Here is a 230,686-nt window from a genome sequence, read left to right on the forward strand (position 1 = left end):
AGTCAGGGTTTTTCCGAATGGAGGTTGGTTGAACTGGTTTGATAAAAAGCATTCTCTTGCAAATGATCTTGACGATACTGTCATCTTGTTGATGGCCATGAATAGTGATTCTTCAATAGCTGCATACGTACATAACTATATGCAGGCATTTGTCAATACACCACAACGTCCAATACTGAATACTAAAAAACACCTTGCAGGTCTTGGGGCCTACTCAACTTGGTTTGGAGTTAAAATGCCGATTGATTTTGACATTTGTGTACTTAGCAATGTATTGTACTTTGTTCAGTCGTATCAATTAAAATGGACACAGGCTGACAGTGCTACACTTCAAGTACTGACGCATGCCATCGACCAGAAAGATTATCTAACTGATGGTGCATATGTTTCACCCCACTATGAAAAACCAGCTATCTTTTTGTATCACTTAGCCAGATTGATGTCGGTAAAACCGATTCCTGTTTTGGAAGAGAGAAAGGCACAATTAATTGAACAAGCTAAAACGCTCCTGGATAAAACGCACTCGCCCATGGAGGGGATCCTGCTGAGCACGGCATTATTAAGATGGGGACAAGATCCAGCTTCACTAAGAACAATAGAAATTCAATCCCTCTCAAAAGATATTGAAGACGCCGACTTTTCTTTTTTTATCGCCAATATGGCTAGTTTCCTGCCAGCCCCTTGGAAAAGGATCATCGGCAATAGCCGAATTGGTTATTTCCGATATTATTGCCCTGCCTATAATTATGTATTGTTTCTAGAGTATTTGATGCTTAACCGTTAGCACCCTTTTGTTGATGGGCATTAGTTTGTTTTCAATGCTTGTATAGTCGCTGTACATTTGCAATTCAATGTCTGAGTATGCCGGTTGATTTAATTACGTATAAGCAAATTCTTGAATCCCTTGGATCGGTGGTTTTGGTTGCAGTAAGCAAGACCAAACCCAATAGCGATATTGAAGCACTTTATGCTGCTGGACAGCGAGATTTTGGCGAGAATTATGTACAGGAGCTGGTTGACAAACAAGCTAGCCTGCCGGAAGACATCCGTTGGCATTTTATTGGTCATTTGCAGAGCAATAAGGTTAAATACATTGCTTCTTTTGTTCACCTGATTCATGGTATTGACAGCATCAAGCTCTTGCAGGAAGTGAATAAGCAAGCGATTAAAGCCAATCGGGTTATTGACTGCTTACTACAAATGCACATTGCGCAGGAAGAAACCAAATTTGGTTTGGATGAGGAAGAACTCAACAATATCTTGGATCAGCTACATGCGTTTCCTCATGTGCGTGTACGTGGTTTGATGGGGATGGCATCATTCACAGAAAATCAGGAACAGGTAAAAATGGAGTTTTCACTGTTGAAAAATTATTTCGATACAGCAAAAGCTAGATTGGCATCACCCGAGTTCGGTACTTTGAGTATGGGTATGAGTGGTGATTATGCATTAGCTATCGAACAGGGTAGTACACTGGTTAGAATAGGCAGCTTGTTATTTGGCGCAAGACAGTATCAATAAACTGCACCTTGAGTGGCTATTAGAAATCCCTTTTTAGTTACCATATTTTTTGATGCCTGATCCCATAAAAGTGGGTTGGTGTGATTGAAGTGAATAAAACAAACTTTGCTTGATAAAGCTGCAGGTATCAATTGCATAGTTTCCTGTACAAAGGGGTGGGGTACTTCTCGGATATTCCGATAAGCCAATTCCTCAGCAGATAAAAAAGTAGCGTCTAGAAAAGCAAGCTCATGTTGTGCAACCAGTTCTTGAACTGGAATGAGCATCTTCTCCCATTTATCTGTATCAGGAATAAAGAGGTAACGTTTGTTCTTGCTTTGCAAAGAGAAACCAGCCGTTTCTGAAAACTCATCTCTATGCGGCACTGTCATTGCACGAAAACGCCAGTTATCCGATAAATTAACCAGACTATCTGCTGTAATAGGTGCAATTGAAATATTATTTAGCTGTACCAATTGAGACCATGGCCCATTTGCTTTCAGGAAAGCAGCCATTTTAGGCAGTACATATACAGTAACTGCTTTTGTATTCAATGCTTCTCTTCCTAATTGCATCAATCCTGTATAATGGCCCATATGCGCGTGTGAAAGCAGGATTCCCTTTGGAAGGAATGGGTAACGTCCCTTGGTTTTTTCTTGAAACAAGTGCAGCTGTGCTTTGATATCCGGTGTTGCTTCTACCAACCACCATTGATTTTCTTTTGGATCTACCAAGGCTAATGAAACAACATATCGTTGTGCTGCCGGGTTTTTCCATGCAAGACTGCAGCATTGTCTATTGCACCCAATATGTGGATAGCCACCATCCTGGGCAGTTCCTAATACCATTACATAGGGAGTGTCCTGTGCAGCAACATGTAGCTGTGTAAACAGTATGCATAGAATTGTAAGCAGACGCATATGAAAATCCCGCTCCGAAGAGCGGGATGGGATTTTGCTATTTCTTTTTTGCATAATCAAAAACCAATTGACAAAAAGCTTTTACGCCTACATCTAGCATGCTATCATCAATGTAAAAATCCGGCGTATGGTGTGGTGCTGCTTTCTTTTCATCCATTCCCTTGGGCATGCCGCCTAAGAAGAAAAAGATTGAAGGGACTTTCGCTGCGAAGAAAGAAAAATCTTCAGCGCCGGTTGTCCATTCAGTTTCAAAGACATGGCCTTTACCAGCTGCAGCTTCCAACGAAGGTACCATGCGACTCATCAATTGAGGATCATTGAATGTTACCAAGGTTTTGGTATCAATACTAACTTCTGCGCTAGCGCCGGAAGCTTCTGCGATTTTGGTTGCAACCTGACGGATTTTTTCATGCACATCTTTCTGCATGGCATTATCCAGCGTACGAATGGTGCCGGCCATGGTCAGTTCTTCTGGAATGATGTTTTCACGGATACCACTGTTGATACGGCCCACTGAAATCACTACAGGCGCTTTGGTAAGATTACTCATGCGACTTACAATGGTTTGTAAGCCTTCAATGATTTGTGCACTTACAACAATCGGGTCAATACCACCCCAAGGCTGTGAACCATGCGATTGTTTGCCTTTCACCTTTATTTGAAACCAATCGCTGCTGGCCATAGTAGCTCCTGGCTTATACTTGATTTTACCAATTTCTGTTTGTGCATTGATATGCAAGCCAAACATGGCTTCCACTTTTGGATTGTCTAAAACACCTTCTTTAATCATTACAGGTGCGCCACCTTCTTCACCTGCGGGAGGACCTTCTTCTGCAGGTTGAAACACAAATACAACTGTACCGGGTAGTTCCTTCTGCAGTTTACTCAAAACTTCGGCAGTGCCAAGCAAAATGGATACATGTGAATCATGTCCACAAGCATGCATAACGCCGGTTTTCTGTCCGTTAAACTCAGTCACCACTTTCGATGCGAATGGAATATTCACTCTTTCAGTTACTGGCAATGCATCGATGTCGGCTCGTAGTGCCACAACTGGCCCGGGCTTGCCACCTTTCAATACGCCCACAACTCCAGTTTTAGCTACACCTGACTTCACTTCAATATTGCCAAAGCTGCGCAACTTTTCTGCAATGAATTGTCCGGTTTTAACTTCTCTGTTGGATAGCTCAGGATTTTCATGAATATACCTGCGCCATTCAACTACGCGTGGTGTTACTGACTTTACCAAGCTTTCATAATTGGCCGGCATTTGTGCTTGTGCAATTGTGCATGCGCAAACACCAGCTGCTGCAAATAACCATTTTCTCATGTATATATGTTTTGTTGGGGTTACTGTTTGATAAACGTATAGGCATCGTATTCCACAAAATCATTGGCACGTATATCAATGCTGAATACGCGCTGTTCTTTCAAAACAAACTTTGTAGTAAAAATGCCGTACTCAATATTGTTATAGCGCAACAGCCACTCATCTTTATCCAACGCTTCCAATGTTGCATTCAGGTTGGGATGTGTTTTGAATTGGATGAATAGCTTATTGTCTTGCTTGCTGATGGCGATTTGTCCGTATAATTCATGCTGATACACACCGGTATAAGCATCTAAAGGCAGGGCAGGAGTAGCTTTACCCAATCTTGCTTTCCATCCATTGATTTCATTGACCTGATCAGCCATGGCTCGATTGAATCCTGCTAATTGTTGTTGGCTTCTGTTCACATAAGGTACACCTAGATAAGCATCCAAAACCTGATAACGCAGTAGCTCGAAGAAATTCTGATTATCGTTATTGGTGAGGATTGCAATGCCCAGGTTTTCTTCCGGCACAAAGCAAACATTGCTTACCATACCTGCTGCACCACCTGTGTGCCAGTATACTTGTCGGCCATTATAATCTGCCACATTCAAACCCAGACCATAGCCACGAAAATGGATGGGAAACACAGACGATTTTCTGCTGGAAGTAATGATTCCTACATCTCTGGTTTTCTGAATACTTGCCCAGGGTAGAATTCTTTTACCATTGATTCTGCCACTGTCTAATTGAACCTGCAACCATTTAGCTAAGTCACTAACTGAACTAACAATACTTGCAGCTGGCCCAAGGTTATCCCAGCGATCATAGGGTACGGGCTGTAATGTGTTGGTGAATGAAGTGGTATAAGGTGTGGCAATATTTTTTTGTCTTTGCTCAATACCGTTTGAGCTGATAAACGTATTGGTCATGCCTGCAGGCAATGTGATGCTGTCGCGAACAAAATCAAACCATGATCTGCCTGTAACCGCTTGTACAACAGACCCCGCAGTAAGGTAACAACTGTTGCAATAACCATAATCCTGTCTGAATACTTGTGATGTTTTCAGGTAACGCATGCGTTGCATGATTTCTCCGCTACTAAGATTGGTATTCCAGAAAGTAAAATCGCCCTGGAATGTTTTGGTGCCAATTCTGTGGAGCAGCATATCACGAATGCTCACGAGCTTTGTGGCAGTTGCATCATACAGCTGATAATCCGGAAAGTATTTAGTAATGGGGTCATTCAATGATAAGCGTTTCAATGTTTCCAAATGTGCCAAAGCAGTACCGGTAAATAGTTTGCTATTGCTGGCAATAAAGAAAAGTGTTTGAGGATCTACCGGATCTTTTTTGTTGATATTCTTCACGCCATATCCCTTCAATACTACAGTTTTACCATCTTTCACAATCACAATTGACAATCCAGGTACCTGCCAATCGGTTAAGCCTTTTTGAATATAGGCATCCAAACTGTCTTTGATAAAACTGGGCTGTGCTGATGCAAGCAGGGTGGTGAAAATAAATAAAAGCAATAGCGTACGGCGCATAACAATAATTGAATGCCCAATTTAACTATTTCAGCAGGTATAAAAAACAAGGGGACACAGTTATCTGTCCCCAAATATGATTCGTTAAATAAGCTTTATCTGTATTCGCCGAATTCCTTGCGCAGGGTATCTGCAATTTCACCCAAAGTACAGTAGTTTTCTACGGCCTCAATCACCACAGGCATCAGGTTACTACCATCTTTTGCGACTTTGCTGATGGCATCCAGGCAAGCTTGGGCTTTGGTGGCATCCCGCTTCGCACGTAGTGCAGCAAGCTTATCGGATTGTACTTTTCGGATGCTGTCGTCAATTTTGAGCAAAGGCGTATCATTATGCTCTTCTACCTGGAACTTATTTACGCCAACAATGATTTTCTCTTTGTTTTCAATCTGACGTTGGTAATCATAAGCACTACGGGCAATCTCATCCTGAATAAAGCCTTGCTCAATGGCGGTAACACTGCCGCCCATCGCATCAATTTTGGCAATCAATTCCCAGGCTTTGGCTTCCACTTCATCTGTCAGGCTTTCTACAAAATAGCTGCCGGCCAATGGATCCACGGTATCAACTACACCACTCTCATAGGCAACAATCTGTTGTGTACGCAGGGCAATACGTGCTGCTACTTCGGTAGGTAAGCTCAAGGCTTCATCATAACCATTGGTGTGCAGACTTTGCGTGCCGCCCAACACAGCCGCCATGGTTTGAATGGTCACACGAGCAATATTGTTCAGTGGTTGTTGCGCAGTTAGTGTTGAACCGCCAGTTTGTGTATGGAAACGCAGCATCATGGCTTTAGGATCTGTGGCGCCTAGGTCTTTCATCATCTTGGCCCACATTCTTCTGGCTGCGCGGAACTTGGCCACTTCTTCAAAGAAATTATTGTGCCCATTGAAGAAGAAGGAAAGGCGCTTTCCGAATACATTGATATCAAGTCCTTTGGCAATAGCTGCTTCTACATATGCTTTACCATTGCTGAGTGTGAATGCAATTTCCTGTACTGCAGTACTCCCTGCTTCGCGGATATGGTAGCCTGAGATGGAAATGGTATTCCACTTGGGTAATTCCTTGCTGCACCATTCAAAGATATCAGTGATGATGCGCATAGATGGTTTAGGTGGATAGATATACGTGCCTCTGGCAGCATATTCCTTCAGAATATCATTCTGGATTGTACCGGCAATCTTTTTTAGGTCTGCACCTTGTTGCTTCGCCAATGCTACATAAAATGCCAATAGGATAAAGCCAGTTGCATTGATGGTCATGGATGTGGAGACTTCTTCCAGCTTAATGCCTTGAAAGAGAATTTTCATATCCTCAATACTATCAATGGCAACTCCCACTTTACCCACTTCGCCTTCAGCAAGTGCATGGTCACTGTCGTAACCAATTTGTGTAGGCAGATCAAACGCTACGCTTAAGCCCATTACTCCCTGACTGAGCAGGTAATGATAGCGCTTATTGCTTTCTTCAGCGGTGGAGAAACCGGCGTACTGGCGCATTGTCCAGAGTTTACCGCGATACATATCTGGCTGAATGCCGCGTGTATAAGGGAATTCACCTGGTAAAGCTGATGACTGGGCTGCTTGATCTGCTGCAGTGTATACCTGCTTCACTTCAATGCCGCTATCGGTAAAGATTTGTTTATCGTTCATATGGATTGAATCAAGAGCTTAAAATTACGAAGGATACTGCGCTGCTTTTATGATATTCCTCAAGCTTAGAGGATTTTTCTGGCTTCAATGCTAAGTACTTCACTCACCATTTCATGCAAATTGCCTTTGGCATCATTCATGAGATAATTCAGAATGAGTCTGCTCAGCTCGCCTGAGCTAGCCTCAGGTGATAGGGTGGCTGCCAGTTGATTGATGATAAGCAGGTTTTGTTCTTTTAGCTGTTTGATGGCTGTCCAGGCATCTGCACTTACATAAATCTGCTGGGTAATATTGTAGTCGAACTCCTCACGAATGGCATGGATCAGGATAAATTGAAATTCTCTCGCCGGAATATCGCCCTGATTCAGTCTGCTAATAAGCTTTGGCAATGCAATACGGTCTGCTAATAAAACAAGGCGCTCATAAGCTTGTAACTGTAGTTGCTGAGAGCCTTCTACTTTTTTGTTATTGGCAATAATTTCCTGTGTCTTAGCCTTTCTTTGCAAATAGATGAGCCATCCTGCGAAACCTGCTACGATTGATGCACTAACCAGTGTCAGCACGACTGTGATATCCATGTAAGGTATTTTCACAAAAATAAGGTCTTAATACACCATTTTCCGTGAAACGAAAGCCAAATCGGTACAAGCAAAAAAGAATACCAATAATTTTGTAGAAATTCAGTGTATGGAAACAATGACTGCTACTCCCGTTCAATTTACAGCAGGTGCTGTAATAGAGATTAAGCGCTTAATGGCAGAAGATGGATTTGACACTACACAGAAACTACGTGTAGGTGTAAAGGGTGGTGGCTGCAGCGGTTTGAGTTATGTCTTGGGTTTTGATCAGCAAACAGAGGAAGATGAGACTTTTGAATTTGAAGGTGTTCCCTGTATCATGAATAAGAGTCATCAACTTTATTTATTTGGGATGGAAATCGATTGGCAAGGTGGCTTGAATAGCCGTGGATTTACTTTTACCAATCCCAATGCCAGCAAGACCTGCGGTTGCGGTACTTCATTTAGTGTTTAATTCAACACACGAATAAAAAAAATCCCTGCATTGCTGCGGGGATTTTTTATTGCATGAAAAAGCCCCGGTTAAGGGGCTTTGTATTTATTTCTTTTCAGCTGATTTACCGAGGGGTCTATTCTTGGCAAAATCCACCAGAATTGGGGCAGCTACAAAAATAGAAGAGTAGGTACCGGTAACCACACCAATCAACATCGCAAAGGCAAAGCCTCTGGTTACTTCACCACCAAAGATGAAGAGGATGAGGATGGTCAGGAATACCGTCAAAGAAGTCATGATGGTACGGCTCAATGTTTCGTTGATCGCACGGTTGATCAATGTTTCTTTGCTCTGGCTTGGATACAATTTGCTGTCTTCACGGATACGGTCGTACACAATCACAGTATCATTCATCGAGAAACCAATTACCGTAAGAATCGCCGCAATGAAATGCTGGTCGATTTCCAATGGGAAAGGCACTACATTTTTCAGGAATGAGAACACTGCAAGCGTTACGAATACGTCGTGCAACAAGGCAACGATTGTACCCAGTGAATATCTCCAATCGCGGAAACGGATGAAGATATACAAGCATATCACCAACAATGAGAAAATAGTTGCAGTTTGTGCACCTGCTTTCAGGTCATCAGAAATGGTTGGTAATACTGTTTGAGAGTATTGCTTATACTTGGTGTCAAACTCTTTATAAGTAAGACCTGCAGGCAGGTGACTCTTCAATCCTTCAAAGAGTTTCTCTTCTACCAGAGAGTCCACGTTATTGCCGCTTTCTTTAATCTTATAAGCAGTAATGATGTTTAACTGGCTGGCGTTATCAACTGTTTTTACAATTGGTGCTTCTTCAAATGCTTTTTTCAGGTCTTCTCTGATTTGATCAGCATTTACAGGCTTATCGAATTTCACAGTATAACTACGACCACCGGAGAATTCAACGCCTTCATCAAATCCATTAAAGAAAGAAGCAACACCCAGTATCAATACAACAACTGAAATACCATAAGCAATCTTTCTGTATTCAATGAACTTGAATGCTGCATGCTTGAAGATACGCTTAGAAATACCGGTGAAATATTCGAAGTGTCTGTTCTTATTGGTGTACCAGTCAGTAATCAGGCGAGATACCATGATACCGCAGAACAACGATAAGAGAATACCCAGGATCTGTGTTGTTGCAAAGCCCAGTACAGGACCCAGACCAAAGTAGAACAGGGTTAATGCCGTTAAGAGGGTAGTAACGTGTGCATCCAATACAGGTGCCAAAGAACGCTTGTAACCATCAGCTACAGCTAATTGATAGCTCTTACCCTTGGTAAGTTCTTCTTTGATACGTTCAAAGATGATTACGTTGGTATCTACCGCCATACCAATGGTGAGTACAAGACCGGCAATACCAGGAGCAGTTAGCGTAAAGCCCAATGCACTTAGTACACCAATGGTGAACAGCAGGTTCAAAATCAAGGCAATATTTGCTACCCAACCACCAGTATTGTAATATACCAGCATCAGGGCGAAGATGACGATGAATGAAATGAGGAATGACATAGAGCCACCCTTAACAGCTTCAGCACCGAGTGTGGCACCAACACCTTGTTCCTGTACAATCTTGGCAGGAGCCGGCAGTTTACCACTCTTCAGAATCTCAGCCAGATCTTGTGCTTCCTTGATTGAATAGCTACCACTAATCTGAGAATTACCTGTTGTAATTGCATCATTTACATTAGGAGCAGAGTAAACGATATTATCCAATACAATGGCAATAGGCTTACCAATATTGCGACCAGTCATCTTGGCCCAAATATTCGCACCTACTTTGTCCATATTCATTTTAATGGCAACGCGACCACGCTCATCATAATCCTGGGCAGCTTCAGTGATATGATCACCTTCTAATTCTGCCTGTCCATTATCCAGCGTTTTGATACCATATAAAGTCAGAATATTTCTTGTTTTTGGATCATCGTCTTCCAGCTTGCCATACATGAACACAAGGTTATTGGGAAACTTGTTCTTCACAATATCCATGCGCAGATAACTGTTCAACAAACCGGTATCGGTTGTTTGTACATAACCCAAAGCAGCGGGGAAATAGACTTTACCCTTATCCTGTGTAGGTTGTGTAAACTGAACCAAACGTGCAATGGGGTTCTGATTGGCTTTGAATTTAGTAGAATCAACAGCAGCTTTAACGTTCTTCGCTACGCTTGACAAAGTAGCAGTCTTACTGGTGTCTGCTTTCTTCGCAGTCGTATCTGCTTTTGCAACAGTAGTGGTATCTACTGCAGCTGTACCATTTAAGTAGTCCTGAACAGCTTTGTCAGCAGCAACAACGGCATTCTGGATATCTCTGTTTTCGAAAGTATATACTTCGAAGAACTGCAGGTTAGCTGTTGACTGTAAGTATTTACGTACGCGTTCACGATCACTGATACCAGCCAATTCAATATTGATGATACCTTTTGCCGGATCGGGATTGATTGTGGGTGAAGCCACACCGAAACGGTCGATACGTGTACGCAGGATACGATAAGTATTATTGAAAGCAGCAGTTGCTTGATCGCGCAGATAGTTGGTCACTTGCGCATCAGTAGCATCAAACTTTACTTTACCATTACTGCGTGCAGCAAATAAAGGTGCCAGTGCAGCAGAAGGATTTGCTTTCTTATATTCTTCTGTAAACAGTGTGATCAGATCTGCACCGCCATTTGCTTTACGCTTTACAGCTTCTTCAACAGCTTTATTGAAAGCAGGATCCTTAGAATAGTTGGCCAAAGAACGAATCAATCCGTCCATACCTACTTCCATAGTCACACTAATACCACCTTGCAAATCCAGACCCAATAAGAGTTCTTTTTCTTTTGCATTACGGTATGTAGTAAGACCAAAAGGACCAATCTTGGTATCCTTGGTGCTATCCTGTAAACGCTTCAGACGATCCTTACGCAGTGCTTCCAAGCTATCTGCATACAGCGCCTGCAGGTCTTTGTTACCGGGATATTTCTGTTCAGCAGAAGGAAGATTCTTTATCCATTTGTCGGCCTTGGCAGCAAGTTCCTTCTCGTGGCTTTTTACGATCCAAGTAAAGGAAAGCTGGTACACGCAGATCAGGATCAAGGCAATCGCAAAAAAGCGCACTAAACCTTTCAGTTGCATACTAGTATTGGTTTACAATTTTTTAGTGAGGGGCAAAGATAGGGGAATGGTAATGAAATTTTGACAGGAAAAAACAAGCCGGGAAACTGGGTTCCCGGCCTATCAATATGGTGATTTTCTGCTTATTGTACGTCCCAGAGCGTCATCTCAAAATAGAGGGGTGAATTGGCCGGAATAAGGTCTGAACCATCTGACTTTTTAACCGGGTTGCAGCCATAACCCAAAGAAGAAGGGATGAGCATTTTAATGGTACCGCCCTTGCGAATCTGCTGTAGACCAATCTGCCAGCCCTGAATCAGGTCTCTCAGAATAAAGCTCGTAGAGCCTGGGTTGGAAGAGCTGTCAAATCCGGTACCATTCAGCAAAGTACCCTTGTAGGTAACGAAAATGCGAGAATTCAGGTTTGGCTGAAGGCCAGAGCCCGGAGCAATAATCTGATATAGCATGCCGGAACTATGCTCTGTATAGGTAATGCCATTGGTGTTGGCAAAACTAACCAGGGCAGATTTCTCACTGGCAGCTGAAACGCCTGTGCAAGAAGTGGTTTCTTCCTTACTACATGAATAAAATACAAAGCTGACCAATGTAAACAGTCCTATTAATGCGAGAAATCCCTTTTTCATATTGTTTGTTCTGATTGTTGTGTGAAATGTTGTTTTTTAATCATGATTTCCTGGTAGAGTTGTTCGTTCATTTCCCATCTGTATCGGCTATAGAAGAAGGATACAAATGCAGCTATTAAAGCCAGTCCAATCAGGAGCACCCATGCATTCATCTTTCCATGCGCTACCATATCAGCCCTTTGGTACCAGCCTGTTTCCAACATCAACACCACACCGGCACCAATCATTAACCCCCAGGAAAAGCCTTTGATCAGCGTTAAAGGATGATTCATGCCTGCAGCTCTGCGTTGCTCCCAAAACACCAAAAAATCTGATTCTGCCTTATTCAGCATGGCGCAAAGGTAATGGTCGGGAAACTGACAGGGCGAAAGCAGTGAATAAAAATTCTTAGCAGAAACTTAAAAAAAGGCTTCAACAAGAGCGAAAGCGGTTATTTTCGTTAGTACCAAATCAAACCTGACCACCGGCATGAATGTGATTAAAAAGCACGGCTTACTGATTTTCTGGATTATTCTTTATGCAGATTGTGCGCTCTTGTACTTCAATAAAACTGCTTATCATCCTTTGGTAAAATCAGCCTTGATACCTGTGCTGATGATTTATTTGTTTACCAACTCTACTAAAACAAGGAATAAGAATTCCCGAAAAATTACCATACTTGCCTTACTCTTTTCTTGGATAGGGGATGTGCTGCTAACCAGAACCGGTGATACTTTCTTCCTGCTGGGTATGGTGAGTTTTCTAACCATGCATGTATTATACATCGTTTACTTTATCAGACTTAGGCCCATCAGGCTCAGCAAATTTGCCGAAGGATTTGTTGCATTGGTGGTTGCAGGCGGCGCTTCCTTTCAAGTGCTCAGCTTCTTAAAGCCTTATTTGGGTGGTTTCTTTTATCCATTTGCAGGCTATGCTGCCGTAATCACTTTAATGGGTGTGGCTGCTACCAATATTTCCGGTAGTAAAACTTTGCGCTCATTGGCAGTTAGCTATTTTATTCCAGCAGCTGCATTATTTATTTTGTCAGATGCAGTGTTGGCATTAGATAAGTTTTACTTTAAGGAACCCTTCTTGCAGATTGTGATTATGATGACTTATGGTTATGCACAATATCTCTTCACCTGCGGATTTGCCAAGCACTTTAAAGCATAAGCTCTCTCTAACTTATTATACAAAGAGAAACCCCGGACTTTTCAGTACCGGGGTTTGTTCTATTTACACAAAGCTGATTAGTAGCCCATACCACCCATATCAGGAGCTGGGTGTGCGTGTGCTGCTTCAGGCTTTGGCTTATCGGCAATTACAGCCTCAGTAGTCAACAGCATACCTGCAATTGATGCAGCATTTTCCAATGCTACACGAGCTACTTTAGTTGGATCGATAACGCCTGCTTTGTACAGGTTCTCATATACTTCAGTTCTTGCGTTGAAACCGAAATCAGCTTTACCTTCTTTCACTTTGTTTACAACTATAGAACCTTCGATACCGCTGTTAGCGCAGATCTGACGGATAGGCTCTTCCAGTGCTCGGCGTACAATAGCCATACCTGTTTGCTCGTCAGCGATCTGACCTTTCACCTTAGCTTCCAATGATTCGATAGCACGGATGAATGCAGTACCACCACCAGGAACGATACCTTCTTCTACAGCAGCGCGAGTTGCATGCAGGGCATCATCAACACGGTCTTTCTTCTCTTTCATTTCTACTTCAGTAGCAGCACCTACATAGAGTACAGCTACACCACCGCTCAGCTTAGCCAGACGCTCCTGGAGCTTTTCGCGATCGTAGTCAGAAGTGGTATTCTCAACCTGCGCTTTGATTTGGTTAACACGTGCAACGATATCAGCTTTCTTGCCTTTACCGCCAACAACAGTTGTGTTGTCCTTATCGATAGTAACAGATGCTGCCTGACCCAGATAAGAGATATCTGCGTTCTCCAGCTTGTAACCTTGCTCTTCGCTGATTACTGTACCTGCAGTGAGGATAGCAATATCAGTCAGCATTTCTTTTCTGCGATCACCGAAGCCTGGTGCTTTTACAGCAGCTACTTTCAGTGTACCACGCAGTTTGTTTACTACCAGTGTTGCCAGTGCTTCACCTTCCAGATCTTCAGCAATGATCAACAATGGACGACCGCTCTGCGCTACTTTCTCCAGGATGTGGAGGATGTCCTTCATAGCGCTGATCTTCTTGTCGTAAATCAGGATGTATGGGTTCTGCAGTTCTGCTTCCATCTTTTCGCTGTTCGTAACGAAGTATGGAGAGATATAACCGCGATCGAATTGCATACCTTCAACAACATCAACTGTTGTATCAGTACCTTTTGCTTCTTCAACAGTGATCACACCTTCTTTGCCCACTTTCGCGAAAGCTTCAGCAATCAACTTACCGATTGTTTCGTCGTTGTTAGCAGAGATGGTAGCCACCTGCTGGATCTTCTTGCTGTCGTTACCTACAGTCTGAGACTGACCTTTCAGGTTTTCTACAACAATAGAAACAGCCTTATCGATACCACGCTTCAGGTCCATTGGGTTTGCACCAGCAGCAACCATTTTCAGACCTTCGCTGATGATTGACTGAGCCAGTACAGTAGCAGTAGTAGTACCATCACCTGCAATGTCTGCAGTTTTAGAAGCTACTTCCTTCACCATTTGCGCACCCATGTTTTCGATAGCGTCTTCCAGTTCGATTTCTTTAGCAACGCTAACACCATCTTTTGTTACGGAAGGGGCACCGAATTTTTTCTCAATAACCACGTTACGGCCTTTAGGACCCAGGGTTACTTTTACTGCATCAGCCAGGGTATCTACACCCTTTTTCATTTTATTTCTTGCTTCGATGTCGAAGAAGATTTGCTTTGCCATAAATATTGATATTTAATATGTTAGAAATTGTAATGAAACTAAAGCTTCAAATTAAACGATGGCGAGGATATCGCTCTCTCTCATGATCAGGTAGTCTAAACCTTCGATCTGCAATTCAGTACCAGAATACTTACCATACAATACTGTGTCACCAACTTTCACGGTTACTGGCTCATCTTTTTTACCAGGGCCGGCTGCAACTACCGTTCCGCGTTGGGGCTTTTCCTTAGCTGTATCAGGGATGATGATACCGCCCTTGGTCTTCTCTTCAGCGGGAGCTGGTTTAACGATCACTCTGTCGTGCAGAGGAGTCACATTCAATTTCTTTGACATACGTAATTGGTTTTAATGAATTTGAATGAATAATTCGACTGCGTATCAGCAATTAGCCTGCCAGTGCTGTTTTGTCGGTCAAATTTTCAGAGGGGCAAAGGAATGGCTTTTATACGAAAGCACCTAAATGTCAATTTTGCACAGAATGGCAGATTCACAAGACTTTAGCGGAAAAAACTGACAGTATCTCGGCCTTGTGATGGGCTATCCTTATCTTCGCAGCCCCAAACAAGTTCTTTAGCATGATCAGTAGACGAAATATCCGGGTAAAAGTGATGCAGTTATTGTACGTTTTAGAAACCCTGGAAGACAATACAGCCATAAAAGATCCGGTAAAAGCCCTTCAGCAGCAGTTCGATAAATCAGAAGCCCTTTTTACATACATTATCTACTTCCTTACTGAAATCTGTCGGTTTGCAGAAACAGATGCCAAAAACCGTGCAGCCAAGAATCTGCCTTCTGCTGCAGATATGAATGTCAATACCAGAATTGCCGGCAATACCGTGCTTTGGCAGATTCTGGAATATGGCAGTTTTCAGCATGCTGTTGAAGTGCATCACGTAGCATCATTGCTCGATAGAGAATTGGTGAAAAAGCTCTACAACGAACTCACCGAAACCAAGGAATACCAATTATACACGGTTGCAGAAAGCAGAGAAAAACCTAAGGAAAGGGATATTTTGAAGTTTATCCTGAATGATATCATGTTTGCATCTGAAATCTGGGAAGCGCATATTGAGGAGCTTTTCAATAACTGGGAAGATGATGGAGAAATGCTGGCACAGATGATTGCCGCATTTATTCAAAAGCCTGATGCATACAACTTGCAGCAAATGCTTGGCAAGGACAAGTGGGAGTTTGGCAAAAACCTGTTGACGACAGTGCGTGAAAAGCAGGAAGTGGCGTTGGATATCATCAAACCCAAATTAAAGAACTGGGATCCTGAGCGTATTGCACAATTAGACATGATCCTGATGCAGATGGGCGTTTGTGAATTCCTGTTTTTTGAAACCATTCCGCCAAAAGTTACCATCAACGAATACATTGATCTGGCCAAGGAATACAGTACGCCACAAAGCGGTCAGTTTGTAAACGGTATTCTGGATAACATCCACAAAGAATTATTAGCTTCGGGCCGCATTCAGAAAAAAGAATTCAAAAAGAAAGCATGATGCGTTCTTTCCTCATTTTATTCAGCGCCGCAACCGTATTCATGTCATGCGGCAACAACGATCAAGTAGCTGCACCGCAACAGCCTGCTGCAGTTGATTCATCAAAACTCACTGCAGTACAGTGGCTAGACTCAACCGTGAACTTTGGTTCCATAGGCATGGGAGAGAAGATAGAGGTGAAGTTCCGGTTTAAAAACATCGGTACACAACCGCTCACCATTCAATCAGTAAAAGCTGGCTGCGGATGTACTGCTCCGGATTACACAAAAGAAGCTGTTCCACCAGGTGGCGAAGGAGAGGTTACTGGTGCTTTCGATAGCAATAAAGTAACAGAAGGAGAAGTGCGTAAAACCATCAGCGTGGTGATGAATACCAAGCCTTATCCCGACCATATTCTTGTATTCTCGGGAACAATAAGAAAAGCGCAATAATGATCATTTAAATACACAAACATGTTCTACACAGTTTTATTAATGGCAGATCCAAAACAAGGTGCGAATCCTACATTTTCTCTGGTGATGATGGGTGCCATCATTGCCGTATTCTGGTTGTTTATGATCCGTCCACAGGCTAAGAAAGCCAAGGAGCAGAAGAAATTTATCGATAACCTGAATAAGGGTGATAAAATCGTAACCATTGCTGGTATTCATGGTACAGTGAACAAGATCAATGAAGATGGTACGCTGAACCTGGAAGTTAGCCCGGGCAGTTATCTGAAAATTGAGAAGAGTGCGATCAGTATGGAGTGGACTGCCGCCATCAATAAAGCAGCTACCGCTGAGAAAAAATAATCTCTTCGGAGAAATCGTAATCCCTGTCAGCAATTTTGCATGGCAGGGATTTTTGTTTGGCGAAATCCCCGAATAAGTTGAATTTACAGCTATGTTGAAAGTGGGTTTAACAGGCGGCATAGGTAGTGGGAAATCTACTGTAGCAAAAATCTTTCAGACATTGGGTATACCTGTGTTTGATGCAGATGCTGTTGCCAAATCCATCATGCACACCAATACCTCAGTAAAAGCTGGAGTTATTGAAGCATTTGGAGAAGCAGCGTATCGGGATGGTGAACTGAACCGAAAATTTATTGCGGATATCGTTTTTAAAGATCCTTTTCAATTAGAGATACTCAACAGTATTGTACACCCAGCTACCATGCAAGCTGCGGAGGAATGGTTTCAGCAGCAAGAGGCCCCATATGTGATAAAAGAAGCTGCTTTATTGTTTGAAGCTGGCTCTGCAGCCGGACTTGATTTAATTATTGGTGTAACTGCACCACAACATGTGCGCATACATCGGGTGATGCAACGCGATGGCGTTGGCAGGCAAGAAGTATTAACCAGAATGGGGCGGCAAATTGAAGACACCATTAAAATGCGGTTATGCGATGTGGTTATCAAAAATGATGGTGTTCAGGCCTTATTACCACAGGTATTAGCCCTCCATGAAGACTTGTTAAAACATTCCAGGCAATGATTGCGCAAACACCTGCCCCCCCGTATTATGCAGTAATTTTTACGTCTATTCGTTCTGATTTAGAACAGGACTATTCAGCTACTGCAATTCGTATGGTTGAATTGGCTGAAAACATGCCGGGTTTTTTGGGCCATGAGTCAACCAGAAATGAAATAGGTATTACTGTTTCTTATTGGAAAGATCTGGCTTCTATTCGCTCATGGAAACAACATGCCGAACATCAAATTGCGCAGGAGAGAGGTAAAAAAGAATGGTATATTGCTTATAAAACAAGAATCTGTCTGGTTGAGCGCGATTATGATCAGCATGCTCACTAAGCAATCATCAAACTGCTGCTATGCGTAAATGGGGAAGACGTTTACTGATTACTTTACTGGCTGGTGTAGGGCTTTATTTGCTACTTGTATTTGTATTCATGCCCTTAGGTGCCAGATTGAACAAGCCATATAAGTGGAATAATATTCCTTTTGGTCAGTCCAGAGATTTGGTGCACGATTATCTCGGAACGCCAGACTCTATCGGCAGGCGAGATATTTGGTTTGTTTCCAGAGCCAATGGAAAATACCGTCTGGAAGTCTATTATGATGGGTTAACACGTGCCAACGGTTACCGAATATACTTTGACTACAAGAAAGACATTTTCAGGAATTATTACCTGATTGAATCTTCTGTTGCTACTGAGCAATAGCCTTAGGGTTTGATGAAATATCGACAGGTATGATTCACATAAGTCAGCAATGGGTGAATGCCCTGCTGATCGAAATACTCGTGTACTGCTTTTCTGCAACCAATATTATAGCCATAATCATCAATGATGACAATGCCTTTTGGCGAAACCAAGGGATACAAATGCTCCAAACATACTTTGGTACTCTCATACCAATCGCCATCTAAACGCAGAATAGCAATAGGGCCAATACTGCCTGCATCAGCCGGAACCGTATCCTGAAACCAGCCTTTGTGGTAATGCAATTGGTCTGCAGGATAACCGATTGTGTTTTCCAATAATGCTTTATTGATTTCCAATGCACCCGGACCGCCCCATTCATCATAGATGCCCTTTAATGCTGTGAGGGGCTCTTTGCCACTGGCTTTTACTTTACTTAATTCCAATGTCTCCTTTACAATTGTTGCATCATCGTGGGTTTCGTCTGCCTGACAAATCTCTTCAAACGAATCAAACAAATGCAAGGCCCTTCTCTGTGTTCCATGTTGCAGATTGGCAATGGCCATCATACCCGTTGCGCCGCCTTTCCAGGTACCACACTCTACAAAAGCGCCAGGAATCTGGTTACGCTCGCAATACACCACGTTCTCGTATAAGCTCACCAATGGTTCATAAGTGAGCATGGTATTTTTCTTCACCACCTGCATGGCTTCAAAAGCCTGATCTTCAAACTCCAGACCTAGATTGAGTTTAACGCTAAGGCGACTCTCCAAGAGGGCCGCACCTTTTTTATTGCCATAGGGCAGTTTGCGTACCTCATAACCCAGATTGGCCAACATACCCGTGATCAGCTTTTTCATGCTGCAAATTTGTGGAATTCAGGAAGAACTCCAGCATTTATCTAAAAGCATCAGTCAATAAAGGCGTCAATCAATGTTGAAAGCGGTTAAAATAAAAGATATTCAGCACTTTATATTTCTATTTGACAGGCAATGAATCAAGATAGTTTGCAATAAACGCTAGGAGATTTTTAAAAGCATGTAGAATTGCCGTCATCCAAAATGCAGACTCTTTTCGCCGCTGAAAAATTGTATAGGTTAAGGCTAAAATCCAGCCCATGGGTAGTATTGTTAGAAAATACCAAATACTATAGGAAAGATGCATCAAGGCAAATAAGATAGTGGAACTGAGTATGCCAATGGATTGTTTATGACTTGGTATAAATTTCTGGCAAAGGCTGATGGGCAAGCGCTGACCAACCAAAGTCTCCAATACTGGGGCTAGAATAACTGCCAAAATGAAAATCTCTATCTGGTGCTTATTGGTGAAATCCGGCCCGCCATAAGCTTTGTCTGAAATATCCAGTAAATCAATTGTGATATATGCCGGTATGGAAAATAGGTACGACAGTAGCAAAGCGGTAAACGTAAAAGGAATCGGGTGCATAGCCGACCAATAGCTATAAAACCTACCAATTTTTTGTCTGATATAATGAATAGTTCTGATCATGTAAGTTCAGTGTACTACTTCATAAGCGTTAACTCATATGGTTTGAGTCTAATAGATATCTAAAATAAACCATCAAATCTTTATCCTAAAGTTACTGTTATAGCTAATCGTCATGTCCAATAACTGTCTATCAATGTGCAATTGACAATTGTCAATCAACAATAACCAATATCCTCCGCAAACGTTTCCGCTTAAAGCAAAATAATTCTTGTTCTTTGAATTTGCTGGGCACAGTACATTTAAGCAACGAAAGCTTTCCTATGCAACAAAATAAACTCTTGCTTTGGTCGCTCACAGTTGCCTTGGGCGGACTCCTTTTTGGTTTAGATGTGGCTGTTATCTCTGGTGCGGAACAAACCATACAAGCTTTATGGCAACTTAGTGATGCCATGCATGGGTTGGCCGTATCGATTGCTTTGTATGGAACCGTAGTTGGTGCCATGACGGGCGGCATGATCGCCGATGCCATGGGCAGAAAAAAAAGCCTGAGTTGGGTAGGGGTTTTGTTCTTTGTATCTGCAGTTGGTTCCGCATTGGCGCAAGATGTCTACACTTTCATGTTCTTCCGTTTGATTGGCGGCTTGAGCATTGGTGCTTCATCTGTGATTGCACCGCTCTATATTGCGGAGATTGCGCCTGCTAGTAAGCGCGGCAGATTAGTTGCTTTGTTTCAATTCAATATTGTGTTCGGAATTATGCTGGCCTATGTATCCAATTATTTCTTTGGTGAAATGGGTGGGGCAGACGGCTGGCGCTGGATGTTGGGTATTGTGGGTATTCCTTCTTTGTTGTTTACTGTGCTGACTTTCTTTGTTTCAGAAAGTCCGCGTTGGTTGGCCTTACACAAACAGGACATGCAAGCTGCATTGCTTGTACTACAAAAGATTGATGCTGCATCTGCGCATGAAACGCTTGCATCCATCCAATCGGCACATGAACGTAACCAAGCGAAAACAAAAAGCAAGTTCTTTTCAAAAGCTTATGCCAAACCCATCTTATTGGCATGCTTATTAGCATTTTTCAATCAGGCATCAGGCATCAATGCCATCATTTATTATGCGCCGCGTGTATTTGAGATGGCCGGACTTGGTAAATCTGCTGCGCTTTTATCGAGTACTGGTATAGGTTTGGTGAACCTGATCTTTACGATGTTGGGTTTAAGCTTGATTGACAAAGCGGGTAGAAGAACACTGATGTATATTGGTTCTTTCGGTTACATTGTTTCATTGGGTTTAATTGCGATGGCATTTTATAGAGATGCATTTGATGGGATGACATTCTTTGTTTTTATCTTCATTGCTGCACATGCGATAGGACAAGGCGCTGTGATCTGGGTGTTTGTAGGTGAAATATTTCCCAACGAAGTGCGTGCCAACGGGCAAGCATTTGGTTCATTCATTCACTGGATATTCGCGGCCATCATTGCCAATATTTTTCCCATTATGGCAGGTGCTTTCGGTGGAGGACCTATATTCTTATTCTTTACAGTAATGATGGTACTCCAATTACTCTATGTGCGCTTTATGATGCCAGAAACCAAGGGTGTGGCATTGGAAGATATGGATGTGAGGATACATTGATAAGGCAAAAGTGATAAGTGAAAAGGCAAAAGTCAAAAGGTAAAAGCAAAAAGTATTAAAGTGCCTACTTATCTCAGTTTTTTATATCATTATCATCAGTAGTCTGCTTTTCAGATGCTACTCTTTTAATCTGCATGAAAGGGCTTTTCATCAAGTAAAGAAAAGATTGTTTCTTTTCTCCTTCAAACTCAACTAATCCGTACTTCATCTGCTCAACAGGCATCATCTTAAATGTGCCGAATAGTCTGTCCCAAATGATGAAAATGTCTGCAAAATTTGAATCGGTATAGAACTGTTCCTGCTGATGATGCACTCTATGGTGATCAGGCATTACAAAAACAATTCCAAGTGTATTGTTCAGCCATTTTGGATAGCGTAGATTTGAATGCTCCAGGAAAAGAAAAATATAAATGATGAAATAGTATACAACCATTGAATTCACATCTGTTCCAAATAAGCCGGCTGTCACAATATTTCCCGTCTGATAGATAAGTACTAACTCAAGTGGATGAAACCGAAGTGTGGTTGAAGAATCCATCGTGGTATCACTATGATGTACTCTGTGCAGGCGCCATAAAAGTGGCACTTTGTGTGATGCTCGATGAACCCAATAGGTGGTAAAGTCATACAAAACAACACCCAAAACCAGCTTTGCCCAAAATGGAAATTCTACAAAATAGAATAGCCCAATTTGTTGTGTATTTAACCATTCGATAGAGTAGACCTGAATAGCAACAAAAAATATGTTTAAGCCTGTCAGTACAATTTGAAAAAGACTATTTTCTAGTAAATGTTTTCCTCTTTGTTTAAAACGAAAAGGCGTGGTGGAAACCTGCTCCAACGTGAAGAAAATCACGAGCAACACGATAATCAGATAATTCTGGTTGGTATTCAGAATTGTGTTGAGGATTTCATGCATGGTTGTTTGATGGGTATATTATTTAGTTGAATTGCGACTAACGGCCAGGGCTTGCTGCTGTGCTGGTATTCATTGAACGTCCAGCCCCGAACCGCTGATGATTGAAAATATGAAGATGAAGTTAACAACAAAAAGCTAAATAGAATTACGTCGGCTGGAACTGCTGCTGATAGCGAACAAAAAGATGAGAATATATTCGTCAGCCAGCATAGCAGCAAACCCCCTGTTAGCTGCATACCCTTCTCTGTCAGCAACAAGATTTGCCCAATTGAATAGGCGGACACTTTACTGTTCCGTAACTGCAATAAACACAACAGTCGCCTTCTTTTGGTTTAAGTCGTGTCTTACAATTTGAACACTCATAAAAATACTGACAAGCATCTGTTGGCATTGTTTCTTCTTGTCTGTGTCCACAAACGGGGCAAGTAATAACAGATTGAAGTATGATAGTTTTTTCCATTAGTTGTTGATTACAGATTGAGAAGTTACTTTATAACCAGTTTTATTAATGACAGATACAAGGCTATCAACGGAAGTTTTACTGTTGTCAAACTTTACAAGGCTGTTGCCCTTTTCGTAAGAAGTATTGAACTCAATCACTCCCGATGTTTTTGAAAGTTCGCTATTTATATGTTCTGTGCAGCCTTCGCAGGTCATACCTTTTATTTTAAATTCTGCTGTCTGTATGTTGCTTTTGTCAACAATAATAACCTTTGCTTCCTGTGGCTTTGGATAAAATACTTTTGCATAGTAAGGAAATGCAATTACCAGTCCTGCAAGCACTGTAACGATTGCTAAAAATGATTTTGATTGCCAAAATGATTTTTTGTTGTCTGCTTCACAGTCGCAGTCAACTTGTTTTTTTGGTTTTAATTTTTGATACCACGCAAACGCAAAAACGGCAACAGTCAAACCGATTAAATATGGACGAAAAGGTTCAATCCACGAAAACGAGGAAGCAAGTCCACTTGCACCACCTAAGAAAGCTAAAACTGGTGTTATGCAACAAAGCGAAGCAGCAACTGCTGCCAACAGACCTGCAACCCAACCTTTACTATTTTTTGTTTTCGTTGTCATACTGTCGCCAAATTTTGTTGATTAATAATTTTAAAAAACGGTCTTAAAGTTTTTAAATGTTCGCTGCGTAAAGAATAGAAAATAGTTTGCCCTACTTTTCTGGCTTCAATGATGTTTCCGTCTTTTAGTTTGCGTAGATGTTGCGATATAGCTGGAATGCTCATTCCTAAAATGTCGCTTAGGTCGCAAGGGCAAAGTTCATTTTCTTCTTCAAGTAGAAACATTATTTTTAGCCGCACTTCGTTACCTGCCAAAGCAAGAACCTGCCCCAACTGTAAAAATGATTTTGAGTTAGCCTTTAACTTTTCTCGGCAACTTTTAATTTGTTCTATGTCTGCCTGTAACCTTATGCAAGTGTCGTTTGCCATTGTCAAATTTGTTTGTCGGGGTCAAAAGTAGTGAAGATTACTTATTTAAGCAAATACTTAAATACAAAATTGTCGGCAAGGTTACAAAGCTGTTTTGAAGTGTCGCAAAAAAAATGTCCAATTAATAAACGGGAAGTGTCCAACAGGGTTGCAGCTAACACATAAATATACGCAATAAGATTTCCTGAATTAATCGATATTACAAAAAATCATTATTGAAAATCAATCAATTGCTATTATACTTTTTGTATTATAATTACGCCAATACAAATCGCGTAGATATTGCTAAACGCTTATAATCGTTTAATACACGGTTATTTGTAGCCGAAAGGCTCACCAAATTTTCGAGCAGCAATGGCTTATGCAGTAAGGGCCAGCAAGAGATCACTATAAGATTGTTCCACAAATTGCGCTGGCTGAATCTTGAAGAAATCAATATAGTAGTCGCACTGTTCTTGTAAACCTGCTTTGGTATGGCTATCATCTTGGGCAATGGCTTCTACTTCTATGAAATGACCTAATCCTGCTACTATGTCAAAATGAAATTTCACATTGTCGATAAAGTAAATCTTGCGCTCTTTATCAACTACTACTTTAACACCCAGTTGCTTTGTCAGTATCGCTTTTAATGCAGGGTGGGGCACATGGTTGTATAAAGTAACGGTAGAAGATTTGGCACCGGCATAATCAGCACGTTCATATTGTATTAATGCATTTTCAATATTGCCTTCGCGTAGCTTTAAACGGCCATGTGTGGCATTAAAATAGGTATCTATCTGGTGATCCAGTCCGCGAAATTCCGGTTGTAGCTTTTTCAATTGGTTTTCATAAGGCTCTATGTCCTCAACCTTTGCTTTGAATTCGATATTCAGGTGTGGCATATTTAAAATGGTCTTTCTGGTGCAGCCGGCCAGGCACCGGCAAAAGGAATGATGCTGCCGGTATGAAAGCAACCCTGCATATTGGCCAGATACAGAATCAGTTCACCCAGTTCTTCGGGCTTGCCCAATCGCCCAACAGGCACTACCTGTTCAATAAAGTTTCTGCCAACAGGGTCATCTACAAACTTCGCCTTGGGAAAATAGGCTTCGCTATACAAGTAATTGGGGCCAATGGCATTCACAGGTATTCCAAATGGCGCCAGTTCAATACTCAATGATTTTACCAAGGCATTGGCTGCTGCACGGGCTGCATCGGGTATGGCACCACCCAATAAAGGCAGTTCTGTTCTGCAAGAAGTGATGAAAACAATGTTGGCCTTGTTTTGTGCTTTTAGTTTGGGTAGAATGGCTTGCATCAGTCTGTAAGGATATACCACCACAGCTTCTAATGTGGCACGCAAAGCATCCACATCACCTTCCGCAACAGGGGTATGCACAGCAGGATAGGCATCGTTGCTAATGAGCACACGAATATCGCCCAGGGTTTCTATTGCAGCTTTTGCTAAGGCTATAGGATCCTGAATGGCCGTACACAATACACCCGGAAATTTTGTTGCAAAGTTATTCGCTGATGATTGATGCGCAAAGCTGGTATCCTGCGCCAATACCTTATAGCCATCTGCCAGTAACGCTTGTACAGCTGGTTCGCCCGCATATTGCGTGGCATTGGTGACTAAAGCTGTTTTACTCATTTTCGTTTGGTTTTTGTAGTGGTATCCAAACCTTCTTTTTTGCGCAGTTCCATTAGCCAGTCCTGCCCAAAACTTAGTTTTTTAGCCAATGGGGCATTGGGCGAAATGGCTCTCCAGAAAGGCGTGATGTTGCGGAGGCTGTTTTGCTGTTGGTATTGTTCATAAGCAGCTTCAGCTACCATACGCAGAAAAATGCCTGTTGTAACGGGACAAGTATATTCCGCACCATATTCCAATGCTAGGTCTTTGCGTAGGGTAGTAGTATCCACAGACACACCCTTGGGTACTTGTTTTAGGTAAGCCGCAATGAGCTGCGGTGTGGCAATGAGCATATTTGCATTCGCTGGTATATCTGCAAATGCTTTATCGATTTTTTTGATTTCAGGCTGTCTTGCCGTTTGCAATTTTTCTGTCCAGGTTTTAGGCATAGCTATTCATTTTCTTTTCTGGCAAATGCGATGGTAGTTACATCAATTAACTCTAGCGAAATCACCATATCCTTAACAGTTGCTTTATATTCTTTGAAATGTTTTGTTTGAATATGCTTTTGGTAAGAAAGTGTATCAGCATACACTTCCAGAATAGTGATACGCGTTGGATTATTTTTTTCAGCTACAGCATGATAGGAGCGTACGCCAGGTTCAAGTTTTATTGCTGCCTGCATCTGCTTTTTCAATGCCTTTTCATAAGCAGTTAATTTGTTGGCATCTACTTGAATTTTTGCAATACGCACCATTGGAGCGCCCTGCGATTTTGCTTTTGATTGAATAAAAAGCAACATGAAAAAAATCAATAAGTATTTCTGCATCGTGTTATGCGTTGATGGTATAAAATTAGTCCCAAACATATTTCCAACTGCCATCGGTCTGTTTTTTCCAAACAGTGTGGAATACACCTTTGTATTCGGTGAAACCACTGTCCTTACCGGGTATGCGCCAGAGATATTTTCCATAGCTATAGCCCATGCTGCCATCAGTGGAAACATCCACAAAATCTGGCGACCAGCTGACAGTTGTGCCTGCCTGTGTATTGGCATAATAAGCCTGAATAGCGGCGGGGCCATGAATTAGGGTATCGTTTTCACGTTTAATGACAGCACCGGAATCAGCGAAGACAAAAAAGGCCCTGGCAATGCCGGAATCTTTAGCCATTTGTGCAAAAGCGCTTTCGGCATCAGCAACAGCTTGTTTGGCTGATTCAGGAGGGGTGCTTGGTTGGCAAGCAAAAAAGCAGCTAATGCAAAAGCTAACTTTAATCAGTGTTTGTCGTGGTTTCATGATAAATAAGTTGTGTCATTTAAGTTAGGAAAAACTGCTTGGCTAAACTGAAATAATCCATATGCATTATTGACAAGGATTACTATAAACAGCAATATTGTTGCCAAAACCATCTACATGAAAAAGCTATTCCTGAAATGCTGTTTGTTTACCTTATTGATATTTGCCTCCTACAAAAGCAACGCCCAACAACTGCTTTTGGCTGCTGAAGCTGATGTTTGGGGAGAACCTCAGAAAATAAATTTAACTGGTGGTGGTACCATTCAATTAAGAACAAAATTTCTAAAGCACTATGGCACTACCTGTGTGTTTGAAGTAGAATTCACCAATGTGGGAACAAAGCCTGTTAAAGAAACTTGTCAGATGGTCAGTAATAATTCTAGTGGCATGTATACCCATTGGGCAAGTGATATACGATTAGCCCCTGGAGAAGTTGCAGTCTATCAAATGGAAAAAAGAGAATGCAAAATCAATATGAAGAAAAGTAAGCAGAAAGATATTGCTAAATGTGCAGCCTGTGCGCCTGCCATGTACTTCTTGAAGAAATAATCAGGATGTAGTCATACAAGTCATGTCTCGATAAGTATAGCGATGAATACCTGTCGCATTAGCTAATACAACTTTTATCATGGCTTTTGCTACAATAGATGCTTTAATAGGTTTGTATTGTGTGGGCATCAAGAAGGATATAAGTGGCATGATGGCTTGACCAATCTTTTCACCCAAGCGGAATTCTTTTCTGGCGCCAAGCAGGAGAGAGGGTTGAAATATGCCAAGAAAAGGGATTGGCATATTACTAATGGTATCTTCAACTTCACCTTTTAATCTCAGGTAGAAATTAGGGCTTTGGCTATTCGCGCCAACTGAAGATACCAATACTAATTTGGGTATGCTATTTACTATACAAGCTTTTGCAATAGCGATAGAAATAGCATAATCAACATTCCGATAGGCTATGGTATTCCCTTTTACTTTGCTTCTTGTGGTACCGATGGCGACAAATACGCCATCACTTCCTGCAAGTGCTTGATTGATGGCTTGCTGATCTGTAAAATCAACAATACATTCTTTTGCACGAGTATTTGTGATACCCAATGGGCGACGAAGCACTAGGTTGATCTCAGCATCAGTTGTGTCCAGCAGTTCTTGTAGAATCAGGCTGCCGATAAGTCCGCTTGCACCGATGATTGTGTATTGTGCCATAGATATTGGGTTTGATGAATGTAGTTGCTGTTTTAAAGGTAAGTACTGATTTCGGTAGTGCTTGATTGCACTGGTATGATAAATACGCGCAGTTGTATAAGGGTGATTAAATAGTTGTATTTGACAGTATATTTATCTTATGCGTGCACTTATTTTAATGTTATTGTTCAGTTCATGGGTTCAGGCTCAAGATACAGCCGGTTACTATGGATTCAGGTATTTCAAGATTAATTTTCAACAAACACCTGTCGATATACTGGTATGGTCTGAAAAGAATAATGCGGATACGAAAAAACCTATCTTCTTTTTTTGTCAGGGTAGTCTTCCTCAGCCCTTGATAAAAGAAGCTGATCAGGGTATTTATGGTGTATTCCCATTCAATCCGGAAATATTGTCAAAAAAATATCATGTAGTAATCGTAGGAAAGCCGGGGGTACCTGTAAAACAGCCCGTTCAAAAACTGAATCCGCAACTTTGTTATACTGATGTAAACGGGGATTTTCCAGCGCTTTATCGAAAGCACAATTTGCTTTCATATTATGTGCCACGCAATAAAGCGGTCATTGATTTTCTGCTGAAACAACCTTGGACAGCAAAAACTGGCTTGGTTGTGGCCGGGCACTCTGAAGGCAGTACCATTGCTGCACATATGGCAGCGAATGATGCACGTATCCAATCGATCATTTATGCCGGAGGTACGCCTCATGGAAGAATACTGGCAATGATTGCGCAGGCAAGAACTAGGGAAACTGATACTGTTTCATTTGCGACACAAGAATTTGATTATTGGGCGAATATTCATGCTAATCAAATTGAAATGCCAGTGGGGAAGGGAGATAGCTATCAGAATATAAAAGAGTTTTCGGTATCTGTAGTACCCTTGTTGCTGAAAATGAAGAAACCAGTGCTGATTGTATATGGCGGAAAAGATTGGGGTGCACCCTATAATGATTTACTCAGAGCAATGGCTATACAAGACAAGAATCCATGGCTAAGTTTTAAAGACTATCCGGCAATGGAACACAATTTCTTTCCGCTTACGAAAGAGGGCAAGATCGATTACAGCCAGTATAACTGGGATAAAGTGGCAATGGACTGGCTCAATTGGCTGAATCTAAAGCGATGAATAATTGATGCCTAATATTGTACCCGCTTCAGTTCAACCCTTTGTACTGCATTCATGAGGTAAGTGCCCACTTGTGCGTTGGCTTCACTGTTCTTTTTACCGGATATGACTTCAAAGATCAATTGTCCATTGCTTAATTCGTAACTACTGGTGAGTAGGATGCCCTGCACTTCAAATACACTGTATAATTTATTAGCGGCTTGTCGCATTGGTATAACCACATTTTGTCCCTCATCCACCACATAGATACTCGGTTCCTGTTGGCGCAGGATATAATCCTTGGTCATGGGTAGTTTCTCCGAGAGATATTCGGTTTTCCACGTCCAGCTGGTTTTATCTATCGGCTTCACTGTATGCCTAACCCGCACACTGTCGCGCAACTGTCCACCACCATAGATATACATGGTGCCTTCCCAAACACCTATACATTGTTCCGGGAAAGTATTCTGTGCTTGCAACTGTGTGGAGAATAATAGGACAAAACAAAAGATGAGACTACGCATAACTAGACATTAAAACAGGTATGAAAATACGTTTCATACCTGTTATTCGACTATCAATTATATGATTGCAGCAAAACTGCTTTTAGCGCACTAAAAGTCAAATTTGATACCCTGCGCCAAAGGCAATTGGGTACTCCAGTTAATGGTATTGGTTTGTCGGCGCATATAGGCTTTCCAAGCATCACTACCACTTTCTCTACCGCCGCCGGTTTCTTTTTCGCCACCAAAAGCTCCACCAATTTCTGCACCGCTGGTACCAATGTTCACATTGGCGATACCGCAATCACTGCCTTTGTGTGATAAGAATTGTTCTGCTTCGCGCATGTTCAGCGTCATGATAGCAGATGACAAACCTTGTGGCACACCATTCTGCAAAGCGATGGCCTCATCAATCGTTTTGTAAGACATGATGTAGAGAATAGGCGCAAAGGTTTCATGCTGTACGATTGGCCAATGGTTCTCCACTTCAGCGATACAAGGTTGTACATAACAGCCACTTTCAAATCCAGCACCGCTGAGTACGCCACCATCTACAATAAATTTGCCGCCTTGTTGCTTACAAGCTTCAATTGAATGGAGGTATTGTGCAACAGCATCCTTGTCAATCAATGGCCCAACATGATTCTTCACATCCAATGGATTGCCGATGCGTAACTGCTGATATGCTTTGGTTAATTTCTGTTTGAATGCTTCGTAAACTTTTTCATGAATGATGAGTCTGCGGGTAGTGGTACATCTTTGTCCCGCAGTGCCCACAGCACCGAACACAGCTCCCACAATGGTCATATCTAAATCAGCCTGATCAGAAATGATGATGGCATTATTACCGCCTAGTTCCAAAATCGTTTTACCCAAACGAGCACCTACAGCAGCACCCACTGCTTTACCCATACGAGTAGAGCCAGTTGCAGAAATCAAGGGTACTCGGGTATCATTGCTCAACCATTCACCTACATCGCGACCACCTTGAACCAAACAGTTTACACCCTCGGGTACACCGTTCTTTTGAAAAACTTCGTCTGTCAGTTTTTGTACGGCAATACCACAAAGCGGTGTTTTCTCACTAGGTTTCCACACACATACGTCACCGCATACCCAGGCAAGAGCTGCATTCCAACTCCAAACAGCTACTGGAAAATTAAAAGCGGAAATAATACCCACAACACCCAGGGGATGCCATTGCTCATACATACGGTGCATGGGTCTTTCGCTATGCATGGTTAAACCGTATAGCTGACGAGAGAGGCCCACAGAAAAATCACAGATATCAATCATTTCCTGCACTTCACCCAAACCTTCCTGCAAGCTTTTACCCATTTCATAACTCACCAGCTTACCCAAAGCATCTTTCTTGGCGCGCAATGCTTCACCTAACTGACGAACCACTTCGCCACGTTTCGGTGCTGGCCACATGCGCCATGTTTCAAATGCTTCCTGTGCTTTAGCGATTGTTGCATCATAAGCTGCTTTATCTGCAGTTTGCACAGTGCCGATTAACTGGCCGTCAACAGGAGAGTAGGAGCTAATGCTTTCGCCGCTGCTCTTAATCCATTCGTGTCCGGTAGAAACGCCTGCGTTATTGGCTTCGATATTGAGTTGTTTGAGGAAATCCATATGAGCAATGATTGAATGATATAATGATTGAATGATAGAATGGTGGATGATTATTTAATACGATTCATCTGCATTTGGGAAATCTTGTTGCTTTACATCACGGATATACTGTTGTACAGCACCGGTGATTTGTTCATGCAAATGTAAGTACTGTCTAAGGAAGCGTGGTTTGAATTCTGTGTTGATACCCAACATATCATGCATCACCAGTACTTGTCCGTCGCAATCAGGGCCTGCACCAATGCCAATGGTTGGAATTTGCAATTGCTGACTCACTGTTTTTGCCAATCCAGCCGGGATTTTCTCTAGTACTACTGCATAAGCACCAGCTTCCTGTAACAATTGCGCATCTGTTAATAATTGTGTAGCTTCAGTATCTTCTTTGGCACGAACAGCATAGGTGCCGAATTTATAGATCGACTGTGGTGTTAAACCCAGATGTCCCATTACAGGAATACCAGCGTCAACAATCCGTTTTACCGCAGGAATAATGGCAGCGCCGCCTTCTAACTTTACCGAGTGTGCGCCAGTTTCTTTCATAATGCGAATAGCTGCTGCTACTGCATGGTCTGGGTTCGACTGATAAGTACCAAAAGGCATATCCACCACTGTAAGGCAATGCGATACACCGCGCATCACACACTGCGCGTGATAGATCATTTGCTCTAATGTAACCGGCACTGTTGTTTCATAACCTGCCATTACATTGCCTGCACTATCGCCCACAAGAATCACGTCTATTCCAGCCCCATCAAAGATGCGCGCGAAAGACACATCGTAAGCAGTGATCATGCTGATTTTCTCGCCAGCAGCCTTCATTTTCTGTAAGCTGTTGGTGGTAATTTTCTTGAACTGGCTGTGTACAGACATTTGAATATTCTTAAGCGTGAAAGAATGAATATGGCTCTACGTTAGAATAAAACATATTCAAATGCGCAAGCAAGGTAGGAAGTTTTGGAAATGAATAATGAATAATTAAGAATTAATAATTGCATATAATGAATGCCAAATAAAACAAACCAAAGACTTAAGACTATCGCCTAAAGACCATTTTACGCTCACTTCTTGCTTGTTTCGCCAACTTTTTCCTGTAAACTGTAGTAGAGATGTTGTACCAGACCATCGGCCAGACCAATCTTGGGTACGTAGATTTCTTCCGCATCAGCCCAGCGCATCACGTTGATATAAATCTGTAGCGCATGTGTAATCACATCAGCGCGGTCTTCCCGAAGTTTGTAGATACGCATTCTTTCATCCAGCGAAACTGCAGAGAGTTCTTTGTAGTAATCCTTCAGCAAATCAATATGCAGGGGTTTGCCTTCTTTTTTCTTACTGAGTGAGAAGACTTTGTTGATATTACCACCTGAACCAATGGCAATGAGTTTCTTATAACCCTTGGTGCCGTTTTTGACGAACTCTTTCATTTCATCCCAACGGTATTCAGAAACCATGTCTTTCAATAAACGAATTGTACCAATATTGAAAGACTGCTTAAAGATGAGTTTGTTGTCTGCAAAAAAAGTGAGCTCGGTACTGCCACCGCCTACATCAATATAGAGATAACTGTGATCGGTATCCAGGTTTTCTGCGATATGGTTTTCGTAAATAATGGATGCTTCCAAATCTCCGCTGATGATTTCAATGTCAATGCCGGTTTCCATCCGCACTTTGCGGATGATTTCCTCACTATTGGATGCATCTCGCATGGCAGAAGTGGCGCAGGCAATGACATGTTTCACATCATAGACCTTCATCAAATGACCATAGGCTTTCATGGTCTGCAGAATCATCCCTTTTCTTTCCTTGGATATTTCACCCTTTTCAAACACATCTAAACCCAAGCGAAGGGGTACACGCACTAAATTGAGTTTGCTGAAATGTGGTTTGCCATCGGTGTTGGGCAACACATCGGTAATCAATAATCTGGCTGCGTTACTGCCGATATCAATGGCGGCGATTCTCACGTTGCTTCTGGGTTTTCTGGTATAAATACTGATAAATCTCTATCTGAGACCTTATCTTCTTTTTACCAGCCCAAGATACATAGTTATTACTCAGCTCATTATCCAGCCTACGTGCTTTTACGTTGTCTCTTAATTGTATGTGGATAATCTCTTTCAGTTCCTGTTTTAGCTCAGGGTCTGTAATGAAGACACCTGCTTCAATACGGTGATCAAGGTTGCGTACCATCCAGTCGGCACTGGAGATCATAATCTTCTCCTTTCCGCCATTGCCAAAAATTACCACACGGGCATGCTCTAGGTATTCATCCACGATGCTGATAGCTTGTACAGGCGTAGCAGCTTTTTTGATATCCATTTTACCACAGAAAATACCACGGATAATCAGTTTCACTTCCACGCCGGCTTTGGCAGCTTCCATGAGTTGATCGATCAGGGTTTTATCGCTGAGTGAATTGGATTTTACAATCACACTAGAAGGTTTGCCTGCTTTCGCTAGTTTGATTTCTTTGGCAACATGGGATTGTAAAATTTGTCGCATCGTTATAGGAGAAATGCTCAGTGTTTTGCAAGTTCGTAATGGCTGCATACCACGCTTCCAGTTAAGGAGGTATTGGAAGATGCGGTTGATGTCTGCCATGATATTTCTATTGCTGGTGAGCAAACAATGGTCACCATACACCTTGGCTGTTTTCTCATTCAGGTTGCCAGTACTTACAAAACCATATTGAATGGTTTTATTGCCAACACGTTTTTTAATCACACATAATTTGGCGTGCACTTTCATATTAGGAACACCCAACAACACTTTTACGCCTTCTTCTTCCAATACATTTTTCCATTCGAGATTGGCTTCCTCATCAAAACGCGCTTTGAGTTCCAGCATCACCGTTACTTGTTTACCGTTTCGTGCTGCATTGATAAGCGCATTGATGATTTTGGAATTACTAGCTAAACGGTAGGCTGTAATGTGAATGGACTGAACCTGTGGATCCATGGCTGCTTCGCGAAGCAAATCAATCACCGGATTAAAACTGTGATATGGGAAATGGAGCAATACATCTTTTTCAAGAATGATGTCTGTTACCCTGTATGCATTTTGTAAAGCTGGGTGCATAAAGGGTGCCCTGCGTGGATTTGGTTTGAATACATCCGGAAAATCCATGAAGTGGCGGAAATTATGGATACGTCCACCAGGAATGATATTGCTTTTACGGGAAAGGCTCAGTCTACGTATCAGGTATTCCAATAGGCCAGCATCCATTTCCTTATCATACACAAAACGTACCGGTTTTCCTTTGCGGCGATTCTTGATACCCTTTTCAATCTTCTCTACAAAAGTGGTACTCACATCATTATCAATATCTAATTCTGCATCCTTGGTTACTTTGAATACATGGGCGTCAAAATGATCATAGCCAAAATACGAGAAGATATAGGGCAGGTTAAATCGAATCACATCTTCCAGCAGGATGATGGCTTTCTCTCCGTTTGCAGAAGGCAATTGTACAAATCTGCCAACAGCTTTTGCCGGCACTTCAATTAACGCATATTTCTGATCATAGGCTGATTTCTGCTTACGCATCACCACGCCGAGATAGATGCTTTTGTCGTGCAGGTAGGGTAGTTGGGGCAGACTTTCAATCATCAGCGGAATAATGCTTGGTCGCACTTCCTCTTCAAAAAACCTGGTTACAAATTGTTGCTGTGTTTTATTCAGGTGCTTCTCATCCAATAGAAATATTTTTTCCTTCTTCAGTTCTTTAAGGATATTATTCCAGATGCGATTGAATTCATTTTGTTGCTGTAATACAATGGTCTGTATCTGATCCAGTATCGCTTGTGGATCATCTTCCATATGCATGTTCAGTTTGCGACGTTTCTCTGCAAACTCTATCATGCGTTTGAGGGTAGCTACCCGTACACGGAAAAACTCATCAGAATTGTTGGAGAAGATACCGAGAAAGCGAATACGCTCTTTTAAGGGTACCGTAGGATCATTGGCTTCCTGTAAAACCCTTGCATTAAAACTCAACCAGCTGATATCTCTTGGAATAAACCTGTCTTTATGCATAACAAGCAACTGTCTTCTAACAAATATACTGCCCGCAATGCCGCAACAATGTTAAGTTTCTCTAAGAATAGGAAGATTTGATTTGTTGTATCAAGCCCGTAGTAGAAAAGCCTGCTACAATGGGGTTAATGACAACACGTCCGCCATTGGCCATCACTTCTTTAGAACAAACGATCTGTTCAATAGTATAATCGCCACCTTTTACCAATACATCAGGCGCAAGTGCGCTTATCAGTTCAAGTGGGGTATCTTCTTCAAAAATGACTACTGCATCAACCATGAGTAAGCTGGCTAATAATAGTGCGCGACTATGCTGCGTATTCACCGGACGGGCATCACCTTTGAGGCGTTTCACACTTGCATCACTGTTCAATCCTACAACTAAATAATCAGCTTCTTTGGCAGCAGCTGACAAGGAGAAAATATGGCCCTCATGCAGGATATCGAAACAACCATTGGTAAAAGCAACTGTTTTACCCAGCACTTTCCAGGATGCGATCATAGATTGCGCTTTTGCGAGGTCCATGATCTTTTGTTCGATGATATCAGCTTTTTTCATGTGTGCGTTTTCTATTGTAGATGGGCAATAATCCCAGACTGATAAAGCCCATTAATAAAACAATGCCAAACTGTGCCAGCCATTGTAAGGTACCGTTCGCATAACCCATTTCAAATGGCACATTGCTTAATTCTAATACTTTGGCAATAAAGAATGCGTAAGCACCAATGCCACCAGGTGTAAGAATCATACCAATACTAGCGAATGCCAAAGCAGAGATAGCGTCAGCTAAACTTAAGTGACTGGTTGCTTCAATCGCAAATAAGCCAACCCAAGTTCCTACAATATATAGTATCCAGATGGCTGCGCTGTATACAATGAATAAACCCTTTTGTCTGAGTTTACGTACACTGCTGATACCTTCCCAAATACCCAATAAAATATGTTTGATTTTTTCTACGATGGCGAGGTGCGCAAATTGCTTAAACCAATAGATGATGGCACCAATAATGGCGATGATAATGCATAGCAGAATAACCAGCTTATTTGCGTTAATATTTCCAGCTTTGTCTTGAAAAGCTTGTTGAAACAAATTGATGGCATACTGCCCAACGATATCGAACTGAAGAATAAAAGCCAATACAAAAACCAAAGCCAGCGAGATCACATCAAAAGCTCGTTCTGCTACAATAGTCCCGACCAATTTCTGAGCAGGTACTTTCTCGTAGCGAGCAAGAATGGTGCATTTCAATACTTCACCCAAACGTGGAACCGCGAGATTGGCCAGATAGCCCACCATCACTGCAAAAAAAGCATTGGGCAAGCTTGGATGATAACCCATGGGTTCGATCAGAATTTTCCAGCGTAATGCACGCAACACATGGCTGGCTGTCAGAATCAGGAAAACAGGAAAAACGAGCCAATAGCGGGCATTACTTAATGCGGCTTTGAATTCACCCCATTTATCGGCTGGAATCTGCTGCAGACTCCACCACACCAGAAAAATCCCGATACCGAGAAAAAGCACGTATTGCAGTATGGAACCAAGTTTCTTGTTCATGCTGCGGCAATTTACTAAGGCTTATTTACAATCGGTTGCCTTCTTTCGGAAAGACCACCCAGGGTTGGAATTGTTTGGCGGTTTCGAAATCCATTTGTGCATAAGATATAATCACCACCAAATCACCCACTGCACCTCTACGCGCCGCAGGGCCATTTAAACAAACCACGCCACTACCAGCTTTTCCTTTGATTAGGTAAGTCTCAATGCGTTCACCATTGTTTACATTCACAATCTGTACTTTCTCACCTTCAATCATATTGGCAGCAGCCATCAGATCGGCATCTAGCGTAAGGCTACCAACATAATGGAGATTGGCTTCTGTGATCGTTACTCGGTGAATTTTAGATTTGATTACCTCTATCAGCATAGATCATGATTTGGGCACGCAAGGTAAGGGGCTGTTTGATACGGTGATGTTAATTATGGATATAGTGCCAGGTTATCAATGAGCCTTACGCCGCCGAGAAATGCTGCAATCAATGCAACACAGGGCGTTGAGCCGTCCCAATCATGGATAGGTTCGAGCGTTTCGGCATCAGCTATGCTGACATAATCAATCGGATTAAAGCCTACAGCTTCTAATTGCGCTTTAGCGGTATCAACAAGTATGTCGGTATTGCCCGCTTTAAGATTGGCCTTCAGGTATTGCAGGGATTTGAAAATTGCGGTTGCATTTGCTCGGGATGCAGCATCTAAACGTATATTCCGGCTACTCATGGCCAGTCCGTCAGTCTCACGCAGGGTAGGCGATTTTACCAATTGAATATGCTTGCCTGTCAATTCAAGCATCTTACTGATCACCATGCATTGTTGGTAATCTTTTTGTCCTAAAAAAAGGACATCGGGTTGTACAGCATCCAATAATCGGTTTACTACCTGACAAACTCCTTGAAAATGGCCGGGACGATAATGTCCTTCCAACAATTCTTCCAATCGGCCTAAAGGATACTGTTCCAGACCTTTGGTGCCCGTAGGGTAGATGTCGCCAATTCCGGGTAGATAAAGGATATCACACCCTGCTTTTTCCAAGGCTTGAATATCCTTATCCAAGGTGACAGGATATTTCGCAAAGTCTTGTTGATCATTGAATTGGGTAGGGTTAATGAAAATACTGCATACAGTGATGGATGTGCTACTCTTGCTTTGCGCGATCAAGGAAATATGTCCATCATGCAAAGCCCCCATAGTGGGTACAAAGCCTATTGACGTGTTTTTTGTAACTGTTTTTTTTAGGTAAGCCTGCAGGTCTGCTGAATGTTTAAAAAGGATCATAGTGGATGGTTTTCAGTACCTACTACAGGGGCTTTTGCCTGAATTCGGGGTAATTTTCGTACTTTCGCACCCTTATTTTACAGGCTACCTGCTAAAACAGCGAACTGATGTCAACAAAGAAAAGAATTTTATTCATTGCCACTGAGATGTCGCCCTATCTGGAGCTGACAGAGTTTGCCGAGATTGTTAACAAATTAGCCATCAAGAGTAATGATAGCGGACTGGAAGTAAGATGCATCATGCCACGATTTGGTGTGATCAATGAGCGCAGACACAGATTGCATGAGGTAGTACGCTTATCCGGTATCAATGTAACAGTTGATGATGATGATTATCCATTGCAGATTAAAGTAGCTTCTCTGCCAAATGCACGTTTACAGGTTTATTTTCTCGAAAACGAAGACTTCTTCAAGCGCAAATATATTTTCCATGATGAGCAGGAACAATGGTTTGATGACAATGATTTAAGAACCATATTTTTCTGTAAAGGCGCTTTGGAAACAGTGAAAAAATTTGGCTGGCCACCTGATATCATCCATTGCAGTGGCTGGATGACAGGTTTGATCCCTGCTTATATTAAAACTGCTTATAAGCGTGAACCAGTGTTCAGTAATAGTAAGGTGATCTTCACCATTGGTCAGAATACTTTTGCTGAGAAACTGGGTGCTGATTTTCTGAAACGCGCAGTGATCAACGCGAATATTAAAGAAAAGGATCTGGATGCATTCAAAGACAGCAACAATACTGCCTTGTTCAAAGGAGGTGCTGCACATGCTGATGCAATCACATTCGGAGCAGATACTATTGAGAAAAAATTGACAGATGAATTCACCAAAGTAAAAGGTAAGAAGGTTGTGCCTTTTAAAGGGTGGGATTCTGATTTAACAGAGTATTTAGAATTGTACAACGACCTTGCAAGCAAGTAATTACGAGCCCATGTCTTTGAAATTTCCGGTGCGGAATTCCATTGTTTTCCTGCTTTCTTTAACCCTTGTTTTCGGCTGTACCAGAATCACTTCTACTGATATTGGTGGCTCACTGATTCCAGCAATTGATGGGGTGAATACCCTTGATACAAGTTTCACTGTAGAAACGGACATTTTTGAAGATGCCGATACGACTAAGGTTGGTGGCAGCGATTTGCATATGCTGGGACATTTGAATGATCCCCAATTTGGCACAACCAATGCATCCATTTATCTAGAGACATTGCCACCTTTTTTCCCTTATACAAATGGACAGCCTAAAGACAGTATCAAAGCTGATTCTGCGATATTGATGCTTGCTTACAAAGGCTTTTACGGTGATTCCACAAAACCATTGTCTGTTTCTGTATATGAAATCAACCCTGCGAAAGGATTGAATCCGCTGGTGAATTATCCATCTGGTCCATTACCAACAACATTGCCTGTTGCGCATTTCCCAACTCCCTTGGCAACACAGCAGGTAGATATTCGCAGATTGGCAGATTCAGTGGTTACTGTTTATGAAAGGGCAATTAATATGATTCGAATCAAATTGCCTGTCAGCATTGCTTCAAAATTGCTGAACCAATTCGATACCACAAATGCCTATAAAACAGACTCTGCTTTCAGAGCCAATTTTGGCGGATTAGCCATTAAAGTAAACTCCAGCGCTAATACCAATGCGTTGATGAAAATCGCTTTAGCAGACGGTAATACCAAGCTGGGACTTTATTATCGATATCCATATACCAGATCTGATGGTGTTAGAAAGGATAGTGCTGATGCAGTTTACTATACATTTTCCAATGCCAATACTGGCTTCCAGTATGGACATGCAAATTTCATAGAACGTAATCGCAGCGCTGCTACTGGTTTGAATAATATTAATAATTTCCTCTCTAATAATCCTGCTACACAAAAAGACAGTATTCTACATGTACAAACCGGCCCAGGCACTTTTGTTCGTCTGCGCATACCCGGTTTAAAAGGCATGAGTAGCAGAATCATCCACCGTGCTGAACTTATTACAGAGCAAGTTCCTGATGATAATAATCTTAGCGCGGAACTGGATCAATTGTTGCCACCCAATATGCTCTTCCTGGGTATTTATGATAGCTTGAATAAGCGTAAACGGAATATCCCTAATGATTTTCAAGTAGTGCAGGGTGGTACAACCAATGTGAACATATTCGGTGGCAATCTGGTCTATCGCTCATTAAATGGGTACAATAGAGTAGCAACATACACCTTCAATATCAGCCGTTATGTACAAGGTATTATTACTAGAAATGACAATGAATTTGACCTGAGAATTTATGCCCCTGTTGTTGGTGATTACTTATTTTACAGTGATCCCTTCCCTGGTAATAACCTGACGCAATTGCTTTTCTTTAATTCATTCTCAGCAAATGATGCTGCCATTGGCAGAGTGAGGCTGGGAGGAGGTAATCACAGTAAGTTCAGGCTGAGGTTACGCATAATTTATTCACGTACTTCTTAATTACGATAAGTTCCCTATATTTTTGCACCCGAATTCAAAATTTATAACCAATTCATATGCCTTATTTATTTACTTCTGAAAGCGTTTCTGAAGGACATCCGGACAAAGTAGCCGATCAGATTTCTGACGCTTTAATCGACAATTTCCTTGCTTACGATGCACAGTCCAAAGTGGCTTGTGAAACGCTGGTGACTACCGGTCAGGTAGTACTGGCAGGTGAGGTGAAGTCTAAGACTTACCTGGATGTACAGGAAATTGCTCGTGAAGTGATTCGCAATATTGGCTATACCAAGGCTGAGTACATGTTTGAAGCCAATTCTTGCGGTATCCTTTCTGCTATTCATGAGCAGAGTGCAGATATCAACCGTGGTGTTGACCGTTCTGTAAAGAAGCTGAGCTTTGAAGCTAAGGCCAACGCACAAGGTGCCGGTGACCAGGGTATGATGTTCGGTTACGCTACCCGCGAAACCGACAACTACATGCCATTGGCTTTGGATCTGGCACACAAGATTCTGCAGGAACTGTCTAAGACCCGCAGAGCTGGTAAAGAAATGAAGTACCTGCGTCCTGATGCAAAGAGTCAGGTTACTATCGAATACGATGATAACAATGTTCCGGTACGTATTGATACCATCGTTGTATCTACACAACACGACGATTTCGGTAGCGATAAGCAGATGCTGGAGCAAATCCGTAAGGATATCATCGGTATCATTATCCCACGCGTGAAAAAGCAATTGAAAGCTTCTTTGCAGAAGTTATTCAATGATCAAATCACCTACCATATCAACCCAACAGGCAAATTCGTTATCGGTGGTCCACATGGGGATACTGGTTTGACTGGTCGTAAGATCATCGTAGATACATATGGTGGTAAAGGTGCACACGGTGGTGGTGCATTTAGCGGTAAAGATCCTTCTAAGGTTGACCGTTCTGCCGCTTATGCAACACGTCATATAGCCAAGAACCTGGTAGCTGCAGGTCTTTGCGATGAAGTACTGGTACAGGTATCTTATGCGATTGGTGTTGCCAAGCCTTGTGGCTTGTACATCAATACTTATGGCACTGCTAAAGTGAACAAGACTGACGGTGAGATTGCTCGTATTGTAGAGAAAATCTTCGATATGCGTCCTTACGCTATTGAGCAGCGCCTGAAACTGCGTAACCCTATTTATGCTGAGACTGCTGCCTATGGTCACATGGGTCGCGAACCTAAAAAGGTTACAAAGGTGTTCAACAAGGGTAAAGACACAGAGAAGAAAGTGGAAGTTGAGCTGTTTACTTGGGAAAAACTGGATTATGTTGACCAAGTGAAAAAAGCTTTTAAAATCAAATAATCAACAATTATTACTTGAAAACCTCTGTCATCCGGCAGAGGTTTTTTATTTTCAGCACATGAGAAAAATAGGCATCCCACTGCTTGCAACCATACTTGTATTTATTTTGATGCGCATACAAGGCGCATCTTTATTCAGCCAGTTTTCACCAGGAGGTATTGTTGACTTTGAATTAGCTCGCACATCAGACCAAGTACAAAAGTATTTGCTGCTCTGGAATAACGCAGTCATCAAATGGAATATTACCATCGACTTTTTCTTCATCATCACCTACACTTGGTTATTATACGCTTGGCTAAAATGGATTAGACAATTTCTGCAAAGTGTTATTCGACAAAACATCAATCTTTGGCTGAGTAGAGCAGTAGTGTTGGTGGGCATTTTGGATGTATTGGAAAACTGCCTGATGCTGTTTACCATTAAAGGATTGTACAATGCATTCAGCTTGGAAGCTACTTATTGGTTTGCTGTAGTTAAATTCGCTTTAGCAGGCCTAACCCTTATGTACATTCTACTGAATAGTCTGTTGATTGCTGTATCAAATAAAAGAGCGTGAATCAGAATCCCTGGCAAATTGTGCAAGCTAAAGCCGTCTATGATAATCCCTGGATAGGCTTGACGGAATATGATGTGATTAACCCAAACGGCGGTAAAGGCATTTATGGGAAAGTACATTTTAAAAATACGGCAATAGGTGTGCTGGTGCTGGATGATAACTGGAATACCTATATCGTTGGACAATACCGTTTTGTGCTAGACCAATACAGTTGGGAAATTCCTGAAGGTGGTGGGCGAGTAGGAACTGATCCTTTAGAAGGCGCCAAGCGCGAATTACTAGAGGAAACAGGACTTAAAGCAACACGATGGGATTTCTTGCTAGGCATGCATCTATCTAATTCAGTTAGCGATGAGTGGGGTGTAGTGTATATAGCCCGTGGTTTAACGCAACATGAAGCCATGCCTGAGGAGACAGAGCAGTTACATGTGCGCAAAATACCTTTTGATCAATTGCTTGATATGGTAGATAAAGGTGAAGTTACAGACTCTTTAACCGTTGCCGCTGTATATAAAGTAGCGCTTTTGCGCGCGCAAGGCCATTTGAAATGATACCTTTGCAACATGGCCATCAAAAAACAAAACCTCATTATAGGTCGCCAACCACTTCTAGAAGCAGTTCAAGCAGGCAGGGCTATTGATAAAATTCTTTTACAGAAGAATGCAACTGGCGAAACTGCCCATGCGATTAGACAAATCGCCAAGGAGTATCAAATACCAGTACAAATGGTGCCGGTTGAAAAACTCAATGGCATTACCAAGGCAAACCACCAAGGTGTGATTGCTTTTGCTGCATTGGTACAATACATGGATTTGCAGCAAGTAATTGATCATGTAGTAGGTGAAGGACAGACGCCGCTTTTTTTAATGCTGGATGGCGTAACTGATGTAAGGAATATTGGTGCCATCACCAGAAGTGCAGTTTGTTGTGGTGCACAGGCCATCATCATTCCGGATAAAGGTGTAGGCGCATTGAATGAAGAAGCGATGAAGAGCAGTGCCGGGGCTTTGGAATTGATTCATATCTGCCGAGTTAATAGTTTATTAAAAGCGGTGGATACATTGCACTTGAATGGCATACAGGTGTTTACCAGTGAAATGCGTGCCGATAAAAATGTACACGAACTCAACTTTACAGATCCATGCTGTGTGATTATGGGCGACGAGGGCAAGGGTGTACAACCTTATTTAGCGAAAGCTGCAGATGCTTTCTTTAAGATACCCATGGCCACTAAGTTTGATTCATTCAATGTATCTGTTGCAGCAGGTATTATTTTATACGAAGCAATGAAACATAGAAATGGCTGAGCATCTGATACAATTGATTGAATGTCCAAGGGATGCTATGCAAGGCTGGCCTAAGCTAATTGCTACGGCAGATAAGATTGCTTACCTAAATCAATTATTGCAAGTTGGTTTTCATACACTCGACTTTGGCAGTTTTGTATCGCCTAAAGCCATTCCGCAAATGGCGGATACAGCTGAAGTATTGGCCGGACTTGATTTAAGCAATACATCCACCAAACTATTAGCCATCATTGCCAATGAGCGTGGTGCAGCTGAAGCAGTAAAACATGCAGCTATTGACTATTTAGGTTTTCCCTTTTCTATTTCTGAAACCTTTCAACTAAGAAATACCAATAGCACCCGTGCTGAAAGTTTGGAACGTGTTGCAGCTATTCAAGCACTTTGTTCAGCACACAAGAAAACGCTTGTTGTCTATCTCAGTATGGGCTTTGGTAACCCTTACGGGGACCCATATAATGCATCCATTTTGCAGGAATGGGCGGAACAGATGGCTAAGCTGGGTGTGAAAATTGTTTCTTTAGCTGATACAGTCGGACTTGCTACGCCAGAACAAATACAAATCGCTACTAGTAGTTTGATTAAAGCCTATCCTGATATTCATATTGGTGTTCATTTACATGCGAGATCCGATCAGTGGCAGGATAAATTGCAAGCTGCGTTAGACGCAGGCTGTACCAGAATTGATGGTGCCATCAAAGGTATTGGTGGTTGTCCCATGGCGCAGGATGATCTGGTGGGCAATATGGATACCAGCCTGATGATACCTTATTTGCAGCAAAAACATTTATTACCCGAGTTGAATCATACTGCTCTAATTACTGCAACTCGTATGGCTGATCACATCTTTACACATTGACATGAAATTCCATTTTGAATTTTCCATACCTAAATCAACCAATCCTATTCGCTATGGTAGCAGGAACCTTTTAATTGGTTCCTGTTTTACTGAGCATATAGGAGAGAAACTTCGTTACCATAAGTTTCAAGTAATGGAAAATCCGCATGGCATTTTATTCAATCCAGTCAGTGTGGCTGAAGCCATTACAGATTATATTGATCAACGAATCTACACTGCTACAGATATATTTCAACTCAATGAAACCTGGCATAGTTGGAAACACCATAGTCGCTTTTCAGGGATTATACCCGATGTATCGATACATAAAATCAATACAAGTATTCAGGAAGCGCATCAACATATCCTGCATGCAGACAATATTCTGATTACGCTTGGTTCTGCTTGGACTTATCAGTTAACAGAAAAAGCGCCGCTGTATCAACCAAATAAGGTTGCTGCAAATAACCACAAAGCACCGGCTGATTGGTTCAAGAAGCATTTGATGACTTATGAGGAAGTGCTTCAGGTGTTAGATAATATGTTACACCGTATATTCTATGCCAATCCGCATGCCAACATCATTTTTACCATTAGTCCGGTAAGACATTTGCGCGAAGGTGTAGTTGAAAATAATCGGAGCAAAGCTGTATTGATTCAAGCGGTGCATCATCTGGTTGACAAGTTCGAACAGTTATACTATTTCCCAGCATATGAATTGGTAATTGATGATTTGCGCGATTATCGCTTCTATGCAGAAGATTTGGTGCATCCCAATTATCAGGCAACACAGTATGTATGGGAGAAGTTTACAGAAGCCTGCATTGATCCTGCTGCACACCCCATGATGAAGGAAATTGCATCCATTCAACTTGCAGTGAAACATCGGCCATTCAATCCCGAAACAGCTATGCACAAAAAATTTCTGGAACAAAACCTTCAGAAAGCAACGACACTGCAAGCGCAGTACCCTTATCTGGATTTACAACAGGAAATCAGTTTTTTCCAACAAGCATTGGCTTAGTGAATTCTATCGCCACGGATTTCACTTGACTCCATAATGTTTGCTTCATAGGCTAACCATTGCTTCCAGCGGTTACGCACAATCTCTTTATCCAGATATTGTTCAGCCAAGGTGATGAATAAGGTATAATGTCCGGCTTCACTCTCCATAAAACGACGATAGAACTGGCGCATATATGGATCATCCAAACCTTCACTCAATCTTTTAAAGCGTTCACAACTGCGGGCTTCAATCAAAGCCATGATTAATAATTGATCAAGGAAACGACCATCAGGATGGCCGCCTTTTTGTTGAAATTCCATCAGCTTATTCACGTAAGCATCTTTACGTTGCTTACCCAATTTGAGGTTGCGCTTTTTCAGTTCATTCAATACCGATCGAAAATGTCCCCATTCTTCTGTAACAATCGGCGCTAGCGCTTCCACCACAGCTTCTTTATCGGAATATTTCTGGATAATGGAGATACAAGTAGTAGCCGCTTTTTGCTCGCAATAAGCATGATCTGTGAGTATAGCTTCCAAACTAATACCTGCCAAATCCACCCAACGTGGATCAGTAGGCAATTGCAAACCCAGAATATTTTTTACGTCAATAGAGGTTTTGCTTGTTTCCATGTAGCAAATATCCGTTGCATCCGGTAGTTTTGGCGCATGTATCGGGATGATTTTCTGCAAAACAAACTGAATGAACGTAAAGCCCAGGATGCTTTCCGTGTGCTGCGTGTGCAGGATGGTAAAGCAGATTTTTGTTCCAATGATTATCTAGGCATTGCACACAGACAACTGTTGTCAGAGAACGGTTTGTCTGCCGGCTCAACCGGTTCTCGTTTATTGGCAGGCAATTGGCCGATCATGGAAACCGTAGAAAAAGAGATTGCAGCTTTCCATCAAGCTGAAGCAGCCCTTTTGTTCAACTCAGGCTATGATGCTAACCTGGGTTTATTGTCTGCCGTACCGCAGAAAGGAGATACCATTATTTATGACCAGCTCTCGCATGCATCTATACGCGATGGTATTCGTTTATCATTTGCACAAGCTTATTCTTTTGCGCACAATGATCTGAGTGATCTTCGTAAGAAATTGCAATCTGCAACGGGCAATGTGTTCATCGTTACAGAGTCGGTTTTTAGCATGGACGGTGATTTTTGTCCAATTAGAGAACTTGTCACCATAGCAAAAGAACATGGCGCCCACCTGATTATTGATGAAGCCCATGCCACCGGTGTGATTGGAGAAAGGGGGGAGGGTTTGGTACAGCAGGAGGGATTGCAGACTGAAATATTTGCACGTATCCATACATTCGGTAAGGCTGTTGGTTGCCATGGTGCCGTTGTACTGGGCTCTGCGCAATTACGGGATTACCTCATCAATTTCGCCAGAAGCCTGATCTATTCAACAGCATTATCACCTGCTGCTGTTGGAGCAATCAGGCAAGCATATCAGTTATTCCCAACCATGTATGCAGAGCGTTCCAAACTTCAGCAATGGATTCAGCAGTTGACAAATGCTACTTTGAGATACACTTTGATGCAGTCTAGTACAGCTATTCAGCCTTTAGTAGTACCCGGAAATACAGCTGCAAGGGCGTTGGCTCAGCAATTACAAGATGCCGGATTGGATGTACGACCTATTTTATATCCAACAGTACCGAAAGGTTCAGAACGATTACGCATTGTACTGCATGCTTTTAATACCAAGGAGGAAATGGATAAGTTGATTCAAATCTTGTCGTAGATATTTTGCGCACAGCGGCTTGCGCTTCCATAATTAATCAATATTTTCCCATTCTAAATTTTTCTTTCCTATGCGAATGCTGCCATTCCTGTTATCGGCTATAGCCACAACAGGGCTAGTATGGGTGCTGAATACACAGTTACCAAGTGGGGGCTCTAAAACACCACGTCTGGGCTATTTTCTATCGCCACAGCACGGTTTCTGGCAAAATGCAGAGCCGGTGAATGCTAACTATAATGGCGAGATCAAACTGGCTGGTTTGAAAGCTAAAGCTGATGTGTACATTGATGATAGATTGGTACCGCATATTTATGCCGAGCAAGATGCAGATGCTTATATGATCCAGGGTTATCTGCATGCGAAGTTTCGTTTATGGCAGATGGAGTTTCAAACCCATGTAGCTGCTGGCAGATTAAGTGAGATTGTGGGTGAAGCAAGATTAGAAACAGATCGTTATTTCAGAAGATTGGGAATGGTGTATGCAGCCGAGAATGCATTAAAGGAAATGGAAAAAGATCCAGCCATGAAAGAGGCAGTTACTGCTTATGCAAAAGGCGTCAATGCTTACATAAGCACATTGAATCCAACACAGCTTCCTTTTGAGTACAAGCTGATGGATTATCAGCCAGAAGCTTGGACAACATTGAAAACGGCATTGTTCCTCAAATTCATGGCTTTTGATTTAAGTGCGCGTGGTGCCAGCACCGATTTACAAATGAGTAATGCGCGTAACTATTTCAGTTATGAAGACATGCAGCTTTTGTATCCGGCAGTTCAGGATTCTCTGGATCCAATCGTACCCAAGGGTACTGCCTATGCAGCGCCGTCAGTGCCTGTACAAGCACCCACAGGTGTAGAAGGCTACCTCGGTAAGAAAGACAGCATTGCAGCAACTGCGCCCATCGTGCCCAATAAAAATAATGGTAGTAATAACTGGGCTATTGGCGGTAGCAGAACACAAAGTGGCAGACCAATATTATGCAATGATCCACACTTAGGCCTGAATCTGCCATCGCTTTGGTATGAAGTTCAAATTACTACGCCAACGCACAGTACCTATGGCGCTAGTTTCCCCGGTTCTCCTGCAGTAATCATTGGCTTTAACGATAGTATTTCATGGGGTGTAACCAATGCAGGTAGAGATGTGATTGATTTTTATGAAATCAAATTCAAAGATTCTACTATGCAAGAGTACTGGTTCAACAATGCATGGGTAAAAGCGGCAAAACGCAAGGAAACAATTCAAGTGAAAGGTGGCAAAGCATTAGAGGAAAACATTGCAATGACTGTATTTGGCCCAGTGATGTATGATAAAGCATTTCAAACATCAAAGAAAGACGGACAATATCTGGCTTTACGATGGAAAGCGCACGATCCTAGTAATGAGCTGCGTACATTCTATGGGTTAAACAGAGCAAAGAATGTACAGGACTATCGTGCAGCAATTGAATACTTCGAATGTCCTGGCCAGAACTTTGTCTATGCAGATAAGAAAAGCAATATTGCTATCACACAGCAAGGTGCATTTGTAGCAAGATGGAAAAAACAAGGTGATTATATTTTACCTGGAACTGATAGCAGCTTTATGTGGCAAGGGATTATTCCTGATGCAGAAAATGCACGTTCAGTAAATCCTGCCAGAGATTTTGTGAGCAGCGCCAACCAGATGGCCACTGATGAAAGCTATCCTTATTACCTCGGCGCACCCAGTAATTTTCCCTTATATCGCGGTATCATCATCAATAGAAAATTAGCGCGCATTACAGGCGCTACAGCTAAAACGATGCAGGATTTACAAACAGACAATTACAATGTGTTTGCTGAATATGCCAGACCTGTATTGAAGCGCTATCTTGATCAACTGAACCTTAAGGGTAACGAAAAGAAATACATTGATCTCTTATATGGTTGGAATCTTGAAAACGGCATCAATGAAAAAGGCGCTACTGTTTTCCGTGTATTTTGGGATAGTTTGGAAACAGCTGTTTGGAATGATGAAATCATGGCCGCTAATACAAACGTGCCTTGGCCCGATGAATCTACTTTACTGGAATCATTATTACACGATTCCACATACAAGTTTGCAGATGATATCCGCACACTTGATACCAAAGAAACTATACTAGACGCCATGCGAAAGGCAGTTAGCTTAGCTTTGCCTAAGCTGGAGCAACTGGACAAAGACAATAAGTTGGCATGGGGTGCTTTTAAATCAACCCACGTAGATCATTTGACCAAAACACCTGCGCTGAGCAGATTAAACCTGCCAATAGGCGGGGGTGTGCATATCATCAATGCGACAACTGGCAATCATGGCCCCAGCTGGCGCATGATTGTGCATATGACCGATGAAATTGAAGCTTATGGTGTCTATCCAGGCGGCCAAAGCGGTAACCCTGGCAACAAGTACTATGATAGTTTTGTAGACAGCTGGGCAGCAGGAAAATATTATCGCTTACAATTTGTCAATAAAGCTGTGGCTGCGAAAAACATGCCCTGGCATATTCAATTCACCAATTGATCTTGTTTTATGAAACAACTGATAACCATTGTACTGATCGCTTTTGTTACCTATATCACCGGAATGATTACGGCATTGCCTTGGTGGAGCTTTGTACTACCTGTTGCCTTAATAGCTGCATGGAGAAAGCATACACCCGGTCAAGCTTTTTTAACTGGCTTTGCAGGCGTTTGTATTCTCTGGGTAGTTGTTGCGGCCTTGAAGGATATAGCCAATGAGCATATTCTGGCTACAAAAGTGGCCGGTATACTGCCTTTAGGTGGATCTTATGTATTGCTGATTTTAGTTACCGGTGTGGTAGGTGGTCTGCTGGGTGGTTTATCATCGCTCACAGGCAGTTATCTGCGTTCATAAATAAAGCTTTGTTAAAGCCGCTGATAGCCGTAACTATCTGAGCTTGGCATCGTTCTTGCATACTATTTTCGTTGTAAGCAAGTAACCATGACCAGAACCATACTCATCCTGCTGCTCCTGATCGCAGTTACAGAATCATTTGCAGGCACCATTCAAGGAACCATTAAAGAAAAAAAGGACGGGGCAATTATTCCCTTCGCATCAGTCTTAATCAAGGGTACCACCAACGGTACTACAGCCAATTCAAAAGGTCAATATCAATTAAATCTGGAGCCTGGCAATTACACACTGCTTTGCCAGCATGTAGGACATAAGTCTGTTGAAAAGAAAATTACCGTCACAAAAGCAAGTCAAACTATCGACTTTGAACTGGAAGACCAACAATACGATCTGAAGGAAGTAGTTGTTAATACAAAAGGTGAAGATCCTGCTTATGCCATCATACGTAACGCCATTAAGAAACGTTCAGATTATGAGAATGAGTTAGATAAGTTTCAATGTAATGTGTACATTAAAGGACAATTACAATTGCGTGACTATCCCAAAAAGTTTTTAGGACAGAAAGTTGATTTTGAAGATGGCGATACGAGTAAGCGTAAAATGATTTTCCTGTCTGAGACCATTGCACGCTATACCAGAGATGGCGATAATAAACGAAAAACAGAAGTACTTTCAACCCGGGTGAGCGGACAAAGTGATGGATTTGGTTTTAGCAGTCCGCAAATCATTTCATTCTATGAAAACAATGTGGCTTTAGGTAGGGGCTTGAACCCACGTGGTTTTGTTTCACCGATTGCCAACGGAGCATTGAATTTTTACAAGTATAAGTTTGAAGGTACTTTCTTTGAAAACGGTAGAGAGATCAACCGCATTAAAGTGATTCCAAAAAGAAAGTACGAACCTTTATTCAGCGGGTATATTAATATTATGGAAGGCGACTGGAGAATCCACAGTACTAAATTGATGATATTGAAGGAACAGCAGATGCAGTTTCTCGATACACTTACCATAGAACAATTGTATGTGCCTGCAGGTAATAATTGGGTGATTAAAAACCAGGTGATTTATCCCGCCGGTAAGTTTTTCACTTTTGATTTTTTCGGAAGCTTTGTACAGATTTATGATCAGTTTGATCTGAGTCCAAAACTGAAGCCAGATTTCTTCGATGCAACCGTATTGAAATTTGTTGACAGCTCTAACAAAAGACCCAAAGCATATTGGGACAGTATTAGGCCAGTTCCGCTCCTTGAACTGGAAGCAAAAGATTATAAAAAGAAAGATAGTCTTGAACTTGTTCAGAAGGATCCAAAATACCTTGATTCGCTAGATAGGAAAGCCAACAAAGTTTCGCTGACCGGCATATTGCTCACAGGCGAATCATTCATAAAAAGAAAACGCAAAGAAAGTTTTAGTCTACCACCGATATTGGACTGGGTGAATTACAATGTTGTAGAAGGCTGGGTATTCAATGCTGCACCTAGTTGGGACAAACGATTTACTGAGAATGGGCGAGAGGAACTGACCATTCAGCCAACGATTCGTTATGGTACGGGTAACCGGCACTGGAATGGCTATCTACGTTTGAACTATAATTTCGGGAAAAAGTATTTCAAGAACATCAATGTAGCCGCAGGATCAAGGGTTTTCCAATTCAATAATGCCAATCCAATTTTACCTAGATTCAACACGCTGGCTACCCTGAGTCGCGCAGAAAACTTTATGAAATTGTATGAAGCCGGCTTTGCAACTGCAGCTTACAGTACTGGCTTAGGTAAGGGCGCAAGCTTCTTCACGAATGCACAATTTCAGGATAGAAGACCTTTGGAGAATCTGGCTAATCCAATCAGTTGGAGAAAAGGCAAGCCAGATAATTTCACGCCAAACTATCCTGTTGATTTACCAGGCGCAACACAAATAACCAGACATCAGGCTTTGAGCATTACAGCCGGCATCACTTGGCAACCTGGTGCACGGTATGTAGAATTCCCCGAAAGGAAAGTCAATGTAGGTTCCAGATATCCAACATTTAATTTGTCGCTTACACAAGGTATCCCCAATGTATTGGGTAGTGATGTTCAATACACCAAGTGGCGTTTTGGCATCAGTGATAACATCAATATGAATCTGGGTGGTCGCTTAAATTATCGTGTACAAATGGGTGGTTTCTTGAACAAGTACAAAGTGTTTCTACCCGATTATCAACACATAGCTGGTAACCAAACCATATTCAGCTCAGACTTCCTTAACAGGTTTCAATTGGCACCATACTACCGATTCAGTAATACTGCATCTTTCTATACGCAAGCGCATGTGGAGTATCACCTGAATGGTTTATTGACCAACAAAATACCATTATTTAAAAAGCTGAACTGGTTCTTTGTTACCGGTGCGAATAGTTTCCTTACAGCAGATAAACAATACAATGAAGTATTCTTTTCCGTGGAGAATATCTTTAAGATTATTCGCGTTGACTTTATGCAAGGATTTGAATCGGGAGGCAATAAATACAGTGGCGTAAGGCTCTCATTCTCAGGATTATTAGCAGGTTCCAACGAATAATCAGCTGCAAACCTTAGTTTTGTCCTGCATTTTGCCCGGCCTGCAACCGGGTCCAAACATGGAATATTGGTCGCATTAGCGACGGATATCTAAAATCAAGACATATGGCCCTATTACACAACCGAGTGTCCAATGAGGAGCTGAAGCGCCGCCTCATGGAAGAAACAGAACCGAGAACTACCATTAGCTTTTATCAGTATTTTCCAATTCAGAATCCACAGGAATTCAGGGATGCTTTGTACAAAGAGCTTGATGTTTTAAAAGTCTTTGGCCGGATTTATGTGGCTAAGGAAGGCATCAACGCGCAGATCAGTGTGCCTTCCAATAATTACGAAGCACTGAAAGCATACCTATACAGCATCGAACCATTGAACGGATTAAGACTCAATATTGCGGTTGATGATGATGGAAAAAGTTTCTGGGTATTAAAAATCAAAGTGCGTGAAAAGATTGTAGCAGATGGGATTGATGATCCAAATTTCAGCATGGAGCGAAAGGGTAAATATGTGAATGCAGCTGAAATGAATACCATGATTGAATCGGGTAATGCTGTTGTGATAGATATGCGCAATCATTACGAGTATGAAGTTGGTCATTTTGAAAATGCCTTAGAAATTCCGTCAGATACTTTCCGTGATCAATTGCCCATGGCTGTTGATATGATGAAGGGTAATGAAGATAAGCAAGTGATTATGTATTGTACCGGTGGTATTCGTTGCGAAAAAGCCAGTGCATATCTTTTACACCGCGGCTTTAAGAATGTATTCCATTTAGAAGGTGGCATTATTAATTACGCCAAGCAGGTTAAGGAAAATGGTTTACCCAGTAAGTTTATTGGTAAGAACTTTGTTTTTGACAATCGCCTGGGCGAGCGCATAACAGAAGATGTTATTGCAAAGTGCCATCAGTGCGGTAAACCTTGCGATACACACACCAACTGTAAGAATGATGGTTGTCATTTATTATTCATCCAATGTCCTGAATGTGCTGCACAGCATGAAGGTTGCTGCAGTGTTGAATGTAAAGACACATTGCATCTTCCTTTAGAAAGACAAAAACAATTGCGTAGTGGTGTAAATCATGGCCAGCATGTATTTAATAAGAGCAAACAAAGACTTAGACCAACACTGGCGGAACATCTGGAGCTTAGAAAGGCGGAATCCACCGTTTAATCAGTATTGCTCAAGTGCTGCTGTAATTAGTGAATAAGTAGCTTCATCGGTCAATGCTTTTGGTTCGAAAGATTGGCCGATGACTTTTTCATACAGTTCTATGTAACGTTTTGAAATGGTTTCTACCCATTCATCAGTCATCACCGGTACGGTCTGACCTTCTTTACCCATAAAATTGTTAGCAATCAGCCATTCGCGTACAAACTCCTTACTTAGTTGCTTTTGTCTTTCACCTTTCTCCTGACGTTCTTCAAAGCCATCAGCATAGAAATACCTGGATGAGTCAGGCGTATGTATTTCATCCATCAAATAAATGGTATCCCCAATTTTACCAAACTCATATTTGGTATCAACTAAAATAAGTCCTTGCTTGGCAGCAATAGTTTTACCTCTCTCAAACAATGCGAGGGTATATTTTTCAAGAATGGCCCATTCAGCTTCTGTGGCCAGACCCTGTGCGATAATGGCTTCCTTGGAGATATCTTCATCATGTCCTTCGGCAGCTTTGGTGCTAGGGGTGATGATTGGGGTGGGGAAATAGTCGTTTTCTTTCATGCCTTCAGGCATATTTACACCGCAGAGTGTTCTTTTGCCTGATGCATATGTTCTCCATGCATGCCCGGTCAGGTTACCTCTGACCACCATTTCAATTTTAAAGGGTTCGCATCGCCTGCCAATGCTAACATTTGGGGCAGGACTGGTTAACAGCCAGTTTGGACAAATATCCTCTGTAGCGGCCAGCATATATGCGGCTATCTGATTCAAAACCTGCCCTTTATAGGGTATAGGCCGGGGTAGAATCACATCAAAGGCAGAAATACGGTTACTGGCAACCATAACAAGTAAATGTTGCCCAATGGTATATACATCTCTTACTTTACCGCTATAGAAAGCTGTCTGACCTGGGAATTGGAACTGTGCCATGCCTCAAAAGTAGGCTGGGCCGGCAATTATATAGCGTTGAGTTTTAACCATTTTTTTCAACAAAATGGCTGGTTTTGTTAGCAAATAAAATTTTCCTGAGCAATCAACAATCCCTATTTTGCTGAATATTCTAATCCAAAATTTGCTATTATGAGAAGATTCCTGCGATCTGGCTTGCTATTGCTTGCTGCCATTTCAACAATGACAGCCTTTGCCCAGCAATCCACCACAGTATCTGGTAGTGTAAAGAATAGTAAGTCAAAAGAGACTGTTTCAGCAGTTTCTGTGACGATCAAAGGCACTACTACAGGTACTTTCACTGACGACAAAGGTAATTTCAAGCTTTCCACCAATCAGAAACTTCCTTTTACATTGGTTTTCTCCTCTGTAGGTTATGCCAATAAAGAGGTAGCTGTTAGCAGTAATAATCAGGAGGTAAATATTGACCTGGAGACTGCTTTCACCTTGGGTGATGAAGTGGTGGTTGCCGCTTCAAGATTGCCAGAAAGAATTATTGAATCACCAGTTTCCATTGAAAGAATGGGTGCTGCCGCAGTACGTAATGCAGCTGTACCTAACTATTATGATGCCTTGGCTAACCTGAAAGGTGTGGATATGACTGTATCTAGTACATTCTTCCGCACCGTAGGTACTCGTGGCTTTAATGGTAGTGGTAACCTGCGTTTCAACCAATTGGTTGATGGTATGGACAACCAGGCACCTGGTCTTAACTTCTCAGTTGGTAACATCATCGGTATGACAGAACTGGATGTTGACAACGTAGAATTACTGCAGGGTGCATCTTCTGCATTATATGGCCCAGGTGGTATGAACGGTACTATGCTGATGAACAGCAAGAGCCCATTCAAATATCAGGGCTTAAGCTTCCAAATTAAGACTGGTGTAAACCATGTTGATAATAAGCAGCGTTCTGCAGCTCCTATGCACGACTGGTCTGTACGTTGGGCTAAGAAAGTAAACGATCGTTTTGCTTTCAAGATTTCTGCACAGTTTGTACAAGCACAAGATTGGCAGGCAAATGATCCTACCAACCTCTTAAGAAACAACGTTCTAAGTAACACTGTACCCGGTAACAGACTTAGCGATCCAAACTACGATGGTGTTAGCGTACTTGGCGACGAAGCATCAGCAAGTCTGCAGGCATTAGCCCAAGCAGTTAGAGCACAAGTAGGTGCAGCTGGCGGTGGTGCTGCTTTCGGTGTAATTGATCAGCTGTTAGGATTAGGCAGAACGCCAATTCAAATTGCGCAGGCTTTCGGTTCTAACCCTGCTTTAGCACCATTGTCTCAATTCCTGCCTTTCCTGATTCCAACTTCTACAGCTCCCGGAAACCCTTACAGAAATACCTTCTTGGGTCAGAGTGCAAGTAGAACTGGTTATGATGAAAGAGATATTGTTGACTACAATGCTTACAATTTCAAAACTACATTTGGCTTAAACTATAAGTTGAATGATAAAGTAGAAGCTTCATTTATCGGTTATTGGGGTATGGGTACTACAGTTTATACTGGTGCCGATCGTTATGCCATCAAGAACCTGAAGATGGGTCAATACAAGTTTGAACTGAAGAGCGATAAGTGGTTCCTTCGTGCATACACAACACAGGAAAACTCTGGTGATGCCTATGCATCTACATTGGCTGCTGTTGGTGTAAACAATGCATTCAAAGGTAATACTACTTGGTTCCAGCAGTACACTGGTACTTATGGCGCTGCTTTATTAGGCTTACTGCCAACATCTCCTGGTGTAGGTTTACCTAGCACTGTTGGACATGCCGCAGCAAGATCTGTTGCTGAAGCTGGCCGTTTCCTGCCAGGTAGCGATGCTTTCAAAGCAGCTTTCAGACAATCAATCACAACTCCAATCAGCAAGGGTGGTTCTCAGTTTGCTGACAGAACAGACTTGTATCACCTGGAAGGACAATACAATTTGTCAAGCCTGTTCAACAATGCTGTTGAAGTATTGGTAGGTGCAAACTACAGAAGATATGTATTGAACTCTAATGGTACCATCTTTGCAGATACTGCAGGTACTATTGGCATCAATGAGTATGGTGGATATATCCAGTTGCAGAAGAAGTTTGGCGATATCTTCAAACTGACAGCTTCTGGTCGTTACGACAAGAATCAGAATTTCGATGGTCGTTTCACACCACGTATCACTGGTTTGATCAAAGTTGCGAAGGATAACAATATCCGTTTGTCTTACCAGACAGCGTATCGTTTCCCTACAGCTCAGGATCAGTGGATCAACCTGCAGACACCTTCTACACGTCTGATCGGTGGTATGCCAAGCTTCACTACTTTCTTCAACTTCAACAACAGCCCTGCTTATACAGCAGAGAGTATTGTAGCTTACCGTGCTTCATTGGCAACAGGTACACCAAACCCAAGCTTATTGAAAGTACAGCAGCCAACAACTTTGAAGCCTGAATCTGTGAACTCTTTTGAAATTGGTTACCGTGGCATTATCGGTAAGAAGCTCTTGATTGATGCTTATTACTATTTGAGCCAGTATAATGATTTCATCGCTCGTGTAGCGGTAGGTCGCGGTGTAAGTGCTGTAGCTGCAAATGCACCAGTTGAACTGGCTAGCCCTTTCACTACTCAGAACTACAGCTTCGTTACCAACTCAACTAACACTGTAAAAGCACAGGGTTGGGGTGTAAGCGCTGAATGGTTATTGCCTAAAGGTTATGTACTGAGCGGTAACGTATCAAGCGATAAGCTGCAGGATGTTACGCCAGGTCTGGTTACCTTCTTCAACGCACCTCCTTTGCGTTACAACTTTGGCTTCAGCAATCCTAAGTTTTACAAGAACTGGGGCTTCAATGTACAGTACAGATGGCAGGATGCTGTGAACTGGGAAGGTACTTTCGGTTCAGGTGTTGTTCCTTCATTCGGTGTATGGGATGGTCAGATCAACTACCGTTTCCCAGAAACAAAGAATATGCTGAAGATTGGCGCATCTAACCTTTGGAACAAGTACTATAGAAGTGCATTCGGTAACCCACAAGTGGGTGGTATGTACTATGTTTCCTTCGGTTACAACGTATTCTAAGTCAGCTACTTGCTTATATTGTAATCATCCCCTCAGCCTAAAAGCTGGGGGGATTTTTTATTCCCCAATCCTTATCCACAGTTTTGGGTATATCGCTGATAATCTTATATTTTTGCCGCACTTTCAAGGGAATTAACCCTACAAAAAACAGTATTATGCGGACAATTGCATTCAGAGAAGCGCTCAGAGAAGCGATGAGCGAAGAGATGAGAAGAGACGAACGTGTGTTCCTGATGGGTGAGGAAGTTGCCGAATATAACGGTGCGTATAAAGTTAGTCAGGGCATGCTGACAGAATTTGGTGCAAAGCGTGTGATAGATACACCTATTTCTGAATTAGGTTTCGCAGCAATCGGGGTAGGTGCCGCACAAAACGGTCTTCGTCCGGTAGTTGAGTTCATGACTTGGAACTTTGCTGTTCTTGCAATGGATCAGATCCTAAATACCGCTTCGAAGATGTTAGCAATGAGTGGCGGTCAGGTAGGTTGCCCTATCGTTTTCCGCGGTCCTAACGGTTCTGCAGGACAGCTTGGCGCACAACACTCCACTGCATTTGAAAGTTACTATGCCAATATACCTGGTATTAAAGTGATTTCTCCATCAAATGGTTACGATGCCAAAGGTTTGTTGAAACAAGCCATTCGCTATGAAGAAGATCCTGTGATTTTTATGGAAAGTGAGCAGATGTATGGCGATAAGTGCGAAGTACCTGATGAAGAATTCTATATCCCTATCGGTAAGGCTGATATTAAGAAAGCTGGTCGCGATGTAACCATTGTGTCCTTCAATAAAATGATGAAAGTAGCATTGGGTGCAGCAGCTGAGCTTGAAAAAGAGGGCATCAGCGCTGAAGTTATTGACCTGCGTACGATTCGTCCACTCGACTGGATGACTATTTTGGAGAGTGTGAAGAAAACCAATCGCCTGGTGATTGTGGAAGAGCAATGGCCATTTGCCTCTATAAGTTCTGAAATCTCTTACCGCATACAGAAAGAAGGTTTCGATTATCTGGATGCACCTATCAGAAGAATCACTAGCGCAGACGCACCCATGCACTATGCACCTAATCTGGTACAAGCTTATCTGCCTGATGTGAGCAGAACTGTAAAGCTTGTAAAGGAAGTGATGTATATGAAAAAGTAATGTTGAATCATTATATCATCCCGAAGCACTCACTTCGGGATTTTTTATGCGTACTATTTTAATTGTTATACTATTCGCTTTTGCAATCGCAGATATATCTGCGCAATCGCAGCTGGATACCATCGCTATCAATAGTAGTTTACCAGATGTAGAAATCAATGCTTATCAAGGCAGGCTAAAATATCAGGCTGTACCTGCTGCTGTTGGATTATTGCAGGAATCCCAGCTGCAAAAAAGTATTACGCCACAAGTTTTACAGGTAATGAATACCATCAGTGGTGTACGTGTTGAGGAGCGCTCTCCTGGCAGTTATCGTTTGTCAATGCGCGGTAGTTTATTACGTTCACCATTTGGCGTAAGAAATACCAAAATTTATCTAAATGACTTTATACTCTCTGAAGCCGGAGGGAATACTTACCTGAACTTATTAGCGCTAACCCAATTGCAACAGATCGAAATCATTAAAGGTCCTGCTGCCAGTATGTATGGAACAGGTACTGGCGGAGTTGTTTTGATGCAAACACGCAACAATCTTGCAGAAAGTAATTTAACAGCAGGGATGCAAGGCGGAAGTTTCGGATTAGCACATGCTTATGTACAAACGCAGGAAAAACAACAGCAATGGCACGCCTCACATTTTCAATCAGATGGATATCGAGAACAGTCTGCATTGCGCAGAAATATGCTACAATGGAGTGGACAGTTTGGTACGAAAACATCCAGTTGGGAAGCTTTGGCTTTTCTGGCCGACTTAGCTTATCAAACACCAGGTGGACTTACACAGGCGCAATTCAATAGCAACCCAAAATTGGCTAGACCAGCTTCAGGTAGTTTACCAGGAGCTGTTGCACAGCGAGCGGGAATTTTGAATACAACCTATTTTGTTGGTGTTCGTAATCGTACAAAGCTGAATGAATACTGGACAATACAACAACAAGTTCAGTATCACCGTACGAGTCTCCGCAATCCGTTTATTACGAACTATGAAAAAAGGCAGGAAGACAATTTTGCCTATAGCGGCTGGATTCGTTGGAAGCAGAATCAATGGCAATGGCAGTCAGGTATGGAATGGCTATACAACTATTCATTATTGAACAACTTTCAAAATAATGGTGGCCTTTTGGGGCAGACCTTATTCAAGGATGTCTTATCAGCCCGTCAAGCACATGCGTATTCTCAATTACAAGTACAGATAAATCAGCAATGGTTGATTCAAGCTAGTACAAGTATCAATTTTCAACGTTATCAATTCAATCGAATAACTGATCCGCTTGCAAAAGCACAAGAAAGAAATATACAGCCAGCTTGGATGCCACGTATAGCCATCAGCTATGCGGCTTTACAAAACACGCATGTATTTGCACAGATCAGCAAAGGCTTTTCTCCACCATCACTGGCAGAAGTAAGACCATCAGATGGAAATTTTTATGGCGACCTACAAGCAGAGCAAGGTTGGAATATAGAATTAGGGGTTAAATCGGCTATCATTCCCAAAAGATTGGCTGCTGAATTTTCAGTATATCGATTTAAGCTGGAGCAAACCATTGTTCGAAATCTGGCTACAAATGGAGCAGAGTATTTCTCCAACGCTGGAACAACGAATCAATCAGGTGCAGAATTGAGTCTCCGTTATTTTTCAGCTCAAAAGCAATCACATACACCATTGGAAATATGGATGAGTGGGGCATATCAGCCATATACCTTTGTTCAGTACAAGCAAGTGAATCAGGATTTCAGTGGCAAGCAACTTACTGGTATCCCACGTGTATTGATCAATCTGGGTAGCAATATCACAACACGGAATGGATGGCAGTTTCAAGTTCAATTAAATTATACAGATCGTATACCACTCAATGATGCCAATACTGCTTACGCTGATGCCTATAGGCTTTTGCAAGCAGGCATCGCTAAAAACTGGCAGCATGATCAATATTCCATTCAATGGTTTCTGAATGGGGATAATCTGCTCAATGAGCGGTATAGCTTAGGTAATGACCTCAATGCTGCAGGAAACAGATTCTACAACGCTGCGCCTTCTGTTAATTTTAACACAGGAATCAGAATCAGAAAACCCTAAGCCCACTTAACTTAGCACAAAGCACTTTTATGCAGAAAATACTGGTCATAGATGATGAAAGAGCCATTCGCAATGTTTTAAAAGATATTTTGACTAATGAAGGCTTTCAGGTAGAAGAAGCCGCTGATGGGGAAGAGGGCTGGAAAAAATTTCAGGCAAACAACTATGATTTAGTGCTGTGCGATATCAAGATGCCTAAGATGGATGGACTTGAATTTCTGCAACAGGCTACTGCTGCCAAGCAAGATATTCCCATCATCATGATAAGTGGGCATGGCACTATCGAAACAGCTGTTGATGCAGTTAAGAAAGGCGCATTCGATTATATCTCTAAGCCACCAGATCTTAACAGACTACTCGTAACCATACGTAATGCTGTTGACAGAACGGTATTGGTTGCAGAAACAAAGACACTGAAAAGAAAGATCAGCAGGGTACAAGAAATTGTTGGCGAAAGTGAAGCCATCCAGAAGATTAAAGAAACCATTGAGAAAGTAGCGCCTACGGATGCGCGCGTTCTGGTAACCGGACAAAATGGTACGGGTAAGGAGCTGGTTGCACGTTGGTTGCATGAAAAAAGTTTGAGAGCAAATGGCCCAATTGTAGAAGTAAACTGCGCAGCCATACCGGCTGAACTCATCGAGAGTGAGTTATTTGGCCACGAAAAAGGTTCATTCACTTCTGCCATCAAACAGCGTATTGGAAAATTCGAACAAGCAAATGGCGGTACTTTATTTCTGGATGAGATTGGCGACATGAGTTTATCCGCTCAGGCTAAAGTTTTACGTGCACTGCAGGAGGGGAAAATTACCAGAGTTGGCGGTGATAAAGAAATAGCTGTGGATGTTCGTGTGATAGCAGCAACCAATAAAGATTTACTCAAGGAAGTAGAAGAAAAGAATTTCCGTTTAGACCTATACCATCGATTGGGCGTGATTCTAATTCATGTGCCTTCTTTGAATGAACGTAAGGATGATATTCCCTTGCTCGTAGATAAGTTTCTACAAGCAATTGCCGAGGAGTATGGACAAGCACGCAAGAGTATTGATAAAAAAGCTGTTGCTGCATTACAACAACATAACTGGACGGGCAATATCCGTGAATTGAGGAATGTAGTGGAAAGGCTCATAATTCTATCCGGAAAAACCATTACTGAAGCTGATGTACACAGCCATGTACTTCCCGGTAAGTAAATTAGGTACTTGTAAACAACATCATTTCATCCAAAGATTGAACTAAGCGCAGGTTTGTATGCTTGCTGTTCACATATCTGGTTAATGGGCCAGACATGATTAAATGATATTTCCGAAATCTTTCACAGAGATCAGTAACCAAGTCGTCTACTTCCCGGTTACTCATATTGGTAATTAGGTGAAAGTAAAGATGTGTTGCTTTTCTTCTGGACAAGTAATAATCCAGATTATCCATTGGCACATTCGGCCCAAAATAAACGGCTTTTTTACCTTTCTTTTTTAATAGAAACTGCATCAGCAAGAGGGGAATATCGTGATACTCACCTTCAGGTGTGAACAACACAGTCAATGAATCATCTGAATCATTTTCCTGTTGCCCTTCTAATCCATCAATTGCAACTATGATTTTCCGTTTAATAATATTACTGGCAAAATGTTCCTGAGCCGGAATCACATTATCCGTCATCCACATTAATCCCAATCTTTCCAAGAAAGGATAAATCACCTGTAAAATACATTTCTCAAATCCAAGGTGCAGTAATGCAGTGTTGAGTACTTTTTCAAAACGCTCTTCATCAAAATCAATCGAAGCTTCCAACATCTGATTCACAAATACATCGATATAATGCTCATTGGGAACAATATCGATGGTCAGCTTTTTAATATCAGCTTCCTTTAACTGCGCAATTTTGGAAATCTTGTATCCACTATGGTACAAATAAGCTACCCGAAGAATATGCTTCAGGTCTTCATTATCGTAAAAGCGGTGATTACTTTCCTTTCTTTTTGGAACGAGAATCTGGTAGCGTTGCTCCCATATACGTAGCGTGTGCGCTTTAATGCCGCAAAGGTTTTCAATGTCCTTTATAGAGAAATGATTCATGAGGTTGTTTGGGTAAAATAAAAATACGTTTGTTTCTCATTCATTATGAATGATTTATATCATATTTTCAGTTTAAATATTTACGCAAAAAAGTTTAACAGGATTGATTTGTAAGATTATCTGCTAATGAACTACCAACTTGCGTAAAATCAATTATTTAAGGAGATGTAACCTTATTTTTGTTGACATTAAACTGACTGTATGGGCTGGATTCTGTTTATCATTGGAACGATTGGATGGCATTTGGGTATGTATGGCATGTTCAAAAAAGCAGGCATTGAACCCTGGAAAGCGTTGATTCCTTTCTATAATACTTGGCTAATAGTAGAGAAATGCCAGATCAAGCAATACTGGTTTTGGTTGCAATTAATTCCCATTGCAGGACAATTCATCACCATCTGGATCACCATCATTTTTGTGATGCATTTTCGCAGGTTTGATATGATTCATCACACAGCCGCTACGCTGTTCCCCTTTATCTATTTCCCATATCTCGGATTTTCACCTAATGAAAAATATGTAGGAGAGGAAGCAATAAAAGCTTACAAAAAGCCAGCTTCCAGAGAATGGATTGATGCGGGTGTATTTGCAGTAGTTGCTGCTACCTTGATTCGCACTTTCATCTTTGAAGCTTATGTGATTCCCACGGAGAGTATGGAAAAGACTTTATTGGTGAACGATTTTCTTTTCGTGAATAAAATCAGTTACGGTGCGCGTATTCCGCAAACACCGTTGAGTTTTCCCTTTGTGCATAATACTATGCCTTTCTCATTAACCACACCTTCGTATATCAAAGAAGTACAAATACCTTATACGCGATTAAAAGCAATTGATCCTATCAAGCGCAACGATGTTGTGGTTTTCAATTTCCCTGCTGGTGATACCATCATCAATCTACCTGATTATGGAAGCAAAGTGCCCTACTATGATGTGCTGCGCTATCAATACAATGGTAACAGAGATGCGCTCATGAATGAATTCCCCATTCTGGTACATCCAATGGACAAAACTGATAATTACATTAAGCGATGTGTTGCTGTACCCGGAGATGTTTTGCAAATAAAGAATGCGCAATTGTTTGTGAATAATGCACCTGCTATGGTGCCAGCTGGTGCACAAACAGAATATCTGGTACAAACCAATGGCACACCATTCAGTGAGGAATTCTTGAAAGAGAAACTAGGCATCAATCCGGAAGATACCAAGGGACAAATTGAACAAATCGAAGGCAAAGCCGGTCTGTATAAAATCAATGCAACTGCTGAGGAGCTTTCTTTGATTAAGCAGGAAAAAAATGTGGTTGCTGTAGAGCCATATGTTGATACTATGGTAGGTTATACCTTCCCACAAGAACCGGCAGCTTATCCTTTCTCTATCGATAATTTCGGGCCAATCACTGTTCCTAAAAAAGGCAGCACAGTAATGCTGACTTCATTAAACATGCCACTGTACAGAAGAATTATCACCACGTATGAAAAGAACACATTGGAGGAGAGGGAAGGAAAGATCATCATCAATGGAAAAGAAACCAATCAATACACTTTCCAACTCAACTATTACTGGATGATGGGTGATAACCGTCATAGAAGCCAGGATAGCCGTTTCTGGGGCTTTGTACCCGAAACACATGTGGTTGGTAAAGCTTCGTTAATATGGTTTAGCTGGGAGAAAGGCCCACGCTGGAAACGTTTATTCAATGGAATAAATTAGTATATTTATTGGCCGATATGGGGGTCCTCATGGTATAACCATGAGGACTTTTTGTCTCACGAAGTCTAAGATTATGGAAAGAAAAGAGTATCGGTTCGATTTCGAAGTTTACAACGATCTACACGAACTCAATGCTGAAGATGCAGCATTATTGCAAGAAGCCAGAGCTACTACAGCCAATGCTTATGCGCCTTATTCTCATTTTAATGTTGGAGCTGTTGCTAAACTAGCGAACGGAGCTATTGTTACAGGAACCAATCAAGAGAATGCAAGTTATCCTGTAGGCATTTGCGCAGAACGCGTATTATTATCTGCTGCTGCTGTACTGCATCCGAATGTACCCATTGATACATTGGCCATCAGCTATCATAACTTGGATGGCGATAGCAGTAAGCCTGTTTCACCTTGCGGTATGTGCCGTCAGAGTTTATCTGAATACCAAATCAGGGTTGGACAACCCATGCGCCTGATATTAAGCGGCATGGATGGAAAAGTCTATATCATAGATAAAGCAGACGCATTGTTGCCATTCAGCTTTACGCCAGATGATTTGTAGACAATCAATGAATGAATGAGGGGATGATAGAATGATAGAATGAGTAAATGATGAATTCTTATCAGTAATATCAAGCTTTGACGATTCGGTAGCACCAGCGCTTGAGCTTTCCCTCAAAATCAAAAGGCGTAGTTTGTCTGGTGATATCTTTTATCTGCTCACTATGTATAGCAGTGGCATCCAATTGAAACTTGGTGAAATTGGTGCTGAAATACAATACACCTCCCGGACTCAATATTCTCAGTACTTCATTAATCAATGCTACATGGTCGCGCTGAATATCCAGAAAATCTTTCATGCGCTTACTATTGCTGAAAGTAGGTGGATCCATTATCACCAAATCAAAACTATTTGCCGGAATGGATAAAAGATATTGCTTTACATCGGCATGAGTAAAACGATAGGCTTTCGGATTTTTCAAACGATTAATGGTAAAATTATCTTCTGCCCAAGAAAGATAGGTTTTAGATAAATCAACACTCTCAACAGTACTTGCCCCAGCTGCTGCTGCATATACAGAGAAAGATCCGGTATAACAGAACAAATTCAACACACGTTTATCTTTAGCCTCATCCATCACCATCTTACGCGTAATACGGTGATCCAAAAACAAGCCTGTATCCAAATAATCCGTCAGGTTTACCTGAAACTTTAAGCCATTCTCCAGTACAGTGAAATAGTCTTTCTCCGTACTAATGCGCTCATACTGTTCATCGCGGTGACTCATGCGCTTACGCTGGCGCACATAAATATGTTCAGTATCGGTTTCCAGTATTGCTGCAACCACTTCCATACATTCATTCAACCAGCTTTCATGGGCTTCATCATCCATACCGTGACGGCGCAAATATTCAGCTACATAAATTTTGTCCTCATACAATTCGATACACAGCGGAAATTCAGGTAAATCATGATCATAGACCCGATAACAGCCCACGCCTGCACGACGGGCCTGCTTGCTTCGGTGTTTGAACACCTTGGTCAATCGGTTCCGAAACATATCGAGCTTTTCCTGCATGCAGCGAAAGTAGGGAAGAAGCCTCAATCGAAAAGCCATCCATCCAAATACCGGTTTGGCTTTCGGTGAAACAAGTATATTTAAGCCTAAACAAATTTCGGCATGAGAAAACTATCGCTATGGCTCCTGCTTTGTTTGGCTGCAATCAGTAGCTGGGCACAGGACTATTCCAATGCGGCTGCACAGGCAGAACGTTTACAGGCACTCGCCAAAAATTATCCGCAACTGGTACAGTTAAAAAGTATGGCCAAAACCAATGGCGGAAAAGATATCTGGCTACTCACCATTGGTACAGGTAAAACTGCTAGCAAACCAGCTATTGCGGTAATCGGTGGTACAGAGGGTAATCATTTATTGGGTACAGAACTGGCTATTGGATTTGCAGAACAATTGCTTAAAGATGCGAATGCAGAAAGCACCAAAGCATTGCTGAATAAGACTACTTATTATGTGTTTCCGAATATGAGTCCCGATGCCATGGAACAATATTTTTCTGCGTTAAAATATGAACGCACAGGCAACAACACAGAAACAGATGATGATCGCGATGGTCAGCTGAATGAAGATGGCATGGACGATCTGGACAAGAATGGAAAGATTACCTGGATGCGTGTTACTTCTCCTTTAGGAGAATACAAAACTCACCCCGATGATCCACGCGTATTAATTAAAGCAGATGTGCTAAAAGGCGAAAAGGGACAATACCTACTTCTTCAGGAAGGTATGGATAATGATAAGGATGGTAAGCTGAATGAAGATGGTCAAGGCGGTATTGCCTTCAATAAAAACCTGACCTATAACCATCGCACATTTGCAGCAGGTGCAGGCGATTATCCTGCTTCAGAAACAGAAACACGTGCCATGCTGGATTTCTTATACGATGCTTTCAATGTGTATGCTGTAGTGAGTTTTGGCAGCAACAATAATCTCAGCACACCTATTGCCTATAATCCTCAGTCAGCTTTGCAAAGAATTGTAGCAGGTTGGTTAGAGCCAGATACAAAAGCGAATTCAGTCGTAAGTGAGTTATACAACAAAGTAACAGGCTTACAGAATGCACCCAGAACAGCAGCCGCAGGCGGCGATGTGTTGTCATGGGCTTATTATCATTATGGCCGACTCAGTTTTAGCACACAAGGTTGGTGGATGCCTAGAGCAAAGCCTGATACTGCGAAGAAAGAAAAAGCATTTACAGTGGATGATCCTACCGCCAATGCATTGAGATGGTTGGGCCAGCAAGGCGTGAATGCTTTCACCGATTGGAAACCCATTCAACATCCTGATTATCCCAACCAAACAGTAGAAATAGGTGGCATTGATCCTTTTGTCATGATCAACCCGCCATACAAGTTTGCTGCTGAATCTGTAAAAAAGCATACCGATTTTCTGGTCAAACTGGCCAATCTCCAACCAGAGATAAGCATCACCAATCTGCAAACAGAAAAGCTTGGGAATGGACTCACACGCATCACTGCTGATATCGTGAACAAAGGTGTACTCAGTACGCACAGCAAATTGGGTGAGCGCAGTTATTTCGTGAAAAAAGTAAAAGTAGCACTCAATACGGGCGCTAAGCAGGAAGTAGTGGGTGGCAAGAAAATTCAGTTATTCAATAGCATGGATGGCAATAGCAGCCAAAAACTTTCTTGGTTAGTCAAAGGCAGTGGTAAACTCACGCTTGAAGCTGGTTGCCCAACTGCAGGTTATGCCAATATTGACATCACGCTTTAAATCTCGTATCATGCAAACATTGAAATCTATACTCAGCATAGGCTTTGCAGCCATCAGTTTAACGCTTGCTGCACAGCAACCCAATCAAGTATTCAAGGCCGCAGGTACACCAGCCAATCCAAAAGTAGCTGTGAGCTGGAACAAGTATTACGATCATGGCGGCATCTCTGAAATCTGTAAGAAAATAGCCGCTGCCTATCCTGATCTGGCTAAGCTGGAATCATTAGGCAAATCCTTCGAAGGACGAGATCTCTGGTGCCTCACGATTACCAATTTCAAAAAGGGGAATGAGCAACTCAAGCCCGGTATGTATATCGATGGTAATATTCACTCCAATGAAATTCAAGGCGCAGAATTTGTGCTTTATACTGCTTGGTATTTAACCGAGTCGCATGCAGACACCAAGTTTATTCAGGAATTGCTGGAGGACAAAGTATTCTATCTCGTGCCTACCATCAATCCAGATGCACGCGACAGCTATATGCATAAGCCCAATACCGGCAGTACACCACGCTCAGGTGTGATTCCTGTGGACAATGATGGCGATGGTGTGGTGAACGAAGACAGCTTTGATGATATTGATGGTGATGGTCATATCACCTTGATGCGCCGCAAGAGTCCGAATGGTCGCTGGAAAATTGATCCAAAAGATACACGTAACATGATTCAGGTTGGGCCTGATGAAAAAGGCGAATATGAATTACTCGGTAATGAGGGTATTGATAATGATGGCGACGGTCGCGTAAATGAAGACGGCTACACATTTGAATACGATCCTAATCGCGACTGGGGTTGGGGCTGGCAGCCAAACTATATTCAGAATGGCGCTTACAAATATCCATTTTCCTTGCCTGAGAATAGAGCCATCATGGAGTTTGTGATGAAGCATCCCAATATTGCAGCTGCACAATCTTACCACAATGCTGGCGGTATGATTCTGCGTGGTCCTGGTGGACAAGAAGATGTGAATACCTACAATGCGCAGGATGTTGCAGTGTATGATGCAATTGCCAAGAAAGGCGAGGAGTTGATTCCCGGATACAAGTATTTGGTAGTGTACAAGGATTTGTATTCTGCTTATGGCGGTGAATTGGATTGGTTCTATGCTGGTCGCGGTATCTATACTTATTCCAATGAATTATGGACGCCCTACCTCATGTTCATGCGTGAAGGCACCCGCGATCCTTTCGATAATAAGACCTATGATTTCGATCGTTACTTATTGTTCCAAGATGCATTTGTGCCTTGGAAAGAATACGATCATCCACAGTATGGCAAAATTGAAGTAGGTGGTTTCAAAAAGAATTTCGGCAGAGCACACCCGGGCTTTTTGCTGGAGACAGATGCACACAGAAACATGGCTTTCACCATCTATCATTGCTACCATACACCCAAGCTCAAAATCAGTGAAGTAAAAGAACGTGATATGGGTGATGGCTTAAAAGAAATCACAGCAACCGTGGCCAATGAAAGATTGATGCCAACGCACAGCAGTCAGGACGTAAAGAATAAAATAGAAGTACCTGATTATATCACCATCAATACAACAGCCAAAGTTTTGGCCGCTATACAGGTCGAGAATGCAGATCTCAACCAGACCACAGAACAAAAGAATAATCCACAAACCATTGCTGTGCCCAATATTCCCGGTTTAGGCACAGTTACCGTAAAATGGATTGTACAAGGCAATGCACCCTATACGGTTACTGTAAACAGTAAGAAAGGTGGTGTGGCCAGTAACAGTAGCAAATAAGCTAAAAATCAACTAAACAAAAAGGACTTCAAATGAAGTCCTTTTTTATTGAAGATAAACGTTCAATCAGATTAATGCAGCTTAGCCAAAGCAGCAGCTATTCTTTCCCATGCACGCTCAATATTGGTCATGCTATTGGCAAAAGAGAAACGTACACAAAGCGGTTCACCAAATGCATCGCCCATTACACTGGATACATGGGCTGTATTTAGTAGATACATACTGAAATCAGCAGCGTTCTGAATTGTGGTAGTACCATCTGACTTTCCATAATATGCGCTCACATCAGGAAATACATAGAAAGCGCCTTCAGGTGCATTGCATTTTAAACCAGGAATCGCATTTACTAATTCCAGCGTTCTTGTTCTTCTGCGTGTAAACTCTTCTGTCATGGCCATAGACGGACGAAGATCGCCTGTCAAAGCTTCTACCGCTGCTTTCTGCGTAATAGAGCAGGTGGCACTGGTAAACTGTCCCTGTAATTTCTCACAAGCTTTTGCGATATCTGCATTTGCTGCGATATAGCCAAAGCGCCAGCCAGTCATGGCAAAGCCCTTACTCAATCCGTTAATGACTACAACACGATCTTTTAGATCCGCAAACTGCGCAATAGATGCATGCTTGCCCACGAAATTGATGTATTCGTAAATCTCATCCGCAAGAATCGTGACGTTGGGGTATTTGCGAAATACATTCGCTAAACCTTCCAATTCTGCCTGACTATACACAGCACCACTAGGGTTACAAGGAGAAGAAAACATAAAGACCCTAGTCTTTTCGGTAATAGCTGCTTCTACTTGTGCAGGCGTTGCTTTAAAACCCTGTTCCACACTGGTGCGAATTTCTACCACTTTACCACGAGCAATCTTTACCAGCTCACTATAAGTTACCCAATAAGGTGTTGGAATCACCACTTCATCGCCTTCATCCACCAATGCAAGAATAGCATTCGCCAAACTTTGCTTTGCACCAGTAGAAGTGATGATGTTCTCGGGTTTATAATCGAGATTATTATCACGCTTCAGTTTGGTACATACTGCTTCACGTACATCTAGGTAACCGGCAACTGGGGTGTAGTGGCTCCAGTTATCATTGATGGCTTTAATGGCAGCTTCCTTTACGTGTTGAGGCGTATCAAAATCAGGTTCACCCAGACTCAAATCAATCACATCAATACCCTTGGCGCGCAATTCGCGACCAAGCTTGGCCATTTTGAGGGTTTCCGGTTCATTGAATCTTTGCAGTAAGGAAGACAACTGAGTCATTGCTATAGAGTTAGGTTGCTTGGAGAATGCTTCAAATGTACGGAAATGCGCCTATCGGCAAAGCCTATGATAGCGCCTGCTTTCACTGAATCTGAATAACTAGAGCCGGAATCTTGATTAATTGTGCTGGATAATACTCAGTGTGTAAAAGGGTACACCATTCGAAGATCTACCGCCACTCATATCTGCATTCACGAGTAGGGTATAGATTTTTCCAGATGCCAGGTTCACCAATGGTTCATTTATGACCATATCATTGGTGGATTTATTAGCAGTAACGGTAAACTGATAAGTGCCGGGAGCAGCAACAGCTTTAAAAGCGCGGTAACGTGCATCATAATCATGATCACTGAAAGCGCGACCTGTAGTTTCCCAGAAATCATTGGCGCTGCGTAAGCGGGTGTTTACACGTAAAGTATCACCGCCCACAAAAGCATAGACCACACGCACATGGGCTTTACCTGAGGCTGGTGCTGTAAGATCATCTTCAATCAATGAACTCTTGAGCGTATTGTATCGGGCATCATAGCCGATCATGGTGTAATTCTTAAAGGGCGCTAGTTTGATACTGGTATCAATCACAGCCGAATTGCGCTTGTCAAACCCCTTGATACGAACGGTACCATTAAGAATCTCGATCAGGTCAGAACCCTGATTCGATTGAATTAAGCCAGGCGTAAGGTCCTTATCATTGGCAGCAAAACGGTAAGTGCTGGAAGGATAGGCGTTGATAAACTTGATTTTGGCCATACGTGTATCACTCGTCTTGCTGCAAGAGCAAACCAATAGAGTTAAGGCCAGTAATGCTAAACCAGTCTTCTTCATGTCTGTAAACGCTTCACTATAAACGACAAAACTAGTCTCGCTGATATGTGTAGACAAAGTTTTTCAGGTTAGGCGAGTGCTTTTTAACACGTTTTAAGGCTTGCTGGTAGACCGCTTTGCCCAGATCGCGCATAAAAGGAAAGCCGATTTTGTCATAGTCATAGTGATCATCATTGAATATACCATCACTATTACAATATACAGTTGCACTTAAGATAAACTCGATATTGTTTTGAAAATCAGCGAAATAAGCAATATCAGTCAGATAGCCATAAGCATCACCTACCTTGTTGAAAATGCGGATATGCTGCTGAATTGGACTTTGCTTTTCTGAGCCATAATACAGAAACTTCACATAGCTTGGCCAATATTCATTGGCAGGATATTCCGGGTATTTACTTTCACCGGGATAGCTGCTCATCCACCTGCGAAGGAATTCGAGGTCGGTTTGCGTGAGTTTGAATCGTTGTTTAGCTGAAACAGATTCCGGAAACATCACCGCTTTCAGCATATTGTGCAGGTCCTGCAGGTAAACCCGATTCTTCTCGGAAAAATTAAAAGGCTCATTGATCAGCTTGCTGCCCCGCATATAACCCTCGCCCTGAAACACATTCAAGTTAGGTAAGGCATTGGTATTATTCTGAGCGGGTTGTTCGTAAATCGTTTTACCGGTGGAATCGATAAAACGAATCGGATTGGTTTGTCGGTTCTGCTGATCTGTAAGCGATACACTCAAACGATGACGAATCACTGCATCTGGATAACCTTTTTCTTTTAGCTTACGCTGGATATATTCCTGACCAAGGAATTCATATAAACGATTATAGGCATCGTTATCGCTCACTAGAAAAATCTGTTTGATATAATGCGCTATCGTTGGTCTGCCATCGCCAGCAAGTGGATGATGGTACACATGATCCTGCTTCGCAGTGGCCGAATTGGTGAGCATCGTGGTATGCATATCCAAGCCAGGAATATTCAACTCATTCAATTTCTCCAATGCCAGAAAAGCAATGGGCATTTTGACCGTGCTGGCCGGATAGAAATAAGCACCGGGTTGCAGATTCAACGAATGATCAGTAAAACTAGGCTTATTGCGTTTATTACGGTTGATCTCTGTATAGACAATCTGTACGTTCCAATCGTTGCGATGCTGCATGATATCCGCAAAAGCGGGATGGCTGCGCAGGATAGATTCCAGCAAAGTATCTTGCTTAGGCCGCTTTAAAGCAGATGGCTGAGCCTGCAGACAAAGACTGCACAAGAGTATCACCGATAGTTGTAGATAACGCATACTCAAATATACCGCTAAGCCCTCTTGCATCTTACAGCGCCTTATTTTTATTTAGCTTTGACCAAACGGTTGCAAAGTCTGGGTTACATGTATTACTCATGACTTTTCACTTTTCACTTTTGACTTTTAACTTAACTCCATGCCCCACGAAGCGATATCGGTTTTCGACATGTTTAAAATAGGTGTTGGTCCTTCAAGTTCCCATACTTTGGGTCCTTGGAGAGCTGCGCAACGTTTTGTACAATCCCTACAAGCGAATGATCAATTATCATTGGTGACAGGCGTGCAAGTTTTGCTCTACGGTTCTTTGGCTAAAACAGGCAAGGGACACGGAACGGATGTTGCAGTGATTCTCGGTCTTGCCGGCGCTGATCCTGTGACCATTCCGGTGGAAGATATCAACCCAACCATTGCCCGTATCAACGAAACAGGTTTTATTGCTTTGGGAGGTGAACAAGGCATTGCTTTTCAGCCATTGACCGATGTGGTTTTCCTCGTGAATGAAACCCTGCCTTTTCATCCCAATGGTATGAGCTTTCTCGCAACACTCAGTAATGGTGAAAACATCAGTCAGACCTGGTATTCTATTGGTGGAGGATTTGTTGTACAAGAAGGAGAGGGGGCTGCGCAGAAATCAAATGTAGAACTTCCTTTTCCTATTAATACTGCTGATGATCTACTGCACTGGTGTATGAAAACCGGTATGCATGTGTACGAAGTAGTCTTAGAAAATGAACATGCATGGCGCGATGAAGCAGCAACAAAAGCTGGTGTCCTAAATATCTGGCATACTATGCGCGATTGTATGTATCGCGGTTGTCATACACAAGGTGAATTACCCGGCGGACTCAAAGTGAAACGCCGCGCATTTGACCTGAATAAGAAAATGCTAGCAGGTAAATCCTATACCGATTACAATAGTTGGTTACAAGCCATACAAAGTGGCGGACAAAACTTTCAATACATTCTTGATTGGGTGAGTTGTTTTGCCCTTGCGGTGAATGAAGAGAATGCTTCTTTTGGCAGGGTAGTAACCGCACCTACCAATGGAGCTGCTGGTGTGATTCCAGCTGTGTTGATGTATTATGTTGCATTCAGTGGCGGCAGTGATGAACAAAAAATCATGCAATTCCTACTAACAGCTTCTGAAATTGGCAGCATCTTTAAAAAAGGTGCCACCATTTCTGCAGCAATGGGTGGCTGTCAGGCAGAAATTGGTGTTTCCTCTGCGATGGCTGCTGCGGCATTAACGGAAGCACTCGGTGGTACGCAAAGACAAACCCTAATGGCTGCAGAAATTGCCATGGAACATCATTTGGGTTTAACTTGTGATCCCATTGGCGGATTGGTACAGATTCCTTGCATTGAAAGAAATACGATGGGTGCGATTAAAGCCATTACTGCTTCGCAGTTGGCATTGCAGAGTACGCCTGATTTTGCTGTGGTGAGTTTAGACAAAGTGATCGCCACCATGTGGAACACGGCACTTGATATGAGCAGCAAATACAAAGAAACCGCCGACGGTGGTTTAGCTGTACATATCCCAATCTCTTTACCGGAATGTTAGGTGAGGCCTTAGGGTACTGGTCATTAGTCTTTTGGAGATAATCATTAAACCGCAAAGTCGCCATGACGCGAAGCGGCGCGAGGAATACTTATTTGATATTTGTGATTTGAAATTGCTTAAAGCTTAAGGCATAAACCCAAACGCTTTTCAGCTTTCGTTTCTCTAGTCTCGATTCTCGTATTTTGATCCTTAACCGCAGAGAACAAGAGTTAACAGCGTTCTCGCAGAGGAATATTCATCATTGCGCGCTATGTCAACTTTACGGGTCTTGCGTGAAAAAGAAATCTAATATTATTAGAGCATTTAGAATTTTTTGCAGTTGTGTTTGCTCTCCAGTCAAGGGGAGCTGTCACCTGCGGTGACTGAGGGGTATTTGCACCACCCCGTCATGTGTTGCTCACATGCCACCCCTCCTTATCAAAGAGGGGATATATTTTACATTGATATTTTATTGAAAACAATCAGAAACGATACGACCTAGCCAAAAATTACCAACCAGTAACTACTAACTATTAACCAGCAACCATTCGCTTAATTCATATTCGGATCTGCTTCTAAGACTGCCAAATCCACGTTGCTGTAGTCTTTGACCACATTGTACAATGTATCACGCTCAATCGGCTGGCGTTTTACCTGCTTAATCAGGTTCACCAATTGAGCCGTACTCATGCTTGGGTTTTGTTCTTCGCTGCCGGCCATTGAGTAGATCTTGGTAGAATCATCAATGGTGCCGTCAATATCATTCACACCAAAACTGAGTGTGAGCTGGGCATTTTGTCGGCCCAACATTGGCCAATAAGCTTTCAGGTGCGGGAAATTATCCATATACAAACGAGCAATGGCATAGACTTTCATGTCTTCAATCACAGAAGTCTCAGCCACATGACTCATTTCATTATCATGATTACGGAACTTGAGCGGAATAAACGTATTGAATCCACCAGTTTCATCCTGCATCTTGCGCAGTTTTTCCATGTGATCTACACGATGCCAGTATTCCTCAACATGACCGTATAACATCGTGGCATTGCTATGCATGCCCAATTGATGCGCTGCTTTGTGAATCGCCAACCAACCATCACCATCTACTTTATCGGCGCAAATCTGCTCACGCACTTCAGGGTGGAAGATTTCAGCACCACCGCCGGGCAATGAATCCAAGCCGGCTTCATGCAACTGACGCATACCGTCTTCTACACTCAGTTTGGCTTTGCGGAACATATAATCCAGTTCCACCGCTGTAAAACCTTTGATGTGCAAATCAGGTCTGTGTGCTTTGATAGAACGCAGCAAGTCTTTGAAGAATTCCATATCCATCTTTGGATGCACACCACCCACAATATGCACTTCGGTAATGGGTTTGCCATCATAGGCTTTTACCATGTGCATCATCTGCTCAATGCTCAGTTCCCAACCTTCTTCGCGGTGGGCATAGAGGCGAGAATAAGAACAGAATTTGCATGAGTACACGCACACATTTGTAGGCTCAATATGGAAGTTCCTGTTGAAATAGGTTTTGTGACCATGCTTTTGCTCACGCACCCAGTTAGCCAGGGTGCCTACAAAAGGCAGGGATGCTCGCACAAACAAGTCAACGCCATCTTCAAAACTGAGGCGTTCCTTGTTCAAAATCTTTTCGCCAATGCGCTTAAGATCGGGTTCTTTGGTGGCTGCTACTAGCTGAAATGGATCGGAGAGTAACTGAGTAGATAATGCGTTCATCATGCCGCAAAACTAACTGAAACCCTGCACTAAAAAATGAGATAAATCAGTTCTTTCGTCCTTCGAAAAATTGCGGTATCCACTGTTCAATCAAACAGTTATACAGGGGAAAAATCTTCCACAAATTAGCTCAGTAAAATACCGGCAATGCTGGCAGATAAGTAAGAAGCTAGGGTACCACACAACAAAGCTTTCAGGCCCAATCTGGCCAGATCTGCTCTTCGGGTGGGTGCCAGTTCTCCGATACCACCAATCTGCATGCCCACACTACTGAAATTGGCAAAGCCACAGATAGCGATTGACACAATCAACAGGCCTTTCTCGGTTACGATGGGTACAGATTTATTGGCCAGGTTCTGGAAAGCCACAAATTCGTTGATGGTGAGTTTTTGTCCCAACAATGTAGCCACATTGTTTACATCGCTAGCAGGGACGCCCATTGACCAAGCGATGGGATAGAAGAGCTTACCAAATATCCAGTTGAGGCTGAGGTTAAAGTTGGGATCGAAAATATGGCCAATGCGCATCAGGCTCCAGTCAATCATCGCAATCAAAGCAATGAAACCGATCAGCATGGCAATCACATTCATGGCAATTTTGAAACCATCACCAGCACCGTGTGAAATAGCATCAACCACATTGGTATAATGACTTTTCACTTCCAGTTTCACCGTGCCCATGGTCTGGCTTTCTTCTGTTTCCGGGAATACGATCTTGGAAATCACCAAAGCACCGGGTGCAGCCATTAAACTGGCAGCAATTAGTTTGGGCGCCAGATCATAACCGGCTTGTGCGCCCATATTCACATATACCACCAAGATACCACCTGCGATACAAGCCAAGCTACCACTCATGCTGGCGAGTAGCTCGCTTTTGGTCATACCGGCTAAGTAAGGACGAATCATTACCTGTGCTTCTACCTGACCCACAAATGCAGATGCAACATTGCTCAGGGCTTCGGCACCGCTCACGCGCATCACATAGTTCATGGCTTTAGCAATCACAGCTACAACACGCTGCATAATGCCTACATGGTAGAGAATAGCAACAAGCACGCAAACCAAGATGATGGTGGCAGTTACGTTGAAGGCAAACACAAAGCCGCCGTTCACATAGTTGCCGATGGTGCCATCCATTTGCTGTACACCCAATCCGCCATAGACAAAAGACGCACCCTGACGAGCAAAAGCTTCAATCTTTTCCATGCCATGGCCCAGTTTCTGGAAGAAGGCCGTTACCGGCGGCACTTTCAGTACGAGTACAGCAATAAAGGTTTGTAAGAGAATGCCGCTGATTACGAGACGAACATTGATACGTTTCTTGTTATTGGAAAAAGCAAATGCAATCGCGAGGATTAGCAATACACCGAGTATGCCCTGAAATCTTTCCATGAGTAGGGTTAGCAAGTTGGTTTGAGCCGGTAAGTTAAAAGAAAAACTAATTGGGCATACAGAAAAAATCCCCGCAGTCCCGATACTTCGGGATGCGGGGATACTAACCCATCCACAGGTTAATTAGATATGCGCCTGGATCTTCTTCTCCAACACGCTCTTAGGTACGGCACCAATTTGCTTGTCAACTACCTGACCATTCTTGATGAAGAGGATGGCAGGGATAGAAGTGATACCGAAGTTCACGCTTACATTGGGGTTGTGGTCTACATTGAGCTTGCCCACATTTACCTTACCGGCATATTCTTTAGACAATTCTTCAATAACGGGGCCGATAGCGCGGCAGGGGCCACACCATTCTGCCCAGAAATCTACTACGGTTAATTTATCGCTTGCCAGCACATCTGTCTGGAAATTGGCATCTGTAAATTCTAAAGCCATGATTGTATTGTTTATTTGTTTGAAATCTTGTTTTGTAAACAAGGGATGTCAAATATAGTTCCAGCTGGGAATTTGTGCTTTTTTGACTTATCCACGCCTGTGATTATGCCAAAACAGGCTGACAGAAGGGCGTTAAGTTATTGGGGATTTGCTATTTGAGATTTGAAATTAAGCTTATTACGTATTTATTTGGGCTTTTTCTTCAGCGTTTTTAACCGCAAAGTCCCGCCTACGCTAAAGCTTCTGCGGGCAAGCGCTAGGACGCTATACAACGCTAAGACCTTTTGCCTTTAGACTTTTTGCTTTTCACTTTTGCCTTATTACTTACAACCCTGTGTTTCACGATTGCTTCTACCAAATCCACCGGAATAGGCTGGTCAAGCGGAAATTGTATCGCGCCTTTGGAATAAGCATAACCGAGTTGAATGATCTTTTTCTCAAATGCTTTGACACCTTCACCTGTTGGATAGAAGCCGATATGTTTGGCATGAACCCCAAAATAGACCAGCGGTCCGTTGAGTTTGTAAGCAGGCATTCCATAGCTGATGGATTCTATGGCTTCGGGTGCATGGGTTTTGATACAAGCACGTAGTGTTTTCAGTTGTTGTTGTATTGGCTTGGGATAGCGTTTGATGAATTCATCCACAGATCCGGCGAAGTCTTTGTACATGTCTAAGGGTTATGCCTCAAGTTAAATATTTTGGGCTAAAGGCATCATGCTGAGTGCTCAATGCATGATGATTGCTTTTAGCCTTAAGCATTCAGCTATTTATTAGAAGGTTTAACCGCAAAGGCGCTAAGACGCTATGCAACGCAAAGACCAGTTTTTGCCTTTTGAATTTTTATGTAATCAAAGATTTTTTCAACTAAGATTTCATCAATCAAACAGACGACTTCTCCTTACTCCGCTTAATTAAATACCCAATATACGCTCCACCAACTGGTGGTATAGCAAAGAATAAATACATGGCTAATTCAAAGGGTAGGAGATTGTGACTACCGCGATAGACCGTGGCCTCATACGCAGTGATGAGAAAGAAATAACTCACCAACAAAATACCGATTAACCAAGGCTTGAGTTGCAAGACATATCCCAAGACAACACCGGCTATTAAATACACTAGCATCATGGGCTTGGTATAATTATTCCTTACAATTTTGGAATAATAGTATTCGCCTTCTTCTGGAAAAGCAAAGCCATTGATTTGTACGGCCAATAAAATAAGTGCGATGCCCACAAAGACAGTAAGCACAGATTGCAGTAATAGGGATTTCATATCACTGGTTTTAAAAATTCATTTTATCCCATCAACCCCACGTGCACATCCAAGTCCGGATTATTGAGCAGGTAATTGGCTAGTTCATCATTCATGGTAAAACCCATTTCTGCCGTAAACATGGTCACTTTCAATTGCTCCTTGGGTTCCATAATATGAAAACGCAAAGCCGAACGCCCCGGATGCTTGCGCACATTGGTTTCCAGAAAATGCACTAACTCCGGATTTACCGCCGCAGGATGCATGGTTAACTCAATATTGCGGGTGAGGTTTTGTTTGGCTGTTTCCAACAAATTGATGGAGGTTACTTTAAACTCATAGCTATCGCTGTTGTAGCGTTGCTTAAAGAATCCATTCACCAACAAGTTCATGCCTTTCTCTAAGTAGTTCTGAAACTTCACATAATCATCGCTCCACAACATGATCTCTGTCTTGCCGGTAAAATCTTCAATCGTCAATGAACCAAAATTTCTACCCGTTTTGGTCACGCGGTGCTGGCCATCAATCACCAAACCCGCGATGCGCATATTTCTTCCTGCATTGGCAGCAGTAAGGGTAGTAGATTCTTTGATCTCATTGAAATCGCCCAGACTCATGATGCCGTAATACTTCAACTCAAACTTGAAATGGTCTAATGGGTGACCACTCATGAACATACCAGTCACTTCTTTTTCATGCTCCAGCAACTCTGTGAGTGTCCAGGGTTCGCAAGGGCCAATCTTGGGTTTGGGCACTTCCATCGCAGCAGGCAAATCACCAAACAAAGTATTCGTCGTACCTGCAGTCAATTGTTGCTGACCTTGTCCGTATGCAATAATTCTTTCCAAACCATTGATGCGGTCGCCATCTGCAATATGGAAATACTGTGCACGGTGGAATTGCGGGAAGCAATCGAATGCACCGGAATAAGCCAGACTTTCCAATGATTTCTTATTCACGTTGCGTGAGATCACCCGTTGAATAAAATCAAACATATCCTGATACGCGCCATGTTTCAATCGTTCGTTGATGATCACTTCCACAGCAGATTCGCCAACACCTTTCAATCCACCCAAACCAAAACGGATTTCGCCTTTTTTGTTCACGGCAAAACCTTTGAGCGATTCATTGATATCAGGGCCCAGCACTTTAATACCCATGCGTTTACACTCTTCCATGAAGAAAGTGATCTTTTCAATACTGCCTGCATGGTTGAGTACCGCAGCCATGTATTCAGAAGGATAGTGGGCTTTGAGGTAAGCGGTCTGATACGCTACAAACGCATAACAGGTAGAGTGCGATTTGTTGAAAGCGTATTGGGCAAATGCTTCCCAGTCGGTCCAAATTTTTTCCAGCTTATCTTCAGGATGGCCTTTTGTTTTGGCACCGCTGATAAACTGTGCTTTCATTTTATCCAGCACGGCTTTCTGCTTTTTACCCATTGCTTTACGGAGTACGTCCGCATCACCTTTGGAGAAGCCGGCCAGTTTTTGTGAGAGCAACATCACCTGCTCCTGATACACGGTAATACCGTAGGTATCGGATAAATATTCTTCCATATCGGGCAGGTCGTACACTATTTTTTCCCTGCCGTGTTTACGATCAATGAAGTTGGGGATATAAGCCAATGGGCCGGGACGATAGAGTGCGTTCATCGCAATCAGGTCGTCAAACTTATCGGGCTTGAGTTCGCGGAGGTATTTCTGCATACCCACACTTTCAAACTGGAAAGTACCATTGGTTTCGCCTTTCTGATAGAGATGAAAAGTTGTTTCATCATCCAATGGAATGGTATCCAGATCAATATCTACGCCATGGTTTTGTTTAATGAGCTCCAAAGCCGTTTTCAAAATGGAGAGGGTCTTCAAACCCAAGAAGTCCATTTTGATTACACCTGCTTCTTCAATAGTGCTGCCTTCAATCTGTGTAACCCAGAGATCAGAGTCTTTGGCTGTTGCAACCGGAATCAATTCTGTCAAGTCTCTTGGCGCGATGATGATACCCGCAGCGTGAATACCGGTATTGCGTACGCTACCTTCCAAACGTTCCGCTTCTTTCAATACCTGTGCACGAATATCATTACCATGATAGATTTCGCGCAGCTTCTTGATGTTCTCAATTTCATCAGGCCCGAAACCTTCTTTTTCTTCCAGCGATTTTTCGCCTTCTTTTTTGTTGAGTGGTGCAGTTAAGACACGACCCAAATCAGTTCCCGGTCTATCAGGTACCATCTTAGCGAGTGCATTGCTTTCTGCCAAAGGCAGATCCAATACGCGGGCCACATCCTTAATACTCATTTTGGCGGCCATGGTACCATAGGTGATGATTTGCGCCACCTGCGATTTGCCGTATTTGTCCACCACATAATCAATCACTTTCTGACGGCCTTCATCATCGAAGTCTGTATCGATATCCGGCATGCTCTTACGATCTGGGTTGAGGAAACGCTCGAATAGCAAATTGTATTTAATGGGATCAATATTGGTGATGCCGATACAATAAGCCACCACCGAACCAGCAGCAGAACCACGGCCCGGACCAACGAATACGCCCAAATCGCGACCAGCTTTGATGAAATCACTCACGATGAGGAAGTAACCCGCAAAGCCCATGGTCTTGATAGTGAAGAGTTCGAAATCAATACGCTCTTGCACTTCACTCGTGATCTCATGATAGCGTTGACGTGCACCTTCATAAGTAATATGCTTAAGGTATTCCCATTGATTCAGATTACTGTCTTCATGCACCTGAAAGGATTGCGGAATAGGGAAGGCAGGCAGTAGAATATCTTTCTTCAGGTTCAGCACTTCCACTTTGTCAACAATGGCGTTAGTATTCTCAATCGCTTCAGGAATATCGCTGAAGAGTTGCTTCATTTCCTCCGTACTCTTGAAATAGAACTGGTCGTTGGGAAATTTGAAGCGACGGTTTTTTACGTGTGCATCATCGTTCACAAAATCATCAAAGCCCGGTGTGCTTTGTTTTTCACCGGTATTGATGCACAAGAGAATATCGTGGGCATTGTAATCGTCTTGATCTGTATAGTGACTATCATTTGTTGCTATGACAGGCACATTGTATTTCTTGGCAAACTTGAGTAAGGTCTGATTGATTTGTTCCTGTTCTTTGATCTGGTGACGCTGCAGTTCCACATAATAATCTTCGCCAAACAGGTTTAACCACCAGTTGAATTCTTTCTCTGCTTTTGCTTCATCCTCATGCAAAATGGTTTGGGGCACGTATGCACCAATACAACAAGTGGTTGCGATGAGGCCTTCATGGTATTTTTCAATCAGTGATTTATCAATACGCGGGTATTTGCTATACATACCCTCGATATACCCGAGTGAAGTGAGCTTGATCAGGTTTTCATACCCCTTTTTATTCTTGGCCAGCAGTACCTGGTGATAACGCTCATCTTTCATGTCTTTGGTGAAGGATTTGGCAAAGCGGTCGCGCACCACATAAAACTCGCAACCGACGATGGGTTTGATGACTGGCTCAACAATATCTTTTCCATTAGCATCCTTGCCCACGACCTTGGTATTCTTCCAAGCCTGGCTCACAAATTCAAAAGCGCCAAACATATTGCCGTGGTCGGTGATGGCCAGGGCAGGCATATTGTCTTTGGCGGCTTTCTTATAAAGACTATCGATGGAAGCGGCTCCATCCAATAAAGAGTATTGCGTATGAACGTGTAAATGCGAAAACTGACACATAGGCTAGGCAGTTGATAAACAGGTAACTGCAACGCCAAATATCGTTGTCAGCCCGTTCAAAAACCAGCTTCAATTATCCACAAAGCCCATATTTGACCAATTTCTGACGACTGTTTTTGCCCCAATGGGGAATACCTGCTTAATTTGCAGCACTTTATGCAGAAATTCCCCATCTATATCAGTTGTTGCTTGGTGCTGGTTTTCGGCTCTTGTAAAACCATTCGCAAGTTGACGGATAAGGATGGGTCAATGGCCAATAGTGCGCCCAAGAAAACCCGCAAGAGCAATCCGGTGTTTCTGGACAATATCGAAGTAACGCCTGGCAATGCAGTTACTTCCAGACACAAGACCAGTACCACTAACCAGCGCAGAAAAATTACTGAAGCAGGTGATGCTGCCAACAATGATGCGAGCTATGGCTATAGCAATCCCAATATTCCCAAACTAGATATAGAGAAAGCTGCGGCTTTGCAATACAAGTATTCTTTGATTGTAAACGCACCGGTGGAGGAATTGAATAACCTGCCATTACTACAATTGATTGATCAGTGGTGGGCGACACCATATTGTCTCGGTGGCAATACGCAGAACTGTATCGACTGCTCAGGTTTTACTAAGATGATTTTGAAAGATGTGTACGGCAAGGAATTGAAGCGCACCGCTAAAGAGCAGCACCAGCAAGCAGAAAAGATTGGGTTGAATGAATTACGCGAAGGTGATTTGGTCTTCTTTCAAACCACAGGCAGATCTATTTCACACGTAGGTGTGTATCTCACAAATAACAAATTTGCACATGCATCCAGTAGTGGTGGTGTTACCATCAGCGATTTGAATGATCGTTACTGGCAGCCAAGATTCCGCGGGGCGGGAAGGGTTTACAAGTAGAACTTATCACCGTTTCGTCCATTTCTCCCATAATTGCAAAGCATCCGGTGTAAGTCTTAACCAGAATACTCCGGCAATCATCAATGCACTAAAACTGATGGCGCGTGCAAACAAACCCAACCAACCGGTGAAGGATTGCATCGCATAATAGATAATGAGAAAACTGCCCAGCGACCAGAGTAGGGTATACAATGTTTTCCAAGTAAAGGGTTGCATATTGAATTTGCGACGTAGAAATTCCCAACGAATAAAATTATAGACCGTCATAGAAATGATCTGCGCATAAGCAGAGCCAATGATGCCGTATTCCTTGATCAGAAAATAATTAGAGGGAATCATCAGGGCCAGCATCACCACGCCGCTGAAGAAATCGAATTTCCAGAAAGTAGAAGTAGCGATGATGGTGCCGTTTACGCCTGTGCCTGCATCAATAATGCGGGCAATGCCTAAAACAAATAAGGTTTGTACGCCTGTCAGGTAAATGGCTTGCATGCCCAGCAGTTCAATGGCAGGTGTAATATTCAACACCACATTACCATAAATGAATAGGGCCATGATGAGTAGGTTAATACTCGTTCGGCCATAAATACGGTTAATCTCTTTATAGTCTTTGTCCTTCCATGCTTGCGATAAGATGCCGGTGGAAATGGATTGCATACTGCGTTGGGGCACTTGCACCAGATTGGCCACATATTGTGCCACAGTAAAAATAGCGGCGGTACCCAAACCTTTTAAAGATGCAATCAAGATACCGTCAATCGTTTGTCCCAAAGCACTGATGAGGATGCCGCCAAAGATCAGCGACTGCATGCCGAACATTTTCTTCGCAAACTTTTTGGTTACGCGGCTTTTTTGGAAAGTCAAATGAAACTGTCCTTTGCGAATGAGGTAAATCAGCAGAATCAGGAAGATGACGAAATAAGCAAAGGCAAATAGTTTGATGAAAACATCAAAGCTGATGATGCGGAAATAAAACAAGAGCAGTATGGCTGTGGTAACCATACGGAACAAGGTTTCTTTCAAAAAAGCAGGAAGAATGGTTTGCTTTAAGGCCCAACTATAACCTTCCAGCAAGGAAAAGAACAACATACCCGCTGCAAAAGGAAAAACCCAATAGAAATATTGAACGAAGAGGGGTGAGCGTTCAACGAACTGATTAGTGAGTGGTGTTTTAAACAAGAACGCTAAACCAATCACTATACCAAATCCAATCAAGGCAGTTACCAGCGACCAAGTAAGCAAGTCGTTTTCCTTAGGCGGCAGATTGTCTTTGTAGTAAGGATAGAATTTGAAGAGTACCGGAATGATACCCAAGCTGCCAAAGGCAAACATATTCTGGGCAATATCAAAAAACACACGGGTGAGACCATACTGTTCCTCCGTGAGTGAACCATTGATGGTAGAGATATATACATTGCAAGCACCTACGACAAACCCGATATAAACGAGTATGCTGGAGAGAATGGCTTGTTTTCTAATGGTTCCCATGCAATGGTTTCAGGCGCAAATTATGGTTTTGTTGCGCTGGCTGTTTTGATATAATACATCCGCTCGATATAATCTTTATGCAACCAAGGGCGCTTATCTGCATCTACAACGATGGATTGCCATTGCGTATTGGGTTGCAGCTGGATATTGCCCAAGGATAAAGGCATATCAAAACCAGCAATACAATTGCTCCAGCGATACGCGAGACGCGTACTATCAGCATTCCACTCATATTCCAGCACTGGGATCTGTGTGGTGCGCAGGTATTGATCGAATACTTTGGACAAGTTGATGCCAGCTGCTTTGCTGATGTATTGTTCTACTTGTTCAGTGGTTACCGTGCTGTGGTAGAAATCCTTGTTGAGTCCGCGAATCATGTTGCGGAAACGATTGTCGTCATGCATGATATGGCGAATGCTGTGGATCATGTTAGATGCTTTGTAATACATATCGCCGCTACCTTCCTCATTTACGCCATAAATACCGATGATGTTTTTATCATTGGCAATATTCTTACGAATGCCCTTGTTGTAATCATTGCCTGCTTCTGTTCCATGGTAATAATCAATGAAGAGCGTTTCGCTGTAATTGGTAAAGCCTTCGTGCACCCACATATCCGCAATATCCTTGGTGGTGATATTGTTGGCAAACCATTCGTGGCCGCTTTCATGCACGATGATGAAATCCCATTTCGATCCCCAACCTGTACCGCTTAAATCGCGACCCAAATAGCCGTTCAAAAATTTATTGCCATAAGCAATGGCGCTCTGGTGTTCCATGCCGAGGTGCGGACTCTGCACCAACTGATAGCCATCGGCATAAAAAGGATAGGGGCCCATCCAGTATTCAAATGCCCGCAGCATAGGCTTTACTTGCGTAAACTGCTTTTCAGCTTTTGCTTTTTCATAATCCAATACCCAATATTGCAAATCAAGTTTACCGTTCTCACCATTCAGGGTGTCTTTCCAGGAAACATATTTACCGATATAGGGAATGATATTATAACTATTAATAGGGTTCTTCACTTTCCAAGTGTAGGTAGCCAATCCGTTGGCAGATGTGTTGGAAGCGAGTCGGCCATTACCCACCGCTACCAATGTATCTGGCACAATCATCGTCAAACTCGCACCTTGATCAGGTTCATCGCTCTGGTGGTCTTTACAAGGATACCAAACAGATGCACCAAGTCCCTGACAAGCCACACTCATCCATGGTCGGCCCTGATCATCTTTACGCCAAATCCAACCGCCATCCCAAGGTGGGCGCACGGCTTCTCTGGGTTTGCCATGATAATAGACCGTGATGGAATCAGTTACGCCTGGCTTGAATTTGATGCGGATAGCAGAATCAATCAGTTTCACATGGGCAACATTGCCTTCGCGCACAAAGGAGACTGATTTATTACGATGCAGGATGCTATCGATGATCAATGGCTGTTGTAAATCAACCTGCATAGTGTACACAGGACTAATGGCTTTGTACACGATGCGTGTAACACCGGCAATGGTCTTTGAAGCAAAGTCTGGTTTTACCTGTACATGGTATTGTTGCACATCCCAACTGTTGCGTTCTGCATTCAGGCTGCCACGCAGGGTATCCTGACGGGTAAAGCTTTTATTGGTTTGTAAGAGTTGTGCGGAACCAAGGTTGCAAAGCAGTGTCAAGCAGGCACTGCCTATGAAAAGTTTTGCATTCATGTTTTAAAAATAAGATATTCGGTGTGATGCGTGCACGAAACAAGCTCACTAAACTGCTAAAATGGATAAACGGACTAATCCTCTTATTAGTGCTGGGTTGCGTGTTTGCTTGCAAACAGGCCGGTGAGCAAAACAAAAACGTCTTCAGTTACAATGAAACAACAGGCATAGCCACACTAGATCCCGCATTTGCCAAGAACCAAAGTATCATGTGGGCGGTGCATCAAGTATACAATACCCTGGTGGAAATTGATACAGGGTTGAACATACGCCCTTCTTTGGCACATTCATGGGAAATCAGTGCAGATAGAAAGGTCTATACGTTTCATCTTCGAAAAGATGTGCGGTTTCACAATGACGCTGCATTTCCAGATGGAAAGGGAAGGCTATTAACAGCAGCGGATGTTGTCTTCAGTTTGCAACGCATCATTGATCCCAAGACTGCCAGCAGTGGAGCTTGGATTTTTAATGGGCGAATTGATCCCATTGCACCATTCACCGCACTAAATGATTCTACGTTTCAGTTAAAATTACTCCGACCTTTTCAGCCAATACTTGGTATTCTCAGCATGCAGTATTGCAGCATCCTGCCCAAAGAAGCTGTAGAAAAATATGGCATTGAATTCCGTAGACATCCTGTTGGTACCGGGCCGTTTCGATTTGTGAGTTGGGAAGAGGGACAAGCACTCATCCTGCACAAGAACAAAGCCTATTGGGAAAAAGATAGTACAGGAAAAAACCTGCCTTATCTAGATGCAGTGAAAGTGAGTTTCTTCGACAATAAGGCAACGGAGTTTTTACAATTCAGACAAGGTAAATTGAGTTTTATCAATGATATTGATCCTTCCTTCAAGGATGAAATTCTCACCAAGAAAGGGGAGTTGCGCAGCAAATGGGTAAACCAGTTGCAACTCAATAAACACGCTTACCTCAACACAGAATATTTCGGCATACTGGTAGATGAAAACAATCCGGTGGTGCGTAATTCGCCTTTGCGGGTGAAAGCGATCCGACAAGCCATTAACCATGCCATCAACAGAGAACAATTGATTTTATACCTACGCAATTCCATTGGTTTTCCTGCAACAGCTGGATTTGTGCCGGGCGGATTACCCTCACGCAATACAGAAATGGTGAAAGGCTATGCTTATGATCCGGAGAAAGCCAGACAGTTGTTACGCAGCAGTGGTTTGGATTTGAATCAACTGCCTGCCATCAAATTACTCACCATACCTATTTACGCAGACATTGCCAGCTATGTAGCCAAGCAATGTGAGGATGTGGGCATACCTGTTCAGGTAGAAGTCATACAGAAGAGTTTATTATTGGAGCAGACTGCTAAATCCACCGCCGGATTTTTCCGCGGCAGCTGGATTGCAGATTATCCTGATGCGGAGAATTATATGGCGATGTTTTACAGCAAGAATCCAGCGCCACCAAACTATACACGATACAAGAATCTCGCTTTTGATCGCTTGTATGAGCAAGCCATTGCTGAGACCAATGATTCTCTTCGCTATGCTTTATACCAACAAATGGATCAGCTGGTCATCAATGATGCACCTGTAGTGCCTGTTTGGTACGACATGGTGATTCACCTCGTACAACCCAATATCAGCGGCTTTCATGCCAATGCGTTGAATTTGCTGGAGTTGAGGAGAGTGAGGGTGAAATGATTATTTCGTAAATCGGAATTTATCCTCTTACATTTTGCTCCCCTGCAAAGGGGAGCTGTCACCGAAGGTGACTGAGGGGTATTTACACCACCCCGTCATGTGTTGCACACATGACACCCCTCCTCAACAAGGAGGGGATATTAGATTATATTAAATCAGATAAAAAGAATTATTCATTCTTAATTCTTAATTATCAATTCTTCTTCAACTTATCCTTAAACACTTTTTCAAACTTTTCCACCTTAGGCTTGATCACGAAATAGCAATAGCCTTGTGCAGGATTATCGTTGTAATAATTCTGGTGATAATTTTCAGCAGGATAAAAGTTCTTGAAAGGCTCAACGGTAGTCACAATAGGTGCTTTGTAAGCACCACTCTTGTCCAATTCTTTTTTGTAATACTCCGCACGCTCACGCTGTAATTCGTTGTGGTAAAACACCACGCTTCTATATTGCGGGCCAACATCATTGCCCTGGCGATTAGGGGTAGTAGGATCGTGGGTCTTCCAGAAAATTTCCAACAAATCATCAAAACTCACCTGCTTGGGGTCGTAGATGATGCGGCACAATTCTACGTGACCGGTTGTTTTATCACATACCTGCTCGTAAGTCGGGTTTTCTACATGTCCACCACCATAACCACTGAGCACTTGTTCAACACCTTTTACACGTTGGAAAATCGCTTCCACACACCAAAAACATCCGGCACCAAAGGTGGCGGTATCAAACTTGGCGGCTTTTGTAGGATCGATAGGCTTCATAGCAGTTGACTTTTTATCACTCGCTGGCTGGGCACAGGAAACCAGTGCGGCAAACGAAAACAAGATGCTGAATAGTTGTTTCATAATAGTAGATACGTGAAGGTATCAAGTACAGATGCAAAGTAAATGTGAATACAGCCAAACGGGCATTTTGTTCAATTTTCTGCTGCGGTGTCTGTCCATTACCTTTGCCGCCTCAAAACAGATAGATGCGGCTTTACCCGGAATCGGCATTGGTGCAATTGGAATTCGACAAAATCAGGCAAATCCTGCAGGAGCATGCCCGAACTGCCTATGCCAAGGATAAAGCCCACAACCTGCGCATCCACACCCGTAAAGAATACATTGAGACAGAGCTGAACCAAACGCATGAGTATAAATTACTCCAGCAGCAGGGACAAAACTTTCCGAATGATTTCACGCATCCTTTTTCCAAGGAATTGAAACTATTGGGTATTCCCGGCGCCATGCTCTCAGCAGAAGAGTTTATGCTGGTGCGTAGATTGGCCACCAATATGGGCAATATCTTCCGCTGGTTTGATGCAGATAGAAGATCAGCCTATCCGGCTTTATCGCAGGTAATTGACGATCTCTATTATGAGAAAGTGATCGTTGAGTTGATTGATGATGTGCTGGACGAATATGGTGTGGTGAAAGACAATGCGAGTGATGATCTATACAAGATTCGCATGAGCTTATTCCGCAAGCGGAATGAATTGCGCCGCATGTTTGAAAAAGTAGTGGCCAAACTCAATAAAGCAGGGTATACAGCAGATATTGATGAAAGCTTCAGTAATGGCAGAAGAGTGGTAGCCGTGTTTAGTGAACACAAGCGACAAGTAAAAGGGATTTTCCACGGCGAAAGTGATAGCCGAAAAACTGCTTTTATAGAACCTGAAGAAACCATTGAACTGAATAACGAAGTCTTTAGTTTGGAAAGTGAGGAAGCCAGGGAAGTCAACCGAATCTTAAGAGAACTGACAGCCCGTTTATCCGTATACGCAGATTTGCTAAAACGCTATTTGCAAGCTGCAGGTGAATATGATTTCATCAGAGCCAAGGCCAAGCTGGCGATTGACATGAATGGCAACCTGCCGAATATTGTCGACAAAGCCTTGATTGAACTCAAAGATGCCTATCATCCACTTTTGTTATTGTACAATAAGCAATCGGGCAAGCGCACCATTCCTGTAACCATCACCTTGGATGAGAAGAAAAGAATTCTGGTGATTAGCGGTCCGAACGCGGGTGGTAAGACCGTGAGCATGAAAACCATTGGTTTGAATCAACTCATGGTACAGAGTGGTTTGCTGGTACCAGTAAGCCCGGTTTCGCAGATGGGTATTTTCAAACAGTTGTTCATCCATATTGGCGATACGCAGAGCATCGAGTTTGAGTTGAGCACCTACTCCAGTCATTTGTTGCACATGAAGCACTTCATTGAAACAGCAAATGGCAAAACCTTATTCTTCATTGATGAATTGGGTAGTGGTTCAGATCCCAATCTGGGCGGCGCTTTCGCGGAAGTGATTATGGAAGAACTGAACAGAAAGCATGCCATGGGTATTGTTACCACGCACTACCTAAACTTGAAAGTGATGGCCAACCATGTACCGGGTATCATCAATGGTGCGATGGCATTTGATGAAAAGAATCTCTTGCCATTGTATGAACTAAAAATTGGTAAGCCAGGCAGTTCTTATACATTTTCTATTGCAGAGCGTATTGGCTTACCTACGCAACTGATTCAGAAAGCACGCAACTTAGTATCTGAAGACCATTTCAAATTAGATAAACTGCTCAATAGAACAGAGCAAGATTTACAGCACCTGAGCAAGGAGAAAAAAGAGCTCGACAAACTGCTGAAGGAAAATGCGCGCTTGAAAGCGGAGATGGAAAAAGTGATGGACAAAGAGCGCCATCGACAGCAGGTGGAATTACTCAAGCAACAGAACCGCATTACGGAAGACCGACTTGCTTATTTGAAAGACATGGAACGCAAACTGCGTCAAATTGTGCTGGATTATAAGAAAACGGAGAAGAAAGAAGAAGTCATCAAACACCTGCACGGGCTCTTGTTCAAGCAGAAAGAACAGGTGGTGGTGAATAAACTAGCGAAGAAGGTCGACAGCAAATACAAGGAATTACCGGCTGATATTACGATCGGCAGTTTGGTTAAACTCAAGAAAAACTACCAAGTAGGCGAGGTAAAAGAGATCCGCGGTAAGCGCGCTATTGTACAAATAGGCCTTATTCCCATGAATGTTGATTTAGCAGATTTGGTGAGGGTAGAGAAGGTGGAAGACAATACTGTAGGAAAATAAACTCGGCAACGGGCTTTTTTCGACAAAGGATTAGCTGCGCTGATCCTGTTTGAGGGGGCTTAAAACAAATCAATGCCCACTCGCTTCGCTCGCTGCCATGTTGCTTTTTCACCATTATGCACAAGCAAGCTTGGCAACGGGCTCAAATCAAAATGCCTCGACTTTCGTCGAGGCATTGCGTTGTTTTGGCGGAGAGAGAGGGATTTATAGCCACCTCTCAAATCCTTTGTTATAACTATCTCCCAAAAAAAGCAGTAAACCTAATGGTCAATGGCTCATCACATTTTTGTAGCTCCGTATCCAGTGTACTAAAACCGCTTTAAAGGTGCTAAATAGAGTATCGCCACAATATCCACTTTTAACATAGTGAACAAAAAATGAGCAGTTTTTAGTCTTGTGCATGAGCAAGGACAGCGGTCATATTTGCGCCATCAAAATCACTTAAACAATTAAAACAAAAAAATGAAACAATTGAAACTGATGGTAATGGCCATCGCTGCTTTGGTAACAGTAAACACTGTAAGCGCTCAAAAAATGGGTAGCGATAAAAAAGAGAAAACAGTGAATGTGGGTGGAGCTCCCATGTATCCCTCAAAAAATATTGTAGAAAATGCAGTTAACAGTAAAGACCATACTACACTGGTAGCTGCAGTAAAGGCTGCCGGTCTCGTTGAAACGTTGCAAAGCGCAGGCCCCTTCACAGTATTTGCTCCTGTAAACGCGGCGTTTGACAAATTACCAAATGGCACGGTGGAAACATTGCTCAAACCCGAAAACAAAAATCTGCTAACAAAAATTTTGACTTACCATGTTGTAGCAGGACGTTGGGATGCAAAATCAATTGCTGCCGAGATTAAGAAGGGTGGTGGCAAGTATACGTTCAAAACAGTTGCAGGTGGCATGCTCACTGCTACAATGAAAGGCCCGAAACTCATGATTACAGATGAAAAAGGCGGTGTAGCAATGATTAAAATTAAAGACGTATTTCAAAGTAATGGTGTGATTCATGTAACAGATGCTGTTTCAATGCCTAAGTAAACAATCTTTAGCAAACAGCAAAGTGACAGTCCTTTGCTGTTTCTCTTTTCATAATTAATGCCATATGCAAAAGCAAATTATAAAGAAACACAAATTGGCCACTAGATGGTTTCACTGGATAAATATTCCGCTCCTTACGATTATGATATGGAGTGGTATTCTTATTTACTGGGCCAATGATGTGTATGAAATCAAATTATTTGGCATAAAGCTTATCAAACTTTTTCCCGAACCTGTTTATGATTTTTTAAATGCACAGTACAGGTTAGCCGATGGCATGGCCTGGCATTTTGCATTTATGTGGCTGTTTACATTCAACGGTTTACTTTATGTTTTTTATACAGTCATTAGTGGCGAGTGGAGAGAATTGCTGCCTAATAAAAATTCATTTAAAGAAGCATGGCAAGTTCTGCTATATGATTTGCGTATCCGCAAAAAAAAACCGATACAAACAAAATACAATGGTGCACAACGTGTTGCATATACTTCCGTCATCATGTTTGGTTTTGGCTCCATAGTAACAGGTATTGCTATTTACAAACCTGTACAATTTGGTGGGCTCATCTGGCTATGCGGCGGGTATGAGGCAGCTAGATTGGAACATTTTATTCTCACAATGTGTTATGTGTTGTTCTTTATCATTCATCTTGTACAGGTGGTACTGGCAGGTTGGAACAATTTTAGAGGAATGATAGCAGGATTTGAAGTAATTACTGTAAAAGAACAACCTAAACCGGAATCTTGCTCTCAATCGAAAACAAATGAACAAGAAAACTTCTATTGAAAAAGAAATCCGTCGCAGAACATTTGTTTCTTTTCTAACTTTCTTTTTATTACTTGGTGCTGGCCTTATAGGATGGAAATGGCTCTACCATCAACCACTTGACGGCGGTATACGTGGCGGCATACAGGAGCCCCTGCGAAAAATCTTAAATACCAATGAAAAAATATTCAGCAGTAGTTTTGATTCTTCCAAACTTGTAAAGGAGTATCCTAAAAGTGCAGCCTCAAAAAAACCAAGAGTCAACGGCGATGTGGGATTGAGTGAAGATTTTTTTGATGCAAATGAATGGAAATTGATCGTTATCAAAACCACAGGGGATACGTTGTTTGTAACGCTGGATGAAATTAAAAAGCTCCCTAAAATTGATGTAGTACATAACTTTAAATGTATTGAAGGATGGAGCCAGATTACCTGGTGGAGCGGTGTACGTTTTTCTGAATTTATAAACCACTTTGGACTTACGAATGAAGCAAGGCTCAATTATGTGGGTATGATGACGCCTGATGAAGAATATTATGTGGGTATTGATATGCCAAGCGCAATGCATCCGCAAACGATTTTATGTTACGAGCTGAATGGTAAGCCCCTGCCTATGAATCAAGGTTATCCGCTTCGTTTGATTATTCCGGTGAAGTATGGTGTAAAAAGTATTAAACGCATTGGCACCATGTACTTTGATAATGATAAGCCTGCTGACTACTGGGCAGAAAGGGGGTATGATTATTACCTAGGATTGTAACAGCTGACATGTTTGATTTAGTAAGCACCACTATTCGTGGTGCTTCTTTTTTTACCAAAAATGAGCAATAAATGAACGGTTTCTGGTCTTGTGTGTGAGCAAAGGTGAAAGACATATTGCATCACCAAATTATTTTTTCAAAAAAAAAAAACGAAATGAAAAAATCAAAACTCATTCTTGGCGCGGTTATACTTGTGACCGTTGTTACAGGCAGTATTATTTATGCTGCTGACCATGTGGATGCACCTGCTGTTACGGGCGCCACTACTGATATTACTGATGTTTATGCTTTTAGGGCCCAGAATCCTGACAATCTTGTTTTTGTTGGTAACATTCAGGGCTTACTCTCTCCTACGGCATCGGCTACTGCCAAATTTGATGAAAATACACTCGTAGAATTTAATATTGACAACAATGGCGATGCTGTTGAAGATTTAGTAATCCAGGCCATACCACGCAATAGCAAAATGAAAATCTTCGGTCCCTATAAACCTGCTGCAACGGGCAAGCAAAGTACTATAGCGAATGACCAGCTAACCGTGGAAGTTGATATCACAAAGTATGGCGAAGCTGCTAAAGTAGCTACAGGTAAAGGTGTTACTGCTTTTGCCGGCCCACGTGACGATCCCTTCTTTTTTGACCTTGATCAGTTCAGAAAAATACTGGGTGGTACTGCTTCAGGCTTTAACAACCCCGGTACTGATTTCTTTAAAGGCACTAACGTAATGAGTATTGTTGTAGAAGTTCCTAAATCTATGCTTGGTACATCAAACTCTGTAAACATCTGGCTGGAAACAAAGAAAAAACTTTAATCACTCTCTTCTCTAATATTCAAATACAAAAAATATGAAACAGTATAAATTGATTTCTTACAACTTTATTTACTTTTTAGTTCTCTCCGTTGCTGTTCTGGTCGCATGTAAAAATAATGACACACCTAAACTACAGGAAAACTTTGGCACCTATGAACAGGCAGATCAAATGGCCCGTCCCGCTATTAACACCGTGTTTGTAAGCAGCGCTGAAAAAGATGCGTTTAATACAACCATTCCTTCTCAACTGAGTGCACAGTTTGGTGCAAAATTTAAAGCCCGCTTGCTGGAGTTAAATCCTGGTTATACAACAAACGCATTGGGCATGAATGCAGATGTATTTACAGGTGCTCTGGTAACGGATGTACTCACAGTGTCTAAAACAGGAGTAACTACTTTCTTTGATGGTACTAATGTTTTAACCGGTCGTGCGCTGGCTGATGATGTAATTGATACAGAATTGCTTCTCATCTTTGGCGGTCCTAATGGCACTTCCAATCCGGGGCTTACCAGCGATAAGGTAAATGCAAATGATAAACCTTTTCTTACCTCATTCCCTTATTTAGCAACCCCTCATTAGCAGTTGGTTTTGGTGAGAGCGAAGGCCCGTAAGCCTTCGCTTTCAACCAATACTTAATTTATCAAAACACTACCAATCAACAAACCGCCAATCATGAAACAGTTTCACTCTTCTATCTGGGCAATCATTATTTTCATTGGCGCTGCAGCCTGTAATAACAATCAACCTGTAACCAATCGTGATGATTACAAACAGTTTTTAAAAGTTACAGATAATCAACTGATACAGATTGATAAAGAAATTACTTTCTGGACTAAGAAGCTGGAAGAAGATGGCTCACATTTTGGAGCCCAAACAAAACTGGGAGGATTGTATGCCAAACGATTTCAATATTCAGGCAATATCAAAGAAGTTCACAAAGCAGATAGTTTTTATAACTGTGCTAATCAACTGCAAAAAAAATATTCATCAGGCATCTATCGCCAACTGGCAGCCAATGCTATAACAAAACATCAATTCTGGCAGTCTAAATATTTTCTGGACAGTGCTGCACAACTGGGCGATAACTTAAGCTTCACACTGCTGCAGCAATTTGATACACAACTGGAGCTGGGTAACAGCTATGAAGCAGAACGCATCTTAAAACGCTATCCAAACGCCAATACATTTGAAGTACTCATCCGCAAAGCAAAACTAAGCGATGCCAAAGGCAATCTGGATGAAGCAATTATGTTAATGGAACAGGCCCTTGCAATGGTTACTGTTGAAAATGATAAAGCCGCCTGGCTGTGGGTTAAAAGTAATCTGGGTGATTTTTATACACATGCTAATCGTTTTGCAGAAGCCTATCAATGTTATTTGAATGTACTGCAGGTGGATACAGAAAATTATCATTGCTTAAAAGGTATTGCATGGCTGGCATTTTCATATGAGAAAAACACAACTGCCGCTAAAGAAATCCTGCTTTTTCTGCAACAGGCACATCCGGTTCCTGATTATGATTTGCTGCTGGCAGAAATTGCAGCTTATGAACAAAATGAAAAACTGAACAGAGAATACACCGCCTCTTTTATAAATAAAGTATCAGCACCAGAGTATGGCGATATGTACAATACCTATTTGTTTGAACTTTTAGCTGATGAGCATACTGCCCAAGCTATGGCCATTGCTCAAAAAGAAATTCAAAACAGACCCACTGCCCAATCTTACGACTTGTTAAGCTGGGCACACTACAAACAGGGTAATTACAAAGAAGCATTACATATTGCAACATCTTACGTAGAAAATAAATGCTTTGAACCTATTGCACAATATCACCTGGCGGTGATTTGTAAGGCAAATGGTAATAACACCAAAGCAAAACAACTTTTAAAGGAAGTAAAGACCGCATTTGTAGAACTAGGTCCTGTATTTGAACAAAACTTTTACAACCAAAACTTTTAACCGATTAAATCATGCAAAAGATATTATGTTACATTTTAACTTTATTTCTTGTAAACACTGGAATTGCACAAACAACTGTAACAGGAAAATTGATTGATGCTAAAACAAAAGAGCCCATTGAAAGTGCCGTAATAAAATATGCGCAAAAGAATTTACTTACAAATAAAGAAGGTGCATTTTCCGTACCATATTCGCATGAAAACACTCGTATTCTAATAACCGCTATTGGATATAAAAGTAAGCAGATACAGTTAAATGATACTGCAAAAAATGTAATTGAATTAGAATCAGCTATTCTCAATTTAACCGAAGTGGTTGTAGCTGCACCCGGCTTTAATCAGAGTTTGCAGCAAATAATCAGTAAAATAGATTTGAACCTGCGTCCAGCAAAATCATCACAGGAATTGTTGCGCTTTTTACCTGGATTATTTATTGCACAGCATCAGGGTGGAGGTAAAGCTGAGCAAATTTTTCTTCGTGGCTTTGATATAGATCACGGAACGGATATAGCCATTACTGTTGATGGTATGCCGGTAAACATGGTGAGCCATGCACACGGGCAAGGTTATGCTGATTTGCATTTCCTCATTCCGGAAACTATAAAAAATATTGATTATGGCACTGGACCTTATTATGCTGCACAGGGCAACTTTAATACAGCAGGTTATGCAGCTTTTGAAACAAAAAATAAGCTGGAACAGAATCAAGTGCAGGTAGAGGCAGGTATGTTTGAAACGGTAAGAACGCTTGGCATGTTTCAATTGCTTAACAAACAAAAACATCAGGCATATATTGCTTCGGAATATTTATACAGCAATGGGCCCTTTCAAAGTCCGCAGCATTTTAACCGCTTTAATATTTTTGGAAAATACAATTGGCAGTTGCATGAAAAAAACAGTTTACAATTCATTGCATCCACCTTTGACAGCAAGTGGGATGCAAGCGGACAAATACCTCAACGTGCAGTAGCTGCAGGACTTATCGACCGCTTTGGTGCTATTGATGATACAGAAGGCGGAACCACCGGACGTTCTAACCTGAGTGTAAAATGGAAACACAGTAACAGCAACTTTACGATCCATCAGCAAATATTTTATTCACGCTATCAATTTGATTTGTTTTCAAACTTTACTTTCTTTTTAAATGACCCTGTAAACGGAGACCAGATTCGTCAGCGTGAAAAAAGAGATGTTTTGGGTTACAATGCTTCGTTACAAACAAAACGTCATTATCGCCAATGGACAATTACAAGCAATGCCGGCTGGGGATTGCGGGCAGATAAAACTTATGCATCTGAACTTTCACAGACGCTTGCCAAAGAAACAGTGCTCGAACGCAAGGCATTGGGCAATGTTAAAGAGATAAATGCATTTGCTTATGCATCACAAAACTACAGTTCAGGTAAGTGGATGTTTAACCCTGCAGTACGTGTGGATTATTTTTCCTTTGCTTATGCAGATGCTTTAAATCCATCGCTGCCATCACAGCAAAAAGCTGTTATGAGCCCCAAGCTCAATGTGTTTTATAATTACAGCAAACAAGTGCAACTCTTTATCAAATCAGGAAAGGGATTTCATAGTAACGATACAAGAGTAGTGGTGCCAAACAATGGTTCACAAATTTTACCCGCTGCATATGGTGCTGATGCAGGTGTCGTGCTCAAGGCTTTAAAAAATCTCATCATAACTACTTCTGCCTGGTATTTGTATCTGCAACAGGAATTTGTGTATGTAGGTGATGAAGCGGTAGTGGAACAGGGTGGTAAAACACAGCGTCTTGGTTTTGATGTCTCAGGCCGTTATCAATTTATAAAAAACTGGCTGGTAGATGTAAATATCAACTATGCTCATGCAAGAGATTTGCAAAGTGCAAAAGGTGAAGATTTTATTCCGCTTGCCCCACAGTTAACAAGTATTGGCGGTATCAGCTATCAAAGTAAGCAAGGTTTTAACGGTAGTCTTCGCTATCGCTTTCTGAAAGACAGACCGGCAAACAGCAATAACAGTATTACAGCTAAAGGCTACTTTATAACTGACCTTTCATTCAATTATACAAAAAGGATGTATGAAATAGGATTTATTGTTGAAAATCTGTTCAATACAAAATGGAATGAAGCACAGTTTGAAACTACTAGCCGACTTAGAGATGAGCCTATGGAAGTTACAGAATTACATTTTACCCCGGGTGTTCCATTTTTTGCAAAACTAAGGCTGAGTATTTTCTTTTGATTGAATGTATGTCAATCAGATCAAGCCCCGCTGAATCTTCTATGTGCTTTCGTAAACCCGGAGAGAAAAAGTAACCAAACAGAGCGAATCAAAAAAAAGACTTTTTAAGTGTGTAAACCCATATTTTCATCATGAAACAACCTATTAAAATAGTTGAAAAACTATTTGCCGCCTGGAACAGTCACCGTCCACAAGAGGTGATGGAATGCTATCATGAAGAATTCAGACGTCAAGATGTAAGCAATCATCTTTCATACAACAAGCAAACTTTACTCAAAGTTGTCCAAAGCTATCTGTATGCTTTTCCAGATGTGTCATTCTATATTGATGAAGTGGTGGATAATGAGGAACGTATAGTCGTTTGTTGGACTGCTACGGGTCACCATCGTGGAAAAATTATGAATATACCTCCCACTGGTAAATACATTTCTTTTAATGGCGTGTCAATATTGCATATTCAAAATGAACTCATCATGAAAGTCTGGTATTTGTGGGATGAAGCAAGCATGCTCAGGCAAATGGGCCTATTGCCGGAATCACAACATACTACTTAATAAGCACTGTAAAGGAAACTTTGCACTATAAATGTTAACAGACACTATCTGGTCTATTTATTTTTGAAATTTCAGACAGCTTATAAAGCGAAAATTGAATTAAAATCTACTCAATTTATTGTTCGAAAAAAATTCTATGTTATCTATAACTTACCCATATACATGGAAGCAACTAAAATAGTCAAGCACAAAAAATATTATTAACTTTTTTCTACTGACTTGAAAAAAACTTATTAGCTCATTTCTCAATTTCTAGTGCCCACAAAGTCTCAGTTACCATATTTACAGCTTTACGTAAATAACGGCGAAAAGTACTGAATGGAATGTTGAGATAATCAGCTACTGCTTCCTGGCTACCCACTGGATTCAAAAATGTACGAAACATTACCCGATGTAGCTTCACATCTTTGGGCGAGTTTTTTATTTTATCTGTAGCATCGGCAAGGCAATCCCTTAGTGCGGCAAGTAATATTTTAGGATCAGTATCATTATTAGCGGCGTTTATAACAAAACGACTACGGAGTAGTGGATTATTCAATAATTTTTTATCTGAATGATAATCTTTAAGCGCATCATAAACGCATGACGTAAATTCATCTTCACTCAAAACAACAATTTGTAATTTCTGCTCTAAACGATTACCTTCTACTTTCTCACCTACTTCTCGCTGTCCAAGTAAATCAAGCCATGCAGCAGGCGGTGTTTGACGCCAATCATGCATATAAAATCCAAATTCGTCCTTTTCGTTTTGAATGCTTAACTCAGGTACATAATGTAAGTCAGCATAGTTTAGCATTTTTTCCCAAAACTTAGGTTTTGCACATCCTAAAAAATGCACAGCCAAAGAAGGTGTAGTTAAATAAAACTGCACAATAGTTAAGAAAATACTGCTCTGCAATCTGCTGACTTGTTGATAACTATCGACAGACATCCAAAATCGAAAAACTGTACAAACCTCTCCTTTACGTAAAGTTAGGTTGTGGGTAACATAATTTATAATTTGACTAATTGCCTTATCTTGAATCTGTTCATTTTTGTCAAGTTCATTTACGTTTACACGCAAAATAAAACCACTGCATTTCGTTGTTGCATTTCTGAACACCCAGGTAAATGAAGCAGGGTGGCGTACCCAGTATGAAAAATTTAATGATGACTGTTTTCCCTCATTCTGCTTCACTATCTGTACTAATTGGGGGATATCTTCTTCTTTTAGCGGTTCGATCCAGTTACTGGCACCTTCTTGCCATTCCAAAAAAGGACGTACAGATGAATGATGTCTGTGCAAGTAAGCCAGCTGATAAAGTAATTCACGTTGTTGGACTTCATTACTGTTATTAAGTCTGTCAATATAGAACTTACGGATACGTTTGTGAAGCGTTTTATTCCATTCAGGATTACGCCACATCAAATCAGTAACAATAGCTTCACGGGCAAGGTCATGTGGGTATAACCCAAAACGATTTTTTTCAATAAAAGATAAATCCTGCAACCATTTAAACAGCTCTGATGCATCTTCGATTTCCATTACTTCTTTTAGTAACGATTCAGAGGTAAATTTAATCATTGCACATATTTCCAATGCGGTGCGGTGGGCGGGTCCTGGAACTTTCTGCACAAAATTTTCCAGTAGTGTTTTTATTACATCAGGACTCTCTGCTGGATTAAATGGCCTCTCAGGATGCTGATCATACATATCAGCTACTACACTTAAAGCCAAAGGGTGACCGTGTGTAAATTCAAGAATTGAGTCAATAGTTGCAAGCGGTACACTTCTTTTTTTTAGATAGGATCTGCTTTCGTTAGGAGAAAAGTTGCGTACTTGTATTACTTTCATTAACTGCTGCCAGCCATTATCAAGCGTCCAATTTTTATCAGGTGCATTGCGTCCACTCAAAACGGTAAGTATATTATCCGGCATCTTTGGCAAAAACTCATCACGCAACCAATCATCTATCGGGTTTAGTAATTCGTAGGTATCAATAAATAATACAAATTTTCCATTCCTTGCATTAAAAGAATCAAAAATATTTGTGGTATTTAATGCCTGTTGTAATGCCCTTGTAAAATCGAGTGGTGAGGCATTTATTTCACGTCCGTCAACTTTTAAAAAAGAAACATCCAGTTCGCAGCAGATTTCAGCAAACTGTTTAATAAGCGTAGTTTTTCCCTGACCACCAGGACCATATATATATATCAAAAATACATTAAGTATTGGTTGTTGTAGTATGGAAGAAAATATGCCTATTTCTTTATCTCTTCCTGTAAATAGTTCTTTTCGGTTTGATGATAGTATGTCAGCCAGATTTCTTGCCATATATTGTTCGCAAAGATTTTTTATTAGTATTTTTTAGAAGAATGAAATATGATTATACTCATACTTACATATGAGCTTTGTCCCTCAGAATGCGAATAAAAATTGCAGGTATATCAATACATTGAAATAGGATGTAATCATTTTATATTTAAAAATCAATTTTATACTAACTGATCTACTGAAATCTTTTTAGTTCCTGCAATAATTTTTCCTTCTCGCTTGGTTTCGGTGCATTAAAATTTACCACATTACCTTCATAATTCAGAATTAAATATGTTGGATATATCAATGCTAACTCTCCTGTGCTCTTTAATGGTCTTGAAAATCGTTTAATGATTTCCGTCTTCAACTGATTGCTCATCCTAATATGATATCCTTGCAAACTGTTTTTATATATAATATTTTTCCACTTTACACTATCCGCATTTTTATCTCCAGATATGTAAAGAAGTATGATTTTATTATCTGCAGCCATGTTCTGCAAAAAGCCAAGACTTTTAAACTCTCGCCGACAAGGCAAACACCAGCTTGCCCAAATATCAACATATACAACTGAGCCTTTAAATTTAGCAATAAGGCTATCAAAGCTGTTTACTGTTGAATCAATAAAAATGATATTAGAATAATCATTGGTTTCTTTATTCTGGCCACTACACGAGTTGAAGACCAGAACGGTTGAAATAAGGAAAATTCTATAGGACTTCATTTTTGAATTTTAAGAGTTAAAATATACTGGTTAGCCAAGTACTTAGGAATATTGCTTTGATGCCTTTTTTCCTCAACTTTGCTACAGCCAAATTGTAGATTTTAAATAACATTGTTGGGTCTTCCATTACTTCAAATAACTTTTCCTTACCGAATGCTTTATAAACAGCACCAAATAACTCCGCTCCCAGAAAATACGCTCTGCCTTTTATTCCACTCAACCAATAAGTAGTCATACGATTCTGAACTGAATCCTTATTATATGTACCATTATAGATTTTTTCAAAATCAGATTCAAAAGACATATATAATGATTGTTCCTCTTTAGAATATTTTTCCCAAATTTGTTTTATGACACTGTCGTAATTTCTTGAACCGCCTTTTGATACTTTTGGAATTATTCCACCGGGCATATTATCCACAAACTTTGAAGCAGTACCTTCTGCAACAAAAGTCATCAGGAACCTAAATGCCAATGAGTCTTTCCCTGTTGTAAAAGATTTATCTTTTGTATTCAGGCCAAGATGATGTGACTCATGAGAAATTATATCAATCAGCTTTTGTACATCAATCAGACCATCTTTAGTTTTATCGAGTTGAAAAAAATCATATCCCTGGTTTCCATTGATTGCAAAGGCAGTACTGCCACCATTCGGATGTATAAAGAAGAAGAAATCAGGAATATTCATAGATGGCGGTAGCCACTTTTGGGCACCTGATACCCCTTTTTGAATCAATTTCGGCAGATTTATTTTTTCCAGTAACTGCAAGTTCTTTCGATACAGGTTTAAATTTTCATATTCTTTCTGCCAAAAAGAAAACATAGCATCTGCTCTTTGATTTTCGCCTTTTGTGTATTGTTCTTTGAACTTTAACGAAAGAATCATCCGTTTAAAAACTTGTTCCGGCAAGTGATTGGGTCTCCACGATCTGTTATAATGCTGAAACATTACCTGATAAGGTTTTGTACGCAGAACAGAATCAATTTTTTTCGCCACTTTTTCAGAAGGCAGATCTGTTTTCATGGCTTCTAATACAGATAACATGCTGTAGCAGGCGGAAAAATCAGTTTCTACATTTTGACCCAATAATGACTTTGTTACAAGTAGCAAAAGAATGATTAATTTATTCATAATTAAAAACAGAATTTAACTTAGCAAGTGCTGCTAATATTGATAGTTTTTGAAAACGACTTAAACAACAGCTTTGAATTTAGTTATTTAAAAAGTATTGCTTTGCTTTACCATCTTTGTCAAAAACTTTAAAAGATGGCGTCCCCGAGCTATCAACCTTCAATTCAATTCTTGGCTTACCATCGGGAGCATTTAGAACTAGAAATGCATCTTTGTTGGTAGTACTCAAACTGATTCTTTCAGGGCCTGTAGTTCCTACTTTTTCAATATCAGAACCTAGTGGTATTCTCTCAGCTATTGAAAAGCCCGATCCATAACTCTTTCCATTTTTTGTTTCATACATGCCAAAACCTAAAGCCTCGGAGTTAGAATAATCAAAAATTAATTTTGACAGATTAGCAGAAGGAATATCTACAATTCCGAGCCCACCACATTCATCACCATTTTTTTTGTAAAAAACGATCCCCGCAGGGCTTATACTTCTTTCTTTATATTCCTTTCCGTTTAGAACAGGAAATGGAAATCTCTCCTGATTTGAAATAACCATAACTTTTTTACCATTTTCATCAATCACATTAATCCTTTTCACAGTAATCTCCTCAAAGCTTTCTTTTAAATTCTTGAAGGATACCAGCATAATAACCAGCGCAATTGATGTAATAACAGTGTATAGGTTTTTTAAAATTTGCTTTTTCATTGTTTTTGTATTTAATAATTAAAAATTGACTTCTTTATAAACTTCAGAGTGCCATATCACCGGCATATATCCCTTGTGGAATCTCTCAGGCGATTCCGGATTCACAAAAAAGCCAGCCTCACATAAAAACTTATTGGTATAGCCAAATAAAAAGTGCCAGACTTCAGTAAAAGCAATTTTATAATCTATTCCATGTTGCATACAACTCAAAGTCTTTAAATCAGATTTTATGGAAGCATAATTACTATTAAGCCATGCCTGAAGCTTGTGCTTTATGTGCAATCTTAAAGCACTAATCATTTGACCGTTAGATTCAGTAAACACCGGTATAGCCAAATGATACTTATTAGTGGAAGAATCGATTCTAACATATCTTACAGAAGTAAAAAACTTAAGTGCCTGCGACAGTCCTGTAAAACTAAACTGCTCAGTTATTTCTTGCTGGCTTAAAGGATTGCTGTACAGGCAAAACATGATTTTTCCTGCATTATAAAATGCTGAGTCAAAATAAACATTGGCCATATCCTGAAAACTTGACTTCATTTCCGTTGGAAAATGATTATTGTTATAATCTATTTTATACTTCCATTTCATGTCAGGAAGAGCATATCGTGGATTTGTATAATGATCTCCAAAACTTGTAAAAACCACATCATTCAAATAATCGTTATGGCTTCCCCAGTAAAGACCTCTAATTGAATTTTTAGAAGAATTAACTTTACCCCACAACAAGTACCTATCTCCATATAAGTTCTCGGAAGCTGCAGTGCGATATCCCATTTTATCAGTGATAGTAAGCCCATCCCAATCCAGAGCAAAACATCCGATTAAAATAAACAACGCATCCTTTTGCAAGTGAGGTGGATACTTTTCATTTTTTAGAAGAGAATCGTAGAATACAGAATCTCTCAGGATTAATGCTGTTAAAGATTTTGCGTAACGGTTGCTCACCTGATGGAGTAACGACAAATCTCTTTCGTTCAATAAAGTAAAGTTCAGAAAACAGGTATCGTTTCTGACAGTAATCAGTCCTGCATCAACAAGATTCTTTATTTCGATACCTTGTGACTTTGTATTACTAAGCGCCTTGTTTAGTGTTAAAGGAGATTTACTTAAAGTAAGCAGAAATAATTGAATTTGCCGGTTCTTTAGTAGTCTTAATGGATTTTTTTCATCTGGGGTCTTTTCAATAGACCCTGTAACTCCAAACGAAAGTAATTCTGCATTTTTTTGAGCTACTGAAGAATAGTTCACAAAAGCAATTGCCAATATTAGTATAAAATGAAAAGCTAATCTTTTCTTCATATGTAAATTACTTAAAATTTCAACAGCTCAATATCTGGGACTTGAGACAGATACTTTTCTAAAAACGCTTTATGTGATGCTCCAATAACTACAAGGATTCTTTTTGTTGGATGAGTTGCCACCACTCTGAGAATATTTGCCGCTATCTGTAAGTTTCTCATCTCCCAAAGAGAATATCTGCTTCTATCAGAATAGGATTTGAAATTTGTTTTAAACCATAAGCTCCATTGAGTATAAATGTCATTGTTCATAAAATCAGTTGAATTATAATACTTATACAAAGGGAATAAGTTTCCACCCTTTAGGCATTGTATTTGCAAAGAATCCTGTTTTTCAAATAATTTACTTTCCTTTATGTGTGCTTCAATCTTTCTGGAATGATTCTGATACTCCTCTTCAAACGAGGGAAACTCATTCAGCAAAATTGTTTCATCCTGAAAGTTATCTATATAGTAAATCTGCCTTAAATTTCTATTTTGGGCTACTGCAAGCCCAATTGTATTTATTTCATTATTAGAGTTACTAAGCTTCTTCAGGTAGTTAAAGGCTATAGGATTTAATAAAGTATCGTTCTTTAATTTCTTAAAATGCAGACAGGCAGACCAACTATCATAAATACATAAATATGAATTAATGTACTTTACTCTGTCTTCATCTGATATGTAAACCTTACTTCTAATACCTGCCAAATTTCCTAAAGCATCCTTATAACTTAATCCAATAACTTGTTGAAACATTTCGCCAAACTCGATCTCAGACTTAGATGCTTCATACAGATCTCTCCAATGATTTCCATAACGATTTCTGATGTCTAAAAGCAAATCAGCAGGCATTTTTTCGATGGCTACCGCATCAAATTTATACTTGTTTAAAGAATCCAAAATGACAGTTAGATACTCCGGCTTAAACTCTTTTATTTGAACTAAATGTGGTGTGCCAAGAATTAAGAGTTTTGTCTTTTCGCTTTGTTGAGAAAGAAGTGTACTACTTATTAGAAGTAATAAGACTAATACGTGGGTAACTTTAAGTTTCATGATTTCTATTTGTTATTTTCGGATTTCTTTTTTGTTTGTAGAATAATTTCGCACCCTAACAATGGAATTGACCACGAAAACCACGCAGCAATATTTCCACTATCAATATGAGGCAGATAAAAAACCTGTTCCAATAAGCCAAAGACAATTCTGAAAACAACAAAACCACAAGTCACCACATAACTACGAATCATCCATTCTCTGTGTTGTGCAATATTCTTTTTTAAAATAACGGCATAGGCCATGCCGGAAGTGCAAAGCCAGGCAAAAGCAAGACCAAGCAACCCAACACCAAATGTGAAGTAACCTTTGTACTGTATAGCATGAAAAACAGCTAAGTAAATACTTGCAAGTGATGATGAAAGAACTGAAAATAGATATACTTTTCCGAGTGTTTTGTGAAAAGAAGGATATTTAACCCTGAAATATGAAAAAAACTGAATAGGGCCAGATAGAATGGCGATAATCCCAAATAAAATGTGAGATATCAAGACATATTGAAACGGCCTTATATCTTCTGAATCATAACTGCTGCTTTCAAAATTAAAATAGGGCGAAGCATTATTTACTATAAAAAAGCAGATAATGATGATTAACAAACCCCATAGAATTTTAGCAACTGTCATAACCCGCTAAGAATTATCTGTTATATGGCTTTTCGTTAATCCAATGAAAACCACGATTAATGATTAAGAAACTGTCTCTTGGTATATATTTTGCTTTCAGTATAAAAGTATCACCACTTAGCAATCCTTTAAGTGTAAGATTACCATCAGGAGCTTTTGAGTAGCTTAGAACACTTGAATCACCTGGCATTGTTGCAATAGAAATGGTATGCTTGGTACTATCAAAGTTGATAACACGAAAACGATGCAGGCTATCATTCATATCTCTTACGGTTAAATAATTTGGATAGCTCATCACTACTTTACTCCAAACATTACCGTCGCCTTTAAGCAGTGGTATTGTATCATTGTTCTTTATAAATAAATTAACATCATACACTCCAAACAGGGGATGATTGCTCCGTTGTCTTACTTCCTTATAATAAAAATTAGCTGTATCACTGGAAAAGAGATAGATAACATATAGGATGTATATGTATTTAATAACTCTACCTATTTTAAAATATTTGCTCTTTACCGGGAGTAAAGACATTTCTTGCTCAATATTTAATCTTTTGCTAAAGAAAACTGCAAACAGCTTTTTTCTATCATGCATTAAAAGGAAAATAGCAGTTAAAAAATAATGTGTTGAATTAATCTTTACAGGAATATCATAGCAAAAATTAAAAGCCACTACACCTCCTAAAACAATCACAGCGAGCAGAGATCCGAAAGTAGTGGTGCGTCTGAAGAAAAGTAACAGACCTGCTATCATTTCTAATAATCCGGTAAATATTTGAAATGGTGCAGAAGCACCCATAAAGGCCCAGGCGATGCCCATGGGGGAAAACTGGCCATAGGGTTGAGTTAATTGAATAGGCGTTAGCTCGGGCATTTGACTTGGGAAAACTTTTCCGATGCCGTAAGAAAGTAGGATTACTCCAAGAAAATATCTCAAATAAACCCTTAGTAAATTATAAAGGCGTTGAGCAGTTTTAGAATTTCTATCAATACTGAACCATGATAGTGCAAGAATTGCAGATAATACAACTAAAACCAGCAGTTTGACATAAAAGAAAGGTTGGTCTCCACTGCCGCTATTGTAATTTGGTTCATAATATCCTAATTTAAAAATTGCATCTCCTAGAAAAGATACTAAGCTGTCCTGTGCTTCATAATATTTCTCTAAAACAATATCGACAGGTGGCAATAAGCCATCAATAACTTGCGGAAAGGCATAAAAAAAGTAATAACAAAACAGAAAATAAATTGCTATAACCCTAGCTGACGACAATTTCTTAATTTCTGTTACACTCACTTGATTAATCATGATTTTCTATTTATTAAGATGTTTATAGTTAAAAAACAGGTTGTTTAATAGGAATACGTTTAAGTAGTAGCCGATATGAATCCTTATTTATTTGCCCAAATATTGAAAGTGTATCAACTCCATTAAAAGAATATATGCCCTTAAATTCCTTAGTACTATCCTCAGAAAAAGTAAAGTTGAGTGAATCGTTATTAGAAGTGTAGGAAAAAGCTGTTGAAGAATCTTGTGTCAGAATTAATTTGCCTTGACGCCCCCTGTCAAAGTAGATTTTTTGCCAAAAGCTATTCTCAAGATGCAGCACATTAATACTTATATCGTTTTTCTGAAATGAAATTGATTTGTATCCGCCTAATAATTCACTTTTTGTGTAATAATCCTTTTCTTCGTTTTTAATTTTATAAAACCCAAAAACAGGTATCAGGATACTGGCAAATAATAAAACAACTGCAGCGGTTTTGGTTTTTTGGATAGAAAAAGCATCAATAAAAAACAGTTGCAAATACTGCCAGTGGGGTAGCAAAAGAACTATATTCATCAACAAATAAGCAAGGGATGCGACTTTTGTATCAAACCACAAATCGTAAAAGAAATTGATTAAAACAATATTTGCCATGAGTGGCAGCATAATCAACAAGCCCGCCAAAGAAGTTCGACGGAAATAGATAAGAATTGATGCAATAATTTGAAGTGCCCCAATTACACATGCAAAGGCATAGGACTGACCGAAATAATACCAACTAAGTGCCGTAGAACTTAATTGACCAACAGGTGTATCGGCTGTAATAATTCCGTATTGAAACTGTCCTTTAAAAATTTTAGAGAAACCGTAAATCAGAATATTAGCTGAAAATACAAACCGCATAAATGAATACTGAAAATCAACGGTGTCTTGCTTAGATAAGCCATATCTCTTCTTAATTGATGAAATCAGTAATTGAAACAGGATTGTTAAGAATACAATTGCACCTGCTGTATAAAGCCCGTAGATTGAATACCAGTCGTATGTAACTAGGGCTTCAGTAATGCCTGTTAAAGCCAGCCACCCACTGATAATGAGATACAGACCAATGAAGTTTAACAGCGACAAAAAAAGAGAATACAATAGCTTCATTTTCTCAGAGCTTTACATATTTTAAAATAAGTTTCTTATGCAGGCCGAAGGCTTGAGTAATGCCAGCCTGAAACTTTAGCAGAGGTTCAAATAAACTGCGCCAGCCTCTAAGATTACTTTCGCTATGAATAAATAGCCATGCTAAAACAAGAATATTTTTAGGCATTCCATTTTTGCCGCACTTACCATCCCTTGCCAGACCGTAAGCTATTTGCAATGTTTCTTCAAATCCTCTATGTGCCGGTCTTATTTCAACTGTAAATTGGCAGGGATTTCCGCTTCGGTTTTGGAAGAGGTGGTTACTCAGTGGATGAGCCGTTGCAGTTTGTCCTTCAGATAGTGTGTAAATCCTCTCGTCCACCTTAATCTGTACTTGACCTTCAAGGCAGGTAAAAGTTTCAGCATATGTTTTATGATAGTGTAAACCAACCCCGCCCATATTTGCCAACTCCACCTTGACCAACGTGTATTCTCCATTGGTTTCTCTCCCCACTTTTAAAAAAGTTACAGAATCCTTTTGAAGCGGGTTATATATTGTCCTGTTAGTCATTGGTTGGTGGCAATATTTTAAGTTCTATTTTCCTGATTATTTCAAGAGGCATTTCCAATTGCCAATTGCTTAAATCAGTACTGGCATTTATCCTCGCTTTTAACTGTAACTTATTGGTCATTGTCCCATGTAAAATTTTCCCAGTATTACTTTCAATTTCAGAATCAATGGAAAATGACTCTACCCCCCATAGGAAATTTACTTTAGAATTACCGGCAGACTGAATCATCTGGAAGTTATTCGGAGCATCAAACACTTTGGTAGAAACTAATTCCAAAAAAGGAGTTAAACAAAAGGAAGAAGGTGGCGAAAAGTTTGTACGTATTTTGATCATGGAGTCTGTATTACTAAGAAGCTCTTGGCTCACTACAGTACAATCTTCACCTCTTAAAATCTTAATCCCATCAGAAAAAACACCTTTTATGGGTTCTGAAAGCTGCAGCGTTGTTTTTGATTTGCTCAAATACTGCATTTTCAAAGCAGGGGACACTGCGACAAAAAAGGTGTTAAGGTCAGTAATATCACCCGTCATTTCAGGAATAGAAAGTGCTGGAAGCAACACCTTTCCGTTTTTAGCAAGCGATATTCGATATGGCTTTATACTTTTTGCATAAATAGAGAAATCAGTTGAGTCTTTGCCACTGTATCTTATTTTTGACAGCCATTTAATTTCTTCCTGATAAATTCTTGATTCTTTTAAAACTGTATGTTCCGAAACGGAAACTTCCTTACTGGATAGTGTTCCATTTGTATATGTTTCAACAGTTAGTTGGTATCTGTATTTCTCATTTTTTTTATACTTCCGATAACCTATATTTTGTGTCCACCCTGCAAGACCATACAGAAGAAACAGAACTATTATTGAACTCTTGCTTACAAATTGAAGAAACATCTATAACTTTTTATTGTATTTTAAAACCAAGAATCTTACCTATTCCTGCCATCAAAATCATTACAAAATTGGGAGGCACAACGCTGGATACCGATTCTTTATATTTTCTGAAAACAATAGACAAATAAATAAGTGATTTTATATCCTTGGCGCTCTTAATCTTCCCTATGTTAATAAGTCTTTCAAAATCACTCATCATATCTGTGAAAGTTCCTTTGGGAGAAATTTTGTAAATAAAATAGCATGGTTCTGCACTTGTATTTTTATATGTATGAGCCACATTTTTGGGGATGTGTACAGTAACACCTGCCTCTGCTCTTATCCATGTATTTTCTTTGTATATATCCAACGAACCCTCCAAAACTGTAAATATTTCTTCCTGTAACGAATGTTTATGAATAGGGGGGCCGTCTGTTTTTGGATAAACTAATACAATACCATTTTCAGTGTTTGGCTGGTCATTTATGACCATTATTTGCGAGTTAAATACCTTGCCATGGTCAATTGTGGGTTTAAAATCAATCATAAAAAATGAAATTTTGACAAAAGTAAAATGATTTTACTATTTTTGTAAAACTATTTTACTAATTTTGATGAATGGCAAAAAAACCAAACAACATAAATCACATAGGCAGACTGGTCAGGAATATATATATTGCTGTCACAGATGAATCACACAAGGTATTAAGGCAGGAGGGATACTCTGATTTAGACGGGTCATATAGTATAATTTTTCAGCACATAGGTACCGGCGCAAGGGCAACCGATATTGCTGTTAAAGCAAGAACTTCCAAGCAGAATGTGAAATATCTTTTGGAAGTTTTGGAGAAAAAAGGTCTTGTCAGGCGTAAGCAGGATGCTAAAGATGGGAGGGCCTGGATATTTGAATTAACAGGTAAAGGGCATGATTATAGAAATGCCGGGCTAAGAGTGATTGCCGCCTTAGAGAAGAAGTGGGCCGAAGCAATTGGAGAAACCAGGTATTTTCAATTAATAAAAAATCTCGAAGTACTGAATACTTATATCATAGAGCAAAATGGTACTGCGTAGTCTGTACTTATCAATATCAGTTTTAACAAATTCCTCGGCAATTATAAGGCATGAAAAAAATAATACTTGTAGCATTTTTTTCAATAGCGGTTATCAGATTTAACATATCTGCACAGTTAATATATACATTACCGGTTGAATACAGTGACTACCAACTTATATTTTGCAAGATTTCAATAAATGGTGAGAGCGTTATAGCTCTCTTTGATACAGGCAATTTTTCAGAGTTACGGATTTCCTCAACATTTATCAGGAAGTATGGCCTAAGCCTTAGACCTTCAGAGACTATCAGCAAAGGTATAAAGACAAAAAATGGTGCTGTTATGAAAGGCAAAACAGACAGCCTATCGATAGGTGGTCTAGTATTAAAAGATAAAGAGTTTGATTGTATTGAGGGCTATATTGAAAATATCAGTAAGAAAGTGAAGAAAAATTTTGATGCGGTAATTGGATGGCCCTTTTTAGAAAACTACTTTTTCGAACTTGACATCAGCAAAAAGTATTTTTGCTTTTCAAAGAAAAGCTTCTGGCATGAAAGTGAGTCAGGTTTTATACCCGTTTCAAATATTAATAATGTGCCGGTATTAAAAGGGCTCATACAGGGACAAGTCAGCAATATTCTTTTTGATTGCGGGGCACCGTTCAGTAAAATAGACAGCAGTTTTGCTGCTCAAATTACTGGCCATACAGATACACTTGAATTATTCAGAAACCATAGCATTCCTATGAAAGCATTTGCCATAAATCTTAATAACCTGAATTATAGAATTAACTTTAATGTAAGCGATATAAAAAATACCAAATGCCAGGCTGTTATCGGGAATAATTTTATAAACAGATACCGGGTTCGCTATAATCCCTTGTCTAAATCTGTAAAATTCGACAGTCTTTAAGAGATTTTATTTTCATTTAAAATGAAGGCAGAACATAAAAGCGGTTTATTAATTATACTTTATTCATAGATACTGAAATTATTGTAACAATACCATTTACCTTTTATTCGGAATAACCCAAGCCATATTTTGAACTTTGCCACACGGTAATCCGCAGCCATAAGAAAGCTGTTTCTAGATTTAATGCTGACCTTAAGAACGAATCAATAATTTTCATTGAAAATTGAAAAACAAAGGCATATTTCTATTAAAGATATCAGCATGAAATTTTGGCTGTAAATAATTTCAAGATGGTTTTGCTTTTCTCAGTAATACCTGAGCAGAAATTTTCAGTTTTATAAGCGGCTATTATCATTCCGGCCACCGTCAAGTGCCGGAGTGCTGAAAAGGGCTATCCGAACTGCCATAATGTGAATATTAAGAGCCCGGCTTTCTTCTGTGTGTTCTTTGGTTACACCAGATTTGCTTATTATTTATCTGGTTCAATAAACCGCTTCAGACAAATTCAAATCTCACGTCACTGATGCTTATCCTTGCACAGCAAGGCCTCGCTAAACTCATTCTTTTCAGAAGATTTACCTGAAAAACAGGTACGTTGCGTTGTCTATTTTTCGTCTGGATTATGATTAAAAATTTACTAAAAACGTTGGAATTTTGAGACGGTTAAACAACCAAAAAATACAGACTGTCAAAGGGTTGTATCGATTTTTCGAGACCTGAGAGAGCGGATATAAAAGGTCTCGATTCAGATCATTTTCTTTGAGGGCTTTTGAATGTTTTTGGGTATATACCCCGAAATAAAAAACCCCTGCCACCATTGAGTTTGCAAGGATTTAATACTTTTTGAAGCGTGTTTTGGCGGAGAGAGAGGGATTCGAACCCCCGGACCTGTTACAGTCAACGGTTTTCAAGACCGCCGCATTCGACCGCTCTGCCATCTCTCCGGGTGCAAAATAACGGCCTGAACATTTATCTGCCAAATAATTCATGCAGCGAACTAAATTGCACGCTTTATGAAACACCTTGCAGCACTCAATCATTACTTCTGGAAATACCGATACCGTTTCTTTATCGGTATCTTTTTCGTGATTGCTTCTAACTATTTTGCGGTATTGGCCCCACAAGTAACAGGCTATGTGGTGAGTCGGGTACAACAACAATTACCGGGTGCTAAAACGGTTGCCAAAACTGTACAACACGATTGGATGGTTGATTGGTTTGTGTCCAAAATGGATGCTAGTACGCATGATTTTGCCTGGATAGTGGCGGTATGTTGTATCACCATTCTGGCATTGGCTGTGATTCGCGGTATTCTCATGTTCTTCATGCGCCAGACCATTATCGTCATGAGCAGGCATATTGAATATGATCAGAAGAATGAGATTTATCAACACTACCAAAAACTCGATACACAGTTTTACAAGACCAATTCCACCGGCGATCTCATGAACCGAATGGCGGAAGATGTGAGCCGCGTTAGAATGTACACCGGTCCGGCAATCATGTATTTCATTAATCTGGTTGCACTGATCAGCTTCTGTGTTGTTAATATGCTGCGTAAGGATGCCGAACTCACGATGTATGTATTGGCGCCATTGCCATTGCTGGCTATTACGATCTATTACGTTAACAGCATCATCAACAAAAAAAGTGAACAGATACAAGCTCGCTTATCAGATCTTACTACCAATGCACAAGAATCCTATTCCGGTATTCGTGTGATCAAATCTTTTGTACAGGAAAAAGCCATGTTAGGTTTCTTCACCCGCAACAGCGAAGAGTACAAGCAAAATGCGATTGCATTAGCTAGAGTAGAAGCCGTGTATTTCCCTAGCATGACGCTCATGATTGGCATCAGTACACTGGTTACTATTCTGATTGGCGGTTTGCAAGCGTTGGAAGACAGTTCACGTGTGGGCACCATTGTAGAGTTTGTGATCTATATCAATATGCTCAACTTCCCGGTGAGTGCTATTGGCTGGACGGCCAGTATTGTACAACGTGCAGCAGCATCGCAGAAGCGCATCAATGAATTCATGTTCACCAAACCAGTGGTGAAGGAAACCAGTCATGCAGAAATGATTCGTCCCGAAGGAGATATTGTACTGAAAGATGTTTCTTTCACTTACCCCCATACGGGCATTCGTGCTTTGAATCATATCAATCTCCACATCAAAAAAGGCGCGCGCGTTTTATTGTTGGGCAGAACAGGTAGCGGTAAAACCTCACTAGCACAATTACTACTCCGTTTCTATGAACCGGATGCCGGTAGCATCGAAATTGGTGGCAGAGCCCTGCAGGAATATGAACTCATGCATTACCGCGAGCAGATCAGTTATGTGCCACAGGATGTTTTTTTATTTAGTGATACCGTTGCAGATAATATTGCATTTGGACTTGATGAAACCGCTACCAAAGAAACTGTTGCCAAAGCAGCAGCCATGGCTGGAGTAGATGGCGATATCGCGCAATTCGCTCAGCAATACGATACCATGATTGGTGAGCGCGGCGTAACGCTGAGTGGCGGACAAAAACAACGCATTTCTATTGCGCGTGCCCTGATCAAACAACCTTCTCTCGCCATATTTGATGATTGCCTAAGCGCCGTTGATGCCCGAACAGAAAGACTGATTGTCAACAACCTTGATAAAGCCCTCAAAGGCAGAACTGCCATTATCATCACACACCGCATACCCACTGATTTTCACTTCGATACCATTGTGGTTTTGGAGAATGGTCAAATTGCCGAAATAGGTAACCATGACCAGCTGATGGAACAGGATGGTTTATATGCAGAATTATTCCGCGTGCAAAGAGTGGAAAACCGCGAAGAATAGGTCTTTTAGAAACCGCCAAAGCCTTGTTTTACATTCCATTACAAAATTTTGCCAATTCGCAAACAATATTATATTTGTTCACCTAAACAAATTCAAACCAAAACAAAACTGCTTGACTGTGGCGTACGAGAACAACGACAAGAAAATGGAGAGCGTTTACAGCAAACGTATCCGTGCCGGGAAGAGAAGAACTTATTTCTTCGATGTGCGTGCAACCCGTGGTAATGATTTTTATTTAACCATTACCGAAAGCCGCAAGCGCTTTGATAACAATGGTTATGATAGACACAAGATCTTCTTGTACAAAGAAGACTTCAATAAATTTTTGAAAGCGCTGAATGAAGCAGTAGATCATGTGAAAACAGAACTAATGCCTGATTTCGACTTTGATGCTTTCAACCACGAATACGATGATGCTGAAGGCGAAGTATATGAAGCAGCAATACCAGAAACTGCTGAAGTGCCAACTGTTGTTGCCGAAGCACCAGTAGAAGCTGCACCTGTAGCTTCTACCATCGTTAACCCAACTGCTTCTGAGGAAGTAGATAAGTGGTAATCTCGATTCCAACCAAAACCAACTGCTAGTAAAAAGCCCCACAGTATTGCGGGGCTTTTCTTTTATATCGTTTTCAACATCCAGATATCACATCCATTGTGGCCGGAGTTACCCATCGGGCCTTTCAGGTATTCAAAGCCAAACTTTTCATACACAGAAACGGCTTTACGCAATTCAGGCATGGTTTCTAAATAGACTTGTTTGTATCCAATCGCTTTAGCTCTTTTCAAACACTCGTCAATCATACTCCTGCCCAAACCAATATTGCGCACATCTTTACGCAGATACATTTTCACCAATTCACAAACACCTTCCAGCAATTGATCAGTAGGGAAGATGCCTGCCCCACCCACCAATGCACCATCTCGCTCTGCTACGAGATAAAGGCTATTGGGTGTGCCTGCAAAAAGTTCAAACAAAGCATCTGTGGTATCATCATAATACACTGTACCGGGTTTGTTGGCACCAAATTCTTCTAAAGCGGTGCGAATGATTTTCGCCATAGCCGCATTATCTGCTGGCGCGATTGGCCTAATATGGATTTCCGACATCATGACTGCAAAAAAGCTTTATAGGCATTGATCAATCCATTGGTGGATGCGTCGTGTGATTGTACAGGACTTGCATCTTGTAACTCAGGCAGAATTTGGTTAGCAAGTTGCTTACCCAATTCAACACCCCATTGATCGAAGCTGAAAATATTCCACAACACACCTTGTACAAAAATCTTGTGCTCATAAAAAGCAATTAGTTGTCCTAAAGTATAAGGCGTGATTTGCTTTACTATGATGGAGTTGGTTGGCTTATTGCCTTCAAATACTTTGAAAGGGATCAGCTTTTTCCATTGATCTTCCGGTTTACCAGTTGCTTCAAACTCCGCTTTTACTGCTGCTTCCGTTTTTCCATTCATCAACGCTTCTGTCTGCGCAAAGAAATTGGACAGCAGTTTCACATGATGATCGCCAGCAGGATTGTGGCTGATAGCAGGCGCGATAAAATCGCAAGGAATCAAGACCGTACCCTGATGGATCAATTGATAAAAAGCATGCTGCCCATTGGTACCCGGTTCACCCCAGATCACCGGGCCGGTAGCGTAATCAATATTGTTGCCACTGCGGTCAACGCTCTTACCGTTGCTTTCCATATTGCCTTGCTGGAAATAAGCCGCAAAGCGATGCAGGTATTGATCATAAGGCAGGATGGCTTCACTTTGTGCACCAAAGAAATTGGTATACCAGATGCCTAGCAATGCCATGATCAATGGAATATTCTGTTCCGCTTTTGCCGTGCGGAAATGCGTATCTGCGCTATGTGCGCCTTTCAATAATGCTTCAAAATTGTCGTAACCAATCGTGAGTGCAATAGACAAACCAATCGCACTCCACAAAGAATAGCGACCGCCAACCCAATCCCAAAACTCAAACATGTTCTGCTTGTCGATACCAAAAGCCGTAACGGCCTGCTCGTTTGTACTCAATGCCACAAAATGCTTGGCAATGGCTTTCTCCTCTTTTGCATGTTCCAAGAACCAATGACGCGCTGTATGTGCATTGGTCATGGTTTCCTGTGTGGTGAATGTTTTAGACGCTACGAGGAAGAGTGTTGTTTCCGGATCCACACGTTTGAGTGTTTCTGCCATATGCGTGCCATCCACATTGCTCACGAAATAAGTTTGAATACCTTCCACCCAATAGGGACGCAACGCTTCTGTTACCATTACCGGGCCCAAATCGCTGCCACCAATACCAATATTGACAATGTATTGAATGGATTTACCTGTATAACCTTTCCAACTGCCATCATGCACTTTGGCACAGAAAGCTTTCATCTGCTCCTGTACTTTTTTTACCAGGGGCATCACATCTTTTCCATCCACCAGAATAGGTGTGTCAGAAAAGTTACGCAGGGCTGTATGTAGTACTGCTCTGTTTTCTGTTTCGTTGATGCGCAAGCCGGCAAACATGGCATGTACGGCTTCAGTGAGCTTAGATTCAGTAGCCAACTGCTGCAGCAGGTGCAATGTTTTATCGTTGATGATGTTCTTCGAGTAGTCGAACAAAATATCTTCAAAACGAACGGAGAATTTTTTAAAACGATCAGCATCTGCTGCGAAAAGTTTACGCATATGCGCACGGTTCATTTCATCTTCATAATGCTTCTTCAATAAAAACCATGCTTGTGTACTGGTGGGGTTGATCTTAGGTAACATAATCTGTCGGCTTATAATTGTTCTATGGCTGTAATCGTTTGTTGAATCATATCAGGCGTGATATCGAGGTGTACTACAATACGCACCTGTGTGGGTGTCATCGCCAGCAAGTGAATACCTGCGGCCTTCATTTTTTCCGCGAATGCAGCAGGGGTGAGGCGACCTTTCACTTCAAATATGAGGATATTGGTTTCAACGGGTAAAAATTCACCAATAAAATCTTTCTTACGCAATGCAGCTTCCAAGGCTTTGGCATGGGCATGGTCTTCTGCTAAGCGATCTACATGGTGTTGTAAAGCATATAAACCGGCTGCCGCGAGCATACCTGACTGGCGCATACCGCCACCAAATACCTTACGGATGCGGCGCGATTTCTTGATAAAAGCTGTAGGGCCTAGGAGCAGACTGCCCACTGGCGCGCCCAAACCTTTGCTCAAGCAAATAGAGATGGTATCAAAAGCCTGACCGTATTGAAGCGGCGTTTCGCCCTTTGCCACAAGGGCATTAAACAAGCGTGCACCATCCAAGTGTAGCTTCAAGTTATTATCGATACAAACCTGCTTAATCTGCAGAATATCATTGAATTCGTAACAACTGCCACCGCCTCTATTACCGGTGTTTTCAAGCGAAACCAAGGTGGAGATAGGCTTATGGACATCATCGGGATTGATGGCTGCTTTCACCATATCAGCTGTTATACGGCCACGATCGCCATGCAGCAGACGTACGGAACAACCTGAGTTAAACGCAATACCGCCGCCTTCGTATTGGTAGATGTGCGACAAATGATCGCAGATTACTTCATCACCCGGTTGGGTATGTGCTTTAATGGCAATCTGGTTGGTCATGGTACCACTGGGACAAAATAATGCAGCTTCCATTCCAAAAAGCTGTGCAGCGTAGGATTCCAGCGCATTAACGGTGGGGTCTTCCCCAAAGACATCATCGCCCAAAGGCGCTTGACGCATGGCTTCCAGCATGGCAGGAGTAGGGCGGGTTACGGTGTCGCTACGGTAGTCGATCATAGGTTTGCGAAGATAACCTGCTTTATTTGTTTAATGCGCATGGTGGAAATATTCAGCACTTGACATTTTTTTTATACATGTAGGTGACAGTCAGGCAGATTTGTACACAAATTCTATGGCTTTATACACAAATCTGCGGTTTTCAGCCGTTATTTCTGTAGTTTTGCAGGCTTTTAAAACCAGTATCCTTAATTTTAAGAGATTCCGGTAGTACGGCACGAAACAAATCATTGTCTATCACGTTTATAAAAGCAAGAACAGTTCACTATGCGGCAACTTAAAATTGCTACCCAGATCACCAACCGCGATTCGCAGGCAGTAGAAAAGTATCTCCAGGAAATCTCTAAGATTCCGATGATCACTCCCGAAGAGGAAACCACACTGGCCCAGCGTATCAAGAATAAGAATGATTATCGGGATTCGCAGCGCGCTTTAGACAAATTGGTGCAGGCCAACTTACGTTTTGTGGTATCTGTTGCCAAGCAGTACCAGCACCAAGGCCTTTCCTTGAGCGATTTAATCAACGAGGGTAACCTCGGCTTGATCAAAGCAGCCCAACGTTTCGATGAAACCAAGGGTTTTAAATTCATCTCATACGCGGTATGGTGGATTCGCCAGTCCATTTTACAGGCGTTGGCAGAGCAGGGCAGATTAGTCCGCCTGCCTCAAAACAAAATTGGCACCTACAACAAAGCCAATAAGGCTTACATGGCTTTTGAACAGGAGCATGAAAGAGAGCCTTCTACTGAAGAGCTGTCTGAAATCCTGGAAATGAGCGAAACGGAGATCAACAATATCTTCCAAAGCAACACCCGTCACACTTCACTGGATGCTCCTGTGCACGAAGCTGAAGATGTAGCTATGGGCGATTTGCTGGAGGGTAGCGATGATACCGATGAGGATGTGATGAAGGATTCACTGCGTGAAGAAATTCGCCGTGTGCTGAAATCTCTCAGTCCCCGCGAAGCCGAGATCGTGAATGCGTATTTTGGTTTGGATGGTGAAAATGGTGTTACCATTGAGCAAATTGGTATGAAGTACGACTTAACCAAGGAGCGTATCCGTCAGATCAAAGAAAGAGCGATCAAGCGTTTGCAGAAAGCACGTTATAGCAACGCGCTGAAAGCATACTTAGGCTAAGCACTACCAAGTATTTTCACAAACCCCTCTGAACCAGAGGGGTTTTTTATTGTAATATTTGCAGTATGAAACTGGGTCATTTTCTTGTATTGTTTGTTGGGATGGTATTCAGTGCCTGCGAAAAGCAGGTAGATTTTGCACCGGAAGATGTAACGCCTAAGCTGGTAGTAGATGGTGAGATAGAAAATGGCCGACCGCCCATTATAAGCATCACACGCTCTTTGGGCTATTTCTCTAACGTAAACCCAAACATTGCTTCCAGTCAGTTTGTACGCAACGCCATTGTACGCATTAGCGATGGTACCAGAACCCATCAATTAAAAGAGTACACACAGCAAGTAAGTCCAACTATCACTTTGTATTACTATAGCAATGATCCGGCTAATCCAACCACAGCCATACTTGGTGCTTTCGGCAAACAGTATCAATTAGAAATCATCATTGGCAGCGAGAGATATACAGCTAGCACTACCATTCCTTTGCTTACTAAAACACTGGACAGTATCTGGTGGAAAAAAGCGCCGAATAATCCTGATTCTACCAAGGTAGTCGTGATGTCAACTGTAACAGATCCTCCGGGTTTAGGCAATTATATTCGCTATTTTACCCAACGCAATCGCGAACCTTATTTTCCGGGTGCCAACTCTGTATTTGACGATCAAATTGTTGATGGCAGAACCTATGAAGTACAGATCGATAGAGGCGTTAACAGAAATGTAGAAACTGCTTTTGAAGACTATGGTTTCTTCAATAGGGGTGATACTGTTACTGTAAAACTCTGCAATATTGATAAGCCTACTTATGATTTCTGGCGAACTTGGGAGTTTTCGTTTCAATCCATCGGAAACCCGTTCTCTGCACCTACCAAAATCCTGGGCAATATCAGCAATAACGCTTTAGGCGCATTCTGTGGCTATGCTGCACAGTATAAAACCGTGGTTATCCCCAAATAAGCCCATTGTGAACAAACTCACAAAAGCAAAGCCGTTTGGCTGCTATTTTTGCTAACTCAATCAATGAATTATGGCTGAAGCAACAGAAAAAGTACATGTACTGATCATTGGATCAGGTCCTGCAGGATATACCGCTGCGATTTATGCAGCACGTGCCAATATGAAACCTGTTTTGTATCAGGGTATTCAACCCGGCGGACAGTTGACCATTACAACAGAAGTAGAGAACTATCCCGGTTACCCAGAAGGCATTCAAGGTCCGGAGATGATGATTCATTTCGAGAAACAAGCCAGCAGAATGGGTGCAGATATCCGTTATGGATTGGCTACCAAAGTTGATTTCAGCGCGCAACCATATAAAGTGTGGATTGATGAAGAGAAACTGATAGAAGCAGATGCAGTCATCATCGCAACGGGTGCTTCAGCAAAATGGTTGGGACTGGAAAGCGAACAGCGCTTGAATGGTTTTGGTGTGAGTGCATGTGCTGTGTGTGATGGATTTTTCTTCCGTGGTAAAGAAGTAGCGATTGTTGGTGCAGGTGATACTGCTTGTGAAGAAGCCATGTACCTCTCCAAGCTTTGTACCACAGTACACATGATTGTTCGTCGCGATCAAATGCGTGCCAGCAAAGTGATGCAGGATCGTGTGAAGAATACACCTAACATCAAGATTTACTGGAACAGTGTTACAGATGAAGTATTGGGCGATGGTAAAGTAAGTGGCGTACGCATTCACAATACTGCTACCAACGAAAAAGTAGAAGTACCCATCAGCGGTTTCTTCGTGGCGATTGGTCACCAACCCAACAGCGATATTTTCAAAGGCTGGTTAGATATGGATGAAACCGGTTATATCCAAACCATTCCAGGGTCTTCCAAGACCAATGTAGAAGGCGTGTTTGCCTGCGGCGATGTTCAGGATAAAATCTATCGTCAAGCAGTAACTGCTGCAGGTAGTGGTTGTATGGCAGCGCTGGATGCAGAACGTTATCTTTCAGCGAAAGGATTGGTATGATGACCATTGCATTGCACAATGTGCAGCTGAGAGGCTATCATGGTATTCACCCGGAAGAATTGTTGACCGGTAATCAGTTCCTGATCAACTGTTCTGTAGATTATACTACACCTGAACATGTGGAACATATTGATGATACCCTTAACTATGTGCAATTATTTGAGCTCATCAAAACAAGGATGCAGAAGCCTACGCCATTGCTAGAAACACTAGCACAGGATATTTGTGGCACCATCTTTGAACAATTTGCACAAGCAACTGCAGTGCGTATTGATATACAGAAATTGAATCCATTGATCAGTGGGTTTCAAGGTACTGTTGGCATTACACACACAGCCAAACGCGCTTAATATGAAACATTTTCTTGTCTCAATTTTTTTCTTGTCTGCCACTAGTTTTTGCTTTGCGCAGGATGCCAATGTATTGCTGAAAGAAGCACAGAATCTGGAAATACAACTCAAGGAAGCGGAAGCGTTGGATAAGTATAAAGCCGTACTTACCATTGACCCAAAAAATGTAAAAGCTTTGGTGAAAGCAGCGGAACTGAATGTGGCCAATGGCAGCAGGCAGAAAGACAAAAAGCAAATGCGTTTGTACTATGAATCTGCTCTGGCTTATGCACAAAGGGCTTTGGATGCCAATGCCAATGATGCTGATGCTTTATATGCGATGGCCATGGCTTCGGGAAGAATGACCGATGTTGCAGACGACAATAAAAAGATTGTAGCATATGTGAAAGATGTGAAACTATTTTCTGATAAAGCTTTGGCCATCAATCCTAATCATGGCAAAGCCAATTATACTTTGGGCAAATGGCATTATGAGATGGTGACCTTATCTGGTTTCAAAAAAGCTGCTGTGAAATTATTTTATGGTGGCCTGCCTGATGGTGATATTGAAAAAGCCATCAGCTATATGGAGAAATGCAGAACGATTGAACCCTATTTCGTACGCAACTACTTTGATTTAGCCAAAGCGTATGAAGAAGCAAACCGACCTGCCAAGATGATCGAAGTATTACAGAAACTGGTAAAGCTGCCGGTACGCACAGCTGATGATGCGGGTATTAAAGCAGCGGGACAAGAACTACTCAATAAAACACTTTAATCAATACACATGGAATTACAACAACTCTTTGAAGCAGCAGTTGCCAACAGCAAATTGCTCAGCGAAAAACCGGATAATGAAACCTTGCTCAAAATTTATTCGCTTTATAAGCAAGCTACAGAAGGTGATGCAACAGGAGAGGGGCCTTCCAATCCATTCGACTTTGTAGCCAAAGCAAAGCACAATGCCTGGAATGAATTGAAAGGCCTTGCTAAAGAAACTGCCATGCAGCAGTATATTGACTTAATTAACCAATTAAAGGGTTAATTATTTTTTCAGCAACCAGTAGGCACCCAGACCAAATGAAGACAGGGTGCCTGCATTGGTGCCGGCACTAAAGCCTACCGAATGTCTCACTTCATCATTTATTGTAGTTGACGTTCTTCCCGTTTGAGTATAGTTATAGTAGACATTTAAGAGATTATTAAACTGCATACTTAGCAGTATTCTATTGTTCAATGGATAGAGTATACCCGGTGTAATACCACCCGTAACCCCAAAGCCCATTCCATTACTTTTGATACCCGCAGATTCAGTACGAATTAAGTTCACAGATGCCTGTGCGCCCACACCAACTGCTAATTTCAGCTTACCAACAAATGGAAACAAACGGATTCTTGTATAACCAAATCCTGTAATTGTGTTGGAGTATTGATTGGGATTAATGCCAATTTCACTTTTATTGTACATATGGTTAATGAAAATCCCATATCTGTCAAATACCTGCTCTGACTTGAACACATTGTAACCAATTTCGAAGCCTGTATTACCCTGACGATTCTTCCAATCGTTTTGGCTGGCCAACTCATAGCGCTCACTATTATGATAGAATTGTAAATTCCCAGAAAGCATTTTTTGTCCCTTCGTAAACTGTGCTTTCGAAGCAATAGTGCCAATAAACAATACCAAAAACAGGTAGCATTTTTTCATATAGATCTTTTCATTGTAGACCATACAACTTTATATGCCGTTGTATGTGCATGAAACTTTAACAAATCTTCCTTTGGTTAAATCTGATTATGCTTCCATTTACCGGAACGCATGAACCAATAGCATGGAACAAAAATTGAGAGCCAATAAACCCATTCACTTACCCAACCCCAGGTAATAGATAAGTTCAAATGTTCTAATGTGGTATAAACGTAGATACTGTATAGCACGATAGCTATCACTTCCGCTAGTAAGGTCATTTTTGAATGACCGCTACCGGTTACTGCATTCATCCAAACCACTGAAAAAGACATAATGACCAATGCCAGTGATACCACACGCAATACAGGTATGGCCGCGTGAATAAAATCATCTCCCTGTCCATAAATGGATAAGAATAATCCAGGTACAATATTGAGTAAAACACAAACCACAACTGCAAAGCCCATACTCCAGTAGATAATTCTCCTAAGTAGCTCAGGTACTTTTTCTTCTAATCCCTGACCAATTACATTACTCACCATCGTAGTTGTGGTAGCAGCAAAAGCCCAGGTAAAACAACCGAAGAAACCAAAGATATTCCGCATGGTATTGGAAATCGCAAGATCGCGATTGCCATGATGTTCCACGAGAATATAGAAGAACTCCCAAGTGATGATACTGATCGCATGTTGCATCACCAATGGGGCAGAAATGGTGAGGATTTTACGGGTATTGTCGGCGTGCCAGCGAAAATTGCTGAAGAGTTGTAGCTGTCCGCTTACACCTTTGGAGCGTATCACCCAAAATATGACGATCAATCCCGCAAACTCTGCAATAATGGATGCAAGTGCCGCTCCATTAAAGCCCAATTCGGGCAAGCCCCATTTGCCATAGATCAATGTGTAATCAAAAAACACATTGGTCACAGCTTCAGTAGCAGTACCAACAACCAAGAGTTTGGTATTATTGGTTCCAACCAATAGTGCATTACGCAACTGATAGAGATACAAAAAGGGTAGGCCAAAGATGCGGATTCGTAAAAAACTTACAGCCATATCTACATTCTGCTGATCATTCAAGGCCCAGCGTAGAATGGTGGGTGCCAAAAACCAGGTAAATAGAATGCCAAATACAGAAACGGCCAAAGCAATGCGCACGCCTTGGGCAAACAAGCTGCCAATAGCGTCAATACGATTTTCACCAGCCCTTCGGGCAATCAGGGTTTGCAAGCCATTGTTCAGCCCATTACCAATAACCGCGAAAATGAGGTAGTAAACACCTGTAATACCGGCAACACCCAATTCCTGCTGACCTAATCCACCCAGAAAGATATTATTGGTGATAAAATTGAGCTGGGGCACTAATATGGATGCAGAAATGGGCAGCGCAATAGAGAGTATCTGCTTATTGGTGACTGCCACCCTGAAATCCGGTGTTTGTGCCATTTGTGCCATGGGCCGCAAAACTACTATTTATGCAGACCATATTCCCGCGCTGGTCTGAGAGATATTTTTTAACATTGCAGGGTAATTGAACCCAATGATTCAAAGGAAGATAGGGCTTTATGGCGAACAACAACAACCCGCTTACGGCAGTAACGATTTGTTGATTCTGGAAATAGCAGATGGGCATATTGCCTGCATGGTGAAACAGCCGGTAACTGGTCAGCTGATTGCTTTCGAGTTATTTGAGCTGGAAGACGAGCATGGCGACTGGAACAATATCCTGTACCATACGCGTGCGGCTTCACAAATATTGGCCAGGCATTTCACGAATACACATATCTATTTCAACTTCCCTGAAGCTGCTTTGATTCCTGCAGATAAACTGGGTACCAATGCAGGAGAAGATTTTCTGAATCTTCTATTTGGTGATCATGAAAACACCGTATTCAAATACGAACGTATTCCTGATCATCCACAAACAGTATGTATCTACCGCATTTCACAAAGCTTAATGGATGCAATTGGCAGAAATTTTCTGATTGTTACAGCCAGCCATGTGTATGCACAGCTTATGCAGGAAGCGAGTAAACACCAGCATATTACCAATTTGCTGATCGCACAAGTGTATCACGGCAATGTGAACTTTCTATTCCGCAAGGCAGGGCAGGTACAAGTTTTGCAGTCCAAATACTTCAGCAGCGAAGCTGATTTATTATATCATTTATTGAATATCAGTCAGCAAATGCAGGTGAGTCCTGGAGCAGTTACGCTTTTCCTCTCCGGTCTTTTCAACGCAGAGAGCGATTGGATGGTACACCTCAGAAATAGTTTTGGGTCTGTACGCATGGATGAGATCCATATCTCCGGTGATCTGCAGAAAGGCCTCACAGGTTATCCTGCCTACTATCTTTCGCCCATGCTAAAGTTGGTGGTATGAGAATCATCTCAGGAAAATTTGGTGGCAGGCGTATTCACCCCCCGGCCAAAATGCCGCATACTAGACCTACAACCGACATTGCTAAAGAAGGGCTCTTCAATATACTCCAGCACAGAATTGATTTTGAAGGCGCCAAAAGTTTGGATCTTTTCGGCGGCACAGGTTGTATCAGTTATGAGCTGGCATCCAGAGGGGCTTCAGACCTTACCATCATTGAGAAAGACGTGCACATGCATGCTTTCATCAAAGAAAATATTACTAAACTCGGTATTGAAAATTGCAAAGTCATCAAGATGGATGTGTTCGCCTTCATGCAGGGCTGCAATGATCAATATGATTTCATTTTTGCTGGTCCGCCATACGCGCTTGGTCCGATAGATGACATCCCACGCATCATTGTGCAGCGTAAACTCATCAAGCAAGGCGGTATTTTTGTATTAGAACATACCCCACGCAACCAATACGAAAACTTCGAAGGATTTAGTTTTCAACGAAACTACGGTACCACCGTGTTCTCATTTTTTACAAACGAAGCAAATGCGTAAACCGATTTTTGTTACAGGCATCGGCACAGGGGTAGGGAAGACTGTTGCCGCAGCCATTATTACAGAGGCCTTGGGTGCTGATTACTGGAAACCCATTCAGTCCGGGTATGAAGAAGGTACAGATTGCCATACCGTTCAATCACTCATCAGCAATACACAAACACAATTTCATCCGGAAGTATATAAACTGGCATTGCCCGCTTCACCACATATTGCAGCGAGAGAAGAAAGTGTGGTTATTGACCTGAGTACTATCGTAAACAACAAGCCCAAAACAAACAATCATCTTGTTATTGAAGGTGCTGGCGGATTATTGGTACCCATCAATGAAACGCAGTTTATCGCTGATATGATTCAGGCATTAGATGCGCAGGTGATACTCGTCAGCAGGAATTACCTCGGCAGCATCAATCACTCCCTCTTAACAGCAGAAGCCTGCAAACAGCGCAATATTCCTGTGCTTGGCTGGTTGTTTAACGATCAGTTCATGCAGTATGAGGAAGAGATTGTAGGCTGGACAGGAATCCGTACATTAGGTAGTATTCCTTTGGCAACAAATCTTGATAAGGCTTTTGTAGCTGCACAAGCTGCACGCATACGACCAGCTTTATTGGAGGTGCTAACATGACCAAAAAAGAAATCAGGCAATATTTCAAAGCCAAACGTTTGGCCATTGAGAGTCGGGAGCGATTGAAAATGGACGATTTATTGCTATTGCAATTTCAGCAATTGGATTTCACCGGTATTCAGAAAGTCATGAGCTATTGGCCGCTCACACATCTAGGTGAGCCTAATACCTTATTGTTCAGCAGATACCTCAGTCATTTATTACCTGACCTTGATTTGGCTTATCCGGTAACGGATTTTGCTACACATATTTTAACAGCTGTACGCATTACGGAAGATACCATTTATCAAACCAAGGAATTGGGATTAACAGAACCCAAAGCTGGTGATATTATCGAGCCGGAAGAACTGGAAGTAATACTAGTACCCATGCTTTGCTGCGATCTAGATGGCTACCGAGTAGGATATGGCAAGGGGTTTTATGATCGCTATCTGTCACGCTGTAATCCTAATGTCATACGTATTGGTTTCAGCTATTTTAACCCCATCGAAAAGATCACAGATCGAGATCAATATGATGTACCTTTAACACACTGCGTTACACCAGACCGTATCTATGAATTTTAATGCGTTTTTTCTCAGTTCATTCCGGGTACTCTTACTGCCATTTGCCCTGCTCTATGGCCTGATTATCATTGTCCGCAACTGGTTGTACAATCATGGCTATCTAAAAGCAGCCAAATTCAATTATCCCATTATCTGCATAGGCAATTTAGCTGTTGGCGGCACAGGTAAATCACCTATGACAGAATACTTGATTCGTCTATTGCACAAAGAGTACACTATCGGCACACTCAGCCGTGGTTATAAAAGAAAGACCAAGGGCTATGCATTAGCTGGTGAAACCACCACTGCGTTGGAAATAGGCGATGAACCCATGCAGTTCCACAGTAAGTTTCCGGATATTTCAGTGGCAGTTGCTGAGGAAAGAATTGATGGAATACCACAATTATTGCACGACCGACCTGATTTGGATTGCATTATACTGGATGATGCATTTCAACATAGAGAAGTGGCAGCAGGTTTCAATATTCTATTGACACAATTTGGTGATTTATATGTGCATGATTTCTTTCTGCCTACCGGCGATCTGCGTGATCAGTGGTCGTCTGCAGACAGGGCACAAGTGATTGTGGTTACGAAATGTCCGGCTGATTTAACCATCAAGCAAAAAGAAAAAATTATTCGTCAGCTGAGGCCAGCACCCGGACAAAGAGTATTCTTTACAACCATTGATTACGGAACTCCTTATCACATTATCAAGCGCACCGATGAATGGGTGATTACACCCAGAGACGAGGTATTATTGGTATGTGGTATTGCGAATCCAAAACCTCTAAAGGATTATCTGCTGGAAAGAGCGCATACGTATTATCAGAAGGATTACAGTGATCACCATATTTTCTCTATTGACGATCTGAATGAAATTAAAACTCAGTTTGATAAAATTCAGGCCAAGGACAAACTCATACTGACCACAGAAAAAGATGCCATGCGCTTGGTGAAATTCACGGAAGAGTTGCATGCGCTGCCTATTTATGTAGTACCAATCCGTCACCGTTTCTTATTTGATGAAGGTGAGCAGTTCGATCAGCAGGTGCTACAATACCTACAACAATTCAAACAACAACATGGGCAGGAAACAAAAGAGCAAACAGCGTAAAGAGCGACTCAAGAAGTTCACTGCATCACACCAGTTAAAAGGCGTGTTGGATGTTACGCGTTCAGGTATGGGCTATGTAGTGGTGGGCGATAATAAATCGGATGTGATGATTCGCCCCGGCGATTTCAATAATGCATTGCACGGTGATACAGTTACGGTGAAAGTGGTGAAGGAAAACTTGTCAACAGGAAAGCGAGATGGCAAGATCATTGAAGTATTAAAGCGTAAGCAGACAGAGTTTATTGGACATATTCAGCTCTCTACCAATTTCGCCTTTTTTGTAGCGGATACTGATAAACCTATGCCGGACTTATTTATTCCACTACAAAGTCTCAATGGTGCGAAGCATAAGGATCGTGTTATAGCCAAGTTGGTACAGTGGGAGAAAACTGATCGTAAACCAATTGGCGAAGTGATACAAGTATTGCTCGCAGAAGACGAGAACGATGCAGCCATGAAGGAATTACTGGCAGAAGCCGGTTTTCCTTTGAGTTTTGGTGATGATGTCCTGGAGGAAACAGCAAGACTGCCGGAAGTATTGAGCAGCGATGAGATTGCCAAAAGAAAAGATTGCAGAAGTGTACTCACTTTCACGATTGACCCTGTAGATGCACGCGATTTTGACGACGCCATTTCCTATCGAGAGTTGAAAAACGGACAGTATGAAATTGGTGTTCACATTGCCGATGTAAGCTATTATGTTGAGCCTGGTACTGCACTGGATGAAGAAGCCTACAAGCGTGCCACATCGGTGTATTTACCAGATCGTGTAAACCCCATGTTGCCGGAGAAAATATCAAATGAACTGTGTTCATTAAGACCACATGAAGATAAATTCACTTTTTCTGCCATCTTCCAGATGAATGCAAAAGCAGAGGTGAAGCAATACTGGTTGGGCAGAACGGTGATACATTCTGATCATCGCTACACGTACGAGGATGTACAGGACATCATCGAAGGAAAATCAGCAGGGCCTAACAAAGAGGTGGTATTATTCCTGAATGATCTGGCACAAAAACTACGCAAGCAACGCTTTAAAAAAGGAGCAATCAATTTCTCTTCTCAAGAAGTACGCTTTAAATTGGATGAGAAAGGAAAGCCAATTGGCATTGTTGTAAAAGAAAGCAAAGAAGCACATCAACTGATTGAAGAGTTTATGCTGCTTGCCAACAGAACTGTAGCAGAGAATATTGCCAAAATTGAAGTCAACAAAAAAGCCCTTCCGTTTCCTTATCGTGTGCACGATACACCAGATGAAGACAAACTCGCTCCATTCATTGAATTTGCACGTAAATACGGACATAAGTTTGATATCAGCAGTCCGGAAAAAATTGCCGCCAGTTTCAACACCATGCTTAATGATGTAAAGGGCAAACCTGAACAGCATGTGCTGGAACAGTTGGGTATTCGCACCATGGCCAAGGCTGCATATACAACCCAGAATATAGGACACTACGGATTGGCATTTGAACATTATTGCCATTTCACTTCACCCATCAGAAGATATCCAGATGTATTGGTGCATCGTGTACTACAATCAGTACTGGACAGTAAGCCTGCTTTAGACAAAAAGATGGAAGAGAAATGCAAGCACTGCAGTGAGCAGGAGCGTGCAGCGATGGAAACAGAAAGAGCCGCCAATAAATACAAGCAGGTAGAATTTATGCATGGCTATATTGGTCAGGTATTTGAAGGTGTGGTAAGTGGCGTGGCCAGTTTTGGTTTCTGGGTAGAAACCGTTGCGCATAAATGCGAAGGCTTGGTGAATGTGATTAGTTTAAGTGATTACGATGATTTCCGACATGTAGAATCAGATTATAGTTTAGTAGGCCGAAGAAGCGGCAGAAAGTTCCGCATTGGTGACAAAGTGCATATCCGTGTGGTGGCAGCAAATATGGAGAAACGACAGCTGGATTATGAGTGGGTTATACAACCGAATCAGGAGGAGACGAAGGCGGTTAAGAAAAAGGGGGCAAAAAATTAAGAATTAATAATTAGTAATTAATAATTCGTTTAGGTGGTACTAAGGATTCGCGAATCGGTAGTCGTGATCCGTGAATAGTTTGAAAGCCAATAGAATCTAGAAGCCTGTTGATATCAAGATCAAGACGAAAGCCTAATACAGTAGGCTAATCTCAAATCAAAAATTTCAAATTTGAAACCTATCTCTGCGCTACCTCTCGTAACTCTGGCACTCTGCGGTTAAAAAGAAAGCATTCTATATGTATAACATCAGCCGATGAACTGACTAATTATTCATTTTTAATTATTAATTCTTCATTCATAAAAGCTCCTCGCGAATCTTCGCGTCTTTGTGCCTTTGCGGTTAAGATTAGCGAAGGAAAAATATTATTATATCAGATATCATACAAAATCAACAAACTAATTATTCATTCTTAATTATTCATTGTTAATTCCTGAAAGCAAATCCCCATTGTATCCAACTCTTCCAACACGGTCGAATATATTTCAGGCGAAGTAGGAATCTGTAATCCACGCAGTTGAATTTTGTTTTCAATCAAGAGCTTAGCGGCAATACCCAATGGTAAGCCTACAGTCTTGGCCATAGCAGTTCGTAAAGCGTCTGTACCTTTTACTACCAAACTGCTTTGAATTTGTTTGTGCTGCCCGTTTAAAGTATAACCAATCTCATGCAGCATCACAATCATGTCTTTATCTGAGGGGTGCAGTACCAGTTTGGTTTCCAATAACCATTGCAATACATCTGCGGCTGTACCTGTTTGGATTGGAATGATTGTATCACTCATCAAACCCAGATAATCCAATAATAAACCCAGCTCCGCATCACGCAGCAAATCTTTCCATAACCATTCTAGCTGCTGTTTGGCGAGATGCGCTTGCACAAAATCACGCACAGCTATTTGGGTAAATGTGTAAGTGATTTGATCATCAGCTAACCGCAATTGCACAATGGCGTTCCAGCCTTTGCAATAAGCCGGATAGCGTAGGGTAGTGCGCAGAAAATCTTGGCAATTTTCCAAACGATACAAAGGCATATAACTCAGGGAATCACGATTGGGATAATAGGCCAGTTCACCAATGCTTGGGATATGCACAGAACCAGCTTCTGCAAATAATTGCGCATAGTTTTTTTCAACCACTGCACCATTAGCCTGATACACGGCTCCGGCTTTGCCGGCATTCACCACGTTACGCGGATTCCAGCTGATCTTGTAATGCCAGGGATTATCATCACTCTCTGGTGCAACCAATCCGCCGCAGTGTGAATGAAAACGATGTATCACACCACCTTGCGCATGAATGCCATCAATTAATTGCATTGCACTCATGTGATCAATACCGGGATCCAAACCCATTTCACACAAAAACAACAAACCTGCTTCTGCAATGGCATCGCGCATACTGCGCAAACCATCATCCACATAAGAAGCAGTTAGCAAATGTTTGTGTAATGCCAGACAGTCTTTGGCTATCAATGCATGCAGGGTGGGCGGCATTAAGGAAATAATCACTTCATGTTCGCTGATTAGCGCAGCACGTGCTGCATCATCTTGAATATTCAGCGCTACAGCTGTAACAGGTGTATTCGCAGGTAATTTGGCTTGTACTTGCTTTAAGTCCTGATCAGCAATCGTAATGGGCCAATTGTTCTGGACGCATAAATCATGCAGATAATCCATCAAAACAGTAGCTGATTTTCCGGCTCCAAACAAGCAAATTTTTTTCATGGCAAGGGTTCAAAAATGGCTGATCAAATAGTTTCCAAAGAAACGATAAAAGATCGGTTGAAAGCAGCAAAAAAATCGGCTTACAAAACCAGTTTTAAACAACTGAAAATAAATCAGTTATGATTTAGTCAACATTGTGGATAAAACGCCTGAAAAAAGCCTGTTTTTGGTTGGTATTCCGGCCTCAAAAAATTAACTTCGCCCACCGGCAAAAAAGCCGGAATTATTGCGCTGAAATTCACAATTGAAACCTGTTCATGGAAGAGAATCTGATACCCGAAGAAACGAACGATAACGACCGGATTATACAGGTAAATATCGAAGAGCAGATGAAAACGGCCTATATCGATTATTCGATGTCGGTAATCGTTGGTCGTGCCCTGCCCGATGTACGCGATGGTTTGAAACCTGTACATCGCCGTATCCTGTATGCAATGAATGAATTAGGCCTTGCCTCCAACAAACCTTATAAAAAAGCTGCCCGTATTGTGGGTGAGGTGATGGGTAAATTCCACCCCCACGGTGATAGTGCTATCTACGATGCTATGGCGCGTATGGCACAGGAATGGAGCATGCGTTACATGTTGGTTGACGGACAAGGTAATTTCGGTAACCAGGATGGTGATGGTCCAGCGGCCATGCGTTATACCGAAGCGCGTTTACAGCGTTTGGGTGAAGCCATGCTGGATGATATTGAAAAAGAGACTGTCGACTTCCAACTGAACTTCGATGATTCAATGGAAGAACCTTCGGTTTTGCCTACACGCATTCCGCAATTGCTGGTAAACGGTTCTAGTGGCATTGCCGTTGGTATGGCTACCAATATGCTGCCGCACAACCTGAGCGAAGCTGTGGATGGTTGTATTGCTTATATCGCAAACAAAGACATTACTGCAGAAGAATTGATGCAGTATGTGAAAGCCCCCGATTTCCCAACTGGCGGTATCATTTATGGCATGGAGGGCGTAAAGCAAGCCATGATTACCGGTCGCGGTAGAGTGGTGGTACGTGGCAAATGCCATGTGGAAACCAAAGCAAGCGGTCGCGAAACCATTGTGATTACAGAAGTGCCTTATCAGGTAAACCGTGATACACTAACAGATCGTATCGGTCAACTGGTGAATGATAAGACCATCGAGGGCATTGCACACGTAAACAACGAAAGTAATAAGCGTGAGGGTACGCGTATTGTGGTTGACCTCAAGCGTGATGCTGTTGCAAACGTAATCATCAACCAACTTTATAAGTATACAGAACTGCAAACCAGTTTTGGTATCAATAATGTGGCTCTGTCCAAAGGCAGACCGCGCATTTTGAATCTGAAAGATCTCATTAGTGAGTTCGTAGAATTCAGAATGGAAGTGGTGATCCGAAGAGCCAAGTATGAATTGCGCAAAGCGGAAGAACGTGCGCATATTTTGCAAGGCTATTTGATTGCATTGGATCATCTGGATGAAGTAATCCGACTGATTCGTAGTTCTGCAACACCGGATATCGCAAAGGAAAACCTGATTAACGCAGGCTGGGGCCTTGATGAAATTCAGGCCAAAGCCATTCTGGAACTGCGTTTGCAGCGTCTGACAGGCATGGAGCGTGAGAAGATCAAGGAAGAATATGATCAACTCATGATCCAGATTGCAGGTTTGAAAGAATTGTTAAGTAGTGAACAACTGCGTTACGAACTGATTCAAAAAGAACTGCAGGAAGTAAAAGATAAATTCGGTGATGCACGTAAGAGCGAGATTCAATACCTCGCAGATGAAATGCGTATCGAAGATTTGATTGAAGAAGAAGATGTGGTGATTACCATTTCACATCTGGGTTATATCAAGCGAACTTCTGCAACAGAATACCGTCAGCAGCGCAGGGGTGGTCGTGGTGCTATTGGCTCCAAAACCAGAGAAGAAGATTATGTAGAGCATCTCTTCGTCGCATCTACGCACGACACGATGATGTTCTTTACAGAAAAAGGTCGTTGCTACTGGTTGCGTGTGTATGAAATTCCGGAAGGAGAGAAGCAGAGCAAGGGTAGGGCTATTCAGAACCTAGTTCAGTTACCTCCAGATGATAAAGTACGCACCATCATTGATGTGAAGAAACTGGATGATAAAGAATTTGTACAAAGTCATTATATCGTACTCTGTACCAAAAAAGGTATCATCAAGAAAACTTCACTGGAAGATTTCAGCCGACCAAGAGCCAATGGCGTAAATGCCATCACCATCGTTGAAGGCGATCAGTTGCTGGAAGCAAGAATGACGAACGGTAACTCCGAAATCATGATGGCGGTGAAAAGCGGTCGTGCCATTCGCTTCCCAGAAGAAAAAGTAAGACCAACGGGCCGCGGTGCGATAGGTGTTGCCGGTATTGAAGTGGAAGATGCCAATGATGAAGTAATTGGTATGATTTGTGTAAATAAAGAAGATACCAGCCGTACTGTATTGGTAGTGAGCGAGAAAGGCTTTGGTAAGCGAACAGCAATTGATGAGTACCGCATCACCAATAGAGGTGGTAAGGGTGTAAAAACCATCAACGTAACTGATAAGACCGGCCAATTGGTAGGTATTAAGGATGTGAGCGAGAAGGAGGACCTGATCATCACCTGTAAATCAGGTATCACACTTCGTACAGCAATTTCTACCATCAAAGAGGCGGGAAGAGCCACACAAGGTGTAATTTTGATCAGACTGGATGATGGTGATGAAATTGCAGCCATCTCTAAAATTGATGAACAGGAAGAAGAGGAGATCGTACCAACAGATGCAGAAAGTAACGAGACCAACGAAAACACAACCAACAATGATCAGCCAGCTGAGGATAATACCACAGCTTCTGATGCAACAGAAAACCAATAAGAAAACCTCAAGTATGAAAAAGCTATTGTTGCTTGCAGCCATGACCGGTGTATTTCAACTGAGTCAGGCCCAGAAACTGGATAAGGTTAAAACAGCAGTACTCCTGAACCAGGTAGAGAATGCCCGTACAGAAATTGAAAAAGTGAGTGGTGATCCTAAAGCACAAACCAATCCGGAGTATTGGTATTGGAGAAGTCGTATTTATGCGGCTTTGTATAAGGATGATGCGATGCAGGCAAAATATCCTGATGCATTCAAAATTGCAGATGAAGCATCGAGAAAATATCTGCAAAACGACAAAGAGTTGAAGTTCGTAAAAGAGAATAATGCACAGGGTTTCTTTGACCTGTATTCTACTTCTTTTGGCAAGGGCGTAAAGAAGTTTGAAGAAAAAGCATGGGATGCAGCAGCCAACTATTTTCAAGTAGCTGTTGAATATAGCGACCTTATTTTCTCTAACAAGTGGAGTAGTGTTGCGATGCCTTTTGATACTACTTCTATTTTATATGCCGGCTACTCTGCACAGAATGCCAAGCAAGAAGCTGTTGCATCAAAATACTATCAGCGCTTGATTGATAATAATGTAGTGTCTATGAGCGGACAGGAAATGTCTGAACTCTACCGCTATGTGTTGTACAATCAAATCAATGAAAAGAAAGAAGCTGAATTCAAAAAATACCTGGCTCTTTCTAAAGAGCGCTTCCCTAAGATGGAATGGGATGAGTATGAAACTGAATACCTCGAGAAGAATTACAATCTCGCTGAGCGTGTAGATCTTTTTGATAAGGAAGATGCGGCAGGCACATTAACTGAAACCAAGTATCTCCTGTTTGGTGATATGTTTTACAATATCCCAAGAGAAGAGCGCGATAAGATGGACAGCCTTACAATTGATAAGTTCAAGCATAAAGCAGCAGAAGCTTTCAAAAAAGCTTATGAGAAGAATAACCAGAATGGTTTGGCTGCATTTAACGTAGGCGTTATCCATTACAATGATTTTGGCGTGTGGGATGATCGTTACAGAGCCAATATCAAGCAGTTGCAGGAGATCAATGCAAATAAGAAAGTAGAAAAAGATCCAAAGAAGAAAGCGGCTGTAGAAGCTGATATCAAGACAAAGACAGACCCAATCAGAAAAGCAAATGCAGATATTGAAAAGATCGTAGATCAGGAAGTGAATATTGCAATTGAGTGGTTGGAGAAAGCTTACACTATTTTTAAGGATAAGGGTAGCAGAACCAAGACTGAAAACAGTATCGGTAATAAGTCTGTTGACTTCCTTTCAAATCTCTACGGATTTAAGCGCGATAAAGCCCGCGGTAAGGATCAGAAAGCATTTGATGCTTACGAGGCTAAGTACAAACTCTATGATGGTTTACACGACTCTTTCAATTAATAATAAAAAGCCCCTCAAAAAGGGGCTTTTTTAGTAGAACCAATTTATCCTCATAAACGTATTTATCATAAAGACAAGCATGCAATCCATGACAAACCTATTATTGGCAGCTGTGCTTTTTATATCAGCTTGTAAGGAAAATGTAAATTTTACAGATACCACCCAATCTCAGAGCCCAGTCACCACGAGTACAACGGTCGTAAATAACCGTGAAGTAATCTGGGGCCTGGATTTTCTACCAGACGGAGACATGTTGTTCACAGAGAAACGGGGTAGACTAGTGCGCGTGAATAAAACCACCAATGCACTCACCGAAATCAGCGGTTTACCGTCTGATATTGATGCCAGCGGACAGGGAGGTTTAATGGATATCAAGCTACATCCCAATTATGCCAGCAATGGCTGGATTTATGCCAATTATTCCTCAACAGGAGGATTTATTAACCTGATACGCTTCAAGCTAAATGGTAATCAGGTGAGCAACATGGAAACTTTGCTAAAATCCAATACGCCCTCTGCTTGGAGAGGGCATTATGGCGGTAGAATTGTTTTTGATAAAGCAGGATATCTCTATTTAAGCGTAGGTGAAGGTGGCACCACCAGTTATGGGGGAGAAAATTCGCCCAATAAAAACGCCCAGAATCTTTCATCTCCTTGGGGAAAGATCCACAGGATGACGGATGATGGTAAAGTGCCGGCAGATAACCCCATATTCCCGGGAGCAACAGCACCAAGCACGGTTTGGTGTTATGGTCTCCGTAATCCGCAGGGATTGGTTTATAATCCATTCACCGATCAATTATGGGAAACAGAGCATGGCCCAATGGGCGGTGACGAACTAAACCTGATTCAAAAAGGGAAAAACTATGGTTGGCCATTGGTAAGCTATGGTAAGAACTATGATGGTGTGCCCGTATCGGCCAGTCCCTTAAAAGAAGGCATCGAGCCACCGGTAACGTATTGGGTACCATCGATAGCAGCCAGTGGCTTAATCGTTGTCACCAATCCAAAATTCAAAAGATGGTATGGCAACCTGATGTCAGGCGCATTGGCTGGTGCCCATGTGCATCGAATCATGTTTCAAGGTGATAAAGTCGCCGAAACTGAAAAGCTTTGGAATGGCATTGGTCGAGTACGTAATATTAAAGAGGGCCCCGATGGCAATATCTACCTGTGCGTAGAAGGGCCTGGTAGAATCATCAGGGTTAGCCCTAATAACTAATCTAAAGAATAGCCGTCAGCAATGATGGCTTTCTCTCTACAATTAAACTTAACATAATATTAATTATAAGAATAAATAATCAAAAAGAAAGGCTGCCAGATGACAGCCCTAAGTATATAAGCTATTGATTATCTATTTATTACTACGTTTGATATCTGAACTGCCGGAACTGCTAACATGGCGCTTAACTGGTTCACCTTTATAATAGATATCACTACCGCCACTGGCGTCTGCCGTTAATTCTTTCTGTACGGATACATGAATATCACTACCGCCGCTGGCACTCAGATTAGCAATATTGCTCACCAAGCCGTAACCTTTAACATCACTGCCGCCGGATGCCTGCACTTTTAACTGATTAACCTGACCCTCGAGAATCGCATCGCTACCACCACTTGCTTGGATACGTAGTTCCTGGGCTTGTACGCGGCCCTTACAATCAGACCCACCGGACAAACTCAGGCTGAGGTTCTGGCAATTCAGGCCTTCATTGATCAGTATATCTGATCCACCGGAAGCCCTGAGTATATCTATTTGTTTTACAGAGACATAAGCTTTCAGCTGCTTGTTTCCCCATGAAACACTGAGCCAACTATCCGGCTTTTTAAAATAAATCTTGAGAATACCGTTTTCCACAACCGTCTTAATCATATCGCGGTCTTCTTCATCGGTTGCACTTACAGCTACAGCTGTGGAATTACTTTGGTCAAGATACAAGTCGATACCACCCGAAACCTCAATTCCATGAAAGGTTTCTACTTTACGGATTTGGGCATTTTTATCATTCAAGTATTTTTGCGCTGAAGCAACTGAAATAAATGATAATGAGATAATTAGAAATGATAATAACTTTTGCATGAGCAGCAGATTTTATAATGTAACGGACTGCTGACACAAAAGTTACAAGCTTACAATTGTTTACCTGATTCCACAACAGCCCTAACCTTGGTGGTCTTACCTTTTTCCAGTGCAATATCCACCGGCTGGTTGTTTTTCCAGTTGCCTCGTGTAAAATCTGGGATATCCATGCTTCTGCCGCGTTTGGCTACGGATTGCTCTGACAAGGGTGCAATGGCGCTCCATAAAGCCGCATCGTACACATCCTGATCCAATGGTAGGCCATTTCGCAGGCAATCAATCAATCGCCAGTCCATAATGAAATCCATCCCCCCGTGACCACCGATCTTTTTAGCAATCTCACCCACATGTTTCACCAACGGTGTCTGGTGCTTCTCGTACAGCTCTTTCAAACCATCCGGCTTTAGCCAGCCATGTCCGAAAGCAATTCGCTCTGGCGAAGGCCATTTACTGGCTACACCCTTGGTGCCACTAATTAAGTGAATACGAGAATATGGCCTGGGCGAAGTAACATCATGCTGCACCATCATGGTCTTGCCCTTATGGGTTTTGATGATGGTGGTATTCATATTGCCGCGATAGCGCTTGTCAGTATAAGGTTGAAAAAATGCATCCTGTGCCGCTTTATCCTTCGCCATGGCCTGCATCATGAAATCGGCACTGCTTACAGACACCAGATAATCCATCTGATCGCCGCGATTGATGTTCAAGCATTGGGCAATGGGCCCCAAACCATGGGTTGGATATAAATTACCATTACGGCCGGCATTCTCCTTCAAGCGCCACATTTCAGCATAACCGCCGGCATTGTCCTTCATAAAATTCAAATCGCGCAGGTCATGGATATAGGCACCTTCTGCATGAACCGTTTCACCCAACATGCCCAAACGCACAAGACTCAAAGTAAGCTGCTCAAAGAAATCATAGCAGCAATTCTCCAGCATCATACAATGCTTTTTGGTTTTCTCTGAAGTCACCACCAATTGCCAGCATTCTTCCATGCTCACCGCAGCAGGCACTTCGGTTGCCGCATGTTTACCATGCTCCATGGCATATACGGCCATGGGTGTATGTAAATGCCAGGGTGTGCAGATATAAATGAGATCCAGATCATCTCTTTCACACATTTTCTTCCAAGCATCCTTGCTACCGTAATAACCAATCGGTTTTGGCTGACCGGCTTTGGTTACAATCTCCTGTGCCTTCACTACCCTTTCTTCATATTGATCGCACAAAGCTTTGATCTCAACTCCTTCAATAAACGACATACGTTCCACCGCACCAGGGCCGCGCATTCCCAAACCTACTATACCGATGCGCACTGTATCCATCTTCGGTGCTGCATAACCACTCATATTGAATACGCCTGGCTTTTGCGCAAACTGGGCCATAGATTCTGGCAAGCCTGTAGCTAGTGCGCTTGCACCTAATGTAATGTTGCGTAAGAATTTTCTGCGGTTAGTTGACATGGTAAGGGTTATTGATGATTGTCGATTGATTATTTTCAATTGGTTATTATCGATTGATGATTGTCGATTCACGCTTCATCAATGCGCTCAATAAATGTACTTGATTCCCGGCACGTACATAATTATGTCCGGGATATTTTGCACCATAGTAACCATCGTTCAGCAAATGATCGGTGAGAAAACGCAGAGCCTGCATATACACAATGAAATGTCCGGAAAAACGGATATGCTTTTTCTCCCAATCTCTCAACACATCGCCCATGACGGAGAGATAACCTTCTTCGATAGCCCTACAACAATCTTCTCGCACTAGAATCTTGCTAAAATCTTTTTCTTCCTCTGAAACTGGACAAACATAAGTGCGATACATATCGCCCAAATCACTGATAAAATAACCGGGCATCACCGTATCCAGATCAATCACACAAACGGCTTTACCAGCCTCATTGAACAAGACATTGCTGATCTTGGTATCATGATGTGTTACACGTGTGCTTGTTTGTGCGTGACTGATAAAGGCCTCGTATTGCTGCACCAAGTGATGGTATTGATGTAGTTCCTGAATCAGCGACATCGACTCTTGTATACGCGATGGATTACCAAACTTACACGCATCCTGAAACTGCTGATAGCGTAAGGTCAGATTATGGAAATCAGGAATGGTGATGCGCAATTGCGTAGCATCAAAATCCTGCAGCACTGCTGTAAAATTGCCAAAGGTTTTGGCTGCTTCAAAAGCTTGCTCAGCAGTATCCACCGTATCTACTGTGTGGGTATTAGGTACGTAAGCAAATACGCGATAAAAAGCATCACCAATTTCCCAAAGTGTTTGTCCATACACAGACGGGACAGGTGCTGTAAACAAGTATTCAGGCTGATGTACTTGCAGATATGTGTGTAGCAAACCCAAGTTTTCATCAATCCAATCCGGACGTTGGAATACTGCCTGATTGATACTTTGCAGTATGAAAACCTCCTCTCCAGCCACTACTTTCCAAGTATGGTTAATGAGTCCCGAACCAATGGGTGCATAGGTCGTTGATTCAGGCCAGTTCCATATAGCACGCAATTCGGCAAACAAAGCAGTGGTCATAGTGGGAAGATAAATCGGATTCAGCAAAACAAATGGACTGTGTACAATTATTTCGATCAGTGTTCCATCACTTCGTGGTTGTCTGCATTTTCAATTACTTATTGCTATTCATATTGAAAGACTTCGTCGTTTTGTCCCCCTAGCTATTAAAATAATTACCGGGGACTTCAGTCCCCGGAAGAGAACGAGAAGCTAACTAACACCATTCTTTTATCCGCAGACTAAAGTCTGCGGTAATAGATTCTACTAAAAAAAATACATTATTACCGGGGACTTAAGTCCCCGGAGAAGACAACTAAACAAATAGCAAAATAAAATTCATTGTCTTCTCCACACTTTCTCCAAAAGCCACTACTTTAGAAATTCAATCCAACACATGATCAACAGAAGACGATTTGTACAATACGCTTCCCTGGGTTTGGGCAGTCTGAGTTTTCAAAGTTTTCGAGGTAAAGCAGAAGCACATAAACCATTGGTGCTATCTACCTGGGATGCAGGTATTGAAGCCAATAAAGCTGCTTGGCAAATTCTGGGTTCAGGTGGTTATGCACTGGATGCAGTTGAAGCTGGCGTGCGTGTTACCGAAGCATCACAAAACTGTTGCGTGGGCCTGGGCGCCAATCCTGATCGCGATGGTATTGTAACACTGGATGCATGCATTATGGATGAAGCAGGCAATTGCGGCAGTGTGGCTTTTCTGGAACGTATCAAACATCCCATTTCTGTAGCACGCCGTGTGATGGAAAAAACACCACATGTGATGTTGGTTGGTGAAGGTGCCCAGCAATTTGCAGTAGCAGAAGGTTTTCCATTAGAGAAGCCAGATCTTTCTCCTGATGCCAAACGTGCTTATGACAACTGGTTGAAAAAATCGGAATACAAACCTGCCATCAACAGAGAGAATCAAGGTCACGGTCCTTTTGCACCAAACATGTTGGACAACGGCGAATGGAACCATGATACCATTGGTATGATTGCCATCGACAGCAAAGGCCGACTCAGCGGCAGTTGCACCACCAGTGGCATGGGCTTTAAAATGCGCGGTCGTATTGGCGATTCGCCGATCATCGGTGCAGGTTTGTTTGTAGATCAGGATGCAGGTGCAGCTGTTGCAACAGGACAAGGAGAAGATATCATCCGCATCTGCGGTGCACATACCATTGTAGAGTTTATGCGCCAAGGTATGCACCCCGAACAAGCTTGTAAAAAAGCTATGGAACGATTGTTGAAAGTAAAAGGCATGGACAAAGCCAAAGCCATTCAGGCAGGGTTTATTGCGATCAACAATAAAGGTGAATATGGTGGTTATGCTTTGCAAAAAGGCTTCAGCTTTGCAGTTTGTCACGCTGCCGATAAAAACTTTTTAGTGAACGCCAAACCTTTGATCTAATGTCTTTACCACTTGAAATTTGTGTCTTCAATACAGAAACTGCGATTGCTGCTGCAGCAGCAGGTGCGGATAGAATTGAATTGTGTGAGAACTATGCCAACGGTGGCACTACCCCATCCTATGGTTATCTAAGAACCACGAGAGAAAAAGTAGCTATTCCTATTTTCCCGATGATTCGTCCGCGTGGCGGCGATTATTATCATCGCGCTGAAGAAATCGAGATTATCCAAAAAGATATCTTGCTGTGTAAAGAACTGGGCTTTGAAGGTGTCGTGATTGGCTTATTAAATATTGACGGTACGATTGATAAAGAAAATACAGCGAAACTCGTTGAAGCTGCTTATCCTTTGGATGTGACTTTTCATCGTGCATTTGATCGTTGTAAAGATCCGCTCGAAGCTTTGGAAACGATTATAGCATGTGGTTGCACACGCATCCTCACCAGCGGTCAACAACCCAAAGCACCGGATGGAAAAGAACTGATTAAAACCTTGGTGGATCAAGCTGATGGTCGCATTATCATCATGCCCGGCAGTGGCATCAACAGCAGCAATATTGAGATGATACGCAGCTTCACAGGTGCTACTGAGTTTCACACTTCTGCGAGAATTTTAAAAGAGTCGCCTTGTACTTTTATGAATCCCGCAATGCCGGAAGATTTCAGGCAAGACTTTACAGATGCTGCAGAAATACAACGCATCAAACAGTTGTTGCAATAATGAATATCCGCGAAGCGATACTGGAAGAACACAGCAAGGCCAATGCCACACGTATTGCTAGGTATGCCTGCAGTTCTTCAAAACGTTTCAAGGAATTGATGGATTGCTATCTCGATCCGGAATACCGCATTGCACAGCGTGCTGCATGGAGCGTAAGCTGGGCAGCACGCACAAAACCAAATTTGGTTCAGCCTTATATCGGCGTATTGGTTGCTGCATTACAAAGAAAAGATGCACATCCTGCTGTCATTAGAAATGCAGTACGAGTCTTAGAAGAACTCGAGATTCCGGAAACCTATCATGCAGATGTGATGAATACCTGCTTTGGGTTCATTGAAAACATCCAAACACCGGCAGCCATCAAAGCATTTTCGCTGACCACACTATTCAATCTATCCAAAGTCTATCCGGATATCCTTCATGAACTCAAACTCATCATTGAAGAAAGATGGGATGATGAAACACCTGCTTTCCGCGCACGCGGCAAAAAAATCCTAAAAGCAATTGGTTAATAGAGCATGCGCACTTTAATGGTATGCTTTACTGCTTTGAGTAATTCGAGCGCACGCTTAGACAGTTTATTGTCCACATCGAGCACCACATAACCAATGGCATCATTGGTTTTTAAGTACTGACCAACGATATTGATATTGTGTTTCGACAATTCTGTGTTAATCGCACTCAACACACCGGGCACATTGTTGTGGATATGCAAAATGCGGTGCGCACCATCTACCGGTGGCAGACTGATTGGTGGTACTGTATGCGAACCATTGGTGATACCGCGTTCTAAATATTGAAACAATTTGATACTGACATCTTCCCCAATATTCTCCTGCGCTTCTTCAGTAGAACCACCGATATGTGGTGTAAGCAATACATTGTGCAAACCCTGCAATGGAGATTCAAACACATCGCCGTTTTTCTCAGGTTCTACTGGAAACACATCTATGGCTGCACCACTCAATTGTTTTTCTTCTAAAGCTTTGGTGAGTGCAGGAATATCTACAACCTCGCCACGCGCATAGTTGATTAGTATGGCACCTTGCTTGAATTGTTTCAGCAAAGCTTTGTTGACCATATTCTTGGTCTGATTGGTTTCAGGTACATGCAGACTCACAATATCTGATTGGCTCACTACTTCTTTGAGCGACTTACACGCAACTGCATTACCAAGTGGCAATTTGGTTTCGATATCGTAGAAACGAATCTTCATACCCAATGCTTCTGCCAATACACTCACTTGTGAACCGATATTGCCGTAACCAATAATGCCCAGTGTCTTGCCACGCAATTCATAACTGCCCTTGGCTTCTTTGAACCAACGACCTTCATGCGCTGCTTTATTCTTGTCGGGTATTCTTCTGATCAACATGATGGCTGCACCAATCACCAGTTCTGCTACACTGCGTGTGTTGCTATATGGTGCATTGAAAACCACCACCCCTTTTTGTGTAGCAGCTTTCAGGTTTACCTGATTCACGCCTATGCAGAAACAACCTATCGCCTGCAACTTGGTGGCTGCATCTAAAACCTTAGCGGTGATCTGTGTTTTGGAACGAATACCCAAGAGGTGTACATCCTTGATTTCCTTGATCAGCTCAGCTTCGCTCAACGCACCACTCAGTTTGCGCACATTCACATACCCATTTTGTTTGAACTGCTGAACTGCTTTCTCGCTGATATTTTCTAAAAAGAGAATATTGATCTTCTCTTTGGGATAACTGGTACCTGCTTTGCTCATGTGGCGAAAATACTTGATTGCCCCAAGTTTTCCACGTGGGTTTTCCCACGTATTGATTCTGTTATATTTGCCCGCGTCAAGAATTGAACATGCATCCCCGTACCCTCGTTTACAGCCTTATTATGCTGGTAACTGTGTCTTGTCAGGCCCAGCCTACCGAGCAATCTTATACACCCAAAAACTTTCGCTTTAAGCCCATACCGGATTCCACCAAACAACGCATCACTGCGGCAGTGCAGGAGGAATACCAGAAGACATTGGGTAAAGTCGCATTCAGTGGCGGTATCATCATTGCCAAGAATGGCGAGATATTACTGGAAGATTATAAAGGGTATTATAACCAGCGCACCGGCGAACTCATGGATGCCAATACGCCTATTCACTTGGCATCTGTTTCAAAAACCTTTACAGCGATGGCTGTATTGCATTTGTGGGAACAGGGAAAGTTTGGATTGGATGATGATGTGCGCACGCATTTCCCCAGCTTTCCTTATGAAGGCATGACCATCAAAATGCTTTTATCACATCGAAGCGGTATGCCCAATTACCTGCATTTCACTAATGAAACAAAGGCCGTCACTACCTATCGAAAAGGCAGAAAGGGCCGCAAAATCAAGGTGGTGAAATATGTACCGGTGAAAGATCCTTTCCGTCCGGGATTGCTCACCAATCAGGATATCCTGGATTTCATGGCCGAGAAAAAGCCCGCAATCCAATCACGCCCCGATACCCGCTTTCAATATTGCAATACCAATTATGTGATGCTGGCCTTGTTGGTGGAGAAAATTACTGGTCAGTCTTTTCCACAATACATGAAGGATAGTGTATTCACCCCATTGGGTATGAAAAACAGTTTTGTATTCAGCAAAGCCGATACTGGTCGCTACATACCTTCATATATGTACAATAACCGTGTGTACGGACTGGAACGCTTGGATTGTACCTATGGCGATAAGAATATTTATAGCACGCCACGTGAAATGCTGATTTGGGATAAAGTGCTGTATGATGGCAGTTTTGTGAAGAATAGTACCCTCAGCATGGCTTTTGAACCACTGAGCAACGAGCGCAAATCACAACACAATTATGGATTGGGTTGGCGAATGATTATTCATGAAGACAGTTCCAAGATTGTGTACCACAATGGTTGGTGGCACGGAAACAATACCGTTTTCACCCGACTGATTGAAGACACGGCCACCGTCATTATCCTGGGCAATAAGTTCAATAAAATGATCTACAGCCTGGGCCGCCGCTTCCCGCTGATTCTCACAAATGATGCGGATTCAACGGATTTTGAAGAATAAAAACATCCATTTTTCGTTATATGCCCGCATCCGGTATAAGGCTGGCTGCGCTACATCAACCAAAACTATCACATGCTACAAGGTGTAATCGGCTCAAAAAGCAGGATTAGTGGCACTTTCAAGTCCATTTCCCCCTATTTTTGCCAACCAATCATCCTAAAAACCATTCAATAACCATCAAATCCTCTATTAATTGCTTATGAACAATGCACTATTCTACGCCGTTCCGGCGATGGGTATCGTGGGATTGCTCTACACATTCATCAAGTATGGCTGGGTGAGCAGACAAGATGCCGGAGATGCCAAAATGAAAGGTATCAGTGACCACATTGCTGAAGGCGCTATGGCTTTCCTGAAAGCCGAGTGGAAAATCCTCTTCTATTTCGTTGCCCTCGTTGCTGTTTTGCTGGGCTTTATGGCTTCAAAGAATGAGAACAGCCATTGGAGCATTGCAGTTTCATTCATTTTTGGTGCGGTTGCAAGTGCTTTTGCCGGCTGGATCGGTATGAGCATTGCCACTAAAGCCAACGTGCGTACTGCACAAGCGGCTAAGACAAGTTTATCCAAGGCCCTGAACGTATCCTTCACTGGTGGTTCTGTAATGGGTCTGGGTGTTGCCGGTCTGGCTGTATTGGGTCTGGGTAGCTTATACCTGATCCTGAAGCAAATCTTTGCACCAGGTGCCGCTGCTACTTCTGAAGAAATGGTAAAGACCATTGAAGTACTGACCGGTTTCTCTCTGGGTGCTGAATCTATTGCCCTCTTCGCCCGTGTGGGTGGTGGTATCTATACCAAGGCTGCCGACGTAGGTGCTGACCTCGTAGGTAAAGTGGAAGCAGGTATCCCCGAAGATGATCCACGTAACCCAGCCACTATCGCTGATAACGTAGGTGATAACGTGGGTGACGTAGCTGGTATGGGTGCCGATTTGTTCGGTTCTTATGTAGCTACAGTATTGGCAACAATGGTATTGGGTCAGGAAGCTGTATCTACCGATAATTACGGTGGTTTTGCCCCTATCCTCCTGCCAATGTTGATTGCCGGTGTGGGTATCATTTTCTCTATTGTAGGTACTTTGTTTGTACGTGTGTCTGATTCTGCTGGCATCAGCACCAACAACGTACAGAAGGCCCTGAACTTGGGTAACTGGGGTTCTATTGTGTTAACGGCCATTGCTTCTGCAGCACTGGTATATTATATCTTACCTGAAGCGCCAGTTTATCTGAAGCGCGACTATATCGAGGGTACTGAAACCATCCGTGAAGGTGCTATCGCCATCACACGTAATGGTGTATTCGGTGCTATCCTGGTTGGTCTGGCTGTAGGTACGCTGATGTCAATCATCACTGAGTACTATACTGCCATGGGTAAGCGTCCTGTAATGCGTATCATTCGTCAGTCTGCTACTGGTCACGCTACCAACGTAATTGGTGGTTTGGCTGTAGGTAAGGAATCTACTTTATTACCTATCCTCGTTTTGGCTGGTGGTATCTGGGGTTCTTTTGAGTGCGCCGGTTTATACGGTGTAGCGATTGCTGCTGCTGGTATGATGGCCACTACTGCGATGCAATTGGCGATCGATGCATTCGGTCCGATTGCTGATAACGCAGGTGGTATTGCTGAAATGAGCGAATTGCCTAAAGAAGTTCGTGAAAAAACTGACGTATTGGATGCAGTTGGTAACACGACTGCTGCTACCGGTAAAGGTTTTGCCATTGCTTCTGCTGCCCTCACTGCCCTGGCATTGTTTGCCGCTTATGTGGGTGTGATCAAGCACAATGGTTACGACATGATCGGTATCGATATCTATAAAGCGAAAGTATTGGCCAGCTTATTTGTTGGTGCCATGATTCCATTCATCTTCTCTTCACTGGCTATTCAAGCTGTTGGTGAAGCTGCGATGAGCATGGTAGAAGAAGTAAGACGCCAGTTCCGCGAAATTCCAGGTATCATGGAAGGTACAGGTAAGCCTGAATACGATAAGTGCGTGGCCATCTCTACTGAAGCTTCTATCAAGAAGATGATGCTGCCAGGTGCTATCGCGATCATTTCTCCAATCATCATTGGTTTCATCCTCGGCCCAGAAGCATTGGGTGGTTTCCTCGCCGGTGCTACTGTGAGTGGTGTACTGATGGGTATGTTCCAGAACAACGCAGGTGGTGCTTGGGATAATGCCAAGAAGAGCTTTGAAAAAGGTGTTGAGATCAATGGTGAAGTATTCTTCAAGAAGTCTGATCCACACAAAGCTTCTGTAACTGGTGATACCGTAGGTGATCCATTTAAGGATACATCTGGTCCTTCAATGAATATCCTCATCAAGTTGATGTCAATCGTTTCTCTGGTAATCGCTCCTTCTTTGGCACAAGTACATGCAGGTAGTGCACCTAAGCCTTATCAGCATAAAGTTGAGCAGGTAATGGAAGTGAAAGTAACCAGCAACGACAGTACCAAAACTGCTGACGTAAAGGTGGAAGGCAACTATGATGCATTGATTGAAGCCATGAAGAAAGAAGGCTTAACCAATGGTGAAAATGTATCCGTTGTTTTCAAAGACGGTAAATTAACCATCAATGGTGTTGAGCAAAGTAAAGAAGTTGTTGAGAAACTGAAAGTAGAGCTTGGCGACAAAATGGATCTCAATATTGAGGTGAAGAAAGAAACCAAGAAGCAGTAAACCACTGCTTTTCTATAGAAAATCCCGATAGGTAACTATCGGGATTTTTTTTACCTCACCTTTAAAATTAAAAGTATGCTCCCCTGCCAAGGGGAGCTGGCCCCGTAAGGGGACTGAGGGGTATATGCACCACCCCGTCATGTTTTACAAACATGCACTTATCTTACACTAACCCTTTAGATAATAAGTTCAATTTCACGCAAGGAGTTTCTGAGAAGTATTCTTTTGCTGAGAGATAAGAAAGCTGCAATTCTTAATTCTTAATTGCTAATTATTAATTACGCGTAATCAATATTAAATCCGAAATCTCAAATAATTAAGCGTAAACACCCCAATTCTTAATTCTTCATTGTTAATTATTAATTTACTGCATGCGCTTACCTAAACTACTGTTCTCCCTTTTACTACTATGCATAAATAACTACGCATTTAGCAATAGCGATACACTGATTCATTTCCGTTTCAGGGATGCCATACAGGTAACGATTGACCAACCAACAAACCAAAACTTTTCCCGCGCGCAATTGGTGCTCTATGCACTGCCCAATGGCAATACCACCGCACAAACCATGGGTAAACGCCTAGCGACGGGCGACGACTGGCATTTCGATATTCAGCACATTGACGCACAAACAAGATTTGTACGCAATATGCTTAAAGAAAATATCATTGTGGTGTATTTGGAGAACGATGCCAAAGCATGGCCGCAATGGAAAAGACAACATGCTGATTACCGCACGCAAATCAATGCATTGGTAGATACCATTGTGCAAACGCTTCAACTAAAACAATACAGCTTACACCTAAACGGCCATAGCGGTGGCGGCAGTTTTATTTTCGGTTATCTGGATGCCAATCCTAAACTACCCAAACAATTGCAACGCATCACTTTTCTCGATAGCAATTATGGGTACGACAGCAGCTATGCACAACAACTCCAAGAATGGGTTACCCAAAAACGCAGCCATTACCTAACAGTGTTTGCCTATAACGACAGTATTGCTTTGTACAATGGCAAGCCCGTGGTAAGCGCCCGCGGCGGCACTTGGTATAAAAGCAAGCAAATGTTGCAAGACCTGCAAGCACTCCGCTTTACCTGCAACACAGATACCATCAGCCATTACCAGTCTGCCAATAAACGAGTAAATGTTTACCTAAAAGACAACCCCGAGAGAGCCATCTACCATACCCAACAAGTAGAAAAAAATGGTTTCATTCACTCCATCTTAATTGGTACTGCAGCAGTGAATATGGGTTATCGGTATTATGGGGAAAGGGCTTACGATTTATTGATTCGTCAGTAAAACGATGCCCAGATTTCACGCAAGGCGCGCAAAGAATTCCAGAAAATTTTATTAGTTCTGTGAGCTGAGCAGCCAGAAGTTAGTAGCTAGTAGCTAGCTTCAATTCTTAATTTTTAATTACTCATTCTTAATTAGCAGACCTAACAACCAAGAGCTACCCCCCCATTAGCTATCAGCTATAAGTTATTCCTTCAACGGGAAATCTCCCACTTTAAAATGGGAAATTTCCCATTAAAATACCGTTGTTTAACGGGTTGAATTATTGGATTAGGTTAGTTAGATTTGAAAAGAATACAATTTGATTAAGGACTCAATAATATCAACAAAAAATATCTAATAAGATTATGGCAAAAACACAAATAATCAACTTAATTGATTTGCAAATTAATACTGAAAATTACCGATTCGAGCCAGTAGCAAGCCAAAAAGAAGCAATAGACATGATGATTGATGATCAGGGTGAAAAAATATACAAGTTAGCTGAACACATAGTATACAATGGCTTAAACCCAAATGACAAAATACAGGTAGTGTCATCAAGTCATGATAAAACCAAATTTAACGTTGTAGAAGGAAATCGAAGAACTGTTTCTCTTAAACTTTTAAGTAATCCTGATCTGATCGATTCGAACCATCATATCGGTCTTAAACGAAAATTCAAGAAATTACATGACGATAATAAAAAAGCTATTCCTAAATCTATTGAATGTACAGTTTACGATAATCCAGCTGAAGCAGATAAATGGATTAAGCTAAAACATGCAGGCCAACTTGACGGCATAGGCACAGTGACTTGGACAGCACATCAAATAGACAGATTTGAAGAAAAAGTGGAAGGGAAATCTTCAATTTCACTACAAGCGATTAAACTCCTAGAAAAATCTCCTAATGTTCCCACAGAAGTAAAATCTAATCTTAAAACACTCAAAGTTTCTAATTTTGAAAGACTAATATCTGATCCTTCAGTTAGAAATTTTTTAGGAATAGAAATCAATAACGGGGTAATCCAATCAAATATTGAAGAAAAAGAGGTCGTAAAAGGATTAACGTTTATAGCAAAAGACTTATTAGATCCAAAATTTAATGTAAAAAGGATTTACACTAAAGAAGATCGTACAGACTACATAAGTAAAATTCCCAAATCACATAAACCAGATACTTCAAAAACAGCAGATAAGCCTTGGCAATTTAATAATTCAAATACAACTAATCCAAAACAAACACAGACTAAACCTAAACCAAATCCAAAACATAGGAAGACACTAATTCCAAAATCATGCAGCCTTAGGATTAGCAAGCCAAAAGTAAATGCTATATACCATGAGTTAATTAAACTTGATATAATAAAATTTACAAATGCTGCCGCTATTTCACTACGTGTATTTGTAGAACTAAGTATTGACAGTTACCTAGAAGAACATAGCTTGATTTCTACACCATCTGCGGCTAAGTCAGGAATGGATTTTCAACAAAAGATAAATGTTGTCGCAAATCATATGGAGTCTAAAAAATTTGCCGATGCCGCAATATGTAAAGGAATTAAAAGTGAAATAAAAGACAAAAATGATATTATGGGTATAGATACATGGCACGCTTATGTACATAATAATAAATTTGCTCCTAAAGAGAAAAATTTGATTATCACTTGGGATAATATCCAATCATTTATTGAGGCAATTTGGTTAAACATTAAATAAGTATGCACTTCTATTCTCCATTGAGGTACCCTGGTGGCAAAGGAAAAGTAGCTGACTACTTTAAACAAATTTACAAAGACAATCTACTTTATGGTGGCACATATGTTGAGCCCTATGCGGGAGGGGCATCAGTAGCTCTTTCACTACTCTTCAATGAGTATGTCTCAAAAATTATCATCAATGATATAGATAAATCGATTTACTCTTTTTGGCATTCGGTATTATTTGATACAGAAAAATTGTGTAAACTTATACATGACACCCCTGTCAACGTTGATAATTGGGAAATTCAAAAATGTATACAAAGAAACAAACATCGTTTCGGTTACCTTAAAGTAGGATTTTCTACATTTTTTTTAAACAGAACTAATAGGTCAGGAATTTTAAACGCTGGCATTATTGGAGGAAGAAAGCAATCTGGTTTTTGGAAGATGGATGCAAGGTATAATAAAAAAGAGCTTATTGATAGAATTGAGAGAATTGCATTATATAAAGATAAAATCGAAGTCTACAATTCAGACGCTGTTGAGTTAGTGAAATCATTTAAAAAATCTCTATCAAAAAATACACTTTTCTACTTTGATCCTCCATACTATGTAAAAGGAAAAGATTTGTATTTAAATTACTATGTAGATAAAGACCATAAGAAAATTGCTGACGAAATCTCAAAAATCAAAACTCAAAAGTGGATAGTAACTTATGACGATGTTAATCCAATAAAAGATTTGTACTCAAACTTTAGGCAAAAGCAATTTAAGCTTTCTTATAGTGCAGGAAAAGAAACCAAAAAAGGGCAGGAAGTCATGATTTTTTCAGAAAATATTTACATAACAAAGCATAAACTATTTTCATAGTAAAACTCAACTATAGTTTGAAGCATATTATTTTGATAATTCAATATTGAATATTTACTTCAAAAAATATATTATTAAAACCTACAACTTGTTATGAGTTCTTCAACTTAAACTTCCTGTTTTAACTAGTAATTAATATGATGCTGAAGACAGTTAAAAGCTTTAAAGTGCAATTCTGATCTAGCAAATCCATCATTTTTTCATGTTTCAGACTTCATTCATACGTAGTTGTAAATGGATATACAAAATGAATAAAAAAAGACAGATTAAATCAAAACTGAATAGCAAACAACAATATGTTTTAGAAGAGTTTCTAATTACTTTCTTACCTAAAACCGGTCATAAACGAAAAAATCCAGCTAATGAATTTGAATATATCCATACTACACTCAATAAAGTTTTTATAAAGCATTTGGGTTTCAAGTTAACTGCGGATGATGTTTTATTTGCACTAGAAACTCTTGGTTATAATTTTTTTCCACTTAAGGGCACATGGGATACTGAAGATAAAAGTGTAAGGCCCTCTAAATCTGGAGATTTGATTAGATATGGAACTGCGTATTCAAAATATGAAGCAAGCTTTTTGTATGTAGAAGTAAAGGCCGATACTGTTCGATTTCTTAAAAGAACAACAACAACTTTACCACCTCACACGAAACCTGATAAGAATGCTAAAACAAACTTATTATTGAATCATATCAAACATTTTAAAAAAAATCACACAGAGAGTGAATAGAGATTTGATTATTATGCTTTAATATTTGTATATCCAAGATACTTTACACATAATCAGGAATAATAATATTTTAATTAAAAAAGCCCAAGTAAAATACTCAGGCCTTTTCTATTCAATAAAAGCTAACATCTAACTTCTAACTTCTAGCTTCTACATTCTAACTTTCTCCTTCTTAACGACTATTCGCTTCATTCATGCGAATCTTTCTGCCTCGGTAGTTCTTGCCGTCAATGGCGCGTATCATCTGCTTAGCAGATTTCGCGTCCACTTCTACCCAGCTATTCATTTCCTTCATATCAATACGGCCCAGCACATCTTTGCGCAGGTCGCTCATGTCTAGAATAAACTGTAAGAAACTGGCTTTGTAAAAACCATCCTTGGTACCGAGGTTTACAAAGAGCTTGGTGAAATTGCCGCTCTCGTCAAACTTCTTGCGACCATTGGGATCTTTACGACGACCCTGATCGGGTGCGCCACGCTCCTGCTGTCTGCGTTCACTACCACGCTCACGCTGGTCTTTGCGTGGGTTCAGGTCTTCTGCATTTTCATAATATTTCAAAAAGCGGTCGAACTCCAAAGCCGCTACACGCTGCAGCACTTCTTCCTTACTCATGTCGGCAAATTTTTCGGCCAACATGGGCAGATAGGTTTCGTAATTGCTATTGCTGATATCAGCCTGTTGCAAACGATCCATGTGGTGGAAGAACTGCTTACGACAAACATCTTTACCGGCAGGAATTTCCAACTTGTGAAACTGCACCTGCATGGTCTTTTCAATCAAACGAATCTTATACAATTCACGGGCATGCAGAATAGACATACAGATACCGGTATTTCCGGCGCGACCGGTACGGCCACTTCTGTGCGTGTACACTTCTACATCATCTGGTAATTCGTAATTGATTACGTGAGTAATACCCTGCACATCAATACCGCGGGCAGCCACATCGGTAGCAATCAGCAACTGTAGACTCTTATCGCGGAACTGTCCCATTACTTTATCACGCTGAGGCTGGGTAAGATCTCCGTGTAAGGCATCAATATCATAGCCCTCACGGGTCAACTTCTCAGCAATTTCCTGTGCATCTAATTTGGTTCTGGTAAAAATGATACCATAGATACCGGGGTTGAAATCAATCAAACGCTTCAAAGCCTCGTAACGATGATGCGCATTCACCACATAGAATTGGTGGTCGATATTCTTATTACCGGTGTTTACCTTACCCACTGTTACTTCAAAAGGCTCCTTCATGTAGCGCTTGCTCACTTTGCGGATTTCCGTTGGCATCGTGGCGCTAAACAACCAAGTGCTTTCACGCTTGGGGGTATTCTGTAAAATGAATTCAATGTCTTCCTGAAAACCCATGTTGAGCATTTCATCGGCTTCATCCAGCACCACATAATGGATCTGCTGCAGGTCGATGGCTTTGCGCTCAATCAAATCAATCAAACGACCGGGTGTGGCTACTACTATTTGTGAACCTCTTCTCAGGTCTTTGATCTGCATACCAATGGATGCACCTCCGTAAACGGCAGTAATATGCACCCCGGGAAGAAATTTCTTGAAATGCTCCATCTCGGTCACGATCTGGAGACAAAGTTCTCTGGTAGGGCAAACGATCAATGCCTGGGCATGTCTTGCCTGACGATCGATTAATTGCAGCAGGGGTAAACCAAATGCTGCTGTCTTACCTGTTCCGGTCTGGGCCAAACCAATAAAGTCCTTTGTGCCACTAATTAAAACCGGAATGGCTTTCTCTTGTATGGTGGTGGGATTCTTGAAACCTAATGCTTCCGTCGCTTTAATCAACTCCTCAGATAAACCCAACTCGCTAAATACTGTCATGAATACTACTATTTTTTTGCAAAGGTAACTCAATACCCCTGCATTGGCCGAAAAGAATTAGTAGCTTTAATCATCCCTAAATCACTATGAAACAAGCACTTATCATTTTTGCAACCATGCTGTTCTTCGCCTGTGCACCAGCTGAACAGGAAATAGAAGCGTCAAAACCGGATGCCCAAACGCCTGCAATACCTGAATTTCGAGAAAATCCCAGCGCCGATCCTGTGGCAAAATACAGCAAACCCATTGCCAATGACCTGAACGGATTTGTATTTGCGGTGAAAGCTTTTGAGACCAAAAGAACGGCGGTTTATAAGCTGGTTGTGCAGTATAAAGTGCTGCATGTGGTGGATAGTTTTGCCGTACCTGTATTGAATGCCCTGCCCCTGATTGCTATACAACCGGATAGTAGCAAGCCCTATGGTTGTTTTGTAGGCATTACCGATTCCCTCAAGGGCTTTTTGCCCATGCGACATATCTACGTGCAGCATGAGGAACTCAAGCTGAAGACCATCGCCAAAGTGGCTGTTCGCACCAGCATACAAGTGGCCGACTGATTTTTGCTTTTTCTTTAGAACCGATGGCCTAAATTGCTTACGAATAATATCGTAATATGACCCATCAGGCGCCAATTAAACCAACAGAAAGCGAGTTAGAGATTCTCCAGGTATTGTGGGAAAAGGGAGATGCTACTGTTCGTGAAGTACATGAAGTGCTCACGGCCCACAAGGATGTTGGCTATACCACTACCCTGAAACTGATGCAGATTATGTTTGAAAAGGGATTGGTGTTGCGAAATGATAGCAGCAAGACCCATATTTATACGGCCAATGTGAGCAAGGAAGATACCCAGCAGCAGCTGGTAAATAAAATGATCCGCAACCTCTTCAATGGTTCTGCTTCACAATTGGTGATGCAGGCATTGGGTAATCAATCTGCCAGCAAGGAAGAACTGGATGCGATTGAAGCCATGATACAACAACTCAAAAGCAAGTCCTGATGCTCTCGGCGAATGGCCCAGTCTGGATAGTATTATTCCTGCAACATGTGTTGTGGACCGGCTTTGTCTGGTTAACCTGGCAGGTGCTGCGTAAATGCATTCGCTTCACAGCAACACAAATCTATTTCGTAAATACTGCGCTGCAGTTATTGGCTGCAGGGGCTTTGGTGATTGGTGCCAGCTACTTTGTCCGAGATGATACAGCAATAGTGAACAATGCCATTGGTGTTTTCAACCTCAACCAATTTATTCGAAGCAATCCGTTTTTAGCAGAAGCATTACTCCTACTTTATATTCTGGCATTGGGTATTCAACTGATGCAATGGATGCTGGGTTTAACAGCTGTTCGTAAACTGATGCGCAGTGGATTGCCTGCTGATGGAGTATTACTACATCAATTACAACAACAACAGTCATTGCTGCAACTCAACAGAAAGATTGAATTGCGTGTGAGTGATGTTGTGGAGAGTCCGCTCACTGTTGGCTGGATCAAGCCCATAATCATCTTACCTCTGGCGGCTATCAATCAACTAACACCCAATGAACTGGAAGCCCTGCTCTTACATGAGTTGGTACATATTCGTCGCTATGATTATCTGGTGAACCATGCATTGGTGTTGAGCCGTGCACTGTTGTGCTTCAATCCTTTTATCTGGTTGCTGCACGAAGAAACCATTTTGTACCGAGAGATTAGTTGCGATGATGCAGTACGCAGTAGGCAAGAAACCGGTGTGTATGCGGGTGCTTTGTTTCGTATGGCACAATTGCAACAGCAACATCGCCTGGCCATGGCAGCTACCGGCAGTAAGGATGGTTTGCGCAAACGCATTGCCTATATGTTGGAACCGATGCAGGTGATGCAAACTTCTGCAAGCCGGATCATCATCGTAGTATTTGGTTTAGGTGCACTGGCTTTGCTCTTATTTTTCTCAGCCAAAACTGCACAGGAAAAAAGACTCAGTAAACGCAAGCCTAAAACATCCAATACAAAATTGCATGCTTTGCCTAAACCGGTCTTAGCAAAAACCAACCGTATTCAAGCATTGAAGCCGCAACCAAGAAAGAGCAGCATCAAAAAAGAAGTATTGATTGAGGAAACCATAGTAACCAATACAAATCAGGCTTTAAAAACATTGAAGACCTGGAGCGATTTGGAGCAGCCTGTAGTTGAAGAACGCATCCTGATAGAAGGCAATCCCCTGCTGAAACAAGTGGCAAGTCCTACTGAGAAACAAGTCTTACGACAAGTGATGAAAGAGAAACTAGTTGCTGCTGCAGATTTGTTGAAGCAATTGAAACAGGACAAGCAATTGAGTGAACAAGAAAAACTATGGTTGATCGCCAATATCTTGAAACGTACCGGTATTCAGTTTGACAGTAACAATCAAGTTATTTTACCTGAAGGTTTTGACATACAAAGCCTGGAAAATATTTTACGCAACCGTAATCTTTTATTGCGTGAGCGCATTATACCCGAGAGCCTGATACATAGAAGGATTCAGTAATTACCACACATTGCGTGGTGTCCAATCCAGTACTTTATTGCCCAATAAGAAACCGATAGTGAGTTCGTGACTACCGCGTGAGAAGGTATTCAGTGTGCTATTGGTAGCCATTTCGTACGCATATCCCAGATGCCAGCTGGTATTGAGTTTGATACCGGCCATGGCTGCACCACCCTCTTTGTGGCGATATGAAGCACCCACCCACAATTGATCGAGGTAACGGAATTTCACGTTGAGGTCAACACCAATGGGCAGTGGCGAGATATAACGCACTTGTGCAGATGGCAACATCGTAACCTCATCTGTGATAGTGAATCGATAACCGAATGACAAAAAAGTATGGGGCAATAAGCGACTATTTTGCAGGTACACATTATTATCTGAGAATGCCACTTGCTGTGGCACGAGTTGCTGCACAGAAAGTCCTGCGAAAAAACGAGAAGTGTATAACCAGAAACCGGCGCTCACATCTGGGCGCATTCTGTTGAGGATACCACTACTGCTGACAGCGGGATCAAGATTCACTTCGCCAAAATTCAATTTGCTCGCATCTAATCTTAACTGCGTAAAACCAACTGACACGCCGCCGGAGAGCATCATGCCCGGTGCAACAGACATGTGGTATGCATAAGTACCCTGCAAAGCAATTCTGCTGAGCGGACCAGTTACATCATTCAAAAATGTAAGACCTACTCCGTGGTGTGGTTCATTGTTATTGTAATCGCGCCAATTGGCTTTACCCAAAGGATTCTCACCGTAAGGATAAAAAGTATTCACCGTTTCGCGACCATAATCATCCTTACTCAGTGGCGCATGCATGGTAAGGTAGGTGGTTACCGGTGCATCTGCAATACCCGTCCATTGCCTTCTATGGCTGAGCTTGATATCGGTATAGTTTTCAATACCGGCCACTGCAGGATTGATGATATAGTTGTTTAGGATGTATTGCGAGTAGTATGGTCTTTGTTGTGCAAAGAGCTGCATTGCTGCCAAGATTGTACAGCAACAAATCAAGATGCGATATGACTGACGCAACTTCATCGAATAATCGTAATAGATCCTGAAATGGGTTTTCGACCACTGCCGGGTTGAATCACATAATAGTAGGTACCAATCGGCAATGGTTTACCATTGGTGGTACCATCCCATCCTCTACCGTTTACATAGCCTTCAGAATGATAGACCAACTGACCGTAGCGATTGTAGATATCTACTTTCGAGTTGGGATAATCTTCCAAATACTTGATCACCCAAGTATCATTTACACCATCACCGTTGGGTGAAAATGCATTCGGCACTTTCGGCGTAAGCAGCACTCTTATGTCAACAGAATCTTTCACCGCACAACCACCCGTACCGGTTAACTGTACATAGTAACGGATATTATCAGCAGGCTGACTATATGGTGCAGAATCTGTAGGATTACGCAGATAAGTAGACGGCGTCCAGAGGAATTGCGGATTACGTGCAAAGAAACTGGTTGGATTGATGCGGATACTATCGCCTTCCAATACCACACGTCTTCTACTGCCAATATTCAAAACAGGATAAGGAAATACTTCAAATGATTTGCTGATGGTATCACTGACACAACCTTGTGCATTAAAGATGTGCAACGTGACATTGTAGCGACCACTATCTGTAAAATTCTTGATCGGATTCTTCAGCGTGGAAGTTTGTCCGTTTGCCAGATTCCATACCCAGCGTTCTGGCGGACTGGTCTTGCCATCGCTGGTATCTGTTAATTGTGCAGTGCTATTGATACAAACAGAATCAGGTAAACCAATGAAATCAGCTTTGGGCTGAGGATAGATATTGGTATAAACTTTACTTAAGGAATCAATACATCCATCCTTGCTGGTAACTTTCAGCTGCACAGTTTTATTACCGAGTGAGGAGTAACGATGTGTCATCTGTGCAAGCAAACCCGGGGTGGGATCATTGGGGTCTCCAAAGTTCCAGCGATAACTGAACAATGCTTCTGAACCATCAGGGATGATTGATGTGCTCGTAAATACACCACGACCATCTGGCAGACAAATTCCATCGGGCATAGTGAAGTTTACCAAAGGCAGGTGCGTAACACGAACAGGCATGGTATCATTCGGACTAACACAACCGCTATCAGTTGTTACACGAAGAATAACGCGGTACAAGCCGGCAGTATCATAACGTTTATTAAAAGAAATACTATCACTGCGTTGGCGAGTATCACCGTCACGGAAATCCCAATCCCAGCGAACGATTTTGCTGTAATTGGCTTTGGATGAATCGCTGAAGAGAATATTGTTCTTTTCACACAAAGGTGCAGTTACACCAAACTTGGCTTTAGGCGATGGCCAAACGGTGATAGGCATGGTTGCTGAATCTGCACAACCAAGCGCAGTTTGATATCGGAATTGAATTGGATAAGTTCCTGTATCTGAAACTTTGGGATCGAATAGTCCTGTTGCATTCACGCCCTTACCAGTGTATGCAAATGTGCCGGGCACACTACCCTGCTCAGTGGCTTGGGTGATTTGTCTGGGTGCTGCATCCAAACAAATACCGGGCATGCGAGAGAAGCCTACTTTGGGACTTTGGTTCACGGTAACCACTTTCACCACACTATCCCGGCAAACGGAAGCATTGCCTGAATAGGCGATCAATCTTACCTGGAAAGTTTTGGATGCAGGTTGCTGGAAATTGGTGTATAGTTTTTGATAAAGTTTATCAGTTGCAGGATTATCATCCTGAACCCTGAATGCAGCAGAATCAACCAAGTTCCAGATCAATTCTGTTCTGGTGATATTACCAAAGTCAACTGTAGAAGTGTGCTTGATCTGTGCATTCACATTGCTACAAATACTATCTGAACGAAGTACCACAAAGTCTGCTCTTGGGCGCGATCCGTTCACTGTAAAATCGCCTGCAGCAGAATCAATACAACCAAATTTAGACACCAGTTTTAGTTGTGTACGATAGACCCCCACATTGAAGTAAGTAACATTTGGGTTCTTGCTTGTTGAGCTAAGAATGTTAGGTGCAGGTGTGGTATTATTGAGATTGAATCTCCATTCGTATTTGAAATCAGTTTCTGTACCATCTTCAATTTTACTGGTATCGCTGAAACGAGCAGCGCCTTCTGCTAAACAAAAATCGGGCAACACCAATCCTATTTGCGGATAAGGACGCACATTCAATTCTTTCACCAATGTATCACTCTTACAACCTACAGATGTTTCTACCATGAGTTTGATCTGATACTTACCTGTTTTCACAAACTGCTGTACTACATCCTCATTAGTCGTATTGATCTTAGTTGCAACTGTATCCAAAACCCATGACCATTTATTCATGGTTGTACCAGATGGCGCTGTACTCAAATTTTTAAACGTAAAACTATTGCCCACACAAGTAGTATCAGGAATAGAAAACGCAGGGGTGGCTTTATCTGATAAAGCAATATTCTTGGTGATTTCACCAATACAACCGTAGTCGGTAATAGCAGTAAGCTTAGCTGTATAGTTACCGGATGCTGCAAAAGTCTTGGAAGGATTTTGTTGTGTGGATGTGGTTCCATCACTGAAATCCCATAACCAGCGAAGAATAGGTCTACCCTTTCCATCTGATTTATCTGTGAAGCTGATGGCATCCGTTCGGCAACCGGTAGAGCTTACATCCACATCAGCAACGGGCGCTTCATTCACAACAACATTATCTGTAATCTCTTGCTCATTGGTACTGCTACACCCATCTGATTGCGGCACATTGGTGGTTGTGGTAATTTTTACAGGATAAGTACCCGCTCCATTGAAGCGATATACTTCTGGCCCCTTGTAATAATAATATGTTTTACCGTTACTGATATAAGTGGAGTCTGCCCTTGTTGGTGATATCGTGATTTTATTATTGCCCGCAGAAAGATTGGTGGTACCCAGAAAATCAATTACTATCTGTGTTGGCTCATACGTAAGCGAAAGATTTACACGAAATGGAGAGTTCACACAAGTAGCAGAGAAATTCACGGAAGCATCGCCAAATTCATTCTGCACTTTCACAGGTGGATTCAGATCAATGATATTGGTACCTGCGTTATAGCCATAGCTTTCCACATTACCCATACCATAGGCAATGGCAATAAACCCACTGTCAGCCTGGATATTGTGGCTTGGGTTTGCATTTGTGCTGCTGGTAACATCTTCCTGCAAATAAGAATAAACGGAGTTTGGAATAGGTACCCAGTTAGCTGTTGGTGCAGCATTATCAATCTTGAGCGAACCAATATCAGCAGTCTTCATTAAGATGTTTAAGTAATGCTTTGAGATATTGGTATTGGGCGGTGTAAGGTTGTTTCTGGCCGAGATTACCGACACATTATTGATGGTCTGTTCTAATGGGTTTATGGTCACAATCTCTGGATCACCTGGATAAGGACAGCTTCCACCGCAGTTATTAGGATTTCTGGTATCACAGGTCTGAGAAGTCATATACTGTACCACCAGAATCGGCTTGTCTGAACTGATCACATTTGGTGTACTGTTCTTGAACTCATAAAAGGTATTATTGGTTAGCGTTGCAGGATTCAACACTGTACCGTTTAATGTAACCTGGGTTGTTGGGTCTTTAACAATGATGCGATATACATCTGATTGTCTGTTTGCAAAAGGAGCCGTGATATAATTTCTGCCCCATGCTTTGGAAGGAAATACTTGTTGATATAAGTTATCACCCCCACTCGCACCTGCGCAATCAAATGCTGTCCAGGTACTACCCGTAAATACCGCAATGGGTTTACATGAACTAGATGATGTACCTATACTCTTGATGGTAGAACCTGTTAGATCCTGTGTTGACTGCACCTGATACACATCGCCTTTATTCAAACTGATCTGATAAGGTGTGTTGGCTGGTCGTGTTGGTGAACCTGAGCTTTGTCTGATCAAATTCAATTCAATGGTTGTATTATCTTCTGTTGCAACCACTGTAATCTGACTTCGGCCCTGATTTGTTGCTTGAAATGCATTCAAAGAAATATACTCTTTACCGAGTACAGTAACCGGCAATACCAAAGTAGAACCCGATCTGGCTGCATTCAGAATATGCGCATAAAGTACAATCGGCTTTTGTGAAACAACCCGAATACCTGTTCCTACACCTATACCATCAGCTTGCGCATTATATACCCCATATAGTGCAGGGTTTATTTGAACCGTAGTAGCCTGATTAGCCGTAACAGAAAAAGGAATGATTTGATTATTCAACTGGACTTCACCGGTTGTGTTTTCTGTGGCCGAGATATACAAGGCCATTCGAGAAGTCAAATTATCAATATGCCCTGCATAGGGTAACCAGAATTCTTTCCCCTTATTGGAAAAATCCTGAGCCTCGGCAAACATGCCAATCAGCAGCAGTAACACAAGCAGTTGTAATGTCCTCATGAAGGGGGTAGTCAATAGCCGAGACCTAAGACCGCAATATAACACAAACGTTTAACGGTCAAAGGCTTGAGGCATGATTGATTTTGTTAATTGTACAAATTGAAGAGATACCTTAACCGATGGTTTTGTTGTCCTGCAACCATTGCTTAATTCCCGGTGCGCCAATACAACACAAAGCGTCCAAAAAACTGAGATTGGGTACAAACCCGATCCGGTCTGAAAAGACCTGGGTATAGACGGGTGTCCTAGCGCTTTCCCGGTAGTTCTTGGGGAGCCAGTAATCCCTTCTATCTATAACAGTGTTCGGATATTCCGCTTGAAAACTATTGGTTCGACTAATCTGGGTCTGGCATTTCAGTAAGCTCTTCAGCCAAAGAAGAATATCCATGTTCATGTCCAGCAGGAAATCATACCGCTTTTCGTAGAACCCCGCCAGCCAGTCGGCATAATATTCATAAAAAGGGGCCCGACTGTAACAGGAGTAAACCGTGCGCCAATGGATTTTCTGCCAAGCGCTAGTATGGTCAATCCGAACATCCTTACTCAGTGCTTTCTGGCTTCGCCCACCAATAATGGGTACCGACATTTCTATGGGACCAGCGGCACCAACCAAGACCATTCTGTTGCGAAAACTGCTTTTTGGATAGGTTTCGTATTGTTCAATTTCTACATGTGTTGATTTAAATAAACTTATTATTGAATCAATATTTCCAAAATACTGACATTCAATTAATAAAGATGATATTTTATATTGATCATTCATGAAAACTAACAACACTTGTTATGACTCTTTCTAATTGAATCTTGAGCCATTATTTTTTAAATATAAAGTTTAATATATTGAACTTAATAATTTGATATACATAGATTTATTACTAATTATACATGACTAATTATTTTAGCTTGTACCATTTCAAAAAGTGACTACCTCTCTACTAAACTGCTTAGCGCAAAGGTATGGTTAATTTCTACTGGCGGTGATGGGTTTTGCGCACGAATTGGTTTCTTTGAAACATGAATTGGACTACCCGTATTACACTCTTGATTGGCCTCTGCACTACCCTTGCCTGCTCGGCACCAAAGTCGTTCGAATACCGGGACGTCCGGAATATCAAGGTTGATAAGCTGGGCTTTGACAAATCCAAGATCCAAATGGAGCTGGTTTATTACAACCCAAATAAGTTTCGGGTGGACATAAAAAAAGTGGATTGCGAGGTCTTTATGAACGATCAGTACCTGGGCAGGTACCAGCTAGACACCCTGATGCGGGTACCCAAGAAGGCAGAATTTGCACTCCCCTCCAGTATGTTGGTGGATATGCGGGGCGTCTATAAAAACGCCATGACGGTTCTATTGAACAAGGAAGTAACCATGCGGGTAAAGGGTACCACAAGGGTGGGCAAAGCCGGTGTATTCGTAAACATGCCCTTCACCTATGAGGGTAAGCATAAGTTGGATTTATTCGACTAGTTAAGGCGGAAAGCGTGTGTTGTCAATCGATAATAGCCAATAAACAATTGACAATAATCAATATTGAAAGAATATCTCCGTAGCTCCATAGCCAAAACGGGCGTCGTATTGATTTACGAAATAGCGTACTTCTTTACGGCCTTTCAATAAATCATGGATTTCATCGCGTAAGCGACCTGTACCTACCCCATGAATCACAATCAGGCTGGGCTGATGATGCGCAATAGCGAGTTCATAATATTTCTCAAACTCAGCCAATTGAATGCCGAGTATCTCTACATTAGAAAGAGTTTGCCAATTGTCCATTAGTTTCTCCATATGCAGGTCTATTACCGAACGAGCTGGTGGTAAATGCTTGCGGGCTTCTTTGGCTTCATAAACTTTGAATCCTTTAGCAGCCAATCCGGTTAATTCGAATTTCTCTTCAACTTGTTCAGCCGGAAAATCTTTGAATAAGGAATAACTGAGCATGGGCTCATTGGCTTCCTTCATTTCTTCAATCCGCTTGAATAATTGCTTGGCTTTGATGCGTGTTTCGGTTTCAAACCACTTGGCTTTACCCTTTTCTGGCGTTACCATCTCAAATATAAAACGGAAAACAGGGTTATCGCTGAAATCACCGAAGGAGATATCATGCAAGTAAAAATCATGGAAGGATAAAACCTCACTGCTGAGTTCAAAAGCAGGATCACCTAGGAAAGATTGTGTGTATTGGAACTTCAGGGCTTTCTCAGTTCGATTCACCAAGTGAATCTTGAACAACTCTACCACTTCATCATTGAAATCGTCAAGCGCAAATTTGGGAATCAGGCTGAGCCATACACCATCGGCCACCTTAATGCTATTGGGTTGACCTTTCTCTTTAGGTACTTGATCTACATAGACTTTCGGCGCCTTCTTGGGCACAAACAGCTTCTTCTCAGTAAAGCGTTTGAAGTAAGGGAAATCAATCTGGTCCATATATGCCGGGAATTTCACCCCGCGCACTTCAATCATCACCATTTTCTCGTTGATGATCTCCACTACCTTACCTTCCTCATTGCTGTGCAAGACAATGATATCGTCGCCCACTTCATACTTCATAGTGGTGCGAAATTACGTCAGGCCAGCTTGCTTTGCTTACGCCCGTACAAGAAATAAATACTCAAGCCCACGGCCATCCAGGCAAAGAACCAGAGCCAGCTGACTGCAGGTATCTCAATCATGAGGTATAAGCAACACAGTGCGCCTAGCACAGGAATAGCTGATGACTTCTTCAGGAAAGCACGGAAGGCAACATAAAGCGCAATCGCTATAAAAATGAGGAATAGGATTTCTTGGTAGCCTTCATTGCTGATATGGCTCACAGCACCCATCACACGCTCGCGGAAGAGTAAAATGAAGCCAATTACTATCGCTGGAATCAGGAATTGTCCGTTGATATAAGGCAATTTAAACTTACCACTACCTGCGTGGCGTTCAGCCGGTAAAGCCAATACACCAAAGCAAACTAAGACAAAGGCGAACAGCGTACCAATACTGGTTAAATCCGTCATTAACATGCTAGGTAATACCAGAGAACACAATGCCACAGCTCCACCGCTGATCAGTGTAGCGAAAGAAGGTGTCTTGAATTTTCTGTGCACTTTGCCAAAACGCTTAGGCAATAATCCATCACGGCTCATGCTCATCCAAATTCTTGGCTGTCCTAACTGAAACACCAACAATACAGAAGTAGTCGCTACGACTGCACTCACAGAAATGATATAGCCCGCCCATTTGAGGTTGAGTTTTTCAAATACATAGGCCAAGGGATCATCCACTTTTAATTCAGTATAGGATACCATTCCGGTAAGTACCAAAGCGATCAACACATAGAGAATGGTACAAATGATGAGTGAATACATCATACCACGCGGCAAATCGCGTTGCGGATTCTTACACTCTTCTGCCGTTGTAGAAATGGCATCAAAACCAATATAGGCATAGAATACAGCAGATACACCCGCTAAAACACCTGTAAAGCCATTGGGCATGAATGGCGACCAATTGGTGGTATCTACATACATACCGCCGAGAATGATCACGAAAATGATTACAGCTATTTTGAAAATCACCATGAAATTGGTGCTCTTTTTACTTTCCCGGATACCTACATAAGCCAACCAGGTAATGAGGCAGACAATCATGAAAGCTGGTAGGTTAACAAAGAAATGCCAGTTACCGATAACGGGCGCAGCATCCCATGCAGCTACCGCTTCTTTCATGGTATCTGTTAAGGGGGTGCCAGCTTGAATAGCCGCTTGTGCTTCTTCATAATTCTTGGCAGCCGAAAAAGGATCTTTCAATAACCAGCCGGGTAAATGAATGCCAAACGCATTCAATAAATTATTGAAGTAGCCGCTCCAACTTATTGCTACTACAATATTACCAATTGCATATTCCAATATCAAGGCCCAACCAATAATCCAGGCAATCAACTCACCAAAACTTACATATGCATAGGTATAAGCACTACCTGAGATGGGCACCCTGCTGGCAAATTCTGCATAACACAGGGCACAGAAACCACAGGTGACTGCCGTAATGATGAAAAGCAATGCAATGCCGGGACCGCCATTAAACGCAGCCGTACCGATGGTAGAGAAAATGCCTGCACCAATCACCGCGGCAATACCCATGAAAGTAAGGTCGCGAACACCCAATACTTTATTTAGGCCACCACCATGGCCATCGCTTTCACCTGCAGCTGATTCTGCCATGATGCGATCGATGGATTTTTTACGCAATATTGAGTTAAACATTAATTTAATTTATATTAGGGTAAATATCATGATAATTGCTTTATGCCTAAAAAAAATATTACTTATTTACTAGGTGCTGGCGCTAGTGCTAATCAGATACCAATTGTAAAAAAATTCGATAAAGGAGTATTAGGACTTATCGAGGCTCTAGAATTTCATACAAAATCATTTTTCGGGTATATAAAGAATAATGAGACTGCTAAATCATATCAAGATGTATCATTAGAATTCATTACTGATTTAAGAGAGTTTCTTAACAATATTGGCAATCATGAAAGCATTGACACTTATGCAAAGAAACTTTTCATAAGAAATGAAATTGATAAATATGAAAAAACTAAGTTATTAATTACATTGATTTTTTTCTACTTCGAATCCAATAAAAAACAGAAAGAAAAGAGATATGATACTTTTTTTGCTTCAATACTATTATCATCTCACAATAAATTCATTGCAAACTTCAATATCATAAGTTGGAATTATGACACGCAATTTGAAATAGCATACTCGAATTATAGTATGAATGAGAATTATGATTTTAATAAACAAATCCTAAACGTAGTTAATTCCACAAACTCTCTTTCAAATAATCTTTATGACATACCATTTAACTTATTTAAGATCAACGGCAGTGCTACTTTATCAGACAAAAATAACAATGACATAACCCCCATAGTCAATAAATGTATAAGTAAACTTTCAGAAGAAGAGCTTTTAAAAATAATTCTTGAGTATTATTATGAACACAGCAAATACCCTGAAACTATTTATTCAAAAATTAAATACGCATGGGAAAACGAATCAAATAGTAAGTGGGACTTATTAATAGAAAAAGCTATTGAGGTTGTTAAAAAAAGCGACTATTTAATATGTATAGGCTACTCATTCCCTTTCTTCAATCGTAATATAGATTCAAAACTACTAAATGCTTTTTCAAGAAACCCAAGTATGTACAAAGAGTTTCATATACAAGATTTTGAACCAGAACGAATTAAACAAATAGTAGAATCGCACGAATTCATAGAAAAAATTCAATCACATAAAATGACTAGAGAGGACGAACCATTCTATTTGCCTCGTGGAATTTAATCAATGCGTACGCTGCACCAGAAATGCGGCCAATTCTTTCATTGGCTGCTTTCTTGCGGCAACAACAGCTACAGCTTCCAGATGATCCATTGCTTTGTCCACATACTGCTGTTTTAAATCCCTAGCCCAGCTATCCACACCACAAGCACGGAAAATAGCCAGCACCTGTGCCACTTTATCAGCAGGATTTTCCTCCATCAATTGCAAGAGCTTTGCCTTATTCACAGCATCAGCTGTTTCCAATGCATGGATCAATAAAAAAGTCTTTTTGTTTTGTCGGATATCGCCACCGGGTTCCTTACCAAATTTCTCCGGGTCGCCGAACGCATCGAGATAATCATCCTGAATCTGAAAAGCAATACCGAGGTTTTTACCAAACTCATAGAGATGGCGGCAATTGCCTTCACTGGCACCACCAATAATAGCGCCCATTTCCAAACTCGCAGCTAGCAATACCGAAGTCTTTAAAGTAATCATATTGATATAAGCATCCAGCGCAACGTTTTGCTGCTGCTCAAAATCCATATCCAGTTGTTGTCCCTCACACACTTCACGTGCAGTTGTATTGAATAAATGGAGGATGCGTGGTAAGAGTGCGGGATTGATATGCGCCAATTGTTCATAGGCACGAATCAACATCACATCCCCACTGAGTAAAGCAGTATTACTGCCATATTTGATATGTACAGTTTCCATTCCTCTGCGCAAGGGTGCAGCATCCATGATATCATCGTGGATCAAAGTAAAATTGTGGAAGAGTTCGATTGCGGTTGCAACAGCATATGCATCCTGCTGAATGGTATCAAACAATTCATTCCCCATTAAACACATCACTGGGCGAACACGTTTTCCTCCTAAGCTTAGGAAGTAATCACAAGGTGCATAAAGGCTTTCCGGTGCTGCCGGAAAATGCGCTTTGTTAAAATGCGTGGCAAAATCTGTTACCAAACTTGTAAAATCATGCATGTCACAAACCTAAATCAAAATCAGCAAGCATTCTCAACATTTCCTTAACGGAATAGACTGTTATTTGGCAGGATTATTTCTAACACAACACTAAAACCCGGAACATGAAATACTTAGTTTTCACTGCAGCATTACTGATAGGCATAGCACAAGTACAGGCACAAAATCTTGGGCCAGATTATAAAACTGCTATTGGGATGAAGGTTTTTCCTGCCGCTTTATCGGCCAAACATTTTGTTCAGGAGAACAGAGCAGTTGAAGGCTTACTGTACATGTGGGATTATGGCTCAAGACTTACAGCATTGTATCAGATCTACGGAGATATCCGAACAGTGGAAGGCATGAAATGGTATATCGGCGGCGGTGCACATCTGGGCTATATGAACGACAAATGGGTAAAAGACAATCCGGGCAAAGCCGGTGGAGTTTCGCTGGGTGTGGATGGGGTGCTGGGTATGGACTATAAAATCAAAGGGGCCCCAGTGAATATTAGTTTCGACTGGCAGCCCTCTTTTAATTTCGTTGGCGGCAACTATTTTGAAGCAGGTTGGGGCGGATTGGGTATCCGCTATGCTTTTTAATAGAAGATATAAGAATAAGGATTTGATGGGTCGTAGCTCGCAGGCTTCAACGCATGGAAATTCTTCTTATCAACTTCATAAAAGAAGAAGTCCATCTCTTTCCTGAAATCATTCATGATTCTGTTATGACGGTAAGTGTATTCCGCATAATTGGTTTGAATCATTGGAACAATGGCTGATTTCTTTTGCAGAAAGCTGTATAAAGAACGCTTCAGTGCATCTCTCTGGAAGGTACTCAGATCAAGTTTAACTTTCAGCTGCTCAGACATTTTTGTGGCCATGCTCAGCAATTGCTGAGAAGAATAGGTAGAATGCTGTGTAGGCACATCTGATTTACCACCAGATACACCACCTGCAAATGCTACAACGGATAGGGAAAAGAAAATAAGCGTAATAATGGCTTTCATAATTGGATATTTATTGGACTTGGATATTTTTTCGTAACAGGGTGCAAATTATTCGGCATTTGGCATCTGCCGAATTAAAAAGCCATTAAGAGCAATTAAAAGGAAATTAAGTACTGATTATCAATGCTGTACAAGACTCTTAGAGAGAAGTTTCGGGTAGATTTACCGTTAATGCATACGCACAAAAAAAGCAGCTATTCGCCGCTTTTGTATGCTATGATAAATTAGTCAAACAATTAATCCAGCTTAAACAAACTGTCTACAAATTCTTGTTTATCGAAGATCAACAGATCATCCATTTTCTCGCCTACCCCAATAAACTTAACCGGAATCTTAAACTGATTGGCAATGGCCAATACTACGCCACCTTTAGCCGTACCATCCAGTTTGGTAATGGTGAGCGCATTCACATCAGTAGCTGCGGTAAAATGTTTGGCTTGTTCCAATGCATTCTGGCCTGTAGAGCCATCTAATACCAGCATTACTTCATGTGGTGCATCAGGTAATACCTTGCTGATGACGCGACGAATTTTGCTCAACTCTTCCATCAAATGGGCTTTGTTGTGCAAACGGCCAGCAGTATCAATAATCACCACATCGGTACCACGTGCTACTGCACTTTGCACTGTATCAAAAGCCACAGCGCTGGGATCACTACCCATGGCTTGTTTCACGATGGGCACGCCGGTTCTTTCACTCCAGATGGTTAATTGATCTACTGCAGCTGCGCGGAATGTATCCGCAGCACCAAGCAATACCTCATATCCGGCTTTTTTATAGTTGTGGGCCAGTTTACCGATGGTTGTGGTTTTACCTACACCGTTCACGCCAACGACCAGAATCACGTATGGCTTTTTGGCTGCAGGTACATCAAAGTTCTTGTAAGACTGGTCATCAGCATCTACCAATACATGCTGTATTTCTTCTCTTAGGATGCGGTTGAGATCGGATGTGCCGAGATACTTATCCTGCTTCACGCGCTTTTCGATACGCTCGATGATTTGTACAGTGGTATCAATACCCACATCCGCACTCACCAGTGCTTCTTCCAGGTTATCGAGCACTTCATCATCAATGCTGCTCTTACCTGCAATGGCACGGGTTATCTTAGATAAAAAACCTTCCTTGGTCTTTTGAAGACCTTGGTCGAGCGTTTCTTTTTCTTTCTTTCCAAAGAGTTTGCTGAAAAAACTCATAATCGGCTTTTGCGTGGATGGAAAAACAAAAAGCCATCCCGTAAGCAGGACAGCTTTCAATATTATTCAGACCCAGTCATTACTTCTGAGCCAGGAAATCCTTCACTTTATCCTTGTGTACGATCTGCTCCTTGAAGGTGTAAGCACCAGTCTTGGGGCTACGTACAGCCTTGATCACTTTGGTCCAGTTCTTCGCTTCCGCAGAAGCCTTGGCGTCCTTGATTTTCGCGTTTTTAGATGCTGCTTTTGCCATATCTCAATAATTTATAGAGTCAGCGATGCTGATTACTTGATTTCTTTGTGAACAGTCACTTTCTTCAGAATAGGGTTATACTTCTTCAGCTCAAGACGCTCAGGAGTATTCTTCTTGTTCTTAACAGTGATGTAACGGCTTGTACCCGGCTGACCGCTAGTCTTGTGCTCGGTACATTCCAAAATCACCTGAACCCTGTTACCTTTCTTTGCCATTGTATCGGTAATTTACTGGTTAATTAAATTTTAACGCCTTCAGCACGCATTTGCTTAATCACGGTAGCCAGACCGTTCTTGTTGATAGTACGGATAGCTTCACCGGAAACTTTCAGCGTAACCCAACGATCTTCTTCAGCAAAAAAGAAACGCTTGGTCTGAAGATTGGGTAAAAAACGACGCTTGGTCTTGATGTTTGAGTGAGAAACATGGTGACCGCTTAATGGCTTCTTACCTGTAACTTGACATACTCTTGCCATGATGCTAAATTTTGCTCCCAAATTTTGGGACGGCAAAGGTAAGGAAGCGATCGGATTTTGCAAGCAGGAAATTGCTTTTTTTCAGAGATTTTTCCACGCGGGCTGAATAAATGCCTGTTGGATTTGCCACAAATATCGGTTTATCCACAAAATAAATGGTCCCGACAAGCTTGCCGGGACCAAAATCATTGATTTTCAGTGTTGTTTTTAGAGTCGGATAATCTCCCCGAATACAACGGCATTCAGGAAAATCTTACTCGTACCCAACCAAAAAGCCCTGAAATTAAGGTTATCCACCATGGAAATCACCCTGCCCCTACCTAGCTGATCAATATTCACCACGGCAGAATTTTTCACTTTATCGCGATAGCCGCGATATAAATAACCACTCTGCAGCGGGTTATCCGTGTACATCACCGGTGAATCATAGGGATCATTGTTTTGATCCATAAACAAGGTATTGCTCTTGAATACACTCACGGTATTCTGACCATAACCATAACACAAAGGATGTGTGGGGTCCAGTTTGGCTTCAAACAAGGATCCTGCCATGTCTTTGGCACGCTGTTCATCACTCCGGAGATAATAAGGCAGCATGGCTGTAGTATCTTTCTTATCGGCCGCATCACGGAAAATCACCTTGGTCATGCCGTTTCTAGCCAACCAATTTGTAGCATCTTCAGTGGCTATCAAAGTACCACCTCCTGCAATCCATGTACGGAGCTTATCCTGCGCATTCTTATCCAGATTGCTGTAAGAACCAGATGGCATGATGATCACATTATAACGTGCCGTATTAATGGCATTAAAACGATCTACATCCACAATGCTTACCGGAATACCGAAACGCTGATCCATCAGGTGCCAAATTTCACCCACATCTGTAGCACTTGTACCTGTACCACCAAACATCATCACACGCGGTGCGCGGATATTGGCCATACTATTGCTACCCAGATCAACACCACCAACTGATAAAGAACTGCCTGTGCTGTACACATCTACACCCGTTCCTTTGATGGCATCATTCAGTAATTGAAAAATCTCTGCTTCGCTCCTGTTCTGAATCTTTACAGGTATCACAATACTGCCATAACCAAATGCTTCTTGCTTTCCATTGATGCCTGCACCAAATTTCTGCGTAGCTACTTTAGTGATCAATCCCCTACTCTGTAGGCGATACAAGAGTTTAGGCGCATAATAATCATCCCAACGGAAGATATACGCATTGCTGCTCACACCGCCGATGAGCTTACCTTCTGCAACAGGTGTAGCTGTTAACTCATCACCTAATAAATTGGTGGCAGGTGTTTTGATTTCTGCATTGGGCAAACCAAACGCTAAAGACATCGTCCAGGCAGTAACATCATAAAACAAACTGTCTTTGTATTCGAATGTTTTTTCAAATACTGTTTTGATGATTTTGAATTGCTGCTGCGCTGTTGGAATCACATACGCTTGTCCAGCTTTAAAATTCTTACCATCAGCACTCACATCAGTTTTCAAACTATAAACTTTTACCTGATGGCGCTGCAACATTTCAATAAACATATTGGTGCGACTCTTGTCCTTCTCATCACCAAATACATATGCTTTCACAGGAAACGCTTCAGATTCTTTGGCTACGTCTTTGTAGAAGTCGCGCTGAAAAGCCAACATCTCTTTGCGCAAAGCACGTGCGGCTTCCAAAGTAGATAATGATGTAACAAACTGATTGCGGATGGTAAAAGGAAAAGTAAGCAAACCATTGTCTGTTTCTTGCGCATGACCGCGACTACTAGCTTGCTCAAACAGAATACCTACTGCCCCGTTGATATCCGGATAAGTAGAACCCTTACCATAATAGAAATCATCATAGCCCTCTTTGGTAAAATACATTGAGCCGATGCTGTCTAAAAATTTCGCATGGAAATTACCAATAGCAGCAGTGAGTTCTTGGTTGCGGTTGGGCGTATTGGGGTTTACGCGACTAGGTACACCGGGCTGGAAAAAGAAAGTAGCATTACTTCCTTGCTCATGGTGATCAGTGAGGATATTGGGCTTCCAATCATGATACACTTTTAACCTGCTTCTGCTTTCTACGTGTTGTGCAGGTAACCAATCACGATTCAAATCAAACCAATAATGATTAAAGCGACCGCCAGGCCATACTTCATTGAACTCACGCGCCTGCGGATCAGCTACCATGGTTTTGCTTTTGTGCATATTGGCCCAGTTGGCAAAACGGTTTAACCCATCGGGATTAAAAGAGGGATCAAATATGATCACCACTTTCTCTAATAAGTCTTCAACTGCAGCACCTTGTGCAGCCGCGAGATAATAGGCTGTAAGCAAAGCCGCGTTTGAGCCACTGCTTTCATTGCCATGTATGCTATAGCCCTGCCATACTACGATGGGCATATTGTCCAGGTTCAGTGAGCCGGATTGACTCGCATCACTTAACTTCAAATGTTCTTTGCGAATATTTTCAATCTGTGCATGGTTTTTCGGCGAAGTGATGATCATTGCCAATTGTGGGCGACCTTCATAAGTATAACCACTTACTTGTAAAGTAATTCGATCAGAAGCCTGATCCAAGGCTTTCATGTAATTCACTAAACGATCGTGCGTTACATGCCACTCACCCACTTCATGATAAATCACCGATTTAGGCGTAGGAATGTTGGGATTGTACGAAACGTTCTTCGGTAGATAATAATCTAAGCTCTGTGCATTTGCCATGACAATACTTAATAGCATGGCAGCAAGCATCCATTTTCTCATGGGGCAAAATTTTGAAAATGGAAATTAGGGGAAAACAATGAGGAATGATTGGAGGATGGGATGAATGGAGCTCAATGAATGGATGATAGAATGATAGAGTGATAGAATGATAGAATATTGTCAATTAACTATTGACTATCAGCCATCAGCTATCAACCATCAACCCACTTTTGACTTTTCCTCTTGCCTTTTGACTTAGGCATAGTATTCTGCCCTCAACTCCTGAACACGCTTGTCCTCCATGTATTCATCGAATGTCATCAGCCGATCGATAATACCCTTAGGCGTTAATTCAATGATACGGTTGGCTACAGTCTGCATGAAAGTATGGTCATGAGAAGTCAGCATAACCACACCCGGGAATATCTGACATCCTTCGTTGAATGCCTGAATACTCTCCAGATCGAGGTGGTTGGTAGGCTGATCGAGTACAATTAGGTTGGGACTCTGCAGCATCATTCGGCTGATCATGCAACGCACTTTTTCACCACCACTCAATACGTTTGTTTTCTTGGCAATATCATCACCACTAAAGAGCATCTTGCCTAAGAAGCCACGCAGGAAGGGTTCGTCCGCATCGGTTACATGTGATGGTACAAATTGACGCAACCAATCCATCAAGCCCAAACCTTCTTTAAAGAATTCGGTATTCTCCAATGGCAGGTAGGCTTTGGTAATAGTGGTACCCCACTCGAATTTCCCATTCTCTGCATTGATATTACCATTGATGATTTCGAAGAATTGTGTAACCGCCAATGGATCCTTGCTGAGGAAGGCAATTTTCTCGCCCTTATTGATACTGAAACTAACTTTATCGAAGAGCAGACGACCATCCACAGATTGTTTCAGGTTTTCTACGTTCAGAATTTGGTTACCTACTTCGCGCAATGGCTGGAAAATGATACCGGGATATTTTCTGTTAGAAGGCTCAATTTCTTCAATGGTCAGTTTCTCCAAAGCTTTCTTACGAGCAGTAGCCTGCTTACTCTTAGAAGCATTCGCAGAGAAACGAGCAATGAAGTCCAGCAAAGCCTGACGTTTTTCTTCTACTTTCTTGTTCTTGTCGTTAATCTGGCGAGCCATCAACTGAGAACTCTCATACCAGAATGTATAGTTACCCGTAAATACTTTGATTTTCTGACGATCCACATCCGCTACGTGGGTACAAACAGCATCCAAGAAGTGACGGTCGTGGCTCACCACCAAAACAATATTCTCGTAATCAGCGAGGAAATTCTCCAACCAGCCGATGGTTTCAATATCCAGACCGTTGGTCGGTTCATCCAATAAGAGGATATCAGGATTGCCAAACAAAGCCTGCGCCAATAACACACGCACTTTCAAGTTGGATGGAATGTCTTTCATCAAGCTCTGGTGAAACACTTCCTGTACGCCCAAATCGCTTAGTAAACTACCCGCATTGCTTTCCGCTTCATAACCGCCCATTTCGCCAAACTCACCTTCCAGCTCACCGGCACGCATGCCATCTTCTTCAGTAAAATCAGCTTTGGCATAAATGGCTTCACGCTCATGCATCACATCCCACAAATGCTTGTGGCCCATCAGTACCGTATTCAAAACAGTGCACTCATCAAATTCAAATTGGTTCTGCTTCAGGAAGCTCATACGCTCACCCTTACCAATTTCCACATTGCCCTTATTGGGTTCAATTTCTCCGCTCAGGATTTTCAGGAAAGTAGATTTACCTGCACCATTGGCTCCAATCACACCATAGCAGTTGCCCTTGGTGAAATTGATATTCACTTCATCAAATAATACGCGCTTGCCATAAGCAAGGGTGACATTCTTTACACTGATCATACCGAAGCGGGATTTTAGATTGGGGCCGCAAAGGTAAGGATTTACACGGTTTTATCGCTGTTACCATTCTTAAAGCCTGTATGTCAGACGAAAGCAAAACAGCCTTATCCTTTATATAAATAGGGCTTGTACCATACCTTTTACAGCATATTTTCGTTACTAGATTAACCCAATAAACAATCAATGCCCAAAGCCCTGATTGCCTGCTTTGAAAACTGGGATACCCTACAGGAAATTCCCTTTGTCATACATTCAGGCGGCTATACTGTAGACGTGTATTGCAGCAAAGACTCCTGGCTGCTGGCAGGAAGCTATTATCATCGCTGGATTGAAAGCAATAATGGAAATCGACAACACTATATAGCTGAGCTGATTAGGCTGAGCCATGACTATGATTGGGTTATTCCTGGAGACGAAACTGTTTTATTGATGCTGAATGCCAGCATTACAGATACGGCTGATTTTTTACGCGTGATGCCCATTGTGCAACCCGGCAACCGCAATTTGATCGGCTCAAAATCTGGTTTATCAGATTTTTGTCGGAACAATGCAATCGCCTTTCCTGCTTACCATGTATATGGTGAAACACCGAATTGGGATGAGGCCATTCGTGCAATGCAATATCCTGTACTGATAAAGCCTGATGAAGGTTATGGTGGTGGAGGCATCATTAAATGCCAGACTGCGGATGAAGTATTTCGCGGATTAGATTCTATACAAAACAAACACCACTTAGTAGTACAAGCGTTTATAACAGGAAAGGATATTGGCGTGGAAGCATTTTTCAAAAACGGTGAACTCGTTTTGTACGATGCAGCTGATATCGTTCGCTATTTCGATACCAGCTTCAGTTTTACCACAGCAAGATACTGTTACAAGGATCGGGAGATTGAAAACTTTCTTCGAGAGATTGGACAAAAAATAGGCATACATGGATTTGCAAGCATTCAGCTAATTAAAGATAACAGCAGCGGTCAGTTGCTATTGATTGAAGCTGACTTAAGGCCCAATTTCTGGGTACCGTATGGGAGATTTGCCAATGCTGATTTTGCTGAAGCGATTAAGTTATTCAATGGTAGCAGAACCACGCCCATGGATCTTACACCGGGTAAGCGCGTAAAAGTAGCTTTATTCTATAGAGACCTAATTCGGGCATTTAATAAAAAAGACATCAAGACTTTTGCTAAGTGGCTATTCAACTACAAAGGTTTCTGGCGTTTCATTCCCACTTACGATAAGAAATTATTCAAACGATTGTTAAAAGAATTGTTTGTCAAAAAAGCACTGAAAAGACTAGGCGTTTGATGATTGAATATTGTCGATTGATGATTGTCAATTGAATTTTAAACTTTTTGCTTTTGACTTTTAACTTTTAACTTATTAACTCCATCCCGCTCTTGCCGTAGGTCCTACGGATAAGTCTTCGAACTGACCTGCGAGATATTTATGATAAGCCGTGATGGCAATCATACCAGCGTTATCTGTGCAATATTCAAATGGAGGGATAAAAATTTTCCAACCATGCTTTTTGCCTGCATCCTGCAAAGCATTTCTCAAACCGCTATTGGCACTTACACCACCAGCCATACATACTTGTGTGATGCCAGTTTGTACAACCGCTTTCTTTAACTTCTTGATGAGTATACGCACAATAGTAGCCTGAATAGATGCGCAGAGATCATTCAGGTTATGCTGAATAAAAGCAGGATCCTTGACAGTTTGCGCCTGTAAAAAATACAGCACCGATGTTTTCAATCCGCTAAAAGAAAAATTCAATTCAGGAATTTGCGGCTCAGCAAAACGAAAAGCATCAGCGTTACCCAGCTTTGCATAACGATCAATTAGTGGTCCGCCTGGGTAAGGTAGGCCTAAGAGCTTGGCCGATTTATCAAATGCTTCTCCCGCTGCATCGTCAATGGTTTCACCAATCACTTCCATATCCAGGGGTGAGCGTGCTAAGACAATCTGTGTATGTCCGCCACTCACTGTTAAACAGAGAAAAGGAAAACTAGGTGCTGGCTCTACCAATAAATTCGCCAACACATGCGCCTGCATATGGTGCACTGCAATCAGGGGTTTATTTAATGATAAAGCAATTGATTTGGCAAATTGTGCCCCTACTAACAAAGCCCCAATCAATCCGGGTGCTTGCGTAAATGCAACAGCACTGATGTCAGCCATTGTACAGTCTGCTTTTTGCAAAGCCTGCTGTACAACAGGTACAATGTTTTGTAAATGTGCCCTGCTTGCAAGCTCCGGTACTACCCCACCATACTGCTCATGCACAGCTTGTGTAGCAATTGTATTGCTCAGCACTTTGCCATCCATACAAATCGACGCAGATGTTTCATCGCAGGAAGATTCAATAGCCAATATGGTAACAGGGCTTACCGACATGGCGCAAAAGTAAGGCAAACATGGTAGGCAGATAAAAGAATGGTCGGCACAAACGCCATTTAGTGGTTGGTGTCTCCACCAACCACCAACTATTATTTGAATATAGCTTTTCCGAACAAATACTTTAAGATACTTGCCTGATAGCCAATTTCGGGTTGTAGTGACACAAACCTATACGCATTACTTTACGGTGTCTCCACCGTCTTGATTATTCTCTAAAATGAGTGATAAAACCAAACTCATCAACCGCCTTCTCATAGAATTTAGCACTGCTCCAAAAGTATTTCTCGGGAAGATCAGCCAGCTTCCATTTATCCCGTATGGGATTTAAGTGTATATAGTTCAATTTCTGAATGAGTGCTCGCTCGCTGGTTAAGGGTATTGACAAGGGATCACGTTGCCAAAACTGAAACTGTCGATCTGATTTACCTACGTAAAAAGACTCAAGAAATTTCGAATCATTCTTTAGTAGATACTCTTTAAACCGATGTGCGGTAAACTTTGTAAAACTATTGCCCGGACGTTCCTTCCTTTCCGTAGATAAAGGCTTCCAAATGAAATGAACATGATTTGGCATGATCACAAATCCATACACAATAAAAAGATTATTCTGAGCAAGAAATGCTAAAGATTGAACAATAACACGTTTTAAATCATCAGCGCCTAGAAGTGTGCGAAAATTCGATATCGAATGCGTATAGAAGTATACCTGCTCGGGAAACATGAAGCTTTTGCGTCTCTCGAATATGCTCATATAGTTGATCATTTAACCAATTTAAATTAATAAAAAATGGCAGGTAAAGTCACCAAGCATTAGCATTTGTGGGACGGCGTTTCCATCCTCAATGCTACTCCTTATAGATACTTACATAACAGCCAATTTCGGTTGGTGGAGACACCAACCGATGAAAGAATGGTCGGCACAAGGCCGACCTAAAAAAAATGAACTATCGTTATAAGCTTATTTCGTTCTAATGGCTACTACCGGATCCATTTTGGAAGCAATGTTTGCAGGAATGATTCCTGATACCACACCCAAAATGATACATATAGACAATGCCAACATGATGATATTCGGCGCGATAAAAATCGGGAAAGGCAATACAGCACTTAAACCAAGCGCCAATATCCAAACAAGGAATAATCCAACGAGTCCGCCAATCACACATAAGAACGCACTTTCCAGTAAGAACTCAGTCAATATAGTTCTGCGCTTGGCACCAATAGCTTTTTTCAAACCTATCTGACTAGTGCGTTCGCGAACCGTTACAAACATGATATTGGCCACACCAAATGCACCAACAATCAGACTCAAACCAGCAATGGCCCAGCCACCTGCATTCACCTGTCCAAAGAATCCACTCACCTGTTCACTAAAATCTGCTACGTCATTGCATGCAAAATCATCTTCTTCAGTAGGGCTCAATCTTCTCACCTGACGCATCACACCCACCAATTCATCAGCCAAGGCTTTGGATGATACATTCTCCTTACCCTGCACCATGATAAAAGGATTACTGCGCTTAGGATCATATACACTGGCGAAATACTTATAAGGAACAATCACACTCAGATCATAATCAAAACCACCAACCAGACTTTGTCCTTGCTTTTTAATGACGCCGATCAAAGTAATCTTCTTACCGCCTGCATCAACCAGCTTACCAACTGCTTTTTCAGGATTGCCAAATAAGTCTTCTGCGTTTTTATAGCCGATGACACCTACGGGCACCCCACGTGAAAAATCAGCTTCGTTCAGGTATCTGCCGTGCGCTATATCAATTGTTTGAATTTTATTGAACTCCTCCGTGATGCCGAAATAGTTCACAGAAGTCAGCTCATCGTCTCCAAAAGACAGGTTCACATTATTGCTGACAAAAAAAGCTGCATTAGATGCCAATGCTGATCGTTGCTTCACGAAACGCATTTCCTCGTATTTAGGCTCTGGGCGCTTCACGAATTTCCACCAAGGGTAATCCGGTCCGCCGCCTGCATACTGCCATTTGTCGATATAGATGGTGTTACTACCCAGAGACTTGATATCAGTCTGCACCTTACGTTCAAGGCTATCTACTGTTGCCAATACCCCTATAATGCAGAAAATACCAATGGTAATACCAAACAGGGACAGAAAAGTGCGCATTTTATTCACCCGCAGTTCCTGCATGGCCATTTTAAAACTGTTCCAGACAATGCTCAGCATCTTCATGTTACCAAAAGTAAACAGTTCCCTCTAAGCGGCAGGTAGAATTATGTAAGCGGCTGCAAAACCTGTTCAATCTGTGTGGCAGATTACCAATGGTGTTTTGAACAAGGCAGATTTTCACGTATTCATAGCAAACCAAATACCCAAAGCGTTGTATTATAGCCATATCCGTGCTAAAAAAGAATGACGCTTTCACGAATGGCATCGTTTCATAGGCTATTTTTGCAGCGTTTAAAAACTTCAATCTTGTCGTATGACCTGGAAGCAAATGTTTACGTCCTCCGTTGGAAAGAAATTAGTCATGGGTTTTACGGGTATTTTCCTCGTTTTATTCCTCATTGTACACGTTGGTCTGAATGCCTGTATCTGGGCGATGGACAATGGTGTAATGTTCAATAAAGCTGCCCATTTCATGGGTGCAAACGTGGTTCCCCGTATTCTGGAAATTGGTTTGTTTGCCGGATTTTTCCTGCATATCATCCAGGGCTATCTGCTGGAAATGCAGAACAGAAAGGCACGCGGTACTGCTTATGCAGTGAGCTATGGTAACAAGGGTAGTAAATGGTATAGCCGCAGCATGGCCCTCTTGGGTACCCTGCTCCTGCTCTTCCTGATCATGCACATCAAGCATTTCTGGGTACCCAGCCGTATTACCGGTTTGGAACCGATGATGATCGATGGCAAAGAATACCATAACCTCTATGGCGAAATGTTGGCTGTATTCGAGAACCCTGTAATTGTGGTGTTGTATGTAATTGGCTGTATCAGCCTTGCTTACCACCTGGCGCATGGTTTTCAGAGTGCATTCCGCACCATCGGTATCAATAATCCAAAATACACCACCCTGTTGGAATCTGTTGGCTATGGCTTTTCAATCATCGTGCCTTTGGCTTTTGCGATGATGCCTATCAGCATGCACCTGGGATGGGTAAACTAATTCAAACAACTATTTAACTGCACAATATGTTGGATGCTAAAATTCCTGCCGGTCCCTTAGATCAAAAGTGGACCAAGTACAAGGGAACCGTTAAACTGGTAAACCCTGCCAATAAGCGTAAACTGGAAATCATTGTGGTAGGTACAGGTCTGGCCGGTGCCAGTGCTGCTGCCAGCTTGGGTGAACTGGGTTATAAAGTGAAAGCTTTCTGCTTCCAGGATTCTCCTCGCCGTGCACACTCTATCGCTGCTCAAGGTGGTATCAATGCTGCGAAGAACTATCAAAATGATGGTGATAGCGTTTACCGCTTGTTCTACGATACCATTAAAGGTGGCGACTACCGCGCACGAGAAGCGAATGTGCATCGTTTGGCAGAAGTAAGTACCAACATCATTGACCAGTGTGTGGCACAGGGTGTTCCTTTTGCCCGTGAATATGGCGGCCTGCTGAGTAACCGTTCATTCGGTGGTACACAGGTACAGCGTACGTTTTATGCTGCTGGTCAGACAGGCCAGCAATTGTTAATTGGTGCTTATCAGGCATTAGAGCGTCAGGTAGCACTGGGTAATGTGAAAATGTATACCCGCCACGAAATGCTCGATGTGGTAACCATCGATGGCAAAGCACGTGGTATTATTGCGCGTGATCTGGTAAGCGGTCAGCTGGAAAGACATTTTGGTCATGCCGTATTGCTGTGCAGTGGCGGTTACGGTAACGTATTCTATTTAAGTACAAACGCCATGGGCAGTAACGTAACTGCTGCATGGAAAGCACATAAAAAAGGTGCCGCTTTTGCGAATCCTTGTTTCACTCAGATTCACCCAACTTGTATCCCTGTTACAGGCGATCACCAGAGTAAGTTAACGCTGATGTCTGAGTCGCTCCGTAATGATGGTCGTATCTGGGTACCTAAAAAGCAAGGTGATAACAGAAAGCCTGGTGATATTCCTGAAGACGAAAGAGATTATTATCTGGAGAGAAGATATCCTGCATTCGGTAACCTGGTACCACGCGACGTTGCCAGCCGTGCTGCGAAAGAGCGTTGCGATGCCGGTTATGGTGTAGGTTCTTCTAAGCAGGCGGTATACCTGGATTACGCTGCCGCCATTGAGCGTTATGGTAAAACAGAAGCTGGTAAGCGTGGCTTGAGTAGTGCATCTCACGACGAGATCATTGCTATGGGTAAAGAAGTGGTGAAAGAGAAATACGGTAACCTTTTCGATATGTATGAAAAGATCACCGGTGAGAACCCATACGAAATGCCGATGCGTATCTACCCTGCTGTACACTATACCATGGGAGGTTTGTGGGTTGATTATGAATTGATGACAACCGTACCTGGTCTCTATGCACTGGGTGAAGCGAACTTCTCTGATCACGGTGCGAACCGCTTAGGTGCATCTGCACTGATGCAGGGTTTGGCTGATGGTTATTTCGTGATTCCTTACACAGTTGGTAACTACTTGGCGGATGAAATTCGCACAGCCAATATTCCAACGGATCATCCTGCATTCGTAGAAGCAGAAAAAGCAGTTGCAGACCGTATTGCCAAACTGAAGGGCATCAATGGTAAGCAGACTGTAGAAAGCTTCCACAAGCGTTTGGGTAAGATCATGTGGGATAAGTGCGGTATGGCGCGTAATAAAGAAGGTTTGGAATGGGCTATACAAGAAATCCGCAAACTGAAAGCAGAATTCTGGAGCGATGTGCGTATTCCGGGTGAGATCAATGAAATGAACCCTGAACTGGATAAAGCCAACCGTGTTGCCGACTTCATTGAACTGGGTGAACTGATGTGTTTGGATGCATTACAGCGTGAAGAAAGCTGTGGCGGTCACTTCCGTGAAGAACACCAGACAGAAGATGGTGAAGCACTGCGTCACGATGATAAGTTCATGTATGTATCTGCTTGGGAACTTAATGGTGAAAGCAACTGGACTTTACACAAAGAAGAGTTGAACTACGAGGTAGTGAAACCAAGCCAGCGTTCATACAAATAATCAATTGATCAAACAGCCAATTAGCAACAATGGAACATACTACTATCAATATTAAACTGAAAGTTTGGAAACAAGCCAACACACAGTCTAAAGGATATTTTGAATCATACGATGTACCCGGTATTTCAACAGAAATGAGTTTTCTGGAAATGTTCGATGTACTGAACGAGCGCCTGATCGCTGAGGGTAAAGAACCTATTGCATTCGATCACGATTGTCGTGAAGGTATTTGCGGTATGTGCTCTATGTATATCAACGGTAAGCCACACGGCCCTTGGGAAGGTACTACTACCTGCCAGTTGCACATGCGTGCATTCAAAGATGGCGATATCATCGTAGTTGAACCATGGAGAGCAGCAGCATTCCCTGTGATCAAGGATTTGATGGTAGATCGTGGGGCATTCGACCGTATCATCCAAGCCGGTGGTTATATCTCTGTAAACACTGGTAATGCTGTGGATGGTAACGCACTTCCAATCGAAAAAGAAAAAGCAGATAACGCATTTGCTGCCGCGGCTTGTATCGGTTGTGGTGCTTGTGTAGCGGCTTGTAAGAATAGCTCTGCTATGTTGTTTGTATCTGCGAAAGTATCTCACCTGGCTTTACTGCCACAGGGTGCACCAGAGCGCAAGCAGCGTGTTATGAATATGATTGCCCAGATGGACAAAGAAGGTTTTGGTGCTTGTACTAATACAGGTGCTTGCGAAGCAGCTTGTCCTAAGGAAATATCTATCACCAATATCGCTCGTTTGAATGCAGAATACCTGTCTGCATCTTTGACAACAGCTTAACGCAACCAATTTTCATAGTAAACCCTCGCAATCCAGACAAGTCGGGATGCGGGGTTTTTTATTCGGATATCGCAAATTTCGCATTGGGGTTTTCACCAACTTTGCGGTATGAATTATCAAGCACCCGCACAAACAACCATCGGTCACATACATTTTAAAGTAACCGACCTAGATAAAGCGCTTAGCTTCTACCACGAATTATTGGGATTTCAGATTACGCAGCGCTATGGCGCTCAGGCTGTATTCTTATCTGCTGGCGGCTACCACCACCACATTGGTTTGAACACTTGGCAAAGTAAAGGCGGCGGCCCAGCTCCACGCAATACGGCCGGGTTATACCATACTGCGATACTTTATCCTACCAGAAAAGATCTTGCTATAATTCTGCAAAGACTGATCGATGCGCGTTACCCCATCAGTGGCGCTGCTGATCATGGTGTATCAGAAGCCATTTATCTGGATGATCCGGATGGCAATGGCGTGGAATTGTATTGGGATAAGCCTAAGTCTGACTGGCCTTTAGATGCATCTGGTAATTTGCAGATGGTCACTGAGGCTTTGGATATTGCCGACTTATTAGCTGAAATCAATCGCTGATGCCGAATAGCTGGTTTCAATTCAAACAGTTTAGGGTGCAACAAGACAAGTGCGCCATGAAAGTGTGCACAGATGCTTGTTTGTTTGGAAGCCAATTTCCTGTTGACGCCAGTGTAAAAAAAGTGCTGGATATTGGCACAGGCACAGGCTTACTTTCTTTGATGTATGCGCAACTTAATTCGAACGCAACTATTGATGCAGTTGAATTGGATGTAGCTGCGGCAGAGCAGGCGATTGAAAATGTGCAGGCATCACCTTGGAGTAATCGTATCACAGTATATCAAACATCCATTCAGGAATACAAACCACAACACCAATACGATCTCATCATCAGCAATCCACCTTTCTTTGAAAACGATTTACAGAGTGATGATACGCAGCGTAATCTAGCACTCCATAGTACAGCATTAACACTAGAAGAATTATTCAAGATTAGTCAACAACTGCTGAATGCAGACGGACAGTTTTGCCTGCTGCTACCCTATCACAGAACAGCTGCAGCTATCAAATTGGGTGAAGAAAACGGCATGCATTGTATACAGCAAACAACAGTACATCAAACCACGAAACATGCTGCTTTTAGAAGCATACTCCATTTTGCAACACAGCCATCACCGAAAAAAGAAATGACCATCTATATCAAAGATGGTCAGGATTATACGAATGGGTTTATTGATTTATTGAAGCCCTTTTATTTGTATGTATAAGCGCTACTACTAGTCTTTACCATAAGCATAGTCATGCAAGTAATCAAAGTTCTTAGTGAGTTTGCCCGATTGTAAAATCGTTGCCCGTGAGATCAATTCGCTACCGCCTTTGAGCACATCATCCAGCACATACTTAATTAATTGCTCACCGAAAAATCGGCTGGCATCACGCGGCAATTCATTAGGCAAGTTACCGACTGCCATTACATCAATACTTTCTGCTTGATAAGGTGCAGTCTTCTCAAAACTTTGTTTGTTGACACCGTATACAGGATCATCTATTGTTGCGTCACCCAAATTACAAGGCACGCTTCCATGCTTATCGTCGGTAATATCTGCGATGGTTTGGATGCGAAAATCTGGCTGTTGTATATCTGACAACTCAAACAAACGCGGAATTGTGTGATCCCAATACACACCATTCATCAATACATCGGTGTGTGCTATGTATTGTTTGAATATACATTCAAACGCTTCCGGATGCTCGTGAAACTGTTTGCGTTCATACTTACCGGTTAACTTATGCCGGTATAAATCACCTCCTTTTAAATGAACGTATACAGGATAACTATAATCGCGCTCTAAAAACTCTTCAGGTTCTAATTCCTGCACGTCCATCAGGTTCATGATTTCCACAATGCCGTGTGCCACGCGACCGCTACCGGTTACGGCGATTTTCATCGGTGGCAGTTTCAATCCAAAATAAGTATGAATCAACTCACGATAATCACGCACAGCAACCACCCTGCCTAAATCGAATAAACCTGTGCGTTTCCCGTAAGCCATCATGCCATTATGTGCACCAACAATGCCTGCAAAAAAACCAAAGCCGATGATACGCTGTCCGTCTTCATGTTCCAGACACTCGTAATCAATAAGTGTGATATTTTTTTCTACCATCGCCTGCATCAGTCCGCGGTTGTAGGACTGCTGCTTCTTGGTATGCGAGAAAAAGAGATAAGTCTTATTTGGAATCAGCATGGGTACCGGCACTTCTTTGATGCCGAATAAAATATCGCAACTACTGAGGTCTTCCTGAAGCAATACACCTGCCTGCTTGTATTCTGCATCGCTGTAGCAACGATGAGGGGAAGGTTGTACGATGATCTGAATATCGTTCACATGTTGCTGCAACCAGCGGCATTGAGCCGGCGTAAGTGCTACTCTTGAATCTGATGGAATTTTGCCTTCACGAATCAGTCCGACAATCATGTTAAGGGTTGGTTTGTCGCAAGGTAAGCAGAATTCATTGTTTGTTTACCCAAACAAAACCCAAGACTGCTATCACTTTAACCAAGGACTTTGAAATTCCAGTTTGCGCAAAGCTGTTTGAATTTCTGGTGCTGACATAAAAAGCTTCCAGATAAAAGCACTGCGTTGATTTTCCATCATAACAACGATTGGCCCCTGATCAATCGCCAGGTAACGTTGAGGATACCATTGCTCGGTATCGCTGAAAGCATCGTAGAAACCATACTGTCCAAACAACTGCGCTTTTTTATTCGTGTACCAATTGCGCATGGCTGTCATGGATTCTGTAGGTGTATAAGGTATACTCGATAATGCAGCGGTTGGTGATATCACACCCTTGTCTCTTTTTTCACCCGGTGCATGTCCAGAATAGCCTTTCACTGAATAACTGGAAGTAAGCCCCCAGCTATCAGGTCCGTAACCTTTGAAGCCCAACTTATTTTCTATACACCAACGGTAGTTAATGAGTGATTGATGAGTGTTCTCCTTCCAGTAATCTGCATAACGATCTTTCAATCCACGAGGATCTAAACCAAGATAGCTGTAGTGTGCCCAGAATAAAGGGCCGCCATAAGCTGGGGCGCCATTGTGCGTAAGCTGCAGTGATAAACCGTAGGCACTCGTATCCTTTTTAATTTTTCCATTTTTTGCCCATCCTTCATGATACACTTCAACAGGAACGCCATGTGTAGGCGATGCTACAGCAAGTACATACATGATTAAACATTCATTGTAACCAGATACCGGAAAATTCATTTCCCATCCGTAATTAGGGCTCCAATGCCAGTACAATACATTTTTGCCATTGCGGTAATGGTTAAAATCAATAGCCTTCCATAAAGCATCTGCTCTTGCGGCTAGTTTTCTCTCGCGCTTATTTCCTTTTTGAAAATATTCGCGTACACAAATCAATGCCTGAGCCATAAAAGATGATTCTACCAAATCTCCTCCATCGTCTTTTTTGCTGAATGGTTTTACTTTACCAGTTTCTCCATTCCACCAATGTGGCCAGGCACCATGGAAACGATCTGCATTTTCTAAGAACTGGATAATGCGTTCCAATCGATCCACGACATCTTTTCTGGGTACAAAACCTCTTTCAGCACCTATGAGTAAGGCCATCACACCAAAGCCGCCGCCGCCACTCGTTACCACTTGCTGATCATTTTGCGGATAATTGCCATCTAAGTGTATGCGTTCTCTCGCTAAGCCTGAGTTGGGTTCTGCCCCATCCCAGAAATACTGAAATGTAGCTTTCTGTACTTCGAGAAAAATTGCTGAGTCTTGCGGATTAGATTGTGCAAATACCTGCATTGCACAAAAGCTGAAAGCACTGAATAGAAAGATGCGAAAAAGTTTCATGGAGAATGATTTGGAGTTAAAAAAGCCGGACTGTAAACAGTCCGGCCATCTGGTCTTGCTTGCCTATTTTCCTGCTCTACCCAGATTATGCAACGCTCTAACAAAAGCCTCTCCTAGTGGGCGATTATACACCCTGATCTCATCGATCTGTCCCGTCATTCGGTTAAATGTAGCATCTGTGCTCACTGTTTTACCGGGAATATTGTTGTAATTAGTACCGATGATAACTTCATTTGGTTGGTGACAGAAAAAAGTATTCACTGTACCACGATTGGGGAAATTACCAATCTTCACACCATCACCATAAATATCAAACACACCTGTGGTAATGTTGTATGTAATACAGAGATGTGTCCATTTATCTGCACCAATGGTTGGTGAAGTTGTTGAATTCAAATTATCCTGTGTACCACCAGCTTGTGTCATAAATGTTGGCTGAATACGCAGTGTGGTTGTATTGGACGCAGGGAAAGACTGGGTATTCAACTGGAAATTGATATTACCATTGAACATGCCTGGTCTTGCCATTTGGAACAACATGGTTCTGCGTGTTCCGTTGTTGAGAATCTTTACCCATGCGCTCACTGAAAAGCTGCGTAAACTGTCTTTATTAAACTTCGCCAGCTGAGTTGCGAAATACACATAACCTGCATTTAGATTTAGTGCTTTGCCACGTACACCTGCATCAACAAGTGTAGCACCTTCAGAAGATGTAGCTGCTGTATTGGATAATGTCTCATTGGTATTATTGTCAAAACTCCAATAAGCTACCAAATTCTCCGGATACACTTCATTAGAGCTTGTGTAGCCATCAATTGTACCTGCAAAATCTGCAGTACTTACTGAAGGCAGCTTATTAGGATTGCCGTCTTTCTTACAAGAAGCCATCAACAAAACAGCACTCAAACCGAAAAGGGCAACTTGCTTAGATGATATGATGCAATGTTTCATATGTTAGATTTCAATCGTTCAAAAATTAATACCCTGGATTTTGCTTCAGCACACCTTTGGTAAGGTCGATCTGTGTTTGCGGAATAGGCAGAATCCTGTCTCTGGAATCTACATAGTTGGTTTTACCATGCGCTGTTAAAGCTGTGCTGGCAATACCCCAACGTACGATATCGAAGAAACGCTCATGCTCCATACCCAGTTCAGCTCTGCGTTCTCTGCGCAATGCATCACGCAGCTGATTCTGATCATTAGTTGTGATGTTTGGCAGAATTGCGTTATTACCAGCCCTAGCTCTTGCACGTACGCTGTTGATTGCATCACGCGCAGCGGTAAAATTAGCATCACCGCCCAGCTCGATACTAGCTTCAGCAAACATCAATACAACATCTGCGTAACGAAGGATGCGCACGTTCATCCACCAGCCAAAGCGGTTACCAATTTGAGCACGCTTTGTTGGTGTGGTATGTACTTTATGGTTGTATCGAGGGTTAGGTAAACCAACAGGTGTGGTTTCACCATAGATGGTAATGCCGGGCACAGTTGCCGTACTTGTGAAAAGAATGGTTCTAGCTCTTCTTGGATCGTTGGCTTCATATGAATCGGCTAATTGCTGACTGGGTGAATTGAAACCCCAGCCATGATCCCATGAACCGGCACCTCTTACACCTTGCACGTTAGCATATTGAATACCATTACTCTGAGGAATTGCTGCAGTGGCTGTTGCTTGAATTTCAAAAATTGACTCTGAGCTATTTTCACCTTCCTCATCAAAAATTCTATTGTAAGGCGTTGACAGATTGTATACACCCAGATTCATTACCTGAGCAGCTGTTGATTGTGCCAATGCCCACTTACGTTGATAGAGATACACTTTAGTAAGCATACCCAGTGCAGCTCCGCGTGTGATTCTTCCTACGAATTTAGGATCCCATGATAATGGAAGATTAGCAGCTGCATAGGTCAAATCATTCTCGATAAATGCATATACCTGCGATGCATTGCTCTGCGGAATATTGTTCTGCTGAGCAGGATCCTGAAACAGGGTATCATAAATAGGTACATTTTCAAAGAAACGGACCATATTGAAATAAGCATAGGCTCTCAGGAATTTTGCTTCTGCTGCAGCCTGTACTTTTTGCTGATCAGTAGAGATAATGCCCTTATTGGTACCAATCTGGAACAATACGTTATTGCATTTATTGATCAGACCATAATGACCAAGCCACAGACCACCAATTAACCCGTTATTAGGAAGCACAGGAAAATTATCCATCTGCTGCGAGTTAGCACCACCATCTGCAGGTGTACTACCCTTATCCGCATCATCGCTTCTGATACTTACAGCGTGTAAATATGGAAACACGTGTACATCATAGGCACGTAAATCGCGGTAAGCGCCAAACAGGTATTCATCAAAAGGACCAGAACCGCCTGGGAAAGGAAATGTAGATTCATCATATTCTCCCTGACGTTGGGTATCCAGAAATTTCATACAACCGCTCAAACTGAGACTGATCAGCACCAGACTCAGTGTGAATCTCAGCATACGGCTGATCGGCATTCGGAACAATTGAATTGGTTTCATATTCATTTGTTTTTCAGTCATGAATTAAAAGTTCACATTAACACCAAATGTGTAGATAGATGGAACGGGATACACACCGTTATCTGCACCACCACCCAGAATGCTGCCGATCTGTGGTTCAGGTGTATAACCTGTAACACGACTCCAGGTAATCACGTTTTGTCCGCTCACAAACACACGTGCAGATTTGATACCCAGCTGACGCACACTGTTGAAAGTGTAGCCAAGCTGCAATGTGCGTATTCTGAAGAAATCACCCGGTTCCAGGAAGTAAGTACTGAAAAGGAAGTTGTTTCCTCGGGTATTATCCAGAATCGGCTCAATATTACTAGTACCTGCACCTGACCATGCATTTAATCTGTTGGCTTCATAGTTCAATGTGGCAAAATTGGCAGTCTTGCGCTGCGTGTAAATTTTATTGCCAGCCATACCCTGTCCTTCAATACTGAAGTCAAAGCCCTTATAAGCCATATTTAAACTAAGACCAAAACTGTATGGCGGGAATGGCGTACCGAGGTATTGGCGATCTGCCTGTGTAATGACACCATCACCGTTAATGTCGGCATAAGCAATATCTCCCGGTAAAGAATTAGAGAAAGCAGGAACTCTTGCCAACTGTGCAGTTGTTTGATATATGCCTGTTTGTCTGAATCCAAAGAAATGGCCGATAGAATATCCTGTAATGGTTCTGTTCACACCGCCATTGCCGAGAATCTGGAAATCAAGATTGCTACCAATTGATTTCACCACATTATCATTGTAACTCAGGTTAGCAGCAACACCATAACTGAAATCCTTACCAATTTTATCATCCCAACCCAATGTTAATTCAATACCCTTGTTGGAAATTTCACCAAGGTTGGTAAAGAAAGAACGGGTTTCATTAGGAATGGTTACTGCTGTAAGAATACCTTTTGTCGTTCTGTTGTAATAAGTAAATCCGAAACTCAGTCTGTTGTTCAGGGTCTTCAGGTCAAAACCAATATCCAGGCCATTTACAGTTTCCCAACGAAGTGTTGAATCAGGAATATACTGTGCTTGTACTGCGGTATATACGTTGTCGCCAAATACTGCTGAAGAAGCATTTGACAAACCTGGACGCCAGAGGAAATCTGAGAAACCATTGGCATTACCAGTAGTACCCCATGATGTTCTGAACTTCAGGAACTGAATAGCTTTTTGCTTATTGAAGAATTCCTCATCACTAACAATCCAACCAAGACCTACGCTACCAAATGTACCCCATCTATTAGCAGGCGCGAATTTGGAGCTACCATCACGGCGAATGGTTGCATTCACCAGATACTTGCCTTTATAATTATAACTTACCCTACTGAATAAACCCATAATTGAACTTTCGCTACCACCACCGCTATTCAGCAATGGATTATTCTGGTTAGCTACATTCAGGTACCAGAAATTCGGATCATTGGGAATATTGATAGATGTGTCTCTTCTTGTTCCACCCAGAGAAGAGTTGTAACTATAAATAGTTGTGAAACCAGCCAATGCTGTAAGGCTATGACCATTTTTCAGCGGTGCACGATAAGAAAGTGTATGATCTTGCTGGAAACGTCTGCTTTGGCTCTTGCTCTGACCTACACTTGTTCTCGCCATGTTATCAAAGAAGGTAGTGGTAGGTGCTGCGCCTTCACCAAGATTGATAAAAGTAAATGGTAAGGGCGTATAGCTTCTGCTGGAGTTAAATCCTAAATCAGTATACACAACACTCTTCCAGGTAAAATCTCTCAGGAAATTCACTTCAGCAAACAAGCTACCAATTACGCGGAAGCCTTCATTCACCGAAGTTCTGTTTCCACGTTCCATCGCTGCAACCGGGTTACCTACTTGTGCACGCTGAAAAGAAGGCATGGCATAATAGGTACTGTTGTTTTCTTTAATTGGTACGATTGGAGCAGCCCACAATGCGTTGCTCACACTTGCTGATGGTGGATTATCTCTGTAGAAACTACCATTGATATCTCCACCAATCTTGATGTCTTTGCTCAAACGCATTTCCTGATTTAATCGAAACAGGAAACGCTCGTAATTATCATACTTCAGCACACCATCCTGATTTGAATAACCAATATTCAGGAGTGTTGAGCCTTTATCTGTGCTGGAAGAAATACTCAGGTTGTTGGAATTGATGACTGCAGTTCTGAAAACCTGATCCTGCCAATTGGTATTGGCTGTGTAGTTAGAGAAATCAAATGGTGTTGCACCCAAATTTGCAAGCTGTGCGCTGTACAGTTGTCTGAAACCAGCGGCATCCACCACATCAATCTTATCTTGTACTGTTTGTACACCTACAGTGCTCTGAAAATTGATACGCATCTGTCCACGAACCGGTCTTTTGGTGGTTACGGCAATTACACCATTGGCACCGCGTAAACCGTAGATAGCAATTGATGATGGATCGCGCAGCACATCAATACTCTCAATATCGGCCGGGTTCAAAAAATCAATATCATCATGCAACACACCATCCACAACATAAACCGGACTGGCACTGTTGGTACTGTTGATACCACGGATTCTCACAACAGGAGAAGATCCTGCACGACCAGAAGTTGCGATGGTAAGACCAGGCACTTTACCCTGTAAGGAAGCAATTGGGTTGGTATTGGGCATACGCTCGAGTTCTGCACCTTTCACAGAAGAAATCGTTCCGGTAAGGTCACGCTTCTTTGCTGTACCATAACCAACGACAACCACATCATCAATCATTTTGGCAACAGCTGTCATTCTTACACTAACACTGGTCTGCTTATTTACAGGAACCTGTACTTCTGCAAAACCAAGTGCTGAAATGATCAGTGTGGCATTATCTGATACGAGAATGGTGAAATTACCCTGGTTGTCGGTAATCACACCTCCCTTACTACCCTTTACCATAACAGAAGCACCGGCTATAGCTTCGCCAGCTTCATTGGTAACCTTACCACTTACGCGAATGTCTGCATCAGGAGATTCTGCAGAGCGGATAGCGATTAAACGGGTATCCAGTTGGGTATAAGTAAGTGTTGTACCGGAAAATATTGTTTGTAATACTTCGTGGATATCAGCATTCGTTTTATTAACGGATACTTTCTGACGAAGCTCTTTTAATCTGCTGTTGTACAAAAAACGAACCTTGTCTTGTTTTTCAATCACAGATAGCACATTCCCTATTTCCATTTCGTTCACTTTGAGGGTAATGCTTTGTGCTGCCAGACGGCCAAAACTTTGAAAGACACTGGTTACGAGGAGAAAACAAATAAGAAACAGCGCTACAGCTTTTTGCTTTAGCTGGCGCAAGGCATGTGCAATCGATAATGTTTTTTTCATAATTCAATTAGTTTAACCAAGTTCTGCGAACAATCGAATCGTGGATTTACTGCTGGTTTTTGTCAGGAACTATTGGCATTTGATGTCATAAGCGTGGTTTTAATAGATAGTAATGGTATCGTTAACAATTTTGTATTTGAAATCAGCAATAAAGCGTAAAGCTTCGATGGCTTGTGTGAGCGATTCATTTTCGAATGAACCAGTAAGCCTTAATTCTTCCAGTCTTGGGTTATTGAACTCAATACGCACATCATACCATCTTTCCATTTTCCTGGCCACATCCGCAAAAGCTTCATCTACAAAAGCCAGCTTATTGCTTACCCAGCTGGTTTCAACCAGAAGCGAAGCTTCACCACCAATCTGCACTGCTTTGAGCGGGAGAATTTCACTAGAAAAATTTGGGAGACTCTTTTTTGGCTGAGTAGCCTGCGGCATTTCAGGAATATTGCGCACAATCAGTTTTTGATTTGGCACAAGCCTGATAACCTTATTGGGTTGTTGGTGCAAACGCACTTCCACACTGCCGTGAAGCAAACTAGTTTCAGTTGTAGGTTCCTCCGGATAAGCTTTCAAATTGAATCTGGTACCCAATACCCTTACATCCAACACACTGGTATGAATGATGAAGGGCTTCTGCGGATTTTTGGCCACATCAAAATAGCCTTCTCCCATCAAGCTTACTTCGCGGGTATTTGCATTGGTCCAATTACCGTAAGTAAGCTTACTACCCGCATTCAGCCAGGCAATAGTGCCATCTGGCAAAACCAATTTGGTCTTGGTTGCTTTATTCGTAACCACTTCTTTTACGGGCTGAGGATTTGCATTAGCCAGATTACTAGATTGCTTTCCAACTTGTGTATACCAAACCAATCCTGCAGTTAGCATTAGTACGGAAACAATCAGCAAAGCAGGTACTGCCTTGAGGAAAGCTGGTCTGCGTCGTCTGGGTTCTACAGTAGTTTCCAATTCAGCGATATGGGATGACTGTTCATTTTGCAATAGCCGATCCCGCATCATTAGGTATGTTGCTTCCAGGTATTCTTCATCCGGTTTATTGGGCAATTCCCATACAGCTTCCGCCTGACGGGCAGAATCCCTGAGTTCAGGCCATACTTCCATAAGGGCATTCAGTTCCTGCAATTCGGACTCGCTGGCTTCTCCAGCCAGTTTTCTGCTCAATAAACTCCAGAATAAGTCGAGATGCTCCATAAACTATTATTATGGAGTCCATGTTAATGCAAATCCCCTAATTGGTTATGATTTTTTTTTACGGGTAGCCGCAAAACCAATAAGTGCAGAAAGCTTTTTAAGTGCGATTGCTAACTGATTGTCTACCGTTTTCACGGATATGCCCAGGAGTGCTGCAATGTGCTTATAAGGGAGTTTGTCTTCCTTGGCCAATTGGAAAATGAGTCGGGCTCTAGGCGGAAGACTGGCAATAGCTGTTCTGATATTGTTTTCCAATTCTTTTAATTCCAGTTGATCAGGTGCCTGGTAGTACCAATCCTGTTCCAGTTCTATGGCATCTAATGATTGCCATTGCTGTTTCTGCTGCTTCTTGAGGTAATGGATCGAATTATTCTTGACCGCAACATAGAGATAGAGCTGTATATCTTCAATTTCTGCAACTGCAGCTCTACCCTTCCACAAATTGGTAAACACATCTGCTACAATTTCTTCAGCAGATTCTTTACTACCTGTAATTGCGGTGGACAATCTTGTTAAATGCACATAGAATGCAAAGAACAAAGCTTTAAATGCATGCTCATCCTCATACAGAGCCATCCTGCGTTGCAGGTCGCGCAAATTGGTATCAGGAACTTGCTGAGACATTGGGGTTACAAATCTAAGGTCCAAATTAGCGGAAATAGCGAATAATCTTATGCACACAGCTACAACCGCAGTGAATGCAGTACAACCAAGTCATTCCGGGGACAACAGCTTGTTATCAACGCCAGTCTTGGTACATTTGTCAATTAATATAGGCTATGCGTTATTTCGAGTTATTGGAATTACCTGTCAGTTTTCGGGTAGATAAGGCTTTACTTACCAAGCAATATTTCCGTCTTCAAAAGCAATATCACCCCGATTTTTATGCGGATGCTGATGAAAGCGAGCAAGCCAGCGTGATGGAAATATCTTCTATACTCAACAAAGCCTATAAAACGCTACAGGACCCAGACGAAACCATCAAATACATTCTTATAGAGAAGGGCATTTTACTGGAGGATGAGAAATACCCCCTGCCCAATGATTTTCTGATGGAAATGATGGAGTTGAATGAATCACTGATGGATGCCAAAATGGAGGGAGATACCCCTACTATTGACAGCATCAGGCAGGATATACAGCAAAGAGAACAATCATTATATGCGCATATTGAACACATTGTGGCGGGCTATCAGGAGCCTATGGCCGCGGAAACGTTGTTGCCAGTAAAAGACTATTATTTCAAGAAAAAATACCTCAACCGTATTTTGGCGGGTTTAGACTGATGCTGTAATATTGCAGCCCCAAGCCCAGATGGCGGAACTGGTAGACGCGCTAGACTCAAAATCTGGTTATCGCAAGGTAGTGCAGGTTCGATTCCTGTTCTGGGCACAAACGCCTTTCCAACGAAGTTGGAAGGGCGTTTTGTTTTGTGAGCGATGAAAGCTTGCTTTCTAGAGCGAATCAAACAAAACGCCCCCACACCGAAGGTGTGGAAAGGCTTTGGGTACGCCCTACCTCTTAGGAAGACATTCCGCAGGAATGGCAATCCTGAACTCTCAATGAGTGAATGAGTGATTGAATGAATGATGGAATGATAGAATGAATGAATGATGGAATGAGAAAGTAATTGTTTGAGCGAATGCACATATTAGCCTATCACATCAAAACCTGCATCTACTTTCAAAGGCTTTGGGTACGCCACCCTCTCAGGAAGACATTCCGCAGGAATGGCAATCATGACCTCTCAATGAGTGAATGAGTGATTGAAGGAATGATAGAATGATAGAATGCGGGAATGAATGTGCGATTTGTAACGTTTATATAAGCGCGCTCTGTACGGATGATGCTAACCAAATCAAACCAATAAAAAAGCGGCAGTGCTTATGTTCAATAACAAGAGCAGAGCCGCTTAACGATTGCATATGTAAATAAAACGATGCCAGATTTACCTGAACTCAATTAAGTGTTTGTACTTAATTGTATACACGTACATAATCCACTTCCATTGTGCCGCTGGTAAATGCGGGTGCTACTGGTCCGCCGAAAGTGCCACCCATAGCCAGATTCAATAAGATGAAAAATTCATGGTTAAAAGGCACTGTATTATTATTGGCGAAACTGAAAAATTCTCTTCCATCAACGGAAATCTTGATGGTAGAAGCAGTCCACTCTACTGCATATAAATGGAATTCAGTGGTCACATTAGATACAGTTGTTGTTAACCCGTTGGCGTTTCCACCAGAGCGACCGGGATAATGCAGTGTACCATAAATACGGCCTTCATCACTACCCTTATGCTCCATGATATCAATTTCACCGCAAGCTGGCCAACCCACTGCATCAATATTAGCACCAAGCATCCAGAAAGCCGGCCATGTACCCACACCAGCAGGCAATTTGATACTTGCTTCAATCCTGCCATATTTAGTGGTAAACTTTGTCTTGGTCAGTAAACGAGCAGAAGTAAAAGCACTACCACTGAAAGACTCTCTTCTGGCGGTAATCTTCAAAGTTCCATTCGATACGCTCGCATTTTCAGAACGGTTGGTATAATACTGTAATTCATTATTACCCCAACCATTGCTACCTGTTCCAATATCGTAAATCCACTTTGCAGGATCAGGTGCACTGCCTGTATTGAATTCATCAGACCAAACGAGGGTACGTGCCACAGACACGCTGATATCAGTTGACTTAGTTAGGGTTTGACCGCTACTGCTTTTGGCAGTTACTTTCACAGTATAATTTCCAGAAGCGGGATACTTATATGTAGCTTTTCCATCCGCTGAATTCTGGAATACGCCATTTCCGAAGTCATATTCAAAGCTGGCAGCATTATTCGCAGTTGCCGTAAATGTAACTGTACCGCTATTGTCTGTTGCTACCACAGCAGTTAGATTCAGATTAGACGGTACGGTATTGCCACTTCCTGAATTGCTATCCTTAGAACAGGAAAGCAAAAAGAAGAATGAAAGAAAAAAAGATAAAGACATAAACTTCATGTTTGTAAAATTTAATAGTACTACCATGATGTAAAACCAGCAGACAGCCAGAAATCCTGCTGCCTGCTGATTCAACTTCATGTTATTTCACTTTCAACTTCTGATACCATGCGTTGCCATCTGAGCCAATATTGCGCAAATGAATCGTGGTAGCAGTAGCAGAGAGAATTTCATAAGTAGTACCGCCAGTACCAAAATTAATAATTCCATTTCCTGGTACGGTAAACTGAATGCGTGTGCTAACTGCAGGTGTACTGGCAGATGTGGCATTAGAGAATGCCAATTGCTTAGTTCCACCAGTATTGATAGCATAACAACCATCACCACCACTGAAACCGTAGAAGGCAGTTGAAGCGCCAATAGACATAGAAGTTCCCTTATTGTCTACAGTCATGGAAATGGTATTATTTGAATTCTTTACAAAGCTGATTTCATCATCATAAGCACATGCTTCACGACTGTTTGGTGTAGCTGCATACCAGATGGGCGAAAAATCGCTTGTTGGGCCTACACCAAAATGGCCGTTTGCATCCTTATCGGTGATCCAAACCTTGGTACCACCACCTGTTAATGCATCCATGATAGCAGTTGGTATCTGGAAATTCACGAATACAGTTACACGCTTACTTAAAGTAGACATTGCACCACCTGTTCCTATAGCAGTCATTGTAATGGTGTAGCTGTTGGTACCTGGCGTTGTGTACTTATAAGTAATAGCACCTTCAGGAACCATTTCTGTGATACCATTACCATAATCTATCTTGTAAGAAAGCGCACCCTTACCGGAAGCTGTGATCTTTACACTGCCGCTGCCATCTCCATTTGGATTAGAGGTATTGGTGCCTACCACTTCTGTATTCAACACGAGGTCTGTTGGCGCTTTAATATCACCAAAAGCATATTTTTCTTTTGTACAAGCACCCAGCATCAACAGCATGGCAAATACCGGGAGCATAGAGAATATTTTTTTCATAATAGCTTGTTTGTAGGTTTACTGTTGACGAATGTCATCAAAAAGGAAGGTGAAATTTGCTGTGCCATCACCAACTGTGCCCAACTCAAAAATGAGCACTACTTTCTGATAGCTATTAGCCGTATTGATTGTAGAGAAATCGAATGTCAGGTCTTCCCAACCATTCGCTACAGTGGTTGTCACTTCTTTTTCAAAAGAAATACCACCATTTGTCAGATTCTCCACTTTCAACAACACTTTAGCACCTGCTCTAGGAGAAAACACTTTCATACGCATTGTTTTCTGCGTAGAGAAATCAATAGGCGCATCCAGTGACAACACAGAACCACCCCATGGCTGACCAGCACCCTTGATCATTCTTCCAACTTTAGCACTGGTATTGATACCATTCTGCTGAGGATTGTTGATGATTGAGGCGTTACCACCATCAAAATTGACAAATGCATAATTCAATGTGGTAGATTCAAAATCTAATGGTAATGAGAGTGTTGCAGCAGCTGCTTCAAACTTCACATCATCCCAGTAAAACACCTTATTGCTACCTGCATTTCCAAAATCGAAGAATATGGATGCCATATTATAGCTGTGAGCAAGATTGAGTGCAGGAGTACCGCCTACATGATTGGCGAAATCGAACACCAGTGTTTCCCAGGCATTTGCCACCGTAGTTACCTTATCTGTCTCTACAGATCTTGTGTTATTATTCTTGTCCTCTACTTTCAAACGCACTGTAATACCTGCAGCGGGTGAATAAACACGTACACTCATTCTGGTTGCATTTGCAGCAAACGGAATAGCAGTTGCAAAACCAGAACCGATGGTTGTACCTGCCCAAGTTTGAGCACCATTGGTCTTATTTGTTCTAGCTACTTTATTAGACGCATTGGCAGGATCAACCACAACAGAAGAGGAAGCTCCACCAAAATCAAGCAATGTGTAGGTCAGGTTACTGTTATCAAATGTCACAGGCAATGAAAGCTGCGTACTTGGTAAAGTATTGGTTAAACGGATATCATCGAATAGGAAAGTAAAGTTTGGTGAACCATCTCCTATGGTACCCAGTTCAAAAATCAATACCAGATTTTGGTATGTATTGGCTGTATTGATTGCAGAAAAATCAAAAACCAAGTCTTCCCATGCGTTTGCTATAGTTGTGCTTACTTCCTTTTCAAAAGCTTGCGCATTGTTTGCAGGATTCTCCACTTTCAGCAACACTTTCGCACCTACTCTTGGAGAAAACACTTTCATTCGGAAGATCTTATTGGCAGAAAAATCAATAGGAGCCCCAAGGGTAATCAAAGCGCCGCCCCATGGCTGACCGGCATTTTTCACCATACGTCCTACCCTGTTACTTGTATTATCGCCTACTTTCTGAGGGTTATCAATCACTGTTACAACACCACCATCAAAACCAATCCAATTAAAAACTGTAGAAGTTGATTCAAATGTAATCGGCAGCAAAACCGGATCAACAATCGCTACAGTTTTTGTTAACTCAGTTGTAGCGGCACCACCACTCAATGCTACTACTCTTACAGTATAAGTACCCGTAGCTGTATAAGTTTTATTCACTACATCACCTTCATTGAATGTAACAGGTATTTCATTGGGCACATCTCCGAAATAAACTTTGAAAGCAGTCTCATACAAAGCTGTTGCACTTACCTGTACTTTATAGTTATTGGCAAGGTCTTTAGTAATGGTAAAGTCCAGATTCTCCGGTGCACGGAAAGAAACCGTCAACTGCTTGGTAGCTTCTGTTGTTTTACCGTTTACCCCGTATCCTTTCAGCTTTACATTATAAACGCCTTCAGCGTACTTATGCGTTACGTTTTTACCGGCATCCACACGTGCTGGTGTGGTGGTAGCATCGCCAAAAAACACATCATAGTAAGTTGCGCCATTACCATTAGGTGTAATGGTAACCATACCTGTATTGTCCTGCGTAATCTCAAACAAAGCATTGAGTGTAGCAGGCGCTTCACCCGACGTGGCGAAGGATGTATCATCGAATAATTCTTTTTTACAACCTGCCAGCATGCTCATCAGCAGCAGCAGTGTAAAAAGGTGTCTGATATTTTTCATGATTCGAGCTTAATTCGTTTTGAATATTGTTTTGATGCATTCGCGCATCTGATTCTATTAGTACCCGGGATTTTGTGTTAAACCAGATATCAATATTTCTTGCTGTGGTATCGGGAACACTTCATGCTTACCAGCAGTAAAGCCTGGGATTTTACCCACTGCTTGTCCAGTGCGCACCAGATCAAAGAAGCGGTCTCCTTCCATAGCAAGCTCCAATCGTCTTTCATCCCAAATAGCTTGACGCAGTGTTGTACCAGAAGCTGTGCTGTTCTGAGATGTATTACCAAACGCTCTTTGTCTTACTTGATTCAGATAGCCACGTGCTTTTGCATCATTTGGCGTAGATGAGCGATTGAACGCTTCAGCAGCCAATAACAATACTTCAGCATAACGAATGGTGCGGAAATTATTCAGGTAGTTCAGTTCAACCTGACCAGATGTTTCGCCCTTACGAGGCAAATACTTGTGGTTATACAAACCGGTATTCTTGAATGGTGCAACCTGATAAGTTACATTCAATTGTGGATTGGCATTCTTGTAAGCTTCCACATCAAATAATGTAGCTTCTTTACGCTGATCGCCAGCCTGATAAGCAGCAGCCAGATTCTGCGTAGGCAGGTTAGTACTCCAGCCTGGTGCATAAGGCATCGCAGCTGTACCGCTTAATCCACGCACACCATTTTGCTGAATAGAATAGTTACCCTGTCCACGATTCACAGCACCCCAATTGTAGTATGGAGAATTGTTGGAGTATTGAATTTCAAATACACTTTCAGGACCGTTTTCTCCAGAAGCGAGGAAGATGGAACCAAAATTAGACACCAGCGTGAATGCATTGCTTGTGATAATGCTCTCAAGTACAGGTGCGGCTGCATCAAACTTATTCTGATAGATATACACTTTACCCAACAAAGCCTGTGCTGCATACTTAGTAATACGACCCTTTTCAACCTGAACTGCTGGTAAGGCAGCAATGGCTCTAGCTAAATCATCTTCAATTGCTTTATAGACATCTGCTTTTGGCGCACGCTTCAATGATTTAGATTCTGTGAGGCCCAAACGCTTATCTGTAAACAAAGGCACATCACCGAACATGCGTACCAACTGGAAATAGTAATAAGCACGTAAGAAATAAACTTCGCCGTACAGGGCATCTTTACCGGCAAAACTTACTGCAGTACCAGCAGGATTCTTATCCTTATACTGATGCATATAGTTAGCACGGTTGATGCCTTCATAAGCAGCCTGCCACAACTCAGCAAGTGTTGAGTTAACGGCTGTATGGGTGTAATCATCTATTTGCTGTAATGGTAAAACATCAGATGCGTTTTCACCACCGGCTACGGAATTATCAGAAGCAATATCTGCTACAGGCACCTGCTGGTTTAACCACTGCAGGGGCGTGTATACGCTAACTGCCATGGTACGGTAATCGCTCTCAGAACGCAGGTAATCTAATTCTGTAACACGAAAATCTTCACGTGGGTTATAATCAACCCATTTTTTGCAGGCGCTGAGCGAAAGCAGTATCAGCACGATGCTTGCAAATTGTATTGTAGTCTTTTTCATTCGAAAAATATTTTGGGTCATTATAATTTGATATCAACACCAAAGGCATAAGTACGTGGCTGAGGATATGCACCACGATCAATTCCTGTATCCAGAATACCACCAGGAATTTCAGGATCGAAACCACTATAACGAGTGAATGTGTAGAGGTTTTTCGCCTGCAGATATACACGAAGGCTATTAAACACCTTACCCAGTTTAGCTTTAGGGAATGTGTAACCAATCTGCACGTTCTTAATCTTGGCAAAAGAACCATCTTCTACATATCGATCGCTGACGCGGATATTGCTGTTGGCATCAGTGAATGAATAACGAGGATTACGTGCGTCATTGGTAGAACCCGGACCTGTCCAACGAGCCAATACACTACGGTCCTTATTCGTAAAGTTGGCATTACGCTCATAAGCACGGTAGATATCATTACCTACAGAGAAATACGTAAATGCCGTGAAGTCGAACTGCTTGTATGCAAGGTTTAAAGTCCAACCACCTGTAAAATCAGGGAAAGGATTACCAATTTGGGTCTGATCAGCTGCAGTAATCACACCGTCGCCATTGATATCTGCAAAACGGATATCACCTGGCTGTGCACCCTGCTGAACAGGGGCTTTAGCAATCTCTGCATTACTCTGGAACAAACCCTGTGTTTTGTAACCGTAGAAATAACCAGGCGCAAATCCTTTTTCGAATACAGTAACACTCTGAGATTGACCATTGAAATAGTAACCACCTAGGATACGCGCAGTTCCATCATCGTTAGTTGCAGTTACTTCATTTTTAGAATGTGTAAATGTGAAGATGTTACCGATGCGGAAATCCTTGGCTACAGTTTCATTGTACGTTAAAGTGATGTCGATACCACTGCTGCGTGTTGCACCGATATTGGCTGTAGGAATGGGCACAGTACCGAGGTATAATGAAGCAGATGGTGTAAACAATAAACCATCAACTGTTTTACTGAAATAGTCAAATGACAGGTTTACTTTGTTTTTGGCAACAGTCAGATCGAAGCCAATATTTGCCTGCACCTGCTTTTCCCAACGCAATGCATCGTTTGCAGCAGAGCCTACTGTAGAACCCGGGAAGAAAACGTTATTAAAAGAGTATCCATTACTATTACCTGTAGGGCCATAACTTGGTCCACCAGTAATAATACCTACAAACTGAGGGTTTACATTTTCGTTACCAGTAGATCCGAATGAACCACGAATCTTCAATTGGTTGATGAATTTGGAATTGAAGAATTTCTCACGACTCACTACCCAACCAACTGAACCAGAATAAAAGTTCGCGTATTTGTTTTGCGGACCAAAAGCGAATGAACCATCACGACGTGTGGTGAATGAAGCCAGGTAACGGCCTTCATAATCCCAGTTCACTCTTGCAAAACCTGAAACATTGCGACGGAAATATTGATAATAATAACCTCCTAAAGCGTTAGGGTTGGTAGCAGTGTTATTACCGGTTGCCGCAGTAAAATCAGCAAATTCCCATGAGTTGAAAGGAACATCCTGACGTGTAGCACCTGCTGCATTACCTGCTGTGCGTGCTAATGAAAAACCGAGTACAGTCTCAAAATTATGGCTACCTACTTTGAAATCGTAGTTACCATAGGTTTCCCAAGTATAATTGAAGTTTGATGTCTTTTCATGGGCAACGCTGTTGAAGCGACCAGTTACTGTAGAACCATCTGCATTCAAAGAGTTGTCTACGTTATTGAGTCCCCAGAATACCAAAGGAGTAAACGTACGGGCATTGCCATCATATTTGGTATAACCGAAACGAGAAGTCAATTTCAGGTTACGCAATACATCATACTGCAATTCAAACTTACCGTAGAGTTTATTACCTGTATTCTTGTTATATGTATTCTCCAGCTTTGTAAGTGGGTTGAATATTTCAGAAAGAATGCGGGTACTGAAACCATATTGGCCAATCGTATTGGCGTTATCATTATAAACAGGCACAGTAGGATCATAGTTGATGGCAGAACCAATCACACTATTGAATGAGTTTTCCTGTACACCTCTACCTTCCAGAATCACGCCAGTAGCGTTCACAATGAACTTCACTTTATTAGAAAGATAGAAATCCATGTTGGCTGTAAAGTTGCCTCTGCTGAACATCGACTTATCATCACCACCAACAATTCCACCCTGACGCATCATACCAGCAGAAAGGAAATAAGAAGATTTCTCACTACCTGCGCGTACGGATACGTTGTGCGACTGGAATGAAGCAGACTTAAATACTTCATTTTGCCAATTGGTACCCACACCCAGCTTGGTAAGATCAGGGAAGATCACCGGACCACCGGACAAAACACTTCCCTCATTAATCATTGCACCATATTCTGTGGCATTCAACACACCGATCGTACGCATCACTTCCTGTATACCGTAGTTGCTGTTTACAGTTACTTCTGTTCGTCCATTGCGGCGACCAGACTTAGTGGTTACCACAATCACACCATTTCCACCTTTTACACCATAAATGGCTGAGGTAGCTGCATCTTTTAATACGTTGATAGATTCTATATCGCCGGCATTGATAGAGTTAAAATCAGTCAGTGTCTGAGGCACACCATCAATAATGATTACAGGATCAGTACCTGTAAATGAGGGAATACCGCGGATCAGGACCGTTGGTCTGGAACCGGGTGAACCACCCTGGATCACGTTTACACCAGCAGCACGGCCTTGGATAGCTTCCTCGGCTCGGGCGGGAACCAGTTTTTCGATATCACCGGATTTAACTGTGGAAATCGCACCGGATACCTTGGTGATTTTCTGGGTACCATAACCCACTACAACTACATCGTTTAGCTGGCTGGATACTTCCTGCAGCACAATGTTTAATGTTGTAGCACCATTTACCGTTCGCTCAACAGACTCCATTCCGGCGAAGGACACTACAATAGTGGAAGGAGCGGCCGGAACAGTTAAGGAAAAAAGCCCCATCTCATTGGTAGTAGTGCCACCATTACTTCCCTTCACCACAACAGAAGCACCTACAAGGGGTTGATTGTTTTGAGCTGAAACCACTTTTCCCGAAACTTTAAAAGCCTGGGAGTAAGCGGCTGGCAGCAGGCCGGTCAGTATCACCAGCAGCATAAGCAGTCGTTTCATTTTCATACGAGCAAATTTTTGTTATAGCACCTAAGCATAGCTTGCCTAAGCGTTTCCAAAACTACCCGAATAAAAAAGGGGCACCAAGAAAAGCACTACATCAAGACTACATCATACATCAGCAAAAGAGATAAAACCCTCAAAACCACCACATCATTACTACATCTTAATTTTTTCTGTACTTTCGGATGGCCGCATCAGCGATATGAGAAGATTGATTGCCATATTCTTATGTTCCCTTTCACTAGGCTTATGCCGGGCCCAATTAACCTTGGGCTTGCCGGAAATCAGCAATTATACCAAGCAACAATATAAGGGTGGTGCTCAAACCAGGCGTGTAGTACAGGATGCTGCCGGCCTACTCTATTTCGCTAATGATGAAGGTGTATTACGGTTTGATGGTGCCAAATGGAAACTCTACCCCCTGCCCAACCGCAGCCTTGTAAGAAGTATGCAGTTTGGGCCGGATGGACAACTTTATGTTGGTGGCCAAGATGAAGTAGGCTATTTCAAACCTGGAACAGATGGTGTTCTGCAGTTTCATTCCTTGAAGCCCCTGCTTCCTGCTGGTAGCAGATCCTTTGCCGATGTGTGGGAACTTTTCTTTGTTGGCAATGATCTTTTCTTCCAGACAACCAATGCCATATACCATATCAGCGGTACAACCGTGCGCATTTACCCGGATGAAAACTGGCGATTTCTGGGTATCATCCAAGGACAACTCGTAGCCCAAAGCAAAAAAAGAGGTTTTCTGCACTTCAATGCCGGCCAATGGCAACCCTGGCAGGCAGCAGCTGGCCTCACACTCCCATCCGATTTTACCATTACCGCATATATTGAATTAAGCAAAGACAGCGCATTACTTACCAGCTTTAAACATGGTGTTTACCGCTATGGGCAAAACAAACTCAGCCTTTGGCAGCATCCGGCTTTAAATGCCATTGCACAACAAAATATCTCCAGTGTCATAAGGGTAAATGAACAGCAGATTGCCATTGGCACTAGCCTGAACGGCTGTTATATTATAGATGAGTCTGGGAAACTGGTTCAACATTTCAGCCGCAAAGAGGGTTTACAAGACAACAGCATCCTAACGGTTTTCCTCGATAACAGACAAAACCTTTGGCTGGGTTCGCATAGTGGCATTGATTTCATTCCGTACAACAATGCCATTACTTTATTGGGTACTGGCTTATTGAAAGAAGCTGCAGGATACAGTTCTCAATTGTGTAATGGTCAATTGTATCTGGGCACGTCCAATGGTTTGTTCCGAGTACCAATTACCAACATGAATTCACTAAGCAGTTCCAAAGCGGAAGCATTTGCGATTGCCAATTCAGCAGGAGATGCATGGAATCTCTCTTTGGTTAACGGACAATTGTTCATGGGGCATAATGATGGCGCTTTCAGCGTCAGAAACAATAGCTTATACCCTTTAGATCAATCAACAGGCTATTGGAACTTTCAGTCTTTGCCCGGTAACACCAATCTGATGACAGCCGGCTCTTACAAAGGGATTGCTTTCTTTAAAAACAGTAATGGCAATTTCATCAAAGATTCTGGCGAAGCCATCATTGAATCAGCAAGATTTGTTGTGCCCGCTTTTGGGAAAGTATGGTTCTCCCATCCTTACAAAGGTGTCTTTGCTGTTAGCAAAAAAGCCGATGGCAGCACTGGCTATACACAGTACGGCGTCAAGCAAGGCGTTGCGTCTGTAAACAATAATTACCTGTTCTACATCAAAAACCAGCTTTTACTCACTACAGATGCCGGTGTGCTGGCCTATCAGCCCAAAACAGACAGATTTGAACCAGCTGCATTCTACAATCAAGTTTTACCACGCGTTCCCATTCGCTATTTAAAGGAAGATATCAGTGGTAATGTCTGGTTTGTATTTGAGAAAAAAATCGGGGTATTGGATTTAACAGCAAGCAAACCCCAATTAATTTACTTACCTGAACTCAATAACAAGTTTGTTGCGGGGTTTGAGCACATCAACCCCATTGATCAACACAATGTATTGATTGGTGGTGAAAAAGGATTTTACCATATTGACTATCACCGGTACAAAGCATTACAGCAACCTTTATCTGTTGGCATACATGCTATGGTTGGCATCACAAAAGGAGACACCATCCTTTACGGAGGCTATCGTGCAACTGTAGCTGCAGGAAGTATTGATCAGGAAACTAAACAAGAGTTACAAGCACAGTTCAATGCGCTTCGCTTCGAATTCTCTTCGCCGGTATACGGACAATTGGCGAATGTGGAATATAGTTATTTACTGGAAGGCTTCGACAAAGCCTGGTCGGCCTTTGATCAAAAAACAGCCAAAGAGTATACCAATCTTCCACCCGGTAACTATACATTTCGGGTGAAAGCACGCAATAACCTCGGCAATGAATCACCGGTTAAATCATACCGCTTCACTGTTTTACCGCCTTGGTATCTAACACCAATGGCCATGTTGCTGTATGCTTTTGCCATTGGCTTATTTGTGTATCAACTCTACAGATACCTGTATCGAAAATTCAAAGCACAGCAAAAAAGGCATGAAGAAGAACAGCGACAATTGCAGTATATGCACCAGCTGGAAATGGATAAAGCAGAGAAGGAATTGATTGCATTAAGAAATGCCAAACTGGAAGCGGAACTACAGGTAAAAAATACTGAACTCGCATCTGCTGCTTTACACTTGGTGCAGAAAAGTGATGTGCTGCATAAGATTAAAGAGCAGATGAGTAAGCTGAAGCAGGATGCCACATCCATGAATAATGCAGCAGATCTGAAAAAGATTTTAAAAACCCTGAACGAGGAGAATAAGATTGAAGAACAATGGCAGCAGTTCTCACAACACTTTGATGTGGTACACCACGATTTCTTGTCAAAACTCAAAACCAGACATCCAAAACTGACACCAAACGAGCAAAAATTGTGTGCTTATTTAAAAATGAATTTGACAACAAAAGAAATTGCACAGCTGATGAATATTACACCAAGGGGTGTAGAAATCAGCCGCTACAGATTGCGCAAAAAACTAGAAGTACCAGCCGGCATGCATCTGTTCAATTTCCTGGATGCAATAGACTGATACTTCTATTATAGTACCTATGGTACGAAACGCAATTATTTCACGATACTTACTTCTGCAGCTTCTGGTCCTTTTACGCCTTTTACAATCGTAAAGCGAACCTTATCATTCATTTTAACCGGCTCAGACAATTGTTTGCTGTGCACAAAAATGCTTTGCTTGGTCGTAGAATGACGAATGAAACCGAATCCTTTTTCATCATTGAAAAAAGTGATCACACCTTCTTCAAACATATCTTCCGGATTTCGGTCTTCCAGCTTGGGTACGCCTATCTGAATATCTTCAAGATTGATCTCCTGTCGCTTAGTCATATCAGGTGGTACAGAACTCAAATTGCCGTTTTCATCCACATAAGCAATCATATCATCCAGGACATTACCATCCCTGGCATTTTCTTTACGCTCACGCTTTCTTTCTTCTTTTTCTTTTTTAGCTTGTTGCTTCTTTTTTTCCCGATCACGCTTGCTCCAGAATTCTGCCATGTAGTTGTGTTTTTTGCTTATTAGATTGAACAGGCATGAATTTTTTCACGTTGGTAAAAGAAGACACGGTGTTCGTTTGCTGACGCATCTGCGCGTTACCCTGAAAGCCATGTGCGCTTGTAGGTATCCGCTTTTGAATCAGTTTCTCAATTGAAGTTAAAAAGTTTTTCTCTTCGGGGTCACAAAAACTAATGGCACTACCGCTAAAGCCGGCACGGCCTGTTCTGCCAATACGGTGTACATAGGTTTCCGGTACAGCCGGTAAATCAAAATTGAGCACATGGCCCAGTTCATCAATATCAATACCGCGGGCTGCGATATCTGTTGCAACCAGTACACGAATCCTCCCCTTTTTAAAATTGCTCAGCGCCAATTGCCTAGCATTCTGGGATTTATTTCCATGGATAGCATCTGCAGCAATACCGGCTTCACTGAGCTTTTTAGCTAGCTTATTGGCCGCATGCTTCATTTGTGTGAACACAAGCAGAGAATTGATTTGCGTATTATCCAGCAGCTGAATCAGCAAAGGAAGCTTTTGGTGCTTGGCAATATGATAAACAGATTGATCAATACGATCAACCGTGGAAGACACGGGTGCTACTGTTACTTTTATTGGATTAGTCAATAATTTCTGTGTCAAATGCTGAATTTCCGGCGGCATAGTAGCCGAAAAGAATAAGGTCTGACGTTGCTCGGGTAAATAAGTAATCACCCGCTTGATATCATGAATAAAACCCATATCCAACATACGGTCTGCTTCATCCAATACAAAGTGATTAATATGAGCTATACTAACCAAGCCTTGTTGTATCAAATCGATCAAACGACCGGGCGTTGCAACGACTATCTCAGCGCCGCGCTGAATTTGCTGTACTTGTGCATGCTGCGAAACACCACCAAATACAACCACATGTTTGAGTGAAAGATATTTACCATAAGCGGCAATACTCTCTCCTATCTGAATAGCCAGCTCACGCGTTGGCGTAAGAATCAATGCCTTGGGCATTTGCATATTGGCTTTTTGCTGCTTCGCAGCGTGTAACTGTTGCAAAATAGGAATCACAAAAGCTGCAGTCTTACCTGTGCCTGTTTGTGCACAACCCAGCAAATCCTTACCTGCTAAGATTTCAGGAATAGCTTGCTGTTGAATGGATGTTGGATTGGTGTACCCCTCTTTTTCCAAGGCACGTAGAATTGGCTCAATTAAAGCCAGTTGTTGAAATAACATTCGAAAAGTTTAAAGTAAAAAATGTGACAAGGCTGCTATCCGAAAACATAGCACATTATCTGCCTTACGTTAGCAACACAAAGTATTTGGGAAGAATGCACGAAACAACTAAACAAATAAAGTAGTGGACTACTATAAGAACTGCAAAGGTAATTGAATAAAGTCAGAATGCATGGAAAGCTTTGGTTATGCATACTTAACACAAACAAACAAACCACTTTCATGGCTGACTACTAGTAGCTTATACAAGTTGACTACTAAAAGAAAACCGCCTCTCGGCGGTCTTTTGTTATGCGTTTATTTGAAAATTACCCTAAAAGTAGCAGAGTCTTTATTGGTGGATGTAGTAACAGAACTCACCCGCACTTTGGTAACCACCCATAACTGTCTGGGCAAATTACTTACCGATGTTGTTATCAAAGTATCCTTGGTAGTAAATGCAGGCGTTTGTGGTGTTACTGCTGACCCACTCGCTTCCTGGTTGGCCAGTATCTCAATCTTGATACCATCTGCAGGCATCTTGCTTTTTAACTGCACCCTGAAAGGATAATTGGCAGCAGCACTAAAAGCACCATTGGTTGCATCAATCGTAAATGCAATCTTGTCTTCAGCAGGTCCATTATCCGGCTTGTTACAAGCTGCAATTGCAAACATGGTCAGTATAACCCAAAAATATTTTTGCATGCTTCGCATGAATTAGAATTTAAGAATTTTCAATAAAGCCTTGTTCTTTCCAGAACCTACTTCTACATAATACATACCAGCAGGTAAGCTTGCAACAGGAATCCATTGCTGCTTTTGTCTGGTCACCAGAGATTTCACAGGTCTGCCATCACTGCTTAACAGACGCACGCGCATATCAGTAATTGGTGTTTTACTAAATTCCAGCATAATTTGATCGCTTGCCGGGTTCGGGAATATCTGTACAGTACCTAATTCTGGAGAAATGGTTTGCAAGCCTGTTACCAGCAGATTATACACCAAACTTGTATCGGCACAACCTCCTGCATTGGTAACACGTACCCGATAATTTCCTGCAGCCAAAGGACGATAGAAGTATTGATTCGCACCAGCAATAGCAGCATTACTCAATATCCACTGATAGCTGGAATAACCCTGGCTTACAGCTAATTCAGCGCCATTCCAGGTGATTGACGGTCTAACCGGGGCACCAAATACCAAGGCAGATACCCTTGTTCTTGGGCTTTCGCAACCAAGTGGGCTTGTCTGACTCACATAAAAATCCTGCACAAAAATAGAATCTGTTCTAGGTGTTGGTGCAGTACTTGAGCCTGTACCACCTGTTGCCGTTGTATACCACAATAAAGTATGTCCGGTTAAAGCAGTAGCAGTCATTGGCGCAGGTGTACCACCAACGCAATAGAATGCACTACTCGCAACTGGTGCAGCCGGTAATTTATTCAGCGTAACAGTTGCTATAGCGCTTTCATCGCTTCTGCAACCTTCAGGAGAAGTAATCACCACTGTATAGTCGCCGCTTCTGGTTGCATTCAATGTACTATCATTTGAACCAATTAGCAAGCCGCCATTCAAGTACCATTGATAGCCACGATAACCAGTACCTGCGCGAAGGAGTAAACTTGTAGATGTACATACTGTATCACCGGCAAAACTAATTGTAGCTGGTGTGGGAGGTGGATACACCGTCATACTTTGTGTCATCGTATCTCTACAACCTAAGGTATTGTTGATTGCAATTAAACGCACCGGATAAGTACCTGCACGTACATAACTGGTTGCCGGACTAAATGCTGAAGAAGAAACACTATCACCAAAGTTCCAATCATAAGTTAAGCTGCCTGTACTGGCACTACTCTGATTCGTAAACACAAAGCGATTATCCCTTACACACTGGGCATTGTTATTCACAGTAAACAAAGCTATAGTACGAATAACTGTAACCGTTACACTATCACGCATGGTATTAGTACCATCTGTTGCTGTAACATAATACTTTGTGGTAGTATCTGGCTTTACAGTTATTGCTGCGGTAGTAGCACCAGTTGACCAACTAATACCTGTTGCACCAGCAGCTACTGCAGTCAAAGTAATATTTGTTCCCCGACAAATAGTTGTGTTAGGTGTTACAGATAGAGAAAGGAAAAAAGGTGTTGGCTGATGAAAACCCAAGGCTGTATAGCCGATTTCTGAAAAAACTCCGGCACTAACAGACTGACCAATCGTATATCTGAGTGTAGTACTGTTAAATGAATTCGATGCCACAGCCGTGCGTTGCAAAGACTGTGCATGCGATACTGTACTCAACAGTAAGAAGTATGATAAAAGGGCTAAGTGTATTTTCTTAGTCATTGGATTCTTTTATAATAAAATACATATAGTAAAGTTAGACATTTTTCTTCCGGCTAAGACGAGTTTTTAGCTGCGCCTTTGTTTATGCTTTTGTTATTGATTTACAGTATTTTGGCACAAAATCGGCCCCAAAATACCAAAACATACTTACGCAGAGTAGAACAAAACAGGCAAGAAGCATCAATTTTGGGCGTTATGCTGCTAACTGTGCCATTACCCTGTTTTTCCTTAGCTTGAAGATTCAAAATATACAATACCTCATGAAACAGTTTTACGCATTGATGCTTATGACAGTAGTTTTCGCTGCCTGTCAATCAACATCAGATAAGGAGCAAAACTCACAAAAGGACAGTGCAAATACCCAGCAACCTGCAATCAGTTCAGAACGCTTCGTGGGTGATTTTGTACAGGATGGATATGCTGATCGTCAAAAAGGCGCCGACTGGTACGCTGTGATGGTAGATCAGGTAAAGGACACGCTTTACCAGATTTCAATCCGCTCAAGAGCTGATCGCAAGAAACCTACCTGCACTTTTGATGCAAAAGCAATTGCGATTGATGCGAATCACCTAATCGCAACAGTTGATAGCCTTGAAATCAGTTTCACTTTTACAGATAGCACACTCACCATTGCTGCTGCAAAGGGTCTGCCTGAACAATTGCAATATTTCTGTTCCGGAGGTGCTTCCATAGCCGGAACTTATCAGCGCTTAAAAGAAAATCTGGATACCAAAACACTTGACCCAAGACGCTTTATCAAGGCCCTGCATTTTCAGGATACACATTTCTTTGTAGAAACAAGCGGCGAAGGTTCTATGCAAGACCTCAAAATGGAAATCATCGGTCTGAACAAACCCACCACAATCGAACTGCCCATTGAAGGCAGCATCACTGATGCAACGGTGCTTGATATGGATGGGGATCAATTACCTGAAATCCTACTATTTCTTCAATCGCCCGGCAGCGGCAGCTATGGATCTATATTGGCTTATTCAGTAAACAAGAACAAGCAATTGGAAAAAGTAATGGTTCCAAGTATTGATCAGGATGCTGTGTTGGGCAAACAATACATGGGGCACGATAGATACGAAACTGCAAAGGGACGCTTTCTTGTGCACTACTTTCCAAAGTATCAGAACGGAGATGCCAATTGCTGCCCAACAGGTGGCACCAAAATGATTCAGTATTCACTAGAACAAGCCAGGGCAGCTAAAAGACTGCGGATAGATTTTGTAAGCGACCTTCCTCAGCAATAATCTGTTCAGGTTTTCTGCCTTGTAAATGCGTGTTTGTACAACAGCGCAGAATTCTATTCACTTAAGGCCAACCAAATAATATAGAATGTGTTATTTTCAAAAAAAGCGCACGTATGGCACGTCCATCTATTGAATTGATACAAGCACTGCGTACCACTGCACAGAAATTACGCAACGGTGCACCTTATGCCTGGGGCAACCATGGCGCCTGCAATTGCGGTAATCTTTTACAAGTTGTAACAGATCTCACTAAAGAAGAAATCCTGTCTTACGCACATTCCGGTATTGGTGAATGGACAGAGCTGGCACAAGATTATTGTGGCGTTACAGATGCTCCTGTTGATTTACTGATCAAAAAGCTGCAGGAAATTGGCTTAACAACTTCAGACATCCACAATATTGAATACTTAGAAGACAGAAAAGTGCTGGAGCAATTGCCCGGTGGATTCCGCTGGCTCAGCCGCAATGTGCGCGAAGATGTGATTCTATACTTCGAAACCTTTGCCAATTTGCTCGAAGATCAACTCTCTGACACCATCAGCATCTCCATGGAGGAGTTATTCCCCGCCGAAAAAGCTCTGGTGACTGCCTGACATTAATATGACAGAAAAAAATCATGTAAAACTTACAAAAGTCATTTTTTAATATTCAGATATGCTGCTATTTTGCTGAAAAGCAAGCAGATGAATTCAGCAATACAATATTCAACAGCAGAAGACGCATTAAGCGTTGTCCAGAGCGGACAGCGCTTATTTGTACATGGCAGTGCCTGTACCCCACTTTATTTAATGCGCAAACTGGCCGAGCAAGCACCCAGACTCAGAGATGTTGAGTTGGTATTCATTACCGTACTAGGCGATATTGAAGTGCAGAAGCCACAGTATCAGGATAGTTTCCATATCAATTGCATGTTTGTGTCAGCACCTATCCGTGAAGCAGTGAATAGTGGCCGTGCAGATTTTATTCCGGTATTCCTGAGTGATATTCCAGACCTGTTTAATAAAAAGATACTACCAATTGATGTGGCATTGGTACAGGTGAGTCCGCCTGACAGTCATGGCTATTGTTCTTTGGGTATCTCTGTTGATATTGCCCGCTCTGCGGTGAATATGGCGAAGAAAGTGATTGCACAGGTAAACCCGAATATACCCAGAACACACGGCGATGGACAAATCCATGTTTCCCGCTTTACCCATATGGTATATCATGAAGAAGCATTGCCAGAAGTGGATTATGGTGAAAAAACAGGTGAAGATGAATTGAAGATTGGACAGTATATCGCCGGAATGATTGAAGATGGCAGCACCCTGCAAATGGGTATTGGCACCATTCCTGACGCAGTATTGAAAGCACTCACCAACCACAAAGATTTGGGCGTACACACAGAGATGCTGAGTGATGGTGTGATCAGTTTATTTGAAAGTGGTGTGATCAATAATAGAAAGAAAAGAATCCACCCCAACAAAGGCGTTACAGGTTTTGCAGTTGGTACAAAAGCACTGTACGACTATGTGCATGATAACCCTGCCATTGCATTTCTCGATATCGATTATGTAAACGATCCACATGTAATCCGCCGCAACCCCAAAGTAGTGGCCATCAATAGTGCTATTGAAGTGGATTTAACCGGACAGGTTTGTGCAGATAGTATTGGTGCAATGCAGTTCAGTGGTATTGGCGGACAGATGGACTTCATGCGTGGTGCTGCATTGAGCGAAGGTGGTAAACCCATCATTGCCTTAACCAGCAGAACCAATAAAGGTGTACCACGTATTGTACCTCACCTGAAAGATTTTGCCGGTGTGGTAACCACACGCGGACACGTACACTATGTAGTTACAGAATATGGTGTAGCTTATCTCTATGGGAAGAACCTGCGCCAGCGTGCGAAAGCATTGATCAATATTTCGCATCCTGACGATAGAGAGCTGCTGACCAAAGCGTGCTACGATCGCTTCAAGATTTTTCTCTAAGTAAATTGTGGATCCGGAAAAACCAAACGAAAAGCCGCACCTTCCCCCGGTGCGGTTTTTATATGCATTTGTCCGCCATGGCGGGTGATGAATTCCTTGGTGATTAATAATCCTAAACCGGTACCACGCTCCTTGCCCGTTCCCCTCCTTGAGCTGGTAATATTGGCATTCAGAATTTGTTCACGCGTTTGATCGCTCATACCAATGCCGGTATCCAGTACTTCAATCATGGTAGCATCTGCTTCCTTCCATGCTCGAATTTGTACCACCGATTGTTTATTGCTGAACTTAATGGCATTGCTTAATAAATTACGCAGCATGAAATCCAGCATATCCTTATCAGCAAATACCGTTAATGCATCTGAGGATTCCGTTACCACTTGCATCTGCTTCATCTGCGCCTGCAGGAATAATAAGCGCCTGTTTCTTTCCAATGCATCATGTACGGATTGATAGTCGGGCCTGAATTCCAACAACTGCATCTGACTCTTACTCCACTGCAATAAATTATACAATAGCTGATTTAAGTAATCCAGTGATTGTTGCGCTTCTGCAATGAGCTTTTCCTTATCCGTCTCACTCAATTGATCATGCCGCTCTGTAATCAATTTCAAAAATGATTGCATGGTCGCAAGCGGATTGCGCAAGTCGTGCGAGATGATGGAGAATAGCTTATCCTTTACCTGATTCAATTCTGTTAACTGGCTGCGCGATTCTTCCAACTGTTGAATAAATGCTTCCAGCTGCAAGTTCTGTGCTTTCAAATCTTTCGTCTGCTGATCTACTTGCACCTGCAACAATTCTTTTTGCTTTTCAATCATCTCCTTTTTCTCCAGCTCACTGGCAATGCGCTGCTGTGCGGCTTCCAACTTCAATTGATTGTAACGCTGTGTAAGACCAAGCGCAAATACAATCACCTGAACCAGAAAACCAATCTGTACCAGATATCGTGTAATGAATGTATCAGGCAGTAAATTCAACTCACGCAGAATGAAAAGAATCGCACCAATAACCAATAAGATATTGGCTAAAATAAAATATCGCGCCGGCGCATAATGATCCTGATAATACGCCACCAAACCGGCACTCAACATTAATATATAAACAAGAATACCCAGGATGCCTATAAAGTCAACCAACTGGCCAAGTATATCGATATCCATCACATAACCCGTAAAACTAATCACCAGCAATACACCCGATGCAAGTAGCAATAGTTTCAAGAGCCAGTTGATAGAAGGCGTGAGCACTGGTGTGTTCAGGTATGAGCGTGTAAACAAGAGGCGACTCATATTCGTAAACGGTACAATAATCGTATAACAGAAACTATCCCACCTTGGTGCATTGGGCCAGAGATACTCCATACCAAATCCATAATAGAACGCGATGTATAAGCCTAAGCCTACAATACTCAAAACGAAATAGAGATAACTGATATCGCGCACACCAAAATAAATAAAGAGGTTGTAGAGGGCCATCACCAGAAAAATGCCGAGAAAAATACCTTGCCAGAATAAGCGACTGGTATCATTCTTTTCGAACAGGACCATGTCTTCAACTCTCACATCAAATTTCGCAGGTACATACATGCCATAAGTAGGCATGAATCTTACCTGCACACTTAGACTACTGTCTTTGGGAATGGCTAATTGTACGGCCATCACATTTACGGGCAAATCTCTTTGCTGTAAAGACAATAAAGCACCTGTCTTTTTTATTGCCCCACCGTTCACCGTAACATGTATATAGCCAGACTTTGGGAACTGCAATACCAAAGCCCTGTCGAACCCACTCCTATTTTCCAGGACAAATTGCGAGCGAAACTGATTTGATTTCAGGCGGTACTGCATAGGTACCAAGCCCTTGCCCTGATACACTTGTTGCATACCAGAGCCGGGTTCAAACACAGACCAGTGCTGCGTAGCTTCTGTAATCTGTAAAGGAACACCGGTATAAACGTATTTAGTACTATCCGCTTGGGCGAAGCCGATCAGGCAGAAGCAACCGATTATGGTGAGGCAAAGTTTCAAGCAGGAATAATGATTAATTTAGCCGACTGATTTCATTATGGCCGGAATAAAGATACTGCTGGTAGAAGATGATTGGATCATTGCCAAAGAAATTACCCTTTCACTCAATGATTTGGGCTTTGAAGTATTGGGGCAATGCGACAATGGAGAAGAAGCTTTGCAACTCATTCACCAGCAAAAGCCCGATCTCGTGCTCTTAGATATTGGTCTGGCCGGTGAAATGAATGGAATTGAACTGGGCAAACAATTACGTGAAAAGCAATTAGCCCCCTTTATATTCCTGACAGCATTGGCTGATGCAGCCACCATCGAAAAAGCCAAACTCACCGAACCTTATGCTTATCTCGTAAAGCCGGTTACAGCGGATACTTTATACGCCACCATCGAGCTTACATTACACAATGCAGCCCAGAAGAAAGACATACAGCCCACCCCGCCTTTAAAAGAAGCACTGGGTATTGGTGATAGTATTTTCGTGAAAACCCGCAACCGTATGGAGAAGGTCTGGCTCAAAGACATTCTCTGGGTAGAAGCATCTGATATCTATGCCTTGATCTGCACCGCAACAGGCAAATACTTGCTCAACACCAGCCTCAAGACCGTGGAAGAAAAATTCCCGGATACCAGTTTCATGCGTGTACACCGCTCTTACCTGGTAAATATGGACAAGGTTGATGCTATTGAGGAAGACGATATCCTTATTGGTTCGGCAAGGATTCCAGTAGGCAAAACCTACCGAGATAAGCTGATGAAACGCATTTCCTTTCTCTGATTCGCCACATCCGGCTTTCCGTTCACCTGTTTTTTGGGCACTTTGGCAAGTGCCGATACCAATACTAACATGTGTCAGGTTACTTTCATCGCCGATTGATTGCCTATGAAGCAGCTTGCCTCCCCTGCTATGGTTACCGCCGTTTGGTGCACATTGTTCTGCTATGTGGCCGTCGTCCTCTTCTTTGTGATTAGAGGCGCACTACGTACCAAGAATATGGCCGACTACGCTTTGGGTAGCATGCATTTCTCACCCGGACTCGTTGGATTATCGCTCGCAGCTTCCATGAGCAGCGCTGCAACATTCATCATCAACCCTGGCTTTGTTGCTTATTATGGCTTGAGTGGATTTCTCTCAATGGGTATCTTTTTACCCTTAGGTTCTTTGGTATCGCTTGCCATTCTTTCCAGACGTTTCCGCAAGTTCGGACAGGTAGTAAATGCTAGAACCATTGCACAATGGATGGGCAATCGATACGGCAGTAAAGGTTTCGCACTTTATTTCGGCTTTCTCACATTTCTAATGATTGCCTTTATCGTGTTGATCTGCGTTGGTCTTACCCAAATCATTTCTAAATCGCTCAACCTCGAAGTATTTCCTACACTAATTGGCGTTGTTGCTTTCACATTTACCTATATGATGTTTGGCGGCGCCAATAGCATGGTGTACACTAATACGATTCAAGCTATTTTGAAAATTATTGTTGCCATCATTTTTATCACTTCAGGTTACAGTTATTTCGAAAGCGGTCTCAACGGATTCTTTGCACAACTTAAAGCCGTTGATCCTGCACTGACACAACCATTCAATGCTGCCAGTCCGCTATTCCGCGACGCATTTGAAGTAATCGCCTGCCAGATCATTGTAGGCGTGGCCATTATTTGTCAGCCACATATCCTCACCAAATCACTTTTACTCAAGAACGATAAAGACCTGAACAAATTCCTCACTGTTGCGATAACCGTACAGGCTTTGTTCTTCTTTGTCGTATTCGCAGGTTTGTACGCACGTTTGTTCTTACCTGATTTAACGGTGAACGGTAATAAAATTCCGCTTGATGGCATCATGAGTGCATTTGTGGTTGGTCGCTTCCCGGTGTACATTGCCATCATCCTAGTATTGGGTATGATCTCTGCCGGCATGTCAACACTCGAAGGCTTGATTCAATCCATCAGTACTACGGTAACATCAGATATTTTAAAACCACTCACGGGCAATACCATCATCCGCTCTGAAGATGGTAGCAAAGGATTGATCAGTGAATTGCTACTAAACAGATTAATCATTGTCTTGCTTGCAGTAGTGAGTACCTGGCTTTCTTATCGCCAGATTCAACATCCAGATCTCAGCGTAGGCATCTTTGCGCAGAATGGCGTCTATGCTTATTTCTCGGCCGCATTTGTACCTGTGCTGTTTGGTATTTTCTTGAAAGAAGTACCAGCACTGGTTCCTGCTGCAGCCAGCATTACCGCTTTGCTCACACATTTTGGCGTTTACTATTTAAGACTTACACCTTATATGGAAGCAGGCACCCGTAACCCGGGCATTGCTTCTGCCCTTGCTATTATTGCATCACTTACTGTGGGTACCCTGTTGTATTTTGTCATGAAACCAAAAAAACAATTGGCATGAAAAAATACCTTCTTCTCATAGCACTGATTGCATTTACGCAGTTATCTGCACAAAACTGCGCGCCTTTCTATGCCGCAAAATTGAAGCAGCTAAGCATCGATAGCTTACAGTTGGCCTATATCGATCAGGGCAAGGGTGAAACGATTGTATTCATTCATGGCTTGGGTGGCAATGCCGGACATTGGACTAACAATATTGATGCACTCTCCAAAAAATATCGCTGCATTGCCATCGACTTACCTGCTTATGGTGCCAGCAGCAAACATTGGCCGGAGAAAAATGCCAGTCGCTTAGACGATTATGCAGATCTCATCATCCGCTTCACACAACAATTGAAGCTGAAGCAAATTGTTTTGGCTGGTCATTCCATGGGCGGACAAATCGCTATGATCACTGCCCTCAAAGCACCGGCACTAGTGAGCAAATTAATTCTGGCTGCACCTGCTGGCTTCGAAACGTTTACAGAAAACGAAAAGAATCTCTTATTGGCCTATGCCACACCGCAATTCTATTTCAATCAAAATGATGATGCGATCAAAGCATCTTTCGCGAAAAACTTTGTTCAGGTTCCAGTTGCTGCACAGGCTTTGATCAATGACCGTATTCAATTGAAGCAATGTGCCGGCTTTATGGATTATTGTCAACAAATTACGGCTGGTGTGAAAGGTATGTTGACACATCCGGTACAAACTGAATTATCATCCATCACGCAACCAACATTAATCGTATTCGGCAAAGAAGATGCATTAATACCAAACAAACTCTTGCATCCCAAAGCCACCACAGAAAGCATCGCTGCTTTCGGCACAGCCATACCCAAACAACAAACCGTTTTCCTGCAGGCAGGACATCTGGTGCAGTTTGAACAAGCTGATGCATTCAATCAAAACGTCCTAACCTTTTTAGATACCAAACAATCATTATCAACCAAAACCAAATAGACCATGAGAAGGCTTCTGACCATCCTTGGATTATTCTTACTGCATACTGCAGTGTGGGCTCAAACTGCCGTTAAGATCAGCGGTAAAGTAACAGACAGCAAGACCGGCGAACCCCTTTCCGGTGCCGCTGTCAGTATTCGCTCTACCGGATCAGGCACTTTCACAGATCAGGACGGTAACTATACCCTGTCTGTTTCCAAGCCCGGTAAAATCACGGTTGCTGTTACGTTTGTAGGCTACAGCGATGTGATCAAACAAATTGATGCAACAGGTAACACTACACTCAATGTAGCTATGGCTGCTTCTGCAGGTATTGGCGACGAAGTAGTCGTATCCGCCAGTAAGCGTCCGGAAAAAATTACCCGTGCCCCGGCATCTATCAGTGTCATCACAGCGAGAGACCTGGAGCAATCTTCTTCTTTTAATATCGGTGAACTGGCATCCAAACTTCAGGGTGTGGAATTCGTTCGTACCGGTGTAAACGGAGTTGGTTTTAACGCACGTGGTTTCAACAACGCATTCAATGCAAAGATTTTGCAGATGACTGATGGCCGTAATAGTATGATGGCCGGTGGTTCTGGCTTACCAGTTGGTATCATGAACACCGTTATCAAAGAAGATGTAGAGCGTTTTGAAGTAGTGCTGGGCCCTAACTCTGCACTCTATGGTCCTAACGCACACAACGGTATTGCCAATACCATTACCAAAGATCCACGTAAATATCAGGGTACAACACTGGTACTGGGTGGCGGTAATCAGGAAGTATTCAGCGGTCGTTTCAGAACTGCTACCAAGATCAACAACAAATGGGCTTACAAGCTTACCGGCGAGTACACTACAGGTAAGGATTTCGAATTCCAGGATAGTGTGTATGTTGGTGGTAGCGTGTATGGTCCTGCTACATCAACACCTGAGCGTGTACGCAATTTCCAATTCCGTCACATGCGTGGTGAAGCACATTTGTACTATAGTGTTGACAGCAAATCTGACCTGATTCTGTCTTATGGCGGAAGCACCAATAATTTCCTTGCAGTGAACAACGTAGGTCGTAACCAAATTCGCGACTGGCGCTTCTCTTATCTGCAGGGTCGTTATGTATCTCCCAGATTCTTTGCACAATTGTATTACACATGGACAAACGTTGGTAATAGCTACGGTAACGTAAACTATACCCGCGATTTCTATAACAGAACACGCAGTACGATTACAGATCCTACCAACCCACTCTTCCCAGCATTGGGTCGTCTGGATCCAGATGCAGCAGAGCAATTTGCAATGCGTTTGGGTAGCCAGTCAGGTGCAGGTTTCAAGGAAATGTCTGGTCGCTTGAATGCGGAAGCACAGTACAACTGGAACTTTGATCAGGCAGGTGTAAACGTGATTGCTGGTGTTAACTATCAGAATGATCGTCCTAATACATTCGGTACTTCACTCGCCGATGGTAATCAACTGATTCAGGTTACACAGCTGGGTGGTGTGTTACAAATTGAAAAGACTTTGCCTGCTGATATCAAGCTGGTTGGTTCTGCTCGTGTTGACGACCACAGTGTATTCGGTACTTTATTTGCACCAAAGTTCGCTTTTGTGAAAGGTGTACCCGGTGGTAGCTTCCGTGTTACCTGGGGTCGTGCGAATGCAGCTCCCATCATCCTCTTCCAAAGTGCAAACGTATTCGGCATTGTATTCGGTAATGGCGAGGGCGTTTCATACATTCCCAATGGTGGTAATGTAAACAGTGCGCCTACTGTAACTGATAAATTGAAAGTGGAAACCATCGGTACATGGGAAGTTGGTTATAAGGGACAGATTGGTAAGAAGTTCTACCTCGATATCAATGGTTATTATGGTAGTTCAGAGAACTTCCTCAGCCCTGCTATCTCTGTTGGTGGCCGCGCATTACGTGTAGGCAGCATTCCTGTAACACATGCGGCTGCATTTGCCGGTACAACGAATAGTGCTGGTGTATTGAGTGGCGGTTTGTTCCAGACTTATTTCAACTATGGTCAGGTTGCCGCTTATGGTGTTGACCTCGGAACCAATGTTTACTTCTCAGACAATGTATCATGGGCATTGAAATATTCTTGGTTTGGCAGTGATATTGAAAAAGACAATATCAAGAACGACGCCAACAGAGATGGTTATGTTTCATTGGAAGAAAAGAGCCTGAACGCACCTAAGAACAGAATTGCCACTTCACTGAACTTCAGCAATCTGGCAAAAGGCAAAATGTTCCTGAACGTTTCTGCACGCTGGGTACAGCAGTTCGATTTCTACAGCGGTAGCCAAATTGGTACTGCAGCTGGTAAAGGCAGACGTGGTGTGGTTTATGGTGGTATTAATCCGCTCAATAACCAACCAAGAAACTACGTGAAGAATTTTGACTGGGGTGCATTGGGTGGTTTCACTACAATTGATCTGAGCGCTGGTTACAAAGTAAACAACATGGTTAGTGTTGGTGCTGGTATCAGCAACCTGTTCAATGTTGAACAAAGAGAGTTTGTAGGCTCACCTTCTATTGGCAGATTATTCTCTGCTGAAATCAAAGTGCATGTACCTAACGGTAAAAAATAGGATGGTCTCATAATAGCAAATCAGTCGCCGGCATCTGCCGGCGACCTTGCTTTTTAAACTGGTTTCTATGCAATCGAATTTTGTTAGCACCAACGGCATTCAATTACACTATCTGCATTTCCAAGGCAATGGCCCAACCATTATACTCATGCACGGCCTTACAGCCAATGCACATGCATTTGATGGATTGATTGAAGCAGGTCTGGCTCCCGCTTTCAATGTGATCAGTGTTGACCTGCGTGGCCGCGGATTGAGTGATCATCCCGCCAGCGGATATACTATGGCAGACCACGCAAAGGATATCATCGGTTTATTGGATCAGCTGGGTATAGATAAAGCCGATATTGGTGGACATTCATTCGGTGCATTATTGACATTTTATCTGGCAGCACATTATCCTGATCGTATTCATAAAATGCTTTTACTGGATGCAGCTGCACAAATGCATCCCAATACCAAGGAGATGCTGGGGCCTACACTCTCTCGTTTGGGTCAGACCTTCCTTTCTTTCGAAGCCTATATTGCAAAAGCAAAAGCTGCACCGTATATTGATCAATGGCAGGATGCCATGAACAGTTATTACCGCGCCGATGTAAAAGACAATGCAGATGGAACTGTAACTCCACGCAGCAATCCAATGCACATCATTGAAGCCGTTACAGGTGCATTGGGAGAGCCCTGGCTTGATTTCATTAGTGGTGTTGACAAACCCGCAATCCTCATCAACGGCCCAGGCGTGTATACCATGGATGCTGCATTGTTGCCAAAAGAAAATGCATTGGCTACAGTTGCCATGATGCGTAATTGTCAGTATGTAGAAGTTAGTGGCAATCACCAAACCATGTTGTATGGTAAGGGTGCGCACGAAATTGTAGCCGCACTAAAAGACTTCCTGCTCTAAACAGGCTTTTGTATCTTCGGGCATGACCCGTAAACGCCAACTGAAGTACTATCAGCTACTTTGGCTGAAACATGATTTTCCCGCAGGCCTCTCCGTTTTCTTAGTGGCTTTACCGCTTTGTTTAGGTATTGCGCTCGCATCTGGCGCACCATTGTATGCAGGTTTACTATCCGGTATTATCGGCGGTTTGGTTGTGTCATTAATCAGTGGCTCTGCCTTGGGTGTATCCGGCCCTGCAGCTGGCTTATCTACTGTAGTTGCTGCATCCATCATTTCAAGTGGCTCCTATCCTGCTTTCTTAATGGCTGTGATCATTGCAGGTATTCTACAATTAGTACTGGGCATCTTCAAACTCGGTACCATTGCGAGTTATTTTCCTTCTGCAGTTATCAAAGGCATGTTAGCAGCTATTGGCATCATCCTTATCACCAAGCAGATTCCAGTTGCATTGGGACATACAGAACCTGATTTCTGGCGAGATGGTTTTCTTGATCTCATCTCGTTTAAAGATATCCGCGGCAAACCACATGATCTGGCAGAGCTTTTTACACTCGGTGCTATCATCACTACCTTGCTTTGTCTTGCGGTGTTATGGATTACCAAACAAAGTTTTTATCAGAAGCTGAAACGAATACCAGCACCGCTCTTGATTGTATTAGTAGGTACACTCGTTGCCTGGGGCTATACCCTGCTCACCAATGATGCAGGTCATAAACCCATTCAACTGGTGAATATTCCTAAGAATATATTTACAGAGATGCAGTTTGCAGATTTCAGCGCCATCAGTAAACTATCGGTATGGAAAGATGGAATGGTGATTGGCTTACTGGCCACATTGGAAACCCTGCTTTGTGTGGAAGCAATTGATAAGCTCGACAAACACAACCGTATCACCCCGGTAAATAGAGAACTGATTGCACAGGGAACAGGTAATCTGCTGAGTGGTTTATTGGGCGCCATACCAATGACAGCTGTGATTGTGCGCGGTGCAGCTAATGTGGATGCTGGCGGCAGATCCAAATTGTCTGCTTTTACACATGGTGTATTCTTACTGCTTTCTGTTTTATTTCTGGTGAATGTATTGAACCAGATTCCATATCCAGCATTGGCAGTGGTTTTACTGGCAACAGGTTATAACCTAACCAAACCGGCTTTATACAAATCCATGTGGAAGCTCGGCATGAAGCAGTTTCTACCTTTTATTATAACCATCGTCGTTATTCTCTTAACAGATTTACTGATTGGTGTTTGCATTGGTATGTTGATTGCGCTGTATTTCATCATCAGCAATAATTTTAAAATTGAATTCAAAGTACAACAGCACAAAGAACATGAAACACCCGTCTACGATATTCAGTTGCACAGAAATGTCACTTTCCTGAATAAAATCAAACTGCGGGCTTTGTTGGATGAAGTACCCAAATACGCCATTGTACGCATCAATGGCAGCGAAAGTGATTTCATTGATTACGATGTACTGGAAATTATCACTGAATTCAAGAACAAGGCCCACGACAGACATATACAGGTTGAACTAAAAGGCATTCGTACTGTTGATATTTTATCACACCATTAGTATGCAAACATTCGAACGACAAGTAGAAATCCGCTGGAGCGATCTGGATCCCAACCAGCATTTAAGACATTCTGTGTATTATGATTGGGGGGCTTATATGCGTATGGTGATGTTATCAGAAGCCGGCATGACGACTCAAGCATTACAAACAATTGGCATTGGGCCTATTCTGCTGCGCGAAGAATGTGTATTCCGAAGAGAACTGCATTTTGGTGATACTGTGAAGATCAATGTGCAATTGGTGCGCTGCAAGCGCGATATGAGCCGCTGGACCTTGCGTCACGAAATCTATAAAAACGGTGATACCCTTTCTGCCATCATCACCATCGATGGTGCGTGG

General features: G+C 42.0%; 200 protein-coding genes and 2 tRNA genes (2 of these 202 cut by a window edge). 99 read left to right on the forward strand and 103 right to left on the reverse strand.

Annotated features, from left to right (window positions below):
* Together J0L83_03120 and J0L83_03125 are read left to right on the forward strand one after the other, a co-directional pair.
* Positions 1–784, forward strand: the 3' portion of a protein-coding gene (locus J0L83_03120) for a hypothetical protein (protein MBN8663534.1). Its footprint begins 200 nt before the window's first position; 784 of the gene's 984 nt are visible here — the last part of the coding sequence; its start codon lies off the left edge, out of view; its stop codon occupies positions 782–784.
* Between the two features lie 77 nt (positions 785–861).
* Positions 862–1,521, forward strand: a complete 660-nt coding sequence (locus tag J0L83_03125) for a YggS family pyridoxal phosphate-dependent enzyme (GenBank protein MBN8663535.1) — start codon at positions 862–864, stop codon at positions 1,519–1,521.
* Here J0L83_03125 and J0L83_03130 read toward each other — a convergent pair.
* The 5 genes from J0L83_03130 to J0L83_03150 all read right to left on the reverse strand — a co-directional run bounded on the left by J0L83_03130 (position 1,515) and on the right by J0L83_03150 (position 7,515).
* Positions 1,515–2,420, reverse strand: a complete 906-nt coding sequence (locus J0L83_03130; protein ID MBN8663536.1) for a hypothetical protein — start codon at positions 2,418–2,420, stop codon at positions 1,515–1,517. The genes J0L83_03125 and J0L83_03130 overlap by 7 nt on opposite strands.
* A 37-nt stretch (positions 2,421–2,457) precedes the next feature.
* The gene (locus J0L83_03135) at positions 2,458–3,750 is read right to left on the reverse strand and encodes an amidohydrolase (protein MBN8663537.1); all 1,293 of its coding nucleotides are present in this window, start codon (positions 3,748–3,750) and stop codon (positions 2,458–2,460) included.
* Between the two features lie 20 nt (positions 3,751–3,770).
* A complete protein-coding gene (locus J0L83_03140; protein ID MBN8663538.1) occupies positions 3,771–5,282 on the reverse strand; it encodes a serine hydrolase in 1,512 nt (503 codons plus the stop codon).
* Positions 5,283–5,377: 95 nt separating this feature from the next.
* Complete coding sequence (locus J0L83_03145) at positions 5,378–6,937, reverse strand: methylmalonyl-CoA mutase (GenBank protein ID MBN8663539.1); 1,560 nt, start codon at positions 6,935–6,937, stop codon at positions 5,378–5,380.
* 65 nt (positions 6,938–7,002) lie between these two features.
* The gene (locus J0L83_03150) at positions 7,003–7,515 is read right to left on the reverse strand and encodes a hypothetical protein (protein ID MBN8663540.1); all 513 of its coding nucleotides are present in this window, start codon (positions 7,513–7,515) and stop codon (positions 7,003–7,005) included.
* A 109-nt stretch (positions 7,516–7,624) separates the two neighbouring features.
* Between J0L83_03150 and J0L83_03155 the strand changes: the two genes are divergently transcribed.
* Complete coding sequence (locus J0L83_03155; GenBank protein MBN8663541.1) at positions 7,625–7,969, forward strand: iron-sulfur cluster assembly accessory protein; 345 nt, start codon at positions 7,625–7,627, stop codon at positions 7,967–7,969.
* A gap of 84 nt (positions 7,970–8,053) precedes the next feature.
* On the opposite strand, the gene secDF is transcribed toward J0L83_03155, so the two are convergent.
* From secDF to J0L83_03170, 3 genes are all read right to left on the reverse strand, one after another.
* Complete coding sequence (gene secDF / locus J0L83_03160; GenBank protein ID MBN8663542.1) at positions 8,054–11,116, reverse strand: protein translocase subunit SecDF; 3,063 nt, start codon at positions 11,114–11,116, stop codon at positions 8,054–8,056.
* Positions 11,117–11,238: 122 nt separating this feature from the next.
* A complete protein-coding gene (locus tag J0L83_03165; protein MBN8663543.1) occupies positions 11,239–11,739 on the reverse strand; it encodes an FKBP-type peptidyl-prolyl cis-trans isomerase in 501 nt (166 codons plus the stop codon).
* A complete protein-coding gene (locus tag J0L83_03170; GenBank protein ID MBN8663544.1) occupies positions 11,736–12,071 on the reverse strand; it encodes a hypothetical protein in 336 nt (111 codons plus the stop codon). Before J0L83_03170 ends, J0L83_03165 begins: the two co-directional genes overlap by 4 nt.
* A gap of 136 nt (positions 12,072–12,207) precedes the next feature.
* Here J0L83_03170 and J0L83_03175 point away from each other — a divergent pair, with 136 nt between their 5' ends.
* Positions 12,208–12,891 (forward strand): lysoplasmalogenase, encoded by a 684-nt coding sequence (locus J0L83_03175; GenBank protein MBN8663545.1) that lies wholly within the window; start codon positions 12,208–12,210, stop codon positions 12,889–12,891.
* Positions 12,892–12,968: 77 nt separating this feature from the next.
* On the opposite strand, the gene groL is transcribed toward J0L83_03175, so the two are convergent.
* The gene (gene groL, locus J0L83_03180; GenBank protein ID MBN8663546.1) at positions 12,969–14,603 is read right to left on the reverse strand and encodes a chaperonin GroEL; all 1,635 of its coding nucleotides are present in this window, start codon (positions 14,601–14,603) and stop codon (positions 12,969–12,971) included.
* 51 nt (positions 14,604–14,654) lie between these two features.
* Complete coding sequence (locus J0L83_03185; GenBank protein ID MBN8663547.1) at positions 14,655–14,936, reverse strand: co-chaperone GroES; 282 nt, start codon at positions 14,934–14,936, stop codon at positions 14,655–14,657.
* A 242-nt stretch (positions 14,937–15,178) separates the two neighbouring features.
* Here J0L83_03185 and nusB point away from each other — a divergent pair, with 242 nt between their 5' ends.
* The 6 genes from nusB (at position 15,179) to J0L83_03215 (ending at position 18,269) form a co-directional block, all read left to right on the forward strand.
* The gene (gene nusB / locus J0L83_03190) at positions 15,179–16,108 is read left to right on the forward strand and encodes a transcription antitermination factor NusB (protein MBN8663548.1); all 930 of its coding nucleotides are present in this window, start codon (positions 15,179–15,181) and stop codon (positions 16,106–16,108) included.
* Complete coding sequence (locus J0L83_03195; GenBank protein ID MBN8663549.1) at positions 16,105–16,539, forward strand: DUF1573 domain-containing protein; 435 nt, start codon at positions 16,105–16,107, stop codon at positions 16,537–16,539. The genes nusB and J0L83_03195 overlap by 4 nt, the downstream gene beginning before the upstream one ends.
* A gap of 21 nt (positions 16,540–16,560) precedes the next feature.
* On the forward strand, positions 16,561–16,899 hold the full coding sequence (yajC, locus tag J0L83_03200) for a preprotein translocase subunit YajC (protein MBN8663550.1): 339 nt from the start codon (positions 16,561–16,563) through the stop codon (positions 16,897–16,899).
* A 91-nt stretch (positions 16,900–16,990) separates the two neighbouring features.
* Complete coding sequence (locus tag J0L83_03205; GenBank protein ID MBN8663551.1) at positions 16,991–17,581, forward strand: dephospho-CoA kinase; 591 nt, start codon at positions 16,991–16,993, stop codon at positions 17,579–17,581.
* Positions 17,578–17,898 carry an antibiotic biosynthesis monooxygenase gene (locus J0L83_03210; GenBank protein ID MBN8663552.1) on the forward strand — a complete coding sequence of 107 codons (321 nt, stop codon included), beginning with the start codon at positions 17,578–17,580 and terminating at the stop codon, positions 17,896–17,898. The genes J0L83_03205 and J0L83_03210 overlap by 4 nt, the downstream gene beginning before the upstream one ends.
* A gap of 20 nt (positions 17,899–17,918) precedes the next feature.
* Positions 17,919–18,269 carry a hypothetical protein gene (locus J0L83_03215; GenBank protein ID MBN8663553.1) on the forward strand — a complete coding sequence of 117 codons (351 nt, stop codon included), beginning with the start codon at positions 17,919–17,921 and terminating at the stop codon, positions 18,267–18,269.
* 2 nt (positions 18,270–18,271) lie between these two features.
* Here J0L83_03215 and J0L83_03220 read toward each other — a convergent pair whose 3' ends face one another.
* Together J0L83_03220 and J0L83_03225 are read right to left on the reverse strand one after the other, a co-directional pair.
* Positions 18,272–19,108, reverse strand: a complete 837-nt coding sequence (locus J0L83_03220) for a class I SAM-dependent methyltransferase (protein ID MBN8663554.1) — start codon at positions 19,106–19,108, stop codon at positions 18,272–18,274.
* 118 nt (positions 19,109–19,226) lie between these two features.
* Positions 19,227–19,694 carry a CPBP family intramembrane metalloprotease gene (locus J0L83_03225; GenBank protein MBN8663555.1) on the reverse strand — a complete coding sequence of 156 codons (468 nt, stop codon included), beginning with the start codon at positions 19,692–19,694 and terminating at the stop codon, positions 19,227–19,229.
* Between the two features lie 323 nt (positions 19,695–20,017).
* Here J0L83_03225 and J0L83_03230 point away from each other — a divergent pair, with 323 nt between their 5' ends.
* Positions 20,018–21,337 (forward strand): sugar porter family MFS transporter, encoded by a 1,320-nt coding sequence (locus J0L83_03230; protein MBN8663556.1) that lies wholly within the window; start codon positions 20,018–20,020, stop codon positions 21,335–21,337.
* 73 nt (positions 21,338–21,410) lie between these two features.
* On the opposite strand, the gene J0L83_03235 is transcribed toward J0L83_03230, so the two are convergent.
* The 8 genes from J0L83_03235 to J0L83_03270 all read right to left on the reverse strand — a co-directional run bounded on the left by J0L83_03235 (position 21,411) and on the right by J0L83_03270 (position 26,611).
* Entirely contained in the window at positions 21,411–22,256 is an 846-nt protein-coding gene (locus J0L83_03235; protein MBN8663557.1) for a sterol desaturase family protein, read from the reverse strand.
* A gap of 459 nt (positions 22,257–22,715) precedes the next feature.
* The gene (gene merTP, locus J0L83_03240; GenBank protein MBN8663558.1) at positions 22,716–23,333 is read right to left on the reverse strand and encodes a mercuric transport protein MerTP; all 618 of its coding nucleotides are present in this window, start codon (positions 23,331–23,333) and stop codon (positions 22,716–22,718) included.
* Positions 23,330–23,701: a helix-turn-helix transcriptional regulator gene (locus J0L83_03245; GenBank protein ID MBN8663559.1), complete on the reverse strand. Its 372-nt coding sequence runs from the start codon at positions 23,699–23,701 to the stop codon at positions 23,330–23,332. The genes merTP and J0L83_03245 overlap by 4 nt, the downstream gene beginning before the upstream one ends.
* Before the next feature lie 359 nt (positions 23,702–24,060).
* Entirely contained in the window at positions 24,061–24,582 is a 522-nt protein-coding gene (locus J0L83_03250) for a class IV adenylate cyclase (GenBank protein MBN8663560.1), read from the reverse strand.
* A gap of 2 nt (positions 24,583–24,584) precedes the next feature.
* A complete protein-coding gene (locus tag J0L83_03255; protein MBN8663561.1) occupies positions 24,585–25,334 on the reverse strand; it encodes an SDR family oxidoreductase in 750 nt (249 codons plus the stop codon).
* Positions 25,331–25,762: a hypothetical protein gene (locus J0L83_03260; GenBank protein ID MBN8663562.1), complete on the reverse strand. Its 432-nt coding sequence runs from the start codon at positions 25,760–25,762 to the stop codon at positions 25,331–25,333. The genes J0L83_03255 and J0L83_03260 overlap by 4 nt, the downstream gene beginning before the upstream one ends.
* 2 nt (positions 25,763–25,764) lie before the next feature.
* A complete protein-coding gene (locus J0L83_03265; protein ID MBN8663563.1) occupies positions 25,765–26,070 on the reverse strand; it encodes an antibiotic biosynthesis monooxygenase in 306 nt (101 codons plus the stop codon).
* A 97-nt stretch (positions 26,071–26,167) separates the two neighbouring features.
* Positions 26,168–26,611 (reverse strand): nuclear transport factor 2 family protein, encoded by a 444-nt coding sequence (locus tag J0L83_03270; protein MBN8663564.1) that lies wholly within the window; start codon positions 26,609–26,611, stop codon positions 26,168–26,170.
* Positions 26,612–26,728: 117 nt separating this feature from the next.
* On the opposite strand from J0L83_03270, the gene J0L83_03275 reads away from it, so the two are divergent.
* Positions 26,729–27,160 carry a hypothetical protein gene (locus tag J0L83_03275; protein ID MBN8663565.1) on the forward strand — a complete coding sequence of 144 codons (432 nt, stop codon included), beginning with the start codon at positions 26,729–26,731 and terminating at the stop codon, positions 27,158–27,160.
* Here J0L83_03275 and J0L83_03280 read toward each other — a convergent pair whose 3' ends face one another.
* A complete protein-coding gene (locus J0L83_03280) occupies positions 27,161–27,814 on the reverse strand; it encodes an NAD(P)H-binding protein (protein ID MBN8663566.1) in 654 nt (217 codons plus the stop codon).
* Positions 27,815–27,953: 139 nt separating this feature from the next.
* Here J0L83_03280 and J0L83_03285 point away from each other — a divergent pair, with 139 nt between their 5' ends.
* On the forward strand, positions 27,954–28,940 hold the full coding sequence (locus J0L83_03285) for a hypothetical protein (protein ID MBN8663567.1): 987 nt from the start codon (positions 27,954–27,956) through the stop codon (positions 28,938–28,940).
* An 11-nt stretch (positions 28,941–28,951) separates the two neighbouring features.
* Here J0L83_03285 and J0L83_03290 read toward each other — a convergent pair whose 3' ends face one another.
* From J0L83_03290 to J0L83_03330, 9 genes are all read right to left on the reverse strand, one after another.
* The gene (locus tag J0L83_03290) at positions 28,952–29,443 is read right to left on the reverse strand and encodes a hypothetical protein (protein MBN8663568.1); all 492 of its coding nucleotides are present in this window, start codon (positions 29,441–29,443) and stop codon (positions 28,952–28,954) included.
* Between the two features lie 90 nt (positions 29,444–29,533).
* Positions 29,534–31,057 carry an aldehyde dehydrogenase family protein gene (locus J0L83_03295; GenBank protein ID MBN8663569.1) on the reverse strand — a complete coding sequence of 508 codons (1,524 nt, stop codon included), beginning with the start codon at positions 31,055–31,057 and terminating at the stop codon, positions 29,534–29,536.
* 54 nt (positions 31,058–31,111) lie between these two features.
* Positions 31,112–31,927, reverse strand: coding sequence for a 3-methyl-2-oxobutanoate hydroxymethyltransferase (gene panB / locus J0L83_03300; protein ID MBN8663570.1), 816 nt, complete (start codon positions 31,925–31,927; stop codon positions 31,112–31,114).
* Positions 31,928–32,115: 188 nt separating this feature from the next.
* Positions 32,116–33,021 carry an exopolyphosphatase gene (locus J0L83_03305; GenBank protein ID MBN8663571.1) on the reverse strand — a complete coding sequence of 302 codons (906 nt, stop codon included), beginning with the start codon at positions 33,019–33,021 and terminating at the stop codon, positions 32,116–32,118.
* On the reverse strand, positions 33,002–35,092 hold the full coding sequence (gene ppk1, locus J0L83_03310; GenBank protein ID MBN8663572.1) for a polyphosphate kinase 1: 2,091 nt from the start codon (positions 35,090–35,092) through the stop codon (positions 33,002–33,004). The genes J0L83_03305 and ppk1 overlap by 20 nt, the downstream gene beginning before the upstream one ends.
* 61 nt (positions 35,093–35,153) lie before the next feature.
* Entirely contained in the window at positions 35,154–35,651 is a 498-nt protein-coding gene (gene rfaE2 / locus J0L83_03315; protein MBN8663573.1) for a D-glycero-beta-D-manno-heptose 1-phosphate adenylyltransferase, read from the reverse strand.
* On the reverse strand, positions 35,638–36,651 hold the full coding sequence (locus J0L83_03320; protein MBN8663574.1) for a flippase-like domain-containing protein: 1,014 nt from the start codon (positions 36,649–36,651) through the stop codon (positions 35,638–35,640). The genes rfaE2 and J0L83_03320 overlap by 14 nt, the downstream gene beginning before the upstream one ends.
* A 25-nt stretch (positions 36,652–36,676) precedes the next feature.
* Positions 36,677–37,021, reverse strand: a complete 345-nt coding sequence (locus tag J0L83_03325; protein ID MBN8663575.1) for an aspartate 1-decarboxylase — start codon at positions 37,019–37,021, stop codon at positions 36,677–36,679.
* A gap of 53 nt (positions 37,022–37,074) precedes the next feature.
* Positions 37,075–37,926, reverse strand: a complete 852-nt coding sequence (locus J0L83_03330) for a pantoate--beta-alanine ligase (GenBank protein ID MBN8663576.1) — start codon at positions 37,924–37,926, stop codon at positions 37,075–37,077.
* Between the two features lie 107 nt (positions 37,927–38,033).
* On the opposite strand from J0L83_03330, the gene J0L83_03335 reads away from it, so the two are divergent.
* The 8 genes from J0L83_03335 to J0L83_03370 are packed head-to-tail and all read left to right on the forward strand — an operon-like array spanning position 38,034 to position 45,451.
* Entirely contained in the window at positions 38,034–38,852 is an 819-nt protein-coding gene (locus J0L83_03335; protein MBN8663577.1) for a glycogen/starch synthase, read from the forward strand.
* Between the two features lie 10 nt (positions 38,853–38,862).
* Positions 38,863–40,392 (forward strand): DUF4270 family protein, encoded by a 1,530-nt coding sequence (locus J0L83_03340; protein ID MBN8663578.1) that lies wholly within the window; start codon positions 38,863–38,865, stop codon positions 40,390–40,392.
* A gap of 56 nt (positions 40,393–40,448) precedes the next feature.
* Positions 40,449–41,729 (forward strand): methionine adenosyltransferase, encoded by a 1,281-nt coding sequence (locus tag J0L83_03345; protein MBN8663579.1) that lies wholly within the window; start codon positions 40,449–40,451, stop codon positions 41,727–41,729.
* A 58-nt stretch (positions 41,730–41,787) separates the two neighbouring features.
* A complete protein-coding gene (locus J0L83_03350) occupies positions 41,788–42,285 on the forward strand; it encodes a hypothetical protein (protein MBN8663580.1) in 498 nt (165 codons plus the stop codon).
* The gene (locus tag J0L83_03355; protein MBN8663581.1) at positions 42,282–42,836 is read left to right on the forward strand and encodes an NUDIX hydrolase; all 555 of its coding nucleotides are present in this window, start codon (positions 42,282–42,284) and stop codon (positions 42,834–42,836) included. The genes J0L83_03350 and J0L83_03355 overlap by 4 nt, the downstream gene beginning before the upstream one ends.
* A 12-nt stretch (positions 42,837–42,848) precedes the next feature.
* Positions 42,849–43,592 (forward strand): 23S rRNA (guanosine(2251)-2'-O)-methyltransferase RlmB, encoded by a 744-nt coding sequence (rlmB, locus tag J0L83_03360; GenBank protein ID MBN8663582.1) that lies wholly within the window; start codon positions 42,849–42,851, stop codon positions 43,590–43,592.
* Entirely contained in the window at positions 43,585–44,448 is an 864-nt protein-coding gene (locus J0L83_03365) for a hydroxymethylglutaryl-CoA lyase (GenBank protein MBN8663583.1), read from the forward strand. The genes rlmB and J0L83_03365 overlap by 8 nt, the downstream gene beginning before the upstream one ends.
* A gap of 1 nt (position 44,449) precedes the next feature.
* Positions 44,450–45,451: a GSCFA domain-containing protein gene (locus J0L83_03370; GenBank protein MBN8663584.1), complete on the forward strand. Its 1,002-nt coding sequence runs from the start codon at positions 44,450–44,452 to the stop codon at positions 45,449–45,451.
* On the opposite strand, the gene J0L83_03375 is transcribed toward J0L83_03370, so the two are convergent.
* Entirely contained in the window at positions 45,448–46,065 is a 618-nt protein-coding gene (locus J0L83_03375; GenBank protein MBN8663585.1) for a tRNA-(ms[2]io[6]A)-hydroxylase, read from the reverse strand. The genes J0L83_03370 and J0L83_03375 overlap by 4 nt on opposite strands.
* Before the next feature lie 36 nt (positions 46,066–46,101).
* On the opposite strand from J0L83_03375, the gene J0L83_03380 reads away from it, so the two are divergent.
* The 5 genes from J0L83_03380 (at position 46,102) to J0L83_03400 (ending at position 53,790) form a co-directional block, all read left to right on the forward strand.
* On the forward strand, positions 46,102–47,184 hold the full coding sequence (locus J0L83_03380; GenBank protein MBN8663586.1) for an 8-amino-7-oxononanoate synthase: 1,083 nt from the start codon (positions 46,102–46,104) through the stop codon (positions 47,182–47,184).
* Positions 47,185–47,254: 70 nt separating this feature from the next.
* Positions 47,255–49,705 (forward strand): penicillin acylase family protein, encoded by a 2,451-nt coding sequence (locus J0L83_03385; protein ID MBN8663587.1) that lies wholly within the window; start codon positions 47,255–47,257, stop codon positions 49,703–49,705.
* Between the two features lie 9 nt (positions 49,706–49,714).
* Positions 49,715–50,059: a hypothetical protein gene (locus J0L83_03390; protein ID MBN8663588.1), complete on the forward strand. Its 345-nt coding sequence runs from the start codon at positions 49,715–49,717 to the stop codon at positions 50,057–50,059.
* A gap of 87 nt (positions 50,060–50,146) precedes the next feature.
* Entirely contained in the window at positions 50,147–52,618 is a 2,472-nt protein-coding gene (locus tag J0L83_03395) for a carboxypeptidase-like regulatory domain-containing protein (GenBank protein ID MBN8663589.1), read from the forward strand.
* Between the two features lie 104 nt (positions 52,619–52,722).
* Positions 52,723–53,790, forward strand: coding sequence for a rhodanese-related sulfurtransferase (locus J0L83_03400; protein MBN8663590.1), 1,068 nt, complete (start codon positions 52,723–52,725; stop codon positions 53,788–53,790).
* On the opposite strand, the gene J0L83_03405 is transcribed toward J0L83_03400, so the two are convergent.
* Positions 53,791–54,714: a phosphoribosylaminoimidazolesuccinocarboxamide synthase gene (locus tag J0L83_03405; GenBank protein MBN8663591.1), complete on the reverse strand. Its 924-nt coding sequence runs from the start codon at positions 54,712–54,714 to the stop codon at positions 53,791–53,793.
* A 201-nt stretch (positions 54,715–54,915) separates the two neighbouring features.
* Here J0L83_03405 and J0L83_03410 point away from each other — a divergent pair, with 201 nt between their 5' ends.
* From J0L83_03410 to J0L83_03425, 4 genes are all read left to right on the forward strand, one after another.
* Positions 54,916–57,795 carry a TonB-dependent receptor gene (locus J0L83_03410; protein ID MBN8663592.1) on the forward strand — a complete coding sequence of 960 codons (2,880 nt, stop codon included), beginning with the start codon at positions 54,916–54,918 and terminating at the stop codon, positions 57,793–57,795.
* A 155-nt stretch (positions 57,796–57,950) separates the two neighbouring features.
* Complete coding sequence (locus J0L83_03415) at positions 57,951–58,937, forward strand: pyruvate dehydrogenase complex E1 component subunit beta (GenBank protein ID MBN8663593.1); 987 nt, start codon at positions 57,951–57,953, stop codon at positions 58,935–58,937.
* A gap of 46 nt (positions 58,938–58,983) precedes the next feature.
* Positions 58,984–61,014, forward strand: coding sequence for a TonB-dependent receptor plug domain-containing protein (locus J0L83_03420; GenBank protein ID MBN8663594.1), 2,031 nt, complete (start codon positions 58,984–58,986; stop codon positions 61,012–61,014).
* A gap of 29 nt (positions 61,015–61,043) precedes the next feature.
* Positions 61,044–62,207, forward strand: coding sequence for a sigma-54-dependent Fis family transcriptional regulator (locus J0L83_03425; GenBank protein ID MBN8663595.1), 1,164 nt, complete (start codon positions 61,044–61,046; stop codon positions 62,205–62,207).
* Between the two features lies 1 nt (position 62,208).
* Here the strand turns inward: J0L83_03425 and J0L83_03430 are convergent, their stop codons facing one another.
* On the reverse strand, positions 62,209–63,090 hold the full coding sequence (locus J0L83_03430; GenBank protein ID MBN8663596.1) for a MerR family transcriptional regulator: 882 nt from the start codon (positions 63,088–63,090) through the stop codon (positions 62,209–62,211).
* 201 nt (positions 63,091–63,291) lie between these two features.
* Here J0L83_03430 and lepB point away from each other — a divergent pair, with 201 nt between their 5' ends.
* Positions 63,292–64,800, forward strand: coding sequence for a signal peptidase I (gene lepB, locus J0L83_03435; GenBank protein ID MBN8663597.1), 1,509 nt, complete (start codon positions 63,292–63,294; stop codon positions 64,798–64,800).
* 73 nt (positions 64,801–64,873) lie between these two features.
* Positions 64,874–65,356, forward strand: a complete 483-nt coding sequence (locus J0L83_03440) for a cytidine deaminase (GenBank protein ID MBN8663598.1) — start codon at positions 64,874–64,876, stop codon at positions 65,354–65,356.
* 70 nt (positions 65,357–65,426) lie between these two features.
* Here the strand turns inward: J0L83_03440 and J0L83_03445 are convergent, their stop codons facing one another.
* On the reverse strand, positions 65,427–66,356 hold the full coding sequence (locus J0L83_03445; protein MBN8663599.1) for a class I SAM-dependent methyltransferase: 930 nt from the start codon (positions 66,354–66,356) through the stop codon (positions 65,427–65,429).
* A 120-nt stretch (positions 66,357–66,476) separates the two neighbouring features.
* Between J0L83_03445 and J0L83_03450 the strand changes: the two genes are divergently transcribed.
* A complete protein-coding gene (locus J0L83_03450; GenBank protein ID MBN8663600.1) occupies positions 66,477–68,105 on the forward strand; it encodes a hypothetical protein in 1,629 nt (542 codons plus the stop codon).
* A gap of 10 nt (positions 68,106–68,115) precedes the next feature.
* Entirely contained in the window at positions 68,116–69,858 is a 1,743-nt protein-coding gene (locus J0L83_03455) for a hypothetical protein (GenBank protein MBN8663601.1), read from the forward strand.
* Positions 69,859–69,929: 71 nt separating this feature from the next.
* Here J0L83_03455 and J0L83_03460 read toward each other — a convergent pair whose 3' ends face one another.
* The 3 genes from J0L83_03460 to J0L83_03470 form a co-directional block, all read right to left on the reverse strand.
* Positions 69,930–71,069, reverse strand: a complete 1,140-nt coding sequence (locus J0L83_03460) for a pyridoxal phosphate-dependent aminotransferase (GenBank protein MBN8663602.1) — start codon at positions 71,067–71,069, stop codon at positions 69,930–69,932.
* Between the two features lie 171 nt (positions 71,070–71,240).
* Positions 71,241–72,005 carry a DUF4397 domain-containing protein gene (locus J0L83_03465; protein MBN8663603.1) on the reverse strand — a complete coding sequence of 255 codons (765 nt, stop codon included), beginning with the start codon at positions 72,003–72,005 and terminating at the stop codon, positions 71,241–71,243.
* Positions 71,980–73,242, reverse strand: coding sequence for a serine hydrolase (locus J0L83_03470; protein ID MBN8663604.1), 1,263 nt, complete (start codon positions 73,240–73,242; stop codon positions 71,980–71,982). Before J0L83_03470 ends, J0L83_03465 begins: the two co-directional genes overlap by 26 nt.
* A gap of 139 nt (positions 73,243–73,381) precedes the next feature.
* Here J0L83_03470 and J0L83_03475 point away from each other — a divergent pair, with 139 nt between their 5' ends.
* Positions 73,382–74,809, forward strand: a complete 1,428-nt coding sequence (locus J0L83_03475) for an L-serine ammonia-lyase (protein ID MBN8663605.1) — start codon at positions 73,382–73,384, stop codon at positions 74,807–74,809.
* Positions 74,810–75,340: 531 nt separating this feature from the next.
* Here the strand turns inward: J0L83_03475 and mqnE are convergent.
* From mqnE to dnaE, 6 genes are all read right to left on the reverse strand, one after another.
* Complete coding sequence (mqnE, locus tag J0L83_03480; protein MBN8663606.1) at positions 75,341–76,531, reverse strand: aminofutalosine synthase MqnE; 1,191 nt, start codon at positions 76,529–76,531, stop codon at positions 75,341–75,343.
* A gap of 125 nt (positions 76,532–76,656) precedes the next feature.
* Complete coding sequence (locus tag J0L83_03485) at positions 76,657–77,922, reverse strand: NupC/NupG family nucleoside CNT transporter (protein ID MBN8663607.1); 1,266 nt, start codon at positions 77,920–77,922, stop codon at positions 76,657–76,659.
* A gap of 123 nt (positions 77,923–78,045) precedes the next feature.
* Positions 78,046–78,363 (reverse strand): thioredoxin, encoded by a 318-nt coding sequence (gene trxA / locus J0L83_03490; GenBank protein MBN8663608.1) that lies wholly within the window; start codon positions 78,361–78,363, stop codon positions 78,046–78,048.
* A gap of 274 nt (positions 78,364–78,637) precedes the next feature.
* The gene (locus J0L83_03495) at positions 78,638–79,033 is read right to left on the reverse strand and encodes a DUF1801 domain-containing protein (GenBank protein ID MBN8663609.1); all 396 of its coding nucleotides are present in this window, start codon (positions 79,031–79,033) and stop codon (positions 78,638–78,640) included.
* A 211-nt stretch (positions 79,034–79,244) separates the two neighbouring features.
* Positions 79,245–79,640: a hypothetical protein gene (locus tag J0L83_03500; GenBank protein ID MBN8663610.1), complete on the reverse strand. Its 396-nt coding sequence runs from the start codon at positions 79,638–79,640 to the stop codon at positions 79,245–79,247.
* A gap of 23 nt (positions 79,641–79,663) precedes the next feature.
* Positions 79,664–83,338: a DNA polymerase III subunit alpha gene (gene dnaE / locus J0L83_03505; protein ID MBN8663611.1), complete on the reverse strand. Its 3,675-nt coding sequence runs from the start codon at positions 83,336–83,338 to the stop codon at positions 79,664–79,666.
* Between the two features lie 156 nt (positions 83,339–83,494).
* Here dnaE and J0L83_03510 point away from each other — a divergent pair, with 156 nt between their 5' ends.
* Complete coding sequence (locus J0L83_03510; protein ID MBN8663612.1) at positions 83,495–84,223, forward strand: C40 family peptidase; 729 nt, start codon at positions 83,495–83,497, stop codon at positions 84,221–84,223.
* Positions 84,224–84,229: 6 nt separating this feature from the next.
* Here the strand turns inward: J0L83_03510 and J0L83_03515 are convergent, their stop codons facing one another.
* Positions 84,230–85,711 (reverse strand): polysaccharide biosynthesis C-terminal domain-containing protein, encoded by a 1,482-nt coding sequence (locus J0L83_03515; GenBank protein MBN8663613.1) that lies wholly within the window; start codon positions 85,709–85,711, stop codon positions 84,230–84,232.
* 20 nt (positions 85,712–85,731) lie between these two features.
* Positions 85,732–87,408 (reverse strand): M1 family metallopeptidase, encoded by a 1,677-nt coding sequence (locus J0L83_03520; GenBank protein ID MBN8663614.1) that lies wholly within the window; start codon positions 87,406–87,408, stop codon positions 85,732–85,734.
* Between the two features lie 26 nt (positions 87,409–87,434).
* Here J0L83_03520 and J0L83_03525 point away from each other — a divergent pair, with 26 nt between their 5' ends.
* Positions 87,435–89,084 carry an ABC transporter substrate-binding protein gene (locus J0L83_03525; protein MBN8663615.1) on the forward strand — a complete coding sequence of 550 codons (1,650 nt, stop codon included), beginning with the start codon at positions 87,435–87,437 and terminating at the stop codon, positions 89,082–89,084.
* Positions 89,085–89,277: 193 nt separating this feature from the next.
* Here the strand turns inward: J0L83_03525 and msrA are convergent, their stop codons facing one another.
* Positions 89,278–89,928: a peptide-methionine (S)-S-oxide reductase MsrA gene (gene msrA / locus J0L83_03530; GenBank protein ID MBN8663616.1), complete on the reverse strand. Its 651-nt coding sequence runs from the start codon at positions 89,926–89,928 to the stop codon at positions 89,278–89,280.
* 125 nt (positions 89,929–90,053) lie between these two features.
* On the opposite strand from msrA, the gene J0L83_03535 reads away from it, so the two are divergent.
* The 9 genes from J0L83_03535 (at position 90,054) to J0L83_03575 (ending at position 100,286) form a co-directional block, all read left to right on the forward strand.
* Complete coding sequence (locus tag J0L83_03535) at positions 90,054–92,168, forward strand: DNA mismatch repair protein MutS (GenBank protein ID MBN8663617.1); 2,115 nt, start codon at positions 90,054–90,056, stop codon at positions 92,166–92,168.
* A 462-nt stretch (positions 92,169–92,630) separates the two neighbouring features.
* Positions 92,631–93,206, forward strand: a complete 576-nt coding sequence (locus J0L83_03540; protein ID MBN8663618.1) for a fasciclin domain-containing protein — start codon at positions 92,631–92,633, stop codon at positions 93,204–93,206.
* A 64-nt stretch (positions 93,207–93,270) separates the two neighbouring features.
* Positions 93,271–93,990: a cytochrome b/b6 domain-containing protein gene (locus J0L83_03545; GenBank protein ID MBN8663619.1), complete on the forward strand. Its 720-nt coding sequence runs from the start codon at positions 93,271–93,273 to the stop codon at positions 93,988–93,990.
* Positions 93,968–94,729 (forward strand): molybdopterin-dependent oxidoreductase, encoded by a 762-nt coding sequence (locus J0L83_03550; GenBank protein ID MBN8663620.1) that lies wholly within the window; start codon positions 93,968–93,970, stop codon positions 94,727–94,729. Before J0L83_03545 ends, J0L83_03550 begins: the two co-directional genes overlap by 23 nt.
* Before the next feature lie 155 nt (positions 94,730–94,884).
* A complete protein-coding gene (locus tag J0L83_03555; GenBank protein MBN8663621.1) occupies positions 94,885–95,541 on the forward strand; it encodes a DUF4331 family protein in 657 nt (218 codons plus the stop codon).
* Positions 95,542–95,575: 34 nt separating this feature from the next.
* Complete coding sequence (locus J0L83_03560; GenBank protein ID MBN8663622.1) at positions 95,576–96,121, forward strand: DUF4331 family protein; 546 nt, start codon at positions 95,576–95,578, stop codon at positions 96,119–96,121.
* A 93-nt stretch (positions 96,122–96,214) separates the two neighbouring features.
* Positions 96,215–97,504, forward strand: coding sequence for a hypothetical protein (locus J0L83_03565; GenBank protein MBN8663623.1), 1,290 nt, complete (start codon positions 96,215–96,217; stop codon positions 97,502–97,504).
* Positions 97,505–97,515: 11 nt separating this feature from the next.
* Entirely contained in the window at positions 97,516–99,732 is a 2,217-nt protein-coding gene (locus tag J0L83_03570; protein ID MBN8663624.1) for a TonB-dependent receptor plug domain-containing protein, read from the forward strand.
* Between the two features lie 131 nt (positions 99,733–99,863).
* The gene (locus tag J0L83_03575; protein ID MBN8663625.1) at positions 99,864–100,286 is read left to right on the forward strand and encodes an ester cyclase; all 423 of its coding nucleotides are present in this window, start codon (positions 99,864–99,866) and stop codon (positions 100,284–100,286) included.
* 238 nt (positions 100,287–100,524) lie between these two features.
* On the opposite strand, the gene J0L83_03580 is transcribed toward J0L83_03575, so the two are convergent.
* From J0L83_03580 to J0L83_03635, 12 genes are all read right to left on the reverse strand, one after another.
* Entirely contained in the window at positions 100,525–102,600 is a 2,076-nt protein-coding gene (locus J0L83_03580) for an AAA family ATPase (protein ID MBN8663626.1), read from the reverse strand.
* A gap of 175 nt (positions 102,601–102,775) precedes the next feature.
* Entirely contained in the window at positions 102,776–103,306 is a 531-nt protein-coding gene (locus J0L83_03585; protein MBN8663627.1) for a redoxin family protein, read from the reverse strand.
* A gap of 16 nt (positions 103,307–103,322) precedes the next feature.
* Entirely contained in the window at positions 103,323–104,438 is a 1,116-nt protein-coding gene (locus J0L83_03590) for a hypothetical protein (protein MBN8663628.1), read from the reverse strand.
* A 79-nt stretch (positions 104,439–104,517) separates the two neighbouring features.
* Positions 104,518–105,135: a hypothetical protein gene (locus J0L83_03595; protein ID MBN8663629.1), complete on the reverse strand. Its 618-nt coding sequence runs from the start codon at positions 105,133–105,135 to the stop codon at positions 104,518–104,520.
* An 18-nt stretch (positions 105,136–105,153) separates the two neighbouring features.
* Complete coding sequence (locus tag J0L83_03600) at positions 105,154–106,440, reverse strand: hypothetical protein (GenBank protein ID MBN8663630.1); 1,287 nt, start codon at positions 106,438–106,440, stop codon at positions 105,154–105,156.
* Between the two features lie 11 nt (positions 106,441–106,451).
* Positions 106,452–107,474, reverse strand: a complete 1,023-nt coding sequence (locus J0L83_03605; GenBank protein ID MBN8663631.1) for a hypothetical protein — start codon at positions 107,472–107,474, stop codon at positions 106,452–106,454.
* A gap of 5 nt (positions 107,475–107,479) precedes the next feature.
* Positions 107,480–108,100: a DUF2306 domain-containing protein gene (locus J0L83_03610; protein MBN8663632.1), complete on the reverse strand. Its 621-nt coding sequence runs from the start codon at positions 108,098–108,100 to the stop codon at positions 107,480–107,482.
* A 13-nt stretch (positions 108,101–108,113) separates the two neighbouring features.
* Positions 108,114–109,409, reverse strand: coding sequence for a hypothetical protein (locus J0L83_03615; GenBank protein ID MBN8663633.1), 1,296 nt, complete (start codon positions 109,407–109,409; stop codon positions 108,114–108,116).
* 28 nt (positions 109,410–109,437) lie between these two features.
* The gene (locus J0L83_03620) at positions 109,438–110,520 is read right to left on the reverse strand and encodes a hypothetical protein (protein ID MBN8663634.1); all 1,083 of its coding nucleotides are present in this window, start codon (positions 110,518–110,520) and stop codon (positions 109,438–109,440) included.
* Between the two features lie 4 nt (positions 110,521–110,524).
* The gene (locus J0L83_03625) at positions 110,525–111,070 is read right to left on the reverse strand and encodes a cupin domain-containing protein (GenBank protein ID MBN8663635.1); all 546 of its coding nucleotides are present in this window, start codon (positions 111,068–111,070) and stop codon (positions 110,525–110,527) included.
* Positions 111,063–111,962, reverse strand: coding sequence for a hypothetical protein (locus J0L83_03630; protein MBN8663636.1), 900 nt, complete (start codon positions 111,960–111,962; stop codon positions 111,063–111,065). Before J0L83_03630 ends, J0L83_03625 begins: the two co-directional genes overlap by 8 nt.
* 10 nt (positions 111,963–111,972) lie before the next feature.
* The gene (locus J0L83_03635; GenBank protein ID MBN8663637.1) at positions 111,973–112,488 is read right to left on the reverse strand and encodes a cupin domain-containing protein; all 516 of its coding nucleotides are present in this window, start codon (positions 112,486–112,488) and stop codon (positions 111,973–111,975) included.
* 71 nt (positions 112,489–112,559) lie between these two features.
* On the opposite strand from J0L83_03635, the gene J0L83_03640 reads away from it, so the two are divergent.
* Positions 112,560–113,012 carry a MarR family transcriptional regulator gene (locus J0L83_03640; protein ID MBN8663638.1) on the forward strand — a complete coding sequence of 151 codons (453 nt, stop codon included), beginning with the start codon at positions 112,560–112,562 and terminating at the stop codon, positions 113,010–113,012.
* 50 nt (positions 113,013–113,062) lie between these two features.
* Positions 113,063–113,905 (forward strand): retroviral-like aspartic protease family protein, encoded by an 843-nt coding sequence (locus J0L83_03645; protein MBN8663639.1) that lies wholly within the window; start codon positions 113,063–113,065, stop codon positions 113,903–113,905.
* Between the two features lie 856 nt (positions 113,906–114,761).
* On the opposite strand, the gene J0L83_03650 is transcribed toward J0L83_03645, so the two are convergent.
* Positions 114,762–114,849: transfer RNA gene (locus tag J0L83_03650), tRNA-Ser, on the reverse strand.
* 69 nt (positions 114,850–114,918) lie between these two features.
* On the opposite strand from J0L83_03650, the gene J0L83_03655 reads away from it, so the two are divergent.
* Positions 114,919–116,742: an ABC transporter ATP-binding protein gene (locus J0L83_03655; protein MBN8663640.1), complete on the forward strand. Its 1,824-nt coding sequence runs from the start codon at positions 114,919–114,921 to the stop codon at positions 116,740–116,742.
* A 118-nt stretch (positions 116,743–116,860) separates the two neighbouring features.
* Positions 116,861–117,298 (forward strand): DUF3276 family protein, encoded by a 438-nt coding sequence (locus J0L83_03660; GenBank protein ID MBN8663641.1) that lies wholly within the window; start codon positions 116,861–116,863, stop codon positions 117,296–117,298.
* A 62-nt stretch (positions 117,299–117,360) separates the two neighbouring features.
* Here J0L83_03660 and J0L83_03665 read toward each other — a convergent pair whose 3' ends face one another.
* Genes J0L83_03665 through J0L83_03675 form a run of 3 tightly spaced genes read right to left on the reverse strand, consistent with a single transcriptional unit; the run spans position 117,361 to position 120,532 of the window.
* On the reverse strand, positions 117,361–117,849 hold the full coding sequence (locus J0L83_03665; protein ID MBN8663642.1) for a GNAT family N-acetyltransferase: 489 nt from the start codon (positions 117,847–117,849) through the stop codon (positions 117,361–117,363).
* Positions 117,849–119,507, reverse strand: coding sequence for a glucose-6-phosphate isomerase (gene pgi, locus J0L83_03670; GenBank protein ID MBN8663643.1), 1,659 nt, complete (start codon positions 119,505–119,507; stop codon positions 117,849–117,851). Before pgi ends, J0L83_03665 begins: the two co-directional genes overlap by 1 nt.
* A gap of 11 nt (positions 119,508–119,518) precedes the next feature.
* Positions 119,519–120,532 (reverse strand): threonine aldolase, encoded by a 1,014-nt coding sequence (locus tag J0L83_03675; protein MBN8663644.1) that lies wholly within the window; start codon positions 120,530–120,532, stop codon positions 119,519–119,521.
* Positions 120,533–120,799: 267 nt separating this feature from the next.
* Between J0L83_03675 and J0L83_03680 the strand changes: the two genes are divergently transcribed.
* The 6 genes from J0L83_03680 to J0L83_03705 all read left to right on the forward strand — a co-directional run bounded on the left by J0L83_03680 (position 120,800) and on the right by J0L83_03705 (position 125,014).
* Positions 120,800–121,672: an RNA polymerase sigma factor RpoD/SigA gene (locus tag J0L83_03680; GenBank protein MBN8663645.1), complete on the forward strand. Its 873-nt coding sequence runs from the start codon at positions 120,800–120,802 to the stop codon at positions 121,670–121,672.
* 65 nt (positions 121,673–121,737) lie between these two features.
* Entirely contained in the window at positions 121,738–122,625 is an 888-nt protein-coding gene (locus J0L83_03685) for a DUF4249 domain-containing protein (protein MBN8663646.1), read from the forward strand.
* A gap of 70 nt (positions 122,626–122,695) precedes the next feature.
* Positions 122,696–123,640, forward strand: coding sequence for a thioredoxin-disulfide reductase (trxB, locus tag J0L83_03690; protein ID MBN8663647.1), 945 nt, complete (start codon positions 122,696–122,698; stop codon positions 123,638–123,640).
* Positions 123,637–123,990 (forward strand): dihydroneopterin aldolase, encoded by a 354-nt coding sequence (locus J0L83_03695; protein ID MBN8663648.1) that lies wholly within the window; start codon positions 123,637–123,639, stop codon positions 123,988–123,990. The genes trxB and J0L83_03695 overlap by 4 nt, the downstream gene beginning before the upstream one ends.
* 1 nt (position 123,991) lies before the next feature.
* Positions 123,992–124,747, forward strand: coding sequence for a hypothetical protein (locus J0L83_03700; GenBank protein ID MBN8663649.1), 756 nt, complete (start codon positions 123,992–123,994; stop codon positions 124,745–124,747).
* A gap of 9 nt (positions 124,748–124,756) precedes the next feature.
* Entirely contained in the window at positions 124,757–125,014 is a 258-nt protein-coding gene (locus J0L83_03705; protein ID MBN8663650.1) for an acyl-CoA-binding protein, read from the forward strand.
* Here J0L83_03705 and J0L83_03710 read toward each other — a convergent pair whose 3' ends face one another.
* Both J0L83_03710 and J0L83_03715 read right to left on the reverse strand, forming a co-directional pair.
* On the reverse strand, positions 125,015–125,677 hold the full coding sequence (locus J0L83_03710) for a hypothetical protein (protein ID MBN8663651.1): 663 nt from the start codon (positions 125,675–125,677) through the stop codon (positions 125,015–125,017). It abuts the gene before it with no gap.
* Positions 125,678–125,754: 77 nt separating this feature from the next.
* On the reverse strand, positions 125,755–127,113 hold the full coding sequence (locus J0L83_03715) for an MATE family efflux transporter (GenBank protein MBN8663652.1): 1,359 nt from the start codon (positions 127,111–127,113) through the stop codon (positions 125,755–125,757).
* A gap of 85 nt (positions 127,114–127,198) precedes the next feature.
* On the opposite strand from J0L83_03715, the gene J0L83_03720 reads away from it, so the two are divergent.
* From J0L83_03720 to rnr, 6 genes are read left to right on the forward strand one after another with little or no spacing between them, the layout of a single operon-like run.
* Positions 127,199–128,041, forward strand: a complete 843-nt coding sequence (locus J0L83_03720) for a DUF3822 family protein (GenBank protein MBN8663653.1) — start codon at positions 127,199–127,201, stop codon at positions 128,039–128,041.
* Positions 128,038–128,586, forward strand: coding sequence for an RsmD family RNA methyltransferase (locus J0L83_03725; GenBank protein MBN8663654.1), 549 nt, complete (start codon positions 128,038–128,040; stop codon positions 128,584–128,586). The genes J0L83_03720 and J0L83_03725 overlap by 4 nt, the downstream gene beginning before the upstream one ends.
* Positions 128,579–129,214: a dethiobiotin synthase gene (bioD, locus tag J0L83_03730; protein MBN8663655.1), complete on the forward strand. Its 636-nt coding sequence runs from the start codon at positions 128,579–128,581 to the stop codon at positions 129,212–129,214. Before J0L83_03725 ends, bioD begins: the two co-directional genes overlap by 8 nt.
* Positions 129,211–129,780: a 5-formyltetrahydrofolate cyclo-ligase gene (locus tag J0L83_03735; GenBank protein ID MBN8663656.1), complete on the forward strand. Its 570-nt coding sequence runs from the start codon at positions 129,211–129,213 to the stop codon at positions 129,778–129,780. The genes bioD and J0L83_03735 overlap by 4 nt, the downstream gene beginning before the upstream one ends.
* A complete protein-coding gene (gene lpxK / locus J0L83_03740) occupies positions 129,770–130,876 on the forward strand; it encodes a tetraacyldisaccharide 4'-kinase (protein MBN8663657.1) in 1,107 nt (368 codons plus the stop codon). The genes J0L83_03735 and lpxK overlap by 11 nt, the downstream gene beginning before the upstream one ends.
* A complete protein-coding gene (gene rnr / locus J0L83_03745; protein ID MBN8663658.1) occupies positions 130,845–132,860 on the forward strand; it encodes a ribonuclease R in 2,016 nt (671 codons plus the stop codon). The genes lpxK and rnr overlap by 32 nt, the downstream gene beginning before the upstream one ends.
* 412 nt (positions 132,861–133,272) lie before the next feature.
* On the opposite strand, the gene J0L83_03750 is transcribed toward rnr, so the two are convergent.
* Positions 133,273–134,586, reverse strand: a complete 1,314-nt coding sequence (locus J0L83_03750) for a saccharopine dehydrogenase NADP-binding domain-containing protein (protein ID MBN8663659.1) — start codon at positions 134,584–134,586, stop codon at positions 133,273–133,275.
* Positions 134,587–134,843: 257 nt separating this feature from the next.
* On the opposite strand from J0L83_03750, the gene gyrA reads away from it, so the two are divergent.
* The 3 genes from gyrA to J0L83_03765 all read left to right on the forward strand — a co-directional run bounded on the left by gyrA (position 134,844) and on the right by J0L83_03765 (position 140,059).
* A complete protein-coding gene (gene gyrA / locus J0L83_03755; protein ID MBN8663660.1) occupies positions 134,844–137,441 on the forward strand; it encodes a DNA gyrase subunit A in 2,598 nt (865 codons plus the stop codon).
* Positions 137,442–137,454: 13 nt separating this feature from the next.
* Entirely contained in the window at positions 137,455–138,837 is a 1,383-nt protein-coding gene (locus J0L83_03760) for a hypothetical protein (GenBank protein MBN8663661.1), read from the forward strand.
* 88 nt (positions 138,838–138,925) lie between these two features.
* Positions 138,926–140,059 carry a PQQ-dependent sugar dehydrogenase gene (locus J0L83_03765; protein MBN8663662.1) on the forward strand — a complete coding sequence of 378 codons (1,134 nt, stop codon included), beginning with the start codon at positions 138,926–138,928 and terminating at the stop codon, positions 140,057–140,059.
* Between the two features lie 132 nt (positions 140,060–140,191).
* Here the strand turns inward: J0L83_03765 and J0L83_03770 are convergent, their stop codons facing one another.
* From J0L83_03770 to J0L83_03780, 3 genes are read right to left on the reverse strand one after another with little or no spacing between them, the layout of a single operon-like run.
* Entirely contained in the window at positions 140,192–140,917 is a 726-nt protein-coding gene (locus tag J0L83_03770) for a DUF2807 domain-containing protein (protein ID MBN8663663.1), read from the reverse strand.
* Positions 140,918–140,967: 50 nt separating this feature from the next.
* A complete protein-coding gene (locus J0L83_03775; protein ID MBN8663664.1) occupies positions 140,968–142,386 on the reverse strand; it encodes a Gfo/Idh/MocA family oxidoreductase in 1,419 nt (472 codons plus the stop codon).
* A gap of 46 nt (positions 142,387–142,432) precedes the next feature.
* Positions 142,433–143,479 (reverse strand): aminoglycoside phosphotransferase family protein, encoded by a 1,047-nt coding sequence (locus tag J0L83_03780; protein MBN8663665.1) that lies wholly within the window; start codon positions 143,477–143,479, stop codon positions 142,433–142,435.
* Between the two features lie 376 nt (positions 143,480–143,855).
* Between J0L83_03780 and J0L83_03785 the strand changes: the two genes are divergently transcribed.
* The 3 genes from J0L83_03785 to J0L83_03795 are packed head-to-tail and all read left to right on the forward strand — an operon-like array spanning position 143,856 to position 146,100.
* The gene (locus J0L83_03785) at positions 143,856–144,869 is read left to right on the forward strand and encodes a N(4)-(beta-N-acetylglucosaminyl)-L-asparaginase (protein MBN8663666.1); all 1,014 of its coding nucleotides are present in this window, start codon (positions 143,856–143,858) and stop codon (positions 144,867–144,869) included.
* A complete protein-coding gene (locus J0L83_03790) occupies positions 144,869–145,588 on the forward strand; it encodes a copper homeostasis protein CutC (protein MBN8663667.1) in 720 nt (239 codons plus the stop codon). Before J0L83_03785 ends, J0L83_03790 begins: the two co-directional genes overlap by 1 nt.
* The gene (locus J0L83_03795) at positions 145,588–146,100 is read left to right on the forward strand and encodes a hypothetical protein (protein MBN8663668.1); all 513 of its coding nucleotides are present in this window, start codon (positions 145,588–145,590) and stop codon (positions 146,098–146,100) included. Before J0L83_03790 ends, J0L83_03795 begins: the two co-directional genes overlap by 1 nt.
* Here J0L83_03795 and serA read toward each other — a convergent pair.
* Entirely contained in the window at positions 146,097–147,332 is a 1,236-nt protein-coding gene (serA, locus tag J0L83_03800) for a phosphoglycerate dehydrogenase (protein MBN8663669.1), read from the reverse strand. The two genes, J0L83_03795 and serA, sit on opposite strands and share 4 nt — an antisense overlap.
* 89 nt (positions 147,333–147,421) lie before the next feature.
* On the opposite strand from serA, the gene J0L83_03805 reads away from it, so the two are divergent.
* From J0L83_03805 to J0L83_03830, 6 genes are all read left to right on the forward strand, one after another.
* Positions 147,422–148,639: a beta-lactamase family protein gene (locus tag J0L83_03805; protein MBN8663670.1), complete on the forward strand. Its 1,218-nt coding sequence runs from the start codon at positions 147,422–147,424 to the stop codon at positions 148,637–148,639.
* Between the two features lie 199 nt (positions 148,640–148,838).
* The gene (locus J0L83_03810) at positions 148,839–151,313 is read left to right on the forward strand and encodes a sodium-translocating pyrophosphatase (GenBank protein ID MBN8663671.1); all 2,475 of its coding nucleotides are present in this window, start codon (positions 148,839–148,841) and stop codon (positions 151,311–151,313) included.
* A gap of 371 nt (positions 151,314–151,684) precedes the next feature.
* The gene (locus J0L83_03815) at positions 151,685–152,617 is read left to right on the forward strand and encodes a hypothetical protein (protein ID MBN8663672.1); all 933 of its coding nucleotides are present in this window, start codon (positions 151,685–151,687) and stop codon (positions 152,615–152,617) included.
* Positions 152,618–152,961: 344 nt separating this feature from the next.
* Positions 152,962–154,314 (forward strand): hypothetical protein, encoded by a 1,353-nt coding sequence (locus J0L83_03820; GenBank protein ID MBN8663673.1) that lies wholly within the window; start codon positions 152,962–152,964, stop codon positions 154,312–154,314.
* A gap of 2 nt (positions 154,315–154,316) precedes the next feature.
* The gene (locus tag J0L83_03825; protein MBN8663674.1) at positions 154,317–155,168 is read left to right on the forward strand and encodes a DNA adenine methylase; all 852 of its coding nucleotides are present in this window, start codon (positions 154,317–154,319) and stop codon (positions 155,166–155,168) included.
* Positions 155,169–155,415: 247 nt separating this feature from the next.
* Positions 155,416–155,904: a hypothetical protein gene (locus J0L83_03830; GenBank protein MBN8663675.1), complete on the forward strand. Its 489-nt coding sequence runs from the start codon at positions 155,416–155,418 to the stop codon at positions 155,902–155,904.
* Positions 155,905–156,076: 172 nt separating this feature from the next.
* Here J0L83_03830 and J0L83_03835 read toward each other — a convergent pair whose 3' ends face one another.
* On the reverse strand, positions 156,077–157,750 hold the full coding sequence (locus tag J0L83_03835; GenBank protein MBN8663676.1) for a DEAD/DEAH box helicase: 1,674 nt from the start codon (positions 157,748–157,750) through the stop codon (positions 156,077–156,079).
* Positions 157,751–157,836: 86 nt separating this feature from the next.
* On the opposite strand from J0L83_03835, the gene J0L83_03840 reads away from it, so the two are divergent.
* The 3 genes from J0L83_03840 to J0L83_03850 are packed head-to-tail and all read left to right on the forward strand — an operon-like array spanning position 157,837 to position 160,255.
* Positions 157,837–158,307: a hypothetical protein gene (locus tag J0L83_03840; protein MBN8663677.1), complete on the forward strand. Its 471-nt coding sequence runs from the start codon at positions 157,837–157,839 to the stop codon at positions 158,305–158,307.
* 56 nt (positions 158,308–158,363) lie between these two features.
* Entirely contained in the window at positions 158,364–158,750 is a 387-nt protein-coding gene (locus J0L83_03845) for a BlaI/MecI/CopY family transcriptional regulator (protein ID MBN8663678.1), read from the forward strand.
* Positions 158,750–160,255: a M56 family metallopeptidase gene (locus tag J0L83_03850; GenBank protein ID MBN8663679.1), complete on the forward strand. Its 1,506-nt coding sequence runs from the start codon at positions 158,750–158,752 to the stop codon at positions 160,253–160,255. The genes J0L83_03845 and J0L83_03850 overlap by 1 nt, the downstream gene beginning before the upstream one ends.
* Here J0L83_03850 and J0L83_03855 read toward each other — a convergent pair whose 3' ends face one another.
* The 3 genes from J0L83_03855 to J0L83_03865 form a co-directional block, all read right to left on the reverse strand.
* Entirely contained in the window at positions 160,256–161,296 is a 1,041-nt protein-coding gene (locus J0L83_03855) for a type IX secretion system membrane protein PorP/SprF (GenBank protein MBN8663680.1), read from the reverse strand. It abuts the gene before it with no gap.
* Complete coding sequence (locus tag J0L83_03860) at positions 161,293–165,675, reverse strand: gliding motility-associated C-terminal domain-containing protein (protein MBN8663681.1); 4,383 nt, start codon at positions 165,673–165,675, stop codon at positions 161,293–161,295. Before J0L83_03860 ends, J0L83_03855 begins: the two co-directional genes overlap by 4 nt.
* Positions 165,676–165,787: 112 nt before the next feature.
* Positions 165,788–166,438: a WbqC family protein gene (locus J0L83_03865; protein MBN8663682.1), complete on the reverse strand. Its 651-nt coding sequence runs from the start codon at positions 166,436–166,438 to the stop codon at positions 165,788–165,790.
* 251 nt (positions 166,439–166,689) lie between these two features.
* Between J0L83_03865 and J0L83_03870 the strand changes: the two genes are divergently transcribed.
* Positions 166,690–167,145, forward strand: coding sequence for an LEA type 2 family protein (locus J0L83_03870; protein MBN8663683.1), 456 nt, complete (start codon positions 166,690–166,692; stop codon positions 167,143–167,145).
* Between the two features lie 57 nt (positions 167,146–167,202).
* Here the strand turns inward: J0L83_03870 and J0L83_03875 are convergent, their stop codons facing one another.
* Positions 167,203–168,228, reverse strand: coding sequence for a Smr/MutS family protein (locus J0L83_03875; GenBank protein MBN8663684.1), 1,026 nt, complete (start codon positions 168,226–168,228; stop codon positions 167,203–167,205).
* A gap of 17 nt (positions 168,229–168,245) precedes the next feature.
* Positions 168,246–169,928, reverse strand: a complete 1,683-nt coding sequence (locus J0L83_03880; protein ID MBN8663685.1) for an amino acid permease — start codon at positions 169,926–169,928, stop codon at positions 168,246–168,248.
* Between the two features lie 42 nt (positions 169,929–169,970).
* On the opposite strand from J0L83_03880, the gene J0L83_03885 reads away from it, so the two are divergent.
* The gene (locus tag J0L83_03885) at positions 169,971–171,017 is read left to right on the forward strand and encodes a hypothetical protein (GenBank protein MBN8663686.1); all 1,047 of its coding nucleotides are present in this window, start codon (positions 169,971–169,973) and stop codon (positions 171,015–171,017) included.
* On the opposite strand, the gene J0L83_03890 is transcribed toward J0L83_03885, so the two are convergent.
* Positions 171,018–171,983, reverse strand: a complete 966-nt coding sequence (locus J0L83_03890) for a polyprenyl synthetase family protein (protein MBN8663687.1) — start codon at positions 171,981–171,983, stop codon at positions 171,018–171,020.
* Between the two features lie 104 nt (positions 171,984–172,087).
* Here J0L83_03890 and J0L83_03895 point away from each other — a divergent pair, with 104 nt between their 5' ends.
* A complete protein-coding gene (locus tag J0L83_03895; protein MBN8663688.1) occupies positions 172,088–172,564 on the forward strand; it encodes a hypothetical protein in 477 nt (158 codons plus the stop codon).
* On the opposite strand, the gene J0L83_03900 is transcribed toward J0L83_03895, so the two are convergent.
* The 7 genes from J0L83_03900 to J0L83_03930 all read right to left on the reverse strand — a co-directional run bounded on the left by J0L83_03900 (position 172,561) and on the right by J0L83_03930 (position 179,479).
* Entirely contained in the window at positions 172,561–172,971 is a 411-nt protein-coding gene (locus tag J0L83_03900) for a hypothetical protein (protein MBN8663689.1), read from the reverse strand. The genes J0L83_03895 and J0L83_03900 overlap by 4 nt on opposite strands.
* Before the next feature lie 236 nt (positions 172,972–173,207).
* Positions 173,208–174,167: a signal recognition particle-docking protein FtsY gene (gene ftsY, locus J0L83_03905; protein MBN8663690.1), complete on the reverse strand. Its 960-nt coding sequence runs from the start codon at positions 174,165–174,167 to the stop codon at positions 173,208–173,210.
* 79 nt (positions 174,168–174,246) lie between these two features.
* Positions 174,247–174,420: a DUF4295 domain-containing protein gene (locus tag J0L83_03910; protein MBN8663691.1), complete on the reverse strand. Its 174-nt coding sequence runs from the start codon at positions 174,418–174,420 to the stop codon at positions 174,247–174,249.
* A 32-nt stretch (positions 174,421–174,452) separates the two neighbouring features.
* Complete coding sequence (rpmG, locus tag J0L83_03915; GenBank protein MBN8663692.1) at positions 174,453–174,635, reverse strand: 50S ribosomal protein L33; 183 nt, start codon at positions 174,633–174,635, stop codon at positions 174,453–174,455.
* Positions 174,636–174,658: 23 nt separating this feature from the next.
* Positions 174,659–174,895 carry a 50S ribosomal protein L28 gene (gene rpmB / locus J0L83_03920; protein ID MBN8663693.1) on the reverse strand — a complete coding sequence of 79 codons (237 nt, stop codon included), beginning with the start codon at positions 174,893–174,895 and terminating at the stop codon, positions 174,659–174,661.
* Positions 174,896–175,102: 207 nt separating this feature from the next.
* Positions 175,103–177,658 (reverse strand): zinc carboxypeptidase, encoded by a 2,556-nt coding sequence (locus J0L83_03925; GenBank protein MBN8663694.1) that lies wholly within the window; start codon positions 177,656–177,658, stop codon positions 175,103–175,105.
* Between the two features lie 195 nt (positions 177,659–177,853).
* Positions 177,854–179,479 carry an ATP-binding cassette domain-containing protein gene (locus tag J0L83_03930; protein MBN8663695.1) on the reverse strand — a complete coding sequence of 542 codons (1,626 nt, stop codon included), beginning with the start codon at positions 179,477–179,479 and terminating at the stop codon, positions 177,854–177,856.
* A 183-nt stretch (positions 179,480–179,662) separates the two neighbouring features.
* Between J0L83_03930 and J0L83_03935 the strand changes: the two genes are divergently transcribed.
* Entirely contained in the window at positions 179,663–180,784 is a 1,122-nt protein-coding gene (locus J0L83_03935; GenBank protein MBN8663696.1) for an ATP-grasp domain-containing protein, read from the forward strand.
* A gap of 75 nt (positions 180,785–180,859) precedes the next feature.
* On the opposite strand, the gene tsaD is transcribed toward J0L83_03935, so the two are convergent.
* From tsaD to J0L83_03950, 3 genes are all read right to left on the reverse strand, one after another.
* The gene (gene tsaD / locus J0L83_03940) at positions 180,860–181,876 is read right to left on the reverse strand and encodes a tRNA (adenosine(37)-N6)-threonylcarbamoyltransferase complex transferase subunit TsaD (GenBank protein MBN8663697.1); all 1,017 of its coding nucleotides are present in this window, start codon (positions 181,874–181,876) and stop codon (positions 180,860–180,862) included.
* Positions 181,877–182,084: 208 nt separating this feature from the next.
* Entirely contained in the window at positions 182,085–182,630 is a 546-nt protein-coding gene (locus tag J0L83_03945) for a hypothetical protein (GenBank protein ID MBN8663698.1), read from the reverse strand.
* A gap of 207 nt (positions 182,631–182,837) precedes the next feature.
* Positions 182,838–184,049 (reverse strand): ABC transporter permease, encoded by a 1,212-nt coding sequence (locus tag J0L83_03950; protein MBN8663699.1) that lies wholly within the window; start codon positions 184,047–184,049, stop codon positions 182,838–182,840.
* Positions 184,050–184,335: 286 nt separating this feature from the next.
* Here J0L83_03950 and J0L83_03955 point away from each other — a divergent pair, with 286 nt between their 5' ends.
* The 5 genes from J0L83_03955 (at position 184,336) to J0L83_03975 (ending at position 189,114) form a co-directional block, all read left to right on the forward strand.
* Entirely contained in the window at positions 184,336–185,019 is a 684-nt protein-coding gene (locus J0L83_03955) for a succinate dehydrogenase cytochrome b subunit (GenBank protein ID MBN8663700.1), read from the forward strand.
* Between the two features lie 26 nt (positions 185,020–185,045).
* The gene (locus J0L83_03960; protein MBN8663701.1) at positions 185,046–187,019 is read left to right on the forward strand and encodes a fumarate reductase/succinate dehydrogenase flavoprotein subunit; all 1,974 of its coding nucleotides are present in this window, start codon (positions 185,046–185,048) and stop codon (positions 187,017–187,019) included.
* Between the two features lie 44 nt (positions 187,020–187,063).
* The gene (locus tag J0L83_03965) at positions 187,064–187,810 is read left to right on the forward strand and encodes a succinate dehydrogenase/fumarate reductase iron-sulfur subunit (GenBank protein ID MBN8663702.1); all 747 of its coding nucleotides are present in this window, start codon (positions 187,064–187,066) and stop codon (positions 187,808–187,810) included.
* 108 nt (positions 187,811–187,918) lie between these two features.
* Entirely contained in the window at positions 187,919–188,407 is a 489-nt protein-coding gene (locus J0L83_03970; protein MBN8663703.1) for a VOC family protein, read from the forward strand.
* Positions 188,407–189,114 (forward strand): methyltransferase, encoded by a 708-nt coding sequence (locus J0L83_03975; GenBank protein ID MBN8663704.1) that lies wholly within the window; start codon positions 188,407–188,409, stop codon positions 189,112–189,114. The genes J0L83_03970 and J0L83_03975 overlap by 1 nt, the downstream gene beginning before the upstream one ends.
* Before the next feature lie 9 nt (positions 189,115–189,123).
* Here J0L83_03975 and J0L83_03980 read toward each other — a convergent pair whose 3' ends face one another.
* The 7 genes from J0L83_03980 to J0L83_04010 form a co-directional block, all read right to left on the reverse strand.
* Positions 189,124–190,326, reverse strand: a complete 1,203-nt coding sequence (locus tag J0L83_03980; GenBank protein ID MBN8663705.1) for an alanine dehydrogenase — start codon at positions 190,324–190,326, stop codon at positions 189,124–189,126.
* A gap of 72 nt (positions 190,327–190,398) precedes the next feature.
* On the reverse strand, positions 190,399–191,727 hold the full coding sequence (locus J0L83_03985) for a beta-glucosidase (GenBank protein MBN8663706.1): 1,329 nt from the start codon (positions 191,725–191,727) through the stop codon (positions 190,399–190,401).
* Positions 191,728–191,790: 63 nt separating this feature from the next.
* Positions 191,791–192,678, reverse strand: a complete 888-nt coding sequence (locus J0L83_03990; protein ID MBN8663707.1) for a LamG domain-containing protein — start codon at positions 192,676–192,678, stop codon at positions 191,791–191,793.
* Positions 192,679–192,703: 25 nt separating this feature from the next.
* Positions 192,704–194,239 carry a RagB/SusD family nutrient uptake outer membrane protein gene (locus tag J0L83_03995; GenBank protein MBN8663708.1) on the reverse strand — a complete coding sequence of 512 codons (1,536 nt, stop codon included), beginning with the start codon at positions 194,237–194,239 and terminating at the stop codon, positions 192,704–192,706.
* Between the two features lie 48 nt (positions 194,240–194,287).
* Complete coding sequence (locus J0L83_04000) at positions 194,288–197,593, reverse strand: TonB-dependent receptor (protein ID MBN8663709.1); 3,306 nt, start codon at positions 197,591–197,593, stop codon at positions 194,288–194,290.
* A gap of 99 nt (positions 197,594–197,692) precedes the next feature.
* The gene (locus tag J0L83_04005) at positions 197,693–198,802 is read right to left on the reverse strand and encodes a DUF4974 domain-containing protein (protein ID MBN8663710.1); all 1,110 of its coding nucleotides are present in this window, start codon (positions 198,800–198,802) and stop codon (positions 197,693–197,695) included.
* Between the two features lie 45 nt (positions 198,803–198,847).
* Positions 198,848–199,426, reverse strand: coding sequence for an RNA polymerase sigma-70 factor (locus J0L83_04010; protein MBN8663711.1), 579 nt, complete (start codon positions 199,424–199,426; stop codon positions 198,848–198,850).
* 155 nt (positions 199,427–199,581) lie between these two features.
* Between J0L83_04010 and hscB the strand changes: the two genes are divergently transcribed.
* On the forward strand, positions 199,582–200,088 hold the full coding sequence (gene hscB / locus J0L83_04015; protein MBN8663712.1) for a Fe-S protein assembly co-chaperone HscB: 507 nt from the start codon (positions 199,582–199,584) through the stop codon (positions 200,086–200,088).
* Positions 200,089–200,110: 22 nt separating this feature from the next.
* Positions 200,111–200,194: transfer RNA gene (locus J0L83_04020), tRNA-Leu, on the forward strand.
* Positions 200,195–200,778: 584 nt separating this feature from the next.
* Here J0L83_04020 and J0L83_04025 read toward each other — a convergent pair.
* From J0L83_04025 to J0L83_04045, 5 genes are read right to left on the reverse strand one after another with little or no spacing between them, the layout of a single operon-like run.
* Positions 200,779–201,888, reverse strand: a complete 1,110-nt coding sequence (locus J0L83_04025) for a family 16 glycosylhydrolase (GenBank protein MBN8663713.1) — start codon at positions 201,886–201,888, stop codon at positions 200,779–200,781.
* 1 nt (position 201,889) lies between these two features.
* Positions 201,890–202,780, reverse strand: a complete 891-nt coding sequence (locus J0L83_04030) for a PKD domain-containing protein (GenBank protein ID MBN8663714.1) — start codon at positions 202,778–202,780, stop codon at positions 201,890–201,892.
* An 18-nt stretch (positions 202,781–202,798) separates the two neighbouring features.
* Complete coding sequence (locus tag J0L83_04035; GenBank protein MBN8663715.1) at positions 202,799–204,865, reverse strand: hypothetical protein; 2,067 nt, start codon at positions 204,863–204,865, stop codon at positions 202,799–202,801.
* Between the two features lie 57 nt (positions 204,866–204,922).
* Positions 204,923–206,434 (reverse strand): RagB/SusD family nutrient uptake outer membrane protein, encoded by a 1,512-nt coding sequence (locus J0L83_04040; GenBank protein MBN8663716.1) that lies wholly within the window; start codon positions 206,432–206,434, stop codon positions 204,923–204,925.
* 20 nt (positions 206,435–206,454) lie between these two features.
* Positions 206,455–209,568: a TonB-dependent receptor gene (locus J0L83_04045; GenBank protein MBN8663717.1), complete on the reverse strand. Its 3,114-nt coding sequence runs from the start codon at positions 209,566–209,568 to the stop codon at positions 206,455–206,457.
* 271 nt (positions 209,569–209,839) lie between these two features.
* Between J0L83_04045 and J0L83_04050 the strand changes: the two genes are divergently transcribed.
* On the forward strand, positions 209,840–212,653 hold the full coding sequence (locus tag J0L83_04050) for a hypothetical protein (protein ID MBN8663718.1): 2,814 nt from the start codon (positions 209,840–209,842) through the stop codon (positions 212,651–212,653).
* A gap of 35 nt (positions 212,654–212,688) precedes the next feature.
* On the opposite strand, the gene J0L83_04055 is transcribed toward J0L83_04050, so the two are convergent.
* The 4 genes from J0L83_04055 to J0L83_04070 all read right to left on the reverse strand — a co-directional run bounded on the left by J0L83_04055 (position 212,689) and on the right by J0L83_04070 (position 216,694).
* Positions 212,689–213,135, reverse strand: coding sequence for a cold shock domain-containing protein (locus J0L83_04055; GenBank protein MBN8663719.1), 447 nt, complete (start codon positions 213,133–213,135; stop codon positions 212,689–212,691).
* Entirely contained in the window at positions 213,110–214,363 is a 1,254-nt protein-coding gene (locus J0L83_04060) for a DEAD/DEAH box helicase (GenBank protein ID MBN8663720.1), read from the reverse strand. The genes J0L83_04055 and J0L83_04060 overlap by 26 nt, the downstream gene beginning before the upstream one ends.
* Before the next feature lie 297 nt (positions 214,364–214,660).
* Complete coding sequence (locus J0L83_04065) at positions 214,661–215,056, reverse strand: hypothetical protein (protein MBN8663721.1); 396 nt, start codon at positions 215,054–215,056, stop codon at positions 214,661–214,663.
* Positions 215,057–215,059: 3 nt separating this feature from the next.
* Entirely contained in the window at positions 215,060–216,694 is a 1,635-nt protein-coding gene (locus tag J0L83_04070; GenBank protein ID MBN8663722.1) for a T9SS type A sorting domain-containing protein, read from the reverse strand.
* Between the two features lie 260 nt (positions 216,695–216,954).
* On the opposite strand from J0L83_04070, the gene J0L83_04075 reads away from it, so the two are divergent.
* From J0L83_04075 to J0L83_04085, 3 genes are all read left to right on the forward strand, one after another.
* On the forward strand, positions 216,955–217,950 hold the full coding sequence (locus J0L83_04075) for a hypothetical protein (GenBank protein MBN8663723.1): 996 nt from the start codon (positions 216,955–216,957) through the stop codon (positions 217,948–217,950).
* Between the two features lie 113 nt (positions 217,951–218,063).
* Complete coding sequence (locus tag J0L83_04080) at positions 218,064–218,543, forward strand: hypothetical protein (GenBank protein MBN8663724.1); 480 nt, start codon at positions 218,064–218,066, stop codon at positions 218,541–218,543.
* A 90-nt stretch (positions 218,544–218,633) separates the two neighbouring features.
* On the forward strand, positions 218,634–219,923 hold the full coding sequence (locus J0L83_04085; protein ID MBN8663725.1) for an acetyl-CoA hydrolase/transferase family protein: 1,290 nt from the start codon (positions 218,634–218,636) through the stop codon (positions 219,921–219,923).
* Here J0L83_04085 and J0L83_04090 read toward each other — a convergent pair.
* On the reverse strand, positions 219,920–221,953 hold the full coding sequence (locus J0L83_04090; GenBank protein ID MBN8663726.1) for a sensor histidine kinase: 2,034 nt from the start codon (positions 221,951–221,953) through the stop codon (positions 219,920–219,922). The two genes, J0L83_04085 and J0L83_04090, sit on opposite strands and share 4 nt — an antisense overlap.
* A 37-nt stretch (positions 221,954–221,990) precedes the next feature.
* On the opposite strand from J0L83_04090, the gene J0L83_04095 reads away from it, so the two are divergent.
* The 7 genes from J0L83_04095 to J0L83_04125 all read left to right on the forward strand — a co-directional run.
* Positions 221,991–222,725: a response regulator gene (locus tag J0L83_04095; GenBank protein ID MBN8663727.1), complete on the forward strand. Its 735-nt coding sequence runs from the start codon at positions 221,991–221,993 to the stop codon at positions 222,723–222,725.
* A 105-nt stretch (positions 222,726–222,830) separates the two neighbouring features.
* Positions 222,831–224,357 carry a hypothetical protein gene (locus J0L83_04100; protein MBN8663728.1) on the forward strand — a complete coding sequence of 509 codons (1,527 nt, stop codon included), beginning with the start codon at positions 222,831–222,833 and terminating at the stop codon, positions 224,355–224,357.
* A complete protein-coding gene (locus J0L83_04105; protein ID MBN8663729.1) occupies positions 224,354–225,298 on the forward strand; it encodes an alpha/beta hydrolase in 945 nt (314 codons plus the stop codon). Before J0L83_04100 ends, J0L83_04105 begins: the two co-directional genes overlap by 4 nt.
* Positions 225,299–225,301: 3 nt before the next feature.
* Positions 225,302–227,869, forward strand: a complete 2,568-nt coding sequence (locus J0L83_04110; protein ID MBN8663730.1) for a TonB-dependent receptor — start codon at positions 225,302–225,304, stop codon at positions 227,867–227,869.
* A 67-nt stretch (positions 227,870–227,936) separates the two neighbouring features.
* Positions 227,937–228,770 carry an alpha/beta hydrolase gene (locus J0L83_04115; protein MBN8663731.1) on the forward strand — a complete coding sequence of 278 codons (834 nt, stop codon included), beginning with the start codon at positions 227,937–227,939 and terminating at the stop codon, positions 228,768–228,770.
* Positions 228,771–228,792: 22 nt separating this feature from the next.
* Positions 228,793–230,346: a SulP family inorganic anion transporter gene (locus tag J0L83_04120; GenBank protein ID MBN8663732.1), complete on the forward strand. Its 1,554-nt coding sequence runs from the start codon at positions 228,793–228,795 to the stop codon at positions 230,344–230,346.
* A 1-nt stretch (position 230,347) separates the two neighbouring features.
* Positions 230,348–230,686, forward strand: the 5' portion of a protein-coding gene (locus J0L83_04125; protein MBN8663733.1) for a thioesterase family protein. Its footprint extends 99 nt past the window's final position; 339 of the gene's 438 nt are visible here — the first part of the coding sequence; the start codon lies at positions 230,348–230,350; its stop codon lies off the right edge, out of view.

It is taken from the genome of Chitinophagales bacterium (assembly GCA_017303835.1).
GTDB lineage: Bacteria > Bacteroidota > Bacteroidia > Chitinophagales > Chitinophagaceae > JAFLBI01.

Excerpts from the sequence above, each read along its gene's own strand:
- J0L83_04045 (MBN8663717.1), bottom strand. The coding sequence starts at position 209,568 with ATGAAAATGAAACGACTGCTTATGCTGCTGGTGATACTGACCGGCCTG.
- J0L83_03495 (MBN8663609.1), bottom strand. The coding sequence starts at position 79,033 with ATGTACAAAGACTTCGCCGGATCTGTGGATGAATTCATCAAACGCTAT.
- J0L83_03790 (MBN8663667.1), top strand. The coding sequence starts at position 144,869 with ATGTCTTTACCACTTGAAATTTGTGTCTTCAATACAGAAACTGCGATT.
- J0L83_03980 (MBN8663705.1), bottom strand. The coding sequence starts at position 190,326 with ATGATTGTCGGACTGATTCGTGAAGGCAAAATTCCATCAGATTCAAGA.
- J0L83_03945 (MBN8663698.1), bottom strand. The coding sequence starts at position 182,630 with ATGAGCATATTCGAGAGACGCAAAAGCTTCATGTTTCCCGAGCAGGTA.
- J0L83_03625 (MBN8663635.1), bottom strand. The coding sequence starts at position 111,070 with ATGACTAACAGGACAATATATAACCCGCTTCAAAAGGATTCTGTAACT.
- J0L83_03325 (MBN8663575.1), bottom strand. The coding sequence starts at position 37,021 with ATGCTGATAGAGGTAATCAAATCTAAAATTCACCGAGTAACGATCACA.
- trxB (MBN8663647.1), top strand. The coding sequence starts at position 122,696 with ATGGCTGAAGCAACAGAAAAAGTACATGTACTGATCATTGGATCAGGT.
- J0L83_03890 (MBN8663687.1), bottom strand. The coding sequence starts at position 171,983 with ATGCATGATTTTACAAGTTTGGTAACAGATTTTGCCACGCATTTTAAC.
- mqnE (MBN8663606.1), bottom strand. The coding sequence starts at position 76,531 with ATGAACGCATTATCTACTCAGTTACTCTCCGATCCATTTCAGCTAGTA.
- J0L83_03270 (MBN8663564.1), bottom strand. The coding sequence starts at position 26,611 with ATGAAACCACGACAAACACTGATTAAAGTTAGCTTTTGCATTAGCTGC.
- J0L83_03170 (MBN8663544.1), bottom strand. The coding sequence starts at position 12,071 with ATGCTGAATAAGGCAGAATCAGATTTTTTGGTGTTTTGGGAGCAACGC.
- J0L83_03470 (MBN8663604.1), bottom strand. The coding sequence starts at position 73,242 with ATGCGTTATCTACAACTATCGGTGATACTCTTGTGCAGTCTTTGTCTG.
- dnaE (MBN8663611.1), bottom strand. The coding sequence starts at position 83,338 with ATGTGTCAGTTTTCGCATTTACACGTTCATACGCAATACTCTTTATTG.
- ftsY (MBN8663690.1), bottom strand. The coding sequence starts at position 174,167 with ATGAGTTTTTTCAGCAAACTCTTTGGAAAGAAAGAAAAAGAAACGCTC.
- J0L83_04110 (MBN8663730.1), top strand. The coding sequence starts at position 225,302 with ATGAGAAGGCTTCTGACCATCCTTGGATTATTCTTACTGCATACTGCA.
- J0L83_03795 (MBN8663668.1), top strand. The coding sequence starts at position 145,588 with ATGAATATCCGCGAAGCGATACTGGAAGAACACAGCAAGGCCAATGCC.
- serA (MBN8663669.1), bottom strand. The coding sequence starts at position 147,332 with ATGAGCAAAGCAGGTACCAGTTATCCCAAAGAGAAGATCAATATTCTC.
- J0L83_03970 (MBN8663703.1), top strand. The coding sequence starts at position 187,919 with ATGAATTATCAAGCACCCGCACAAACAACCATCGGTCACATACATTTT.
- merTP (MBN8663558.1), bottom strand. The coding sequence starts at position 23,333 with ATGACAACGAAAACAAAAAATAGTAAAGGTTGGGTTGCAGGTCTGTTG.
- tsaD (MBN8663697.1), bottom strand. The coding sequence starts at position 181,876 with ATGTCGGTAAGCCCTGTTACCATATTGGCTATTGAATCTTCCTGCGAT.
- J0L83_04100 (MBN8663728.1), top strand. The coding sequence starts at position 222,831 with ATGAAGCAGCTTGCCTCCCCTGCTATGGTTACCGCCGTTTGGTGCACA.
- J0L83_03975 (MBN8663704.1), top strand. The coding sequence starts at position 188,407 with ATGCCGAATAGCTGGTTTCAATTCAAACAGTTTAGGGTGCAACAAGAC.
- J0L83_03575 (MBN8663625.1), top strand. The coding sequence starts at position 99,864 with ATGAAACAACCTATTAAAATAGTTGAAAAACTATTTGCCGCCTGGAAC.
- J0L83_03265 (MBN8663563.1), bottom strand. The coding sequence starts at position 26,070 with ATGGTGCGTATTGCAAAAATTCAAGTAGATGCCAACAAATTAACTGCT.
- J0L83_03605 (MBN8663631.1), bottom strand. The coding sequence starts at position 107,474 with ATGAAACTTAAAGTTACCCACGTATTAGTCTTATTACTTCTAATAAGT.
- J0L83_03750 (MBN8663659.1), bottom strand. The coding sequence starts at position 134,586 with ATGAAAAAAATTTGCTTGTTTGGAGCCGGAAAATCAGCTACTGTTTTG.
- J0L83_03345 (MBN8663579.1), top strand. The coding sequence starts at position 40,449 with ATGCCTTATTTATTTACTTCTGAAAGCGTTTCTGAAGGACATCCGGAC.
- J0L83_03540 (MBN8663618.1), top strand. The coding sequence starts at position 92,631 with ATGAAACAATTGAAACTGATGGTAATGGCCATCGCTGCTTTGGTAACA.
- lpxK (MBN8663657.1), top strand. The coding sequence starts at position 129,770 with ATGAATTTTAATGCGTTTTTTCTCAGTTCATTCCGGGTACTCTTACTG.
- J0L83_03385 (MBN8663587.1), top strand. The coding sequence starts at position 47,255 with ATGCGAATGCTGCCATTCCTGTTATCGGCTATAGCCACAACAGGGCTA.
- J0L83_03440 (MBN8663598.1), top strand. The coding sequence starts at position 64,874 with ATGGAAAGAAAAGAGTATCGGTTCGATTTCGAAGTTTACAACGATCTA.
- J0L83_03460 (MBN8663602.1), bottom strand. The coding sequence starts at position 71,069 with ATGGCCAAGCTTGGTCGCGAATTGCGCGCCAAGGGTATTGATGTGATT.
- J0L83_03135 (MBN8663537.1), bottom strand. The coding sequence starts at position 3,750 with ATGAGAAAATGGTTATTTGCAGCAGCTGGTGTTTGCGCATGCACAATT.
- J0L83_04035 (MBN8663715.1), bottom strand. The coding sequence starts at position 204,865 with ATGAAAAATATCAGACACCTTTTTACACTGCTGCTGCTGATGAGCATG.
- J0L83_03875 (MBN8663684.1), bottom strand. The coding sequence starts at position 168,228 with ATGAAGTATGAAGTGGGCGACGATATCATTGTCTTGCACAGCAATGAG.
- J0L83_03420 (MBN8663594.1), top strand. The coding sequence starts at position 58,984 with ATGCGTACTATTTTAATTGTTATACTATTCGCTTTTGCAATCGCAGAT.
- J0L83_03880 (MBN8663685.1), bottom strand. The coding sequence starts at position 169,928 with ATGTTTAACTCAATATTGCGTAAAAAATCCATCGATCGCATCATGGCA.
- J0L83_04080 (MBN8663724.1), top strand. The coding sequence starts at position 218,064 with ATGGCACGTCCATCTATTGAATTGATACAAGCACTGCGTACCACTGCA.
- J0L83_03665 (MBN8663642.1), bottom strand. The coding sequence starts at position 117,849 with ATGTCGGAAATCCATATTAGGCCAATCGCGCCAGCAGATAATGCGGCT.
- J0L83_03130 (MBN8663536.1), bottom strand. The coding sequence starts at position 2,420 with ATGCGTCTGCTTACAATTCTATGCATACTGTTTACACAGCTACATGTT.
- J0L83_03770 (MBN8663663.1), bottom strand. The coding sequence starts at position 140,917 with ATGCAAAAGTTATTATCATTTCTAATTATCTCATTATCATTTATTTCA.
- J0L83_04055 (MBN8663719.1), bottom strand. The coding sequence starts at position 213,135 with ATGGCAGAATTCTGGAGCAAGCGTGATCGGGAAAAAAAGAAGCAACAA.
- J0L83_03985 (MBN8663706.1), bottom strand. The coding sequence starts at position 191,727 with ATGAAACTTTTTCGCATCTTTCTATTCAGTGCTTTCAGCTTTTGTGCA.
- J0L83_03145 (MBN8663539.1), bottom strand. The coding sequence starts at position 6,937 with ATGAACGATAAACAAATCTTTACCGATAGCGGCATTGAAGTGAAGCAG.
- J0L83_03780 (MBN8663665.1), bottom strand. The coding sequence starts at position 143,479 with ATGACCACTGCTTTGTTTGCCGAATTGCGTGCTATATGGAACTGGCCT.
- J0L83_03185 (MBN8663547.1), bottom strand. The coding sequence starts at position 14,936 with ATGTCAAAGAAATTGAATGTGACTCCTCTGCACGACAGAGTGATCGTT.
- gyrA (MBN8663660.1), top strand. The coding sequence starts at position 134,844 with ATGGAAGAGAATCTGATACCCGAAGAAACGAACGATAACGACCGGATT.
- J0L83_03685 (MBN8663646.1), top strand. The coding sequence starts at position 121,738 with ATGAAACTGGGTCATTTTCTTGTATTGTTTGTTGGGATGGTATTCAGT.
- J0L83_03700 (MBN8663649.1), top strand. The coding sequence starts at position 123,992 with ATGAAACATTTTCTTGTCTCAATTTTTTTCTTGTCTGCCACTAGTTTT.
- pgi (MBN8663643.1), bottom strand. The coding sequence starts at position 119,507 with ATGTTACCTAAGATCAACCCCACCAGTACACAAGCATGGTTTTTATTG.
- J0L83_03775 (MBN8663664.1), bottom strand. The coding sequence starts at position 142,386 with ATGTCAACTAACCGCAGAAAATTCTTACGCAACATTACATTAGGTGCA.
- J0L83_03275 (MBN8663565.1), top strand. The coding sequence starts at position 26,729 with ATGAAAAAGCTATTCCTGAAATGCTGTTTGTTTACCTTATTGATATTT.
- J0L83_03520 (MBN8663614.1), bottom strand. The coding sequence starts at position 87,408 with ATGAATGCAAAACTTTTCATAGGCAGTGCCTGCTTGACACTGCTTTGC.
- J0L83_03635 (MBN8663637.1), bottom strand. The coding sequence starts at position 112,488 with ATGATTGATTTTAAACCCACAATTGACCATGGCAAGGTATTTAACTCG.
- J0L83_03535 (MBN8663617.1), top strand. The coding sequence starts at position 90,054 with ATGCGGCTTTACCCGGAATCGGCATTGGTGCAATTGGAATTCGACAAA.
- J0L83_04065 (MBN8663721.1), bottom strand. The coding sequence starts at position 215,056 with ATGCGAAGCATGCAAAAATATTTTTGGGTTATACTGACCATGTTTGCA.
- J0L83_03285 (MBN8663567.1), top strand. The coding sequence starts at position 27,954 with ATGCGTGCACTTATTTTAATGTTATTGTTCAGTTCATGGGTTCAGGCT.
- J0L83_03715 (MBN8663652.1), bottom strand. The coding sequence starts at position 127,113 with ATGGCACAAATGGCACAAACACCGGATTTCAGGGTGGCAGTCACCAAT.
- J0L83_03445 (MBN8663599.1), bottom strand. The coding sequence starts at position 66,356 with ATGTTTCGGAACCGATTGACCAAGGTGTTCAAACACCGAAGCAAGCAG.
- J0L83_03260 (MBN8663562.1), bottom strand. The coding sequence starts at position 25,762 with ATGCCTAAAACCTGGACAGAAAAATTGCAAACGGCAAGACAGCCTGAA.
- J0L83_03395 (MBN8663589.1), top strand. The coding sequence starts at position 50,147 with ATGACCAGAACCATACTCATCCTGCTGCTCCTGATCGCAGTTACAGAA.
- J0L83_03900 (MBN8663689.1), bottom strand. The coding sequence starts at position 172,971 with ATGAAAGCCATTATTACGCTTATTTTCTTTTCCCTATCCGTTGTAGCA.
- nusB (MBN8663548.1), top strand. The coding sequence starts at position 15,179 with ATGATCAGTAGACGAAATATCCGGGTAAAAGTGATGCAGTTATTGTAC.
- rpmG (MBN8663692.1), bottom strand. The coding sequence starts at position 174,635 with ATGGCAAAGAAAGGTAACAGGGTTCAGGTGATTTTGGAATGTACCGAG.
- J0L83_03840 (MBN8663677.1), top strand. The coding sequence starts at position 157,837 with ATGAAACAAGCACTTATCATTTTTGCAACCATGCTGTTCTTCGCCTGT.
- J0L83_03950 (MBN8663699.1), bottom strand. The coding sequence starts at position 184,049 with ATGGCCATGCAGGAACTGCGGGTGAATAAAATGCGCACTTTTCTGTCC.
- J0L83_03545 (MBN8663619.1), top strand. The coding sequence starts at position 93,271 with ATGCAAAAGCAAATTATAAAGAAACACAAATTGGCCACTAGATGGTTT.
- J0L83_03960 (MBN8663701.1), top strand. The coding sequence starts at position 185,046 with ATGTTGGATGCTAAAATTCCTGCCGGTCCCTTAGATCAAAAGTGGACC.
- rlmB (MBN8663582.1), top strand. The coding sequence starts at position 42,849 with ATGGCCATCAAAAAACAAAACCTCATTATAGGTCGCCAACCACTTCTA.
- J0L83_03255 (MBN8663561.1), bottom strand. The coding sequence starts at position 25,334 with ATGAGTAAAACAGCTTTAGTCACCAATGCCACGCAATATGCGGGCGAA.
- J0L83_03815 (MBN8663672.1), top strand. The coding sequence starts at position 151,685 with ATGCGCTTACCTAAACTACTGTTCTCCCTTTTACTACTATGCATAAAT.
- secDF (MBN8663542.1), bottom strand. The coding sequence starts at position 11,116 with ATGCAACTGAAAGGTTTAGTGCGCTTTTTTGCGATTGCCTTGATCCTG.
- J0L83_03230 (MBN8663556.1), top strand. The coding sequence starts at position 20,018 with ATGCAACAAAATAAACTCTTGCTTTGGTCGCTCACAGTTGCCTTGGGC.
- J0L83_04040 (MBN8663716.1), bottom strand. The coding sequence starts at position 206,434 with ATGAAAAAGACTACAATACAATTTGCAAGCATCGTGCTGATACTGCTT.
- J0L83_04030 (MBN8663714.1), bottom strand. The coding sequence starts at position 202,780 with ATGAAAAAAATATTCTCTATGCTCCCGGTATTTGCCATGCTGTTGATG.
- J0L83_03430 (MBN8663596.1), bottom strand. The coding sequence starts at position 63,090 with ATGAATCATTTCTCTATAAAGGACATTGAAAACCTTTGCGGCATTAAA.
- J0L83_03250 (MBN8663560.1), bottom strand. The coding sequence starts at position 24,582 with ATGCCACACCTGAATATCGAATTCAAAGCAAAGGTTGAGGACATAGAG.
- J0L83_03590 (MBN8663628.1), bottom strand. The coding sequence starts at position 104,438 with ATGAATAAATTAATCATTCTTTTGCTACTTGTAACAAAGTCATTATTG.
- J0L83_03785 (MBN8663666.1), top strand. The coding sequence starts at position 143,856 with ATGATCAACAGAAGACGATTTGTACAATACGCTTCCCTGGGTTTGGGC.
- J0L83_03515 (MBN8663613.1), bottom strand. The coding sequence starts at position 85,711 with ATGGGAACCATTAGAAAACAAGCCATTCTCTCCAGCATACTCGTTTAT.
- J0L83_03695 (MBN8663648.1), top strand. The coding sequence starts at position 123,637 with ATGATGACCATTGCATTGCACAATGTGCAGCTGAGAGGCTATCATGGT.
- J0L83_03680 (MBN8663645.1), top strand. The coding sequence starts at position 120,800 with ATGCGGCAACTTAAAATTGCTACCCAGATCACCAACCGCGATTCGCAG.
- J0L83_03995 (MBN8663708.1), bottom strand. The coding sequence starts at position 194,239 with ATGCCGATCAGCCGTATGCTGAGATTCACACTGAGTCTGGTGCTGATC.
- J0L83_03570 (MBN8663624.1), top strand. The coding sequence starts at position 97,516 with ATGCAAAAGATATTATGTTACATTTTAACTTTATTTCTTGTAAACACT.
- J0L83_03630 (MBN8663636.1), bottom strand. The coding sequence starts at position 111,962 with ATGTTTCTTCAATTTGTAAGCAAGAGTTCAATAATAGTTCTGTTTCTT.
- J0L83_03595 (MBN8663629.1), bottom strand. The coding sequence starts at position 105,135 with ATGAAAAAGCAAATTTTAAAAAACCTATACACTGTTATTACATCAATT.
- J0L83_03150 (MBN8663540.1), bottom strand. The coding sequence starts at position 7,515 with ATGGATATCACAGTCGTGCTGACACTGGTTAGTGCATCAATCGTAGCA.
- J0L83_04095 (MBN8663727.1), top strand. The coding sequence starts at position 221,991 with ATGGCCGGAATAAAGATACTGCTGGTAGAAGATGATTGGATCATTGCC.
- J0L83_04000 (MBN8663709.1), bottom strand. The coding sequence starts at position 197,593 with ATGAAAAAAACATTATCGATTGCACATGCCTTGCGCCAGCTAAAGCAA.
- J0L83_04075 (MBN8663723.1), top strand. The coding sequence starts at position 216,955 with ATGAAACAGTTTTACGCATTGATGCTTATGACAGTAGTTTTCGCTGCC.
- J0L83_03710 (MBN8663651.1), bottom strand. The coding sequence starts at position 125,677 with ATGAAAAAATGCTACCTGTTTTTGGTATTGTTTATTGGCACTATTGCT.
- bioD (MBN8663655.1), top strand. The coding sequence starts at position 128,579 with ATGCGTAAACCGATTTTTGTTACAGGCATCGGCACAGGGGTAGGGAAG.
- lepB (MBN8663597.1), top strand. The coding sequence starts at position 63,292 with ATGGGCTGGATTCTGTTTATCATTGGAACGATTGGATGGCATTTGGGT.
- J0L83_03845 (MBN8663678.1), top strand. The coding sequence starts at position 158,364 with ATGACCCATCAGGCGCCAATTAAACCAACAGAAAGCGAGTTAGAGATT.
- J0L83_03335 (MBN8663577.1), top strand. The coding sequence starts at position 38,034 with ATGTCAACAAAGAAAAGAATTTTATTCATTGCCACTGAGATGTCGCCC.
- J0L83_04060 (MBN8663720.1), bottom strand. The coding sequence starts at position 214,363 with ATGTTATTTCAACAACTGGCTTTAATTGAGCCAATTCTACGTGCCTTG.
- J0L83_04025 (MBN8663713.1), bottom strand. The coding sequence starts at position 201,888 with ATGAAGTTGAATCAGCAGGCAGCAGGATTTCTGGCTGTCTGCTGGTTT.
- J0L83_03990 (MBN8663707.1), bottom strand. The coding sequence starts at position 192,678 with ATGAAACATTGCATCATATCATCTAAGCAAGTTGCCCTTTTCGGTTTG.
- J0L83_03930 (MBN8663695.1), bottom strand. The coding sequence starts at position 179,479 with ATGATCAGTGTAAAGAATGTCACCCTTGCTTATGGCAAGCGCGTATTA.
- J0L83_03370 (MBN8663584.1), top strand. The coding sequence starts at position 44,450 with ATGAAATTCCATTTTGAATTTTCCATACCTAAATCAACCAATCCTATT.
- J0L83_03175 (MBN8663545.1), top strand. The coding sequence starts at position 12,208 with ATGAATGTGATTAAAAAGCACGGCTTACTGATTTTCTGGATTATTCTT.
- J0L83_04120 (MBN8663732.1), top strand. The coding sequence starts at position 228,793 with ATGACCCGTAAACGCCAACTGAAGTACTATCAGCTACTTTGGCTGAAA.
- J0L83_03600 (MBN8663630.1), bottom strand. The coding sequence starts at position 106,440 with ATGAAGAAAAGATTAGCTTTTCATTTTATACTAATATTGGCAATTGCT.
- J0L83_03610 (MBN8663632.1), bottom strand. The coding sequence starts at position 108,100 with ATGACAGTTGCTAAAATTCTATGGGGTTTGTTAATCATCATTATCTGC.
- J0L83_03280 (MBN8663566.1), bottom strand. The coding sequence starts at position 27,814 with ATGGCACAATACACAATCATCGGTGCAAGCGGACTTATCGGCAGCCTG.
- J0L83_03165 (MBN8663543.1), bottom strand. The coding sequence starts at position 11,739 with ATGAAAAAGGGATTTCTCGCATTAATAGGACTGTTTACATTGGTCAGC.
- J0L83_03825 (MBN8663674.1), top strand. The coding sequence starts at position 154,317 with ATGCACTTCTATTCTCCATTGAGGTACCCTGGTGGCAAAGGAAAAGTA.
- J0L83_03525 (MBN8663615.1), top strand. The coding sequence starts at position 87,435 with ATGCGTGCACGAAACAAGCTCACTAAACTGCTAAAATGGATAAACGGA.
- J0L83_03210 (MBN8663552.1), top strand. The coding sequence starts at position 17,578 with ATGATTGCGCAAACACCTGCCCCCCCGTATTATGCAGTAATTTTTACG.
- J0L83_03910 (MBN8663691.1), bottom strand. The coding sequence starts at position 174,420 with ATGGCAAAAGCAGCATCTAAAAACGCGAAAATCAAGGACGCCAAGGCT.
- J0L83_03485 (MBN8663607.1), bottom strand. The coding sequence starts at position 77,922 with ATGGAAAGATTTCAGGGCATACTCGGTGTATTGCTAATCCTCGCGATT.
- J0L83_03405 (MBN8663591.1), bottom strand. The coding sequence starts at position 54,714 with ATGGCACAGTTCCAATTCCCAGGTCAGACAGCTTTCTATAGCGGTAAA.
- J0L83_03245 (MBN8663559.1), bottom strand. The coding sequence starts at position 23,701 with ATGGCAAACGACACTTGCATAAGGTTACAGGCAGACATAGAACAAATT.
- J0L83_03295 (MBN8663569.1), bottom strand. The coding sequence starts at position 31,057 with ATGGATTTCCTCAAACAACTCAATATCGAAGCCAATAACGCAGGCGTT.
- J0L83_04105 (MBN8663729.1), top strand. The coding sequence starts at position 224,354 with ATGAAAAAATACCTTCTTCTCATAGCACTGATTGCATTTACGCAGTTA.
- J0L83_03290 (MBN8663568.1), bottom strand. The coding sequence starts at position 29,443 with ATGCGTAGTCTCATCTTTTGTTTTGTCCTATTATTCTCCACACAGTTG.
- J0L83_03215 (MBN8663553.1), top strand. The coding sequence starts at position 17,919 with ATGCGTAAATGGGGAAGACGTTTACTGATTACTTTACTGGCTGGTGTA.
- J0L83_03330 (MBN8663576.1), bottom strand. The coding sequence starts at position 37,926 with ATGATCCTTTTTAAACATTCAGCAGACCTGCAGGCTTACCTAAAAAAA.
- J0L83_03410 (MBN8663592.1), top strand. The coding sequence starts at position 54,916 with ATGACAGCCTTTGCCCAGCAATCCACCACAGTATCTGGTAGTGTAAAG.
- J0L83_03350 (MBN8663580.1), top strand. The coding sequence starts at position 41,788 with ATGAGAAAAATAGGCATCCCACTGCTTGCAACCATACTTGTATTTATT.
- J0L83_04070 (MBN8663722.1), bottom strand. The coding sequence starts at position 216,694 with ATGACTAAGAAAATACACTTAGCCCTTTTATCATACTTCTTACTGTTG.
- J0L83_03640 (MBN8663638.1), top strand. The coding sequence starts at position 112,560 with ATGGCAAAAAAACCAAACAACATAAATCACATAGGCAGACTGGTCAGG.
- J0L83_03865 (MBN8663682.1), bottom strand. The coding sequence starts at position 166,438 with ATGAATGATCAATATAAAATATCATCTTTATTAATTGAATGTCAGTAT.
- J0L83_03705 (MBN8663650.1), top strand. The coding sequence starts at position 124,757 with ATGGAATTACAACAACTCTTTGAAGCAGCAGTTGCCAACAGCAAATTG.
- J0L83_03765 (MBN8663662.1), top strand. The coding sequence starts at position 138,926 with ATGACAAACCTATTATTGGCAGCTGTGCTTTTTATATCAGCTTGTAAG.
- J0L83_03585 (MBN8663627.1), bottom strand. The coding sequence starts at position 103,306 with ATGAAGTCCTATAGAATTTTCCTTATTTCAACCGTTCTGGTCTTCAAC.
- J0L83_03125 (MBN8663535.1), top strand. The coding sequence starts at position 862 with ATGCCGGTTGATTTAATTACGTATAAGCAAATTCTTGAATCCCTTGGA.
- ppk1 (MBN8663572.1), bottom strand. The coding sequence starts at position 35,092 with ATGCATAAAGACAGGTTTATTCCAAGAGATATCAGCTGGTTGAGTTTT.
- J0L83_03620 (MBN8663634.1), bottom strand. The coding sequence starts at position 110,520 with ATGAAGCTATTGTATTCTCTTTTTTTGTCGCTGTTAAACTTCATTGGT.
- J0L83_03380 (MBN8663586.1), top strand. The coding sequence starts at position 46,102 with ATGTATCGGGATGATTTTCTGCAAAACAAACTGAATGAACGTAAAGCC.
- J0L83_03735 (MBN8663656.1), top strand. The coding sequence starts at position 129,211 with ATGACCAAAAAAGAAATCAGGCAATATTTCAAAGCCAAACGTTTGGCC.
- J0L83_03565 (MBN8663623.1), top strand. The coding sequence starts at position 96,215 with ATGAAACAGTTTCACTCTTCTATCTGGGCAATCATTATTTTCATTGGC.
- J0L83_03760 (MBN8663661.1), top strand. The coding sequence starts at position 137,455 with ATGAAAAAGCTATTGTTGCTTGCAGCCATGACCGGTGTATTTCAACTG.
- J0L83_03510 (MBN8663612.1), top strand. The coding sequence starts at position 83,495 with ATGCAGAAATTCCCCATCTATATCAGTTGTTGCTTGGTGCTGGTTTTC.
- J0L83_03475 (MBN8663605.1), top strand. The coding sequence starts at position 73,382 with ATGCCCCACGAAGCGATATCGGTTTTCGACATGTTTAAAATAGGTGTT.
- J0L83_03860 (MBN8663681.1), bottom strand. The coding sequence starts at position 165,675 with ATGAGGACATTACAACTGCTTGTGTTACTGCTGCTGATTGGCATGTTT.
- J0L83_03375 (MBN8663585.1), bottom strand. The coding sequence starts at position 46,065 with ATGGAAACAAGCAAAACCTCTATTGACGTAAAAAATATTCTGGGTTTG.
- J0L83_03340 (MBN8663578.1), top strand. The coding sequence starts at position 38,863 with ATGTCTTTGAAATTTCCGGTGCGGAATTCCATTGTTTTCCTGCTTTCT.
- J0L83_03415 (MBN8663593.1), top strand. The coding sequence starts at position 57,951 with ATGCGGACAATTGCATTCAGAGAAGCGCTCAGAGAAGCGATGAGCGAA.
- J0L83_03805 (MBN8663670.1), top strand. The coding sequence starts at position 147,422 with ATGCATCCCCGTACCCTCGTTTACAGCCTTATTATGCTGGTAACTGTG.
- J0L83_03225 (MBN8663555.1), bottom strand. The coding sequence starts at position 19,694 with ATGCACCCGATTCCTTTTACGTTTACCGCTTTGCTACTGTCGTACCTA.
- J0L83_03555 (MBN8663621.1), top strand. The coding sequence starts at position 94,885 with ATGAAAAAATCAAAACTCATTCTTGGCGCGGTTATACTTGTGACCGTT.
- J0L83_03140 (MBN8663538.1), bottom strand. The coding sequence starts at position 5,282 with ATGCGCCGTACGCTATTGCTTTTATTTATTTTCACCACCCTGCTTGCA.
- J0L83_03235 (MBN8663557.1), bottom strand. The coding sequence starts at position 22,256 with ATGCATGAAATCCTCAACACAATTCTGAATACCAACCAGAATTATCTG.
- J0L83_03895 (MBN8663688.1), top strand. The coding sequence starts at position 172,088 with ATGAAATACTTAGTTTTCACTGCAGCATTACTGATAGGCATAGCACAA.
- J0L83_03720 (MBN8663653.1), top strand. The coding sequence starts at position 127,199 with ATGATTCAAAGGAAGATAGGGCTTTATGGCGAACAACAACAACCCGCT.
- J0L83_03675 (MBN8663644.1), bottom strand. The coding sequence starts at position 120,532 with ATGATCGACTACCGTAGCGACACCGTAACCCGCCCTACTCCTGCCATG.
- J0L83_03195 (MBN8663549.1), top strand. The coding sequence starts at position 16,105 with ATGATGCGTTCTTTCCTCATTTTATTCAGCGCCGCAACCGTATTCATG.
- J0L83_03835 (MBN8663676.1), bottom strand. The coding sequence starts at position 157,750 with ATGACAGTATTTAGCGAGTTGGGTTTATCTGAGGAGTTGATTAAAGCG.
- J0L83_03220 (MBN8663554.1), bottom strand. The coding sequence starts at position 19,108 with ATGAAAAAGCTGATCACGGGTATGTTGGCCAATCTGGGTTATGAGGTA.
- J0L83_03450 (MBN8663600.1), top strand. The coding sequence starts at position 66,477 with ATGAGAAAACTATCGCTATGGCTCCTGCTTTGTTTGGCTGCAATCAGT.
- J0L83_03855 (MBN8663680.1), bottom strand. The coding sequence starts at position 161,296 with ATGAAGTTGCGTCAGTCATATCGCATCTTGATTTGTTGCTGTACAATC.
- J0L83_03885 (MBN8663686.1), top strand. The coding sequence starts at position 169,971 with ATGCCTAAAAAAAATATTACTTATTTACTAGGTGCTGGCGCTAGTGCT.
- J0L83_03850 (MBN8663679.1), top strand. The coding sequence starts at position 158,750 with ATGCTCTCGGCGAATGGCCCAGTCTGGATAGTATTATTCCTGCAACAT.
- J0L83_03935 (MBN8663696.1), top strand. The coding sequence starts at position 179,663 with ATGCCCAAAGCCCTGATTGCCTGCTTTGAAAACTGGGATACCCTACAG.
- rfaE2 (MBN8663573.1), bottom strand. The coding sequence starts at position 35,651 with ATGAAAAAAGCTGATATCATCGAACAAAAGATCATGGACCTCGCAAAA.
- J0L83_03400 (MBN8663590.1), top strand. The coding sequence starts at position 52,723 with ATGGCCCTATTACACAACCGAGTGTCCAATGAGGAGCTGAAGCGCCGC.
- J0L83_03500 (MBN8663610.1), bottom strand. The coding sequence starts at position 79,640 with ATGAAATCCCTATTACTGCAATCTGTGCTTACTGTCTTTGTGGGCATC.
- J0L83_03955 (MBN8663700.1), top strand. The coding sequence starts at position 184,336 with ATGACCTGGAAGCAAATGTTTACGTCCTCCGTTGGAAAGAAATTAGTC.
- J0L83_03205 (MBN8663551.1), top strand. The coding sequence starts at position 16,991 with ATGTTGAAAGTGGGTTTAACAGGCGGCATAGGTAGTGGGAAATCTACT.
- J0L83_03615 (MBN8663633.1), bottom strand. The coding sequence starts at position 109,409 with ATGATTAATCAAGTGAGTGTAACAGAAATTAAGAAATTGTCGTCAGCT.
- J0L83_03455 (MBN8663601.1), top strand. The coding sequence starts at position 68,116 with ATGCAAACATTGAAATCTATACTCAGCATAGGCTTTGCAGCCATCAGT.
- J0L83_03645 (MBN8663639.1), top strand. The coding sequence starts at position 113,063 with ATGAAAAAAATAATACTTGTAGCATTTTTTTCAATAGCGGTTATCAGA.
- J0L83_03820 (MBN8663673.1), top strand. The coding sequence starts at position 152,962 with ATGGCAAAAACACAAATAATCAACTTAATTGATTTGCAAATTAATACT.
- J0L83_04085 (MBN8663725.1), top strand. The coding sequence starts at position 218,634 with ATGAATTCAGCAATACAATATTCAACAGCAGAAGACGCATTAAGCGTT.
- J0L83_04115 (MBN8663731.1), top strand. The coding sequence starts at position 227,937 with ATGCAATCGAATTTTGTTAGCACCAACGGCATTCAATTACACTATCTG.
- J0L83_03390 (MBN8663588.1), top strand. The coding sequence starts at position 49,715 with ATGAAACAACTGATAACCATTGTACTGATCGCTTTTGTTACCTATATC.
- msrA (MBN8663616.1), bottom strand. The coding sequence starts at position 89,928 with ATGAAACAACTATTCAGCATCTTGTTTTCGTTTGCCGCACTGGTTTCC.
- J0L83_04010 (MBN8663711.1), bottom strand. The coding sequence starts at position 199,426 with ATGTCTCAGCAAGTTCCTGATACCAATTTGCGCGACCTGCAACGCAGG.
- J0L83_03550 (MBN8663620.1), top strand. The coding sequence starts at position 93,968 with ATGAACAAGAAAACTTCTATTGAAAAAGAAATCCGTCGCAGAACATTT.
- yajC (MBN8663550.1), top strand. The coding sequence starts at position 16,561 with ATGTTCTACACAGTTTTATTAATGGCAGATCCAAAACAAGGTGCGAAT.
- J0L83_03560 (MBN8663622.1), top strand. The coding sequence starts at position 95,576 with ATGAAACAGTATAAATTGATTTCTTACAACTTTATTTACTTTTTAGTT.
- J0L83_03365 (MBN8663583.1), top strand. The coding sequence starts at position 43,585 with ATGGCTGAGCATCTGATACAATTGATTGAATGTCCAAGGGATGCTATG.
- J0L83_03155 (MBN8663541.1), top strand. The coding sequence starts at position 7,625 with ATGGAAACAATGACTGCTACTCCCGTTCAATTTACAGCAGGTGCTGTA.
- J0L83_03320 (MBN8663574.1), bottom strand. The coding sequence starts at position 36,651 with ATGAACAAGAAACTTGGTTCCATACTGCAATACGTGCTTTTTCTCGGT.
- J0L83_03425 (MBN8663595.1), top strand. The coding sequence starts at position 61,044 with ATGCAGAAAATACTGGTCATAGATGATGAAAGAGCCATTCGCAATGTT.
- J0L83_04005 (MBN8663710.1), bottom strand. The coding sequence starts at position 198,802 with ATGGAGCATCTCGACTTATTCTGGAGTTTATTGAGCAGAAAACTGGCT.
- hscB (MBN8663712.1), top strand. The coding sequence starts at position 199,582 with ATGCGTTATTTCGAGTTATTGGAATTACCTGTCAGTTTTCGGGTAGAT.
- J0L83_03810 (MBN8663671.1), top strand. The coding sequence starts at position 148,839 with ATGAACAATGCACTATTCTACGCCGTTCCGGCGATGGGTATCGTGGGA.
- groL (MBN8663546.1), bottom strand. The coding sequence starts at position 14,603 with ATGGCAAAGCAAATCTTCTTCGACATCGAAGCAAGAAATAAAATGAAA.
- J0L83_03870 (MBN8663683.1), top strand. The coding sequence starts at position 166,690 with ATGAATTGGACTACCCGTATTACACTCTTGATTGGCCTCTGCACTACC.
- J0L83_03925 (MBN8663694.1), bottom strand. The coding sequence starts at position 177,658 with ATGAGAAAATGGATGCTTGCTGCCATGCTATTAAGTATTGTCATGGCA.
- J0L83_03655 (MBN8663640.1), top strand. The coding sequence starts at position 114,919 with ATGAAACACCTTGCAGCACTCAATCATTACTTCTGGAAATACCGATAC.
- J0L83_03830 (MBN8663675.1), top strand. The coding sequence starts at position 155,416 with ATGAATAAAAAAAGACAGATTAAATCAAAACTGAATAGCAAACAACAA.
- trxA (MBN8663608.1), bottom strand. The coding sequence starts at position 78,363 with ATGGCTTTAGAATTTACAGATGCCAATTTCCAGACAGATGTGCTGGCA.
- panB (MBN8663570.1), bottom strand. The coding sequence starts at position 31,927 with ATGTCTGTACACAGCCAGTTCAAGAAAATTACCACCAACAGCTTACAG.
- J0L83_03580 (MBN8663626.1), bottom strand. The coding sequence starts at position 102,600 with ATGGCAAGAAATCTGGCTGACATACTATCATCAAACCGAAAAGAACTA.
- rnr (MBN8663658.1), top strand. The coding sequence starts at position 130,845 with ATGGGCAGGAAACAAAAGAGCAAACAGCGTAAAGAGCGACTCAAGAAG.
- J0L83_03725 (MBN8663654.1), top strand. The coding sequence starts at position 128,038 with ATGAGAATCATCTCAGGAAAATTTGGTGGCAGGCGTATTCACCCCCCG.
- rpmB (MBN8663693.1), bottom strand. The coding sequence starts at position 174,895 with ATGGCAAGAGTATGTCAAGTTACAGGTAAGAAGCCATTAAGCGGTCAC.